The organism is Planococcus maritimus (assembly GCF_001687625.2).
Lineage (GTDB): Bacteria > Bacillota > Bacilli > Bacillales_A > Planococcaceae > Planococcus > Planococcus maritimus.
On sequence record NZ_CP016538.2, the window covers coordinates 553,791 to 784,476 of the forward strand.

Here is a 230,686-nt window from a genome sequence, read left to right on the forward strand (position 1 = left end):
AGAGAGGAAATATTTTTTCAAAGCCATATGTATCAACGTATTACTATGTGGAAAATTTGATCACCAACGAGAAAATGATACATGAAGTCGATTCCTTTTATCAACCTGTAGAATTCACGGTTACTAAAGATTTCCTTCAAAAACTTTCTGATTTTGAATGGTATGAAGAGCTTATCTCTCTTCACATGGATAACCAAGATGAAAAGTGGTCTAGTTTATTCGTGGCTCTTAAATGGCTTAAAAGAAGCTGGAACTCCGACAATATAGAAGACCAAATTATTTACACCATTATTTCTCTCGAATTCATACTGGGAACTGAGTCACTAAAAAGTAATATAGAAAAGGCAGATAGAAGAGAGGTGGCGAATCAAGGGGGAGAAGCCTTTAAAAAGCGGCATATAAATGTTAGCGATGAAGAATTAACAAAGTTAAAAGAAAAAATTATGAACTCTTTAGCAAGTGTGCCACTTCTAGCGAAATTAAGAAATATGATTTCAAGGCTAAAAATTCCTATAGATGATAAAGACTTTAAAAAAATCCATGCAATTAGAGAAGCGAGAAATAAGTTAGTTCATGGTAAGTCTATCGACGATGTTGAACAAATAGACATTTGGAAAGTAAATAATCTCATTGGGAAAATAATTTTTTACAAATTGAAGTACCATGATTAGAGGGATATTATGAACGTTGCAGAGGCTGCTTATGATTTAGGAAATGAATTGCGTCAACATAGTGATGGGAAAAAGTTCTTTGAATTATATACTTCTCTTAAAAAATATACTTCTTCTGGAGCTTGGAATTTATTTATATATTTCCAAAAAAGAAGTGGCTTAAATCACTATGGTTCTATTGTACAGTCGTATGAAACTATAAAGAAAATAGATTTAAAAGATCACGAACACTATAAGGCAAGAGTAGAAGAAATATTACTTAATAAACAGTTCGAAGAATTAAGTAAACAAGCAAAAAAACTTACCCAATCTTTAAGTGCTATTGTAAAAGATTTACTTTCTCCGGGTATGCCTAGGAAATTTAATGGAGAAGTTGCTAAACCGAAATTGAAGAGAGTAATTCAGAGCCTATACGTTGCCTTCCATAGAACCGGTTTAATAAAATATATTGAAAACGAATTTAAAAAAGTCGAATATAGACCGATGTTAAATAATTATGTTGCTGTGAGAGAAGTATTTCCTTTCTCTAAAAAAAATAGAGTACATATTGAAAGAATATCTAAGAGCGATGTAGAGAAAAGTTTTTTGTATACAGTAGAAGCATTTTCAAGTTTTCTAGAATTTATCAATCAACTTATTTACGAATCTCATTTAAATTTAATTTCCATTAATAGCAGAGATGAATTTTTGAATCTTCGCACTGCAAAGTTTAATAGAATGGAAGTTTATAAACTGAATGGAAAATCATCGGATTTTGAATTCAAAGAAGGTTCATTAATAAAATTAGAAGATAACGGCAAAATATATTTTGGGATTATGTATAAAAGGATTACATCTTTTTCTAAGAATTCTGTTATTGTTACTGGGTACCTTTATCCAAACTGTGACTTGAATATTTTCAAATATTAGTCTTCTCTACCTTCACAATCTAGTTTCATTTTAAAGTTGTACAGAATGATCAACTCCTTATTGTAAATGCAAGTATTAGGAGATAATCCTTATTGAGACCCTCAATAATTATGTGTAAATAAGCAAATACTTTTCTTATATGTATGTTCATTAAGCCTGCTTGAACATCTTGACCAGTTCTGCACGAGCTTGATCGAATCCGATATAGCAGCGGGTGGAGAAGTTCTGGTTATAGATTTCGAACTGAGAAATCAGTAAGCGGTCTAAGGAATCTTCGTTCGGGAATTGCTTCGTGCGCTTGCTATATTTCTTCACTTTTTTGTTGAATGACTCGATTAGGTTGGTTGAATAGATGCTTCGACAAATGGATTTGAGAAAGTCGTAAAAGGTGAAAATAAAGGGATTCGCTTCCAACGATTTCGTCACTTTAGGATAAGCGGTTTTCCATTTCTGTGCAAAGGCTTTCAGTCCCTCTTCGCCCAGTTTTCGGCGCTCTGCCTGGTACACCGATTTGAAGTCATAGCAAATCTCCTTCCGGTCCGTGTCACGGACTTTATGGGAAATGCCACGCGACAGATGGACGTAGCACGCCTGATACTTGGCTTCTGGAAAGACCGCGAAGATGCGTGATCGCTGATGCCTTTCAAGCCGTCGGAGATAAACAGCAGTACCTCTTCGATGCCCCGTTCTTTCAAGTCCTGGAGAACTTCTTCCCAAACGAATGCCGATTCCGTGGGTGCGACTGTATAGGCAAGCACTTCTTTCGAACCGTCCCCCGTGATGCCGACCGCAATATAGACGGCTTCTTTGAAGACGGTGTCGCGCTTGAGTAAAATATAGGTCGCATTCAAAAATAGACGCAGGCCTAACGTGCTTCCAGTAGGTGTGTTTTGAACGCCTTCAACTGTTCGCTCATCGCTTTTTTGGTCATATTGGAAACGGTTTGTGGTGTTTAGTAATGGCTGCACATCTTCTCGACCAGATCTGAGATTTCGAACACCGTCACGCCTTTTTGGAAGATGTGGATGACAAAGGACTCCAGCGTATCGTTCGAGCACTTGTATGGAGCAACCGTCTGTGGGTTGAATTCGCCATTTCGGTCCAGTGGGATCGACAAAGTTAAATCTCCGTACTCCGTATGGAGTGTCCCCGTGTAAATGCCATTCTGCGAATTCCCAAATTGAAACCGATGCGGTCGTATTTCTCTTAATTCAGAAAAGCGGTCAGTCCGGTTTGGAGAAGCGTATCGACCACCGCTTCCAGATTTGTGAGGAAAACTTCGGAGATGTCTTCTTTTTTACTAGAGCTTGAAATTTACTTTTTGCAATATAATAGTATTCTGAATGTGGAAGGAGGAAGGCCTGTGTTATTGAATTATACGAAATTGGTTTTTAAAAGTATTATTTTACAAATTAACCTCTTTATAGGTTTGGCAGGTGTTTTGGCTGTATATTTTTCAGATACAATATACATACCTTATTGGGTATTTCTGATTTTACCTTTTGTTGCGCTATATTATGTAGGTTATTCAATATATAAAAATTCTTCACCAAGCATAATGATTATTCCACCTGATGAAGATGATGTAGAAGTTAGATGTGAGTCGATTATGGGTTTCAAAATTATAATGAAATCAAGGATAACAAATTTTGGTGCAAGGGCAGGTTCGTTAGAAAACATTAAAGTACATTACTTAGGTTTTAATGGTATTAGAGATGAATTCTTACTTCGAAATTTAAAGCTTTCAGCTGACGACCCCGTTGTACTAAAAAAGAAGCCTAACGCTACAATGGCACTTAAACCAAGAGACTTTCAGTTTGACTATCCATTAATGGTTGCGGTTGATAAGAACGAGTATATATTTTTTTATACAGAATTTCGCATTGGCGATTATTTTGGATACGATGAAGAAAATAAAAAGGATGTATTAAAATGGTTAAAAACATTGGATTTTGAACTCGAATATAAATATAAAGATACACGTAAGACTTACGTGAAAAAAGAAAAAATAATAATTAATACAGACAACTTTTATGATTTACACGAAAAAGCTAAGGAGAGACAAAAAGGATTTGAGGAATTTTTAAAAAATGAGTAAGGTAAGGTAAATCAACAATAAATAGACCGATGGCTAATTGTAGAATAATTTTTTATTGTAATGAATGACATCAAACACTGCTTCACAGGAATTTTTAACTACTTTATATTTGTAATGTAATTAAAAATGTAGGAAGTAGTCTTTATACTTCTAGCTATATATACATAGGAATTCTTAATACATCAATCTTCCTCATTCCTCACTACTGAAGGAGTAGTGGCGGACCTGCCCGAACCAGCAGCTGGCGGTGGCATGCCTGATTAAGTCATCGCCCGTTTAGAAAAATCCCCTCTCACATCATGTGAGAGGGGATTTTTTGTATTTGAATCACAAGGGCAGGGAATTCTACTTTCTCGAAGTATACTGAAAAACGGGATCCATCAACTCAAACTCATAAGTCTCACTATTGACCTTCCCAACAACTTGTTCGCTATCATAAAGATCCAGCATAAACTGTGCCATCTCTTTTGCGGTGTGGAATTTCTGCACATTGTCGCTATAGCTGAAATCGTCAAGCTCCCGCGCCGTTTTTACGAATTCGGTTTCGGTCATGGATGGTGCGAGTATTTTCACTTTCAACCGAGCTCCGTTGTCCTGTAGTTCCTGGGCCAGGCCTTCTGTAAATGCGCTTACGTAAAATTTGGTCGCAGCGTATGTAACGGCATTTGACACGATTCTATAGCCCAAGTCAGATGATACGTTGATGAGCTGCGCGCCTTCTTGGTCCGCGTAGTCGCGTGCATAAAGAGTGGAAAGCGTGGTGAGTGCTTCGATATTTACGCGCAGCATCTTTTCCGTTTTAGTTACATCCTGTTCAGCAACAGTTGCACTGTTTCCGAAGCCGGCGTTGTTCACAAAGGTTTCGATATCGTATTCTTTCAGGCTTTCGTATAGTGCATGGACTTGGTCACTTTCAGATAGGTCTGCCTTCTTGATGACGACGTCGAGATCGGGGTTTATGTCTTGAATGTTCTCTTTAAGCTTATTGAGCTCGGTTTCTCTTCTTGCGACAAGGATCAGGTTTTTGCCACGTGCTGCGAAAGCCAGTGCAGCTTCATATCCGATTCCTGAGCTGGCGCCTGTAATTACTGTGTATTTCATCTAAATCCCTCCGTTAAAATAAATATAGTAAGTGTACAGAAACAAATAAACTCTCGTGAAATTGTGCTAGTTCTTGATTGAAAGATCAGCAATGAATTAACTACCAATTAACTCACTAAAAATTTCTTGGAGTATTTGGAATTATAAGTGTACTTAATTGAAGAGTATACACTATTTTCCTGCTAGTAAAGGAATAAGGAGATTCATTGAAAAACCCATTAGTTCATTAAAAAGTGGGTTTACGGGTATAAAGTGGATACGACAAGTTTTTCTAGAGCATGCAGCTGAACTCGGCGATCGAAGCACAGCACGTATAAAGGGAACATCGCAGAGGGTATGGCCATGACAAGCATCGCAGTTGTGCCAAGCGCACTTCAAGGCTTATACTCGGTGCATCAATAATCTTTGGATAAGCAAGAGGACGTCTGCACGATAATGGACGCAATAGATAGAAGAAAGGTGAAGAATGATGGATATTACAAAAGCTGAGACAGTTGAAGAACGCATGGACATATTGAACGAAACCGTTGCGCCATTTACAGAACGCGCGGCGCGCAACGACGCAGAGAGAACATTTCCGTTCGACAATTTCAAGGAATTGAAAGCGATCAATTACCCGGCGCTGACGATTCCAAAAGAATATGGCGGAGCGGGCATTTCCTTATCGGAGATGCTGCGCTATCAGGAAGCGATCAGCCGGGCGGACGGGTCGACCGGTTTGTCGATTGGCTGGCATATGGGCATCGTCAAAGATTTGGGCGAGACGAAGAAATGGGACGAGTCGGTGCTCGAAGATTTATTCGATGACATCAAAGCACGCGGCGCCTTGATCAATAATTGCGCGACTGAAAAGCAGACCGGCAGCCCAACAAGAGGCGGCAAACCGTCAACCATGGCTAGAAAAGTGGACGGTTCGTGGGTCATCGATGGCCGCAAATCGTTCACCTCCATGTCGCCGGTGTTGGATTATTTCAATGTCACGGCGGTAATCGAAGAGACCGGGGAAGTCGGCTATTTCCTCGTGCCAAGGTCAGCTGACGGTGTGGCAATTGACGAAACCTGGGATAGCGTGGCAATGACCGGTACCGGAAGCCATGACTTGGTGCTGACGAATGTTCGGGTGGAGGAAAAGGCTTTGGTCGAAATCAGTACGCCCGGCAAAAAGCAGCCGGCGGGATGGCTTTTGCATATTCCAGCGTGTTACCTCGGCATCGCCCAGGCCGCGCAGGATTACGCAATCCGCTTTGCGCAAGACTATTCGCCGAACAGCTTGAACGGGCCGATCATCGAGTTGCCGAATGTGAAACAAAAGATCGGTGAAATCGAATTGGAGTTGCAGCGGGCGCGGCATTTCCTGTATTCCGTCGCAAGACAATGGGACGATGCCGACAAAGAGCAGCGTTCCAAGATGGCAGCTGAACTCGGCGCCGTGAAAGTCGCAGTGACCAACTCAGCGGTCGACATCGTTGATCTAGCGATGCGTGTGGCCGGAGCACATAGCTTGTCTGAACAATCCCCGCTTCAGCGTTATTATCGAGACGTGCGGGCAGGACTTCACAACCCGCCGATGGAAGACATGCTCATCCCGTCGCTTGCGGATTTTGCGATCGCCAATCAGGCAGCGAAGCAGCCGGTGAAATAAAGGCGAGATAGCTGGGGCAGAAGGCTGTTTCAATAGTATGATTGTTGCAAGAATTTAAAGCGGAAAACCCTTATCTAACAAGGGTTTTCCGCTTTTTTTATTGCCAAATACCAGCTGATAAAAAAATAGAAGAAATTCAAGTTTAAAGAGTTGGCAAATGCTATTTCATCGGATACAATTGGACACTTGTTGAAAAAATCTTGCGGGTGTGGCGGTCCTTTCAAATCATCACGCCAGCTGTCTATTGAAAGTAGAATTCTAAATTACGATTTCTTATCTTTTTTGTACGGCCTGGATTTGCACAACAGAACGATAAAGGAGGAATCAGATTGAAGAAATATGCATCCAGGACGGATTGGCCGGTCATGTGGATTAGTGGCGGTCTATTGGTGGCGTTTGTTCTAGCATCATTTATTAATGTGGAGATGGTATCATCTCTTGTAAATACAGCATTTGCCTTTGCGGTGAAGTACTTTGGCGCATTGTGGCAAGTATTATTGCTGGGAACGTTTTTTATTGCTTTGTTTTTAGGGTTTTCGAAATACGGAAAGATTCGGCTTGGGGGCATCGATAAGCCCGAGGTCAGCTATTTTAAATGGGTTGCCATGATCATGACGACTTTGCTTGCCGGGGGCGGCGTGTTTTGGGCTGCGGCAGAACCGATGTATCACTTCTTGGATCGGTCCCCTAATTTTGCGGGAGTAGAGTCCGGTACAGTGGAAGCAGTCGTGCCGGCGTTTGCGCAGTCATACTTGCATTGGGGCTTTCTTGCTTGGTCCATTCTCGGGACGCTTGGAACGATCGTGCTGATGTACGCGCATTATCAAAAAGGCATGCCGTTAAAACCACGGTCTTTGCTGTATCCATTACTTGGCGAAAAGATCATGGGGAAAAGCGTGCTGGGGACTGCCATTGACGCATCAGCCGTTATCGCGGTCGCAGCCGGCACCATTGGCCCAATTGGCTTTCTTGGCTTGCAGGCGGCTTACGGGCTGGAATCATTGTTCGGCGTGCCGAATACTTTGTTCACCCAAGTGATGATCATCGTTGCGGTCGTGGTGATCGCGACGATCTCTGCGATCACGGGACTTCGAAAAGGCATCCAATTCTTGAGCAATGTCAATATTTCGTTGACGCTTCTATTGATGCTGGTTATTTTAGTGATTGGACCAGGCGGCTTTATCGCCGATACTTTCTTAGCAGCATCCGGTATTCATTTACAGGAATTTTTGGCGATGAGCACATTCCGCGGAGATTCCGCGTGGCTGGGTTCTTGGACGATCTTTTTCTGGGGCTGGTTCCTCGGATATGGCCCGATGATGGCGATTTTCATCTCCACCATTACAAGAGGTCGGACGATTCGCGAATTAATACTGGCTGTGTCAGTTACGGCGCCGATCGTGACGGCGTTCTGGTTTACGGTAGTCGGCGGGACAGGCATGTTTTATGAGCTCGGGGAACCGGGTGTCATTTCTTCTGCCTTGAACGCGGACGGCATGCCGGCTGCGATGATGGCGATCACGCAGCAATTGCCGTTTGATACCGTCATTGCACCACTATTCTTATTGGTCACGATTCTTTTCGTAGTGACAACAGCGGATTCGATGGCTTACACCATTTCGGTCGCGATTACCGGTAGCGGCCATCCACCGAAAGCGATGCGCGTCTTTTGGGCGGTCATTATGGGGACGGTCGCCATCGTGCTATTGATGATTAGCGAAGGCGGCATTCAAGCCATCCAATCCTTTATCGTCGTCACGGCGATTCCGGTTTCCTTGCTGTTGCTGACAACGTTCTGGGCAGCGCCAAAAGCGGCCAAGACGATGTATGCCGAGCAATTCGGCAGCGAAGCAAGACGCCAGGCGAGAGTGGCGAAGACAGACGGAAATTAAGTTATGCTCGGAACTGATAAAGCGATTGAAGAAAGAAAGGGTGTCTTCAAAACGCACCGGTTTCACGTATAGCTTGAAAGCAATCGATGAACAGCATGAGACGGGCTATGATCTGTAATGGATCATGGCCCGTTTTTTTATTGGGCGATAAGCTTAAGTAATGAGATAAGTGCAAATGATGTCGGCGCTTACATTAATTTTCCCTTATGTGACATCTGTCACTAGCCGTTGCGGTTATACTTCCTGTACCTTAGCATAAGCAGACTATTGCTTCCGATATGGAATTTGCATCTAGAGGAGAAAATTCGCATGAAAAAAATAGCATGGATTACGGATACAGCTGCACAACTGGATGAGGCATTCATTCAACGGCATCATGTTTATGTATTGCCCCTTAGTGTCGTGTTTGACGACGGCTCGTACCGCGAATCGATCGATCTGACACAAGGAGAATTTTACGATAAATTACGTGCGGCAAAAGTGTCGCCGAAAACTTCACAACCAGCAATCGGTGAAATGACGGCCTTGTACGAAAAATTGCAGTCAGAAGACTATGAGTTGGCCGTGGCGCTTCATTTGTCGAGCGGCCTATCCGGCACGTTCAATAGCGCGCAATCAGCTGCCGATATGACAGATTTTCCGGTCTACCCGATCGATTCGAAAATCGGCTCGTTTCCGATGGGCAAGATGATCGAAATTGGCAATGAATTATTCGCTTCCGGCAAAGAACCGGAAGAAGTGGTGGAAACCATTAATCAATTGACCGCCAAAACGCATTTGTCGTTCATTCCGTCGAGTTTGAACCAATTGCATAAAAGCGGCCGGGTGTCAGGGACACAAGCCTTTCTGAGCAATATCCTCAATATCAAAGTGGTCATTACCTTTGTGGACGGGGTAACGGTCATGAAAGAAAAAGTCCGTTCGAACAAGCGCGCTAAGGAAAGTGTTAATTCCGCATTGCGTGCGGATATGGAATCTGGGATGGTGCCGGAAGTGGCAGTCATCCATTGCAATAACGAAGCCGGCGCACAAGTGTGGAAAGACGAATTGATGAAAGAGTTCTCAGGCCTCAAAGTGGAAGTCATCCAGTTAAGTGTCTGTGTAGGTGTCCATGCCGGAGAAGGCACGACCGGGTTGAGTTGGGTCACTTATTAAAAGTATATGAAGGTCACCAGGAATCCTGGATTGGGTAGCGTAACAGGCGCCTAATCCAGGGTTTTTCTTCGTTTGCTGTGCTCCAGAAAAGGATGGAGGAGCTGAACGAGGCATTTTTTATGTGTTAAACTTTAATAAATAGTGTTGAATAGTTCTTTTAATAGCAGGTAATGGATTTATTTTCCAATATGACAAAAACGAGAATCTGATAATAATCGAGGTGCTGACATAATGGAGACCTTTCAGGAATTGGAAATGTATAAAAATTTTGATGAGCTGGCAGAAGATGTGATCGATTTGGCCAAAGAGATTTTGCCGGATCAATTGTTTTACTTGAGCTCCATCACGGAAGCCCAGCAAATTGTCTTGAAGCATTCATTGAATACTAGCAGCATTCCTGTGGTCGAGGGCATGATGATCGACCTGAATGACACATTGTGCAGCCGGATGGATTTCGAAAACAAGCAGCCACTGGTCTATGAGGATGTTCAAGACGCTCCAGAATTGAAGCATTTTGAAGATAAGTTGGAAGCGGCCCATGTAAGGTCGTACTTAGGCCTGCCGATTTCTTTTGTTAACGGCGACCGCTTCGGCACTTTATGTGCGGTGAATGACGAGAAAAGTCAATTCGATGCAAGAAGCATCACATTATTGCAGCGCATTGTGCGGATGTTCTCCTATTACCTTGACCTGGAACGCTTTGCTTATCGGGATTCGCTGACAGATCTGTACAATCGGCATTTCCTTACCCGTTTTTTTGATGGCAATTCGAAAGCAGGGGGATCGATTTTCTTCTTGGACCTGGATGGGTTTAAAAACGTCAACGATCTATACGGCCACGAGACAGGCGATCTCGTCTTGAAAGAAGTGGCAGCCAAGCTGCAGCAATTTATCGAAGGTCAGACAGATGTTTTAGCGGCACGGCTCGGCGGGGATGAATTTTTGGTCTATTTTGCCAAGCCTGCGAGTGTTACGGAATTAAGTGAATGGGCAACACGCCTGCTTGCCAGCTTGAGCCAGTGGGAAGCGGATTATTCGCTATCGGCGAGCATCGGCATTGCACAGTATCCAGCCGGTGGAAACCAGGACTTGAGAGAACTTCTTCGTCAAGCTGATCAAGCCCTGTATGAAGCGAAAAAATCGGGGAAGAATTGCTTTAGTTTCTATTAATCGATATGACATCAGCTAGTTGGAGGAGTGAGGATATTGACTGAACTGAACCGGCTGCAATCGGCCTTTAAGCAATCGACGTATCAGTTGGCGAATCACGGCACGCGTAACATTGGCGTATTGAAGAAAGCTTTTGAAGCGATTGCAGATGAAACGGAAAGTGACATCTATGGCACCGGGCAAGTCATCGAAAGTTTTCAGCAAAAGATGGCGGCTTTCCTTGGAAAAGAAGCGGCGGTCTTTTTTCCGAGCGGCACGATGGCCCAGCAGATTGCGCTGCGGATGTGGTGTGATGAAAAAGGGCTGAAAAAAGTCGCCTATCACCCGCTCAGCCATCTCGAAATCCATGAAGAAGACGGGTTGAAGGAATTGCATGGCATCGAAGCGGTATATTTGACGGACCCGGACCGGGTTGTCGAGTTACAGGATGTTACGGAGTTGGAGGAAGAGGTGGCGGCTGTACTGTTGGAATTGCCGCAGCGTGAAATCGGTGGGCAATTGCCGAACTTCGAGACGCTGGAGCAAATCTCCCGCTACTGCCGTAAGCACGACATCAAGCTGCATCTCGACGGCGCGCGGTTGCTAGAAGTTACTCCTTATTACGAAAAGTCCGCAGCGGAAATTTGTGCCTTGTTCGATAGCGTCTATATATCTTTATACAAAGGCATCGGTGGAATTGCAGGCGCTATCCTCGCTGGGGGCGAAGCGTTCACGCAGCAATCAAAAGTATGGAAAAGACGTCACGGCGGCGACTTGATCAGCCTTTACCCGTATATCGTATCGGCGGATTATTATTTCGACGAACGCTGCGAGAAGATGGGGCATTATTACGAATCGGCGAAGCGCGTGGCTGAATGGTTTAATTCTTGTACAGGCATTTCGACTTTGCCGAAAGTGCCGGTGTCGAATATGTTCCACGTTCAGTTCGCACACCCTAAAGAAGAAGTCGAAGCGATCCTCGTGGAGCTCGGGCAAGAAACAGGAATCGGCCTCACCAGTTATGTGAAAGAACTGAACAGCAAGGCCTGTTATTTTGAAGTGCATATGGGAGACCAGTACGAAGAAATACCGGAAGATTTCCTGAAAGAAACGTTCAAGCGATTAGATCAGAAGATGACACAAAGCTTCGGCGATTAACCGATTTTGCGTTCAGCCCTCACAGATACCAGTGAGGGCTTTTATCTGTCTTTCGGAAGGAGCGCCTCTCTTTCCACAGCGCGTGGAATCGTGTAAACTGTATAAGGTTACGAAAAGCTAAAGCCTATTGAAACAGTTGATATTGTTGGATTTCGATTATAGATGACAGTGAATTTTTGGATGAAGGAATGCTTCATCCCGCAAGGAAAGGATTGGAATTGAACTATGAAAGAAAATTTTTGGCGTGAATTGCCGAAGCCATTTTTTGTATTGGCGCCGATGGAAGACGTGACGAATGTGGTGTTTCGCCATGTGGTAGCAGAAGCGGCGAGCCCTGACGTGTATTTCACGGAATTTACGAATACGGAAAGCTATTGCCACCCGGAAGGCATCCACAGCGTGCGCGGGCGCTTGACGTTCACGGAAGATGAACAGCCGATCGTCGCCCATATCTGGGGCAATAAGCCCGAGCATTTCCGCGAGATGAGCATTGGCATGGCGGCGCAAGGCTTTAAAGGTGTCGACATTAATATGGGCTGTCCCGTACCGAACGTTGCCGCCAAAGGAAAAGGCAGCGGCTTGATCAATTATCCGGACAACGCAGCGGAAATTATCCAAGCGGCGAAAATGGGCGGCTTACCAGTCAGCGTCAAGACGCGCCTCGGCTATACGCATGTCGACGAATGGAAAGGCTGGTTGCGCCATGTCTTGGAGCAGGACATCGCCAATTTGTCGATTCATTTGCGGACGAAAAAAGAAATGAGCGCTGTGCCAGCGCATTGGGAATTGATCCCTGAGATCAAAGCGCTGCGTGATGAAGTGGCGCCGGATACCTTGATCACCATTAACGGGGACATCCCGGACCGCAAAACCGGCCAGGAATTAGCCGACAAATACGGCATCGACGGCGTCATGATCGGGCGCGGAATTTTCCACAACCCGTTTGCTTTCGAAGAGGAACCGAAAGAGCACAGCACACAGGAATTGTTCGACCTGTTGCGTCTTCACCTCGACCTTCACGATAAATACTCGACCGAAACTGAGCCGATTGCCTTTAAGCCATTGCGCCGTTTCTTCAAGATTTACGTGCGCGGCGTCCGTGGTGCCGGTGAACTCCGCAATGATTTGATGCATACGGAGACGACTGACGAAGTGCGGGCCTTGCTGGATGCTTTTCAGCTAGCCACTGCAGAGAGCGACAAACACAGTTCGGTCGGAATTTAACTTTCGCATACTAGTATGTAATTTGAACACAAATAGAGTGAGCCGCTGAAAATATATTTTCAGCGGCTTTTTATATTGCTTCTTATTTAAAATTTTTGGAAAGTGAAAGACGAAAAAGTGGGTTGACTTTCAGAGGGTAGTAAAGTAAGCTTTACGTAAAGTTAACTTTACTTTTGCGAGAGGAAGTAATAATGATATGCAGAACGTCATTAAAGAAAAGCGTACTGAGCACAACATCACCCAAGAGCAATTATCCATCTTGCTGAGTGTATCCAGGCAAACAGTCATATCTCTTGAGAAGGGAAAATATAAGCCCTCTCTTGTACTCGCCCATAAACTCGCTCAAGTTTTTGAATGCCATATTGAAGATTTATTTCAATTCGAAGGGGATGAAAACATTGAATGAAACAATGAATCATTTAATCGGTCTCGGTGGTTTGATTTTTGGGGTTTTGAGCGGCTTGGCTGCGTATTTCATTGCCAGACACAATATGAAGAAAAAGCGTCAATTGGATGAACGCTATCAAAACATCCACGTAAATGCACGATCATCTGCATGGATAGCGACGTCTGGCTTTATTGTTATTGCGTGGGCAACCATTATTATAGTGGAAGGAGCTTCTTTTGCCTTTTTCGTCATGACCTTTCTCTATATCGCCCATTGCATAGCATATGGAGTGACCAGTTTTCAACAAGCTAAACTGCATTAGAACCGGCTCTCGTTCAAACAGTTTGTCCTCTTTTTCGATCATCCATTGTAATCGATGGATTAATAGGCGGCGTTTTGACTCCAGGTGTGAAAGCGGGGTGGCGGCAGATTTTGGTTTAACTGGTTGTTTACGTTTCAATCAGCTTCTGTTCACCTGTAGACCTGGATAAAGAATGCAACAGTTCTTCTCCAGGCGTGCTATAATAGATGACTTAAGACAACCATGCGTTGTCCCAAGGCAATGGATGCCCAAAAGCCTCCAGCCAATCCTAAATTGAGGTGTAACCAAATGAATAAACGATGGACAATCGATAAAATCAGAACATTTGTCAACAACAATTCCGACAGCAAACTATTGTCGACGGAATACCACGGATTCTCCCAAAAGCTATTGTTCAAATGCGCATGCGGCAATAACTTTGAGAAGACCTTTACGAAATTCAACAAGAACAACCAGCGCAAATGCGACACATGCCAACCGCCAAAAGCATCACGCGGACAGGAGCAATGAGAAGAACGCCAATTCCTTTTTAGGGATTGGCGTTTTTTTTACTTTTAGAAATGCTTTCAGTGAAAAGTTGAAAAAGTACAGAAGATGTTAAAAGAGTGCTAGTGAAAGCGCTATCATTAAAGTTTTCAGAATTTATACTTAAAGAGTAATGACTTATATGGACAAAGGGAGAGGGGAAAAGATATGAAAAAGAATGGTAAAAGTTTGCTGTTACTGATGATTCTGGTGTTGTTCGCTTTAATGGCCGCTGCTTGCAATAGCGATGGAGAAGAAGGTTCAGGATCAGGATCTGGTTCAGGGGTGGATGTCGGAATCGTCTTGCCGACAAAAGATGAGCCGCGTTGGGTACAGGATGAGCAGCGCTTTAAAGATGCATTGGCCGATTCAGACTATTCGACTGAAATTCTCTTCAGCCAAGGATCTTCAGCTAAAGAAAAAGAGAACGTTGAAGCATTATTGAACAAAGGCATCAAAGTCTTGATCATCACACCGCATGACGGAGCGGCTGCAGCGGCTGCTGTCGAAGCAGCGAAAAAAGACGATGTGACCGTGATTGCTTATGACCGCTTGATCACTGATACGGATGCTGTTGATTACTACGTAACATTCGATTCATTGGCAGTAGGGGCAGCACAAGCCCAGTATTTGATCGATAACGCAGAAGGCTCTGATATTCCGTTGTACTTGTATGCAGGAGCGTCTTCAGATAACAACGCGTTCTTGTTCTTCCAAGGCGCATGGGAAGTGCTTCAGCCGAAAATCGCTGACGGCACATTCAAGATCGCCAACTCTAGCGAAGCGGAAGCTTTGTCTGACACGAAAGAATTGGACCGCGACCAGTTGAGCAAAATCATCGGCCAGGTCACTACGAACTGGGATCCGAACGAATCCAAGAACAAAGCACAGACGCATTTGACTTCAGTAGGTGAAGATTTGAAAGGCGATGTAGCGATTTTGGCGCCGAACGATGGCACTGCCCGTTCGATTGCAGATGTGTTCGGATCGGATTCCGCTGTGACGGATTACACGATCACAGGCCAGGATGCCGAAAAAGCATCAATCCAATACATCATCGATGAGAAACAATCGATGACGGTCTTCAAAGATGTTCGTACGCTTGTCCAGGATGCAATGGGCATGGCGGTCGAAGTACTGGATGGCAACGAGCCGGAAACAACAGGTTCTTACGATAACGGCGCAGGTGAAGTGAAAGCGAAACAGACAGACGTTATCGTGGTCGACAAGGAAAACGTGAAGTCCGAATTGATCGACACGGAATATTACGAAGCCAGCGAATTTACGGGCATCGAATAAACAATAGGACACAGGAATAGTGGTAGCGCCGCCTATCACTATTTCTCCATTCCTTCAGGTTTTTTTTGCAGGGGAGGCGAAGAGATGAGCGACTATATTTTAGAAATGAACGGCATTACGAAAGAGTTTACCGGCATCAAAGCGCTCGATGATGTCAATTTCAAAGTCGAACGCGGAGAAATCCACTGCCTGATCGGGGAAAACGGGGCAGGAAAGTCTACTCTCATGAAAGTGCTGAGCGGAGTATACCCTTATGGTACATACGACGGCGACATCGTCTTTGAAGGGGAAGTGCAGCGCTTCAATGAAATCAACGACAGCGTTAAAGCAGGAATTGCCATCATCTATCAGGAGCTGGCACTGTTTCCGGATCTGACGGTTTATGAGAATATTTTCGCCGGCAACGAAATCAGGAAAGGCCCATTTGTTGATTGGAATGAAACGATTGTCCAGTCGGCCAAGATGCTGGAAAAGGTCAAATTGAAAGTGGACCCGGAAACCTTGATTAAGGATCTCGGGGTAGGCAAGCAGCAATTGGTGGAAATCGCCAAGACTTTGAGCAAGGAAGTGAAGCTGTTGATTCTTGATGAGCCGACAGCTGCTTTGAACGAAAACGACAGCGAAAACTTATTGGAGCTGTTAAAGGAATTGAGGTCACAGGGAATTACGTGCATCATGATTTCCCATAAATTAAAAGAAGTCATTTCGATTGCCGATAAAGCGACCATCTTGCGGGATGGGAAAACAATCGTCACATTGGATGCGCATAAAGGCGAAATCTCAGAAAGCGTCATTATCAAGAACATGGTAGGACGCGAAATTGCCGATATCTATCCGAAACGCTTGGATCATGAATTCGGCGACACGGTGTTGGAGCTGAATAATTGGTCGGCCTATGATTCGCAATTGGGCCGCCACGTCGTCAAAAAGGCGAATATCCAATTAAAACAAGGTGAAATCATCGGAATCGCCGGATTGATGGGGTCGGGACGTACAGAACTGGCGCTTAGCATATTCGGCAATCCGAAAAAATACAAAGTGGAAGGCGATATGCAGGTCAACGGGCGGGACGTTCAATTCAAGCATACGAGCGATGCCATTAAGGCCGGAATCGCTTATGTGACTGAGGATCGGAAAGGCAACGGATTGTTCTTGATTAATGACATCAAGAACAATCTGACAGCAGCTCATTTGAAAGGAATTTCGCAAAGCGGCGTATTGAATTTGAATGAGGAAGTGAAAGTGGGATCGGAGTACAGAAAATCGCTGCACATCAAGACTAGCTCGCTTGAACTGGCAGTCGGCAAACTGAGCGGCGGCAATCAGCAAAAAGTATCGCTCGGCAAATGGCTGTTCACGGGCCCCAAAATTCTGATCCTCGATGAACCGACACGGGGAATCGATGTCGGAGCGAAGTTTGAGATCTATACGATCATGAACGAATTGATCAAACAAGGCATGAGCATCATTATGATTTCTTCCGAATTGAATGAAATCATCGGTATGAGCGACCGCATTTACGTGATGGCAGAAGGGTCGATCACCGGAGAATTGTCGAGAGAAAATACGACACAAGAAGCCATTATGGAATTGGCAACGCAATAGGGGGTAGAAATCCATGAGTTTTTTCAATGAAGCGCGCTTTCTGATCAAAACCAATATTCGCGATTACGGCATGTACATCGCTTTGTTCGTCATCATGCTGACCTTTTCCGTGATGACAGACGGCTTGTTCATGTCATCCCGAAACATCAGTAATTTGCTCGATTCAGCCGGCTATATCGCCGTGCTGGCAGTTGGCATGACGCTCATCATCGTTATCCGCCACATCGATTTATCGGTCGGCTTTGTCGCCGGGTTTCTCGGCGCTGTAGCGGCGATTTTCCTGACACAAATGGGCTTGTCCGTTTGGCTCGTTATTCCGATCGTTTTGGTGTTCGGCATCATCATCGGTTTGTTCAATGGCTTTTTAGTAGCGAAAATCGGCATCCCGTCTTTTGTCGCAACATTGGCAGGCATGTTGATTTTCCGCGGGGCATTGCTCAATGTCACGGAATCGACAGGTACCATTATCGTCAATGACGATTTGTTCAATTCACTCGGCAATGGTTTTATCCCATCACTCGTCGAAGTGAATGGTCTCCATTTGCTATCGGTACTTGTTGGAGTGATCGGCATTGCGCTCTATATTTATAGCGAACTGTCCACGCGCCGTAACAAAGTAACATATGGCTTTGAAGTGATTTCCTTGCCGATCTTTATCGTGAAACTGGTTTTTGTTTCTTTCATCATCGGCTATATCACATGGGTGCTTGCGGGATACAACGGCTTTTCGTGGACGGTCGTCATCATGCTGCTCGTCGTCGTCATCTATCATTTCCTGTCGACGAAAACCGTTCTTGGGCGCAATATTTATGCGGTTGGCAGTAACCCGGAAGCGGCCCATTTAAGCGGCATCAATGTCACGAAAATCACCATGATCGTCTTCGGTTCGATGGGCATGCTTGCCGCCTTGTCGGGCATCCTGTTCACAGCGCGGCTGCAATCGGCAACAACGACAGCCGGGACTTTGTTCGAGCTCGATGCCATCGCGGCCGCTTATGTCGGCGGGGTATCTTCAGCTGGCGGGGTCGGCAAAGTCACCGGCGCTATTATTGGGGCGATCGTTATGGCGTCCTTATCGAGCGGCATGAACTTGCTCGGCGTCGGCATTTCCTATCAGTATATGATTCGCGGGGGCGTCTTGGCCGCGGCTGTTATTTTCGACGTCATGACACGCAAGCAACGCGGGTAACTTCATCACAGACAAGCACCTTCACAGGAAGGTGCTTGTTTCCATATAGACCGTATTGCGAATTTTCCGACAGGTGGTAAGATGAGAACAGTTTAGTCGCGAAAAGGGGAGCGAACCGTGAGAAAAAAAGTCATCTTTGTGCTGTGCTCATTGTGTGCCGTACTCGGGTTTTTTACTATATTGTCTGTCCACAAAGTCCTGAATTCGGAATGGGAACTGCCATCCGCCGTCAGCAGCGAACAAGAGCGAAAGCGAATCGTTCTCATTACCCAAGAGTTGGACACGCCATTCTGGAAATTGGTCGGACAAGGCGCTGCCAGTCAAGCAGAGCGGGAAGATGTCGGTTTCGAAATTTGGGGAAGCTACGGGAAAAACCAGGAAGATTTCCTCAAGCAAGTGGAAATCGCACTTCATTCGAAAGTGGACGGGGTCATCGTGCAAGGCAATGATACCGATGAATTCCAGCAATTGGCACGTATCAAAGCTGCTTCGTACGGCATCCCCATCATCACGGTTGCCAATGATGTACCAGTCGAGAAAAGCTTGCGCAAAACCTACGTGGGCTCGGATCATTATGCTGCCGGTGAGTTGCTGATGGAACAATTGCTGGACGATATGGGCGACTCAGGAGAAATTATATTGCTGGGTGATGGCAATCTTGAATACAGCGAGCAACTCCGCTTGAACGGGATGGAAGACCAGCTCGAACAATATCCCGGGATCCAGTCCATCTATATCGAAAGTGGGTCTTCCGATGAGGAAGCAGCGGATGCTGCGCAGAACGCCCTGAACCAGCATCCGAATGTCGATGCATTCATTTTGCTCGATATCCGCCAAGCCCGGGTAATCATGCAGGAAATCAGCAGCCGCACCGAACTCGACCCGTTCTATCTGTATTCGTTCGATGATGGTTCGGATGCTTCTGCTCTGTTAACGGAAGGGAAACTCGATGCGATCATCGAACAATCGCCGGAAGAAATGGGAGAGAAAAGCGTCGAAATGATGATGAAATGGCTTCGCAATGAAGTCGTGCCCCTTGATTCCAAAGGATATGTGACCGATATCCGCATAGTGGAAGGAAAGGATGAATTGCCGTGAACACGATCCAAAAAAAGATTTGGATGCTCGCGGGAATCGTCATTGTTATGATGTTCGCGATTTGGCTGGCATTGACGTTCTATAACCAGAAAATGCAGGATCAATACAATGATATTTTGGAGCGCTATCTGCAGATGAATGAAGTGACTGCTTCGAGCCAGCAGACTGTGGCCAATTTGAACGACCATTTATCCAACCCGACAACCCGCTCAGCCACAACACTTGCAACTAGCCAGCAAAGGCTGCAGGATGCTCAGGCATCGCTTTTGGAGTTGCGCAATGCGGACAATGAGTTTTCCTTAACCAATTACAGCAATATGATTGAAAGCTTTACGGAAACCGTGGAACGTTCCGTCACTTTCAGCGAACAAGGGGAAAACGACATCGCAGCAAGCGAATTCACAGAAGCGAACCGCATGTCTGTCTATATCTCCGAGATGACTTTATCGATTTTCAATTCCGAACTCAGGACCTACGAACGTTTTTACCGCGACATTATCCGGCAATCACAGGAATTAAACACGATGGGCATTCTATTGTTATCACTCACAAGCGTTTTATTATTATTGTTCACTTATTTATTTTCCTTGAGCATCACCAAGCCGGTCCATCAATTGACAAAAGCGGCAAACGAACTGGCCAAGGGCCGCTTTGACCAGCCGATCCGCGTAAATTCCAATGATGAAATTTCCTTTTTGGCGAAAACCTTTGACCATATGCGCGTGAACATCAATAAATTGATTGTAGAAATCCAGCAAAAAGCACAAGTCGAAAGTGAATTGCAGGAAAGCCAATTGCTGCTGCAGCAAAGCCAGATGCGCCACCTGCAAAGCCAGATCAATCCTCATTTCCTGTTCAACACCTTGAATACCTTATCGAAAAAAGCTTATTTGGACGGCGCGGAAGACACCAGCGATCTATTGGTCAGCGTAGCCGGTTTGCTGCGCTATAACCTGAAGCGCCTCGACCATACAGTGACCCTCGAAGAAGAAGCGCATGTCCTGACGCAATATATGGATATCCAAAAAGCCCGTTTCAGCGACCGATTGACGTTTCATATGGAGTTGGATGCATCGGCCTTGGTTTATCAGATGCCAAGTCTAACGCTTCAGCCGCTCATCGAAAATGCCGTGATTCATGGCATCGAACCGAAAGAAGAAGACGGCGAAATCTGGTTCCGCATCAAAGATGAAGACCAGTATATACGTGTGGAAATCGAAGATAATGGCCGAGGGATGGATGAAAATAAAATCGAACAGCTATTAACAGGCGGCATCGCTCCCCAAGAAGGTCATGCAACGGGCATCGGCTTTGCCAATGTCGCGAAACGGCTACAGCTGTTCTACGGCAGCGATAATGTGGTGGAAATCGAAAGCACGCCACAGTATGGGACGAAAATCATTTTGAAATTGCCGAAAGTAATGGAGGTTGAAAGTTATGTTTAAGCTCCTGCTCGTGGACGACGAACCGATCGAACGTGAAGGGATGAAAGCAATCTTGGAGCGTTCGTTCGAGGATATAGAGATCAAACAAGCGAAAAATGGCAAACTGGCTGTGGAAATCGCAGCCGACTGGCAGCCGGATATTATCTTCATGGACATCATGATGCCGGTCATGACAGGCTTGGAGGCGATCGAACGGATTCGCGAGACCGACCCGGAAGTTGAAGTCGTCATGATGACGGCGTTCGATACCTTTGACTACGCCAAGCAAGCGATCAAATTGGGCGTGAAAGATTATTTGCTGAAACCGAGCAAAGCGGCGGAAATCGTGGCAATCGCCGAGAAATTGTTCAACCATTTGAAAAAGAAAGCGCAGCAACAAAGCTCCTTGCAAAAAGCGATGGCGATTGTAGAGATGGATATCGTCACACAATTATTATTCGATCAGGTCCAGGACATGCACATCGATTTGTTAGTAGAGATGAAAGGGGCCGAGCCCGCCACAGAGAAATTCGTCATGACGATTGCGGTCCCTAGAGGTGCGGAAGAAATGTGCCAGGACATCAAGCGAGAAATCAACGGAATGCCCCATATTTGGGCAGGACCATGCTACGACAGGCAATTGCCACTCATCATCTTTCGTGACCCTGCGCATTCGTTCCGCTCCCAAGCGATCACGCTCGCCGATAAAATCCTGTCGGCAAGCGGTAAACGGGACCGATGCTTCGTCGGAATCGGAACCGTGTGCGATTCATTTGGGCAGGTGCGGGATTCTTACCAGAAATCATTAGTCGCGATGAGCGATTTAGCGATTCCTTCGCGTTACCGTTTCTATGCAGCTGATTTAGAGCCGGCCCCTTCGCGTAACCCGGCACTTATCAAACAACAAGAAAAAAGAATGGCCGATTGCGTCCGGCTCGGCGATTGGGAAGCTGTCGAAGAAATCATCACCGGCTTGATCCGGCAATTGGAGCGGATGGGCGAACCTGTTCTCAGAACCCAGCAGCGTTCCCTTGAATGGGTTTGGCTCTCCAACCGGATCATGGCTGAGTTAGGAGTTGAGACAGACGCACCTTATTATGTAGTTCCGGTTACAGATTATCGTCAATTAATGATGGAAACTTCGGATTTGATCAATGTGTTAAAGCAAAATTACGATATGCATTTCAACCGGCTGGAATTTGATAAAATCCACCAAATTAAGCAATTCATTACCGAGCATTCCCATGAAGATATTTCATTGGAAGTGCTGGCAAGAAAAGTGGATTTAAGCCCTATCTATATCAGCAAATTATTCAAGGAAAAGCTGGGCATTAATTACATCGACTTTCTAACGGAATGCCGGATGGGGAAAGCCAAGAAACTATTGGCAGACCCGGAAATCAGCTTGAAGGCGATTGCCTTAGAAGTCGGGTACCATGAGCCCAATTACTTCAGCAAAGTATTTAAGAAAATGACTGAGCTGTCCCCGACGGAATATCGCTCGAACCTGCTGAATTCAAAACGCAGACAAGGGATCAGCACATGAAGCTGCTCATGCGGATATCATTGTTAATCAGCATCAGCGTTTTGGTGTCGGGTTGCCAGGAAGAGGCAAAGCTCCCTGAAAAAAGCGTGTTCAAAGAAGACGAAACGGTACAAGATGAAGAGCCATTGAAAATCGGCTTTGCGATGGATACCTTGAAAGAAGAGCGTTGGCTGAAAGACCGAGAGTTGTTCGAGCAAGCGATCGAATCGCGCGGACTGGAAGTGGAGATTGCCGCAGCGAACGGGGATGATGCGCTGCAGATTGCCCAAGCCGAAGAAATGATCCAGGAAGGCATTGATTTGTTGGTCATTGTGCCGCATAACGCGGAAGCGACCGCAGCGATTGTCCACAAAGCGCATGGAGCGGGCATCAAAGTGATCGCTTACGATCGTCTCGTGAAAAATGCGGAAATCGATTTATACGTCTCTTTCGACAATGAAAAAGTGGGAGAGCTGCAAGCTGAAGAAATGCTGGAACTGGTTCCGGAAGGCAATTATGTCTACATTGGCGGCGCTCCGACTGACAATAATGCGCATTTATTGAAAAAAGGCGTATTTGACGTGCTGCAACCGGCGATTGAACGCGGCGACATCCATATCATTTATGATGAGTGGACAGAGGATTGGGCGCCGGAACAAGCATTTGCCCATATGTTAGAGGCTCTGGAGATCAACGGCAATCAAATTGATGCCGTCATCGCGGCCAATGACGCGACGGCTGGCGGGGCGATCGAGGCACTTGCACAGAAAGGACTCGCCGGGGCTATCCCGGTCGCAGGGCAAGACGCAGAACTCGCCGCCGTGCAACGTATCGTCGATGGCACGCAAACGATGACCGTCTATAAACCGATTCAGCAATTATCAGAGCGTGTCGCAGCGCTTGCAGTCGATTTGGCGCAAGGGAATGCCATCGAGCCGACTGCCAGCATCAATAATGGGAAAAGCGAAGTGCCGTCTGTGCTGCTTGAACCAATAGCGGTCGATATCGGCAATCTGGAAAGCACCGTGTTCGCAGATCATTTTCATTCGGCAGAAGAAATCGACGGGATGGAATAGCTCATGTTAGAGTACAAAATGAAAAATGAAGAAAAATTTACAATATTCGGTTGACTTCTATATTTCCTAGTACTAAGATAGGGATTAATTAATTTCATAATCTTATCCAGAGAAGCCGAGGGACTGGCCCGATGACGCTTCAGCAACCCCTGATTTAATCAGGAAGGTGCTACTTCCAGCAAGGAGAGATTCCTTGGGAGATAAGAGAGCGGACCCGGCATTTCAAATAGCCCTCTTTTCTCATTTTCCGAGAAAAGAGGGCTATTTTTATGTTCCAGGAACTGCGGAAATCATAATTTCAAAAGGAGGAATTAGACGATGACGAAGAAACGGATTTATTTGAACGCATTTGAGATGGTGTGCGCAGGTGGGCACCAGTCGCCGGGATTGTGGCTTCACGAAGACGATCGTTCGCATACATACAAGGACAGCGAATACTGGATTGAGCTTGCGAAGCTATTGGAAAAAGGGAAGTTCGACGCGGTGTTCCTGGCTGATGTGCTCGGGACCTATGATGTTTACGGCGGCACGCGCGATGCGGCACTTCGCAATGCCGTGCAAACGCCGGTCAACGATCCGCTACTAGTCGTGCCGCTCATGTCATCGGTGACTGAGCATTTGAGTTTCGGGGTGACGGCCTCTGTCAGCCACGAACACCCTTATACGTTCGCGCGGCGCATGTCGACACTCGACCATCTGACCAAAGGGCGCATCGGCTGGAACGTCGTCACTTCCTATTTGAAAAGCGCCGCAGTCAATATCGGGCTCGATGACCAGATGAGCCATGATGAACGTTACGAATTCGCCGCCGAGTATTTGGACGTTTGCTATAAATTATGGGAAGGCAGCTGGGAAGACGGTGCGGTCGTGCGCGACAAACAGTCGAAAGTCTATACCGACCCGTCCAAAGTGCATGATATCGGCCACGAAGGCAATTACTTTAAAGTGCCGGGAGCGCATCTATCGGAACCGTCGCCCCAGCGCACGCCGGTCTTGTTCCAGGCAGGGGCTTCGCCGCGCGGACGGGAATTCGCCTCGAAGCACGCCGAATCGGTGTTTACGGCAGGGCCGACCATTCCCATTGTGAAAAAAGGCGTCGATGCGCTGCGTGAACGCATCCAAGCGAATGGGCGCGACCCGGAAGATGTGCTCGTCTATACGACCTTTACGGCCATTGTCGGGAAGACCGAAGAAGAAGCACAAGAAAAATACGAAACTTTGAAAAGCCATGTCAGCTACGAAGGGGCGCTCGCGCTCTTAAGCGGCTGGACCGGCATCGATTTTTCCGGATACGATCCAGAAGACACGCTCGAATACATCCAAAGCAACGCCATGCAGTCAGCGGTTGAAGTGTTCACGCGTGCGGATCCGGACAGAAAATGGACGATTGGGGAGCTCGCGACATTTGTCGGCATCGGGGGACGCGGGCCGGTCGCGGTCGGAACGCCTGAGCAAGTGGCGGATGAAGTCGAGCGCTGGAGAGATGAAACAGGCGTCGATGGCTTTAATTTAGCGTATACACTTGCCCCGGGAAGCTTCGAGGATTTTGTTGAACTGGTCGTGCCGGTTTTACAGGAACGCGGGCTCGTCCAAACGGAATATGCGGAAGGTACGTACCGCGAGAAAATCTATGGCAAAGGCCAAGCGCAGTTGAAGGACAATCATCCGGGCAAAAACTTCAAGCATTTGCACGAACTAGCCGGAAACTAAGGGAGGAATCGATATGCTGACAGCTTACTGGATCGCCGTCGCCGTCTTTTGGGCAGCAGGACTGACTTTATGGAATAAACTTTACCCAAAACCGAAAGGAGGCGAGCGCCATGGGAGATGAAACGTCGTGGCTATTGCCATTCATAATCGTTATGCTTGTCGGCTATTTTGCGTTAACCACATGGCTCGGCAAAAAAGGCAAAGCCCATAGCGGATCGATGAAAGGCTTTGCAATCGCCAAAGGCAAAGTCAATCCGGCAGTTGTCGGCATGAGTTTCGGCGCGTCTTACGCCAGTGCGAATTTGTTTCTGGGCGTTCCCGGATGGGCGTATACATACGGCTTGTCGACTTTGTGGTATACAATCGGCTGCTTCGGGGTGACATGGCTCGGCCTATTGCTGTTCACGAAAACCTTCTGGCGCTACGGACAGAAAAATGGCGGCAGTTTGACGATTCCCGAGTGGCTTGGCAATCGATACAATAGCCAAGTTTTGCGCGTGCTCGTCGCTTTATTGGTATTGTTCAATATCTACTACATCGTCGGGCAAAATGTCGGACTCGCGACGATGTTTGAAACGGTGATCGGTATTCCTTATTTATGGGGCATTGGGATTGGTGTCCTCATCACCGTCGTTTACGTCAGCCTCGGCGGAGCGTTTGCGCAGATCGTCAGCGATGGCATCCAAGGAGCGACGATGGCAGTCGTCTCGCTATTGTTATTCATCTCGCTGTTATGGACGATCGGCGGCGGGTGGAATGTCTTCGGGACCTTGCAATCAGAGCTGCGCGCGATCGACCCGGTACTCGTTGCGCCATTGTCGACAGGCGGGCCGTTCTATAGCGGCTTTGCCATCTTGAGCATACAATGGTTATTGTTTTCATTCGTGCTATTGCCGCATTTGATGAATAAAGTGCTGACGGTTGAAAAAGAAGAAGACTTGCGGACCTTCACCTTATCCGCCGGTGTTTCTTTGTTCACCTTATCCATTTTCTCAGTGTTCGCAGGGCTTGCCGCACGCGTCATCTTGCCGGGGCTTGCGTCAGCTGATAGCGCCATTCCGGCATATATCATGGAAGCATTTCCTGTCGTCATCGTCGCGCTCCTCGTCATGGGGGTGATTTCCGCGATCTTATCGACGACTGACAGCCTGTACCTCGGCATCACCAATAGCATCGGCAACGATTTGTTCAAAGTGCTGGCCGTGCCGGTGCTCTACAAAAACAAGAATTTGACGGAGCAGGAGCTCGACGCCAAAGTGCTAACAGCGTCAAAGATCTCGCTGGTTTTCATCGGCATCGCGTCGCTTTACATGTCGATCAGCCGTCCGGAATCGTTGGCCTTGCTGACGAGTTTCGGGACATCGGCCATCATCAGTGGCATCATCGCCCCGATCAGTCTCGGCTATTTTTGGAAGCACGCCAATAAATCGGGCGCCATCGCATCCGTCGTCAGCGGAGCCGGCTGCTATATGGTCCTGACCGGCACCGGCATGATCGCACACGTTTTCCAGGCCATGTTCTTCAGTTCGATTCTCGGCTTCACATCGATGATCATGGTGAGCCTGCTCGCTGAAAGCTTGAAGAAGCGCGAAAAAACTTCTCAGGAAACGGTTCGTGGATGGTAAGCACTAATAGAGTGGATAGACTATTTGCTAATAATATAGCGAATAGTCTATTTTTTGCATTTAAGCATATAAGTGGTTTTATATAAATTAATTTACAAATTTAGTATGAAAAAGGGATTATATATACTAGAATTAAATAGAACTAATTCACCGAGAGGAAGATAACAGCATGGAGAAAGTAATGAGTTTTATAAAGATGAGATGGAGATATATTTTGGTAGCGTTGATAGCATTATTAATTGGTGGAAGCGTTGGGCCTTCTCAATCAGAAGTAGATGCTTCTACAGAAAGTAATGAGAATTTGCAGACGCAAATACAAGAACTTGAATCGACCAATGAAACTTCAGAAAAGAAAATTGAAGAGTTAGAAACAAAAGTCAAAGAGGCCGAACCATTCTTCGCCTTAGAAGAAGCGGAGCGAAAAGAGAAGGAAGCGGAGTTAAAGAAAAAAGAAGAAGAAGTAAAAGCGAAGGAAGAAGCAGAAAAAGCAGCGGCGAAGGCTAAAGAAGAAGCTGAGGCAAAAGAAAAGGAAGAAGCCGAAGCAAAAGCAGCAGCTCAGGCAAAAGCTGAGGCGGAAGAGCAAGAAAGAATTGGTTATGAGACGGGAATTACCTACGATCAATTAGCAAGAACACCGGATGACTATGTGTTTGAGAAAGTGAAGTTCCGCGGCAAAGTTATTCAAGTGATGGAAGGCGACGGGGTTACACAACTCAGAATCGCTGTTAACGATAATTATGATACGGTAATATACGGTGAATTTGATGCTTCTATTGTAGATTCACGTGTTTTAGAAGATGATATGATTACGATAAGAGGTTTATCTACAGGCTTATTGACTTATGAGTCCACAATGGGTGGCTCTATCTCTATCCCTGGTATTTCAATAGAAAAAATCGATCAATAAAACCTAAAGAAGTTGGAAAAGTCCATAGTTCGCTATCAATTGGGAAAGAGAGAACTTTTTTCTATATCCAACAATTAATGACCTCTCTAAGTATTTGGAGAAGCGTTCGCTCGACTCCAGTGGTAAAGCGAGACGACCGAGACCCCGCAAGACGCGAAGCGGCTGAGGAGGCTTGGGCGCGAGCCCACGGAAAGCGAGCGATAAGCTTCGGAAAATACGGCTTCTTAACTTTCTCGACATTGAAAAAGCCCCGAAATCATTCGGGGCTTTTTTTTATCCCGCCAATCTTCGGGGAAAGTTCATAAATCCAAGCGCCTCTTTCTTGTTTCTTCCCTTCAAATGAAATAGGCTAAAAAGAGTGGATGCAATTATTCAGTTCATCTGACAAGAAAGAAGGAATCATACCTATGAAGAAGACATTGATTTTATTAAGTATCTTATTAGTTTTACCGATGACAGCACACGCTCATTCCGTGCTGGAATCGTCTACTCCAGCTGAAGGGTCTATCGTGGATGAGGCGCTGGAACAGGTAGTGCTCGATTTTAGTGCCGGCATTGAACAAGGCAGTGACATGACGATGACAATGGACGGGACCGCTGTCGACTTTAGTGAAGTGGCCGTAATGGACGATCAATTGATCGGTACACCGGCGCAAGAGTTGGAAGATGGTTCGTATGTCGTGGAATACGATGTGCTGAGTCAAGATGGCCATCCAATCCAAGGCTCCTTGGCTTTTGAGTTGCAGGCAGGCGAAGAAGAAGCGGCTACTGAAGAGCCGGCTGAAGAAGCGACGCAAGAAGAACAGGCTGAGGAAGCAACGGAAGCAACGGACGACCAGGAAGCCGAGGAAGCGGAAGCAGCGGAATCGGAGGAAACTGAAGCATCGGATATGGAGCAAGCGTCAAGCGGGGAACCTGAAGCTCCTTCAGAAGATGCGGGATCTAGCATGACCTTGATCATTGCAGGCATCGCCATTATCCTGTTGATCTCTGCCGTAGTGTTAATGCGTAGAAAACGATGAATTGGCTGATCGCGTCATCGGATTTTTTCCTTTACGTGGTACTGGCCTTTCTCGCAGGAGACGCTGTCTTGCGGTTTATTCCATCGGAAAAAAAGCCGCTTATTGAAGTTCCGAAAAAATGGCTGGTGCTGGCGCTTGCGTCGGTTCCGCTATTGCTTGCGCCTCCTGTCATCCAGCTCATTTTATTGCTTGGGGATAGCTTTGGCCTGATACAAGCCGTGATCGATGTCATCACGCAATTTCGCACCGGCCAAAGCTATGTATTCGGCGTCTTGATGGCGGTGGCGTGGCTGATTGTCGTGTGGCGAGACGGGTCGGCAGGCTTACGGACTTTTTGGCTAGTGCTCAGTGTGCTCAATGTAGCGTATGCAAGCCATGCGGCATCGATTGCGGATTGGCAAGGATTTACGGCGCACGCGCTTCATTTCCTGGCGCTTGTATTATGGGCCGGCGTCTTGATCCACATCGCCTGGTTTATGAAAGACGGGCGCGATTGGCGTGCGTTTCTTAAATGGTTCACGCCGTTTGCGGTGGCCATGATGGTCATTTTGATTGGCAGCGGAATTTGGCTCATGCTGTTTTTCGTGGCGCCGGAAGATTATGCGAGCTCGTGGATCTTGCCTTATGGACAGCTATTGCTGCTGAAACATTTGAGCATCGTTCCGCTCCTGTTCGCCGCGTTCATCAATGCCGCCTTATCGAGAAGCGATGCGCCGAACCGCTCCTGGCTCAAGGTGGAGAGCTGGCTCTTGCTATTGGTGTTATTAATCACTGCTTTCATGAGCAAGCTCGCCCCGCCGCATAATATCAACGAAACGTTCCGGCTAGAAGGCAGCGCGCCGTTTGTCGAATGGTTCGCTGGGCCGCAGTATTTGCCGGTGCAGGCAGTGTGGACGCCGAACATCGACGGCTTTTTGATGATGGCGATCGGCGTGATTTTCCTCGGCTTGCAATGGCTTGGGTATCGCAAGCAATTGCCCGAATGGCTGTCGTTCGTGTTCAGCCTTGGGTTTGTAGCGGCGATGTACAGCGGATTTATGTTCAGTTTCTTATTTTAATGACTGCCCTTGCCAGAAATGGCGGGGCTTTTTTTAAGGCACAAGAATATTTCGACTATCGGATATGTTGTTGAGACTTACGCGGGATTAAGGTACACTAGAAATGGCAAGGAATGGATTTTAATTATTCAAAAATTTACTCTTTAATAATAAATTTACAATAAAAGTGTTTTGTTTGAGGACTATTCCTTTCCTACAAAATATTAGAATGGCGAGGTACACATCATGGCAGATTTACGGGTGCCTGAAAAGCGCTTCCGGCCTGAGCTGGAAGGCGTCCGCGCAGTCGCGGCGCTTTTGGTGGCAGTTTATCACATTTGGATTGGGTCGGTTTCCGGCGGAGTCGATGTCTTTTTCATCGTCTCGGGATATTTGATTACAACGTCTCTATTGTCACGGATGGTGCGCGAAGGCCGCATCAATTATTTGGAAAATCTATTAGGCTTGGCGAAACGATTGTTTCCACTGGCTTTTACGGTACTTGCCGTCAGTGCGGCGCTGTCGATTTTCTTATTGCCGCTTAGCACATGGCGCCAGACAATCGCCGAATTGTTTTCGTCGATGTTTTACTTCCAAAACTGGCAGTTGGCCAATAACGCGGTCGATTATTTGGCACAAAACAACACGGCAAGCCCGTTCCAGCATTTCTGGGCCTTGTCGATTCAAGGACAGTTTTATGTCACGTGGCCAATCGTCATTACACTCGTTTATCTGTTAGCGACGAAAATCCTGAAGACGCCGGTGCGCAAAACTTTGCTCGCCGTGCTATCGGTGATTTTCCTTGCTTCACTCAGCTATTCGGTTTATATCACGGCGGTCAATCAGCCGTGGGCGTATTTCGATACCTTTGCACGGGCTTGGGAATTCTCGCTCGGCGGGATGCTTGCGCTCATGCTTCCATATTTGAAATTCCCAGATCGGGCCCATCTCATCATGGGTTGGGTTGGGCTTGCGATCATCGCCTTCACGGGCATGGTGTTGCCAGTCTCGACTGTCTTCCCGGGATTTGCGGCATTGTTGCCGACGGGCGGAGTGATCTTGGTCATTATCGCCAGTGAAAACGGCCAGGCGTTCGGCGTGCAGAAATTGCTCGGCTCGAAACCGTTCCAGTATTTCGGCAGCATTTCCTACGGTTTTTATTTATGGCATTGGCCGCTGTTGGTGTTCTATTATGCCTACTTCAACACAGATACGGTAACCACTCCGGCAGGTCTTACCATACTCGGAATTACGTTCATCTTGTCCGTCCTGACGATTCGACTCGTCGAAAAGCCAGTACGCGAAATGCCGATCAAGCATTCGAAAAAACGCTTATCGAAAGTGCTGGTCGCTTTGATGACACCGGCGATTTTAATCGGCCTCTCGTGGGGCGTTTTCGTCCAGGCGAGCAGCAGCAATGACGAGCCGGTAACCATCGAAGACAATCCAGGCGCGCGCGCCGTATTGGAAAATATCCAGCCGGCGGAAGATGCGGAACTGCAGCCAGACTTCTTGTCGGCGAAAGAAGATTTGCCGACCTTCTACAGCAATAAAGATTGCTTCCTGACAGGCAGCGTCAGCTCCACGCTGAAAGAATGTTCGTTCGGCGTCACGGAAAATCCTGAACATGTCGTCGCACTCGTGGGCGGTTCGCATTCGGGGCATTGGTTCCCGGCACTTGAAGCTGTCGCAGAAGAGCTGAACATGCGCATCGATGTTTACAACAAAGATGCGTGCCGATTCTCAAGCGGCGATTTTGATGGCCAGCTGGATGACGCGTGCATGACCTGGAACGATAATTTGCAAGAACGCTTGATGGCAGAGCCGCCTGATTTGATCTTTACCACAGCAACGGTAAATTCAGGAGATACGGTGCCAAAAGGTTACATCAATAAATGGAAAGAATTCGAAGGCGTGGCGGAGATCTTTGCCGTGCGCGACAATCCGCGTATGAAAACCGATCCGACGATCTGCCTTGATGGTTCGAGCGTAGAAGAATGTTCGGTTGAGCGCAGTAAAGGCCTTGCGGATGTCGTGCCATGGGAAAACACGGAAGGCATTCCGGACAACGTCACGTTTGCCGATATGTCCGAGTATTTCTGTACAGACGATACGTGCCCGCCAGTTGTGGGCAATGTATTGGTATATCGCGATAAGCACCATTTAACGACGCTGTATTCGCAAACGATGGGGCCGGCATTGAAAGAACATCTCGAACCGGCTCTTGAAAATTTAAACTGATGAATACCGAACGCCCCCGGAAGCTTAGCCTTCCGGGGGCGTTTTTCGATTGGCGCTTTGTGCAGGGGAAATGAAGGGCGTGTCGAAAGAGTTACGAAGGAATGCGCAGCAAAATCGGAAAGGGGTATGGGACATGAAACGCATATGGCCGATTTTAGCATTGACATCACTCGGAGCATACGGGGCTTATCGAAAGTACAAAGACATGACGCGGCTTATCAAGCCGACATGGCCGGAAGTCCGGCATGCCGGCGAAGTGGAAGAGGCGAGGACGGCGCATCTGCCAAAACCGATCGCCAAATGGCTGGAGACGATCGGCGCAGTCGGCCGTGAGCAGGTGATGGGCGTTTATGTAAAGCAAGTGGGCTGGATGAAGACCAAACCTGACCAGGAAGAATGGACCGAATCGACTGCTGAGCAATATAGCTTTGTCGAACCGCCATCGTTTTATTGGAAAGCGCGCATGAAAATCGATGGCCTATTCGTTACCGGATCCGATAGTTTCCGTGACGGCCGTGCAGGCATGCGCATCCGCTTTGCGGGGCTGGTGCCGATCAACCGGGCGATTCCGGACGGCAAGCGTGATGAATCGGCACTTCAGCGCTTTTTAATGGAGATGGTCTGGCTGCCAGGACTGGCTTTTAGCCCGTACGTGCGTTTTTTCAATAGCAGTGAACGATCCGTGGAAGCCGAGATGAGCTATAACGGGTCGACCGCCAATGTCACCTTCGAGTTTGATGAATCTGGGCGCATGAAACGAGCGCGGGCGATGCGCTATAAAGATATTGGTGAAGAGGCCAAGCGCTTGCCATGCATCGCCGAAGTGCACGAATGGCAAATAATCGACGGCATCGAAATGCCAAGACGCGTCGATATTACATGGATCATCGATGGCAAACCCTTCACTTGGTATAAATTTACCGTCGAGCAAGCCGCCTTCAACCCGCGGGTGCCGGATGCCTGGTAAGTAAGTGGGGGATTTAACAGAAAGTTTGTTGTTTTTTGATAAATTTTCTTGACCCAAATCACCTCAGGGGGTATCATGTGGAAATACTTAAAATTGAATAGTGAATTCTTATCTAGAGAAGTCGAGGGACTGGCCCGATGACGCTTCAGCAACCAGCCACTAAGGTCAGGTGCTAATTCCAGCAGGCACACGCCTGGCAGATGAAAAGGAACGAGTTCGATATCGTAAAGCCTTCTTTTTCATGGAAGGCTTTTTTTGTTTCATATCGATGCGTCCGCAGCTGCATGGCAAATCAACCGGAGGAGGACGAATCATGTTATTAGATGAATTGAACAAACGGATGCTGACGGCGGATGGAGCCATGGGGACATTGCTGTACTCGTACGGCATCGAATATTGCAACGAGGAACTGAATATCCAGCGCCCCGAAGTGATCGAGAAAATTCATCGTGATTACATCGCGGCGGGAGCGGACATTATCCAAACGAACACATACGGGGCAAATGCCCACAAACTGGCTCGCTACGGGCTAGAAGATCAGGTAGAGTCGATCAATAAAGCAGCGATGGCCATCGCCCGTAAAGCCGCAAAAGATAGCGGGCAGTTTGTGCTCGGCACGATCGGCGGCATTCGCGGCATTCGTAAAAGCGATGCGACATTGGACGAAATCGTCGCCATGGTTGACCAGCAAGCGCAGCACCTGTTATCCGGCGATCCGGACGGTTTATTGCTCGAGACGTATTATGATTTCGAGGAACTCGCAGCGACCGTTACTCATTTAAAAAAATTGACCGACGCGCCGCTCATTGCCCAGTTGTCAATGCATGAACCGGGCATTTTGCAAAATGGCATGAATTTGAACGAAGGCTTGAAACGTCTTGACGCACTCGGTGCAGAAATCGTCGGCGTCAACTGCCGTCTTGGCCCGCACCATACAATCCAGGCGTTCGAAGGCGTCGAACTGCCGGAAAAAGCGTTTTTATCGGCTTATCCGAACGCCTCACTCCTCGATATCGAAGACGGGCGCATTGTCTATGAATCAGAAGCCGATTATTTTGGCCGTGCAGCGCTGCTGTTGCGCGAAGAAGGCGTGCGCCTTATCGGTGGCTGTTGCGGCACGACGCCGAAACATATCGAAGCGGTCAAAAAACGCATCGGTCACTTGCAGCCGATCACTGAAAAGAAAGTCGAAGAGAAAAAGCCGATTGTCATTCGCGAAGCAGAAGCCTTGAAAGACAAGCCTTTGCACGAAAAAGCAAAAACCGAGCGGACGATCATCGTCGAGCTGGATACACCGCGCCATTTGGAAATCGATAAATTTCTCGAGGGGTCTAAAGCATTGGACGCGGAAGGCATCGATGCTATCACGATGGCCGATAATTCACTCGCGTCGCCGCGTATCAGCAATATGGCGATGGGCTCGATCCTCAAGCACCAGCAAGATGTCAGACCTCTTGCGCATATTACGTGCCGCGACCGCAATTTGATCGGCCTGCAATCGCATTTAATGGGGCTCGACGCACTAGGTATCCACGATATACTCGCCGTCACGGGCGACCCAACAAAAGTCGGCGATTTCCCGGGCGCGACGAGCGTTTATGATGTATCGAGCCTGGAATTGATCCAACTCATCAAAAAGCTCAACGAAGGCATTTCGTTTTCTGGCAAGCCGCTGCGGAAAAAGGCGAATTTCTCGGTTGCCGCGGCATTCAACCCGAATGTCCGTGTCGTCGAGCGTGCAGTCGCGAGACTTGAGAAGAAAATCGAAGCTGGCGCGGATTATTTCATTTCGCAGCCTGTTTATACGAAAGAGAAAATCATCGAAATCCATGAGGCGACAAAGCATCTCGAGACACCGATTTTCCTCGGGGTTATGCCGCTGACGAGCATACGCAGCGCCGATTTTCTACACAATGAAGTGCCGGGTATCAAATTGTCGGAAGAGGCACTGGATCGCATGAGGGCTTGCGGCGATGATAAAGAACAAGCGACGGCGGAAGGCATTCAGATTGCGAAAGAATTGATCGATACAGCAGCCCAATTGTTCCACGGCATTTATTTGATCACGCCATTTGTGCGTTATGACATGACGGTGGAATTGATCCGCTATATCCGACAACTAGATTTAGAGAAAGCGAGCGATCGTGCCTATGCCTAAACATTTAATTGAACAGCAACTGGAAAAACGCATTTTAGTTATAGACGGTGCGATGGGGACGATGATTCAAAATGCTGATTTGTCGGCAGAAGATTTCGGCGGAGAGGAATACGATGGCTGCAATGAATACTTGAACATCGTCCGCCCAGATGTCCTAGAAGGCGTACACGACGCGTATTTGGAAGCGGGCGCTGACATCATCTGTACGAACACATTCGGCGGCACGCCGGTCGTCTTGGATGAGTACGGGCTCGGCCATCGTGCAGCGGAAATCAATCAAAAAGCGGTCGAAATCGCGAAAAAAAGCCAAGCAAAATACTCGACGCCGGAATGGCCACGCTTCGTGGCGGGTGCGCTTGGACCGACAACGAAAACTTTATCGGTCACAGGGGGCATCACATTCGACGCATTAAAAGCCGATTTTCAGGTGCAGGCGAAAGCCTTGATTGAAGGCGGCGCGGACTTGCTGCTTCTCGAGACAAGCCAAGATATGCTTAACGTCAAAGCGGCGACGATTGCTATTCGAGATGCCTTTGAAGAAACCGGTGTGGAACTGCCGGTAATGATTTCAGGGACCATTGAACCGATGGGCACGACACTTGCCGGACAGACGATTGAAGCGTTTTATGTGTCGATCGAACATATCAAGCCGTTGTCGGTCGGATTGAATTGTGCAACGGGGCCGGAATTCATGACCGATCATTTGCGTTCGTTATCGGAACTGTCGACAGGTTTTGTCAGCTGTTACCCGAACGCCGGGCTGCCGGATGAGGAAGGGCATTACCACGAGACGCCGGAATCCTTGTCGAAAAAACTGCGCGGCTTTGCTGAGAAAGGCTGGCTCAATGTCGTCGGTGGCTGTTGTGGCACGACGCCTGCACATATTGCGGCGGTGCGTGAAGCGGTCGATGGGCTCGCGCCGCGCGAACGCAAAGACACGAGTCATGGACATGTCATTTCGGGAATTGAAGTGCTTGAATACGATGAATCGATGCGCCCATTATTCGTCGGCGAACGCACGAATGTGATCGGTTCGCGCAAATTCAAGCGACTCATTATTGAAGGGAAGTTCGAAGAAGCGGCGGAAATTGCGCGTGCCCAAGTAAAAAACGGCGCGCACGTTATCGATATTTGCCTGGCCAACCCGGACCGAGAAGAACTAGACGACATGACGGCATTCATGCAGGAAGTCGTCAAAAAAGTGAAAGTGCCGCTCGTCATCGATTCTACGGATGAAGAGGTCATCGAAGCGTCGCTTAAATTCTCCCAAGGCAAAGCGATCATCAACTCGATTAATTTAGAAGACGGGGAAGAACGTTTTGATGCGGTCATGCCGCTCGTGAAAAAATACGGCGCATCGGTCGTTGTCGGTACGATTGATGAAGTCGGCATGGCAGTGACGCGCGAGCGCAAGCTCGAAATTGCGGAACGCTCGTATCAATTGCTGACGGGAAAATGGGAAATCGCCCCGGAAGACATTATTTTCGATCCGCTCGTATTCCCAGTTGGAACAGGCGATGAGCAATACATTGGCTCGGCACTCGAAACAGTCGAAGGTATCCGTTTGATTAAGGAAAAACTGCCGCGCGCCTTAACAATTCTCGGCGTATCGAACGTATCATTCGGTTTGCCGCCGGTCGGCCGTGAAGTGCTAAATGCCGTTTATCTCTACCATTGCACGCAAGCGGGCTTGGATTACGCCATCGTTAATACCGAAAAGCTCGAGCGTTTTGCGTCGATTCCAAAAGAAGAAGTGAAGATGGCGGAAGAGTTATTGTTCGAGACGACCGATCAAAACTTGGCGGACTTCACGGATTTCTACCGCGACAAGAAAAAGGAGAAAACTGAGGACGATATTCCAGACACCGTGCCGGAGCGCCTCGCTTACTATATTTTAGAAGGCACAAAAGAAGGGCTCATCCCGGACCTCGACAAAGCACGGGAGCTGTACGAAGACCCGCTCGAGATTATCAACGGGCCGCTCATGGAAGGCATGGCTGAAGTCGGCAGGCTGTTCAACGACAATCAATTGATCGTTGCGGAAGTGCTGCAATCAGCGGGTGTCATGAAAGCAGCCGTGTCGTATCTCGAAGGCTTTATGGAAAAGAAAGCGGACGATAGCGGGAAAGGCAAAGTCATCCTTGCGACCGTCAAAGGCGATGTTCACGACATCGGCAAAAACTTGGTCGACATCATCTTGTCGAACAACGGCTTTAAAGTAATCGACATCGGCATCAAAGTGACACCCGCCGCACTCATCGAAGTGATTCGCAAAGAACAGCCGGATATCATTGGCTTGTCAGGATTGCTCGTAAAATCCGCTAAGCAGATGGTGCTGACGGCGCAGGATTTCCGTGAAGCTGATATTGATGTGCCGATTTTAGTCGGAGGTGCGGCTTTGTCCCGCCGCTTTACCGAAACGAAAATCGCCGCGGAATACAACGGACCGGTTATTTACGCAAAAGACGCCATGCAAGGGCTGGACCTCGCGAACCGACTGCAAAGCGGCGCTGGAAAAGCGGTACTGCTCGAAGAACTTGGCGCCCAACAGGAAAAACGCCAAGCGCAAGATGCGGCGCGTGCCGAAAAAGGCGCTGTCGCCATTTTGGAAAAGCCGGTCAAGACCGTGCGCGAAGATGCGCCTGTTTACGTGCCGAACGATTTGCGGCGCCATGTGCTGAAAGATTATTCGGTGGCGCATCTGTACCCGTACGTCAATATGCGCACATTGATCGGCCACCATCTCGGTTTGCGCGGCTATAGCGACAAACTCTTGCAGCAAGGCGACACGCGGGCTGTGGAACTGCATGAACTCGCGACGAAGTTTCTTCAGTCGGGAATATTGAAGCCAGCGGGGATGTATCAGTTTTTCCCGGCGCAATCAGACGGCGATGATGTCATTATCTACGACCCGAAAGACGCCAAAACGGAAATCGAACGTTTCACCTTCCCGCGCCAAACAAAAGCGCCGTTTTTATGTCTGGCTGATTATTTAAAATCAACCGCAAGCGGTGAGATGGATTATGTCGCATTCATGCAAGTAACGGCAGGGCACGGGGTACGTGCGGAAGCAACGCGTTTGAAAGAAGCGGGGAAATTCCTCGAGAGCCATGCGCTGCAAGCGACCGCTTTGGAACTGGCGGAAGGATTCGCCGAACGCCTGCACCAGGAAATTCGCGATCAATGGGGCTTTCCTGATTCCACCGATTTTTCAATGCGCGACCGGTTCGCAGCGAAATACCAAGGCCAGCGCTTTTCGTTCGGCTACCCGGCCTGTCCAAACCTGGAAGATCAGGCGAAATTGTTCGACCTCATCAAACCGGAAGACATTGGTGTCCACTTGACGGAAGAATTCATGATGGACCCGGAAGCATCGGTATCAGCCATCGTCTTCGCCCATCCAGATGCCCGTTATTTCAATGTAGAATAGTCGAAGCGGAGCAGGGAAGTTTAGTCCTTTTTAAAACTATTAAAGAAGCAATGACTGTCGAAACTCATTAAAAGAGTGGATATTGTTATTAGATAAATAACTCAAAGACGAAGCTAAGTGGTGTGGAGAAGTGTCTGCCCGTAAACCCTTCTGCTCAATAATGCTGCCCATTACTTCGCAAAGATAATGTCTCACGTAGTTCGACCTTATCTTTCCTGTGGATCAGCGAGACGACCGAGACCCCGCAAGAAGCGGAGCGGATGAGGAGGCTTGGGCGCGAGCCCACGGAAAGCTGGCAGTAAACTTCGGAAAACCATATTAACTTTAATTGTACGATATAGGCGAAAACGGACTGGCAGCCTCCAGTCCGTTTTTCTTTGTGTTCAAGTGGTATGATGAAGAATAGAGAGTTAAAGGAGGTGCGGACGGATGACCGTCTTGAATATATTAGATTACTCGCCGATTGATGAAGGCGAAACGGCAGCTTCCGCGCTCCGTTCAACGGCAGAACTTGCAAAACTCGCGGACCGCTCCGGCTTTAAACGCTACTGGGTTGCAGAACACCATCAAGTGTTTTCAGTCGCAGGCAGCTCGCCGGAAATGCTCATGATGCATTTAGCGACGCTCACTGAACGCATCCGCATTGGATCAGGCGGCGTCATGCTGCCGCATTACAGCGCCTATAAAGTGGCCGAGAACTTTCGCATGCTCGAAGCGCTGCACCCGAACCGGATCGACCTTGGCATCGGGCGCTCGCCGAGTTTCCGGCTCGTCAACCAAGCGCTCAATGAATCCAAAGGCAAGCGCGTTCCTTACGCCCAGCAATTGATCGATTTGGAGAAGTATTTCACCGATGAAGTCGACAACGAACACCGTTTCCAAAAGCTAACAGCGACGCCGATTACCGAAACAGCACCTGAACTATGGCTGCTCGGCACGGGCGAAGGCTCAGCGAAACTTGCGGCGGAACGGGGCATGTCTTATGCTTATGCCCATTTTGCGCGCCCGGAACAAGCAGGTATCGAGGCGATCAAACGCTACCGGAAAAGCTTCGTCCCGTCCCAGTTGCGTGAACAGCCGCATGTCGCTTTAGCTGTTTTCGCCATTGTCGGCGAGACGGAAGAGCGAGCGGAACAACTTGCCAAAGCATTTGACTTATGGCTCCTGTTTGTCGAATCGGATTTTCAGCCGCCGTATTACCCGTCGGTTGAAACCGCTGAGAAGCGGCGTCTCAGTTCAGCAGAACAAGAACGCGTCGAGCGCAACCGGAGCCGCATGCTCATCGGAACAGCCGAACAAGTTAAACAGCAGATCGAAGCGGTCGCCGATCAATTCGGAGCTGATGAAATCACCATCATCCCGAATATTGCGGGGCATCAAGCGCGCATGAACACCATCCGGCTATTAGCGGATGCATTTGAGTTGAATATGGGATAGGCTTTAAATAATATGGCCGTCCCAAAAGAAAGCCGCCAGGAATTCTCCTGGCGGCTTTTCTATCTTATTCTTGCGGCTTGGTCCACGTGGCTTTGCCGTCGTCTTCATCAAACTCGATAATGACATCTGTCACATTTTTTATATTTTCTTTTAGTTTTTCTTCGATATAATCCCGGATATCGTCCGCTTCTTCAATGGTCATCGCTGAATCGACTTCGACGCGAAGTTCGATGTGAAGGCTATCTCCTTCTTTAATGGCATGAAGATCCTGAATATCCTGAATATGTGGATGTTCCATGAGTTTCGTGCCAATGCGTGCCTGTAAATCAAGATCTGCTACACCGAGTACGCCGGCTGCATTATCCAGGAAAATCCGGCCCACAACGACTACAAGTGAGATCCCGATTAGGATAGAGGCATAGCCGGTAGCGCTATGGAACGGCGTATAAGTAGAGATGACAATCGCCACTAGCGCCAATAAAGCACCCCCAACCGCTACGTTATCTTCCAGGAACACCAGCTTAGTGGCCGGTTTTGCTTCTTTGGCGTGCTTATAGCTCATCGGAATAATCTTAAAGCCGCTGATCTGTTCTTTCGGCAAATGTTCCGTGATTTCTTTCATCGCTTTGTAAAGGACGAATGCTTCCAGAATGGCGGCTGTGCCGAGTACGCCAATATTTAGCCAGAACCAATCCTCGGAATGGGTGGCATTGGATATGTGATGAATCCCTTCTACAATCGTTTCATAGGCCAGTACCCCAACGACCAGAACAGCCCCCAGCAATACGAGGTTCACCAAACGTCCGAATCCACCAGGAAATCGTTCTGTCGGTTCTTTTTTGCTGAGCGCGGAACCGATGAATACGAAGAATTGGTTAGCGGCATCGCCGAAACTATGCATCATTTCAGCAAACATCGCGACGTTTCCCGTGATAAGATAGGCAGCCGTTTTAATGATGGCAACAACGGTATTGATAATAGCGGCCCATAAAGCGGATTGGGATCCAAATTTCAGCAATCCGATCAGTTCTCTCATAAAGATCCAGCTCCTTTCATGAAATTATTTTTACCCAATTGTATTCCCTGTATCGCTGTCTTGAAACGTAAAGACAAATGTGGATGTTAAGAGAACCGGTGCTAAACGATGTATTGGCGATAGACAATGGGCGTCAGGAATCGGCGGTGAAGTTGTGACACTACTGCATCATTCTGCTCAATTAGTTGACCTTTTATTCGTGCAGTGAAACGATAGAAACAATATAGTAGAGAGGAAGATCGAGCGATGAAAAAAACTTGGATATGGCCGGTCATGGCAGCTGGGCTACTCATTTCAGCTTGTGGTGCAGAAACGAGCCAAGAGGCATCTGAAGAGACACCAGAGTCAGCAGAATCCACTGAACAAACAGAAACAGCGCAAACGGCTGTGGACAGTGAAGCAATGGAGCTAGAAGTGCCGTTCGAGGGTACCATGGATCATGTGCATGGCATGGGCTATATCGAAGAAAACGGCGGCTTGTATTTCGCTTCACATGAAGGCTTAAAAGTATACCGCGGTGGTGAATGGACAGAAATCGAAGACCAATACCATGATTTTATGGGCTTTAACGCGACCTCGACCGGTTTTGTTTCGTCAGGACATCCTGACATGCAATCCGGCATGAAAAACCCGCTCGGCATCAAACGCAGTGACGACGGAGGCGAAACTTTCGAAGATCTTGGATTTGAAGGAGAAACAGATTTTCATGAAATGGCCGTTTCTTACAACAATAACAATTTGTTCGTTTTCAATCCGCAGCCGAATTCCAAACTCGCTGCCGGCTTCCATCGGAGCGACGATGCCGGAAAAACCTGGCAACAGACAGCGGCAGAAGGTTTGGACGGGAAAGTAGCCTATCTCGCGATGCATCCCGATGATTCGATGATGATCGCGGCGGCATCGAACCAGGGAATTTTTTGGTCGGAAGACGGCGGCGAGAGTTTTTCGCGCATCACAGAAGACGAACTCGGGACCGCCGCATTTTTCAGTGAAGCCGCGCTTTATTACGGCACATATAGTGAAGACGCGAAACTCGTGAAACGTGACCTGTCAGGGGATGAGCAGGAAATTTCCTTGCCGGACATGACTGAAGACGGCGTTGTTTACATCGCGCAGTATCCAAAAAAGCCGGAGCAGCTGGCGATTTATACAGCCAAAGGCCATGCTTGGATGACACAGGACGCTGGTGACAACTGGACACAAATGTTAAATGCGGGGCAAGTTCAGCAATAATGCCCAAACCGGAAGGCGTGCCTTCCGGTTTTTTACTGTCTACAGGGTGGATTTCAAATGGATTTCACAATTTCGGTGTATACTTTCATCAGCAATTGAAAAAAGGGTGAGGGATTATGAAGCGTTGGATCGCCGGGTTGTTGCTGGTGGCATTGCTTGCGGGCTGTACGGAGAAAGAATTATATGTATTTCCGGATGACGGGGGAGAGCTGATTGTCGTGGCACATTTAAAGCAGCCGCTGTTAACGATTATTGATGCAGATTCTGAAGACATTATCGGGGAATTGGAATTGCCGTTTATCGCATCAGACATGGCGATGGTCAGCGGCCGGCTCGTGTTGTCGTCAGTAGAAGAAGAGCAATTGTACGCATTCGATTTCGAGACGCAAACGCTTGAAGCCATAGGTGAAGTCGGCATGGGCATTTCGAAACTTTTGGAAGTGGACGGCGAGTTGTACGCGGCGCACGCGACAGAAGATCGCGTGTCGAGAATTTCAGTTGAGCCATTTGCGGTCGAAGCAATAGCCGAAACGGATGAACATCCTCAAAGCTTGGCGTACGGAGATGGCCAAATCTTCGTCGCGAATGTCTACGGCCACAGCGTGCAAGCATTGGATCCGAAAACATTGGACATCATGGAGAGCTACCACATCATTGACCGGCCGAACGGGATTGCCTATACGGGTGGCCAATTATTGGTTGGCGGCCACGGTCCGAACGGTGAATTGAACCGGGAAGTGGTCCGTTATTCGCTGGCAGATGAGAAAATAACGGAGCGCATCGAAGTGGGCTTGATGCCGATTGACGTGCTGTCAGGCGACGATGCCTTTTACGTTTTGAATCACGGTTCGCACGAAGTCGTCGCGCTCGATGAGGATCTTGAAGAACAAGGCAGGCTTTCTGTCGCGGACAATCCTTATTATGGCGGGCTCTCCGACAGCCGCTTATACATCAGCAGTCTTGACGGCGACACCATCACGGTCATCGATACGGATGAATTTGAAAAGCTATCCGAAATCCCTGTATCCTCCGGTCCGCACGCACTAGCCGTAAGGGAGGCGCAGCGATGAACATTCTCGTAATCGACGATGAACAGACGATGCGCGATTTGCTTACACGGACATTAAAGGATGCCGGTTATTCGGTCTTACAGGCGCCGACTGGCGAATCCGGCATCGAGAAAATCCAATCAGAGACTGTCAACTTTGTCATTTTGGATATCATGATGGCCGGGCAGGACGGCTTTACGGTATGCCGGCAGGTGAGAGAGTTTTCGGAGGTGCCGATTTTGATGCTGACGGCGATTGCCGGCAGCGAGGCCGATAAAATTCGGGGGCTCAGAGCAGGCGCCGATGATTATTTGATCAAGCCGTTCAGCCGTGGCGAATTGCTGGCGCGCATCGAAGCGATTTTGAGGCGCACAAAAGGGGCGTCTTTCAAACCGGAACCGGTTCTGAGCAATGGCCGCATCGAATTGAATGAAGCCATGCGCCAAGTGACGGCGGATGGCAAGGGGATCACGCTCACCCGCAAGGAATTTGATTTATTGGCCTTGTTTTTGGCGCATCCCGGGCAAGTATTCTCACGCGAGCAATTGATGGAAAAGTTATGGGGCGAGCAAGCCTTGAATGTGACGACACGTACCGTGGACACTCACATCAAGACTTTGCGCATTAAGCTCGGCGATGCCGGTTCTGCGATCGAGACGGTGTGGGGCCTCGGCTACAAGGTGGTGGCGGAATGACGGGAATCAATGCGAAACTATGGTGGCTGTTCGCCGGCATTAGTGCTGCGGGTCTTGCACTCTTGGCCTTTGCGGCGATTTCGGTGTACGAGGCAGTCTATGTCGATAGCGAACGCACACAGCTCGTGGAGATGGCGGAGGCATTGGCAAATACCTATCAAAACGATGGGCAATCGCTTGATACAATCCATTCGTTTTTGGATGAAGCGGGTCTTGATGCGGTGACCGTTGACGATCCGATGGTGCTCGGCTCGGCGTTGCCGCTGCAGGCGCCTGAAGAAGACGTCGTCATCACTTTCAGAGAGCGTGAGCGTTTGTCCCAAGGCGAGACGGTTATCATCGAACGCCAGAATGCCTATCTCGGTTCGGATTTGATCGGTGCTGCGGTGCCAGTGCTCACTGGCAGTGAATTAACAGCCGTCGCGCTCGTCTACCGGCCAGTGTCCGATTTATTGCAGGCGTTCCTCAATGTCCTGCCAGTGCTCCTAACAGCAGGGGTCTTGGCGCTCGCTGCGTTATTGCTGATCCGTCGGCAAATTCAAATCGACTACACTGCGCCTCTTGAAGCACTCGAAGCTTCTGCCGAACGCATGGCTGCGGGGCATTTTGAAGGGAACACAGGCGTCACGGCCGACAATGAAGTCGGGGAGCTGGCGCGTTCATTTGAGAAGATGGCCGCTTCAATCCAAGCGCAAGACGACGATAAACGCGAATTTCTGCAAAACGTCTCTCACGAATTGAGGACACCGCTCAGCTATATCAAAGGCTATAGCGAACTGCTCCAACAGCCTGCTGATGACCAAGCGGAAATCGCCGCGATTGTATACAGCGAATCGGAACGCATGGAGCGCCTCGTCAATCAATTGCTCGATTTAACGAGGCTTGAAGGCGGCACCGGGCAATTGAAGAGCGAATTGCTCGCTTTGGCTGAAATCGTCCGGGAAGCGGTTGGAAAAACCGAAGTGAAATGGCGAAAAAAACAGCTCCGCGTCCGCGCGGAATTGGATGAAGAATTATTGGTCAAAGGAGATGGCGACCGGCTCCTGCAAGTGCTCATCAACTTGCTCGATAATGCGATCGCCTATACCGATCCAGCAGGCGTGATTTTAGTTCGGCTGTCGGATGCCAACGGAGAAGCGTTGCTTGAAGTCATCGATTCAGGAATCGGCATTGCGCAAGAACATTTGCCGCATGTAGCCGAACGCTTTTATCGTGCCGATAAAGGACGTACCCGGACAGGCGGCGGGGCTGGCATTGGCCTGTCGATTGTCCGCGAAATTATCGAATTGCACGGCGGTACGCTAGCAATCGATTCTACCGTCGGCCAGGGCACGAACGTCAGCATCCGCCTGCCGAAACAGGATATATAACGCACAACACCCGCCTCCGAATTGGAAGGCGGGTGTTTTTTACGTTAGCAAAGCTTTTCCGGAAATCGAACGCGCACAATGAATGCCGCTCGCAGCGACACCAATCGTGCCGCCACCAGGAAAGATATGGTCGCCGGTCAAATACAGTCTCGGCAAGCCGCTATGATGCGAGATGGATTTGAATAAGGCGGCATCCAAAGTTTGCGCGAAGCCGCCGACATAGCCGTTCGGCCGTCCGGTGTAATGCTGCCAGGCAAAAGGCGCACCGCTTTCGAAATGGACGATCGCTGAGCGGAAGCCTGGGATATGTTGTTCGATCAACTCGAGCATGCGCTCTGAAAGCTCGGTGCGCATCGCTTCGTAATCTTCTTGCGACTGCCAATGATGAGGTCTGGAATGCGTCGAGATGGTTACGGTCTGGAAACCTTCAGGCGCGCGCAACCGGTCATCAGGGCGCGAAGCGGACATGAAGAAATGATGTCCTTCGTCCATAGCCGCTCCACTTGAGAGCTGGCGGAATTCCGGAAGCGGCTCGGTGAGTTTTCCCGCATCGATTGCCAAGTACAACGTCAAAGTCGTCCAGGTTTCGGTTTCGATGCCATCTTGCAGCGGGCGTTTTAACCGGTGGTGGTGATCGACTGGCAAGAGCTCAGTCAATAACTGAATCGGTGCATTGAAGACAACGGCATCTGCTTCATAGGTATTGCCCCGCTGGTCGCTGGCATGCCAGACGCCATTTTGGTGTTCAAGCGTCTGTACGGTGCGCGGCTTTTTTACCTGGCCGCCGTTTTCTTTAATGCTGTCGGCCATCACTTCTGCGAAACGGAACAAGCCGCCTGGAACGTAATACGCACCTTCGTGGTAAATATCGAGCGCTACCGCCGCCAGCAAATAGGAGACCTCTTCTGTCGTCGTCTGCATGCTGTCGATCAACAATCCATCGAGCACATGGCGAAACGCATCGAGTTCGTGGAGGCCGTGCTTTTTCAACACTTGCCCGAGCGTTAGTTGAAATTTCGGCAATAGACGCATATGAACAGGGCGCAAAGCTTTCGTAAGCGCCGCCCATTCTCGCGCATTCGCTGGTGGCAACGCAGGAAGCGGTCCCATCAAGGTTCGTGTGATGCGCGCTGTTTGGTACAGTTCTGCGTAAAACTTCAGAATCGCGGTTTGATGCTCAGGGAACTGCGCAGCGAGTTCCCGCACATGCCTTCTGCGGTCTTTATGAAAAACGAACGTTCCCGACGGATGAACCATTTCCATCACGCGTTCGAGCGGTTCGAGTTGCATCGGCTTCCCAAGATGGCGGAAGACACGTTCATGAATACCACCTGCCTCAAGCCCCATGCCGAGTGTCGCCCCGACTGGAAACAAATACGGCTTGCGCTGGTATTTTCCGGCGCAGCCACCGAGTTCTGCCGCAGCTTCGAGCACGGTTACGTCATAGCCTTCTTTGGCTAGTAAGGATCCGGCCGTCAATCCGCCGATACCGGCGCCGACGACCAATACACGTTTTGTCATCTTGTCTCCTCATTTCTTCCATGAAAAAGCGCCCGGGAATTCAACCGGACGCGTTTTTTTATGCTACTTGTCTGCACGCTTCTGCGCATTTCAGGCAAGCTTCCGCGCATTTTTGGCAATGATCATGGTCGTGTTTTTTGCACTCGTTGCCGCACGCTTCGCAAATCTCCGCGCACACTTTCGCAAGTTGCGAAACGAATGGCGAGTTGCGTTCGATAGCTTGTGCCAAGTATGCACACATGTCAGCGCATTCACGGTCGAGCCGGATGCACTCGGCCATCATTTTTACGTCGTCTTCCTTCAGGCAAGCATCAAAGCAATGATTGCACGCCACCATGCAGTCATGGAGCGTCTTCGATAGTTCTGCGTGTTTTGCATGTTCTACCATTGTGTAAAACCTCCCATAAGAAATATGTTCGTTCGCTTATTCCTTGGATTTCCCGACTGGCAGGAAACTAAACAATGGTTTGCAGCTACTAAGCGGATTTGTCTTGTTGCGGCTTTTGTTCGAGCTCCTTCATGCGTTTGCGGAAGGCGTCTTCCGTCAGTTCCCCGCGCGAAAAACGTTCTCTCAGCAATTGCGCCTCATGATGTAGAGCGGGCAATGTATGCGGTTTATGGCGAATGAAAAACAACAACAGACATAGGATGATCAGCACGGCCATCAAAGCGACGAGGACGATAAAGAGCCCAAACATGATCCTTCACTCCGTTCGCTCTAGTTTCTTCTAGTTTACTCTTTTAAACTGAAAATTGCGTCTTTTAAAGACCTCAAAATTTCTTTTTGTCAGATACAGAATGTGCTACGCTTATGGATAATTCAGGAAAAGGGGAGAATGCCATGTTTATTCATAAAATCGATGAGGAGTTATCATTAAAGCTGGTCGAGCTGACCGATGCAGAGCGGATTTTTGAACTGACCGATCGCTCCAGAAACGCATTGAGAGAATGGCTTCCGTGGCTCGATCATACGACCAGTGCCCAAGATACGAAAAACTTCATCCAGTCTGGCGCTGAGAACTTTGCGCTCGGCAACAGCTTGAATTGTGCGATCGTCTACCGCGGCGAAATAGCAGGAATCGCCGGTTTCAACGAAATCAATGAAGCGAAAAAAACGGCCTATATCGGCTATTGGCTCGACACCGAGTTCCAGGGCAAAGGCATCATGACAAGGGTGGCGGGAGCATTGACGGACTATGCGCTAACAGAGCGAGGCCTCAACAAAGTCGAAATCCGTGCAGCGGCCGGCAATCACAAAAGCCGCAATATCCCGGTGCGCCTCGGCTTTACAGAAGAAGGCACAATTCGGCATGGCGAATGGCTGTACGATCATTTCGTCGACAGTGTCGTCTACGGCATGCTGAATTCGGAATGGCGTGCTGAAAACGGCAACTAAAGTTCCCATATCTTTTTTTGCGCAATGTTTCCCACAGCCCTGCTCATTTAGTAAAATAAAGAGGAAACTAGAAATACAGGAGGAATACTATTATGAAGCATTTTCTACTCGGCCTTGCCGTCTCAGGCCTTGTCGCACTCATCGCTTTTTTGGCTGATGACTGGTCGCTATTGTTCCCAATTGCGGGTGCTGTCGCTGTCATCGCACTCGTTTGGGCGGTCGTTTCGTCCATCACAGCGGGTAAACAAGTGAAATCATCATTCAACACGAGCTCTGAACGCCGCCGGGCACAGCAGGCGCGCAACGCTAAAGTGAAAAACCTTGTGCTGTTCGCTCTGCCAAACTTGGTGTTGGCGCTTTACGGATTGTTCATACTTTCTTAGGAAAAGAGGGGTGTCATGCTTAGCTATTATAGTTCCTTGTCTGCGGAAGTGTACGACCTCGATAAGCCGATTGGCAAATCGTTTGGCGATGTCGAATTTTACAGGGAGCGGCTCGCCTCAACTGAAGGGCGCATTTTAGAGCCCGCTGCCGGAACCGGGCGATTGCTCGTACCGCTCTTAGAAGACGGCCTGCACATCGACGGCTTCGACAGTTCATCTGAAATGCTCGATATTTGCCGCAGCCATTGCAAAGAACGCGGTTTGCATCCGAAATTATTTGAAGCGGATATGGAAACCTTCCGTATCGATGTCGAATACGATGCGGTCATCTTGCCCGCGGGAACGTTTCAGTTGCTTGCTGGACGCGAACAAGCGATCAAAGCCTTGAAAAACTTTCGCAAGCATCTCTCGCCAGGTGGGCGTTTGCTGATTGATTTGTATGTTCCGCAAGGTTTCGAGATCGATCGGCCGAAAACGCGGAGCTGGCAGACGAAAGCCGGCGAAGTGATCACGCTCGAGAGCAAGACCGTCGAAGTGGATTGGATCAAGCAATATTCCGTATCGCATAACCGCTACGAGAAATGGCAGGACGGCAAACTCGTCCAGACCGAACTCGAGCGCTTCCCGATGCGCTGGTACGGTGTCGAGGAGTTCAAGTTGTTACTTGGCAGCCAAGGCTTCGAGGACATTATCGTGTCGTCCAATTACGAGTACGGGCAATATCCGAAAAACGCAAAGCATGCCGTCACCTTTGAAGCCATTGCACATATGTGAAGAGAAAAAGCTGTTTGGGAAAACCCCAAACAGCTTTTTTTGTCACTAGCTATGTTTTTTCGGCTCATCGGAAACTCCTGAATGGCAGGCGTTGGTTAGAATTGAAGCCATTTTGGGTAAAGTGGTAAGGGACTAGAAGACCATCGCCATAACAGGCACAATTACGGAAATGCCTAAATAGCTAAGGCATTCAAAGACGAAACGAAAGGGGATCGCGCATGATTACTATTTACAAATCCTCTGCTAGCGGGGCTTTACAAAAAATTGAGGCGTTTGAGAAAAAATGCTGGGTCAATATGGTGGCACCGTCAAAAGAAGAAATCCAAGATATAGCGGAGCGATGCACGATTCCGATTGAATTTTTGGAAGATCCACTAGACTTGGAAGAAAGTGCAAGGATCGAATACGACGAAGAGACGAATTGCACCTTGATCGTCAACGACCTCCCGATTGCGGATGAAAGCAATCCGCAACTCAACTCGTATATTACGATTCCAATCGGCATTATTTTAGGGGAAGACTTCATCGTCACCGTTTGCAGTCAAAAGACGAACACGATTGAAAACGTCATCAAAAAACAAGTGCACACGTCGATGAAAAACCGCTTCGCCCTCGAAGTGTTGTTGGCGATTTCCACACAATACATAATGAAGTTGAAGAATCTGAACAAGCAACGCCTCAAAATAGAAAGAAACTTGCAAGACTCGTTAACGAACAAACAACTCTACAACATCATGGAAATTGAAAAAAGTTTGGTTTACTTTCTCACCTCACTGAAAGCGAATGGGGATGTGATTACAAAATTATTCCGCAGCCATTCCATCAAATTATACGAAGAAGACGAAGACTTGTTAGAAGACGTGAAAATCGAAAACAATCAAGGAATTGAAACGACCGAGTTGTATACCCGAATCTTGGACAGCATTACGGGATCGTATTCTTCACTCATTTCGAATGAATTGAACAATACGATGAAAACCCTGACCCTTTTCACGGTTTTCCTGACTCTTCCGACTTTAATTTTCAGCTTTTTCGGCATGAATGTCGCTTTGCCGATTTCCGGCCAGGAGCCGGGTTCATGGATTACAACACTGGCCCTATCAGCCATTTTGATGATTGTGATCGCCGTCTCTCTATGGAAAAGAAGGATCTTTTAACAAATGCGCCCGGAGAACATCCGGGCGTTTTTTCGTGCGTTAAAATCGAAGTCATCACGAAAAAATAGAGGGTTAGTATTTGGGAGAGCGAATGTATAGGAGGAACCATCCATCAGGAATCTATGCATGCCGCTTGTCCTTTCTGCAGCCAATCCCACAGAAAATCATCGTCAAAAAAGGAGTGTAGAGCATGGAGAAAAAAGAAATGTTTCCGTTTCAATCGTCTCCGGTCCGCCCGATTTTTGAAAAGTTTTCAACTGCACGCGATGTGTCGCTCGTCTACGGCGACCCGATCGAGATGCAGGGCAAGACCATTATTCCCGTCGCAAGACTCAGGTATAGTGTCGGTGCAGGCGCAGGTGGTGGCTATGGACCGGTGTCGGGGGAGGAAGGACACAGCAATCCAGAGGAAGCAGCTGGCGGTCACGGGGAAGGGGCAGGAGGTTCCTTTTCAGTCAAACCGCTCGGCGTTTACGAAGTGACAGAAGACAAAACCGTTTACCGTCCACTCGTTCCAATTGAACTCATCGTGCTGCTTCCACTTATGATGACGGGGCTCGGGTTTTTGATGGCTGCGAGCCAAAATAAGGGAACAGGCGGCAAACACAAGAAACGCACGCATGCGAGAAAGCATTGCAACAATAAAGGCAAGAAAATGAAAAAAATGGGGTAGCCACTAAGAAAAAGCCCTTTAGGTGATAGACAAAAACCCCTGCGGAAATCAACTAGATTTCCACAGGGGTTTTAAAATGGAATAGAGGGCTCTAGTTCACTTTTTGCGCACCAGCAGAAAAGCCGTAATCCAAGAAGCGACTGGAATGACCAAGGCAATCCCGATGCCGGCACAAAGAATGGTCAGCATTTCGGCGGCGAAAATTTTCGAATTGACGATGTCGCCGAGTGAATAAGACAAATCTTTAAACCAAATCAACAATCCGAGATAGCTGCCGAAAAACGCGAAAAACAAAGTGTTGGTACTCGTGCCGAGCAAATCCCGGCCAATGGCAAACCCAGCCTGCACAAGCTCGCGGCGGCTCATGCCAGGATTATGGAGATACACTTCGCGCATGGGCGAAGTAATCGAGATGGAAATATCGGTGATTGCCCCGATTGTGCTAATGATGATGACAACTGCCGCGAGTTCGGCAAAACTAATGCCGATATAAAGCGAAAGCAAGCTCAGTTCATCGACTTCCTCTTCGCCAAACCCATTGATCATCGTCACATCACTCATGAACAAGATAAACAGCAAGAGCCCGACCATCGTGATGACGGTCGACAGGAAAGCTGCGAGTGTCGTCGTGTTGATGCCGTTGATAAAAAACAAATTGATGCAGCTGATGATGACGCAAGCGATAATCACCCATAAAATCGGGTCATTGGCGGGATCGTTCATCATATAAACCGTGCCGAGTAGGACCAGGAAATTAAGAAATAGGCTAAGAAACGAAATCGCGCCTTTTTTCCCGCCAATCATCACCATCGCCATGCACAGCATGACCGCTAAAATAACCAGTACATTCATTGGGCAGCCCTCTTTCTCTTAATGAAAAAAATGGACGTGAAGATGCCGATCGGAATGGTCAAGACGATGCCCAGTCCCCCCGCAAGCGCACGGGCAATTTCGAGCGACAAAGTGATCGAGAAAGAAAACGGCCACGTCGCCCCGTTCGACAAGTACAGCAGCAGCATCGGAATCGACCCGCTAATATAGACGAAAAACAAAATATTCGCCATCGTGCCCATGATGTCTTTGCCGATCTCGATACCGGATGTTTTCATCGCTTCGAGGGAGATGTCCGGATTTTTCTCATAAAGCGTAAAAATCGACGCCGACATCGTGATGCCGACATCCATCACCGCACCAAGCGAACCGATGAACAAGCCAGCCATGAAGACGACTTCATAAGGCCGCGAAAGAAATTGCATTTCCTCGTAATTCAAGCCATTGCCGCCGGATGTCCAAATGGCAAAAGCCGCAAGCAATAAGGCAGCAAAAACACCGAGCATCGTCGAAACAATCGCCGCGTAAGTTTTTTCATTCAAGCCATTGACGAGCAGGAGCGAAGTGACCGTGAACAAGAACACACTGACGCTCGCGATCAACAGCAAATTGGCGTTCTCTGTGCGGATGTAAATGTCCAGTGCATAGGACAAAATTACGGCGTTGAGCGCCAAACTGACGATCGAGTAAAAGCCTTGTTTTTTCCCGATGGCCAATAGCACCAAGATAAAAATCCAAGTAATGGCCAGAACGTATTGATCGCGTTTCACGTTATCAATCGTGCCTGACAATGCTGCTTCGTCTGCGGACGCACTGTCGATAAAGACGAACAAGTCCTGTCCAGTCTTATACTCGTGATCGTTACCGCCGGATAAAGAGAATTCATTGTCGAGCTCGAGCGTCCGTCCTTTGTATTCGCCGTTCTGGACCGTAGCTTCAAGATGCTGGGTATACAGCACATCGTCATTGCCGTAAATATCCGACAGTTCCTGCGTTTCTTCAACAGTTGCTTTGGTGATCTTCGCAATCGGCTGGTCGTAAAATCCATGGTTGTGCTGAATAAAATAGACCGAGGCCAAAAAGCTGAGCAGCAAAACGGCGTACAAAAATAAGGTCAGAGGAGAGGCGTTTGCAAGCCTTTTTTTCATATCGTATTCTCCAATCGGTTTCGGTTTACACACGTATTCGTCGATTGTAGCAGAATTTCTGGTTTTTTTGTGATGGCACATTTTTCGCACGATTTTATTGGATGGCGAATAATGACAAAAAGCCCGGCTGAGTACCGGACGCTAGTTGTTAATGGGAAGTCAACGAACGTTCTTTTTTGGTTCGAGCAACTGAATGGAAGGGGGATTTGTGGAGATGACCTCTACTTGGTGCTCCATGCAGGCAAACATGAAATGCCGATAGCTGACCTTACGTGCCTGTTCTTGCGATGCCAAATGGGTGTGTTGCTTCAAATAGCGGAGCAAAGGGGAATTTTCATATATGCGATAGGCAGTGTCTGCATAAAATTCAGCGTCTGGAACAATGCTGAAATCTTCAGCCACCGCCGAATAGTAAGCGTACGAGTGGAAATCGATCTGCCAGCGGTCCACCGTTCCGTCCAGGTTCAGCAATAGATCTGTCTCGTTCTCGCTGCCGCGGCAAACAATACGTAGCGCAAGTCCAGGGGCGGGGGCTTCAATGAAATTCTCGAAAGCCAAAAAATAATCATTTCGTAAAAGTAGTTCTGTGTCGTTCATGATCACGGTCCTCCTATTCGTTCTATCGTTTAGTTCTAGAAAAATCCAGAGAATGCCTTCTTCGATTCCAAATGGCACCGGGCGACCGGCTAAAAATGGAGACGCCGATTTTTCAATGGTCATGAAAAAACTGCCCAAGGATCAATCCCCTGGGCAGTTTTAAATGTTTTATTCAGCCGGCGTACCGGGTTTGATATCATACGATTTCTGGACGGTTTCGTTACGCTCGCCCAGTCCTTCGTTGGTCGTTTTGTTCCACATGTTTTCCATGCGTTCTTTCACTTGTGGAATCATTTTTTCCGGAATGACGTTGCGGTATTGATTCGTTTCGCCGAGAATCACTTTGATCGACGGTTCCGTGACTTCTTTCGGGTCGAATTGTTCGTACGGGAAAGCGGCTTTTTCGTAATCAAAGACTGTATCGTCTGCGTCGGATTGCCAGTTTTTCCACGTTTCAAATTCGCGGTCGTTGAATCCTGTGAGGTAAGGTCCTGGATTGATGGTCGCCACTTCCACATTGAATTCCTGCAGCTCTTTGCTTAAAGCATCCGCGAAAGCTTCAGTCGCGTGTTTTGTGCCGCAATAAGGCCCCATCAATGGATCTGCCATCAAGCCAGAAACAGAAGAGACGAAAACGATGCGGCCAGAGCGTTTTTCGACCATTTGACGCGCAAAACCTTTCGTCAATAAAGTCGGCCCAAAGAGATTGACCTCAAATTGGCGGCGCAAGTTTTCTTCAGGGATGTCGACAAGCGATCCGCCCTCAGACACTGCGGCGTTGTTGACCAGTACATCGATGTCCCAGCCCCACGCTTTTTCACGGTCTTTTGAATTGGTGACGTCCAATTTCTCGATTTGCATCGACACGCCGCGTTCTTTCGCTTCTTGTTCGAGTGCGGATACTTGGGAAATGATTTCAACGCCCGCGATGACAGATTTGCCTTGTTCCGCCAAGCTGAACGCGATGTTTTTGCCGAATCCGGTGCCAGCACCAGTAATAAGTATTTTTTCGTTTGCCATGGTGAATTCCTCCTTAGAATCTTGGGTTCTATTTATATACACTCTCCTTTCATACCCGACTACCCCGCTGAAGTAAACGGATGAACCAAAAAAATGGCACCGGGAGGGAATCCGGCGCCATTTTTGATTAGCTGCAAAATACTTTTATCGATCCATCGTTGCGTCATGCATCGCCATTAAGAACCCATTGGTCCTTTCTTGCCATGGCCGCGATCTTTGCCATGATGTTGGTTTCCGAAGAGCGAGCGGTCGACCCCAAGTTCAGCGAGTTCCACTTCGGCTTCATCGACAATGGCTTGTGCTTGTTCCGCTGTGGCTTCGTCTAAATCAGCGAACAAATCGCGCTCTCCTGATCGTTCAGGCAAGCTAACGCCTAGTGCTTCCAAAGCGGTTTGCGCTTCTTCACGAGTAAGCGTTTCGTCTTTCACTTGCTCAAGGATGTCTTTCGCTTCAGCTTGAGTGGCTTCGTCCAAGCCATCGAACTGCGCATGGCGTTGTTGTTTCTCAGGAGCTTCGATACCAAGCGCGCTCAATTGTTCCTGCGCTTCTTCCTTAGTCAAAGAGCCGTCTTTTAATTGGCTGAAAATAGCTTCAGCTTCCGTTTTAGTTGCTTCATCAAGTTCGTCGAGCGGGTTTTGTCGCTGCAATTTTTCAGGGAATTCGACGCCCAGTTCCTCAAGCTCGCTCTTGACGCGGTCCTGAATGGCTTGCACTTCAGCTTGAGTCGCTTCGTCGAGTTGGCTGAGCCCATGGCTGCGTGTTTCGGCTGCGTTTTCAGTCGTCGTTTCTGTAGACTCAGTAGTCGAGGAGTCGGATGCGTAGGCCATCGTGCCACCAACCGCTCCTAAAGTCAGAGCTCCGGATAGAGCATAGGCAAATAATTTTTTCTTCATGTTTTATTCCTCCTAAGATAGATTCATTGCTGCATGAGCCGCAAGATTGTTTATCGGCCAGTCGGCAATGTTGGTACAAGGCCAGTATGCAACGCGAAGCTTAAACGAACCTTAAAAGGAAAAAGACTTTTTAAGAAATTTCAAAAAGACGCACCGAAATAGGTACGTCTCATCACTTAGCTGAAATTCACGATACGGAATGCTTTTTCGTCTCGGTTGTCGGCAACAGGCGGGCAGAGGATAGACGCTGCCGCACGGAAATGCCGATCCAGGCAGCGAGCGCCGCTTTGATGACACCGACGAGGATGAATGGCGCAAATCCGCCAACAAAAGCACCAGTCCAGGAAAGTTCGGCGAACACTTTTAGCCAGACGGTTCCGAAGCTCAAGGCGACGAACATGCCAAGGATGTTCGCAATGACCGCGTTCAGGAGCGTAAAGCCCCTTTTCTCCAGGTAATAGCCGATAACAAAAGCCGTCGGAATAAAGCCGAATAAATAGCCGCCCGTCGGCCCGAACAAACTGCCCAAACCACCGGATAGTTGCGCGAATACCGGAATTCCAGCAGCGCCGATTGCGAGATAAACCAAAATCGATAAGGTGCCGTAACGTGCCCCTAAAATCGTGGCGGCGAGCCCAATTGCCAAAGTTTGCCCGGTGATCGGCACGAGCGGCAACGGAATGGTAACTTGAGCGAGAATGCCGATAATGGCTGCGAACAAAGCGGTGACAATCATCATTCTTAGTTTGCTATTAGACTGTGTCATGTGAAATAATTCCCTTCTTTTTGAGTTAACCAATATATAAAATAAGTTAACTCAATGGTATAGTATGGCAAGAGCAGCTGTCAATAAGCTTTTAAAGAGAGCCAGGCGCGACCATAAGTGCAAAAACGAGGACGAATACGGCAAAGTGTAATGATAAAATGAAAAGAGATACAATAAAGAGAAGAGAGGGGGCGGCGGCGATGGAAACAAAAACGAAGTTTACGTTCGATGAAATGTGGGAGAAGATCCTTGATTGCGACCGGAAATACGACGGCTTGTTTTATACTTGCGTGAAGACGACGAAGATCTATTGCCGGCCGTCCTGCCGCTCGCGCAAACCGAAAAAGCGTAACGTGGAATTTTGTGTTTCGACTGAAGAGGCAGAGCATCGCGGATTTCGGGCATGCAAAAGATGCCAACCGGCAGTCAATCACTCGCCTTATGTCGAATTTAACCAGCAAGTCATCAGCTTTTTAACAGACCATTACCAGCAAAAAATCGGCTTAGAAGAAGTAGCTGCGCACATCGGCATGAGCCCGTCGTATGTCGACCGGCTGTTCAAGCAGGAGACAGGTGACACGCCACGCTCTTATTTGGAGAAAATCCGCATCGACAAAGCGGCTCATTTACTGGCGAGCACCGATCAAACGAATTTGGAGATTTGCCTCGAGACCGGCTTTCACAGTACGTCTCATTTCTATAAAGTATTCCGGAAGCACAAACAGCAATCCCCGGGCGAGTACCGGAAAGAGAAAGGAGTGCCGCGGCATGGGTAGACGGCTGAGAGTGGCCACGCCGCCAGATTTTAATTTTGCGGAATGCCTGGCGATACTGGGGCGTTCCGATCAGGAGTTGCTTCATACGATTCTAGATGAGCGCATCAGCAAATTACTGGCTGTAGAAGACGAGTCCATTTTGTTTAACGTGAGCTATTCAGAAGGTGCACTGCATATCGACTTTCCGCATCACACGCCGTCGGAACAAGGAAAGCAGGCAGTCCGGCGTTATGTGGCTGACTGGTTTGATTTGGACACGGATTTGCAGCCGTTCTACGCAATGGCCGCAAGCGACCCGGTACTGCAGGAAGTCGTCCAGCAACATGCCGGGCTCAGGGTGATGGGCTTGCCCGATTTATTTGAAGCTTTGTCGTGGGCAGTCATTGGTCAGCAAATCAATTTGACGTTTGCCTATACTTTGAAACGGCGCTTGATTGAGAACTTCGGGTCGTCGCTCACGGTGGGTGACGTCGATTATTGGGCTTTTCCTTCCGCTGAAACCATTGCTTCGCTGCAAGTAGAGCAATTAAGAACGCTGCAATTTTCGGGAAGAAAAGCAGAATACCTGATCCAGATTGCGCAGAAACTGGCGTCGGGCCGCCTGGTAAAAGACGAGCTCATCGGCCAAACCGAGCAGCAAGTGGAAAAACAATTGGTGGCGATCAGAGGCGTCGGGCCATGGTCGGCACATTACGTCATGATGAAATGCCTGCGTTTCAATTCTGCGTTTCCAATCACAGACGTGGGCTTGCACAATGCCTTAAAGCAGCAACTAGGAATGGAGCGGAAACCGACCGTCGCCGAGATTGAGGACTTGGCGAAACCTTGGACAGGCTGGCAAGCATATGCGACATTTTATTTATGGAGGGTGTTATTATGACTGAATTGCATCAAGTGGATTATCCATCGCCAATTGGCGTCGTCGAAATCACCGGAACTGAACAAGGCATCGTGTCGCTTTATTTCAGCGAGCGGGAACAGCCGTTGCATATGGTGCAATCAGACACGCCGCAAGTGCTGCAAACCGCTTTGCAGGAACTGGACGAATATTTCAAAGGGCAGCGCACGGAGTTCACAGTTCCATGCATTTCGTCCGGCACCGAATTTCAGCAAAAAGTATGGGCGGCGTTACCGAGCATTGCTTATGGCAAAACCGCTTCTTACCGCGACATCGCAGTAGCAGTCGGCAACGAGAAATCCGTCCGTGCAGTAGGGAATGCCAACAGTAAAAACAAAATCAGCATCATCATCCCGTGCCACCGTATTATCGGATCGAACGGCAAATTGACAGGATACGCGGGCAGCTTGAGCCGCAAAGAATGGCTACTCAAGCACGAGCAAGCAGTACAGAGCAATCAAATGAAGGCATGAAAAAAAGGGAAGCAAATCCAATCGATTTGCTTCCCTTTCCTATGGGCTTGCGATTACTGTTCTAGTGTCTTGATGACGATAGCTGGATTGCCGCCGACAACCGTATTCGCCGGTACGTCTTTGACAACAACGGCACCGGATGCGATAACGGCATTGTCGCCGATCGTGACACCCGGATTGATGACGGCACGGCCGCCGATCCATACATTATCGCCGATGCGCACCGCTTTGCCGCATTCGACTCCGCTCAGCCGCTGCTCGATATCGAGCGGGTGAGTCGCTGTATAGATATGGACGCCAGGGCCCACCAGGCAATTGTCGCCAATGCGAATGTCGCAGACGTCGAGGAACACGCAATCGAAATTGGCGAAGAAATTGTGGCCGACATGGATATTATAGCCATAGTCGCAGCGGAAGTTCGGCTCGATATACAAATGATCCCCACTCGAGCCCAGCAATTGGCTCATGAACCGCTTGCGTTCCTGGCCGTCAGTCTCCATCGATTTATTGAACAAGCGCAAGAGCCGTTTCGCGTTGACGCGCTCGCGTACCAATACCGGATCATCCGCCCGGTAAAGCGCGCCGGCGAGCATTTTATCTTTTTCTGTATGCATCCAATCCCTCTTTCCCGATCAAATTAAAATCCGAACAAGCGCCTCGCGATAAAGGCAAAGGCGGCGACTGCCGTGATGAATGCCGCTACAAAAAACGCCACGGCGTAAGACACTAAATTGCCCGGCAGCACCGCTTCGCCGATTTCAAAGAAATAAAACTGGATCGCGACCGGTTCTGTGGCATGGCGCATGAGCCACACCTGGACGCCTTTGACGGCAAACAAGACGCTGATAGCCAAAAGCACCGAAAACGCTGTCCAGCGAATGCCTTTCCACACGACAACCGCCTCCTTATTCATATTAAGGATATTATAACAGAATAGAAAAACGAGCCGGCATGAAGTTTTCGAATTCTTTGAAATATTTACATGCATTTTACATAAAACCCTTTATAATACTAGGAAAGGAGTGGAACCAATGAAAACGATCAACCGAACGATTCAAAGCGACCAGGGCCAGCCGATTCAATATAGCTTGGTCTTTAATCAAGACCAGACCAAAAAACTAGCGATTTTCCTGCCGGGCATCGGCTATACAGCCAAAAGCCCGTTATTTCATTACACGGAGCGACTGCTTGCTGAACAGGAATACGACATCTTGCGCATCAATTACGATTACAATCATCCTTTTTATGACACCTACACGATGGCAGAAATCGAACAAGCCATCAAACACGACGTCAAACAAGTGATCGATCAAGTGCTAAAGGGCAGCATTTACGAAAAATTCTTCCTCGTGGCGAAGTCGCTTGGTACGATCGCACTCGCGAATGAGCTCGAGCGCCCAAGATTTTCAGGCGCGAAAACGGTCTGGCTGACGCCGCTGCTCAAACATACAGAGGTCTTCGAAGCGATGAAGCAATGCCCGAACCCGGCACTCAGCTTTATTGGGGATAAAGACCATTATTACGACCGGACGCGAATGGACGATCTGCAAGCCAATCAACAATTGGACGCGCACGTGCTAAAAGACGTGAACCACGGCATGGATTTTGTCGGCGATCCACTGAAGTCGATTGATACGTTGAAAGACATCATCACCGATATTCACGCCTTCTCGAAAAAGAGCATTCATCACGCTTAAGGCACCACCGCCCCTAGAGGCGGTTTTTTTATGCCGTTTTTCAAGTTGTCTAAAGGGGTATAGTTTCTGCAAAAGGAGGGTGCACGATGGCATTCGATTACGATTTGGACTATAAAAATTTAGATTTGCGGAAAAACCCCGAATTGTATCGCGTCGGCAAAGGCGAGCAAGGGGTGTTGATGGTGGAGCCGTATAAAGGTGAAATCCTGCCGCATTGGCGTTTCAAAACGCCGGACATCGCCCAGGAGTCGTGCGATAAGATTTCCGAGCTGTTCGAGGAATACCGTAAGAAGGACGATTTTGTCGGCATGGACATGGCCCGCAAATTCATCCAGATGGGCTACACCCGCGCACGACGCTATACGAATTACAAAGGCGGCCGCAAATACAACGAAGACGGTTCGATCAAAGACCGCGAGATTGATGAAGAGAAAGCGGAGTCGGCAGCGATTTTCAAGAAGCGCTGGGACGAGATTCGTGAAGATGAGGATTATTTGAAGCGAAAAAAAGAGCATCAGAAGAAATATGGTTGAAACTGCATCCAAGAGGTGCAGTTTTTTTGTGGAAAGAATGAGGTTGTTTGTGGAATGAGGGGGTTTGTTTGTGGAATGAAGTGGTTTTTGTGGAACCAAGCAGTTTGTTTGTGGAATAAAGCGAGTCTTTTGTAGAATTAAGCGATTTGTTTGTGGAATGAAGGGGTTTGTTTGTGGGACCAAGAGGTTTATTTGCGGAATGAAGATGATGTGATATTTTATCGCTTGCGTATTCGCTCCCACTGCTTTTTCGGTGGTGTGTAGATAAGGATAGTGGGAAAATCGCATTATGGCGCAATTTATGAGTAGATAGTGAGAATTTGGGGGTCGTCCGTCTTACTATTCGCTGCCTTGCTTTGGGTTGAGCTTCCGCAGTGAGCCAAGAAGAACACTTGTCTCACTGCTTCGCTTCACCCTTTGCGCTCGGCGGCTTTGTGATTTCATTGAGATGAATTTTGGACACTTGTTTGTGCTTTTATTGTTTCCATCGGCTGGAGGGGGAATCGCTTCCTGCTTTTTGGAAGGAGTGTATATGAGATAGTGAGGGTTTGTTTGTGGAGACGTTGTTGGATTTATCGACGCTTCAGTGAAGTAGTCGCCGCCCGGCTTTGGGTTGAGCTCCCACAGTAAGCCAAGAAGAGCGCTTGTCTCACTGCTTCGCTTCACCCTTGGCGCTGGGCGGCTTAGAGATTTCGTTGAATGTTGCTTGTATAAGTAAATCTGCTTCTGTAGTCAGTTGCCGGCTAGTGGGGGAATCGCTTCCCCATACTAGTATCTAGTTCGCCGATGCTTAAGTAGAAAAGCTTGTAGATGGTTCAGAACTAATTTCCTTCCACAAAAAAAGCCTCCCGACACCGCCGGGAGGCTTACTTCTATTTTATGCTTCTTGCGGGTTCATGGCTTCTTCTGTTTCCAAGCCGTGCTTTTTCTCGGTTTCTGCAACCATCAAGGCACAAGCTGCGTCACCTGAGATATTGATCGCTGTGCGGGACATATCGAGCAAGCGGTCGATCCCGAGCACGAGGCCGATGCCTTCGACCGGAAGACCGACACTCGACAAGACCATGGCGAGCATGATCAAGCCGACACCTGGAACTCCGGCTGTCCCGATACTGGCAAGAACCGCAGTCAAGACGACAGTCAATATCTGGCCAATCGTCAAGTCGACCATGAAGGCCTGGGCGATGAACATGGTCGCTGCCCCTTGCATGATCGCTGTGCCGTCCATGTTAATCGTCGCACCGAGCGGTTGGACAAAGGAACTGATCGACTTCGGAATTTTCAAGTCACGCTGTGCGACTTCCATCGACACCGGAAGCGTCCCGGTGCTGCTGGAAGTACTGAAGGCGACCGTCATGGCGGGCATGAAAGTTTTGAAAAACCACACCGGGCTTTTCTTCGCCATGAAGTAGACCGTACCGCCATACGTAAAGGCGGCGTGGATTAATAGCGCGCCGATGACGACGAGCATATACGAGCCCATCGCCTGGATAGCGGCAAGACCTTGCGAACCGATCGCCGTGGCAATCAAGCCGAATGTGCCGTACGGGGCAAAACGCATGACGATGCCGACCAAATACATCATGATCTCATTGCCCTGTTCGACGAGAGTTAAAATGCCTTTTGTCTTGTCGCCAAGAGCGGTGAGGGCGAGGCCGACAAAGACCGCGAAAACGATGATTTGAAGCATATTGCCTTCAGTCATTGCTTCAAGCGGATTTTTCGGGATGATGTTGAGCAAGGTATCAGCGATCGATGGGGCTTCGTCCGGGCTATACGTCGCAGCGCCGATATCGAAATCACCCGCAGCGCCTGGTTGGACGAGTGCGGATAAGCCGAGTCCGATCGTGATGGCGATGGTCGTCGTCACCAAGAAATATGAAATGGTCTTGATGCCGATGCGGCCGAGTTTCGCCGGATCGCCAAGCCCTGCGGTACCGAGGACGATGGATAAGAACACGAGTGGAACGACGAGCATGCTGATGAGCGCGAGGAAGATTTGCCCAATCGGCACGAATATGTAAGGATTGAGTATTGCGAAAACTTCCGGCGCAAAAAGATTTAACAGCAATCCGGTGAGTGCACCTAAGATCAAGGCACTGATGACTTTAAAGGTTAAGCCTTTCTTTTTCTTCAATAGATCCACCAACTTTCTTTATTTAAGGAAACGCATAAAAATAAGTGTAACCGAATTCAATAAAAATCAACAGTTTCAACAGTCTGCTTTGCTTGGCAAGCGATTTCCTAAAAACCTGCAACTATTCCCATGGGTCCGTCGTCTAACATGATAGAATTACGGCGAAAAGAGGTAAGAATATGGTGAAAAAAGCAGTCATCGCAGGCGGAACAGGGTTTATCGGATCGTATTTAAAAGAAAAATACGAACGTCTTGGCTATCGGGTTTATATCATTTCACGGCAATCGGGGCACATTCAATGGGACGACGCCCAGGGGATGGTGGATGCGCTTGACGGGGCGAAGCTGGTGATTAACCTTGCTGGGAAATCCGTCAATTGCCGTTACACGGAAGCGAATAAACGCGAGATTTTCAATTCGCGCACCGAGACGACCGAAACGCTGGGCCACATGATCGAAGCGTGCAAAAAGGCTCCCGAAGTATGGGTCAACGCCAGCACCGCGACGATTTACCGTCATGCAGAAGACCGCCCGATGACTGAAGGCGGCGGTGAATTTGGCCGCGGCTTTTCAGTCGAAGTCGCAAAAGCCTGGGAAGACCGCTTTTTTTCATTTCAACTCTCGAAAACGCGCCAAGTCGCCTTGCGCATCGCGATCGTGCTTGGTGACGGAGGCGTCATGGAACCTTATCGCAAACTGGTGAAATATGGGCTCGGCGGAAAACAAGGCAATGGCCGCCAAATGTTTAGCTGGATTCATATTGAAGACTTATACCGAATGGTTCGATTTGTGCAGCACCGCGATGAACTCGCCGGTGTTTTTAATGCCGCTGCCCCGAACCCGGTAACGAATAAAGAATGGATGAAAATCTTGCGGCAATCGATGAACCGCCGGACGGGACTTCCGGCATCGAAGTGGATGCTTGAAACAGGGGCAGCTGCGCTTCGGACCGAAACTGAGCTGATCCTGAAAAGCCGCTGGGTCGTGCCGGAGCGGCTGGTGCGAGAAGGATTTCGCTTCCGCTATCCGGCGCTTGGAAACGCGCTAGCTGATTTGAATGAGTAACAGACATGCAGGCATTCACAGGAATGTCTGTATTTTTGTGCGCACAGCTGGACCATCTAGGGTATGCTAGGAAAAGATTAAGAGAAAGAGAATGCGGGGGACAGTAATGAGACGACGTTGGGAACCGATGCACACAGCTAAAGTATTTGTCGAAACGAATTTCCGTCACTGCCGCGGGGCACTGCTGGCAGGAAGTGTAGTGCGCGGGCAAGAGACAGCGACGTCAGATTTGGATATTGTCGTATTTGATGAAACGCTCATGAGTTCATATCGGGAGTCCATCATGTTTTATGGCTGGCCGGTTGAAGTATTTGTTTATAATTTGCGTTCGTACAAGGAGTTTTTTGAAAAAGACCGGAAAGCGGCCAAGCCGAGCATGCCGCGCATGGTCAGCGAAGGCATCATCTTGAAAGATTCAGGGATCATGGAAAGCATCCAGCAAGAAGCGAAAGCGTTGCTTGAAGCAGGGCCAGAAGCGTGGAGTGCGGATACGATCCGCACGAAACGCTATTTCATCACCGACGTGCTGGACGACTTACGGGGCAGTGACGACCGCAAAGAACGATTGTTTTGTGTTAACACGCTGTCGGATTTGGTGAGCGAATTCATTTTGCGCACGGAGCAAAAATGGATCGGCTCATCCAAATGGGTCATCCGTTCACTTGAAGCGCATGACCACGAACTCGCCGTTCGTTTCGTTGAAGCGTTCGAGCATTTTTACCGCACCGACGAAACGGCCTACATTATCGCATTTGTCGAAAGCGTGCTGGAACCTTATGGTGGACGCCTTTTTGACGGCTTTTCGATTGGGAAAGCGGAAGCAAAGAGAGATACTGAGAAGTTTTGAAAATACTCTTGGATGCCAGATTTATAACTAAGAAAATCGAGTGTTTTACTGCTACACAGTAGTGAAAGAAGTATATGACATTATAAAATTTCAATATAATGAAATAAAATTCGCCATCCAGTGAGCAACAGGATGGCGAATTTTTATAGAAAATAAGTCAAAGCTATCTATATTAATCGGTAGCTTTAATAAAAAATACTGATATCCGTAATGTTATTTTTCCGTAGTTAATAGTAGATTTTCGGTTTTTCCATCCCATAAAATTTCTACTTCTATTTCCTCGTCTTCTTGAATAACAGCGCATCCTTCACACGAACCGTTAGCAATACTAGCAACGTTATCGGATAAAGTTACGCCTGTGCCTTCCGAACCTCCTGAAGTAGTCTCGAATTTATACTCGATTGTTTCAGGGGCTTGGCCGTCGCCGGTAAATTTAACTGTTCCATCTTTTACTTGATTTTTCCCATTAGAAACATTCACAACATAAAACACATCCCAGTTTTCACTGCTGCCCGAGAAGTCATATCTATCACCATCTACACATCCGCTTAAAACAAATAGAAGCAACAATAGTCCACATATCTTTTTCACTAATCTTCCCCCCCGCTTAGTAGTTGAATTTTGTTTAGTGGTATCAATTTACTTTGTTTCATTATTATACCTTAAAATTCAGAAAATATTTACTATTTTTCAAGAGAAAAAGTTCTCTACCGAAAATTACTCTTTTAATGACGGACCTATCAACAAAACCGCCCAGACAGATCTGGGCGGTTCTTTTAATACATATCCAATCGCTGCAATTCTTGTCCGTCCGCATCCAGCAATTGGAGCGGAAGGGGGCGGTCTTCTGGGGCGTTTTCGGTAAACCAGACCGCTTTTTTAGACAGGCCGGTTTCCTCGAGCAACTCAGCCGGGAAGCGTTCGCCCAGCAAAAGCTGGTCAGCGGGCATTTCGCCGATCTGTACATGGCGGCCGTCTGTAGGATCAAACAGCCCGTAGACGAACCCATCTTCATGGCTCGCATAATTATTGATCCGGTCCGGGTCGTCGAGAGTGGGGATCGTGCTTTCCGTTCGGGTCTCAAGACGCCAGCCGAACCAGGATTCTATCGCCGTTGCCGCGCCGAACTGGTCATCGTCGCGGATGAAAAAGAACAGCGCACGGCCGTTCAGTTCGTAGACAGGCGTCAAGACGAGGTCATTGTCGCCATCTCGCACCGCTTGTTCTGCCGTTTCGACCGTATTCGAACTCCAGACGAGCGCGATGATCAACGCTGCGGCGAGTACCAAGCCGATCAATACGAGCATGCGTTTTTTGATTAAATTTTGCAGGGCCATCCGCCATCTCCCCTTCCGTTTCTCGTTGCTTCCATTATACGGTATTTCATGGATTGGAGGGAAACGAAAAACCGCCCGTATGCGCACGGGCGGTTTCATCAGTCTTTTTCCGTCAAGAAGGTCATGACCGCAAACAATAAGAACGCAAGCAGCAATAGCGTGCCGCCTACGATAAAGAAGACCAAGACGAAGGTGTCGTTCATATTGAATGGGTTCAAATTGTAGAACCACATGCCGGCCGTCAAGCCGACTGCACCGATCATCGCGAGAAATCCGTGAATGGTGACGAGCTTTTTGTACTTGACCGTGTACAAGCGGTAGAACACGCCCCAGGCAAAGACCGATAGCCAGCCGACGAGCAGGATATGGGCGTGAATCGGGCGCAGTGCGTAATCCATCTGGCCGGCCATATGGGATCCGAGATAAGTCCCGAGAAAGCCAAAAATCGCCGAAAACTGGATCAAGCGCAGGCTCCATTTTTTCTCTAAGCTGTTGTTGCGCGGTGTAGCTGTGTTGTTCATGAAAATCCTCCTATAGCTTTTGGGAACGGCGGCAAATGCCTCGCTGGTCCCTGAGTTTCTATGACTGTATCATACCGCACGAAGATAAACGCTATATGAACGGGGCGTGACAGATCATCGACAATTTTTCAAGGTGCTTCGCTTTCTGTCAAGGGTTCGGTGATTTTCTGCTGGTCCTTATCAGCCTTCAAGCCTTTGGCAAGTCGGTAGATGATCCAGGCTGTCAATAGCGCACTCACGACCATAATAACGATATTCGCTAAGGCCTTCGACTCGATATCCGCCATGGTCGTTACCACGAACCAGTCGACAACGAAAAACTTGTCGATCGGCACGTACATCGAGAACGCGGCGAGGGCGTTATTGAGCATGTGGAACAGGATCGGCAACAGCAAATTACCGGTACGCAAATACAGAAGCGACGCGATGATGCCGAATAAAAATGCGCCGATGAAATCGAGATGCAGCACGCCGAACAATAAACTCGAAATCAGGATGCCACCCCACATCGAGGTTTTCGCCGTAAAACGAGTCAAGAACACGCCGCGAAAGACGAATTCTTCGACGATTGGCGCGAGTATGACGAGCGTCAGCAGCATAAAGTATTCATATCCGACACCGCCTGGCGTTTCAACCGGTGCCAGAAATAATTCCGCAAGCCACGGGAAGGCGGGGGAGATTATGGCGAGCTGCAGCCAAAACATGGCGAGTGAAAAGGCGATCGACACGAATACCATGCCGACAATGCCCGGAAGCCAAGGCTTGATGCCTTTCGTCGTCAACACTTCACTGAACGACCAATCGGGGTTTTTGCTCCAATAATAATGAAAGAAAAAATACGGGACAACAATATAAAAAGCAATCTGCACCGCGATTTCGGTCGTGACAAGATCCGCGCCAATGAGCATAAAGACGATCAAAGTCGCGATGACGCCGAGGATGGTGAAGAGAATCAAATAACGTGATTTCATTTCAGCGAACATAAATGGCCTCCTTTTCTTCCTTAATTATACGGAAGTTAAGGTGATTTGTTTCATAATCAATGAGATTCTTCGTTTTAAAAAGGCTGATTTTTCGTTTTCGCGCCTCGAATCCAGAAATTACCGTATTGAAGCAAGCGGTTTCAGGGTAAAATGGTAGAAAGAACTCAAGAGACGGAGGGATCGCTATGGGGAAGAGCAAGCTGTGGATGATCGGAATGGGCGCAGCGCTTACGCTTGCAGCATGTGCAGACGAAGAAGCGGAAACGCCGACACCGGAAGAGGCTGAGCCGGAGACGGTGGCATCGCCAGAACCGCGTGCGCAAAAGTTCATGGATTTGTGGCAAGCGGGCGAATACGATACGCTGTACGATGAATTTTTGACAGAGCGAACGAAGTCGGCATTTGGCGAAGAGATTTTCATCGATTGGCAAGAAGAGTTGGATGAGCAATTGTCGCTATCCGAACGTGACATCGATTGGCAACTCGGCGAAGAGCCGTGGCTGAAAAACGAGCCGGCGGATATTCCGCTGACGATTGCGATGGAAAGCGTCGTTGGCGAAATCGAATTTGCCAAAACCTTGAGCTTTGTTTATGAAGAGACAGAAGAAGGGGCAGAGGGCGAATGGTTCGCAGAATGGGACCCGTCGTTTATCCTGCCGAATCTTTCAAAGAACGATAATGTTTTCGTGCAAGTGAGCGAGACCGAGCGCGGTGAGATTGTCGACCGCAACGGCAAAGTCGTCGCCGGCAACACGGATGCCTATGAAATCGGCGTCGTGCCGGGCAATTTCGACCGCGATGATTACACGGAACGGCTCGCGGAACTGCTGGATATGTCTGCGGCAGACATCGACGCAGAACTCGACAAACCGTGGGTAGAGCCGCATCATTACGTGCCGCTTGGAACCGTTGGGCCTGACCGCGAAACCTTGAACCGGCTGTTTGCGATTCCCGGAACGAAGCGCACAAAAGTGACGATGCGCGATTATCCGTACGGTGAATCGCTGGCGCATTTGACGGGTTATATCGCGCCGATTACCGCTGAACAATTAGAAGAGCGGGGCGACCAAGGCTACGGCCAGGGCGATGTCATCGGACGCGAAGGATTGGAAGAAATTTTCGAGAACGAGCTGCGCGGAAAACGCGGCGGCAAGATCTTGATTGAAAAAACCGCCCAAAACGAAACGATTACCGCAATCGACAACTCAACAGCAGCGGGCAATACGGTGAAACTGACGATTGACGCCGATTTGCAGCGGAAAGTCTACCGGGAAATGGATGATGCGCCAGGCACTGCCGCGGCGGTCGATCCGTATACAGGCGAAACGCATGTACTTGTCAGTTCGCCGGCTTATGATCCGAATGATTTTATTCCTGGGATCAAGCAAAGTCGTTTCCAACAGCTCGTCGATGACCCAGGTCAGCCGTTCTTTAACCGGTCCGCGGCGACCTATCCACCGTCTTATGTCATGCAGCCAGTCACTGCAGCTGTGGCAATGAAACAAGGAACGCTCGATCCAGCAGAAGGCATCGATATCAACGGAGAAACGTGGCAGAAATACGCTTCGTGGAACGATTTTCGCATTACCCGGCCGAATCCTGGCGTCACCAATCCAATCGATTTGGAACAAGCGCTCATTCACTCCGACAGCATTTATTTTGCCATCCAAGCGACCAATATGCCGGACGATAGTTTCTTGAACGGCTTGAGTGAATTTGGCTTTGGTACGGCGCTTGATTACCCGGTGCCGCTCAGCGCTTCACAAATCTCGGAAAGCGGCGCGTTCGGCTCAGAAGGCCAGCTCGCGAGTTCCGCATCCGGCGGGAGCCAAGTGCGCTTGAATATCCTTCATACAGCCGCCATGTACGGTACCTTTTTAGCAGACGGCGAAATGAAAAAGCCAATTTTGACTAGCGAGACTGAAGAAGAAAGCCTAAAACAAGAGCTCTTCAGCGCAGAGCAAGCGGAATTAATTCGCACGGCGCTCGTCGAAGCAGGTGAAGAAGACGGCCACGAGCTTGTCGGGAAAACCGCCGTTCTCAAAACCGATAAAGGCGACATGGGCTGGTTTGCCGGCTACGACCCGAAAGTCGGCAATTTGTCGGTTGCGGTCATGATGGAAGACGAGGAAGACGCAGCGGCGATTGCCGAAGCCTTGTTCAGCGATGACTAAGCGAGGTGAGGTGGACATGAAAAGCTTTGCGACGCACGATGAACAGCTCGCGATTCTCAAAAGCCGTGGACTCATTATTGAAGATGAAGCGGCCGCAAGACGCGTGTTGTCGCGTGATAATTATTACGCGCTGATTGATGGTTACAAAGAGCCGTTCCTCGAGCGCGATGAAACGAAAAATCCGTACGGCGAGGAACTGTACGAAGCGGGCACGACGTTCGACCACATTCTCGCGCTGTATCAATTCGACCGCAAACTGCGCTTGTTGCTGCTCGGGGAATTGTTGAAATTCGAACGCAGCATCAAATCCAAGCTCGCGTACCGGTTTTCCGAACGCTTTCCGGCAGTCGACAGTTTTCTCGACAACGCGAATTACAGCCCGGATGAAGTTCATTTTCACGAGCGCGACCGCATCACGGCAACGCTCAATAACCTCATCGAAAGCCATAAAAAGCGCCACCGAGTGCGTTACCCAGAGCTTCGCGAATTCTACGAAAAGCATAAGAACTTGCCGCTGTGGGTGCTCGTCAATTATTTATCGCTCGGCCAGACCACCAATTTTTACACAGTCAGCGATCAAGACTTGCGCACGCGCATCGCCCAGGATTTCGCGGAAGAGGCAGGAGACAGTGGCATCACACTGAGTGCTGCGGAACTCGACGAAATCTTGTCGATCGCGTTTCCGTTTCGCAACAAAGCGGCGCACGAAGAAGTGCTGTACTCCTTCCGGCTCAGGTCGCCGCTGGAACTCGGGCAACTCGAAGCGCAACTAGATCAGGAAAAAGGCCGAATCACACAGGGCACAACAGCTTCGCTCGTAAAATTGCTGAAAGTGGTGTCGCCTCCGGATGAATATGAAGTGTTCACGAGGGAGCTATTGGAATTGATTCGGAGCTTGGAAGAAGCTTTGCCGGAAGGGCCGTATGTGAAAGTGATGAAAGAAGCTGGATTTCGGGGGTAGTTAAACCGAAAAGAGCTTACTAAAAAACGCCATTCCAGTGGGAGTGGCGTTTTTTAGTGAGCCTTCGTTTTCTGTACTAACACTTTGGCTATTTTTGCTTTGGATTTATCGTGGTAGGCAGTCTTGTTCATTTTTTCCATATTTAATTTGCCTATCACAAAGCGTACATCAGTATCTTCAGTGATTAATTTTTCGTAGCTTTCATTTTTAAGCATTACTTGAAACCATTCGAATTCTTTTAATGAGTAGACATTCTTGTCGATTTCTTCCTCGGTAACGTCTTTCAAGAAAGAAAAAACAATCAATCCAAGGGAGTTGAAAAGCTCAATGATAGTCCACAAAAGAATGCTCCTTTCTTGAACCAAAGGCTTCTTTTTCTTTTTAAATGAGGAAATTCACAAAATGACTAGCAGCTTAGTTCTTCCTGATCGACAGAACGATGAAAAACAAACCGATGATTCCTGATAGGACCGATAAAGTGGTGGGAAGCGTCCCGACTTCTCGTAAAGCCGTTCCATAAACGCCGTACCGAGTGTCCCACCCCTGACTCCCTTCTAATAACACGTGAGTATAGATCGAGGCTGCAATCAATGTCGCACCGTAGATGACAGCACTCGTCACTAAAAAGGCGAGACCGATGATGGCCGTTTTCATTTTTATTCCCCCTTAATCAATTTGCTTTCTCCAATGAAGACTTCAACAGGCTATATAAAGTAAAAATGGTAATTTTAGTTTATCACGATTGATGCTGTGTGGTGGATGAAAATTTACGTCGAGATAACAAATATAAAAAAGCCCCCATCGATTGATGAGGGCTTTCATAATTTATGAATTTTGAGGCTTGCTGTAATCGCGTTCCTTGCGTTCAATCTCAGGACGCGTAATCGAGAATACCGCACAGCCAAGCGCAATAAGGACAATTACGGCGCCGACCCAGGCAGTGCTCGTGACCGAGTCGGTTTGCGTCAAGGTGAGGCCGCCGACTGCGGAGCCGAGCGCGATGCCGACTTGCAGCGCGGAGTTATTGAAGCTCTGCTGGATGTCGGAAGTGGCCGGATCGGTTTCGATCAAATAGCTTTGCTGCGGCGGAGCGAGTGCCCAGCTGAGCGCGGCCCAAATGACCATCACCGGCAAGAAAATGACGAGCGAAAACGTCGTGAACGGAAGCACGAACAAAGAGACAGCGAACGCCGAAATGACAATCACGATGCTTTTTTTCGAGCCGATGGAATCGGACAAAGTGCCACCAACTGCACCGCCGCTCACTGCTGCGATGCCGAAGATCAAATAACAGGCGCTGACCCAGAACGGGCTGAGCTGCATCGTCGTCTCCAGAAACGGCGTGAAGTACGCATAGACCGTGTAGTGGCCTGCGAGCATGAACAGGGTTGCAAGGTGGGCAGTGCCGATTTTCGCACTCGCCACAGCTTTTAATTGCTGCTTCAGCGGAATCGCCGTGCCTCCAGGGATCGGCTGGATATACAACGCGATCAAGGCCATCGAGCCGAGTGACAAGGCAGCAATCGCCAGAAAGACGACGCGCCAGCCGAATGCATCGGCAATCAAGATGCCGAGTGGAACGCCGAGCACGAGCGAGGAGCTAATCCCCATAAAGATCAAGCCGATCGCTTTCGCGCGGTAAGGCGGCTCAACAATTTTCGCAGCAATCGTTAGTGATAAGACGACAATGAGCGCGGTACTCGCTGCGGTAATGACGCGCGCGATGACCATCCACGTGAAGTCCGGGCTGAAGAAGGTCATGAGATTCCCGAGGAAAAAGATAAACAGGGAAATCAAATACACTTTCTTGCGCTCAAAGCGGCTCGTCGCAATGAGCAACACCGGTCCGGCAATCGCGTAAATCAACGCGAACAAGGTGATCAATTGGCCGGCAGCGCCCAAGGACACATTGAACTCTTCGGCGATGGTCGGCAAAATGCCGCCGACAATCAGTTCCACAAGCCCAACCGCCACAGTGGCCAAGGCTAAAATATACACTTTCAAATTCATAACAAACGCTTCCTTTCGTTTATACAAGTTTTGCGAGAGAACATATTGCCTTACTAGTGGGTTTAACAGATATTCCGCAAAACAGCTGGCTTTCCGGGGGGCTCGCGCTGAACTAATTCGGGCTTAGCGCCCGAATGGATTTCAGCACTTCGCTAATCCCCCAGGAGTCTGCGCTGTTTTGCTCCATATCTCTTATTTGTAAACAGCGTGGTCCCAACATTTCTAGGCTCTATACGTCTAGGGTGTAGAAGTATCTTCAGAAAATAAAAAAATCCTGATTACAGAAAACGAATGATCGCTTTCTGTAATCAGGATTTTTCGGTTCCTGGTAGAGACCCTTAAGCCGTATTCTTAAGGTTATACAGATAGATTATGGGGTTACTTACTTTAGCTAGCTTACTATATGGAACGGATTAGTGCAAGAACATTTGCTGTAGATGTCAGACCTCTAGTGGAGAAATGAAACTTAATTCCAATTGAGCCGTAGAATATACTACCGCAAAATAATCGGTCCACACGAAAGGAATGAGTCGATGAAAACGATCGGTTATACGTTTCTCATGCTGGGCCTCGTATTCTCTATCCTCAGCTTCACGGGCGACCAGTCGCCGGCACTCGGCCTGATTTTTATATCAGTCGGTATCACCTATTTCTTTTTGGAGGACGAGGACGAGCAAGATGAGAAGGACGAAAGTAATTCTTAAGATTTTCCACTATTTCCAACCAACAGCTAGTCACTTTCAGCGAAAGCCTGTATCGTAGATGATAACAAATCTACCGGTACCGGCTTTTTTCATTTCAACAGGAATAGGGGAATACAGATGAACATACTCGTAGTCGAAGACGACCGGACGATCGCTTCCGGCCTGACATATTCGCTCGAACAAGAAGGCTTCACCACGGTGTTATGCCACACGGCAAAAGACGCCACCGCAGCGATCGAAGGGCAACTCTCGGCAATCGATTTATGCCTCTTCGATTTGTCCTTGCCCGATGGCAACGGCTATGACTTATGCGCGCTCGTCAAAAAGAAAAGCGACATCCCGGTCATTTTCCTGACGGCGTTCGACGATGAAGTGAACGTTGTCATGGGGCTCGATATGGGCGCGGACGATTACATCACCAAACCGTTCCGCGTGCGTGAACTCATGTCGCGCATCAATTCCGTATTGCGCCGCTACCAGCGCAATGCGCCGCCAAAGACCGTCGTTGAACTGGGCGACGTTCAGATCAACACATCAGATGGCAAAGTCCATAAAGCGGGCAATGAAGTTCTCCTCACTGCACTGGAATATCGCCTACTGCTCATTTTCGCGAATCACTTAGGCCAAGTGCTGACAAGAGCGCAATTGCTCGACCGCATCTGGGACGTCGGCGGCGATTTTGTCAACGACAATACGCTGACAGTCTACATCAAACGCTTGCGCGAAAAACTAGAAGACGACCCAGCTCGTCCCGAACTCATCAAAACAGTCCGCGGCATGGGCTATAAGGCGGGTGAGTAAAGATGCTGCGCAACCGTGAAATCCGTTTGCTGCTCGCCGCGCTCCTCACCATCAGTGCACTCGGCACGATTCTCTCAGCTATTTTTGTTTCCGCTATGTCTGCTTGGTTCGTGCTCGGCGTATCGCTATTGCTAAGTGCAACGGCGATCACTTTCACCTGGTGGCGCTACCGGGAAATCGAGCGCTTGTCTGGATTTCTCCAACAAATTAGCAGCGGCGATTTTCAGCTCGACGTACGCGATAACCGCGAAGGCGAGCTGAGCCTGCTCAAAACGCAAATTTACAAAGTAACGAAAATGCTGTCGGAACGCGGCGCACTTCTCACTGAAGACAAAGGCAAGCTGACCAACGCCATTTCGGATATTTCTCATCAATTAAAAACGCCGCTCACCTCGATGATGGTCATGGCGGACCTTTTGCGCGACAGCAATTTGAGTGATGCCAAACGCACCGAATTCATCCGCAACCTCCACATTCAGCTCGAGCGCATGGACTGGCTCGTATCGTCACTATTGAAACTATCGAAGATCGATGCCGGCACGATTCATTTCAAGAAAGACCGGATCCCGGTATCAAAGCTCATCGAAAAAGCGATCGAACCTTTGCTTATCCCGATGGACATCAATATGCAGGAACTCGAAATCGAAGGCGACCCGGAAGCCAAATTCAATGGTGACCTTAATTGGACGACCGAAGCAGTCATCAATATTTTGAAAAACTGCGTCGAGCATACCGGAGAAGGCGGAACACTCACCATCCGCTACAGCGAAAACGCGCTGTATACGGGTATCCAAATTGAAGACAGCGGCAGTGGCATTTCCAAAAAAGATTTGCCCTATATCTTCAAGCGCTTCTATAAAGGCGAAAACGCGGGCGACGACTCGGTCGGCATCGGCCTCGCCATGGCCTATAGCATCATCACCAGCCAAAGCGGCGACATCGAAGTCGCCAGCACACCGGGCGAAGGCACCCGCTTTCATATCAAATTCTACAAGCAGGTGATCTAGCGCCTGCTTTTTTCTTTGGAATGAAAAAACAGAAACTCCGCATCCGTGGAATTTCTGTTCAGTATTTTATAGTTAAAATCAGCGGTCATCCCGAGGTGCTATTAAACCACCAAACGACCAGCGCTATACTGACAACGCCCCAAGCCGTCACGCTCCATACCCATAAAACTAAGTGCTTGGTATCTTTAGAAGTTTCCTCGGTGTCTGGATTTTCTTTAACATGCGCGAGCTTCGCCTCCATGCGTTTTTTCATCGAAAGGAATACAAGCAATCCGATGAGGATGAATCCAATCATGAACCACAACAAGAAATCCACGTTATCTCCTCCTCTATATGAGAGAGTTGTTTCAATTCAAATCTGTGAAAACAAACTAAGTCGAATAAGAGTATTGATAATTAAATTGTAACATGAAATCAATAACTGGAAATTACCTTCCATTTTTAAAAGAGCTAGAATAGATCCTTACCTAATTTTCCTTAAGTGACTAGATTGTCACTTGAAAGTCACCGGGCAGTCATGAATCCTCTCTATACTAAAGTTATGTAAGACGATCTGGTGTTGGGGAAAGAACATCTTATCTGATTGAAGTGAATTTATTTTACACATAACTTAGTTGCACAGCGGATTCAAAGAGAGTAGTGGAGCGACATTGAATCGCTTCAGGCATATTTTTAATTGGAAGGTTCAAAGAGATGTGGAGCAAAACGGCGCAGACTCCTTGGGGATTAGCGAAGTGCTGAAATCCATTCGGGCGCTAGTCCGAATTAGTTCAGCGCAAGCCCCCAGGAAAGCAAGCCGTTTTGCGGAATATCGTTTGCAATGAAATCTCCAAAATATGTTTAATTCATTCATAAACAGTAACCAAACGGAGGGTACACTCATGACAATCATGGAAGTAAAAAACTTATCAAAAGTATACGGCAAGGACGAAATGGCGGTCACCGCACTCGCCGACGTGTCGTTCACGGTCAACAAAGGCGAATTCATCTGCATCATCGGGCCATCGGGTTCCGGCAAATCGACATTGCTGCATTTGCTCGGCGGCGTCGACCGCCCGACCAGCGGCAATGTGTCGATCGACGGCACGGATATCTACAAGCTCGACGAAACGCAGCTCGCCATTTTCCGCCGCCGCCAAATCGGCTTGATCTACCAGTTCTATAACTTGATCCCGATTTTGACGGTCGAAGAAAACATCACCTTGCCAATGCTGCTCGACGAACAGCGCGTCGACAAACATCAATTCCGCAAAATCTCCGAAGCACTCGGGCTCGACCAACGACTCAACCATTTGCCGAACCAATTATCCGGCGGCCAACAGCAGCGCGTCTCAATCGGCCGTGCGCTCGTCAGCAATCCAGCGATTATGCTGGCGGACGAGCCGACCGGAAACTTAGATAGTAAAAACAGCGAGGAAATCATGGAACTTCTCAAGATGTTCAACAAAACCTTCAAGCAGACCTTGATTGTCATCACGCACGATGAGCGCATCGCCTTGCAAGCCGACCGCGTCATTTCTATTGAAGACGGCAAAATCGCCAAAGACGAGGTCATCCGCTCATGAACATCGTCAATAAAGTCACCGTCCGCCACTTGAAGGAAAACAAACGGCGCTCACTCGTCACGATCATCGGCGTCATTATTTCCGTCGCTATGATCACTGCAGTTGCAACGCTTGGGGTGTCGTTTCTCGATTTATTGATTCGTGAGGATATCGAGCGCAATGGCGAATGGCATGTCGAGTATCAAGAGGCAAACACCCAACAGCTCCAAGCGATCGAGCAAGACGCCAATACCGAACAGCTCATCGTCACAAAGGACGGCTTCGCTGACCTTGAAAACCCGACAACCGACTCCAAGCACTACTTTTATTTTCGCCAGTTCGAAGCACAAGGAATGGAACATTTTCCGATTGCGCTCACAGAAGGGCGCTTGCCTGAAAACGCCAATGAAGTCGTCATCTCAGAAACTGTGAACAATAGCTCTGAAGAGTCCTATGAAATTGGCGACAGCTTGACTGCCGGTGTTGGCGAACGCATGCACAGCTTGGAAGACCGCAAGCTGTCAGAGTTTGACTCCTTGCAGTTCGGGGAAGGCGACACAATTAACGAAGAAATAGTCAACGCAACCGAGCAAACTTTCGACATCGTCGGCATCATCGAGCAACCGGGCTGGGAAGCATCCTGGCTGCCGGTAGTGAGCGTTATCGGATTGACCGATACAACGAATGCCGCAGCGGATGAGACATTCAACGGCTATGTCGTCGCTTCTAAAATCAATACCGACTTATTTGACGACGCTAAGGCATTTGCCAAAGAACAAGGCATTCCGTCAGTCGATTTCAATTCGGATCTTCTGCGCTATTATGGCGCGACACAAAACGATAATTTGCGGGCGACCTTGTTCTCGCTCGCCGGTATCATTATGGGGATTGTTGTCATTGGCTCGGTCGCACTCATTTACAACGCATTCGCCATCAGCGTCTCCGAACGCGCTCGTCATCTCGGCATGCTCGCAAGCGTCGGGGCGACGAAACGGCAGAAACGCAACTCGGTGTTTTTCGAAGGGGCTATCATCGGAGCCATCAGCATCCCACTCGGCATTCTCGCAGGGATCGCTGGTATTTGGCTGACCTTCCAGTTTATCAATGCCTTCTTGCAAGACGCGCTCAATGTCGAGCAACAGCTAGAAGTCGTTGTCACCCCGATGATGCTCGTTGTCGCGATCGGCGTCTCGGCACTAACGATTTTGATTTCGACTTATATGCCGGCGCAAAAAGCGTCGAAGATTTCTGCGATCGACGCCATCCGCCAAACGCAAGATATTAAACTGACCGGGAAAGCCGTCAAGACTTCGAAATGGGTGCGCAAGCTGTTCGGTTTGGAAGCAGAAATCGGCTTGAAAAATTTGAAGCGCAATCGCAAGCGCTATTTGGCGACCGTGTTCTCCCTGGTCATTTCGATTGTCTTGTTCCTGTCGGTAACGTATTTCACCAACAACTTGAAAACTTCGCTTGAAATGACCCAAAGCGATTTGCAATACGATATTCAATTGTATGGCGGGGAGTTGGATGAAGAGAGTTTCGCGCAATATGAAAACCTTCCTGAAGTAACCGAAGCAGGCTTTATTCGGCAAGCACAAGTTGAGATAATGGTCGCTCAAGACGGGCTGCCGGATGTCTTAAACGAGCAAGTCGAACGGGGAGAGATTTTACTAGAAGACGATAAACTGCGCTACTATGCTTCGGTCTATGCAATGGATCAGGAAAACTTTGAACAGTATGCAGAACAAGTCGGCGTGGATGCGTCGAGCTTCGGACAGGAAACACCACGCGCCATCGTCATCGACGAAGTGGTCTACCAGAACGGGATAACGGGTACCATCGATGAGACGAAGACCATCAAAGCAGAAGCAGGTGAGACTTTGGAGCTGCTCAGCAGTTCCATCAGCGAGACCGGTCAGGAAATCGAACCGGAAGTGCTCGCAAATGTCGAAATTGCTGCATTGACCGACCAAGTACCAACCGGTGTTTCAACTGCCTACCCGGGCGGTGTCGATCTGATTGTTCCGATGGATGCACTAGATGAACTCGGCTTTATTGCTGAAGAGACTTCACCAGTCATTTCGCTTACGACGAGCGACCCGATGAAAACAGAAGCGGAAATCCTGGAAGTGGACGAAGCGGGCGTCAGCATCATGAATGTCTTCCAGCAGCGCCAGCAGCAGGAACAATTGATTTTGCTTATGTCGGTATTCACTTACGGATTCATCACGCTCATCTCGCTGATTTCCGTTGCGAACATCTTCAACACCATCTCGACAAGCATTCAATTGCGCAAACGGGAATTCGCCATGCTGCGCTCTGTCGGCATGACACCGAAAGGCTTCAACAAGATGATCCGCTACGAAAGCTTGTTTTATGGCGTCAAAGCGCTTGTCTACGGTCTGCCGATCAGTTTTGCCGCGATGCTTGCGATGCACTTTGCACTGGGCCAGACCTTGAGTTACGGCTTTGCGGTGCCATGGGGCAGTGTCGCCTTTGTCATCGTCGTCATTTTCTTGATCGTCGGCGCGGCGATGCTGTACTCGATTGCTAAGATTAAAAACGACAACATCATTGAAAGCTTGAAACAGGAAAATGCATAACGAAAAAGCGCTCTGCCAGCTGGCGGAGCGCTTTTTTTTGTATGGAGACTTAAATTCTGCGAACAGCGTCTTTCTTACGAAAAATGCCCATCAATAAAATGATCAAACCGACGATAAACGTGCTTGGATATAGTATGGCGAGCATCGCCACTGCAGCCCAGCCGCTTTGTTCATAATGCGCATAACCCATACTGACGAGCCAAGAAAACAGCGGGCAAATGACGAACATCGTTGTGACGCCCCAAATGATGTATTTGCCTTTGCGCGAATAGCCCTTGCCAAGCTGATAAGCGAGAAGCAGCGAGACAAGCAAGATGCCACTGGCGGCAAGATATTCCATATCGAATAGCCTCCTTATGGTGGATGCCAATCTGAGATGAGGTTCTGTTTAGTTGAATTCATTTTAACACAAATTCCCAATTGTTGAAATTCTGCTTGAATATCATTCCGCTATCTTATTGGAAAGGTTTCCAAGTATTCCCTGAGGGTAACAGGAGAATAGAGCTGGGAGGAGAAAAAATGAACAATCGATTAAAACATGCTTTATGGGTGATCCCCACTTATGGCGTAATTGCCTTTATTATTGGTTACATTGTAGAAGGAGAACCTGTTTGGAATCTGGTCATCAGTTCCGCCCTTGGTGGATTTCTTATTTCTGTATTTGTTTTACCTCGTACGGAAAAGAAACGCCTAGAGAAAGACAAGAAGTCACAAACCAGCTTGGAGGATAACCGGAATGATTAACCTTGCAGTAAAGGCGATTTCATGGGCAGTGGTATACGGCGCTATCGCGTTTTTTGTCAGCTACATACTCGGTGGCGATCCGGGCTGGGTCTTCTTTATCGGTTCTTTGATAGCCGGATTCATCGTGTACAGTGTGCTGCGCCCAACCGTCCAGAACAAGCGCCACAAGAAACAACAGAGAATGGGTGAACGAATTTGAGCTGGCCTGAAATTAAAGAACATCTGACAGAGCCGATCTTTTCAAAGAAAAAAGACCCGATGCTCTTTTTCCCCTTAGTATTTCTCTTCACTTGGCTCGGGACAGTCGTTTACCAAAGAACCGGCATTTCTTATGCTGAATACATATTGTGGCTAATTCCGATCGCCCTCTTTTTTTCTTTCTTATACATTTTATTGATTATCTGGCTGAAAAAGAAACGAGCGAAAAACAAATAATGATCTATCCGAAAAGCGTCGATCGCTACTAGATCGGCGTTTTCATTATGGATTCTAATTGAACAGGCAGGCTGATTGAACTGGCTTATGTCCATGATAAAAATAATTTATCCCACACCCCAAAAAACTATTCTCCAAATGAGCAGTAAGTGCTATTATATGTAAGATATTCCAAATGGAAAGGGAGAAAATGATGAGCAGGACGAACATTCAATCAGATAGAGAGAGTATTTATTTTATTTTAAGTGTGATATTTAGTGTGTTGATTTATGTATTAGCGGCCGTATCGATTATCGGAATCGGTATCGCCTTGACGGTTTTTGCGTTTTTACTATTTGCCAATGCGGTCATGCTTGGGTCGATCCGCGGCAACGGCGTGCGGATCCACGAACGCCAATTCCCGGATGTCTACGAACGCGTGCAAACCTTGTCTGCGCAAATGGAACTCAGCAAAGTCCCAGACGTTTTCGTTATTCAATCCGAAGGCGCACTCAACGCGTTTGCCACACGTTTCTTCGGACGCGATATGGTCGTCTTGTACTCGGAAGTGTTTGAACTGGCGCGCGAACAAGGTCAGGCAGAACTGGACTTTATCATCGCCCACGAACTGACTCACATAAAACGCCGCCACGTCTGGAAAAACTTATTGATCTTGCCGGCCGGGTTCATCCCGTTCCTCAGCACAGCATACAGCCGCTCTTGTGAATATACATGTGACCGCCAAGCCGCTTTTGAAATCCAAGATGCCGCTGCCGCGAAACGCGCATTGACGCTGCTCGGCATCGGCAAGAAAGCATACTTGGAAGTAAACGAAGACGCCTACCGCGAACAAATCGCAACAGAATCCAATGCCATCGTCTGGTTGAGCGAAGTGCTCTCGACGCACCCACGTCTGCCAAAACGCATCCAGTCGATTGATCATTTCAACAAGGCTGACGTCATCTTCTATCAGCCAAAACACGGGCGCATCGCTCTTGGTGCTATCGCTGTTGCTGTAGTCATGAGCTTGGCGTATGCCGGCGTCGTTGGCATATTCACCACCACCGCAGCACTCGCTGTACCAACGTTTATGGCCATGGATGATGCGTTTTACGATGAAATGTATACCGTCGAAGGGGAGACGCCACTGATGGCCGCTGCCGCAGAGGGCGATTTAGCTGGAGTCGAGCAAGCACTCGCTGACGGCGAGGACGTTCACGCGAAAGACGCGGAAGGCTCTGACGCCTTGATGTACGCCATTTACTGGGGCGATCCGGACGTCATCCAAACATTGCTCGATGCAGGGGCTGATGTGAATACCTCCGATAACTACACGACACCTTTAGCCATTGCTGTCCTGTATGAAGACTATGAAAGCGCCAAACTGCTTATCGAAAACGGCGCAGACCCGACACTTGAAGGCCCCGACGGCTTGAGCGCTATTGATGAAATGGGCGCAGATTCCGAAGAAGAGTTCATGGAAAGGCTCGAACAAGGCTATTAATAAATCCCACAAAACAAGCGTCGATCGCTAACAGATCGACGCTTGTTTCATTGTTACGCTACCATCATCCCCATCAACATGATAGATGCCCCATTCGCAATTCCCCTCGTTTTCCCACTCCACCGCGTAACGCCCAAAACGATAGTCGATGGAAATCACTTCAGCTGTCCCGAAGGAATTGGTATGCAGCTGTTCAATGATCGCGACGGCTTCGGCTTCAGTAATTTCAGGTGCTTCTATACAGCCAACTAGCAACACACTTAAAAGCATGATGAACAAACTCAAACGTTTCATAAAGCCACCCCTTTGAAAGCTAGACGGGTATTCTTAAACAAAAGTTACTGGAATTTCAGCTGAATAGGTTATGTGCCTTTGATGAGCGGGTAATCACCTTGTAACACCCATTTATTTGGTAATTAAAACAGCCACGGCGAACCAAAAATAAAACAGACCCTCAAAACCCAACAAGAAAGGACTGGTAGAAATGAAAAAATTCGCAGCCATCCTCTTCGCAAGCGGCTTGGCATTGTCCGCATGCTCAAGCGACAGCGAACCGGAAACAGAACCACTCGAAGAAAACGACGGCGCCGATGATACGATGACTGAGACAGAAGATGGTGAAGGGGAAGAAGAGGAAGATTAATAGAGTCCAAATATGAATATACGACATTCAAAAAAGCTCGCAGCAAATGCGAGCTTTTTTGCGTTCATAGAAATAAATTATTCCTCATCGAACAACCCGTTATCAGCTATCTCATCTGAATCGATAGCCAAAATCCGTGCATAAGCTTTTTCCCCAACAACTTCTCTTAACGGCACCAATATTTCAGGAGCGGCATCTAGCTCCGAAACGCGATTGGTGATTTCAAGCTTCAAACAAAGTTTCCGATAATACTCGAGCTCCTTGTGCAACCTTTCATATTCTTTGAAATCTAACAGCACAGAATCAATCCGATCATGAACGGAAAGGTACTGTGGCTTTTCTTTAGCTGCCTTTCTCAAGTCGGAAAAATTCTTCACAGCCTTAGAGACAGGTGTGATTTGGTCGGAAGTAATAAAAGGTTTGTGTCCCAATTCTGAAAGCACTCGAATCAACTCCTTATCATCCCTTTGTTTAAATATGATCTCAAGCTAATAATCTGTCAATAATTGTAGCAATATTGCAAAAAGTATCCTCAAATTAGCCATATAATGTTAAACTGAGATTTAATAAGATACAGGATTTTACAACTAGATTAGATAAGGATCAGCCGCAAAGTTAGCTATAACAAAAATCCCTCCAAGTGCATCAACGGTGAAATAGAACACAGCTATTATCGACTGGGCCGAAGTGCATAAGCCCTTACTTGTTCTTTCCGACGTTGGCTATCTAATCCCTACCCAGAATAAATTGAAACACATTAATCGCAGCAAAGAGAGGCTACATAATCATGGGGATAACAAAACTGAAAACCTGGGACTTTAATAAATCCACATTGGAAAGTATCAAGAACGATACTTACTTTGACTATCCAGTGGTTTACTTTCTCAACAACAATACAACGGTCTATATCGGCGAAACGGTAGCTTTTAAAAATCGCATGAAGGCTCATTTGAATAATATCGAGCGAAAGAAATTAGAGAAAATGACCCTCATCATCCATGAACAATTTCACCGGTCGGCTACATACAATATTGAAACGAAACTCATCAATTATTTCTTAGGCGACGATCGCTACAAGCTGCAGAACAAGAGCCAGACGGCGCAAAGCGTCACGCATAACTACCATAACAAGGAATTCTACGATAAAGAAATTTTCAATGACATATGGAATGAACTATTGAATAGGAGAATGGTAAATAACCCTGCTCACGTCATTGAAAACAGAGACATCTTCAAGCTTTCTCCTTTTAAAGAGCTGACGATGACGCAGCTCGAGCTTAAGACCAAAATTATAGAAGTGTGCGAAGAGCATATTCACGACGAGGAAACCTTTGTATTCATGGTGAAGGGCGAAGCCGGAGTAGGAAAGAGCGTAGTCCTCAGTTCCGTATTCAATAGCATCCAGGAGCTGGCGGCCGACAAAAATTCCAATCTCCATCAGACGAAGAATTACTTGCTCGTCAATCATTCAGAAATGCTGAAAACGTATAAAAACATCGCTGCCAATGTAAAGTTCCTTAAAAAGAATAACTTTGATAAGCCGACAAGTTTCATTAACAAACAAAAGAAAGCGGCAGAAAAGGCGGACATTGTGTTGGTCGATGAAGCGCATTTATTGCTGAGCAGAGTGGATGCTTTCAATGGATTCAATGAAGACAATCAATTGGAAGAAATCATTAAGCACAGCAAAGTCGTCATCGTCGTCTACGACGAAAAACAAGTCTTAAAGCTGAAAAGCTATTGGGACGAGGAGCGACTGAAGAGTGTCGTGCCAGACCATCAAACGGAAGCGCCTTATATTCTAAAAGAACAATTCCGCATGAATGCTGGAGACGACGTGATCGACTGGATCGATAATTTTGTAGAGAAGCGAATTCTGAAGTTACCAAGAGATAAACAATATGATTTTCAAATATTCGATTCTGCCAAAGAAATGCACGATGCCATAGTGGAGAAAGATAATATTTATGGACTCTCAAGAGTGGTCTCGACATTCGATTATGAACATAAGAAGGATGGCGAGCAGTACTACATTAGAGAAGATAGTCTCGAAATTCCCTGGAATTCAACCTATGCCAAAAAAACATGGGCAGAAGAGCGAGATACAATTAAAGAAGCGGGCTCCATCTATACGATTCAAGGCTTCGATCTGAATTATGTAGGAGTTATATTGGGGCCATCAGTTACTTATGACGAGCAAAATGATTGCCTGAAGATTGTTACAGAGAAATATAGTGACACTGAGGCATTCAGAGGAAAAGAAGGTATTGCGAATGTTGAAAAGGCGAAAGAACAGATCATATTGAATTCAATTAATGTGTTGATGAAAAGGGGAATAAAAGGGCTTTATGTTTTTGCGAGTGATGAAAAGTTAAGGGAGCGTTTTTTAAATATTATGATGTGAGAAATTTATATCGAATATATATTAAGAAGGAATCAAATGGCGAAAATTTATGACGCTTTATATAAAACTGCTATCCATGAACCAATAGTTGTGTTAATGAGCCTCATACAAAAAAATGTTGTGAAAAATATAGATGAAACTTTTATTCTTCAATACCTGGTAGTTTCGAAATAGTAACGTTATATAATATGTGCATGAATAAAATAACATTTTGGAGCATCCCATGGAGCAATACAAGGTAATAATTATATTTAGTAAGTATGAAAAAATATGTGAATTAGTAGGAGGAATTTAATTGTCTAGAGATTTAGTTGAGGTAGAATATAATAATTATCCGAAGATAGATATAATAAAAGAGGGAGCCTCAGTTCAATCAATTGACACTTCTGTAGCAGCACTAAATCAACCTTTAGCAGATATGTTGAATTATATTGGTCTGCCTACTGAGAATGTTCTTGTTCCAATCGAAGAAAGAAGAAAGGTTATTTATTCTTTACAATCAACTTTAGAAATTTTACCGATAGATAATAGAGATAAAGCATTTTATCTTTCAAAGTTTACAGTAGCAGTGACTGTTGGTTTATTTGATGGAGCTCTGAACTTTCTATGGAATGAGACTGTAAAAGCTATTAGAGAAATGGTTTCTAAATTTGATTTACAACACTTTTTTATGATTGCCGGGACAATATCTAATAAATACAAAGGACTACATTCTCAAGAAGATTTTGAAGCGGTTTCTGAACACGATCTATTAGAAATATGTAGACGTATTGGATTATTAAATGATATTAATTTTAAGCGGTTGGAACATGTAAATTATCTTCGTAATCATGCTAGTTCTGCGCATCCTAATCAGAATGAAATTACAGGTATTGAGATGTTAGGGTTACTTGAAACTTGTTTGAAACATGCTATTACAGCCGAACCGGATCATTCAGTTATCCAAATAAAAGTTTTACTGGACAATATTAGAAAAAACGTTATTCCTACCGAAGATTTTGTGATTATTGCTAGCGATATGCAAAAACAACCTCAAGAAAGAATTGATGATTTTGTTTTGTCAATTCATGGACTTTTCTGTGATGAAAGACAAAGTCAACTAGTTAGGGACAATATTGAAGGTCTAGCTCCTATCATCTGGGATTTTTCTACAGAGGACACTAAATATCAAATCGGAGCAAAATTTGGCTTATATAGAAAAAATGCTGAAACTGTGAAAAAAGAGTTAACTCAATCCTTTTTAGAGACAGTAAAGGGGATGAAATATAAAGATGAAGATAGTTTGGTTGCAGAACTAATAGAAAAACTCCAAACACTAAGATCAGTTCATTATGATTGGAATAATTTTTATAATGAAAGTATTCATGCAAAGTCAATTTCTGAGTCCTTACCTCTTTCTGGTATACCTATTGCAACGAGAAAACTATTTGTTAAAACAATTGTAGTATGTCTCGTTGGTAATGGTCAGGGGTATAGAAAGGGGGTAGATGAGCGAGCACTTCCATATTATTTGAAATTTGTTGAAATGTTTTCGGTTAAAGAAATCGTAGAATTTTTAAAGGCTTTTGACGATAAAGAATTTGTCTCTGATTTTGATAAAGAAACACCCGATAAAAGGTTAAGAGAATTGATTAAACATTTTAAAACCAAAACTACAGAAACACATATTAATTCGGCTTTAGATTTTATGTATGATTTTCCTGCTAGAAGACTTGATAAAGTTTCTTCGGATAGTAGTTATAAAGAAATCTTAAAACATATTAAGTAACTATAGTTGTACCCTAAAGAAGTGAAATAAAAGATTCAAAAGTTCTGTGAATTAATTAAGTGGAAGTGGTTTAAGCGTTGTTGTATAAAAAATTTAAAAAGAAAAGAGGTTAACAATGAAAAAGTGCTTCATTGTAACACCAATAGGAAATGAGAATTCTGAAGTTAGAAGATCGGCAGAAGGTCTAATTGATGCTTTAATAGAGCCTATCCTAACAGAACTAAATTTTGAGATCTTTGTAGCACATAGAATGAATGATGCAGGGTCAATCACGCAGCAACTGTTAAAGCACATTTTAGAAGATGATTTGGTTATTGTTAATCTTACTGGTTTAAACCCGAACGTTATGTATGAGTTAGCTGTCAGACATGCTATCCGAAAGCCTATTGTACAGTTATGCGAATTTGGAACTGTATTACCTTTTGACATTACTGATCAAAGAACAATTTTTTACAAAAATGACATGATGGGAATTGTAGAAATTAAAGACAAACTGCGTAATATGATAAAAGATGCTAATAAAGATGAGATTACTGATAATCCTATATATAGAGCTATAGAGAGTAATATGATACTTAAACAGGTTGAGACTGAGGATGCTCAAACATATATTATTCATAAACTAGAGCAATTAGACAACAAAATAAACACTATAACTAACACAGGTTTTCCTCGAATCAACAGAAAGAATGAGAATAAGCAAGTAGTGATACAAGGAACAGAAGAATTTAATGAAGAGAATATTAATAGATTAATTAGTGATATAATTCACGAATTCACGCCAAATGGTGTTAAGCATTCTTATGAAAAAGTTACAAAGAAATTAAGTTTAGAAATTATGAATCCGGTAAACTTCAGAACAATAATATTAGAGCAAATCTGTCATAAATATAATGTGATACTTCAAACTATAATTTAGAAGTTCAGATTGAAGACATTTACTTTGACGAAGTTTAAATTGTTCCGTTGCTAGAAAAGGATCGTTATAAAAGCTTGCGCTTATTTAATTTTCTTGAATGTGAGTCATTATTAGGTAAATTGAAATAACAAATAATAAATAATAAATAAGCTAAATTCTTAATTCCGAGCCCTTGCAGTTCTAAGTCTAAAACGACCCAAAAATAAAATTTCTCCCAAATTCTGCGTAATGTAGTCGCCATTACAAACAAACAGAAGGGAAAGCGTTATATACCTATTATCGGACGATATGCCTTCGGAAGCTGCTTACTCTCTTATGATTGCAGCCATCAGTGAGACCAATGCATTAAATCTACGATGTCTTGGTGGCGAAAGCCATTCAGAAAGGCTATATTACGGAAAAACCACTGGCGCTATTGACACCTCACATTTCGAAACTGACGAAAAGCCAACGCAGCTGCGAAAAATAAAAAGTAGTGTCCCAAAAAACTAGGACGAAAATCAAAAGAAGAACAGGCTGTCCAACAAGAAGCCCAAAAGACGCTTTACGAAAAAGAGATTGACTATCAATTGGATGTCTCTACCGAGACATTGGTGAATGAGGTGCCAGTGGCACCTAAATGGTGTATCAAGAAAAACAGTAACGGGAAAAATGCATTTTGGTTCGGTTACATTAACCACTTGGCTGTGACAACTAAGGGCCGGTATATTGTTAACCGCCCTATGAGTTCAGAGAACCTGAATGAAAGAAAAGCAGTCTTCGACCCCTGAAACGAATCCAGCAAACGATGACGGGGCTTTTCAAGCAGACATTCTGAACAATCAACATCATCAACTTTTGGACATTACAAAATAGTATTAACAACTAATTTAAATTAAAACGCTTTAATGAAGAGAAATAAGGGAGGTTATTTTGTGTTTGTTTATTATGCGAAATTTAATATCAATTCAAATGTTGAAGAGTTAAAAAAGGACAAAAGCAAACTTGAAAATATCTTAGGAGAACTAGCTCATGAACTAGATACTAAACCGCAAGAGTACGTGTTCGAAAATGAAATTTCCTACTATGTAAATCAAGATGAATTTGATGAAAATGGGAATGAAATAAAGAAAAAGATTTTAGAAATAGATACGTATCGATTTATCAATACAAAACGACTGAAAGAAGATCATGGAGATATTATAATAGGAGACTTAATGCGTGAAAAACCTGATACAATAAAAATTTATAACAATAAGACTCAAAAGATAGAAACCTCTGGTATTAGTCGAAGAGTATTTAGTACCACTTTTATATTTGATTTGCGAAGTGAGATAATTGCTTTTACTGAAAGACAGGGTATGGGGAAAAATCAATTTATCAAAGCTTTTGAAGAACTCACAAAAACTATATTAGAAGATAAAGCTATTAAAATAATTTTAAAACAAAACTCTGAGAATTTTGAGGAGCGGGTTAGAGAATTGACTCGTGTAAATCAAATAAATGTTGAAATAATCAGTCCTAATTTTGTTGATAAAGAATTAGATGAGATTGAAAAAGAAGCTAAAGAAATTGGCGAAAAGATGGATGAACAAAATATTACTAAGATGGAGTACTACATTGAGACAAGCGAAGAAAATAATAAAGGGATTGATCTAGAAGGAGAATATGCTAAAGAAGTGTTGCACAAGTTTAGTGTAATGGGTTTTTTAGGGTATTCAAAAGCTGTTATAACTGGATTTATTGGTAAACATGCTAAAACAGTTAAATCGGAAAAGGATACTCCATTAGTAACTTCGATTAGTTATGAAGACCGAGAGAACACTGAATATTTTAAGGACCATGTTTTAAATGCTATAACGGGAGAGGCGATAAAGCAGACTGTGAAAAATCAAAAAAATTCAACTAAAGTGCAAAAAAAGAGTGATTCTTAATGAATAAAAAACATATTTTGAACTATGAAAAAACTTGGTACATATTTATTTTTTCTGTATTTATAACTTTTTTTTTGGTGCAAATTGTCGTTACCGAAGCAGAACCAAATGAATCAGTAGATATATTTAAATCTATTCTTTCATTCTTGATGCCAGGAATATTAGCGATGTTGTCTATATATGTGAGTGGAATGGCGATAATGATAGGAACACTGAGAATTGAATTTATTAAAAATTTTAGCGAAGCTAATAAAAAAAATCTTAGAAGCGTAATAAATACATTTAGCTATGCTTCTAAAACCGCTGCCGTTTTATTTTCAATGATGTTAGTAGGATATTTGTTGTTGTCCATTAATCTACCTTTAGGACTTCCCACATATATAATAATTGTATCACTTTACGGTTTTATATTAATATATACTTTACTATTTTTAATTCAATTCACAGTTTATTTAGTAGGGATGATAATAAGAGTATACGAAATTAGTTTAATTGATTAATACGCTTGTTGTGTTAACTACATTTTAGAAGTTAGCAGTCCTGGGAAATGAAGAAATTCGGAATGCTGACAATTAACTATAATTCTAAGCGAAAAAAAGTAAGAGTCACGTGAATGTAAGATTCGCCGAACAAGAAAACTGATATTTATTCATTGAATAAAAAGCGATACCTTTGATTCAGATTTTATCTAATCAAATAGTGGGAAGTGAATTTAGAAAGTGTCATATCGAATAAACTCAAAACTAATAGGTATGGCTATTGAAGAAGGTTGGAAAAAACGATTTCCTCGTAGATCCGTTTCTCCAGCCTCTTTTACTATTCTTTCTTCACTCCTCTCCAAAAGCCACAATCTGAAATCCTCCAAATACATTTTCAACGCACGAAGCCATTTCTCATTAGTCGCAAGCGCCGCGTGGCCATCCGATCGAATCAAGTCCAGTGCGTCTTGCATGAATCCTGAGTCTTTCATCCATTCCCTTAATTGCCAAACACTACATTCCTTAAATGCCAGTAACAGACTGGGAGCGGGAAAGTCCCTGAGCTCAGGAGTCGCTTTGCCGTAGAAGTGAATTTGCAATCGACGGAGCGCAGTGGGGCGAAGTTATCGTCGTTTCCGGTTTCAATCCGCTAAAGCACATGCAAGTGTAAACTCTGTCGGTTTGTCTTTGCTCAAGCGACTGTTGCGATAATTGATATGGATTTGAGACAACGCTTTAAACACATTTCTTAAAACGCAAAAACCCGATCCGGTGAGAAGTTTTCACACCGGATCGGGTTTTTCATTTAAACAATAATTTTTGATTTTTGGATGGTGAAATCGATGTCCGGGTAGTAGGCGTCTTTCACCAACAAATTCGGTCCGAGGCATTTGGCAGCTGGGCAGTGGCAGGCGATCGTTTTGGCTAATGGCCGCTCCAGCCAGCGGTCAAGCATGGCCGGCAGTGAATCCTGCTGGATGTTGCCCATCGGGGGTGTATCGCCGAAATCGGTGACGATGACTTCACCGGTAAAGATATTCACATTGAGCCGTGAGCGGCCGTCCGGATCATTGCGAACGGTGACGTTTTTGCTTGAGTGGATGCGGTTCAGGAGTTGGATGTCTTCGTCGTTTTGGCTGCACGGGTAAAACGGTAAGGTGCCAAAGAGCATCCAGACATTTTCATCGCGGGCATCCAGTAATTCGTGGATCGCTGTTCTCGTTTCATCGAGCGACAGCACTTCCAATTGGCTGGCGAAATCGCTTGGGTACATCGGATGTACTTCGTGGCGCGCGCATTTCATTTCTTCAATGATTTGCTTATGTATGCTCTTCAAATGAGGCAGGGTCCGCTTGTTCAGCATCGTTTCTGCCGAGACCATGACGCCTGCTTCTGCCAGTGCGCGACTGTTGTCGATCATGCGTTGGAACTGTTCAGCCCGGCGTTCTCTGGATGGCTTGCGTTCCATATTGGCAAATCCGCCATCGACAAAATCATCGATGGTGCCCCAGTTATGGGAAATGTGCAGGACATCCAAATAAGGAGCGATCTCCATATAGCGGTCCAGCGGCATTGTCAGGTTTGAATTCATCTGGGTGCGGACGCCGCGTGCGTGGGCGTATTTCAGGAGGGGCAAGACATAATTGGCGACCGATTTTTTCGAAAACATCGGCTCTCCGCCCGTCAAACTGATGGTCCGCAAATGAAGGATTTCATCGAGGCGCGAAAAGAGCTGCTCGATCGGCAGTGCGTCCGGATCTTTGTGCTCAAGCATATAGCCGACCGCACAATGTTCACAGCGCATATTGCATAAATAAGTCGTGGTGAATTCGATGCTGGATAATGTCAGTTTCCCGTGGTCTTCGATATCCATATACGCTTCCCACGGATCGTATTGAGGGGTGATTTGTTTACGCGATGTTGCCTGGTTTTCCATATGTATCGTACTCCTATTCATTTTTTCGACACTTAAGTATGCGCTTTTCAGGTGGCTCACGCAATAGCTTGTTTAAGGCGTCATGCAGTAAATGGACGAGTTTTATTTCTTTTTTTATCACTTTATTAACTAAAAATTCTATTTTTTTGAGCTTTTTACTAGTAATCAAACGTTTGTTCTGGTATATTAAAAGCATACCACTATGGAATGAGGTGCGTTTCGATGGTGCTGGCAATCAAAGAAGTGAACGGATTCGAAAAAGGGATGGATTATACACGGGATCTTGAATTTTTGTCCTGCTTTCAAAACGACGAACACCGGGTCGTTTCTTTACTAGATAGTGAAGGCAATGTTTTCTATTGGACGACGACGGAAGATTCGCCCGAGTATCGAAATTTCCGCTTGAAATCGACCTATACATTTAAAGTGAGTTATATATCGACCATATTGGGCGCTTCCAACCCGAAGGTCATTATCGCCGAATTAAAGGACCTCTCAGCTAGACAACATATGCACGGCAAGGCCAAACGTTTTAAATTACATGCCTGATTCACATACATCATCGCCCTGTGTCAAAACTGATTCGTGGGCTGCAATTGCATGCAAAATAAGCCGTATCCAGAAACCTTAAGGGTTAATGGATGCGGCTTTTGTTTGTGATTTGACTATGGTGGATAGCCGGTTTCATACGCTAAAATCCTGAAAGCCTCCAGATACATATTCAACACGCATAGCCATTGCTTGTCCGTCGCAAGTGTCACGAATTCATTTAACCCGCAAAAATTAGTTTACTGGAATAGTTTGAAGGGAAAAGTATTAATATCAAGGCATTTTTAGTGACGGTATGAAATTCTGAACCAATTGTTGGTGTTGATTTCAATAAACTGAATTTGGAATAGATTCGGTTTAAAATTTTAGAAATGGGGAGGAACATGATGATGAAAATTACGTGGTCAAGAATGATGTTCGGCACCATGCTGATGTCTTCATTAGTTTTAGCAGCATGCGGCGATGATGAAGCTTCAAACGAAGAATCAACGAATGATTCGGATGCGCCAACAGAAGAAAGTGCTGGTGAAGGTACTGAAGAAAGCACGAATGAAAGTGCAGAAACTGAACCGAAAGTGACGGAGTTTGAACCGGCGTTCCCGGAACAAACGAGAGCTCCCGCAGTAGAAACGGAAACGGAACTCGATACAGAAGTGGTAGTTGAAGGTCTTGGCGTGTCTTGGGGCATGGAAGAGTTTGAGACAAACCGCATACTCGTGACGCAGCGAGATGCAGCGGAACTGCTGATTGTAAACCTTGAAGACGGTTCGGTTTCAGATCCAATCGAAGGGACACCGGAAGTGAATAACGAAGATCAAGGTGGTTTGCTGGATGTCACAGTGGCCCCTGATTTTGAGGAATCGCGGATGGTCTTTCTGACGTTTTCTCAGGATATTGAAGGCGGTACGGTAACGTCTGTCGGTAAAGGGATGTTGTCAGAAGATGAAACTTCACTCGAAGATTTTGAAGTGATCTTCCAAGCGACTCCAGCTTATGAAGGCACCTTGCACTATGGCGGGCGCATTATCTTTGACGATGAGGACAACCTGTTCCTAACGACGGGTGAGCGTTCAGATGTCGAAAGTCGCGATCGTGCACAAGAATTGGATGCTTACTTAGGTAAAGTCATTCACATTACACAAGACGGAGAACCAGTCGAGTCGAATCCATTTGTTGAAGATGAAGACGCACTCGATGGCATTTACAGCTACGGTCACCGCAATATTCAAGGTATCGACTATAACCCGGCAACAGGCGACTTATGGATTGTCGAATTCGGCCCGCAAGCTGGGGACGAATTGAATATCATCGAACCGGGCAATAACTATGGATGGCCAGTCGTTTCTTATGGCCTCGAATACTCTGGTGAATTTGTTAATGACGGCGTTTCAGAACATGAGGAGCAAGGCTTTGTGGAACCAAGATATTACTGGGACCCAACCAGTGCGCCAAGCGGCATGTCCTTCTATGACAACGACGCCATCCCTGAATGGGAAAACAATATGTTCATCGGTGGCTTAGCGCCGAACTATATTGTCCGTGTCGTTGTTGAAGACGATATGATCGTCGGAGAAGAACGTCTATTGACTGATGAAGTCGAACGTTTCCGCGACATTCTTGTCACAGAAGATGGCGCGCTTATTGCAAGTACTGATGGCGGTTCGATCTACCAGATCACTGCAGCAGAGTAAGTTGTCGGCGACAAGACTTAGTATAGTGTCATTCGCGTAAGGCGATCAGTAAATAGTAAAGAAGCAGGCTATCACGGAAGTTCGTGATGGCCTGCTTTTTTATTCTCTGTACAAATGAGAATAGTAAGGATTCTGACAGTACGCGGGAGAGCGCAAAGTATTTTGTGTAAACGAATTTATAGAGCAAGGTTTTACTTATTACACATCATTTTTGACGGTCTAGCAACCGCTAAAAACCACAAATAATATTAATGTTTACAATTATTAGAAAATTAGTTAAAGTTAAATAGAGTTGAATGTTCCATATACTGGTTTATGGAGTGAGCCGAATTGAAAAAGAAAATTATTCTACTTATTTTAAGCATTGCCCTATTCCTAACTTTAGTTATAAGTGTTAGCGGTTATGTGTATCCTTTTTCACCCATCGGCTACACAAAATCCGTCACCGTTCAGCATGGTTTTACGGATAAATACGATAGCAAATTTGAAGAAATAGAAAGTATGCTCAATAATGCAAATTCGGATGATATTTTTCTGGATCAAATAGAGCTTACTCTAGAGACAGTAGATTTAGACTGGTTACGGTCAAATGAAATGCAAAAAGTGGATCTAAATCAATTGCAAAAAATGGAATTGGAAGCTCATGATCAATACCAAGGAAATTTAGAATTATCGAGAGGGTATGAAAATATTGACGCGAAATCTTTGCAATACTTAAACGCATTAATAGATTTTTTTAAGAAAGTGGAAGATCAATTACAAAAAATTATATACCCTGAATTAAGCTCACGATCTAACATCGAAGAGAAAGTGTCTCATTTACCGTCAAACTATTACATGATCCTTGTTAACTTGGAACGTTTAATTGAAGAATACCAAAAAAATTAAAGGGCTTGTCATAATTATACACAACGATCTACACCACAAAATGCCACATCTGCAGCCATACTGCGGATGTGGCATTTTGATTTGTTCAGCTATCTTATTTCGCTCCAAACGCCTTAATTTCAAAAGCGTCCAGATACATATTCAATACGCGCAGCCATTGCCCATCGGTCGCAAGCGCCACGTGGCCATCCGGCCGAATCAAGTACATGGCGTCTTGCTTGAATCCGGCGTCTTTCATACTAGCTTCCCAAGGAAACTCATGGAGCTCAAGCGACTGCAATCGCGCAAATTCGGTGAGCTCAGGCTTTGCTTTGCCGTAGATATGGATTTGCCAATCGACCGAGCGCAACGCTGCGAAGTTATCGCCGTTTGCGGTTTCCACCCACGGCAAGCGCATGCCGGCGAACACTTTGCCGGCTTTGCCTTTACTGAGGAGGCTGCTTCGGTAATTGATATGGATTTGCGATAAGACCTTGAACGCATTTTTGGAAGGGAACGCAAATTTGAATACGGCCGGCAAGACGTACGGCACGGCATATTCTCGGAGTAGAGTGCCGGGCAATTTTTGATTGACGATGGTCTGGAATGCTTTGTCGGTCGTTGAGATCAAGCGGCGTGCGAAAGCGATGCGCTCTTGTTCGTAGGTGCCGAGTATTTTAGCGTCGGCTTTTTCCAAAACGACCGCCGCGAGTTTCCAGCCGAGGTTGATGGCGTCCCCGATGCCGGTGTTCATGCCTTGTCCGCCGGTCGGGCTGTGCAAATGGCCGGCGTCGCCGAGGATGAAAATATGCCCTTTGGCGAAGCGCTCGCTGACGCGGTTATGGACGCGGTAAGTGGAAAACCAATTGACCTTGGCCGCGCTTACGCGGATTTTATTCTCGATATAGTCGTTGACTTCGCTGTAGGCGACATCGGTGCGTTCGTTGAATTCTTCGGGCACGATGCCGAGGATTCGTTTCGTGTAGGCATTGCGGACGTTCATATAAAGCATGAAGCCGTCATCGTCCATGTACATGTCCATCTTTTCCATATCATCGACCGGCTTTGCGGTTTCGATATCGGCGACAAAGAACAATTGCTTGTAGGTGCCGCCGGGAAAGTCCAGTTCGAGTCCTTTTCGGACCATGCTTCCGGCGCCGTCGCATCCGCATAGATAGGCGAATTCGGCGGTTTCTTCTGAATGGCCTTGTTGCTGCAAGACAGTTTTCACACCTTGTCCTGAATCTTCAAATGACAGCAGGGACGTGTTCCATTCGACTTCGACGCCGATTTTGCTTAATTCGTCGACGAGAATTTTTTCGTGCTCGTCTTGCGGCAAACTTAAGATAAACGGAAACGGGCTGAGTCCTTTGCCGAGCTCATGGAATTTCAATTGGGCTCTCACTTTTAAGCCGTCGCTGACATCGAGCGACAAAATCGGATGCCCGCAGTTGATGTTGCGTTCGGCAAGTCCGAGTTGGTCGTATTGTTCCAATATGCGCGCATGGACAGCGAGTGCGCGGGAGGCGGTGCCGGTTCCTGCATTTCGGTCGATGATGCGAAATGGCACGCCTTGACGCGCCAGGCTATAGGCCAGAGCCAAGCCAGTGGGGCCTGCTCCGACGATTAAGATTTGTGGGTTCATAAGATAGACCTCCTAATGAGTATCACGCCTGTCGTTCGGTTCCGTTTTAAGTGTCTTCTGAAATTAATTGTGAAAAAATTTCTGGAGTAGAACAAAGCACGTGATACCGAACGAAAAAACCTTGTATAGCTACTATATCCTTAATGAAGGGGTTTCAAGCATCAGCGAATAAATTGAGTGCCAGAAAAGCGTATGCGGGGTTTCCCGGGGGAAGCCGCATACGCTCGCTTTTGTGTCTGGCATATGGTGAATTCGATAAGAGTTACTTGCTGAAGTTGAACGTCACGCCGGTCAGTTTTTCGGAAACGTCCCATAGTTTCTGGCGGACAGCCGCTTCATTCACTGCCGGGTCCGGTTGCTCTAAAGCAGGATAGCCTTTGCGTCGGCCTTTGCCGTCCGGCCCGATGTATTCGCCGCCGGTTAGGTCAGCTTCCGTTGCGGCATAGACAGTCGGGAGTGCGCCCATCGTCGCCGGCTGCAAATAGCGGTGCAGGAGCCCTTTGAAGATGCGAGGCATTTCGCGGTTGCCGATCTTAAATAAATTGGTCGCAGAAATCCCGGGATGGCACGCGAGGCTGAGCGTCGATACGCCGTGCTGCTTGAGCCGCTCATCGAGTTCTGTCGCAAACATTAAATTCGCCAATTTGCTTTGGCCGTAAAACTTCATCGCTTTATAACCGTTCGAGCCGTCAAGGTTGTCAAAGTAAATGGCGGAATTTCGGTGCGCCAAGCTGCTCAATGTCACTACACGCGAATTCTCCGTCTGGAGCAGCAAAGGCAAGAGCCGTCCCGTCAACGCAAAATGCCCAAGATGATTGCTGCCGAACTGCAGCTCAAAACCGTCTTTCGTCTTTGTATAAGGTGGCGTCATGACGCCGGCATTGTTAATCAGCAAATCGAGTGAGTCGAAGCGGCTAGTGAAGGTCTCTGCAAAAGCGCGTACGCTCTCCAAATCAGACAAGTCGAGCTGCATTACCTCGATCGTGGCTTCAGGAGATTCTTCGCGGATTTCTTGTTCCGCTGCTTGTCCTTTATCGAGATTGCGGACCGCCAAAATGATCCGTGCGCCTAGACGGGCGAACGATTTGGCCGTTTCCAATCCGAGTCCGCTATTGGCCCCCGTGATGATGGCCGTTTTTCCTGTTATTGTATTGTATTCCACAAGCTCAGCTCCTAGTGTTAGTTTCTCTCTATCTGTACCCTTGTGTCCCTGTGCACGAAACAATTCTAAACGATTCTGACAATACACGACAATTTATGGAACATTCATTTTATCTTCTCCCGGAGCGACCGTTCTGGGAGGTGTTTTTCTGTTTATGCAACTTTATAAATTGTGTATAAATTGTGTGGTGCACAGGGACAAAACCGTGCCCTCTTTTTTCCTGTTTCCCGCAGACGAACCGGCTTAAATAAGGTAGCATTGGAAGTGCAGTGAACATTTTGGCAAAGGGGAGATATGAATTGAAAGCGATTACACGTTTTTCGAACAACTTAATGGAGCGTTATTTACCTGATCCGTTTTTATTCGTCATTATTTTGACGGTTGTGGTTTTCGGTTTGGGCTTAGGCTTAACGGATTCATCGCCTGCGCAGATGGTGGCGTTCTGGGGTGAGGGCTTTTGGGCGCTTTTGGCGTTCTCGATGCAGATGGTGCTCGTGCTCGTCACGGGCTTTGTACTGGCGAGCAGCCCGATTTTTAAGAAAGGACTCGGTAAACTTGCGAGTTTTGCAAAGTCGCCAGGCAGTGCGATTTTGTGGGTGACGATTGTGTCGCTGGCGGCAAGCTGGATCAACTGGGGCTTCGGTTTGGTCATCGGAGCTTTGTTTGCGAAAGAATTGGCGAAGCGCGTCGACAATGTCGATTACCGCTTGTTGATTGCGAGTGCCTATTCCGGGTTTTTGATCTGGCACGCCGGCTTTTCAGGGTCGATTCCGTTATCGATCGCGACAGAAGGGCATCCGTTTGCTGATCGAATTGGCATCATTCCCACATCGGAAACGATTTTCTCCAGCTATAATTTGATTATCATTGCGGCTTTGGTCATTATCGTACCGCTATTGAACCGCATGATGATGCCGAAAAAAGAAGACACAGTCACAGTTGATCCTGCCGTTTTGGTCGACCCGCCGGTTGAAGAAGTTCCGTCAAAAGGGAACATGACCCCAGCGGAGCGATTGGAGAACAGCTGGATCTTGTCGATGGTGATCGGCGCACTAGGTATTGCATTTATCATTTATTATTTCGTCAACAACGGATTTGCGTTAACGCTCGACTTGGTCAACTTTATGTTCTTGTTCCTCGGCATCCTATTCCACGGGACGCCGCGCAAGTATTTGAGCGCGGTGCAGGAAGCGGTCAAAGGGGCAGGCGCCATCATCGTTCAGTTCCCGTTTTATGCAGGCATCATGGGCATGATGACAGCATCAGGACTCGCGGCGGTCATTTCAGAAGCCTTCGTCAGTGTTTCGACGGCGGAGACCTTCCCGTTATTCGCGTTCTTAAGCGCCGGTCTCGTGAACTTTTTCGTTCCTTCTGGTGGCGGCCAATGGGCGGTGCAAGCACCGATTATGCTCGAAGCAGCGGAAATGCTTGGCAGTGAACCGGCGAAAGTCGCCATGGCAGTTGCATGGGGCGATGCCTGGACGAATATGATCCAGCCGTTCTGGGCCTTGCCAGCGCTGGCCATCGCCGGTCTCAAAGCGAAAGACATCATGGGCTTTTGCGTCATCGTGTTGGTTGTGAGCGGTGTCGTAATTGGATTGGGCTTATTGTTCTTATAATGAAGAACGAGCGATCTTGTACGAGGCATAGAACATGCTTTGTACAAGGTCGTTTTTAATTTAAGGAAATGAAACAAAGAGCCACCTGGTGAACGTGATAGAATAATAGGCAAGTAGCTAGATGAATTGAAAGGGATGAGACAGCCAAATGAACAAAATGGTCGAACAAAAAATGAACGAAATGACAGATGTCTTTAACAGCTTGCCGAATTGCCGAGTGGAGACAAATGAAGAGGGACGGACCTTGATCCTGAGCGACACCCCAGTTCCGTGGAGTGATACAGTTGAGAAGCGTGACGCACAGTCAGAATATAAAATCGGATCCATCACACCCCATAAAGCAGCGCTCGGCCTATATATTGATGTCCCGCACAATCTATTGGACATTGACCGGGTGGAAGACATCATCGATCCTGAAATCACGTTGACGTATTTTGAGCCGGGTACGCAGACTTCTACTGCGAAAAGCTGGTGGCGCTTCCGGTCGGACGACAAATTCGACAGCATCCATATGGTTCTGAGAAAAACCGAGCTGGAATTGTATGATTTCACGAGAGACGACTGGGTCGCATTGATGGAAGAGATTGCGGCTGTTCATAAATAACACGTAGCTTAGTCATCTGGCTGAGCTTTTAAACACATACTAGATTTCCACACTTGCCGAACTAACTTGGCGGGTGTGGTTTTTTTGTTGTCCCGTATTCTGTGATGGCTAGGAAGGAATGTTGTATAAGGAATAAAGTAGATTTGCCCCTAATTGCTTCAATAGTTTTGGCAATAGTTGGCATCTTTCGTGGTGTTAAAAAGAATAGAGAACTGCATGCGCATATAGTAGTACTCCTGGTGGTATAGAGTAGGAAGAAGATAATCTACTGAAAGTATCGGGGGATGAAAAATGAACGAATTCATAGAGTTCAGAAATCGAGTTTACGGCCATGAAAGCAATAACAGTTATCCGCTTCAATTTTTAGAGGAGTACATAAATAACGGCACGGCTATCAGTTCCGACGAATTAAGAGTGATCGAGCACATTCGAACGATCAAGCAACTCGAGCTGAACAAGAAGTTAGACGATAAGGACATTGATGGATTACTGGCTTTTTTAGGACAGCATCCGACCACGGATCGATTTATCATCGACGCGATTTTGACTCTATTCAACGACGAGGTTAAGCCAATTATAGAGAGAAAAATAAAAGACTTACTCGTCACCCGGCAAGTCGATAGTCAAAAGCTCTATCATATTGTGGATCTGTGCATTGAATGTGAGTTGGATCTGTTAAGTGATGACGATATCGGTTCGATGTTTCAGCAATACGAACAGGATTTAGAAATCGTTTCGATCTTGTTGGACTATGTAGAGCGTTTTAACAAACAGGGATCTACAGATGCCCTAACCAAATTATTGGCTCTTGATTACCCGGATAGCATCAAAATCCAAGGAATGAATGCCTTGATGAGTCTGTCTCCAATGGAAACGATTGATCCCGCCGTTGTGGACGAGCACATCAGAAACGACCGAAACCAAGTGTTTGTGGATAGCTATTTGGATTTTCTCCAGAGCGATGTCACGTTCGATAAGCAAGGCACGTCGATTTTGCAGTCGATGTTTTACGGGGATTTTGAAGATAGCGGCAAAGGAAACAACGGGGGCTTAGCGGTGTTATTGAAATCCTTGGGTGAAGAAGTATCGAAAGATGATCAAATAGCTCATGTGTTTACGATTACGATCACGCAAGCATCCACCAAACCGTTTATCAGTTTTCACGGCGATAAACACGTCTTTATCCGATTGCCGATCTATTTGGATCAGTCCAGATCAGACAAGTTTATTAAACGAGAGCTCTTTATCAAACGGCAAATCGCTCATTTTTTGAAACGGTCGAATATAGAACCCGATGTCTTTCATATCCGGTTTTTAGACAATGCGTCTAAAGCGGTGGCTCATCTAGCTAAAGAGTTAACGAGCCAATTGGTCTTTACGCTGACGCCAGACCCGCACCGGAACATGTTTGATGGAGCTGGGCGCATAAAAGCACTTGAATTTAACGATTTGATTGAAAAACTGAACAAGATCAAAATAGGCGACGAATTGATTCACACAAGCGATGGAATCGTCGGGATCGGGAATGCAGATGTACAAACAGAACTGGCAGTCTATTTCCCTCAATTTCAGGACGGGGCTGTAAATAGAAAAATAAAAATGATCGGTGAAGGCATACACACGGCCCAAGCCATTGATGTAGAAGACATCGCGGGCTCTCCTAACCCATTTGCGGCATGGAGTGAAACAAATAAAGCTTTCTTTGAAAAGCCTGTCATCTTGAACGTCGGAAGATTGGCTGTGTTAAAAGGGCAGATGGAACTGCTCAAAGCGTGGGCAAACTCCAAGCTCTCAGACACTCATAATCTTCTCATTATCGGAGGAGACTTAGAAAATCCGAGTCCAGAAGAAAAAATGGTGATCGATTTCTTCGAAGATTTCGTGCAAAAGCATCCCGAGTTCAAAGACCGGTTCATCCATAAAGGAGCTATGTCGAATGTGGATATCCGATCGCTTGAACGGACGATCATCAAGAAAGACTTTGACTATCCGCATATCTATCTATGCTCAAGTGTCAAAGAAGAGTTTGGCATCGCCATATTAGAAGCAATGTCGATCGGCTTCCTGACGCTCGGCCCGATCAAAGGCGGAGTGAAAAGTTATATGAAGAACGGCGAAAATGGATTTTTGATCGACACCAGCAATTGGGAAACGATCGCGAAAGAAACCGAAAGCCATTTGTATGATTCTTCAATTGATCCAGCAGCCATTCGAAAAATTCAAGCGGCAGGACAGCGAACAGTGGATGAACACTTTTCGATTCAAAACATTTCAAAAGAATTCGTGTCGTTTTATTTGTCCCTAGAAGGAGAAACTGCCAATGAAGTATAGAAAAATCTTTTTCATCAGTCCTCCTTTTTATTCGCATTTCAATCCTTTGCTCGTGTTGGCCAAGAGTTTTCAAGCACATGGCGCAGAAGTGACTTTTGGCTGCAGCATCGAATTTAAGGACAAGATCGTGGAAGAGAACTTGAATTTCTACGAGATCGACATCAGTGCCAATAAAAATACGGGGACAAGTGAAGACACCGTCCAACCGGACACAGAGCGCATGCGGCTCGAGGAATTTTTCGAGTCGACCAAAAAAGGGGCGGTGGAAACATTGATCACGCAGTCCCGCCATAGAAAAGCGGATATGCTGTATAACCCGCAAAAGCTCATTGACACTATTAAAGTCATCGATGATTCCCTGGATGTGGATCTTTACGTTGTCGACATCCTGTCTTACTCGGTGACGTTGAGTTTATATTTCTTGGGATTGCCGTTTGTGACGTTCTGCCCGCCCCATCCGAATACCATTCCAAGAGACGGGCGGTATTTCAACGTGCCGAAAAACTGGCCCGATGCGATCACGGTCAAAGAGAATGATTTGGCGAAGCTCAAGCAAGTGTCCACCCAAACACAACGGGAGTTTACGGAAGTATTCAATAGTATCATCACGAAAAATAAATCGATTCAACCCATCAGCAATGCGTTTAGTTTAGTGTCGGAAATTGCGGTCATCTACAATTATTTTGATTTCAACGATAACGAAAAACACGAAGAAAACCCGAAAGAGCTGTTTATCGGAAATTCATTCCAAGCGGTAGCTTTAGATGAAGAGTGGATGAAACGAATAGAGACCAAGGAAAAGAAAATCATGATCAGCTTGGGGACGTTTTTGTCGAACCGAAAAGACGTGCTGGAAAAACTCATTTTGTCGGCGAGAGAAAGCCATCCGGATGCACTGTTGATCGTTTCGGCAGGAAGCCATGCGGAGGCACTTCAAAAATACAGTTCGCCGAATACGATCATCGAAGGGTTTATCCCACAAGTTGCGCTGATGCAGTATGTGGACACCGTTGTGTTCCACGGGGGATGCAACACTTTAACGGAAGCGATGTACCATGGAAAAGAGATGGTCATCTTGCCGTTCTCCAGCGATCAGTTTAATATCGCCTACGACATCGAGAAGCAAAATTTAGGAAGAATATTGGACCCAAACAATTTCAGCCAACAACAATTGGCAACGGCATTGACTGAGCTAGAAGAGAGTTCCAAGAACAATCTGCGGTATTGGCAAAGCGTCTCCAGAGAACGAGGCGCGGATTATGCCGTGAAGAAAATATTGGAGATTGATTCTATATAGGCTGGCTAGTAAGGGGATATTCCGCAAAATCGCTGCGCTTTCCGCGGGCTCGCGCCCAAGCCTCCTCGGTCTCTGCGCTCCCTGCGGGGTCTCGGTCGTCTGGCTTTACCGCAGGAGTCGCAGCTATTTTGCTCCATATCTGCTAGTAAGTTAGTGTGTGAATCAAATCAAGGAGAGTCACGAACTATTAGACTTTTCGCAAACAATATCTCAAGGACTCGGAGCGCAATGCGGCGACTCCTGCGGAAGAATGGAGTGATGAGACCCCTCGGGAGCTTGCGACGAGGAGGCTCAGCGCTCCGTCAGCGGAAAGCGTCCGCATGAAGCGAAGAGTCCTGTTTAACCGAAGATAGTACGAATAGCCAAAGAAAATGGAAAAGAGGTGTTTTATGAAGGAAACAGTTGAAGCAGACACAAAGGTGAAGAATACGAGTAAATACGATGTGGATGGGGTCCCTCCATTAAAAGAAGCAATTCCTTTAGGACTGCAGCATATCTTCGCGATGTTTTTAGGGAATGTAGCGGTCCCGATTATCATTGCGGGTGCGGTCGGCATTACCGGAGCGGATTTAACGATCTTAATTCAAAGCGCCATGGTGATGGCTGGGATTGCGACGATCATCCAATGTTACCCAATATGGATGGTCGGGGCACGGCTGCCGGTCGTGATGGGGACGAGTTTCGGATTTCTGCCGACCAATCTCGTTATCGCCAGCTCCTACGGCATCGGCGGATTACTGGGCGCCAGCTTGATCGGCGGTTTGTTTGGCGGCGCTTTAGGGTTTTTTGTAAAGAAAGTTAGGCGATTCTTTCCGAAAATTGTCACCGGTACAGTCGTTCTGACGATCGGTTTGTCTTTGTTGCCGACAGGTATTGTCTCGATGGCTGGAGGCAGTGGGTCTGAAAGTTTTGGCTCAGCTAAAAACTGGCTAGTGGCGTTACTGGTATTGGCCATTGTGCTGTTTCTCAATCGATATGCAACGGGAATGGCGAAAACTTCCTCTATTTTAATTGGCATTATTATTGGATATTTGGTGGCATTGCCACTGGGGATGGTCGAATTTACGGCCATGAGAGAAGCGAGCTGGTTTTCCGTTCCGCAACCGTTTTATTTTCCAATAGAATTTTACTGGGGAGCGATCCTTCCGATGATGATCATGTTTATTGTGACATCTGTTGAGACCGTGGGGGATGTTACCGCGATGACGACCGGGGGAGCTGGCAGAGAACCGACCGAAAAGGAGCTTTCCGGTTCCGTCATCGCTAATGGTTTTACGTCTTCTCTCGGAGCGATTTTCAACTCGCTGCCCAACACGTCTTTTAGCCAAAATGTAGGGATGATCGCCTTTACCAAAGTCATGAGCCGCTATGTTGTCGCAGTTGGCGCCGGGTTCTTAATCTTGGCTGGGCTCATCCCTAAGGTTGGCGCATTGATCTCTACCATGCCGCCAGCTGTCATTGGCGGGGCCACGGTTATTATCTTTTCTCAAATCACCTTAACCGGTATCTCGATCTTGACGTCCGAGCCGTTAAATGAAAGAGCCAAGATCATCATTGGCTTGTCTTTAGTATTTGGAATCGGCTTAAGCCAAGTGCCCGATGCGATGAATGGGTTTCCGGAAGTTATCAAGTTATTATTCGGTGGGTCCGGCATCACTATCGCCTGTTTTGTGGCGATTGCCTTGAACTTGATCATTCCTGAGGAGTCCGTGAAAGAAGAAGCATAGATGAACCCGCTTCAATGTGTTGAGACCAGAATACGATAAATGAAGTGACTCGTGAAATCTATATGACATACAAAATCACACCCGTTCTATCAAACGAAAAATTGTATCGCTTTCTGGTGAGCGAAAAAAGCCGTATCCGACAAGTTCGCGCTTGTTGGATACGGCTTTCGCATGTTCGGTTAAAATAAAGGTCCCTTACCCGGTAGACATTCAACCAATTTTCCAGCGACTGCGAAATTCGCTATATGGGTGTTAAGTTTGCAACTCGGGCAAGGCTTTGTCTTTTTTCATAATCGAAAACCCGCTCCAGGCGAATAGTGCAGAGGCGATATAGAAAATGCTCGATATCGTGAAAAAGTCCACTAAATAACCGGTGGCGATGACCGCTATGGCTGCGGCAATTGATGTCCAAATGTGGTAATTGCCGATTTCTTTTCCGGCGGTTTCTTTTAAGACGTGCCTCGCCAATATGGTTTTTTCGGAATTTTTTTGGACTGCCCCGAGCACTCCCATAAAGATTTGAAGAAGATAGACATGCCATATTTCATTTGCTAAAGGAAAGACGAGCAATAGTAGCGCCATCCCCCAGGAGTAGATGCTGAGCAGCACACGGTCGCCCGCTCGGTCAGCGATTTTGCCGATGAGCGGGTAGCAAATGGCAGCGGTCAACGCAAACAGTCCATAAGCCCAGCCAAACTGGGAGTAGGAATTTCCAACGTTTCTGAGCATCAAGATGTAAAACGGGAAGATCATGCTTGAGGCCATGACGATGGTTCCTTGATAGACGATGAATCGTTTATAGTTCATTGCTTGTACTCCTCATAGAAAATATTCACAAACCGCTCGCTTGGATCGTATTCTTTTTTTAAGTCGAAAAACTCGCTCGTCCGTGGGTATGCTTCAGCCATTTGTTCTTTAGTGGGGTAGCCGAAATACGGCAAGTAATAGCTCCCGCCGTGGTCGAGCGTCACATCAATCATATTTCGGACGACCCTTCCAGTATCTTCTATGCTCTGTGCATCGGTTCCTTGATTGATTAGGAGAACCAGCGAGAACATATCGTCTTTCGCATAAGACAACACTGCTTTTTCATTTTTTTCAACATAGCGGATGGTGATATTCAATAAGTTGAACTGGTCTTCGTCAATTAAGGTTTCTCTCAAGTCGTCAATATACGCTTCAAAATTTTCCACAGGAACAAAATATTCCTGAAGGACTTCGGTGTTTTCGGGATGGCTGTATTCCATGAATTCGGAATCCGACCGCATGACGTTGTTTCGCGAAATCAATTTCCCATCAATCGAAGCGGAATAGGTTTTCTGGGTATTCCAGAACACTTTTTTCCCTTGCTCATTCAGCCGGGCAAGCCCGAGGAAAAATTTCGGAACAGCGATCAAGGTCTCCTGTTTTAATTTCTGGGGCTCCATGGGAAGGCTTTCCTGCTCCGTTTCCTGATAATTAATGACGTACATGTCTTCCAAAAACGAGTCAGGGGATAAGGAAATTCGCGCCAAATGCATCTTCGTCTTTTCATCTGCTCTGACGCTCTCGTTAAAATAATCATTGTATTCATCGTACTGAAGCTGTTCAGAATGGATTTCATACATTTCATCGTCCGTCAGTTTCAATGTCACGTCCAGAATGACGCCGAATAAACCATAGCCTCCTACAACCGCTTTGAACAGCTCGGGGTTCTGATCCGAACTGAGTGTCAGGATCTCGCCGTTTGCATCCAGCAGGCGAAGTGATTCGACGGTGTCGATCAAGCTGCCTTGCCGGATATCAAGGCCGTGTGCATTGACGCTTAAAGAGCCGCCGACAGTGAAAATGTTTTGGGACTGGCTGACTTTCAAAGCCAGCCCATATGGATTGATATAGTCTTGAATGTCACGCCAAGTTGCTCCGCTTTGGATCGTTATAGTTTTTTCGTGGGCATCGAATCTTAGAATTTTATTGTACGGTTTCATATCCAGCAAGATGCCGTCGGGATACACAGTATGTCCGCCTTGGCTGTGCTGCATGCCGGCAATCGCGATGGAATCTCCTTGTGAATTGGCATCAAGGACCACTTGCTGGATTTCGGCTGTGCTGTCGGTCGCTTTTATCGCTTTCATTTTCACTGGTAGCAAGCGGCTCTGGTCTTCTGCTATCGGTTCGGCAGATTGTTCAGTGACATAAAAAATCGATAGGAATAAGAAAGTGATGTAAACAAAGAGCATCAAATAGCGTTTCATAATGGGTTTTATGCACTTCCTTCTGGTCCGGTATACCGCTGCTTTTATTTTTACAATACCAAAGCTTTCTGGAAAATACTATGTTATTCGATATCTTATATATTCGGTAAACACCGCCTAAACGGCAGGTGAATAACTAATTGTTAAACTCGAGAAATGAAAGGTGCTTGATGAGTTTTTTTATCTTTTCGTAAATCGTTTTAGCTTCCTCGCGCGCAGGGAAGAGATTTAAAGTGACTGGTAAGCTTCTTTTATCCTTTATGATCGGTTCTTTAGTAAAATATGAACTACCAAAGAAATGAGGCAACGAGTATGGAATATATGTATCTCTTGATTGCGGCAATCGTAGTGATAGCAGGGGGCGCCTTTATTTACTTCAAAAAGAATAAAGACGCATCCATTCAAATAGAAGAAACGCCTAGTGAAAGCGTGGAAGAAGAGCTTGAAATTGAGGAGCCTGAGCCGGAAGACGACGATAGCCATTTGAACCCGGTCGTGACCGAAGTGGAGGATGCGGAACTCGTTAAGAGCGGCTACAAGCGAATCGAGATTCCGGCGAATATGATTCCTGTGATCGCTGAGACCTTAAAAGACGGAGCGGTGATTTTCCACCAAAGCCGGACCTTCCGCGTAGAGTTCAGCCCGGAAGTGGTCAAGGGCTTGAAGGATAAGAGCATGACGCTGATTGAGCGGGTCAACGGCAAGGGTTATGTGCCGGCAGTGAAAAAAGACGGCGTGAAAGGGATATACGAGCAGGCGGTGTTGGTGAAACGGGTGAATCCCGCGCTTGTTGCGCATGCGAGCATGAGCTTGTTGACGACCGTGGTCGGCCAGCAGCAACTCATGGAAATTCAAAGTTCTTTGAAGAGCATGGAGAAAAAACTCGAGACGCTCATCCAACACCGTGAACACGATTTCGCCGGGAAAATCGACGCGCGTTTTGGCTATTTCAAAGAAGTCATCGAACGCTTCCGGAGAAACGGAATCACGCTCGGCGGCGTGGAAGACGCGGAAATCGAAGGCTTTTACACAGCGACGCTACAAGATTTGAAAGTGCTGACAAAAGATTTGAAAGCCATCGTCGCAGACGTGGAAGGGTTAAAAGAGCACGAAACGCTGCGCAAATGGGGAGACGCCCCGGTGAAAAAGGAGTACGAACAACTTATCGGACGCTTTAACGCCAAGCAGGAATTATTGCTGTTGAATGTGCAGTTTATCCAGGAATGCTACGAGCCGTATCTGCGGACCATCCGGAATTACGAAGAAGCCGACGTGAAATCGCAGACTTTGGCAGAAATCGTGGCGGAGAATCATGCGTTGATTCAAGGCATTGAAGAAAAAGTGAAAAGCATTGAAGAAAATTATAAAGTGAAGATCAACTTCGGCCTCAAGGCGTTGAAGTACCGCAATTTGGAGAGTTTGAAAGAACTGGCACCTGTGAAGATTGACCAGCAGCAGAAAGAAGAACAGGAAATTCCGTCTGAAGTGTTGGTTGAAGTTACAGAGGATGATCAGGCTTATGCGTATGTGCCGCGGAGAAAGTGAAAGTGAATGTCCCTGTGCACCACACAATTCTGCGGACAAGAACATTGATGTATAGGGGTTTGTGTTGTGTAGCGTCCCTGTGTAAGACACAATTCATCGCAAAAAACACCCTCTATTGAGCGATTGGCATTTGTCGCCGCTCAATGGAGGGTGTTTTTTCGTGTCTATAAAATTCAGTACGACTCCAAATCCGGCACAATCCGTTTCTGCGTCGCTTGCTCGTAAGAATATGCCAGTTCAATCAATCGAGCTTCGCTGAATGCCTGTGCGCTGAACGTCACACCGACCGGATGGCCATCTGCTATGTAGCCGGCTGGCACGGTAATCGACGGGTAGCCGGCTTTTGCCGGCATCGCTGCGCCGCGGTTGTTTTGGAACAATAATGCGTCGAGCTGATGCTGCTTCACGACAAGATCGATGCCTTCTGAAGTAGAAGAACGAAAGTCGATTTCGCGGTGCTCCAAATACGTCGCGTCGTTCGGGTCGTCACTTAGCGATTGGGCTTTGTCCAAGACAGCTTGGCCGAATTTCATGCGGCGCTCGGGGTCTTGCTTGTTGAAGTCGATGACGTCTGCTAGTGATTTAACCGGCACGTCTTCAGGTGTAGTGGCGAGATAGTCGTTAACGCCGCGCTTGAATTCATACCATAACACGTCCGATTCAAAATCTTTTTGTGGAATCGTCAGTTCAACGATGGTAGCGCCGAGTGCTTTGATTTGCTCGATGGCTGCATCCATAATGGCACGTTCTTCCGGTGCTTCATTGTTTAAAAACGCGAGATCGACGCCGATGCGGGCGCCTTTCAAACCGTCTGCTTTGAGATGCGGCGTGTAGTCGGTGAGTGCTTGGCCTTCGCTCTTCAGTGTTGCCGGATCTTGTTCGTCGACGCCAGTCATCGCGCCGAGCAAGATGGCCGCATCCGTCACAGTGCGTGCCATTGGTCCAGCAGTATCCTGGCTTTCAGAAATCGGGATGATGCGCGAGCGGCTGATGAGCCCGACGGTTGGCTTGATGCCGACGATGGAATTAGCACTGGATGGGCTGAGGATCGAGCCTGAGGTTTCCGTGCCGACACCGACCACTGCGAAGTTCGACGCAATTGCAGCACCCGTCCCAGAACTTGAGCCGCCGACATCTTCTGCTTCAAAAACATCGATGCCGTACGGATTTTTCACTTGGCCGGCGAGCGAGCTATAGCCGCTCGGGCCGTCTTGCGACATGAAATACGCCCATTCGCTCAAATTTACTTTGCCGAGGATGATGGCGCCGGCATCGCGCAGTTGCTTTGCCACGAACGCATCTTCATTCGCGAAATTGTGTTCAAGCGCGATGGCACCGGCAGTCGTCGGCATCGGGTCTTTTGTTTCGATATTGTCTTTCAGCAATACAGGGATGCCGTAAAGCGGACCTTGCCCGTCTTGTCCTCGTTTTTCGTCCAGCTCGGCTGCGATTGCCAAGGCGTCTGGATTGATCGCCCGGACGGAATTGATTTTCGGGCCGTTTTGGTCGTAGGCTTCGATTCGGTCGAGGTAGGCTTGGACCAATTCGACAGAGGTCAGTTTTTGTTCGCGGAATGCTTGTTGGATATCTTCGATTGTTGCTTCGATCAGTTTGAAAGTGCTTGTTTCCATATGTAGGCTCCTCACTGGTTTGGTGTATCTTCTTTAATTGTACATGAATTCCTAATTTTGCATAAAGTTTTGCCTATGTGTCCCTGTGCGCGACACAATTCTAGAGTTGAGAAGCTTGGTGTAGCAGGGTTTTTAGGCTGTGGCGTCCCTGTGCGCGACACAATTCTAGAGTTGAGAAGCTTGGTGTAGCAGGGTTTTTAGGCTGTGGCGTCCCTGTGCGCCACACAATTCGGCGGATTTTTCGCGTATGTCCCTGTGCAAGACACAATTTCAGGGGTGTAAACCCTGTTGTATCAAGGTTCTCGTGTAGCGATGTCCCTGTGCGCCACACAATTAATTCTTTTTTAGTCGCGAAAGGAATATTTCATTAACTGGAATAAAGTCCTATTTTTAATAATTACTCCTTTTGGCTACTTCGGATTGCGAAATATTCTGTTATATTGGGATCTGGTAATAAAAATTACAAGGTGAAGGGATGTTGAGTAGATGAAAAAAGTTTTTGCAGGATGGCTCTCGGTAGTGCTGGTATTGTCAGCGTTTGTGCCGCCAATGGCCGCAAATGAAACGGGGGCAAGCTCCACTGAACAAGCGACTGCGCTTGAAGTGAGCCGTTCGGTCTTTTCATTGACCGAAGCGCGCACTGTTGAAGTGTCGGCTGATTTGGGCGAAGGGGTCGATTTGGAAGATGTCGAATTCCAGTTTGGCGGAAAGCCGTTGTCTGAATGGCAGCAATGGACCCAAGGCCAAAGCTACAATGGCGACCCGTTCATCACCGTCGTGGAAGAACCTTCTTTTGTAGAAGGCACGAACAAAATCACCGCAGTGCTGGAATTCGGTTTGCTGTACGGGACGGATGATTTGTCCAACCGCACGATCCGCACGCAATACCAGCAATTTATCGGCGATTATGAACTGGCGCTGGTTGATGCGGCAAGCGGTGACAAAGCGGCAGCGACCGTCGAATTGAATGTCTACGATGAGTTCAAGTTTTACGATGAATTAAAACCGGCGATCGATGATATTTTCGAAGCCGCTGAACAAGATGCGGACAACGATCGTTACCTGGAGTATCAGACCGTCGGCAAAACGGTGGAAGGGCGCGATATTCATTTCGTCATTTTGGCTCGAGATGAAGCAGCAGTCGATCAGTATTTGAATGAAACTTTACCGACTGCACTCGAAGATCCGGAAAGTTTAATTGAAAAACTTGAGAACGATACGATGGGCGATTACCAAGTGCCGATCTGGTTCAATAATATCCACCCGGATGAAGTGGAAGGCGTGGATGTGCAAGTTGAATTGTTGGAGAAATTCGCTTTGGAAGACGAAGTGAAATTCATGAATACAGACGGCGACACGGAATTTGAAGAGAATTTGAACGTCGACGAAGTGCTCGACGATGCGATTTTCCTTTATATGTTCACGAGCAACCCGGACGGCAGAGCGGCCAACACGCGCGCGAATGCCGAGGGTTTTGACTTGAACCGCGACAATGCGTACCAGACGCAAGTGGAAACGCAGCAAGTGAATGAAGTGCTCTCAAAATGGACACCGTTATCGTTTGTGGATTTCCACGGTTATGTGGACGGCTTCTTAATCGAACCGGCAACACCGCCGCATAACCCGAACTTTGAATACGATTTATTGATCGACAATATGATGGAACAAGCGAATGCCATGGGCAATGCCGGTATCGCGAATTCAGAGCTGACGTCTTATTTCATTGCCAAAGACGGCTATGGTTCTGGTTGGGATGATATGACGCCAGCTTATACGGCGATTTATGCGATGCTTCATGGTTCGCTCGGCCATACGATCGAAGTGCCGACGCTGAGCCAGGACGGCTATAATGCGTTAGTCGGCAGTGGCCTAGGTGCGGCGAATTATGTGCATGACAATAAAGACCAATTGTATAAAGAGCAATTGGAGATTTTCAAGCGCGGCGTGGACGGGGAAGATAACCGTGCCGTCGATGAATATTACGTCAATGCGGCAGGTGAAGTGATCGGCCGCGACCGCGGGGATAATGAAAACTTCTTCCCTGATTATTACGTGATTCCAACAGATGACAAGAATCAGAAGAATGCGTTGGAAGCGTATAATATGGCGGATTATTTGATTCGCAATGGCGTGGAAGTGGAGAAGACCGTGAAACCTGTCGAGGTGGACGGTGTGACCTATCCGAAAGGCACATTCATCGTGCCGATGGACCAGGCGAAACGCGGCTTGGCGAATGCCATGCTTTATGAAGGCGATGACGTATCTGATTGGGATGCGATGTATGACCCGATCGTCGTTAATTTCTCTGACTTGAGAGGTTTTGATCTGGAAGAAGTTCGTGTTGAAAATGCATTTGATGGAAAGACTCAGGAACTTGAAGAAGCGATTGTTCCGACAAGTACCGTAAAAGGCAACCCGCCGAAACAAATTTTGGAGAACTCCACGAACGATGCGATCCGTGTCGTTAACGCGTTGCTTGCTGATGGCAAGACGGTGGAAGTGCTGACAGAGAGTAAAGGAAAAGCGGAAGCCGGAGATTTCGTCGTCGCAACGAACGATCTTCGCGCGTATGCGGATGATTATTATTTTGAAACGCAAGTATTCGGCAACGGCAAAAATGCGGACACCGAATTATTGGAGCAGCCGAGTGTTGCAGCAACCGGTTCTGCGCAGTTGAACTTCTCGTTGCGTCAGCTTGGCTTTGAACTGACGGACGCTGCAGGAGCGGATGTCATCGTCAGCGATGGCGGTTCATTCGACGCAGCACAAGTGACCGGCAAAACTTTTGTCGGAATCGGTGCACCTGCGTTAAACGCAGTCAGTAAGAGTGGATTGCTTCCAGGCTTTGCGTATACGAGCACGGGAAGCAGACACGAAGGACTCGTGAAAGCAGACGTCGCGGAACATCCGTTGACGGCTGGGTACGAAGAACAAGAAAACCTTTATGTCACAACCGGTTCGTGGATCTCAGGCGTTCCTGAAGGCGCAGAAGTTCTTGCAAGCTTCCAGAACAGAGACGATTTCTATCTCGCCGGCTGGTGGCCTGGCTATGAACAAGCACAAGGCCAAACGATGGCGATTACGGCTGAGCAGGGAGAGACGACATTTAATTTGTTTGCCAACTCTCTCGCGTTCCGTGCCCATACCGAACACAGCTACCGCTTCATTGCGAATTCGATTTATGATGCAGTGAGTGTTGAAGCTGAGATTGTGGAGAAAGGGAAAGGGAAGAAGAAGTAGTAGTGCGTGTCCCTGTGCACCACACAATTCTCCGGGCAAGAACCTTGAGGTAGCAGCGTTTGTGTGACGCGACGTCCCTGTGCAAGAAACAATTCGGGATCCGCTCCATTCGACAATGGAGCGGATCTCTTTTTATTCCCCCAAAAAATTTCGGAAGCCGAATGATTTGAATTCGCATATATGTAAGAGTAATCTGAAAATAAACTTGAGAGGAGTGGAATCGAATGGCAAAAGCAATTCCAGAAATGACATTAAATGACGGCACGACCTTGCCGGTGACAGGGCTCGGTACATACGGACTGTGGGGCAATGCTGGGGCTAACGCCGTCAGCAGCGGTATCAATGCTGGATACCGCTTAATCGATACGGCGTATAATTACGAAAACGAAGGCGCGGTCGGAGAAGGCATTCGGCGCAGCGGTATTCCGCGCGACGAGCTATGGGTGACCTCCAAGCTGCCGGGGCGCTACCACACATACGAAAAAGCCTTGGTCGCGATTCAGGAATCCCTTTACCGCGCGCAACTGGATTATTTCGACTTGTATTTGATTCATTGGCCACTGCCCAATCAAGACACCTACGTGGAAGCGTGGCAAGCTTTGATTGACGCGCAGAAGTGGGGACTCGTCCGCTCGATCGGCGTCAGCAATTTCCTGCCTGAGCACTTAGAGCGCATCATCAAAGAAACGGGTGTAACACCGAGCGTGAACCAAGTGGAGTTGCATCCGTTTTTCAATCAGGCGCATCAGCGCAAAGCGCATACCGAGCACCACATCCAAACGCAGTCATGGAGCCCAATCGCGAGGGCGGAGGATATCTTGACGAATGATACCGTTCGCCAGATTGCGGCAGCCCATCACAAAACGGTCCCGCAAGTGGTGCTGCGCTGGCAATATCAAATCGGCTCGGTGTCGATTCCGCGTTCCACATCGCCCGAGCGCCAGCGCGAAAACCTGGCCATTTTCGATTTCGAATTAAGCGACAGCGAAATGGCGGCGATTTCGGAATTGTCCCGCCCAAATGGCCGGTTGTTTGATATGGATCCGGCTACTCATGAGGAGTTTTGATGTCCCTGTGCAAGATACAATTCGAGTGTCCAGTTAACTGTGTTGAAAGGGATCTGGTGAAAAAATGCCCCTGTGCGAGACACAATTAAAGACACATCCGCTGCAAAAGCTAGCGGATGTGTCTTTGTTTTTTATTCATCAGAACGAATTGTGTGGGAATTGTGTGCTGCACAGGGACGGGGTCTACTCGTCTGCGTAGAGACAGGCTGAGCATTCATTTTAATGAAGATAAACAACAAGCCAATCACCGCGAATGACAGGAAGGCGATCGGATAAGACATGCCATCGATCAAGGCGCCTGCCGCGATGGAGCCGAGCGATTGCCCGACGCCGAGCGAGAAGAACGACAAGCTGACGCCGACAGAAGGTGTATCCGGGAAATGGCGCGTGCCCCAGACGATGAATAAGCCGGTCATGAATATGAATGAGATGCCGAACAAGATGGCCGACAAGTAGATGGCGGCTGCGTGCGGAATGACCAATGTGATGAGAGAGGCGGTCGCGACCAACACGCCTAGGCGATAAGACCAGCCGAGCCCGATGCGTTGAATGATGGTCCCCGCGATGCCGCCGATGATGCCAGAGGCGCCCATGATGATCCAGAAGATGGTGCTTCCCGTTACAGAGAAATCGTGCACTTCGGTCAAGTAGCTGCGTGAAAAGGTCCAGTAGATGGAGGAACTGAAGCCGATGCCGATTGCAGCGATAATCATGAAACGCACTTGGCCGAGCATGCTGAGTGTAAACTGTTTGCCAGTAGATTCTTCCGGCTGTTCTTTGGCGCGTTCAATCGTCCGAGCGTTCCACCAGAAGGTCAAGAAAGCGAGTAGCGCGAACAGTACATAGCCCCAGCGCCACTGTTCGGCAAATGCCAATGCGACAGGCCCGCTCGCGACGACTCCGACGCTCGTGCCGGTGTTGATCCACGTATTGCCTTTGTCGCGCTCACGGCTCTCAAGCGATTGTGCGACGACTTGGCTGAATGCGGGTGACACCCAGCCGCTGCCGAGCCCCGCAACAAATGCGCTGATGGCGAGCGTGTAGAATCCTTGAGAGGCCGCCATTCCGAGCATGCCGATAACAGCGGTAGCCCCTGAATACAATACGACGTGACGGGCGCTCATTTTATGAATGAACATAGCCGCTGTCACCAAGGCCAGTGTGTAGGCAGCATACGCCACCGAACCGATCAATCCCGACTGGCTTTCAGATAAGTTTAAGGTGCTGCTGATTTCCGGCAAGAACAAGCCGAAGCTGTATCTGGCGAACGCATAGGTGACGCCGATCATGGCGATGCCAGGCAAAACGATTTTCCACATGATTATTCACTCCTTTTATTATATAGAACGGTCATTCTATTTTGATGGTAAAAATTTTTAGCTTTAGTTTTATAGATAGAACGGTCACTATACTTTCGCGGTAAAAAAAGTAAGCGATCCGCTTACTTATAAATGTTGCACCAGGGCCATCAAGCCATCTTCGACTTCATCCAATGGAGAAAATTCGGCTAAGGAAACGGCTCCTTCAAAGAGCAACGATAAGCGAATCGCTTCAGTAGGTGTCAGCCCGTTCGATAGGAACAATTGCTGAGTGTCTTCTTTATGGTTTGTCACGAGTTGGACAATCGGATGAGTGGGCTCGCTCATGAATTCTTCTTTGGCGCGCAAAAACATACAGCCATTAGAAGCGGTATCCTTTAGCCAATTCAAATGGCCAGTAGCGAAACGTTCAGCGATTGTGCCGCTTGTCTGTTGTTTGCCTTGTTCTAAATAATCCATATAGACTTGCGATCTGCGGGTCAAGATTTCCAAGATCAATTCGTCTTTTGATTTAAAGTGATTGTACAAAGTCATCAGCGCTACGTCCGCTTCTTGAACAATCGCCTTCAAGCCAATGGCGTGAAAGCCGTGCTGGTAAAACAGCTGTTCTGCCGCCGCCAATAAATCTTCTTTTTTCGTGCTCATGGTCTCCATCCTCCAATGGGTTTAGATATAACGGTCACTCTAAAATTAACAGCTATGGAGGATGGATGCAACCGAAAACTACGTATGTTTGAAAAGGAATGATAGGATGGCGCATTATAGGAGAGCAGCGGAAAAGGGGTAAAGACAATTAGGAGACTGTTTTGGCAGGAGTTTATGAGCAAACGGGGAACTACAATTAAAGACGGGAATCCGCTGACTTAATTGGTTTACTGTAGGATGATGTGCACCACGATCCAGATGTGAGAAACGTGCCGGCAGTGGATTCGGATGCAGTGAAAACAAAGGAGGACACGCAGATGAAAATAGCAGTGACAGCGGCGAGCGGCAAATTAGGGGAAGCAATCATCGAGGAACTCCTCGCCTTGCGCGCGAAAGACGAAGTGATTGGACTGGCGAGAACACCTGAAAAAGCGGCGCATTTAGGCGTGGAAGTGCGGCCGGGCGATTACAATCATCTCGAGGAACTGGAGCAATCGCTCGAAGGCGTCGATGTTTTATTATTGGTATCGGGTATGGATGCGCCGGACAAGCGCATTCCGCAGCACCGCAATGTCATTCAAGCGGCGCAAAAGTGTGGCGTGAAAAAAATCGTCTACACAAGTATCCAAGGGCCGGAAGAGCAGACGGCCTTTTCGCCGATCGTGAAAAGCAACCGGCAAACGGAGCAAGACGTGATGGCTAGCGGGCTCGAATGGGTGATCGGGCGCAACGGGATTTACATCGAGCCGGATGTGGAATACATCGACAGCTATATCCAAGAAGGCGGCATCCGAAATTGCGCCGGCGACAGCAAATGCGGCTACACGACACGAACGGAACTCGCCTATGCTTATGCGAAAATGCTGACAGAAGACGGGCATCATTCGAATATTTACAATTTGCACGGACACGCCATCAGCCAGGACGAACTGGCAGCTTATTTGAACACGGCATTTGACGCCCAGTTAACATACACGGCCATCAGTGCAGAACAATTCAAGCAAGAACGAATCGCGGAACTTGGCGAATTCATCGGCACGGTCGTCACAGGGATTTACCAAGGCATCAACGGCGGCGCCTTCGATAACGAGAGCCATTACCGAGAAGCAACAGGAAGAGAACATCAATCTTGGGAAGCCTATTTTAACAGCGTCCGGCCAGAAACCAACTGATTCTTTGCTCGTGAATAGATCCCCCCCCCCAACCAAGCAGCCTGCTCATAGAGAGGCGCTGCCTGGACAGGGGGCATTAAAAGGACAGCTTCATGGCAAGGCCGTCTTCATTTTGTTCGAGCTTTTCAAATCCGGCTTTTTCATACACGCGGATTGCGGCTTTATTGTTTAGTTAGTAAGCCCCCGCTGGAATTGTTATGCTGCAGTGTAAGGGGAATAGTTTTCCTTCCTTTTCAAACGGGAAAATCCAGAACAGCGAGAAGACTCGAAAGCGAGGAGGGTGTCGGGTGAAAAGAATCTTAGCCATCAGCGATATTCATGGAGAATTGGGCTTGTTTAATAAAGTACTCGACAAAGCGGGCTACGACCCGGCAAACGATCAGCTGGTTTTGCTTGGCGATTACGTGGACCGTGGGCCGGATTCAAAAGGCGTGTTGGAGCGGGTCGTCGAATTGAAAGAACAAGGCGCCATTGTGCTGCGCGGCAATCACGATCAAATGATGCTCGAAGCAGCGAAAGGCGAAACCGCCGGAGCGGGAATCTGGCTGCGCAACGGCGCACTTGCGACATTGCAGAGCTATGACGCTTCTATCGAAGGCATGACCCTGCCATCGAGGGAATTGTTTTGGAAACATGTTGAGTTTTTAAAAGAAACGGCGTTTTACTTTGAAACGGATGATTATCTCTTCGTCCATGCCGGTGTCCAGCCAGGAGTGCCGGTCGAAGAGACAGATCCTTACGTATTGATGTGGATTCGCGATGAATTTCATCGCGGCTATGCGGGGGAGAAAACGGTCGTCTTCGGCCATACGCCGAGCTATACAATGAGAGGGACAGCGGATTACGGTCCCTACTTCGGAGAAAACCGCATCATCGGGATTGATGGGGGCGCGGTGTACGGCGGGCAGTTGAACTGTTTGGAACTGCCAGGGGGACAGGTTTACTTTGTGAAGAAAGAATGAGAAGGTATATGTCCATCATAATCTGTGTCCTGCGCTTTCGGTAGCGTGGGCATTTTTTATTCCATCAACAAAATACTTCGGGCTTGTTCAGGAAGAATTGAGGTGACTAGTCATCGAAAGGCGATCTATTGTTTTTCCAAGCCCTCGAACATCCAACCGATAATAAACAGCAACAGCATAGTGCTGATAGTGAGTGCAAGGAGATTGGGTGTGGCTTTTTCATTAAGGTTCGTCACCGTCAGCCATTTCATAAACGAAGTACCTTCGAAGGCCAGGAAAACGGCGAGTATGTTGTGGGCACTATGCAGCAGAAAGAAATGAAACTTCTGGAATCATAGAACTTCTCTTGAATGGAATAGAGAATAGCGCTTAGGCGTTTGCTGCTTCGGAAGCGTGTTAAAATGGAATTACTACTTTTTGGAAAGGACATGCTATGAAGGTTTTGAAAATCAGTTTAGTCGGCTTGTTGGCGCTCGTATTAAGTTACGGGGCTTTCAAAGTGAGCATGGTCACCATCGCCAGTATCGATTTAGAATACGTGGCAAAGAGCCCTGCGGTTGCCGAAGCACCGTCGCTTCCGGAAGTGACGGCGGATGTCGATAAAATCATATCGCACCCGGTGCCGGGAACAAAGGAAACGGTTTTGCCAGTCGACACGGAACAAGATTACGTGATTTATGAAACAGAACTTTTCATCACGGTGAATGAAGGCGAGAGCTGGATTCCAGTGCCGGACGATCATGAATTGGGATACGCGCGCGTGAACGATTATCTCGATGATATTTCACGAAGTAATATGTACATATCGCCCGATAACATTGCCATTGTTTACGGAGGGCGCGGGCCGGAAAACATCAGCATCTTGAAAACCGATAGCCGGGGGCAAGGTTGGAGCGTCGGCAGCATTTCGCAAACCGCTACTCAAGACCTTGAACGTGGCTACAAAGAACTGTACATCGATTTCATAGACGATGGGCAAACCGGTCATTTGGCAGCGGTTCGGGACGGCGCGAACGGTGAAGCAGAAACACTGATTTTCCGGAGCGTGAATGCCGGTGTGACATGGGATCCGATTGCTTCGGGGGATGCACTTTACGGAGAAATTATGGCACATTTTAATTTGCGAGGGATCCGAAATGAATAGAAAGAAGGTACTCGGAATTATATTGCTTGCCGCGGGGTTGATACTGGCGATTTTTCAAGCCTTGCTTATCGGGATTGCCGAACCGAGAGGGTACGGGCTTATTCATGAATGGCAGTTTTATTTGATTAACTACGGAATCATCGGTTTCCTATTGAGCGGGGCGGCTTGGCTATGTTCGAACGTTTATGTGAAATGGGGATTCGCGCTGATCGCGATCGGTTTATTTACGGCGAATACGACGTTCTTCTATTACATGGGCGATGCGAATGTGCTGATCGCGGAATCGGAAAATGGCGAGCATGAAGTGATTTTGAAAGAATATCCGAAAATGAAGAAAGAGACGGCCCGGCTAAAGCGAAAAGGCCTCTTGTTCGGTCGGGAAGTCGATGTGCTAGAAGGCAGTTCGACATATAAAGTGCTGGAAGATGAGGGCTATAAACTCCAATGGACCGCCGAAGATATTGCGGCTTTGACGTACAAAACGAGCGATTATGGCACAATCGACCATCAAATTTATAATTTCAGAAGCAGCGATTACGTCAGCTATCAAAATGTCGCGGTCAGCCTGATCGGCAAATGGTTAGAGCCGGGAAATCCAGAGAACTACTTCATGTCGGACAATAATGAATTGGTGTATGCAAATGATGGTGAACTATATTATTACAACATCCGAAACACCGAACAATTTGGCATCTATACGCTTGTGGTGAGAGGGGATCCAAGCAAACCGACCTTCACAATCACCCTGGAGCCGGGGACAGAATTTGGCGAGGATGGGTTGATTAAAGAAGGCGGCAGCATCACGATTACACCGGTGGAATTAGGAGCGACGGAAAGTGTGGAATATTATAAGGAATGATAGAGGACAGATGATGATTTTGCCGCAAGTTCGAGTACAACTAAGGCATGTTTACAAATGGAATCTCCATTGATATATTGAGCGTGAAGAGAGCGTTTTCTAAATGAGCTTGGAAAAGGGGTCAGATAAATGGATGTGAAATTTCCAATCGGACAAATGCAAGTGCCAGACGAGGTGACGGCTGAAGAGGTCAATCATTGGCTCCGAGAAATCGATAGCTACACGACGCGGCTTCGTGAATTGGTGGATTCCTTGGGTGATGAAGACTTGAACAAAACATATAGAGATGGCAGTTGGACGATTCGTCAGCTTGTGCATCATGTGGCGGATTCGCAATTAGCGTTGTATGAGCGATTGAAGCTGGCGCTGACAGAATATCAGCCGACTGTGTCTGAATTTGACCAGGATAAATGGGCCTATCTGCCGGATAATCGCCTGCCGGTAGAAAGTTCGATCCGCATGCTAGAAGGATTGAACGAACGGATCGTGGCGCTTGGCAACTATGTGACGGGAGCGCAATTGGATCGTGTTTTCATTCATGAAACCGATGGTGAAATCCGCGTCGCTGAAACCCTCGCGAAACTGTCGTGGCACGAGGAGCATCATCTGGCGCATATTCGGATCGCACTGGAGTTGTAGTTGTCCCTGTGCGCCACACAATTCAACCGAAAAAGGCCCCACCGGAAACTCCTCAGTTTCCGGTGGGGCCTTTTTCATTTTTCCGCTTCCTGCGCGGCTTTGACGCTATTTGGGTCGAAAAACTTATCGACCAAGTCGTAGATCGTGAGAAGTTCGTAGAGAATCGTGAATTCCGGGGGGAACATGGCGGGCTGGACTTGGTCGCTTCGGACGGCCTGCTTGCTGTTTTCCCAGAACAAATTATGAATGCTGCGCAATTGCTTTTCGTGTTTTTCGCGGTCGAAGTGGATGGACTGTCCGAGGTCATTGGCCAGGGCTGTGACGGCTGCCATAATGATTTCCCGTTCTGCTTGTGTCCATTTGATTTCCTGGAACGGGACACGGAGCAGTGCATTCAGGTGATATTCAAAATTATCGAGAAACAGCAATTGCCGTTCGGCCATCTGCAGCTCGGCTTCCCGGTTGCGGACCCACGGATAGAGGCTTGCTTCGTCGCGCTGGTAATGAATCAAGGTTTCCGTCTTACGAATTTCACTCGTCAGTTGTTTGGCGATTTTCTTGTCTTCTTGCAGGTTCGCCTCTGGATGAAACAGGATGGTTTGGAAAGTGTGTTCGAGCATGCTGCCGGCACGCCCGCTAATGCTATGGATGCTTTTTAAAATATCAGTGCTGTAGTTCGGCGGGAAGACGAGCATGTTGACGGCAGTCGAAACGACGAGACCGATCGTCGTCGTTCCTAAACGGATAAAGAACGAAAACAGGAAATGGTCGTGAATGACTTCTACCATCGCAACAGACGTCAAAGTCGCGACCAATAGCCCGGCATGTAGCTTAAGACGGAAGCAGACCAAGATCGTAGCGACTGCGGCGAGCGTATAGGTAATCGGGGAGTTCCCAAACAAGGTGATAAATAGCACGGCAAAGGCTGAACCGATCGCGGAAGCTGGAAACCGGACCAAGCCTTTTTTGATTGAATCGCTGACGGTCGGCTCGATTGTGACGATAGCTGTGATGACTGCAAAAACCGGTGGCCAGTTAAACCAGACACAAATTGTTGCTGTTAAAAAGATGGCGAGACCGGTTTTGACTATTCGGCTGCCGTTGAATCGTAGGGATCGCATCATAAAATAAGCACGGACTCCTTTTCGTAGAATTCTGTAGTTTTAGTATAGCATTCGTGTGTGTCCCTGTGCGCCACACAATTTGAGAGAGGAAAACCTTGCAACAGCTGGGTTTCAGCGCCTTGCTGTCCCTGTGCATCACACAATTTTAGTTGATTCCCACGAAATCGGTAAAAAATCCCAAATCTACCCAGTTAAATGTTAGAATATACACATAATGAGTGTGAGGGGTTTTTAGATGACTAGAGAAAATGAAAAAGTGCTATCGATTCAGAATTTGACGATGAATTACGGTGGCAAGCAAGTATTGAATGGCATCAATCTCGAAGTGGCGAGTGGCGAAATTATCGGCTATATCGGGCCGAACGGAGCTGGCAAGAGTACGACGGTGAAAATCATGCTTGGCTTGATCGATGATTACCAAGGAAAAGTGGTGATTTTCGGACAGGATATCGCATCAGGCGACCCCTCTTACAAAAAGAAGATCGGTTATGTGCCGGAAAATGCGGAAGCCTATGATAATTTGACGGCGATGGAGTATTTGGTGTTTACTGGCGAGTTGTACGGCATGGACCGGGATGCAGCGCAGACAAAGGCGGAGCGGCTGCTGCAGCAATTCGACTTGCAAGACGTGGCACATTCCCGGCTTTCTTCGTTCTCAAAAGGCATGAAGCAAAAAGTGTTGATTACCGCGAGTTTGCTGCACGACCCGGACTTATTGTTTTGGGACGAGCCGCTCAGTGGGCTCGATGCCAATAGCATGATGGTGATCCAGGAGATTCTGTCGCAATTGGCGGCGCAAGGAAAAACGATTTTTTATTCGTCGCATATCATGGACTTGGTGGAGAAAATCAGCAACCGCATCGTGCTGCTGGTGAGAGGGGAAGTGGTGGCGGATTCGACGTTTGAAGAACTGAAAGAGATGAGTGAGGAAGGTTCGCTTTCCGGCATTTTCAATCAATTGACCGGCTTTACAGAACACCGCAACAAGGCCAAGGACTTCGTGTCGATTGTGCAAGGGGTCGAGGACTATGCGTGAGTTTCAATCGTTGAAGTTTCTCGCTTTTTTCAAAGGCATCTTTCTCCGGTTGGGCGTCGATTATGAAGTCATGGAAAAAATATTGCGCATCAAATTGACGATGGATGAGCGGCGCGTGCCGACGATTTTCGCCGAGAATGGCAAAAAGAAAAAAGAAGGCAATCAGTTCCTGAAATCGCTGTGGATCTACGGCTTATACAGTTTGATCTTAATCCCGTTTTTATTGCTCGGGGAAAATTATATATATCAAGTGAGCATCGTGTTCGGCATGATCCTGTTCATCTTGATGACGTCGATGATTTCCGATTTTTCCGTGGTGCTATTGGATGTCCGGGATAAGAACATTATCCAGACCAAGCCGGTCGATAAAAAGACCATCGCGGCGGCAAAAATTGTCCATATCATGATTTACATGACTTTTGTCGCTGGGGCTTTTACGGCGATCCCTTTCCTCGTCGGGCTGTTTCGGCACGGCATCGTCTTTTCAATCATTTTCTTTATTGAACTCGTCTTGACGATTTTATTGGTCGTCGTCTTGACTTCGCTGCTGTATTTATTCATCCTGCGTTTTTTCGATGGGGAAAAATTAAAAGATATCATCAATTACGTCCAGATCTTGCTGTCGGTCGGAGTGGTCGTGGGCTATCAAGTATTGATCCGGTCGTTTGAAGTTGTCGATTTGGATATGGCCTACACGTTCAGCTGGTGGCATTTCCTGATTCCGCCGCTTTGGTACGGAGCGCCGTTTGAAGTCTTGTTAAACGGCAATTCCTCGAACTATTTCATCGCCTTTACAGTGCTTGCAGTGCTGATTCCGCTGGTCGCGATCTATGCTTACGCCAAGCTGATGCCATCCTTTGAACGCAATCTTGAAAAGCTGTTGAGCGACACGAAAACACGCAAGAAATCCATTAATTGGCTGGATGAGGCGGGCGCTAAGTGGCTATGCCGCTCGAAGGAAGAACGCGTATTTTACCGTTTTGCTGCTTCGATGATGAAAAAAGAACGGGAATTCAAACTGAAAGTATTTCCCGTGCTCGGAATGGCGCTGTTTTTCCCATTTCTCTTTATTTTCACCTATTCAGTGGACGGCGGTTTAGAGGAGATTGCAGATGGCAATATGTTCATGTTTATCTATTTCTGCAATGTCATCATTCCGAGTGTTGTGTTCATGCTGAAGTTTTCAGCAGGCTATAAAGGCAGCTGGCTTTTCCGCGCGGCACCGATTGAGCGGATTTCAGCTATTCACAGCGGAACCTTGAAAGCCTTTTTTGTGAAATTGTATATTCCGATTTTCGTGTTTTTATCCTTGGTCTTTATCTGGATATTCTCAGCAAGAATTTTGCCGGACCTCGCCGCCGTTTTACTCGGCGGCTTGCTGCAAACCTTGATCACCTATAAAATCGCGAACGGCAGCGATTTGCCATTTTCCATGTCCTTCGAATTTGCCCAGGAATCAGGCGGCGCGAAGATGCTGCTGCTGACTTTGATCACAGGGGCCTTTATCGGTGCGCATTTCCTGGCGAACGCCTTTCATTACGGGATTTATGTGTACGCCGGGGTGTTAGTGGTGGCGATAGGAATCGGCTGGCGAATGGTGTTTGCGGAAACGGGCGCTGTCCCTGTGCAAGACACAATTTGAAGAGGAAAATACTTGGTACAGCTGCATTTCGGTGTAGGTCTGTCCCTGTGCATCACACAATTTGACGCATCCGCCGAAGCGGATGCGTCTTTTTGCTGTGCCCTGACAAATTGTGTGGGAATTGTGTGGTGCACAGGGACAAGGGGTGTGAACCAGCCCGAAAAAGGGAACGCTCTTATATAGAAGCGTAATCCTACGATCGGATTGGAAAAGGAGAATGTGACATGCCAGAAAAACGAGATGAAATCATATTAAAAGGACTGCGGGAAAATAACTTAAAGAATATCGATTTGAATATCCCGAAAGAAAAAATCAACGTCTTTACCGGCCTGTCGGGTTCTGGGAAGAGTTCGGTAGTTTTTGATACCTTGGCGACAGAAAGCAGACGGCAGATGACTTTGAATTATCCGCTGTATATCCGGCACCAGATGCCGAGGTACGAACGGCCGCATGCGGACTTGATGCAGCATTTGAGCCCGGTGGTTGTCGTGGAACAAAAGCCGGTGCGCGGCAATTCGCGTTCGACGGTGGGCACGTATATGGATATCGATCCGTTGATCCGGTTGTTGTTCTCGCGCGTCGGCAGCCCGTCGATTGGTTCGGCGACGGAGTTTTCGGTGGAGAGTTCGTTCGGCAATTGCCCAGAATGCAATGGCTTCGGGGAAGTAGTGAAGCCGGATATTCAAAAAATGATCGATGAAACGAAATCGCTGCGGAATTTGGCGGTGCAATTCAAGCCTTTAGCGCCACCTGGTTGGCAAGGCAGATGGATGGTGGACAGCGGTTTATTTGACCCGGACCTGCCCATCCAGGACTACTCGGAAGATCAATACAATCTGTTGCTGTACGGGCCACCGGAAGGCGAGCGAGTATTTGGCACGTATTATTACAAAGAAGGCACAACACAAATCGAATGGGATGGCATCATCCCGCGGTTTATCCGCCTGTACATCAATCGCGATCTGACGAAACTGAAGAGAACGTCCCAGGAAGATGTCTTGGCGATGTCGACGCATGGCGTGTGCCCGACGTGCGAAGGTTCTGGACTGAATCCGAGGGTGCTAGAATGTAAAATCAACGGCTTGAACATCGCCCATTATGACCGCTTGGAATTAACGGAGCTGCTCGGGGAACTGGAGAAAATTGATGACCCGATCGGCAAATCGATTGCCCAACAAGCCCATCCGAACGTCAAGCAGTTGGTGGATTTGGGGCTTGGTTATTTGAGCTTGTCGCGCAAGATGGGCACTTTGTCAGGCGGCGAAGCCCAGCGTGTGAAAATTGCACGCCATTTGGGAAGCAGCTTGAACAATATCACGTATATTTTCGACGAGCCAAGTGCCGGACTGCATCCTGAGGAGATCGACATGCTGACGCATATGCTGGAAAGTATACGCGACAATTACAACACAGTCGTCGTCATCGAACACAATCTGGCAGTTATAAAAACGGCAGATGAAATTATCGAAATGGGGCCAGGCGCAGGCCGAGGCGGCGGTGAAGTGGTGTATCAAGGCGGGCAGGAAGGCTTGCAAAAAGCTTCCGCCATCACCGATTTGGATCATAAAGTGACGGTGAATGAACAGCCGCGAAAAGCGGCAGAAGCATTTTCGATCAAACACGCTTCTGATAATAATTTAAAAGATGTCAGTGTGGAAATTCCGAAGAACGCCTTGGTGTCCGTATGCGGCGTTTCCGGGTCTGGAAAAAGTTCGTTGATGTTCAGCGCCTTTACGGAAAACTATCCCGATACGATCGCCGTCGGCCAAGGCAGCATCGGCACGTCCAGCCGTTCGACGCTTGCGACCTATATGGGCATCATGAGTGACATCCGTTCCATCATGGCCAAACAAACCGGGCAGCCGGCGGGATTGTTCAGCTTTAATTCATTGGGCGCTTGCCCAGTGTGTGAAGGGAAAGGCGTCACGACACCTAACGTCGCGTTTGCGGATCCTGTGACGGTCACGTGCGAAGCCTGCAGCGGCACGCGGTATTCCGATGAAGCTTTGTCTCATCATTACAAAGGAAAAAACATCGTGGAGATTTTGGAGCTGACGATCGACGAAACGAACGAGTATTTGGAAATGCCGAAAATCGTCAAAAAAGTAGATACCTTAAAAGATGTTGGCCTGGGCTACCTGACGCTCGGACAAACGACAGGCTCTTTGAGCGGTGGAGAAGTGCAGCGTTTGAAACTGGCAAGCCACTTGAAAAAAGAAGGGCAAATCTATTTGCTCGATGAACCTTCTCTCGGCTTGCATACGCGAGACAATGACCATCTGTTAGACGTCTTCCAAGGACTTGTCGACAAAGGCAATTCGGTTATCATCATCGAGCACAACCTGAACTTGATCGCGGCAAGCGACTGGGTCATCGAAATGGGCCCAAGTGGCGGCAAAAAAGGCGGCGAAGTGCTGTTTGAAGGCACACCAAAAGACATGCTCGAAGCGGATACGCTGACGGCGAAATGGCTGAGAGCGGGCGTGGAAGGATAGGGCGGCAGCAGCACTCTGTCCCTGTGCGCCACACAATTCGGCAGAACGAAACCTTTCTGTATCGGGGTTTTGGTGTGTGAATGTCCCTGTGCACCACACAATTTTCAGCAGCAGAAGAGTAAAATTTCGAGGAGGAAGCGACCATGGATCAAAGCACATTAAAGAAAACGCGGCTGTTTGCCATTTTAAATATCATTGCTTATTTTGCGACGCTCGGTTTCAATTATCTCGGCTCATCTGGATTCTTTAACGGCAATACGCAAAAGGATATTTCAGATAAATACATGACGCTTATTTCGCCAGCGCCGTTTACGTTTTCGATATGGGGCGTCATTTATACGCTGCTGCTGATTACGCTAGGGTATTTACTGATTAAACACAAAAACGAGAGGGTCAGCCGGCTGGTGCTGTTGATTTCGCCTTTATTCATCGCGAGTTCGTTGTTCAATATGGGGTGGATCGTTGTGTTCTCCTATGAATGGATTGGCTTGTCGACTTTATTGATTGCTGGATTGCTGTTTTCCTTGCTCTTCATTGTCGAGAGAATATACAAGCATCGCTTTGAAGTTCCGTCGACACTCGCCGGGCTTGCCTTTACCTTGTACGCTGCCTGGGTATTCATTGCGACGATCGTCAACATTTCGCTGTCTCTCGTGCAGTTGGGCTGGGACGGCTTTGGCATTTCCGATTCGATTTGGACACTTGTCATTTTAGGAGTAGCGATTGGCTTTGTGCTGTTTTACTTGGCGCGCTTCAAAAATGCGGCGTTCCCGATTCCAATCGCTTGGGCGTTCTTTGGTATTTATAGCGCCTACGCGAGCGGGATGCTCGATCCAGAGATGGCCGGGGTTATTCAAGGCGTTTTACTAGCAGGCATCGCTATTTTCCTCATAGCCGTCGTCTGGAGATTCTTAAAAAATGGCAAAGCTCTTTTCCCGAAACAATCTGTATGAGACAGAAAAAATTTATAGAATTGTAAGTTTGTTTGAATCTGAGATAATTCGGGAAGAATTAATAGCAGAATGAAATTTCAGAGGAGGAACTATCAATGGCAAAAGTACTAGCAGTATTATCAAGTGGACATAAAGATACAGAAAATAATTACGAAACCGGCTGGTGGGCAGAGGAATTGTTCGCGCCGATGGAGATCTTGCAAAATGCAGGACATCAAGTAGATTTAGCTTCACCAAAAGGCGGCAAGCCGACGCTTGACCAAGTCAGCCTCATGGAAGAGTATGACCCAGAAGGCAAATACAAAAAAATGTATGAATCCGGCTTAGCGGACAACACGACGGCTCTTTCAGACGTCGATGCTTCTGCATACGATGTCGTGTTCGTCGTGGGCGGCCACGGAGCAATGTACGACCTCGCGGAAAGCGAAACTTTGCATAAAATCATCAACGATGTCTATGACAACGGCAATATCGTTTCAGCGGTATGCCACGGACCGGCGCCGTTGGTTTTCACAAAACGCCCAGATGGCCAAAGCATTATTGCAGGACTTGACGTCACTGGTTATCCGGAAGCTGTCGAACCAGAAGGCCTTCCAGAAATCTTGCCATTCAGCCTCGAAGGCAAAATGAGCGAAGTGGCGAATTATACGGCAGACGAGAAAGTGGTATGGGGCAACGAGCAATTGTTGACTGGCCGCGATCCGTTTTCTGCTGAAGCTTTGGGCGACGAATTGGTAAAAGCATTAGCTAACAGAAGCCAACAGGAGAACTAAGTAATGGAGACGATTTCCGTTACAGCGATTCTCAAGCCGAAAGAACAATTGGCCGATCGCTTATTAGCTGAGTTGCAAAAAGTTCAGGAAGCGTCGAAGCAAGAAGCCGGATGCTTGGCGTATGTTCTTCATCAATCCATCGAAGATGACACTTTCGTTCTTCATGAAAAATGGCAGGACATGGACGCGCTCGAGAGCCATATTGCTTCCGACCATTACCAGGAATACCGCAACAATATCGCTGACTTGGTCTCCGCACGGGAAGTTTTTAAACTGACTGTGCTGTAAGCTGGCGAAATCACATTTGTATATGAGAGATAAAAGCAGGACTATGCGATAACTCATCGTAAAGTCCTGCTTTTTTTATGGGAAAATGATAAATGGCGAGCCGGTATTTGTAATATTTACACAAAAATTCAGAAAACATATTGACAGCGCTTTCTTTTAAGTATACCTTATAGATAACAAGTTCAGAGCTGTGTTGGAGACCCGGAGATTCGCACATTAATGAGTACTTCTATTAAGAAGAGCTTTCATTAATTGCGGCTTTTTTTATGGACATTTATCCAGCTGTGGCTTTAAAAGGAAAAGGAGTGTTAAGCGATGTCAGAGTTTTTAGCAGAAGTGATCGGGACCATGATTTTGATTATTTTCGGGGGCGGCGTAGTGGCCGGAGTGGTCTTGAAAGATTCTAAGGCAGAAGGCAGTGGTTGGATCGTCATCACGATTGCCTGGGGACTTGCCGTTACGATGGCTGTTTACGCAGTGGGCAGTTTTTCAGGAGCCCATATCAACCCGGCAGTAACATTAGGCTTGGCGTCTGTTGGTGAATTCCCATGGGCAAAAGTTCCACTGTATATCCTTGCACAAATGATTGGCGCGATTATCGGCGCAGGAATTGTTTTTTTGAACTACTTACCTCATTGGAAAATCACAAAAGATCAAGGCGCAAAATTAGCAGTGTTTTCTACAGGGCCAGCTGTCAGAAGCCCGTTTTCGAACTTAGTCAGTGAAATTATCGGTACGGCCGTTTTGGTCATGGGCTTATTGTTCATTGGCGCCAATGATTTTACAGATGGCTTGAATCCATTGATCGTCGGGGCATTGATCATTGCGATTGGTATGTCGCTCGGCGGAACGACTGGTTATGCGATCAATCCGGCGCGTGATCTTGGGCCGCGTATTGCGCACGCTTTGCTGCCGATTCCTGGAAAAGGCAGTTCGGACTGGAGTTATGCTTGGGTACCGGTTGTCGGGCCGATTTTTGGCGGTATTTATGGCGCAGTTTTCTACAAGGCACTTTTCACCAGTGACTATAGCTTGCTGTTCTGGGGCTTGAGCATCGTGATGGCCGGCATTTTGATTGGAGCTGCGAATGCTGAATTGAAAAAAGGCCATACTGTAGCGAATGACATTGAAGAAACGTTAGTGGACGACAAATAACCATAATCACAACACCATTCGAGGAGGAATCATTGATGAGTAAAGATTATATTATGTCGATTGACCAAGGAACAACGAGTTCACGTGCAGTATTGTTCAACCACAAAGGCGAAATCGTAGGCACGGGCCAGCAGGAGTTCGAGCAATTTTTCCCGAAACCGGGCTGGGTCGAGCACGATGCGAATGAAATCTGGACGTCCGTTTTGGCATGTATGGCAGGGGCGTTGAGAAAAGCAGATGTGGAAGCAAGCCAAGTGGCTGGCATCGGCATCACCAACCAACGCGAAACGGCTGTTGTGTGGGACCGCAATACCGGCAAACCAATCTACAAAGCGATTGTTTGGCAATCCAGACAAACAGCAGACATTTGCGCTGAGTTGAAAGAACAAGGGCATGAAGAATTGTTCCGCAAGAAAACCGGCCTGCTCGTTGATGCGTACTTCTCCGGTACGAAAGTGAAATGGATTTTGGACAATGTAGAAGGCGCACGCGAAAAAGCGGAAAACGGCGATTTGATGTTCGGCACGATCGATACATGGCTCGTCTATAAACTATCTGGCGGCGCTGCGCATATCACCGATTACAGCAACGCTTCCCGTACCTTGATGTACAATATTTACGATTTGGAATGGGATCAGGAATTGCTGGATATCCTGACGGTGCCAAAAAGCATGCTGCCAGAAGTGCGTCAATCGTCTGAAGTCTATGCCAATACCGTCAATTATCATTTCTTCGGCCACGAAGTGCCGATCGCCGGTATCGCCGGTGACCAACAAGCCGCGCTATTTGGACAAGCCTGCTTTGAAAAAGGCATGGCGAAAAATACTTACGGGACTGGCTGTTTCATGCTGATGAACACAGGGGAAGAAGGCGTCGTTTCCGATCACGGCTTATTGACGACTTTGGCATGGGGCATTGACGGCAAAGTAGAATACGCGCTAGAAGGCAGTATCTTTGTCGCAGGCTCTGCGATTCAATGGCTGCGCGACGGCTTGAAATTGCTGGACACATCACCTGAAAGCGAGCAGTACGCTACGTCTGTCGAATCAACAGACGGCGTCTACATGGTGCCAGCGTTTGTCGGCCTCGGCACACCTTATTGGGACACGGATGCACGCGGCGCCATTTTCGGCCTAACACGCGGTACGACAAAAGCGCATCTCATCCGCGCGACACTTGAATCGCTCGCCTACCAAACAAAAGATGTCGTCGACGTCATGATCGAAGACGCAGGAATTGAACTAAAAACCTTGCGCGTCGATGGCGGAGTTGTAGCGAACGATTTCCTGATGCAATTCCAAAGCGATATTCTCGACGTGCCAGTCGAGCGCCCGGTTGTCCAAGAAACGACAGCCCTCGGAGCCGCGTACTTAGCTGGTCTCGCTGTTGGCTTCTGGGAAAGCAAAGAAGAAATCGCGAAGCAATGGCAAATCGACCGTACGTTCACGAAAGATATGCCGGCTGAACAAAGTGAAAATCTATACGCCGGCTGGCAGAAAGCAGTAGAAGCTACACGGGTGTTTAAATAATGTCCCTGTGCACGACGCAATTCTGACTATTCACAACAATTTATATTAGATTCATCTTTATCCTGCCAACATATTGTTGGTAGGATTTTTTTGTGGGCAAATTGTGTGATGCACAGGGGCGAAGTTTTTCCGGGAGTGCCCGCAATCCTTTTCATGGCGCAATTCGCCGCAAGAGGAGGGGTGTTGAATTGTTTGGTGCACAGGGACAGATCTGAAAACCATTATTTCGGCAAACTATTCTTTTTATGAATACGTACTATTGATAATAAATATATAAGATAATACCTTGTTATAATGGAAATATCAAAATTTTTTATCATTTACAAATTTGAGTTATATCTATTTCAATATATCTTTATTCGTGTATAATGGGCATTGCTTCACTGCGGTGAAGGGCTAAAGATTAAGAAAGAAGTGAGAACAGATGTTAAGTATTTTGATTGGATTAATCTTATTGATTGCGCTTGCCTATTTGGGCTGGTCGATCATTTGGGTGGCCCCATTAGCGGCCGGCGTTGTAGCCTTGCTCAGCGGGCTCGATGTTTATAGCACTTATACAGAAACTTATATGAGCGGTTTGGTAAGTTTCGTTCAGAAATGGTTCCCGATATTCCTCTTAGGGGCCGTATTCGGGAAATTGATGGAAGAGACCGGAGCTGCGCGAGCGGTTGCGAAGAAAGTCACACAGCTGATCGGCGGAAAGCGCGCTATTCTAGGCGTCTTGATCGCAGCGGCATTATTGACTTACGGGGGCGTCAGCTTGTTTGTGGTCGTCTTTGCGGTCTACCCGATTGCGCTTGAATTGTTCCGTGAGGCCAATGTAACGCGCAGATTGCTGGTGCCAACTTTCGCACTCGGAGCATTCACGTTTACGATGACGTCAATGCCAGGTACTCCACAGATTCAAAACTTGATTCCGATGGATACCTATAACACCACACCAATGGCAGGACCGGTCATCGGTATCGTCACGACATTGATCATGGCGGTTGGCGGCTACGCTTGGTTGGCGTATCGCGAGAAGAAATTGTCAGCTAAAGGCGAGGGCTTTGAAATTCGCAAACAAGCTGGTTCATCGAAAGAGGAAGAGGTGGCGACGCCGAACTGGATGTTGTCGCTCGTTCCGCTTATCGTGGTCGTCGTATTCTTGAATATCGTCAACCTTCAGCCGATTTACGCGTTGATGTTAGGGATCGTCACGATCATGTTGATTAACGTGAAGCATTATAAGAAATTCGTCTTCTCGATTAATGAAGGTGCTAAAGGATCTGTCATGGCCATCCTAAATACCAGTGCGGCTGTCGGATTCGGTGCCGTCATTGCGATCGTTCCGGCATTCGACAACATCACTTCTTGGTTGCTCAATGTGTCGGATAACCCGTTGGTCGCCCAGTCATTGGCGATTCAAGTCATGGCGATGATCACGGGATCCGCTTCAGGTGGTATGGGCATTGCGCTCAGCACTTTGGGGGATACGTTCTACAACCTGTCTCAAACGACGGGCATCAACCCGGAAGTTTTCCACCGGATGGCTTCTGTGGCATCGGGCGCTTCGATCCTGCCGAATAACGGCGCATTGCTGACTTTGTTAGCCGTAACAGGATTGACGCATCGCGAAACTTATAAAGATGTGTTCGTGGTGGCATTGGTCATCCCGACTATCGCCGTCATCGTCGGCATCATCTTGGGCGGTATCGGTTTAGTTTAAAATTTTCCACACTAATAAACAATAATGGAGGAATTCAATATGGTAGAGCAAAAAGTAGTAGTAATCACAGGATCCGCGCGCGGCATCGGTTTTGAAATTGGCAAGCATTTCGCAGAAAGCGGAGCAAAAGTCGTTTTGTCGGATATCAACAATGAAGTGCTGCAGGAATCTGCACAATCTTTGAGAAACGAAGGCTTTGAAGCCATTGGCGTAAAAGCCGATGTCACAAGCGAAGAAGACCTTCAAAACTTGGTAGCGGAAACGAAAAACACTTACGGCCGCGTCGACATCGTTATCAACAACGCTGGTTTGCAACACGTTTCGCCAATCGAGGAATTTCCGACAGCGAAATACGAATTGATGATCAAGATCATGCTAACAGCCCCATTCATGTTGACGAAAGCAGTCTTCCCGATCATGAAAGAACAAGGCTTTGGCCGCATCATCAACATCTCGTCGATCAACGGATTGATCGGCTTCTCCGGTAAAGCGGCTTACAACAGCGCGAAGCACGGCGTCATCGGTTTGACGAAAGTAGCAGCGCTAGAAGGTGCTGAGCACGGCATCACAGTGAACGCTGTCGCACCAGGCTATGTCGACACGCCGCTCGTCCGCGGACAAATGGCCGACTTGGCTAAGACGCGCAATGTGCCACTCGAAAAAGTACTAGAAGAAGTACTCTTGCCGCTCGTCCCGCAAAAACGCTTGCTTGACGTCGCTGAAATCGCTGATTGCGCCTTGTACTTGGCAAGTGACAAAGCGAAAAGCATCACGGGCCAAACAATCGTCATCGATGGCGGTTACACGGCTCAATAAAAAACCTTCTACCAGAAGCCATTCTGGTAATGGCAGTTGAAACTCCCGCTCGGCTTAATGCCTGGCGGGAGTTTTTGTGTGGGCGAATTGTGTGGTGCACAGGGACAATAAACCGTTCGTCAAGCCAAAATCCCACGCTGTGTCTTGCTTCTGGGCGCATGGAATTGTGTGGCGCACAGGGACAGGTCGGGTGGTAGAATAAAAAGAGAGGAGAACTAGAAAGGGATGAGCCCATGCCACTGCAAATCGTGCGCAACGATATTTCCAAAATGACAACTGACGCAATCGTTAATGCCGCAAACTCCAGCCTGAAAATGGGCGGTGGTGTGTGCGGGTCGATTTTCCGTGCGGCAGGGCCGAAGCAATTGCAGGAAGCGTGCGACCAGATCGGCCATTGTGCGGTCGGGGAGGCTGTGCACACCGACGGCTTTGAACTTGATGTAAAGTACATCATCCATACGGTCGGCCCGGTGTGGGAAGGCGGAGGGCGCAACGAGGAAATGTTGCTGCGCAATTGCTACCGTCATTCGTTGGAAGTCGCCGTGGAGCTTGGCTGTGCGTCGATCGCGTTTCCGCTTATCTCGACCGGCATATTTGGCTATCCGAAAGAACCGGCACTGCGCGTGGCGACTGAAGAGATCGATGCATTTCTGGACGAGTACGATATGGACGTTCATCTGGTTGTGTTAGACAAGCAATCGTTTGGCATCAGCCAAAAGCTTTACGAATCGATTGAAAGCTTTATCAATGAACAGGAAGCGGCGGTCTTGGAAGAAGCTGCTGACCGCTACCGCAAGCAGCGATCAGTAGAAAGCCCGATGCATGAGCTGCGAGAGATGCTTGAGCCACAAGCAAGCCTAGAAGAGCTTTTGGAAAACTTGGATGAATCCTTTTCGCAGCGGTTGTTCAGGTTCATAGACGCGCGAGGCATGACCGATGCCGAGACTTACAAAAAGGCCAACCTCGACAAAAAGCTGTTTTCCAAAATCCGAAATTCACCAGGCTATACGCCGAAGAAAAAGACCATCCTGGCGTTTGCCATCGCGCTTGAACTGGACCTCGACGAAACCGAGGAACTGCTGGGGACAGCCGGTTACCGCTTGTCGAACAGCCATAAATTTGATCTGATTGTCCGCTATTTTATCGAGCGAGAACAATACAATATTTTTGAAATCAATGAAGCCTTGTTTGCATTTGATGAAGCGCTTCTTGGTTCGTAAAAGGTCGCTTTCAAAGCGACCTTTTTTCTATGGAAAAATCGTATCCTTGGGGTAACAAATAACCTGAAGGAGGAAACAAAGATGAAAAATGAAACGACGGAATTGGTGTTTATTCTAGATAAGAGCGGTTCGATGGCGGGGCTTGAGAAAGATACGATCGGTGGTTTCAATGCCTTGCTCGACAAGCAGCGAAAGCTTCCGGGCGAGGTCCGTGTAACAACGGTGCTGTTCAATCAGGAATACGAATTGCTTCATGATCGCATTTCACTTGAAGGCATTTCGCCGATGACCGATGGCGATTATGAAGTGGGCGGCATGACCGCTTTGCTCGATGCGATTGGCTCGACCATCCAAAAAATCAGCAACGCCCAAAAAGGCACGTTGAAAAAACATCAAGCCGATCGAGTGATGTTCGTCATTACGACGGACGGCTTGGAGAATTCCAGCTGCGAATATACGTATAAGAAAATCCATGAAATGATCGCTTCCAAAAAGACGATGGGCTGGGAATTTATCTTTCTCGGTGCGAATATCGACGCGGTCGCAACGGCTAAAAAATTTGGCGTCGACGAAGAGTTTGCGGTGGATTACCATGCGGATGCGGAAGGGACGGAGTTGAATTACCAAGTGTTGAGCGAAGCGGTCAGTTCGTTCCGGAGCGGGAAAAAAGTGGAACGGGAGTGGAAGAAGGAGATCGAGAGAGATTATAAATCTCGAGTACAGAAGGATAATAAATAATGAGCAAATCTAATTTATAAAACTGAAGGGAACTGGTATCATATTTGGTCATTATTTCTATTAATGGTATGGACAGGTATATTTAATTCTGATATTGTTGTGAAGTCGCTTTGACACAAAAGTAACAAAAAAGTAATAAAGGAGGAAGTAGCATGAAAAAAGTATTTAAGATTGGATGTCTCGGCATCATTGGCATAGTGGTATTGATAGCCATACTGGCTGCTTTGGCCGGTGGCGGGGAAGAATCCACTGACACCGAGGGCACTACAGAAACTACTCCAGCAACAGAAGAAACAGCAGCAGAAGAAACAGCAGAAGAAGAAAATTCTGCGGAAGAAGCTGAAACTGAAGAAGCTGCTGAAACGGAAGAGCCGGTTGAAGAAGAGCCAGCAGAGCCAGAAGTGTCGACTGAGTTTGAATCTGCGCTGAACCAAGCGCAAACCTACTCTGATAGCATGCATATGTCAAAAACCGGGGTGTTTGAACAATTGACTTCTGAATACGGCGGCCAATTCCCGGAAGATGCTGCACAATACGCAATCGATAATGTAGATGCTGATTGGAAGGCGAACGCTTTGGAATCGGCCAAGACTTATCAAGACAGCATGAGCATGTCCAAGGAAGCTATTCGCGATCAATTGAGCTCCGATTACGGCGGCCAATTTACACAAGAAGAAGCAGACTACGCAATCGAAAATCTGGAATAAGAAAAAAGATGAGCCCCGGCAAACTTGCCAGGGCTCATCTTTTTTCAGTTAACCGCCTCGTATTCCGAATCCATCTGCTTCGCAGTACGGTATTTCAGAATCTGCCCCACATACCATAAGGCAACTGCCAACGTGATAACCGAGCCGATCATGGCGGCGATGTGGTATTCCATGTTCAAGCCTTCTGGTGCGTAGAAGATGTACATGGAGACAACGCCTGTCATGAACATGGCCGGTACGCCGCTGATCCAGTGCATTTTGTAGTTCTTGAGCAAATACATCGTCGCGGTCCACAACATGAACGTGGCAACCACTTGGTTGGTCCAGCCGACGTATCTCCACAAGAACGTGTAGTCGATTGTCGCCATGTAGAAAGTTGGGATGGCGAGCGGGATGGTAATCAATAGGATGCGCAAAGTGCCGTCAGTCTTAGTGAACTTCGATAGCAGGTCAGCCAAGATCATGCGCGATGAGCGAAGCGCGGTATCACCCGTTGTGATCGGCAAGATGATGACGCCGAAGATGGCAAGGATGCCGCCAAGAGTGCCAAGAAGCGAGATCGAGATGTCGTTGACGACGCCAGATGGACCGCCCGCTGCGAGTGCCGCACCGAGCCCTTCAGTGCCGTTGAAGAAAGTCATGCCAGCCGCCGCCCAGACGAGGGCAATGACGCCTTCAATGACCATGGCACCGTAGAAAATTTTACGGCCGTCGGTTTCTTTTTTCATCGTCCGGGCAATGATCGGGCTTTGCGTGCTATGAAAGCCGGAAATCGCACCGCATGATACGGTAACCATCAATAGCGGCCAGATCGGCAATTCGCCAGGATGCAAATTGCTGAAGGTCAGGTTTGGCATCGGTTTTCCGGAGAAGATCAGTGCTACGGCTACCGCAAGCGCCATAAACAATAGGATGCCGCCAAGCAGCGGATAAATGCGGCCGATGATGCGGTTGATCGGCAAGATCGTCGCAAGGACGAAATAAGCGAAAATCAAGGCAAGTGCCGCGATAAAGGAAATCGGCGTGATTTGTGCGATCAATTGGGCGGGGCCAGCGGTGAAGGCCGCTGCGACCAAAAGCATCAACACAAGCGACAAACCGTTGATGAAAACTTTGGCATTCTTTCCGAGGTAACGCCCGACTAGTGTAGGGAACTGCGCTCCGCCGTGGCGCATCGACATCATGCCCGAGAAGTAATCGTGAACGCCGCCTGCAAAGATGCAGCCGACGACAATCCAGATGAAAGCGACCGGCCCGTACAAAGCACCAGCGACAGCTCCGTAGATTGGGCCGAGTCCTGCGATGTTCAACAGCTGGATCAAGTTGCCTTTCCACCAGCTCATCGGCACATAGTCGATATTGTCTGCTTGTGCGTAGGCCGGTGTTGGAGTAGTATCGTCGACGCCGAAGACCTTTTCGATAAACTTCGAATAAAACATGTATCCCAATATTAAGAGTGCAAGTGCTGCGAAAAATGTAATCATATGCGTCGTCCTCCTGATGTCTGTGATATATCGTATACACATAATAGCATCTTTTCTGGTGAATTAACTATAATATTTCGAAAAAACTAATATTTCTATTTATTTATAATAAAGAAATCGATAATTATTAAGAAGAAGGAAAGTGTAAGCGTCTCCATTAGGTTTTGAGCACTAAGGGGCGTGTGACAATCGCCAACAAAGCTTAGGAAATCTCGACATTCATTATCTTGAAATACGGATAAAATGAGAGCATGTGACATCAGGGCGCGATTGCCTTATGCTTGAAATGAAGTATATAAAGAGAAGAGGGAACGGATTATGAAATTTGGCATCATTGGCACAAATTGGATCACGGACCGGTTCATCAAAGCAGCGAAGCAACATCCGGATTTTCAACTCGGTGCAATTTATTCAAGAACAGAAGAGACGGGTCGCGCGTTCGCGGACAACTACCAAGTCGAGGCCGTTTATACGGATATGGAGGAAATGTTCCGAGACGGTGGGATTGATGCTGTCTATATCGCTTCGCCGAATGCGTTCCATGCCGAACAAAGTTTGCTCGCGATGCAACACGGCGTTCACGTCTTATGCGAAAAGCCAGCTGTTACGACGCTCGATGAGATGGACCAGATTATTGCAGCCTCAAAGGAAACCGGCATGACTTATATGGAAGCAATGAAGTCGACCGTGACGCCGACTTTCCTAAAGCTGAAAGAAGAGCTGCATAAGATCGGGCCGATTCGCCGCTATGTGTTCCATTACAATCAGTATTCATCCCGCTACGATAAATACAAAGAAGGCATCATCGAAAATGCCTTTAAGCCGGAGCTTGGCAATGGCGCGAAAACGGATCTCGGTGTTTATGGATTGGCGCCGCTCGTCCATTTGGCGGGGGAGCCGGATGCTGTATTGCGCAACCGCTACCTGTTGTCGACCGGTGCAGAAGGCCAAGGCAGTATGATTCTCGATTACGGGGAAAGTGAAGCGGTCGTCATGTATTCGAAGATTTCGGATTCGTATTTGCCGAGTGAAATTCAAGGCGAAAACGGCGTCATCGAAATCGACAAAATCAGCGACCCGAAACACGTGCTGATCAAATTCCGCGACGGCACGACGGAAGACATTTCCGTCCCGCACGAATTCGATACGATGTATTACGAACTCGATGAATTTATCCGCTGCGTCCGTGACGGGCAAGTGGAATCCACGATCAATACGCACGAAATTTCCCGGCAAGTGACACAGTTATTGCTTTAATGAACAATAGCCAAACGAAAAACCGCTTTTTCCACCCAGATATCTGGAGGGAGAAAGCGGTTTTTATTTGGTTAGCTATTTGGTTCGATCCTCACGTAAAGGTGTCGGAAATGAAATAGCTCAGCAGATTCTCCACTAATTCATTTCCACCTGAACTTCCACGCCAAAATGATCGGACACCAATGGCTTATTGTCGCCGTTGAAGATGACTTGGGACGATTTGACGGTGACGGGTTCGGTGGACAAGATCAAGTCGATGCGCAAGTCTTGCTTGTTGTCGCTCCAGCCGGCGATTTTGCCTTTGACGGTGATGCCAGCGTCTTTTTCTTCGGCCAAAGTATAGGTGTCGTGCAGGCCGTTTTCCAGTAAATACGCATAGCCTTGCTGGTCGAGTGAAGCGTCGTTATTGAAGTCGCCCAGCAAGAACGTGTGGCTCTCTTTCTTCATATGTTCCAATAGCTGATCGGCTTGGTATTGGAACGGTTCGATTGGATCGAGCCACCAGCCCATATGGCAGGAATAAAATGTTATCGGCTGACCCGCGTATTGGATCGTCGTGCCAACAATCTTGCGCGTTTTCGGAGAATGCTTGTCGGTGCTTTGGCTGACGAAGAAGCTATGCTCCTCGATCACCGGATGGCGCGTCAAGATGACGGAGCCTTCTTCATAACGGCCATACACGAGATGGGAAAAGTCCCATACTATCGAGTAGCCTGTGACGCCGAGTTGCTCCAACTCCTGAACCAGGACCTGTGCGTAATTATCCGGTTTGATGAGATGTGCAGGATGCTCATCGATGGACTGGTTGACTTCCTGCAGGGCGATAAGGTCGTATTGTTTTTCGGCAATGGCTTGTGCTAGGTAACGGATTTTCTCCATCTGGCGTTCTTCATGCCAAGCATGGCAATTCAAGGTCAGTAGTTTTATCGTGTTCATCCTCCTAAACTAATGATGAATAAAAGAAAACCCGGCCCGATGCGAAGTGACTCGCACGGATCCGGGTGTGTGACTAGCCGGGAAGAGGTGTTTAGACTTCTTCGTCGCCAGTGATTTCAATCAGGTCTTTCGTATTCGCGGCTACATGGCCGGACGTTTTGATGTTCACTTTTTGTCCTTCTTGAAGGCTGGTGAAGACGACCGGCGTGATGATGGACGGTGCATGTTTGCCGATATAATCAAGGTCCATTTCCATCAACAATTGGCCTTGTTCAACAAGGTCGCCTTGTTCGACGTGAGCCGTGAAGCCTTCGCCTTTCAAGTGGACAGTGTCGATACCGATATGGATCAATAATTCAGTCCCATCGTCTGCTTTCAAACCGATTGCGTGTTTCGTCGGGAACAAAGTGACGACTTCACCATTGACAGGCGAGTAGACTTTGCCTTCAGCTGGTTTAATCGCAAAGCCGTCGCCGACCATTCTGCCAGAGAAGACTTGATCCGGTACATCAGTGATCGGCAGGATGTCACCTGTGATCGGGATGCCAAAATCCACCGTGCCAAGGCGTACAGGTGCATCGCCTGCGTCTTTGGTTTGGTCCATGATCTTCGATACATCTTCTTTCGTGCGCGGCGTTTTGCCATTCATGATGTCTTGCATTTGCCCACGCAAGTTGTCGGATACAGGTCCAAAAATCGCTTGGATGTTATTGCCGACTTCCATGACGCCGGAAGCGCCAAGTTTTTTCAATTTCTTCTTATCGACTGCGCCTTTGTCTTCTACACTGACGCGCAGGCGAGTGATACAAGCATCCAAATGGGTGATGTTTTGCTGACCGCCCATTGCTTGAAGGATTTCGTATGGCAATTCGCCAACTTCTGCGTCGCTGTCTTCGTCTTCTTCTTCATCTTCACGTCCCGGTGTCATCAAATTGAATTTCGTGATGGCGAATCGGAAGCCGAAATAGTAAATGACGGCGAAGAACAGCCCGACAACGATGACCCAGAACCATTCTGTTCTACCTGGCATAACGCCGAATAGCAAGAAGTCGATCAAGCCACCGGAGAAAGTCATGCCGATTTTAACATCGAGTAAATGCATGATCATAAACGACAGTCCTGCAAATACTGCGTGAATTCCGAACAATACAGGTGCTACAAACAGGAATGCGAATTCAAGTGGTTCAGTGATCCCCGTCAAAAATGAAGTCAAAGCAGCTGATGCCATGATGCCGCCAACGACTTTTTTGCGTTCAGGGCGTGCTGTGTGATAAATCGCAAGTGCCGCTGCTGGAAGGCCAAACATCATGAATGGGAATTTCCCTGTCATGAACGTACCGGCTGTGAAATCAACGCCGTCACGCAATTGTTCAAAGAAAATGCGTTGGTCGCCGCGGACGATTTCACCTGCGGCATTTGTGTACGAGCCAAACTCGAACCAGAACGGCGAATAGAAAATGTGGTGCAGTCCGAATGGAATCAACGAACGTTCCACTACGCCGAAGACGAATGCTGCAAGTGTGCGGTTCGTTTCAAGCATGAAATAAGAAAGAGAGTTCAAGCCGCTTTGTGCAAAAGGCCAAAGCAGGTACATAACAATACCGAGAAATAATGCGGTAAACGCGGTAATGATTGGAACAAAGCGCTTGCCGGCAAAAAAGCCGAGAAATTGTGGCAAGTTGATATTGAAGAATTTATTGTACATCGCCGCGGCTAGTATCCCGACGATAATCCCGCCGAATACGCCGGTCTGCAAAGTCGGAATGCCGAGAACCATGGCATAGGCCGGGTCGGAAGTGGCCATTTCGGGGGTGATGCCACCGACCGCTTTCATTGTAACGTTCATAATCAAATAGCCGATGATCGCGGCGAGTCCCGCGACGCCGTCACCGCCAGCGAGGCCGATTGCAACACCGACTGCAAAGAGCAATGGCAAGTTGGCGAAAATTACGCCGCCGGCTTCTGCCATGACGAAGAGCAAGGATTGGACCCAGGGTGTGCCGAAAAATGGTACCGCTTCCACAAATGTGTCTTGTGAAAAACTTGTGCCGAATGCCAGCAAAATTCCGGCTGCGGGCAAGAGTGCGACTGGGAGCATGAGGGCTTTCCCGACTTTTTGCAGTGTACCGAATACATTAGACATAAAATTTCCTCCTTTTTTGGTCAAACTTGTTGCGGATTAAACAGGGTAAGCGTGTCTCGCGGAAGCTAAAGCATACAAAAAAGGCATGAGCGGAAAAGGCATCGGTAAAAAAGGGGAGAAATCCCCAATGTTAACCGTTGTACCTTTTCATACTCATGCCTGATCGAGTCAGTAACACGTATGAATTAGTTTGTATGAGTCAAGCGCTGCAGATGAATGGTTAGATAAAGCACTTCCGCTTCGTCGACAGGCTTTTTTAATTGGTTTTGCATTACTTTAATGAGCTTCCAAGCCAGATTATAGCACACTGGGTATTCAGCTTTCAAGAGGGCTTCGAGTTTATTTTCATCCCCCAACGATTCGCCCTGGTGAATGCGGTCGATTGCCCGGTGTAAATGCTGGATCAAGCGATGGTAATTGACATTGTCTTTGCTCAACTCGACTTTCAGCCCTTCTTCGATTAATTCTGTCAGGCGGGAAATGAGCGCATGGTCCTGATTGATGTCGCGCAAAGATTTATCGGTTACGGCGCTGTGGATGTGGAGTGCGATAAAACCAATCTCACCTTCTGGGAAGACGATGCCCATATGATTCTGGAACGCTTTCACCACGCCTTTGGCCACTTGGTATTCTTTCGGATACAAGGATTCGATTTCAAACAGGAACGAATTCGAAAACTGCATGTTCTGCTGGATGCGTTTAATGGCAAAAGACAGATGGTCCGTCAATGCGACGTGTATGTGTTCATTCAACTCCGTGCCCATCTGTTCGGCAATATATAATAACTGGTCGTTGATAAACGCAATCAGGTTTTCATCGATATGCGGCAGCAAGTTGACGTATTGTTCCTTTTCCGCCTCGTCTTTTAATAGGAAGGTCTTGTCAGCATGGTCGAACGAAATGACATCGCCTTTTTTTCGATTAAAGCCGAGCCCGTTGCCGATCAAGACAACTTCCTTATAGGCCTCGTGGCGGGCGATCACGACATTGTTGTTCAATACTTTTTCGATGGTCAATAGCTGTTCCATGATATCCTCCGTTCAATCATCATTTCGATGATACTCGTAATTCAAGTTATACAGGAAATGGACCTGGGAAGACAAGCTTTGTCCCTGTGCACGGCACAATTCAGCTGGGGAGGAGTTGTCGGAAATGGCGGAGGGAGAGGGTTTTCGGGGCTTGGGAAGTTGTGTGCGTCCCTGTGCGCCACACAATTTTGTGAAAGCGAATACATTTTTTTGATTAATCTTGAAATTGGTATAGACAACTATACATATTCACTTTATAGTGAGAAGCAAGAACACATAAAGGGGTGGAGTAAGAATGTTTGGTTTTCTACAGAAGATAGGTAAATCATTGATGTTTCCAATCGCGACACTTCCAGCTGCAGCGTTATTGTTGCGGTTTGGGCAGGATGATTTGCTGGGGATCCCGTTTCTATCAGCAGCGGGCGCCGGAATTATCGACAACTTGGCGCTTATTTTTGCTATCGGGATTGCCATGGGATTAGCTCACGATGGAAATGGCGGAGCGGCACTTGCCGGCGCCATCGCTTATTTAGTGTTAACTTCAGCCATCGGCACCATTAATGAATCCATTAACATGGGCGTTTTTGCCGGGATTCTATCGGGGATTGTCGGCGGATTGCTGTATAACAAATTTTATGACGTGAAGCTGCCAACTTGGCTCGCGTTCTTTGGGGGCAGGCGGTTTGTGCCGATTGTCACAGCGGCGACGATGACGATTCTTGCAGGCGCGCTCGGTTATTTATGGCCGCCGGTGCAAGACGGAATCGATGCAGCGGGGGCATGGATTTTAAATGCCGGGATGTTTGGGGTCGGTTCTTATGGCTTCTTAAACCGTCTATTGTTGCCGACTGGTTTGCATCACGTGATTAATACGGTCGTTTGGTTCGATTTCGGAACGTTCACCGATGCCAACGGCGAAGTAGTCCGCGGGGAAATCAACCGCTTCCTAAAAGGCGACCCGACAGCCGGGCCGTTCCTTTCCGGATTTTTCCCGGTGATGATGTTCGAGCTTCCGGCTGCTTGCCTCGCCATGTATATGGCTGCGAAAAAAGAGCGCAAGGCGGCAGTGGCCGGCATGTTTTTCAGTATCGGGTTCACTTCTTTCCTGACAGGGATTACAGAGCCGATTGAGTTTTCATTCATGTTCTTGTCACCGGTATTATATGTTATCCATGCTTTACTGACGGGCGTTTCGATGATGGTTGCCTATGCGCTGGATATCCATCACGGATTTGGCTTTTCAGCGGGCGCGATCGATTATGTGCTGAATTATGGATTGGCGCAGAATCCGCTCCTTCTGCTCGTCATGGGACTCGTGACCGGAATTGTTTACTTCGTGATCTTTTACTTTATGATCGTGAAATTCGATTTGAAAACTCCTGGCCGTGAAGATGAAGAGGAAGAGGGCGAGAGTGACTATTCTGGAGACGATCCAGTGGACGTAAGAGCGTACCACATGATTGAAGCACTTGGCGGAACCGGTAACCTGACGTCAGTGGGCTATTGCACAACACGTCTTCGCGTGACGGTAAAAGACGCCGAGCAAACGAACGAAAAAGACTTGAAACGCCACGGGGCAATGGGTGTCATGAAAGTGAACAAAACCAATGTACAAGTTGTCATCGGAACTGCCGTGGAATTTTTGGGCGATGCGATGAAGAAACGCTTGGCAGATGGCAACCCGGCTCCAGAAAATACAGAGCCAGTCACAGAAGATGCACTGAGTGAACCGGTAATGGAGAAAGAGATCCTGGCTGAAGATTTTCTGATGCCGATCGAAGGGGAAATCGTGCCATTATCAGAAGTGCCGGACGAAGCCTTTGCAAAAGAAATGATGGGGCCAGGATTTGGGATCAAGCCTTCTGGGAATATAGTTTATTCACCGGTGGACGGCAGGCTGGTCACCTTGTTCCCGACCAAGCATGCGCTTGGCATCGAGACCGATACAGGGGTAGAAATATTGATCCATGTCGGATTGGATACCGTCAAATTGAACGGCGAAGGATTTGAGTCGTTAGTCGAACAAGGGCAGTTGATTCAACGGGGAGACGCCTTGCTGAAACTGGACCTGGACTATTTGAAAGCCAATGCGCCTTCAGTCATCACGCCGGTTGTTTTCACGAATTTATCGGGCCAACAACTGGATATGTTGAAAAACGGCTATCAGCAGCAAGGAACGGCATCTATCTTGAAAATTAATTAAATCGAAACAACAGCCGGGGAGGTCGCATATGATTTTCCCGGCTTTTCCTAAGGAGGGATTCAAGTGAGTCCAACAGTATTGATTTCCAATATCACCATCGCCAGTGCAGGAGCTGAAAACCGGACAGCCGATCTTTTTGTACAAGACGGCAAAATTAAAGACATCGGGCAGAATCTTTCCCAGAAAGCCGATATCGAGATTGACGGAAGCGACAAAAATTGGGTAGTGCTCCCGGGATTCATCGATGTTCATATTCACGGTGCTTCAGGGTTCGACACGATGGACGCGACACCGGAAGCATTAAATGGCTTGGCGAGTTCGCTCCCGAAAGAAGGCACGACTAGTTTTCTGGCGACGACAATGACGCAATCGGATGAGGCGATTTCGAAAGCTTTGCAAAACGCCGGCGCTTTTCAGGCAAGTGAACAGCAAGCCGAGATGCTCGGTGTGCATGTAGAAGGCCCGTTCATTTCTCCGGAAATGGCCGGGGCGCAGCCATTAGAACATATTACGCCGCCTTCTCTTGCTTTATTCGAAAAATGGCAAGAGTTAAGTGGCAAGCGTATCAAGCAAGTGACCGTTGCTCCTGAAGCAGATGGGGGCATTGAGTTTATCAAGGCGTTGTCGACAAGCGGTGTCGTGGCGTCGATCGGACATTCGAACGCCACTTTGGAGCAAGTCCAAGAAGCGATAGAAGCAGGAGCGAGTCAAGTTACGCATTTGTATAATCAAATGAGCCCGTTTCATCACCGGAGCCCGGGCGTGGTCGGGGCTGCTTTTCTGGAGAGAGCTTTGTCCGTGGAGCTGATTGCGGATTTTGTCCACAGCCATCAGCAATCGGTACGCTTAGCCTACGAACAAATCGGCGCAAGCCGCTTACTGCTCATCACAGACGCCATGCGGGCAAAAGGCCTCGCACCCGGAACTTATGATTTGGGCGGACAGGACGTACAAGTGAGTGAGCGGGATGCGCGCTTGCCAAACGGTGCGCTCGCCGGCAGCATCTTGACGATGGAAGGGGCCGTGAAGAATGTCAAAGCGGTCACGAATTGCACATGGGCAGAGCTTGCGGCGATGACTTCCGGCAATGCCGCGAGACAGCTCGGCCTTAACCATAAAGGCGTGATTGCAGACGGGAAAGATGCCGACTTGGTGATTCTGGATGAAGAGGCGAATGTCGTAATGACGATTTGCAGAGGAAATATTTCATACGCAAAGGAAGAGTTGCAATGAATATCATTACAGTCGATAATTACAGTGAAATGAGCAAGACAGCCGCACAATTGGTCGAGCAGCAAATTTCTGAAAACCATGAGGCGGTATTGGGACTGGCTACAGGGTCCACACCGCTTGGCCTTTATGAACAGATGATCAAAGGGCATAAAGAGCGGGGGATTTCGTATCAAAATGTCCAGACGCTCAATTTGGATGAATACAGGGGCCTAAGCAAAACCCATCCGAACAGTTATTATACGTTTATGTGTGAAAAATTATTTAACCAGCTCGACATCCCGTTGGAAAATGTCCATCTTCCTGACGGCATCGCCCAACCGGTGGAAGCGGAATGCCGCCGCTATGAAGCCTTATTTGACAAGATCGGGCCGCCGCATTTGCAAATACTGGGCATGGGGACGAACGGGCATATCGGCTTTAATGAACCAGGAACTCCGGAATGTAGCTTGACCCATTGCGTGAAGCTCGAAGAATCGACGCGGGCGAACAATGCACGTTTTTTCACATCAGCTGAAGAAGTGCCAACGCACGCCATTACTTTAGGCATTGCCTCGATTTTAAAAAGCGGCAAAATCCTTTTGCTGGCTTCCGGCCAAAAAAAGGCGAAAGCGGTAAAGCGCCTGCTCGACCAAGAAATCAGTGAAGCGTTTCCGGCTTCGTTTTTATGGAAGCATCCGAATGTGACATTGATTGTCGACCGGGAAGCTTATCAATTGGTTCAACAAGAAAGGCGGTGAATCTGTTGTTAGACAAGCAATCACGTGTACCGATGTATATTCAAATTGAAGATGAACTAAAGCGCCGCATGGAGCAGGGCGAGTTTCCTGTAGGAGCCGCCATTCCGTCTGAGCGCGAATTGACGGAGCTTTTCAATGTCAGCCGCATGACCGTCCGCCAGTCCATTACCAATTTGGTAAACGACGGATTGCTGTACCGGGAAAAAGGAAGAGGCACATTTGTTGCTTCGCCAAAAGTGGAGCAGCCGCTGATTGGCATGACCAGCTTTACCGAGGACATGCAGTCACGCGGTATGGTACCAGGCAATAAACTGATCCGTTTCGAGACAATTACGCCGGGCCCGGACATTGCCAAAGAGCTTCAATTAGAGGACGGGGAAAAGGTATTTTATGTAGAACGAATTCGTTATGCAGACGATAAGCCGATGGCGCTTGAAAAAACCTATCTCCCAGTTAAGTTGTTCCCACAACTCAGTCAAGAAACCTTCACCGGATCTTTGTATTCGTTGATTGAGCAAGAGCAGCAATTAAAGATCAGCCACGCAAGCCAGCGCATGGAAGCGGCACTCGTGAAACCGGAAGAAGCAGAACTGCTTCAGATCCAAGTCCCATCTGCGATTTTGCTGATAGAAAGAGCCAGTTATCTGACGAACGGGCAGCCGTTTGAAGTTGTCCGCAGCATCTACCGGGCAGACCGCTATAAATTCATTTCAGAAATTCAACGTTGACCACTGGAAACCCCTTCGATTAAAGGGGCTAATGCTAGTAGCCATGGCGAATTACATGATTCATTCGAATACACAAGGGAGCTGGAATGAATGTTAACGGCATACTTTGAAAAAATACAAGAAAAGCTCCAAGTAATTGAAGCGAGTGAAAAAGACAATATGGTTGAAGCGGCGCAGAAAATAGCTGAAGCGATCGCGCACGGCCACATCGTCCACTTATTCGGCTGCGGACATTCGCATATCTTAACGGAAGAAGTGTTTTTCCGCGCAGGCGGCCTGGTGCCCATCCGTCCGATCTTGATCGAACCGCTGATGCTCCACGAAGGCGCCGTCACGTCCTCCCAATTAGAGCGGCAGCCTGATTACGCCGCGAGCTTTCTAGCGGAAGAGGATTTCCGTCCCGGAGACGTGCTGATCATCCTATCGACCTCAGGACGCAACCCGGTGCCGGTCGATGTAGCGATGTACGCCCGTGAAAAAGGTGTCTTTTCGATCGGGCTGACGTCCCTGGAATATTCCCGGAGCCAGCCTTCCCGCCACAGCAGCGGAAACCACTTATACAACGCTGTCGATCTGGTCATCGACAATCATTCTGTCGCCGGAGACGCCGTCCTTTCTTACGACAAAGTAAAAGTTCCGTTCGGCCCGACCTCGACGGTTGTGGGAGCGACGATTTTAAACGCCATCTTCGCTGAGGCGATTAAACAGATGGCCGACCAAGGGTTCGACCCGCCCGTGTTTTTGAGCGGCAACATTGACGGCGCCGATGACCACAATCAGCGACTTGTGGAAAAGTACCGCGAGCGGATTCCTTTGTTGTCATGATGTCCCTGTGCACCACACAATTCGCGCGAGGGAAAAGGCGGTGTTGCTGGGTTTATGCCCGGTTGCGTCCCTGTGCAAGACACAATTCGCGTTAAAGCAGGAACAAGTATTGCAAAGCTAGAAGTAAGAAATGGAAGAGAACCGAATTGCCGGATTGATTATCGAATGGACAAGGGCTTGCCCACTGCAAGAGAACCGTGCAATAAAGACATGGCATATTGTAGAAAAGGGGAGAAGGCATATGAAAGCGATGGTCTGCACGCGTTACGGAACCCCGGAAACTTTGGAACTGCAGGAACTTGAAAAACCGAGGCCAAAAGCCAAAGAAATCAGCATCAAAGTCCTGGCATCTACCGTCACGGCGGGGGATTGTGAGATGCGCAGCTTTACGTTTCCCCCTTATCTACGGTTGCCGATGCGTCTGCTATTCGGTGCTCGCAAGCCGCGAATGAAAGTCTTGGGACAGGAGTTCGCGGGCATGGTGGAAGCGGTCGGGGAGAGCCAAAAACATTTCAAAATAGGCGATCGTGTAGTCGGATCGACTGGGATGAAGCTCGGCGCGAATGCTGAGTATGTCTGTCTGCCAGAGCGCTATGCGATTGTCCGCATGCCAGACGAGCTTGATTATGAACAGGCCGCCACGATTCCCACAGGTGGAATGAACGCCTTATTCTTCCTCCGGAAAGCCAATATCCAAGAGGGGCAAAAAGTATTGATCATCGGAGCGGGCGGCAGCATCGGCACGATCGCCGTGCAGCTGGCGAAACACGAAGGCGCTGAAGTGACAGCGATCGACCGGCAGGAAAAGTTGGACATGCTTTTATCGGTCGGGACGGACAAGGTCATTGATTACGAGCGTGAAGATTTTACGGCGAATGGCGAAACTTACGATGTCATTTTTGACATCGTCGGGAAAAATACATTCGCGCAAGCTAAGGGTTCATTGAAACCGACGGGCATTTACTTGATCGGCAATCCGAGTCTTAGCGAAGTCCTGCAGAAATTTAAGGGAAAAAGAAAAGGCTCGGGCAGAGTCTATGTGGGGGTAGCGGATTACAAAACCGATGATTTGCGTTATTTGGTGGAGTTGTTTGCGGCTGGACAGATGAAGGCAGTCATCGATCGCACGTATCCACTCACCGAGCTAGCTCAAGCGCATCGTTATGTGGAGAGCGGGATGAAAAAAGGGAATGTGGTTATGGTGCATTGAATGTCCCTGTGCAAGACACAATTCATTGAGGGGTGAATGTTGTTGTGACAGCTTTTTTAGATGATGTGCACTGAAAATGTCCCTGTGTAAGACACAATTCAAGCTACTGCAATATAACGCTCGACTATGGAAATCTAACCGGTTTACAGCGAATCGTTGATCAGCTAAGGCCATAATTGGATAGGTACTTTAAACGTGGTTGAAACGCAAAAAGCATGAAGCCTTCCCCTATTCTCTAAGGGAAGGCTTCATGCTTTTTTTAGTCAAATTGTGTGATGCACAGGGACGTGCGTCAATGAAAAGAAATCAAGAATGCAGTCATACCAGTATTCTCAGTCATTTTCTACGAGTAGAATTGTGCCGTGCACAGGGACAGCCACACAATACGTCTCAGTCAATCGTTCTGTTATTGGTGCTTTCGCGGAGGTTTTGATAGATGCGCAAACCATCGGATGGATAGCCCGCCAATGCGCCGGCGAAACCAGGGTAGGTAACGGGGATCGCGCTCATCAGAAATAGACAGAAATTGACCGCGGCAAATGGATAGGCATAGTAAAAGCTGCCTGTACTGCTAATAGATGCACCATAAGCTATGATTCCAGCGACTAGCGAAAACACAGGGCCGCCCATATCAATGAAGAGTCGCTGTGCGGGGGATAAGGGAGGAATATCCTTATAGTTAGAAACCAGACAGAACCCTGAAAATCCCCAACCAAGGTAAAAATGAATCTTGCGGATGCTAAATGCTAATTTATTCTTCTTATGTGGCGTGCCCAGAAAAATATTCGCCTCGCCAGATGTTGTTGATAGGATGATTGGCAAAGCGTGCCCCAGTTCATGGAGCAGGATGGAAGTGGGCAATAAAATGAAAAAGATAACGAATAGCTCGATGATCAAATAGCATTCTCCTCCGGAACGTCTTAACTATAGTGATAGTCGATTCATTTGTCATAATAGTATAAATAAATGAAATAAAAGTCAATTTTCTCTTTTATTTCCAATCAAAAAAAGCAACACAGCTCCCGAATATACAGGAGTTGCGTTGCTTTTTGTCTTGAATTGTGTGGTGCACAGGGACAGAACCAACGTCGCCCATAACAGAAACGCCGTCAAATCAAGGTTCTGGAGAGGGCGCTAACGGTTGAATTGCGCGGTGCACAGGGACACAAAGTTCTATCCTTCCCCCACGACTACTTCAATATGGCGGAAACTCGCGACATCGAACAATCCGCGGTCGGTTAGTTTTAGGTGGGGGATGACCGGCAGCGATAGGAATGACAAGGTCAGGAATGCATTGAAATGGGTCGGTGCGCCAATCTGCAACAGGCTTTTATCAATTGCCTTAAGCTGGTCGTAGACGGCGGGGAACGGTTCGTCGGACATCAATCCGGCAATCGGCAGCGGCAGGCTTGCCAGGATTTGGCCGTTTTGGACGACAGCGAGCCCGCCTTGCAGCTCGTGAAGGGCATCAATGGCTAGGAGCATGTCTTCGTCATTCGTTCCGACGACAATTACATTATGAGAATCGTGTGCAACGGTGGTGGCGATGGCGCCATTTTGAAGGCCCAGCCCTTTGACGATGCCAAGGCCGATATTGCCGGTGGCCCGGTGGCGTTCGATGACGGCGATTTTTAAATGGCCGCTCGCAGCGTCTGAAACAAAATTTCCGTCAACGACAGGGACGTCTTCGATGATATGCTCAGTGATCAATTTGTTTGGGTTGATGCCAATGACATGTGCTTTCGTATGGGTACCCATCGGAATTTCCAAATCGCTTGTCGATAAGTCGGCCACGCGCACCGTATCGCGGACAGCTGAGGTATCGCTCGCTTCTTGGACGGGGTCGGTGTAGCGGCCATCTTTCGCCGCTAATTGGCCGCCTTTATAGACTTCAGCAATCGCAAAGTCTTCCAATTGATCGAGCAGCACGAAATCTGCATCGTAGCCGGGGGCGATAGCACCTTTTCGAGACAAGCCGAAACATTGAGCGGCGTTAAGAGTTGCCATCGAAATGGCTGTGATCGGGTTGATGCCGTAGCGAATCGCTGTCCGAACATTGTAATCGACGCTGCCTTCGTCGATTAAATCGTCGAGATGCTTGTCATCTGTACAAAACAAACAACGGTGAGCGTTTTGTTCGGTGACGCCTTCAAGAAGGGCGTTCAAGTCTTTTGCGACCGAGCCTTCGCGCAGCATGACGTAAAGCCCGCGCTCAAGGCGCATCGCCATTTCTTCTTTTGTTACACATTCGTGATCTGTCAAAATGCCGGCCGTGCCGTAGACATTAATGTCGTTAGCGGTGAGGCCGGCCGCATGACCGTCAATTTGGCTGCTTAACAAAAGTTTGTCGAGCATCGCCTCGTCGCCATTGAGCACAGCCGGAAAATCCATCACTTCCGCTAGGCCGAGCACTTGGTCGCGTCCGACAAAAGGCCGCAAATCCTCAGCGGAAAGTTGGGCTCCCGCATTCTCAAAAGGCGTCGCAGGGACGCAGGACGGCAACATCATTTTAATGTCTAGCAAGGCTGACTCTGCATCTTTCAGCATAAATTCAAGTCCTGCCACTCCACTGACATTGGCAATTTCGTGCGGATCGGTAATGACGGTTGTCACCCCGTGCGGCAAAACGATTTGTGAAAATTGCTGGGGCGTTACCATTGATGATTCGATATGGACGTGGGCGTCGATCAAGCCGGGTGCGAGGAATTGGCCTCTTGCATCGACTTCCTGAATGCCTTCGTAGTTGCCAATGCCGACGATCACACCGTCACAAACCGCGACATCTCCGGTCGTTAAAGTTTTCGTGAAGACGTTGACAATCGAGGCATGGCGGATGACGAGATCTGCTTTTTTCTCTTTATTGGCTACGGCGATCCTGTTTTTCAGTTGGGCTTTTGTCATGGGGCAGCACGCTCCTTTGTCAGATTGGGTGGGGCATGGATACATAGTTTTGCTCTATTCTACAGTGTAATGTCCCTGTGCACCACACAATTCGAACGGCGTAAACCGCAGCCATACTAGCAGGGCCCCAGAAAAAGTCCCTGTGCAGCACACAATTCAACTCTTGCCTATTATATAGACAAAACCTGGGAACTATCCCAATCTGCCTAAAAGGTGGTAACATATCAACAAGAAAAAGAATTCAGAGAATTGCCGCGGAAATAGATGAACGGGTGTGCCGATGACAGTGAACCGGGGAAAGGGTTTGATTGTGCCGCCGTTTTTGAAGAAGGGGGTAACATCGTGGGAGAAGTATGCAAAGTGTTGATTGTCGACGATGAGATGTTGATCAGGCAAGGAATCATCAATTATATTGCTTGGGAACAAGAGGGATTTCACATTGTCGGGGAAGCTTCCAATGGCAAAGAAGCGATGAAAATGATTGGAGAATTTACACCGCATATCGTCATTACGGATATTGTGATGCCGATTATGGACGGTATTGATTTGGTTAAGGAAGGAAAGCTTGAATTTCCGGATACTGAATTTATTGTACTAAGCAGTTTCGAAGACTTCGATTACGTCCGCTCAATGTTCCAGAACGGGGTGGCGGATTATATCCTGAAGCCGAAGCTGAATGGCCCTGAACTATTAAAAATCTTAAACCGGGTAGTTAGCGGAATTCCAGAATTGAAGCATTGTGTAATGGCCGCACAAACGGAGCCTACAACAGAAGAGTTAATAGAGAATGTGATTCAAGGTTATCGCGTGCCTTCCGAATACCCTGAACTAACTGAGGTTTTGCCGAACAGCCAATTCGTGTTAGTGGCAGTCCGTGGGGACGGTGTCGACCTGGTCCAAGTGAAAAGGGCCCTGGATCACTCCATTCTCGAAGATCTGCCAACTTTTGCTTTGAATTCGAGCGACGCGGAGGCACTGATATTATTTAATTTTGAACCGCTTCAATTGGAATCCATTAAACAAGCCGTCAAGCAGGCAGCTGAGTCGTCAGATGCCAAATGGATCATGTGCGAACCAGTTGCTGATCTCGCCGACTTGAAAAAAGCGCACGATGAAGGCTGTGCGAAGATGAAGAAATATGAGTTTTATTTGCCGGAACATCAGCTGTTCATCTTCAGTGAATGGCCGTTGGAAAACGAAAAGCAAGCTCATTTCGATTTGAACCATTTTATCGAGATGTTCAAGGACCGGCTATTCAATGCGGCGTTTATTTACCTGGAAAACCATGTCGACTATTTAGCAGGGCGCTACAATAATGACAGCTTTGAGTTTAAATCGTTTTTAGGCAATATTGTCTTCAACATCGTCGTCCTATTAGATGCCATGAAATACGATACCCAAGAGCTCGAGCAGAAAAAATACAATTATTTCTCGGCGATCAATGAAGCAGCCGATGTCAATGAAGTCCGTGGGTTGCTCGACACTTTTCTTAAAGAAGTAAAGGAAATCATTCATTTAGGGGACAAAGCGAATGAATTCAATAACCTCGATAAGATTCTTGAGTATATTGAACTTCATTACACCGAGCCGTTGCGCTTATCGGAAATCGCCAACCATTTCCATTTCAATGCATCATATCTATCCTCGTATTTCAGTACACATCATAAAGAAGGCTTCAGTGAATACTTGAACCGCGTGCGCATCAAAAAATCGATGGAGCTATTGGCAAACAGCACGGTGTCCATCTCCAATATTAGCGGCATGGTCGGCTATTCAGAGCACAGCTATTATTGCAAAGTGTTCAAGCGCATTACTGGCATGTCTCCAGGCACTTATCGAAAGGAGCTTCGAGCCGGCCATGAAACTGAAGAAAAAAACCTTTCGCATCTTAAGAAATAACAGCTTATTCATCAAAATGTTCTTGATCATGGTCATCAGCATCGTGGCCGTTTCTGTATTGATCACGTTCAGTTCGATCCGCATGTCATCCGATTTGTTTATGGACACTTTCAGTATTTCGAACACGAGAGCTTTGGAACAAATTGAGACGGAATTCGAAGACTATAGCTTCGCGATTGTAGCGGCGGCAAATGAAGTGCAAAACAACGGCACCATCAAACGGGTGCTGACGCAAACAAACGCCACGACCTTGGAAACGTACAGCTCTTACCACGACATCAGTGAACAGATTGAGCGCATTTACCGGACCGTTGAGTCGTACGATGCCAATATGATTGTGCTTGGCAATAATGAGCTTTTGTATAATGTGAATTATTCGAACTGGCCGGTATCGTGGGAAGCATTGCGCAATCACCCAATCTCTCAATATACGATCAATCGGCCGAACCGGCTATTGTACCAATACTTGCCCTCTACTTCGTTTACGGAAGAACCAATGATTGTTGCGACAAAAACATTGATGGAGAGATCGACTGGTGAAATTTACGGGGTCTTGTATTTTCCGATTCGTGAAGCACAGCTAAAGCAATTTTACGAAGGTTACACGAGCGAAGAAAACGAAGTCATGCTAGTCGATGCAGCAGGGAAAATTGTCTCCGGCAATCAAGAAGAAATGATTGGGCAGGATGCGCCGGAATTGATGGCTTTGGCAAAAGAAGTGGATGAGGAGGGGCTGGAGTACAAAGATGTCGAAGTGTTTGGCACAGATTACATGCTGATGGCGCAATACTTGCCAACTTATAATATGTATTTAGTCAACCTCGTTGACAAAGATGCGGTATTGGCCAATCTTATCAATACGAGGGAAATCATGCTCATCAGTCTCGGTATTGTGTTGTTGGCGGTCATTGTCGTATTCATCATTTCTCGGCGCATGACCAACTCGATCAGTCGCTTAGTCAAGCAAATTTCGACCATGGCAAAGCACGATTTCAACGTGCCGGTCGCTGAAACTGGCGGCTACGAAGCGAAGAAAATCGCGAATGCGTTTAACTCCATGTTGAATGAATTACAAGAATACGTCGATTTGGCGATACAGGCGCAGCAAAAACAGCGTAGTGCCGAATTGATGGCGCTGCAGCATCAGATCAACCCACATTTTATCTACAATACTTTGGCGTCAATTAAGTTTATGATCCAACAAGGTAAAAAAGAGCAAGCGACCGACATGATCCATGCCCTGATCGCGCTGTTGCAAAATGCCCTCAGCAATGTTGAGCAGACGATCACCGTTGAGCAGGAAATAGCGGATTTGAAAAACTATGTACTAATCAATCAGTCGCGTTATGGCGATGGCATCAAAGTTAATTTCTTTATTTCGCCGGACTGCCTGGATGGCCAATTGCCGAAACTGATTTTGCAGCCGTTTATCGAAAATGCATTTTTCCATGCATTCAATGAGAAAAAACAAGGCTTCGTGCAAATCTTGGTGTCCCAAAAAGGTGATCATTTATTGTGCGAAATCGTCGATAACGGCGATGGCATGGAAATTAAAGGTGACCATACGAAAGAAGATATCAAAGAAAAACGCCATCTGTTCAGCGGAATTGGCATCCGCAATGTCCACGAACGCATCCAGATGCTTTACGGTGAACAATACGGCGTAGACATCTCAAGCGTGAAAGGCGAAGGCACCAAAGTCAAAGTGGAATTGCCGCTTCAGAAAGTCATGGTGTAAGTTGAATGGATTTTTTAGATTTCTTTATAAGCGATATTCCACAAAACAGCTGAAAAGCTTTGCTCAACTCTCTCTGCGATCGAGCATCGCAAACGAATTGGCTCAGCTCCGCTTCACTAATTCGCTTCCTGGGGGCTTGCGCTGAACTAATTCGGGCTAAACGCCCGAATGGATTTCAGCACTTCGTCGAAACGGAGTTGGAAAGCCACCTCCGTTTCTGCTCCCCAAGGAGTCTGCGCTATTTTGCTACATATCTATTCAATAGTTCATCCGAAAGAGCGGAAGGTGGCGAAGAGCAAAGAGGTGCTCCTACATCGCTGCGCTGCTGCGTCGCAAACGAATCCTGCCAAGCACGATTCGCTTCCTGCGGAAATAGCACGAGCTGAAGACCCTGGACTGAGCGTAAGCGAGGGAAGCGGCTGAAGCCGTGTCCGCGGAAAGCGCCCACCTGAAGCGATTTTAAAATTCTATTTTTCTATCTCTGATTTATTTGTTCACCAAATGCCAACGAAATTCCAAGAACCTAATCATATTACAAGGAATCAGAGAGAAAATTGAAATATCTAAAAATTTTCGGATAGAATACCTAAAGATTGTGCTAACAATCTTTTTTTTTTGGCCGTTATACTGGCTACAAGGCGAAAAAGTTAAGCGCTTACAAAAAGGGGGATTTCATAATGAAGAAGTTTAATCTGATGTTTGTAGCGGCAGCCAGCATGGTCGCTTTGGCAGCTTGTTCTTCCGGAGATGAAGAGGCAAGTGGGGGAAGCGGTTCAGAGGGATCAACAGAAGTAGATGAAATTACAGCTTGGGCATGGGACCCAGCCTTCAATATTGCGGCTCTTGAAAACGCCAAAGAAGCATACAATGGCGACGGCGATTACGAAGTCAACGTCATTGAAAACGCACAAGATGATATTATTCAAAAACTCAACACGGGGCTTAGTTCAGGGACAACAAATGGCATGCCAAATATTGTCTTGATCGAAGATTACCGTGCGCAAAGTTTCTTGCAAGCATACCCGGATGCCTTCCATCCATTGACGGATGTTATTAATGCGGACGACTTTGCAGATTATAAAACGGCGACGACGAGCTATGACGGGGAGCAATACGGATTGCCGTTTGACTCAGGCGTAGCAGCACTATATGTACGAACGGATTATTTGGAAGAAGCCGGCTACTCGGTTGAAGACGTAACGGATATCACTTGGCAGGAATACATCGAAATCGGCAAAGATGTTAAAGAAGCAACAGGCAAAAATATGCTGACTTTGGATCCAAACGATTTGGCACAAGTGCGCATGATGATCCAGACGAATGGCTCTTGGTACGTGGAAGAAGATGGTTCGACACCGAACATTGCCGGAAACGAAACGCTTGAAGCTGGTTTTGAAACATATAAAGAAATGATGGATGCGGACATCGCAAAAATCGTCTCAGACTGGAGCCAATTTGTAGGCGCTTTCAACAGTGGCGATGTCGCTAGTGTGCCAACAGGCAACTGGATCACGCCAAGCGTTAAACAAGCCGCTGATCAATCCGGCAACTGGGCAGTCGTTCCAATGCCACGCCTGGATATGGATGGCGCAGTGAATGCCTCGAACCTAGGCGGCAGCTCGTGGTACGTACTGAACGTAGACGGCAAGGAGCAAGCAGCCGATTTCCTCTTGAATACATTCGGGTCTAATCCTGATTTGTATCAAACACTTGTAAAAGACATTGGCGCACTTGGAACGTATTCACCAGCAGCTGAAGGAGATGCATACGCAGTAGAAGATGAATTCTTCGGCGGGCAGCAGCTCATCACCGATCTTTCTGCATGGACAGACGAAATTCCAGCTGTTAATTACGGTCTTCACACCTATGCGATCGAAGACATCCTGGTCACTGGCATGCAAGATTATTTGAACGGCGCAGAACTGGATACGGTACTTGAAAATGTCCAAGGACAAGCTGAAGCACAACTCAAATAATTGATTGGAAATTCATGAAGCCTTGAGTTGACGCCGACGAACTGGTAGAAGTGCTTTATCACTTACCAGTTGGGCACAACTCAAGGTTTTTCTATAGGAGGGATGAGGAACATGAGCCAGCTAGGAACAAAAAAAGCCGAGGTGGATCTCCCGGTTCGGACTAAATACGAAGAAAGCAGGCGCCAGAAAACCGGTGTCTTTTTCAAGAAAAAAGTAGGTTGGCTGTTTATCATTGTCTCGATACTCGCCATCACCATCTTCAACTTTTACCCAATGGTTCAAGCGTTCCTGCTCTCTTTTCAGTCCGGGATGGGCGCGAACCTGGAATATGTCGGACTCGATAACTGGCGGCGATTGTTCGGCGACCCGACCTTTATCGCCGCGCTGACCAACACAACGATTTACTTGCTGATTCAAGTGCCGTTGATGATCGTCTTGGCGTTGTTCTTTTCCGTGTTATTGAATGACCCGAAATTGAAATTCAAAAGCTTTTTCAGAATTGCGATCTTCTTGCCTTGTGTGACGTCGCTCGTTGCCTATTCGGTCGTTTTTAAATACTTATTCGGCATCGATGGCATCATCAACCAATTCCTGCTCAATGTTGGTTTGATTCCGCAAACGATTAATTTCTTGGCCGATCCGCTTTGGGCGAAAGTGGTTATCATTTTGGCCATTACGTGGAGATGGACGGGGTATAACATGATTTTCTATTTGGCGGCATTGCAAAATGTCGACAAATCGATTTACGAAGCTGCCCGAATCGACGGAGCCAGCTCGTTCCAGCAGTTTTTCCAAATCACGGTCCCGATGCTCAAGCCAATCATTTTGTTCACCTCGATTACTTCAACGATTGGTACGTTGCAGATCTTTGATGAAATCGTCAATATCACGAACGGCGGCCCGGGGAACGCGACCATTTCAATTTCGCAGTATATTTACAATTTGTCTTTTGAATACACGCCTGACTTCGGTTACGCGTCAACCGTTTCCTACGTCATCGTAATTTTAGTAGTAATTCTTTCAATTATTCAATTCAGAGTGGCGGGTGAGAAAAAATGAACAGTTTCAAACGAATTTTCATCTATACATTTCTCAGTGTCGCAGCGATTGTTTCGATTTTTCCGTTCCTGTGGATGCTCGTCAGCATCACCAATAAATCGGTTGATGTCACCCAAGGGCGCTTGCTTCCCGGAACGCATTTGATTGAAAACTTTAAAACCCTTTTCGCAACAGTGGATATTGTGCCAGCTTTGATCAATTCATCCATCATCGCAATCATCACGACGTTCTTGACGCTGTTATTGGCGTCACTTGCCGGTTACGGCTTTGAAATTCACCGCAGCAAAGGAAAAGACATTGTCTTCACTATTTTGTTGTTATCGATGATGATTCCGTTTGCAGCGATCATGATTCCGCTGTACCGCATGTTTGGCAGCATCAGTGAAACGGCACCGCTCATCGGGATTGACTCACTTGGAGCGGTCATTTTGCCAACAGCGACGACGGCGTTCTTCATTTTCTTCTTCCGCCAGAACACGAAGATGTTTCCGAAAGATTTGGTGGAAGCGGGACGCATCGACGGCTTAAGTGAAATCGGCGTGTTTTTCCGCATCTATATGCCGACAATGAAAACGACATACGCAGCTGCAGCAATTATTGCCTTCATGAATAGCTGGAATAACTATCTCTGGCCATTGGTCATTTTGCAGTCACCGGAAAAACGGACGATTCCGCTGTTGATTTCGAATCTCGGCTCGAGCTATTCGCCGGATTACGGAGTCATCATGTCAGCGATCGTCATCGCCACATTGCCGACAGCGCTTGTGTTCTTCCTCATGCAGAAGCACTTTGTTGCGGGAATGATGGGCTCGGTTAAGGGTTGAATGAAATTCAGCTTTACGTGTTGTCAATAAGTTCCAGAAAATCGTATTCTCCGAAGCTTATCGCTCGCTTTCCGTGGGCTCGCGCCCAAGCCTCCTCAGCCGCTGTGCGCCTTGCGGGGTCTCGGTCGTCTCGCTGATCCACTGGAGTCGAGCGAACGCTTCTCCAAATACTCAGCTAGCACATTGATCTTTGAATGCTCAAATAGGAATTATATTTTTCATTCATAGAGGATTGTGGACTTTTTCAATACTCTAAAAAGTCAATGTCACTAGTTAATGACGTGTTTCCTTAAACGCCGCTTCGGCCGCTTGGGGCATGGCTCCCGCAAGAAGCCAGGAAAACCACCTGTCTTCTTGCTTCGCCTAGCCCGTGGACGCGTCGGCGCTAATGAATGCATAAAAAAAACTCTACTTTTCAACTACTGCTAATTCGAATATGGAGTAAAACAACGTAGACGCCCGCGGCATGCGAAGCTAGGTTGCGGAATATCGTCACTGCAAAACTATTAACTTAGCTGATACGGGAGGTAAATTGTGCCGATTTTATATAACGACGCCACACGTGAGTTTCATCTGCAAACAGACAAGACTAGCTATATTTTCAATATCTTGAAAAATGAACAGCTCGGCCAGTTGTATTACGGCAAAAAACTGCGCCACCGGGACTCGTTTGAGCGCTTATTCCATATCGAGGAAATGCCGAATACCGCTTGCGTTTACGAAGGAGATTTGGAGTTTTCGCTCGATATTCTCAAGCAGGAATACCCGGCGTATGGGACGACGGATTTCCGTGAGCCGGCATATCAGATTTTGCAACAAAGCGGCAGCCGCATCACGAACTTCGTCTATCAACATCACACCATCCATCAAGGGAAAAACAAGCTCGCCGGCTTGCCCGCGACGTATGTCGAGCATGACGAAGAAGCGACGACCTTGGAGATTTCGTTATACGACGAAGCGATCGATGTGGAAATCCAGCTGTCTTATAGCGTTTTTGAACAACTGAACGCCATCACACGCTCTGCCCGCTTTATCAATCACGGTCGAGAAGACATCGATTTGACGAGAGCGATGAGTGCCAGCATCGATTTGCCAGATTCGGATTTCGAAATGGTCCAGTTGTCCGGTGCATGGGTCAGAGAGCGTCATATCCACAACCGCAAATTGGTGCCAGGCCTTCAAAGCATCAGCAGCACAAGAGGCACGAGCAGTGCCCAGCAAAATCCGTTCCTTGCGCTGAAACGCCCGTCGACGACCGAACATCACGGCGACGTGTACGGCGTGAGTTTGGTCTACAGCGGCAATTTCCTGGCGCAAGTGGAAGTCGACCATTACGACGTGACCCGTTTGATGGTCGGCATTAACCCATTTGATTTCAATTGGCTATTGGAAAGCGGCGAAAGTTTCCAGACGCCGGAAGCGGTGATGGTGTATTCGGCGGATGGCTTGAACGAGATGAGCCAGACCTATCACAAGCTGTACCGTAGCCGTTTGGCGCGCGGAACGTGGCGCGACCGGGAACGCCCGGTGTTGATCAACAACTGGGAAGCGACGTATTTTGATTTCGACGAAACGAAAATCTTGGGGCTCGCGAAGTCTTCCAAGGAATTGGGCGTGGAGCTGTTCGTCTTAGATGACGGCTGGTTCGGCAAGCGCGATGCGGATACGACGTCTCTTGGCGATTGGTTTGAAGACAAGCGCAAATTGCCGAACGGTATCAGCCAATTGGCGAAAAACATTGTCGATTTGGGAATGAAATTCGGTTTGTGGTTCGAACCGGAAATGGTGTCGAAAGTAAGTGAATTGTACAAAGCGCATCCGGACTGGATCATCCATGTGCCGAATCGCAAAAGCTCGCACGGCCGCAATCAACTCGTATTGGATTTCTCGCGTCAGGAAGTGGTGGACTATATCCACGGCCTAGTAGCCGGGATACTGCGCGATGCGCCGATTTCTTATGTGAAATGGGACATGAACCGCTATATGACTGAAATCGGCTCATTGGAATTGCCGTCGAACCGCCAGCGGGAAGTCGTACATCGCTATATCCTCGGCGTCTATTCCTTGTACGAACGATTGACGTCGGAATTTCCTGATGTTTTGTTCGAATCTTGTGCAGGTGGCGGAAGCCGTTTCGACCCAGGCATGCTCTATTACGCGCCGCAAGGGTGGACGAGTGATGACACCGATGCCGTCGAACGTTTGAAGATCCAATACGGAACGTCAATGGTCTACCCAATCAGCTCGATTGGCGCGCACGTGTCAGCTGTGCCGAATCATCAAGTAGGACGCATCACGAGCTTGAAGACGCGGGCAGAAGTCGCGTATTTCGGCGCATTCGGCTACGAGCTTGATGTAACGAAAATGGACGATGAAGAAAAAGCCATCGTTACCGCGCAAATCGCTTTCTACAAAGAGAACCGTTCGCTCATTCAACAAGGGCAATTTTACCGGCTGGCCAGCCCGTTCGCAGATGACGGCAACGTGACCAGTTGGATGGTCGTGTCAGAAGACCAGAGCGAAGCGATATTCGGCTATTACCAAGTTCTGGCCAAACCGAACCCAGGATATGCACGCGCATTCTTCAAAGGGCTCCACCCCGAATTCGAATACGCCATCGACGGGATCGACGATACGTTTTACGGGGATGAATTGATGGGAGCAGGCGTGCAGCTCAATCGCTACCGCCATGAGAAACATCCGAGTGATTTCTCTTCTATTATTTATAAATTAACGCGAATTTAAGTAAGGTGTTTTAGTAATTAAGTGCTTGGCATTTCGTCGCGCAACTCCTTGACGTGTCATGAACGGATAATTTTAACGAAAAATGACTTTACTTAAATTGTTTTCATCTTAGGCATGGAGCAAAAAAGCGAAGACTCCCGCCGGAAAGCGTAGCTTTTTTGCGTAATGCCGGCCACACAATAATATTTTCACCATACATAGGAGGCGTCGATGTGCTGACTGCTAAAAATGGATCGTTTTATTTTGAAGGAGAGCCGTTCCAAATATTGTCAGGCGGCATGCATTATTTTCGCACCGTGCCGGAACAATGGGAAGATCGCTTGCAGAAATTAAAAGCGCTCGGGCTGAATACAGTTGAAACCTATATTCCGTGGAATTTCCATGAACCGAAAAAAGGTCACTTCGACTTTTCCGGAATGGCGGATATCGAAGGGTTTATCGAGCTGGCACATCGCTTGGGGCTGTATGTCATCTTGCGCCCGGCGCCGTATATTTGCGCAGAGTGGGAAATGGGCGGCTTGCCGTCTTGGCTAATGAAAGACAAAAACTTGGTTCTGCGAAGCAGCGATCCGGCTTTTCTTGGCCATGTGGAAGATTATTTTGCGGAGTTGCTGCCGAAATTCAAGAAGCACCTCTACCAAAACGGCGGACCGGTCATCGCCATGCAGATCGAAAACGAATACGGCGCATACGGCAACGATTTGGCATACCTTGATTTCTTTAAAGCACAATACGAACAGCATGGGCTCGATACCTTCTTGTTCACCTCAGATGGCCCGGACTTTATCACACAAGGCTCGATGCCGGATGTCACAACGACCTTGAACTTCGGGTCACGCGTGGATGAATCGTTCGATGCGCTTGAAGCTTTCAAATCGGATTCGCCGAAAATGGTGGCCGAGTTTTGGATCGGTTGGTTTGATTATTGGTCAGGAGAGCATACCGTACGGAGTGGGGAAGACGTCGCTTCCGTGTTCAAGGAAATCATGGAAAAGAATATTTCCGTTAATTTCTATATGTTCCATGGCGGCACGAACTTTGGCTTCATGAACGGCGCCAATCATTACGATATCTACTACCCGACGATCACCAGCTACGATTACGACAGCTTGCTGACAGAGGGCGGAGCGATCACCGAGAAATACAAGGCGGTCAAAAAAGTCTTGAGCGAGTATCGGGAAGTACCAGCCGATTTCGAGGAGAGCGTCTCTACGAAAGCGTATGGAACGGTCACGCTGACCGAAACGGCTAGCTTGTTCGATGTGTTGGAAACGATCAGCGACAAGGTCGAGCATATTGTGCCACTGTCAATGGAAGAAATCGGCCAGGCTTACGGCTACACGCTGTACCGCACGACCGTTAACCGGCGGGGCGAGTTGAAAGTCAGTTCCAAAGACATCCGCGATCGTGGCTATATTTACATCAACGGTTGCCATGTGGCAACGACTTATATCAACGACGATGAAAAAATGCTGACACTCGATTTCCCTGAAGCGGTGAACACGCTCGAGATTCTCGTGGAAAACATGGGGCGCGCTAATTACGGAGAGCATTTGACCGACCCGAAAGGCTTGGTTAACAATTTATGGCTCGGCGAACAGTATTTCTTCCATTGGGAGATGTTTAAAGTGGAACTCGAACACTTGCCAAAAAACTATGGCACAGAGCAGGACGTACGCTTCCCAAAATTCTTCCGTGGCTCGTTTGATGCCGAAGAAGGCTTGGATACGTATGTCGACACGCACGGATTCACAAAAGGCAATGTCTTCATCAACGGCTTTAACCTCGGCCGCTACTGGAATACCGCCGGTCCGCAGCAACGCCTATACTTGCCGGGCCCATTATTGAAAAAACAACACAACGAAATCGTCGTACTGGAACTGGAACATACAACGACGGATCAAATCCAATTGCTGGATCAGCCGAAGCTTGACTGAAAACTAATGCTAAGAAGATGTTGTCCGTTTTTCGCTAATTTAAAAGATATGGAGCGAAACAGCGTAGAAAACCGTACTGCTCAATAATGCTGCGCATTACATCGCAAAAGAAACTGCTCCCACAGTGCTGTGCACTGCGTCGCAAAGGATTGACCTTGCAAGCTTCGGTCAACACCTTTCCCGCGGGAAAGCGAAGTGCCGAAATCCACTTGGGCATCTAAGCCCAAGTTAGTTCGGCGCAAGCCCGCAGGAAATGAATAAGCGAAGGGAAGCTGAGTTTATTCATTTGCGATGCTCGAACATAGTGAGAGTTGAGCAAAGTGTTTTAAGAAGCTGTTTTGCGGAATATCGATGGTGAAAATTCTCGATTCAACATACATAGAAGGGATGGAATCAAATGATCAACGATAAATTGCCGAAGATTTGGCACGGCGGGGACTATAACCCGGAACAATGGGATTCACAAGAAATCTGGGACGAAGATGTGCGCATGTTCAAACTGGCGGGCATCGACGTCGCAACCTTGAACGTCTTTTCATGGGCGCTCAACCAGCCGAACGAAGACACGTACAATTTCGACTGGCTTGACGACAAAATCAACCGTTTGTACGAGAACGGCATTTACACATGCCTTGCGACCAGCACCGCCGCACATCCTGCGTGGATGGCGAAAAAATACCCGGACGTCTTGCGCGTCGATTTTTACGGCAGAAAACGCAAATTCGGCAGCCGCCACAACTCCTGTCCGAACAGCCCGACCTACCGTGAGTATTCTGAGAAAATCGCCGACAAACTGGCCGAGCGCTATAAAGACCATCCGGCAGTCTTAATTTGGCATGTGGCCAATGAATACGGCGGCTATTGCTATTGTGACAATTGCCAAGACGCTTTCCGCGTGTGGCTGAGCGATAAATACGGCACGCTTGAAAAGCTCAACAAAGCGTGGAACACCGGCTTCTGGGGCCACACATTCTATGAATGGGACGAAATCGTCGCGCCAAATATGCTCAGCGAAGAGCGCGAAGACAATGTCTCAGATTTCCAAGGAATCTCCCTTGATTACCGCCGCTTCCAGTCGGACAGCCTGCTCGATTGCTATAAGCTTGAGTACAACGCGATCCGCAAGCATACGCCGAATATCCCAATTACGACGAACTTGATGGGCACTTACCCGATGCTCGATTATTTCAAATGGGCGAAAGAAATGGACGTCGTGTCGTGGGATAATTACCCGGCGATCGATACGCCGTTCAGCTACACGGCGATGACGCACGATTTGATGCGCGGCTTGAAGAGCGGCCAGCCGTTCATGCTGATGGAGCAGACGCCGAGCCAGCAAAACTGGCAGCCGTACAACTCCTTGAAACGCCCGGGCGTCATGCGCTTGTGGAGCTATCAGGCAATCGGCCGCGGTGCAGATACCATCCTGTATTTCCAGCTGCGCCGTTCGGTCGGGGCTTGCGAGAAATACCATGGAGCGGTCATTGAACACGTCGGGCACGAACATACGCGTGTCTTCAACGAAGTGGCGCAAATCGGCAGTGAGTTCAATCAGTTGGGCGATACTTTGCTCGATGCGCGCGTCAATGCTAGAGTCGCGATCGTCTTTGACTGGGAAAACCGCTGGGCGATAGAGCTGTCGAGCGGGCCGTCCGTGTCACTCGACTATGTTAATGAAGTCCATAAATACTACGACGCCCTGTATAAATTGAATGTCCAAGTCGACATGGTCGGCGTTGAAGAAGACTTGAGCCAATACGATATCGTCATCGCACCCGTCTTGTATATGGTGAAAGAAGGCTACGCAGCGAAAGTTGAGCGCTTCGTCGAAAACGGCGGTACGTTCATCACAACTTTCTTTAGCGGCATTGTCAACGAAACAGATATCGTCACACTCGGCGGCTACCCAGGCGAGTTGCGCAACGTGCTTGGCATTTGGGCTGAGGAAATCGACGCGTTGCACCCGGACGAAACAAACGAAATCGTCGTGAGTGGATCTCGCGGAAACTTGAGCGGCAGCTATTCCTGCAATTTGCTGTTTGACTTGATCCACACAGAAGGCGCACAAGCAGTGGCAGAATACGGCTCTGATTTCTACAAAGGCATGCCCGTGCTCACCGTCAACGAATTCGGCAAAGGAAAAGCCTGGTACGTGGCGTCGAGCCCGGACGCGGAATTCCTCGTCGATTTCCTGCAAACCGTATGCGAAGAAGCGGGCATCGAGCCTTTGCTTTCCGTACCGGAAGGCGTCGAAACGACCGAACGCGTCAAAGACGGACAGACCTATTTGTTCGTGTTGAACCACAATAATAAGTCAGCATCGATCGACTTGAACAACAGCCAGTACAAAGAACTGCTGACTGCCCAGCAATTAAGCGGCACAGTCGAACTCGAAGCCAAAGGCGTCTTCATCTTAGCGAAAGTTTAAGATCATATAATAGGAACAAACAGAAAACCCATGCACAGCGCCCGGCTATTGGAAATCAATCCAACAGTGGGGGCGGGTGTATGGGTTTTTATTGGTGGGAATTTTTGTGGAGTCTTGAATAGAATAAATAAAGCTTTTTAAACTGCGTGAAGTAGATAGTTTACTCAATCTAAATCTGAGTAAGATATTCAAGTGGTAAACTTCGGAAAATACGGCTTCCTGAGTTTCTCTACATACAGAAAAACCCGGCCAGAACTCTGGCCGGGTTTCTTTTATTTAATACGCAATTCCGATTCGCTGTCGAAGAAATGAGCTTTATTCATATCGAAGGCCATGTCGATCGTTTGGCCAGATTCTACATTGAAGCGGGCATCGACGCGTGCAACGAAATCCTGTTCGTTGACGTTCGAGTACAGGATGATCTCCGAGCCCATCAATTCCGCTACTTCGACATACGCTTTCACTTTCGTATGCGGGGAATGGTCAAGGAACAAAGGCTCATCGTGGATATCTTCCGGGCGGATACCGAGGACGATTTCCTTGTCTTTATAGCCTTGTTCGCGTAGTGTCGCGAGCTTGCCTTCAGGGACGAGCACTTTGACATCGCCCATGACAAACGAATCGTCAACGATTTTCCCGCGCAGGAAGTTCATGGACGGCGAGCCGATAAATCCGCCGACGAACATATTGTCCGGCTTATCGTAGACTTCTTTCGGCGAGCCGACTTGTTGGATAAAGCCATCTTTCATGACGACGAGGCGCGTCGCCATCGTCATGGCTTCGGTTTGGTCATGCGTAACATAGATGGTCGTCGTCTGCAGGCGGCGATGCAGCTTTTGAATCTCGGTGCGCATCTGTACCCGTAGTTTGGCGTCCAAATTGGACAAAGGCTCATCCATCAAGAAAACTTCGGCGTCGCGAACGATGGCACGCCCAAGAGCGACACGCTGGCGCTGTCCGCCTGAGAGCGCTTTCGGTTTGCGATCTAGGTAATCATCGAGCCCTAGAATACTCGACGCATTTGAAACGCGTGTTTTGATTTCGTCTTTTTTCATTTTGCGCAACTTCAAGCTGAACGCCATATTGTCGTAAACGCTCATATGCGGATATAGTGCGTAGTTCTGGAACACCATCGCGATGTCGCGGTCTTTTGGTGACACATCATTGACGCGTTTATCGCCGATGAAAAGGTCGCCATCTGTGATTTCTTCTAAGCCGGCGATCATCCGCAAGGTAGTCGACTTGCCACAGCCTGAAGGGCCTACGAGTACGAGAAACTCTTTATCTCGAATCTCCAAATTGAAATCCTGAACGGAAACGACCCCTTTTTCGTATTCTTTTCGTATATTCGTCAAAGTTAAACCTGCCATCTAAATCCCTCCCAAGTATGTAAGTGCATTGGTTCCATCGTACTTAAACAGTTTTTGCGGGTTGCTCATTAATTGCGTGGATAAATCGTTCGAATGCTTGTTGTTCTTTTAACACACCGGCATCTTCCAAAATTCGGACGAATTTCTTGCCCAATTCTTCCCTCAGGAGCGTCTCGGCTTCCTGGTGATTTGCGAGCGTGCCGTGCTGCGCTTTTAACTGCTCTGCCCAGTCTTGATGGGTAGGTTCTACGCGGCTAGCCTGGCCTAGCAGAAATTCCTGGATTTCTGCCAGTTCCTGCTTCAAGCGCGGTGGCAAGACAGCAAGCCCCATCACTTCGATCAAGCCAATATTCTCTTTTTTGATATGGTGGACATCGGCATGGGGGTGGAAGATCCCGGCAGGATGTTCTTCAGTCGTCCGGTTGTTTCTCAACACGAGATCGATTTCGAATCGCCCGTCGCGTTTTCTGGCAATCGGTGTAATCGTATTATGCGGCGTATTTCCAGTAAAGGCAATCACATTTTTAGATTCATCCGAATACTGTTTCCACGTCTGCAAAATCTCATCGGCGGCATCCACCAGCTCGTCGATGTTTTCACTTTTCAAGCGAATGACCGACATCGGCCAGTCGACGATGGATGCCCCGATGTTCGGGAATGAATTCAAGCGGAACGTGAACGCATCTTGTGCACGGGTCATCGCGAACTCATAACGTCCCGCTTGATAATGGTCATGGCTCAGGATAGAGCCGCCGACAATCGGCAAATCAGCATTCGATCCGATGAAGTAATGAGGGAATAGCACCACAAACTTCAGCAATCGTTCAAAGCCGCCCCGGTCGATTTTCATGTCGCGATGTTCTTCTGAAAGCAGGATGCTGTGCTCATTGTAATAGACGTAAGGCGAGTATTGGAAATACCAATTTTCCTCCGTCAGCGGAATCTTGACGACGCGGTGGTTGGCGCGTGCTGGGTAGCCAATCCGCCCAGCGTAACCTTCGTTTTCCTTGCACAATAAACATTTCGGGTAACTTGCCGCCTGCTTGATTTCCCGCTCACGTTTGATCTGTTCGGGATCTTTTTCTGGTTTCGACAAATTGATCGTAATGTCCATCTCGCCATAAGGACTGTCGTGTTTATAGGAAATGTTTTTTCGAATCCGGTTCATCTGGATGTAATTGCTGTGTTGGCTAAGGCTGTAAAAATAATCGGTCGCAGCTATTGGCGATTCCGCGTATTTTTTGTCGAACGCAGCATTGATCGCAGAGGGCCGGGCGACAAAGCAGTTCATAATGTTCGCCGACAGCATTTCCTTATCGTCAAAAACATCTTCGATGACGCCGCGGTCGATTGCGAAACGGATGAGTTCTTCGACTAAATTCGGAATGGTATCTTTTTTGGCTTCAGTTTGTTCCGGAAATGAATCCATTCCAAGTAAATGCATCACTTGGTTGCGGGCATAATCAATATCGTCCGCTTCGATCAAGCCGGTGGCCAAAGCGTTTTGAACGAGGCCAGCAAGTGTTTGATGGATCATAGCTTAACCTCTTCGCTATAGCCTGCAGGGTGAGTAGAATGCCAATTCCATGCATCTTCAATGATTTTTGTGATGGAAGTATTCACCGGGTTCCAACCCAGAATACGCGTGGCTTTTTCTGTGCTGGCGACAAGAATGCTCGGGTCACCTGAGCGGCGTGGTCCAATTTTTACCGGAATGTCCTTGCCAGTGACAGAACGCGCGGTGGAAATCATTTCATTGACCGAGAAGCCTTGGCTGCTGCCGAGATTGAAGACATCGTTTTCTCCGCCGTTTCGCAAGTAATCGAGTGCCAACAAATGGGCGTTGACGAGGTCTTCGATATGGACATAGTCGCGGATACAGGTGCCGTCCGGCGTATCGTAATCATCGCCAAAGACGGTGATTTCCTCGCGCTGTCCGAGGGCTGCCTGCAGAATGATCGGAACAAGGTGGGATTCTGGGCGGTGGTCTTCTCCGATTTCACCTGTCGCCCTTGCACCCGCAACGTTGAAATAGCGCAAGGAAACAAAGTTCAAATCGTGTGCCAAGGAAGTCCACTTCATCATTTTTTCCATCGTTAGCTTGGTTTCGCCGTAAGTATTGGTTGGATGGGTTGGCATGGTTTCGGTGATCGGAACGGCTTCGGGCTCTCCGTAAGTCGCGGCTGTCGAAGAAAAGACAATGTTCTTAACGCCGTGTTTTGTCATGGCCTTTAGCAGAACTTGTGTGCCGTATACATTGTTGTCGAAATACTTTAAGGGATTTTCCATCGATTCGCCGACCAACGAATTGGCCGCAAAGTGTAGAACTTCGTCGATGGATTCGTTTTCAAATACGCTATCCAGGAAATTCGCGTCCCGAATATCGCCTTCGTAAAATGCAGCGTTTGGGTGGACCGCTTGCCGGTGGCCGTTCTCTAAATTATCGACAACCACGACGTCCATCCCTTGATCGATCAATTGATAAACTGCATGAGAGCCAATATAACCCGCTCCGCCTAATACCAATACGCTCATAATTGCCACTCCTTTACTAACTCTTTTGCCCCGTCAGAAATTTTTGTTTCGTAAAATGAAGGGGGATAGCCAAATTCTTCGCTATAGGCTGATGACAGTGTGTGTTTGAAACTGTCAATTTGCTCCTGCTGGACAATGGCAATTGCACATCCGCCAAATCCGGCCCCAGTCATTCGTGCACCAATAACACCAGGGTGATTCCAGGCTGTTTCTGCGATTTTATCGAGTTCTGGACCCGTCACTTCGTAATCGTCACGAAGAGAGACGTGGGAAGCATTCATCAACTTTCCGAATGCTTCGATATGGCCTTGCTCCAGTTCACTGAGTGCACGCACGGTCCGTTCATTTTCATAGACGGCGTGCTTGGCGCGTTTCCGGCTGATGTCGTTTGCAATCAATTGCTTATGCTGCTCGAATTGTTCACCCGTCAACTCGCCCAGGCTATCAATTGGCAATTCGGTTCGCAAATCCATCAACGCCTGTTCGCATTCGGCGCGGCGTTCGTTGTATTTGGAACCGGCGAGCGTCCGTTGTTTATTAGAGTTGATGATGACGATCTCATAGCCGTTCAATTCGACCGGTGCGTAACTAAACTCCAGTGTCTGGCAATCCAGCAGCATGGCATGGTCTTGTTTTCCTTTGCCGATAGCGAATTGGTCCATGATGCCGCTGTTGACGCCAATGTAATCGTTTTCAACTTTCTGCCCTAAAAGGATCATCTGCAAACGGTCAATAGTCAAATTGAATAGTTCTTCCAGCACAACGCCTGTTGCCATTTCAATGGAGGCGGAAGAAGACAGGCCAGCGCCATTCGGAATGTTGCCATAAAATAAGACGTCCATCCCAGCATCAATTGTAAAACCATTTGCGATGAACAACTGGATCATGCCTTTCGGGAAGTTCGCCCAGTCGTGATCGGCATGGTAGGACAAATCGCTGAGTGTGCATTCGATGATTCCGGCATCGGGAAAATTCATCGAATAAAAACGCAATGTATGATCTGTGCGTTTGCTGGCGATTGCGTAAGTGCCGAGTGAGATGGCTGCCGGAAACACATGACCGCCGTTGTAGTCGGTATGTTCACCGATCAGGTTAATGCGGCCGGGTGCGAAAAAAGACCGTGGTGTGTCAGCTGTTTGAAAGATGTCCTGATAAGCTTGCAACAAATCTGGCTGTGTCATCATGTTCCTCCAATTCTTTGTAAATTAATTTAATTAACATAAGTATATGGTATTTTGTTAAACTATTCAATAAAGAAACTGAAAACTTTAAAAATGGGGGAATCAGCATGCGCCAAGGCAGCTTTCAATGGATGAAATCGATGAACAAATCGCTCATTCTCAATAAAATCAGAACGCAAGGGCCAATCTCCAGAGCACAAATTGCGCGCGAGACCAATCTGACTCGTCCGACCGTAAGCAGCAATGTAAAAGAATTGATCGACCAGAACATCGTCGAAGAAAGTGATATTGGCCAGTCGCAAGGTGGGCGCAAGCCGACGATGCTCATCATCAATGACGGCGCCTTTTGCATTCTCGGGGTGGACGCCGGGCCGGATTCCGTAAAGTGTGTTGTAACGGATCTCTCCGGAAAAGTGTCCGACAGATCGGAAGCTCGATTGCCTTTGCCAGTCGATAATGAAAAATTCCTGGATGCCTTGAAAAGCTGTATTCAAGAATGCCTGGTAAAAACTGCAGGCAAAGACGTCATCGGGATCGGTGTTGCCATGCACGGCGTAGTGGATATTGAGACGGGCGTATTATTGTTCGCGCCAAATTTAGGGCTGACGGACATCCCTGTTAAAGAAGTGCTCGAGAACACGTTTGGGCTGGAAGTCAAAGTGGAAAACGATGCACGTGCTATGGCACTTGGGGAATTTTGGTTTGGCGAGCATGGAGAGTTGGAGAGTATGCTGGCGGTCAACATCGGTCGAGGTGTAGGTGCAGGACTGATCATTGGCGGAAAGCTGTATCATGGCTCCTCTGATATCGCAGGGGAAATCGGCCATATGACAATCGATTTGCATGGGCAAGTATGCGAATGCGGCAACCGTGGCTGCTTGCAGACTTTTACTGCCGGCCCGGCTATTTCACGGAAAATCTTTGAAAAAACAGCCGAATCGTTAACTGCTGAACAAGTCTTCGAACGGGCGTTGGACGGAGATCCATCATGTCACGAGGTTCTTACCGAAGCCGGAAGGGCCATGGGCGTCGGGCTGACCAATTTGATCCATATCGTCAATCCGGAAAAAATCATTCTCGGAGGCGGTGTTTCGAAAGCGCATCAATTTCTCCTGCCGGCCATCCGTGAAACGATTGCAACGGCGTCGCTGACACGCTCAGCAAGCCAGACGAAAGTGGAAACGACCAAGCTTGGCGACGATGCGACGCTCATTGGTGCGGTGACACTGTTGCTAGTGGACGTTTTTGAACTAACCTAAAGCAAAAGGGTTGTGCGAGGCGATTTGAAAATTGAAAGGGTGACGAACAACATGGCAATTACTGAAAAAGCATTTGGCCAGATCAATGGCCAAGATATCACGCGCTATACATTGATGAACGACAAGGGCTTTCAAGTTTCGTGTCTCGACTACGGCTGTATCATCACGGAAATCCTGGCGCCAGACCGAGACGGTTTGCTGGAGAATGTTGTACTCGGTTTCGACACATGGGAGGAGTACGGAAGCAATCCGCATTATTTCGGTGCCGTCGTCGGGCGTTTTGCCGGTCGTATCCAAGAAGGCGCTTTTACAATAGAAGGAACGGATTATCAGCTTGCCCGAAATTCCAATGGCCAGCATTTACACGGGGGTCCTGGTGGTTTTCACTCAGTCGTTTGGAAAGCGGAAGCAATCGAAACTGAAAACGAATCGATCATAGAGTTTACCCATTTCAGCCCGGACGGGGAAGAAGGGTTTCCGGGGAATTTAACCATGACGGTCCGCTACATAGTGAAGCACGATGAAAATCAATTGGCGATTTCCTATTTTGCCGAATCCGACAAAACGACTTTGCTGAATGTCACCAATCATTCCTATTTCAATTTGAGCGGCGATTTCAAGCGGACGATTGTGGATCATCAACTGACTATTCCAAGCAATCATTACGCGGAGCTAAATGAAGACATGCTGCCAACCGGTAAGCTTGTGCCAGCAGACGAAGATTCACTGTTTGATTTCCGCAAGGGCAGAGTCATGCGCGAAGGTTTAGTTTCTGAGCACCCGCAAATCGAACTCGTTGGCGGAGGCTACGACCACCCCTTCCGATTGGATATAGAAGTTCAGCCGGTGATCGAGCTCAAAGACGTGGAAAGCGGGCGCAGTTTGCAGGTTGAAACGACGGAACCGGCAGTTGTCTTGTACACTGCCAATCATATCGGCGGCCCGTATTCATTGAAAGGGGTCAATGCAGAGAATCATCTCGGGCTGTGTCTCGAAACGCAAGGCATGCCAGATTCTGTTCACCATCCGCATTTTCCATCTGCAATTTTAAAAGCGCAAGAGACTTTTGAATCCCGCACGGTCTATAGGTTTACGTAGTCGCGAGGTTTAGCTGTCCCTGTGCATCACACAATTCAAACGACACAAACCGCTCCAGCAGTATACATGCCCTAAAGAATGTCCCTGTGCACCACACAATTGCACCACATAACTGATTTTTTAGGTCTAGCTGAGATTGATGATTGTCTCCATAGCCTATTAAATATGATTGTCAAAAAATCCCGTAATTTTCAATAAAATGAGTCCTATTAGCATGTATATTTCGAAAGAATCATGATAAAATAACTACGATAAGCTTTAACGTCCTAAGGGTTATTCAAGGTTATATGATGTTTTCGGAAATCGACAGGCTAAAAGGGGGAGAATGTTAATGAATCGTGTTAAAAAATGATGATTTATACTTTGATGACCATCATGGCATTGACGGGTGCAAGCAGTGGCGTTCTAGCAAATGGGACCGCAGCGGTAGAGCATTCACAAGTTTACGAAGTCCAAACTCTGCAGGAAGCTAACTATTCGGAAAAAGTGATGAGAGCGGTTAGCGAAACCATGGGGATGGATGCAGATTCCTATGATGCAATATCGATTATTAACCAGTTGCCAAAAATCAAAGTGTGGGAATATTACCTGGCTTCGTTTGGCCAAAAGGTAAAAGGCAATGAAGTTCGGTGCGCAGTGAAGGACATTTTTGATATTGATTTAGACCTTGTATCAAAAAATGACTATGGCAGCAAACTGGTGATTTATCCGGCACCTGTCATGGAAACTTTGCGCGTATCTTTGAAGCAAGAGCCTACTTCAACCAAAAAAGACGAGCTCATCATGAGCATGTCAAAAAACGAAGTGATGGACCGCTATATCAAACAATCGAACTATGCTCTAACGGGAGCGCAATTGAGTTTATTGGTCAATCAAATCTTCGGCGTTAATTTAATGGGAATTTCAAGCTTGGAAGGCAAACAGCTTGCCATCAATTCCAAAGGACAATGGATCGTTAAGGGTGAACAAGATTTGGTTCTTTTGGAATCAAGTCTTGATGATGTGGATGTGTTCGTCTATGCAGGCCCTTATCTTGAGGAATTGACCGGCACAAAAGCCTTGCCTGAAGCATTGATTGTCAAGTTGACTGCAATCGGTTTTGTCTATCAAGAGGAAAATGATCGACTGTATTATCGAAATCCAACAGGTGAGTCTGTACCAGATGCATTTAAAGGACAAGTTATCGGCATTTTGCTAGGCTTTATTGCGGAAGTAGCATCTCGTTAATGACTTTTAACCTATGTAAGCCCTTTGCGATTGCCATACAGGCAAATGCAGAGGGCTTATTTTTTTCGCTCATTGCATACATGAATATGATATTTTTGGAATATTTGCAATTAATTTTACGTAGTTTATGGGTTAAAGTTGTTAAAAAATAAAAACACGAGGGATATAAAAGTGCTTTTGTTAGTGAATGGTGAAATAAAAGGTAAAAATAACTATTTTAGCTTGCGGTTTTTGAGGTAATATAGTAGTAATCTATGCCAGCTTAAATGAAATGGCACAAATACAGTGTGAAAAAAGCTCTTGTTTGTTTTAAGTGCTGGAGCAATGAGCCAGTTATTGGAGGTCGGTATGATGGAACAAAATCAAACGAGGTATTCGCGCTTAGCCCATATCACAAAATTGATCAACACCAACTTGGAGTTGCGTCCCTTGCTGGAGCAAGTGGTGACGGCCATTTCCGAGGAAGTGATGCGCTGCGATTCTGTCGGCATTTATTTGCCGCAAGAAGATGGCAAATTTCGGGGATATGTAGGGAAGCCGGAAGTCATCAATGGCATGACGCTCGATATGCATGTCGTGGATACAGATTATGATTTATTGGCAAAAGAGGTAATTGAAACGCAACAAACGATCTATATCCCAGATACCGCAACTGATGGGCGCCCGGATCCGCGGGCTGTCGCGGGATTTGGCATCAAGTCTTTGCTGGCGCTCCCGATTTCTTACGAGGGCGAATTGTTTGGGTTGGTGTTCTTGTTTGACTACGGGATTCCGATGGATTTATCCGCAGATGAAATCCAGACTGTGGAAGCGTATGTCAATATGGCTGGGGTAGCCATTCGAAATGTTAAAAACTTGCAGCGAAAAGAAAGTCTGTTATCTGAAAAGCAGATGCTGTTGGATTTGACGCGGGACTTATCGATGAGCTCAACCTTGCCCGAGGTATTGGACATTTGTCTCCACTATACAGGCCAAGTTTTGAACATCGACAATATTGGCGTCCACTTGCTCGATCCGGTCGCCGGTGCGAAGTTAAAACCCTCCTATTTAAGTGATAAAAGCAAATGGACGGAAGAAGATTGGCTGAAAAAGCATGAGGAGATGGAGTTTGACCCTTCGGTAGATCCTGCTTTTGCAGCGGTCATGAAGACCAAGAAGCCTCTATATATTCTGGATGTGGAAAAAGACAGCCGGGTAAACCAAGACGTTTGCGAAATGTTTGGCATTAAACGAATGCTGTTCCTGCCTTTTGTCACGATGGGGGAAATGCTCGGGGCGATGGTGCTCGTGAATTTCGATACATCAGATCCAGTCTTCAACGAATCCCATATTCATCTGGCCCAATCAATTGCGGAAGCGACCTCTTCGCTCCTGTCCAATTTATTGTTTATGGAGAAACAGGAAATGATCATTCACGAGAGGACTTCAGAAATCCGTGTGAAAAACGACGAATTGCAAAAGGCGATCAGTCAGTTGGAGAATTTGGGACGTCAAAATGAACTTGTCTTGAGTTCCGTAGAAGACGGGATTTTTGGCCTTGATCTGGAGGGGAAAATCACTTTTTGCAATCGTGCGGCAGAAGCAGCATTAGGTTATGCAAAAGGTGAACTAATCGGACAATGCTATAGCGTCATATTAAATAAAGAGAATGTGTTGTCGACGGCATCGTTGTCATTGAAACAGGATCTGAAGTTCCGAAAAAAGAACGGCGTCGATTTTTCGGTAGAGTATGTGGTATCTGCTGTAAAAGAAGACGGCAAGATGATCGGGGAAGTCGTTACCTTCCGCGACATTACGAAAAGAAAGCAATTGGAGAAGGAAATTACCCATCTCGCCTATTACGATCATTTAACGGATTTGCCGAACCGGGTGTTATTGGATTATTTTTTGAACCAGGAAATCGAAAAAGCGAAATTGACTGGACAGCAGTTAGCGGTGCTGTACCTGGATTTGGATCGGTTTAAAATCATCAACGATAGCCTCGGCCATAGCTATGGGGATATTTTATTGAAGAAAGTCGCTGACCGCATCAGCCAATATATGCCGGATCATGCGTTTGTCTCGAGACAAGGCGGGGATGAATTCACTGTCGTGCTGCCAGGATTCGACAGCCTGGCAGAGTTGATGGATTTGGTAGATTGCTTAGTGGATTCATTTACAGATCCCTTCGTTTTGAAAGGAAATGAAGTTCATATTAAAGCGAGCATCGGCATCAGCGCGTTCCCTGAAGACGGAGAAACGGCAGAAGTACTGATCAAAAATGCGGATGCTGCGATGTATAAATCCAAAGAAAAATCAGGTACGTTTTATCATTTCTTTAGAAGCGACATGAACACGCGCAACCTGGAAAGCATCTTTTTGGAAAATGCCTTGTATAAAGCCTTGGAAAACAACGAGTTGCTCTTGCATTTCCAGCCGCAAATCGACTGCCGCACCGAGCGCATGATTGGCGCCGAGGCATTGATCCGTTGGAATCATCCAACGAAAGGCATGATTTCCCCGGTGGAGTTCATCCCGACCGCAGAAGCTACAGGATTAATCGTTCCTATCGGCAAATGGGTGTTGGAATGTGCGTGTGCTCAATTAAAAAAATGGCATGACGAAGGCCGAACAGAGCTTTCGGTGTCGGTCAATTTGTCCGGCCGACAATTTGAAGAAGATGATTTGGTTTCCATGATTGAATTGGTACTGAAGCAAACAGGGATAAATCCAGAATCTCTGCACATCGAATTGACCGAGAACCAGATTTTCCGGAATACCCATATGACGCTCGATAAAATGAGGGAACTCAAGATGCTGGGCATTAAAATCGCCTTGGATGATTTCGGCACGGGGTATTCATCACTCGGGTATTTGAAAAACTTTCCAATCGACACCTTGAAAATAGACAGATCCTTTATGGTCGATATTTTAACCGACAAAAACAATGCGGCCATTACGAGCACAATCATCACGCTCGCGCAAAACTTGGGCTTGGATGTTATTGCAGAAGGAGTGGAGACAAAAGCGCAATTGGCGTTTTTGTCAGCTAAAGACTGCTTTTACATTCAAGGGTATTATTACAGCAAACCTTTAGGGGTTGAAGAGTTGGCTGCATATATCGACCGTGCTGCGCCTATTTCAAGCAGCGATTCCAGGCATTTGTAAACCATCTCGAATAGACCATGTCTCCATTCAGCGCTCCGCCAGTCCAAACTGGCGGAGCTTTTTTGTGCAACGAAATCCGGAGCTTCAAAATTGACGGGCCGCTGCAATCGGAGTAGCTTTAAGTCAATACAATAGATAGTTCCATTTGGAACGATTAAAAAAGGCGGGGCACGATATGAAAGAGGAAAACGAAATAACGACTTATATGCAATTGATGCTGTCTTTTGCCGAAGTGCAAAAAAACATGCTGCGGATCATCCAACAGTCGGCGGCAGAAAAAGAACTGTCCATTCCTCAATACTCGATTGTGATGACGCTCTTCCGCTGCAGCAACATAACGCAAAAATCGATAGGGGACCAGACTTTCCTGCCGAAAAGCACATTGAGCCAGGCAGTGGACGGCTTGGCCAAGGAAGGCTATGTCATTCGGAAGTCGATGGAAAAAGACCGCCGCGAGATGTGCCTCGAACTAAGCAATTCAGGACTTGCGCTAGCTGAGAAGCTTCATCTGCAAGAAAACGGCTTGCATCAATTGTTCAAGACAGCGAGCAGCCAGTTTACCGAGTATCAAATCAAGGAACTGATTGCAGCGCATAGAAACATTTCAGCCAGTTTGACTAAGACGAAACGACAGGGGGCAACGACATGCTCAAAATCCTAAAAAACCTGAGTCCGTATAAATGGGTGGTTGTCGGTGTCATTGCTTTGGTGTTTGGCCAGTCGATGGCAGAACTGTTTTTGCCGACTTTGATGGCTGACATCATCGACAATGGGGTAGTGCAAGGAAATATTCCTTATATTTGGAGAATCGGCGGCTGGATGCTATTGGTTTCTGCAGTCGGTGCCGCAGCAGCCATTTTCGCCAGTTATTATTCGGCTAAAGCAGCGATGGGACTCGGGCGGGATTTGCGCCAGAAAGTCTTTAAGCATGTCGGACAGTTCTCGCTTCAAGAGTTTGATGAAGTGGGGACTGCCTCGCTCATTACCCGGACGACAAATGACATTACACAAGTCCAGCAAGTCGTCATCATGATGCTGCGCATGGTCATCAGTGCGCCTATCATGTTGGTGGGGGGCTTAATCCTGGCGATTTCAAAAGATGCGCAGCTATCCTTAGTCATCATCGGCGCGATGCCAGTCTTAGCGGTATCGATTTTGTTAATCCTGAAATATGGCATGCCGCTGTTCCAGCAGGTGCAGAAACAGCTGGACGGCTTGAACTTGGTGGTGCGTGAAAACTTGACAGGCATACGGGTCATCCGCGCGTTCAACCGCGAAACAGAAGAAAAGGCCCGCATGCAAAAAGCCAACCGGGAGCTTGCGGATGTCTCCATCAAAGTCAATAAAGTCATGGCGTTTTTGATGCCGGTCATGATGCTGGTCATGAACATGACTGTTGTTGCCGTCATTTGGTTTGGCGGCATTCGCATTAATAACGGAGCTATGCAAATCGGGGATTTAATGGCGTTTATTCAATACGTCATGATGATTATGTTTGCACTTGTCATGGCATCCTTTATGTTCGTCATGATTCCGCGAGCTGCAGTGTCAGCGAAACGCATCAATGAGGTCCTGGAGATGCAGCCAGCATTCCAAGATGACGGCATGAAAAAAGCTGACCGGGAACGCGGCACCTTAGAGTTCGACGATGTGTCGTTTTATTACCCAGGGGCATCGGAGCCGGCATTATCGAACATCAGCTTTACCGCAAAGCCTGGTGAAATTACTGCCTTGATCGGCGGGACTGGTTCCGGCAAGTCGACGCTGGTCAATTTGGTGCCACGTTTTTATGAAGCTACGAGTGGTACAATCCGCGTGAACGGAGTCGATATCCGGCAAGCGCCACAGCAGGAAATCCGCTCAAAAATTGGCTTCGTGCCGCAAAAGTCCATTCTATTCACGGGAACGATTGCTGATAACATCCGATTTGGCAAGCAAGATGCGAGTCAAGTTGAATTGGATCAAGCGGCGAGCACCGCGCAAGCTGAAGAATTTATCCACAGAATGGACGGCGGTTACGAAGCGGAAATCGAACAAGGGGGTTCGAATTTGTCAGGCGGACAGAAACAGCGTTTGTCGATTGCCCGCGCCTTGATTCGCAAACCCGATTTATACATTTTCGACGACAGCTTTTCAGCGCTTGATTATAAAACCGACGCCAAGCTGCGCAAAGCGTTGAAAGACGAGACGAAAAACGCCACGGTGCTATTGGTGGCACAGCGCGTCAGCACGGTTGTCGACGCGGACCGCATCCTGGTTTTAGAAAACGGGCAAGTGGTCGGCATGGGGACCCATGATGAACTTTTAGAATCAAACGAAGTCTACCGTGAAATTGCCCTATCCCAATTGTCAGAGGAGGAGATCGCATGAGCCAGATGGGACCTCCACGCCCCGGAGCCAGTATGCCAGCGGAAAAAGCGAAAGATTTTAAAGGCACATTCCGCCGTCTTGTCTCTTATTTAAAGCCGCGCCGTAAAAAACTCGCGGCCGTCTTTTTCGTCGCAATTCTCAGTACCGTCTTCGCCATCGTCGGGCCGAAAATTATGGGGATGGCCATCACTGAATTATTCGAAGGTGCCTATGGCCAATTGCAAGGCGTGCCGGGTGGCGGCATCGACTTCGGCGTGATCGGCCAAATCCTTAGCGTGCTCGCAGGTCTTTATGTATTCAGCAGCCTGTTCAGTTACCTCCAGCAATACATGATGTCGACAGTGGCACAAGATACCGTCTATGATTTGCGCCAAGACGTCAATAAAAAGCTCGAAAAATTGCCGCTCGAGTATTTTGACGGCCGGCCGAATGGTGAAACCTTGAGCCGCATGACCAATGACATCGATACGATCGGCAGCACCTTGCAGCAAAGCCTGACGCAGTTTATCACTTCGATCGTGACGCTTGTCGGGATTCTGATTATGATGCTGACGATCAGCCCGTTATTGACCTTGATCGCAGTCGTGTCTTTGCCCTTATCGTTGTTTGTCATTGGGCCGATTTTGAAACGATCGCAGAAATACTTCAGCAGCCAGCAAAAAAATCTTGGCCGACTCAATGGCCATGTCGAGGAAATGTACACCGGCCACCAAGTCGTCAAAGCGTTCGGCCATGAAGCCAAATCGAACGAGCAATTCGATGCGGTCAACGCCGAACTCTATGACGCCGGGCGCAAAGCACAATTCATCTCCGGTATCATCATGCCGATGATGAGCTTGATTGGAAATTTGAGCTATGTGTTAATCAGCATCGTCGGCGGTGTGCTGGTCATCCAGCGCGCTATTTCGATCGGGGATATCCAGGCATTCATCACCTATTCCAAACAATTCACTCAGCCGATTACCCAAACGGCGAATATCGCCAATATTATCCAGTCTACGGTAGCCGCAGCGGAACGCGTGTTTGAATTATTGGATGAGACAGAAGAAAGAGAAGAAGTGTCAACATCTGTACTTGCGCGCGCGAAAGGTGCAGTGGCGTTTGAAGAAGTCGATTTCGGCTATGGCGAAAATTTGCTGATTGAAAACATGAACATCGATGTTCAACCAGGTCAAACCGTGGCGATTGTCGGTCCGACGGGTGCCGGCAAGACGACATTGATCAATTTATTAATGCGTTTCTACGAATTAAAAGGCGGCCGCATCACCATCGATAGCCTGGACTCGCGGGAGATGTCGCGCCGTGAGTTGCGCCATAATTTCGGCATGGTATTGCAAGATACATGGCTTTTTAACGGTACAATTCGCGACAATATCAGCTATGGCAAGACCGGGGCTTCTGAAGAGGAAATCCAGGCAGCGGCTAAAGCGGCGCACGCCGATCATTTTATCCGAACTTTGCCGGACGGCTACGATACGGTGCTGAATCAGGAAGTATCGAATATTTCACAAGGGCAAAAGCAATTATTGACCATTGCCCGCGCAATTCTCGCGGATCCACCGATCATGATTTTGGACGAAGCAACATCCAGTGTCGATACCCGGACAGAGATTTTGATCCAGCAGGCGATGAACCGTTTGATGGCTGGGCGCACGAGTTTTGTCATCGCGCACCGGTTGTCGACGATCAAGCATGCTGACTTGATCCTCGTGATGGATCAAGGGAAAGTTATTGAACAAGGTACGCATCAACAGCTGCTCGATGAAGACGGGTTTTATGCGGATTTGTACCGCAGCCAGTTTTCCGCAAAAGTGGCCATCTAATACTGAAAAAAGCCCCTGTGCATGATGCGCAGGGGCTTTTGTGGATTAATGCGGCTTCTGGCTTTCGATGGTCAAAAACAACCCGCCATAATAAGAATCGACTTTGAGAATCTCGAGCGGCGACCGGTTCACCAAATCGAGTGTATCGCGGTCTAGGTGGCAGCCGTCGCAGATCTTTTTCCAGACAGGCGTCAAGGATTGCTGGGTTTTGCCCATGAGCGGCTGGTCCATTTTGACATGCTCGAACATCAGGATCTTGGCACCGGGTTTACTGACGCGATAGATTTCCTCGAGTGCTTTTACCGGGTCTGGTATCGTGCAGAATACCAAAGTCGCAACGACCGTATCAAAGCAATTATCAGCAAAGGGCAGTTTTTCGGCGACGGCCTCGTAAGTGTGGATTGGCGTCTTTGATTTTCGGATGCGCTTGTAGGCTTGTTTGCTCATGTCGGGATTCGGCTCAATGGCGTCGACTCGGTCGGCCCCTTGATAATAGCGGAAGTTCGCGCCGGTACCGAAGCCGATCTCGAGCACATGGCCTTGTGCTTGCTGGACGAGATTTTTGCGTATCTTCTCAAAGCGGGTTTTTTCCAAGGGTTTCATGGCGGTGTCGTATATATGGGGCAAAAATCCAGCCATTGTGATCATCTCCTCTTTTACTGGATGGCGTCTTTCTATACCATTCCCTTTTCCCCTTCGATCTCCTGTTTATTCTCGGAATGAACAATTATACAAAAACTATACAATAAGCGTTTTTAAGCTTATTATGAAGGGAATAACAAGGACAATGGCGGGAGAGCGAAGAAAGCTCTATAGAACCATTTTCGTGTGGATCAGGATACATATCTAAGAAAAAAGGGGCGGTACATATATGGGGAAGGCGAAAAAATCCGTGATCGTGATCGGTGGCGGCCTGGGTGGCTTGTCGGCAGCAATTTCATTGCAGCAACAAGGCTATGAGGTAGCATTGTATGAAAAGAACGACCATATCGGCGGAAAAGTGAACCGTCTGGAACGTGATGGGTTTGGCTTTGACCTCGGCCCGTCCATTTTGACGATGCCGCATATTTTTGACCGTTTATTCAAAGGCAGTGGCAAGAACATGGCAGATTACGTGCCAATGCAGCGCTTAGAACGCGAATGGCGCTCGTTTTTCCCAGACAGCACGGTTATCGATTTGTACCACGACCTTCATTTGATGGAGCGGGCAAATCCGGCTTTGTCGAAAAAGGATATGAAAGAATATTACGCATTGCTCAAGTACGCGAAGAAAATTTATGAGACGACTGAGCGCAGCTATTTGAAGGAAGGTTTCGAGTCGCCGAAAGAAGCTGTCGCACAAAACGGCATCCTCGCAACTTTGACCGGCTTCGATTTGACCTCAACGATGTACAGCGCGATCTCCAAACGCATCAGCAATCCTCATTTGCGCGATATGCTGTCGTACTACGTGAAATACGTCGGGTCTTCGCCTTATAGCGCACCCGCTGTTCTCAATATGATGATTTACATGCAGCATGCGCAAGGCTGCTGGTACGTACCAGGCGGCATGCACAACTTGGCAGGTGGAATGGAAAAGCTCGCCCGTGAAATCGGCGTCGACATTCATACCGGCATGGGCGTCATCCGTGCTTTAACAAGTGCTGAAGGCCGAATTACAGGAGTCGAACTTGAAGACGGCTCTTTCCAAAAAGCGGATTATTACGTATCGAATATGGAAGTTATCCCGTTCTACCGGAAAATGGTCAAGGCAGAGCATGAGTTTGTCGAGGGGCTCGAGAAGAAATACGAACCTGCAAGTTCTGGACTCGTCTTGCATCTTGGCGTCAAGAAGACCTATCCGCAGTTGAATCATCATAATTTCTTTTTCTCGGACAATTTGAAAGAGCAAATGGACAAAGTGTTCGAGCGCCACGAGCTGCCGGACGACCCGACGATCTACCTCGTCAACGTCAATAAAACCGACCCGACGCAAGCACCGGAAGGACATGAGAATATCAAAATCCTGCCGCATATTCCGTATATCCAAGATAATCCGTTCACCCCGGAACAGTACAAGGAATTCGAAGACCGCGTCATCGATAAGCTTGAACGTATGGGGCTTGAGGGTTTGCGTGAAAACATCGTGGTGCGCGATGTCTGGACGCCGCATGATATTGAGCGAATCTATGGCTCGGACCGCGGCGCGATTTATGGCACAGTTTCCGATAAGAATCAAAACGGCGGATTCAAACACAAAAAGCAAAGCGAACTCTACGACAATCTGTATTTTGTTGGCGGTACCGTCAATCCAGGCGGCGGCATGCCGATGGTGACATTGAGCGGCCAGCAAGTAAGCGACAAGATTGTTAAACGTGATAAAGAGGAAGAACGCTTATAAGCGACATTATAATCCTATCGAATGAACCCGGCACAGTGCCGGGTTTTTTTGTCGTCCTATCGCGATCCACTAAGCGGTTATGAAGGAGAGAATTCCTCTTACAGGCTAACTGTCTCTCGCTTGCTCACGAAAATACAGGTGATATTGAATCAACAATCGTGTATAATTGATAGCCGGTCCGAAAAAACCGACGGAATAGTCTGGGAAGTCTGCAGCTTCCTTTTGTGAATGTGCTTATTGCCCAAAAGGCTATTGCGAAAAAAAGCGATGGAGCGGGTGTTTACATTAATGGAATGACAGGCGAAGAATCTCGGCACGAAAATCGGCCGCTATTTGTTTTAGGTATGACTTTGTTTGTTCACTAAGACAAGGAATGGCTTGGATTGGGTTTATGCGAGCCTGCCCAGTTAAAGTAGACCCGCCGCTAAAACAATGAGACGGGAGTTATTTGTTAGATGAAAAAGGTTTCAGGCGTATTTTTTAGTTCTCTTGCGATTATGATCGTGCTTGTGCTATTCGGCATGACCATGCCTTCAGTATTAGAGCAAGTGACCGGCAACATGCAAGCGTTCATCACCACGAAGTTTGGGTGGTATTATTTATTGGTTGTGACATTTTTTGTGGGTGTATGCTTCTATTTCCTTTTCAGCCCAGTGGGCCGCATTAAACTGGGGAAACAGGACGAGAAGCCTGAATTTTCTCGCCCAACTTGGGTAGCCATGATTTTTAGTGCCGGTATCGGCATTGGTTTGATTTTCTACGGAACAGCTGAACCCATCAGCCATTTCGCGATTAGTTCACCAACCGGGGTCACAGGGACCGATCAAGCAGTGAAAGACGCCATGCTCTATACGTTTTTCCACTGGGGCATTCATGCTTGGGCCATCTATGGCATTGTCGGCTTGAGTGTCGCTTACTTTACCTTCCGCAAAGGTGAAGTGGGCTTGATCAGTAAAACCTTGCGGCCGCTCCTTGGCGATCGGGTCGACGGTTGGCTGGGGAAAGTAATCGATGTTGTGGCCGTCGTTTCGACGATTATTGGGGTAGCAACAACTCTTGGATTCGGAACAGCCCAGATTAACGGGGGCTTATCTTATCTATTCGATATTCCAAACAGCTTCGGTATGCAAGTGTTGATTGTCTTTATTTTGACGGTTTTGTTTTTGCTGTCAGCGTCAACGGGATTACGGAAAGGCATCAAGATTTTAAGTAATTTCAATATGGGCTTAACGGCCGTGCTATTTATTTGTGTGCTGGTCTTCGGGCCAACCATGTTTATTATGAACTTATTTACCGATACGCTCGGCAGCTATGCTCAGAATTTCATCAAGATGAGCTTCCGTCTGGCGCCAATGAATGAAGCTGGCCGCGAATGGATCAATGGCTGGACGATCTTTTACTGGTCATGGTGGATCGCCTGGTCGCCATTCGTCGGTATTTTCATCGCCCGTGTGTCCAAGGGCCGAACCATTCGTGAATTTATCGTTTACGTCCTACTGGTTCCTTCGGTGATAGGGTTTATCTGGTTCTCGACGTTCGGCAGTGCCGCGATTACAGCAGAGAACTCAGGGGCTATGGCCATTTCGGAATTGCCGATTGAGGCTTCATTGTTTGGATTGCTCGAGCAATACCCGCTGACATTCGCCTTATCGATGTTGACTATCGCCATTATCATCACTTTCTTTGTAACGTCCGCTGATTCGGGGACTTATGTACTTGGCATGATGACATCGAACGGTTCACTCATTCCAAGTGTTCGGGTCAAAATGATTTGGGGTGTCTTCCTATCGGTGACCGCGCTGGTCCTTCTGTATTCTGGAGGCTTGCAAGCGTTACAGAACACCATGATCATCGTAGCTTTCCCGTTTTCGGCAGTCATTGCATTAATGACGCTAAGCTTGATCAAAGCCGTCAATGCCGAAGCGAGAGAGCTTGGCATTGGCCAGGTAAAATTGAAAGAGAAGAAGACCGAAACGAAACAAGCGCTATAAGCCCTAACCGGTTTTAGGCGTAACCGATATTGATGGGCAGGCAGGACTTGGCTTGGCTCATCCCCTATTGCACGCTAAAAAGCGGCGGCCGTGACCTGTTGGAGGTCATGGCCGCCGCTTTTTTAAGGCTGCAATTTTTCAAGATTGAGGGGGAGTTCTTTGACGCCGCGGACGATCATGCCCGGACGCCATTCAAGTTGATCTTCCGGAACGACAAGTGTCATTTCGGGGAAGCGTTTCAATAAGCCCGCAATCGCCGTAAGACCTTCAAGTCGTGCGAGCGGGGCGCCCAGACAAAAATGGATGCCTTTGCCAAACGCCAAATGAGCACTTTTTTCGCGGTGAATATCGAACAGTTCGGGATGGTCGAATTGTTCAGGATCGTGATTCGCAGCGTTCAAGGCCACAATCACCAAATCGCCGCGATGGATGGTTTTCCCGCCGTATTCGACTTCTTCTGCGGCCCATCTCGACGTACTGAATTCGACCGGGCCGTTCAAGCGCAGCGACTCTTCAATGGCAGGTCCGATCAGCTCGGGCTGAACGCATAATTCATGCTGCTGTTCGGGATGCTTCAAAAGCGTAAGCACGGTGTTGCCGATCAAGTTGACGGTCGTTTCATGCCCCGCAATGATGAGCAGGGAGACCAAACCGTATAATTCTTTTTCCGTCAGCCGGTCTCCCGCTTCTTCTGCTTCAATCAAGCGGCTAATCAGGTCGTCGCCCGGTTCTTTCCGAACTTGGGCGAACCAATCGCCGAGGTAGTGAATAAATTCATTCATATGCTCATAGACACTGACGCCCGCTTCGCCGCTCGTTCCTTCGATAAGCGAGTTCGACCAAATGCGGAATTTATCGCGGTCTTGTGATGGCACGCCTAAGATCTCGCAAATGACAATGATCGGAAGCGGAAAGGCGAATTCATCGATTAAATTCACAGTCGATTGGCCTTCGAATCCATCGAGCAGTTCGTCTGTGATTTCCTGGATGCGTGGCTTCATGCCTTCAATCATTTTCGGCGTAAACGCTTTTTGCGCGAGTCCCCGAAGCCGCTTATGGTCCGGTGGGTCAGAAAACAGCATATTCTGCGCGAATACACTCATCTCGTCCATGCTGCCGCCAAAGAGCTTCGAAAAATCTTTGATAAAGCGCGGGTCTTTCAGTACGGCTTCTGCATCCGCGTAGCGCGTCACGAGCCATCCGAGTTGCCCGTCCGGAAAACGTACCTGGTGCACGGGATCTTCTTCACGCAGCCGTTCGTAGGCAGGGTAAGGGTTTTTGGTGAACTCGGGGCTGAATAATTTCTGTTCGTCTTGATCATGCAAGTTCATTGAAAAGCCTCCTTTGTAGTCTATACCCCTGGACGAACAGCTTTTACTCGCCGATTCTCTAATCTTTTCACTCCACGGCAATCCTGCCGTTATGGGACAGGAGCCGAATCAGTACATCGCCACCGCCGAACACCGTGGCTTCGTTGTCACGTCCGTAAATATCGATGCTGCCATTATCGACATGCGCTTCGATGAGGGCGTTTGCCGGTTCGGTCTCTGTATGGATTTCAATACGCCCGTTGTCTGTCTCGAAATCAATAGGGAAGTCGAGCGTTTCTGCAGTCAACTCGATGCGCCCGTTATTTGTGCGGGCAGTCAGTTCTCCAGCTACTTCACTGAAGACAAGGCGGCCATTGGATGAACGGGCGTTTATATCGGCTTGTGTCGCTGTGATTTCGATACGGCCATTGTCGGTTTCAGCCTCAATTGTCTCGCTGTCTACAGAATCCAAGACAATGCGCCCGTTGTTTGTACTGAGCCACAGTTCGTCTGTCTGGATGCCGTTTACAGCGATGCGCCCATTGTCGCTATTAGCCGTTAATGAGGAAAGGCCGCTAGCCGGTACGAAAACTTCCACCACGAAAGAGCGGTTAAAGTCGAAATGGAAAAACGGGGAACGATCTTCCATTTCGATTGTTAATAGGCCGCCTGTAATTTCTGCGTTCATCTTGTAATTATCATTATTACCAGAAAGTACGAGGTAGGTGGTATCGTCCTCGCTTGGCCTAATGTCCAGACGCGCATTTTCCAATTGAATTTCGACTGCATCGATGGTCTCATCGTAATTTTGTTCTTCTAGCACCTCCAGGCTTTCAGGCCCAGAATTGTAGACAAGGTATAGCACGATGCCGATCCCTAATAAAACCAAACTGGCGATGATCAGCAATATCCTTAAAAAAACTTTCATAATGAACGTCTCCTTTCAATTGAATATCCATGAGGGAGGGCAGTTTTATGTATGGAACGTCAGTTGTATTTATTTTACTATAAATATCAGAAAAGTCAGTTAATTTGATATAAAACGTGCTATATTATACATATAAGAACATGGAAAAAGAATAGCTGTTACTGGCTGAAACGGTAAGTAGATGGCAAGGGAGGATGCCGATATGTGGAATGTGAGCAATACGATTTTCATCGATCGCCGGGTCAGAGAAGTTTACACCTTCGGCACGAATCCAAAACTCTGGTATCAATGGTATGCGGGATTGTCCGAGGCGGAAGACTTGATTGGCATCGGCAAAAAAGGCACCAGTATGAATTTGAAATATTATTTTTTCGGGAGAAGCCTGGCTTTGCACGTATTGGTCGTGGAAAACGCTCCAAGCGGAGAGGGCTATATCTGGCGCTGCATTTTCAGCGGCGCTTTTGATGGCACTCAAACGTGGCGCTACATTCCAAAAGACGGTGGCACAGAAGTCCAGTTTGAAATGGATTACGAGTTGCCCGGCAGCATATTCGGGAAATTGGCGAATACGATTTACATCAAGAAACTGATGTACAACTCCGTTGAGCAGACTTTGCGGAATTTGAAGGATATTAGCGAGAGTGATTGAGTGGCGTGCGCAGAAGAGAAACGACGGCAATCGGTGGGGGAAAGAGATAGCGAAGTGGCAAAAAGATGTGTTATGGCTCAGGCTGGGACTATTATGCAGCGTGCTTGGCAAATAAAAAGGCGTGGAGAGACGAATTCGTTTCTCCGCGCCTTTTCTATTTGGGGTGAAGTCCCATCGCGCGGTGCAATTCCGAGCGGATGCGAGAAATGTGTTCACTCATCAATTGGCTGGCTCGCTCATGATTGCCACTTTCGATCGCCAAATAAATCTCTTCGTGTTCATGATAAGTTTCCTGATGCCGTTCAGCCTCGGTAAAACGATGACGCCGGGTAGCCCGGATATTTTCTTCCAAACGTTTTGCGAGAGTTTCCATCAAGTCGATTAATAATTGATTTTGGGTAGCGTTCGCGACGTGTAAGTGGAAATCCACATCAGCTTGGACGCCGAGTTCGGGATCATTCGCCGCCAAGGCCATTTGCCCGAGCACTTCGCGGATCGCCAGCAAATTCTCAGGCGTTGCCCGCTGTGCTGCGAGAGAAGCGGCTTCGACTTCGAACGCCCGCCGGAGCTCGAGCATATCATCGATGTATTGAATTTCCGCCGCATCGATGCGGCTGCCGAGTTCATTGCCGAGTATATCGCGCTTGGTCTCGGCGAGAAAGCTGCCGCCGCCTTGCCGAATTTCGAGAAAGCCTTTGCTTTCCAATCCCTTTAATGCCTCACGGACAGAATTGCGGCTGACGCCGAACAAGCTCGCCAAATCGCGCTCAGAAGGAAGCCGGCCGCCTGGGGGGATGTTGTTCTCCAAGCACAGTGTTTGAATCTGTTCGATGATTAATTCGTAGGTGCGTTTTTTCGGATTTACTAACACGGAACTCTCTCCCTGCTGACTGGTTTAATAGGTTCTCCTTCTATCATACCGAAAGAAATCCCAAATGTCTGAAAATGCACATTGAACTTTTCAGATTATTATGTATAATTGGTTTAATTGGTAGGACCAATTTGGGTGATCTACAAATTATTCTTACTTTAGACGTGAATATTAACAAAGGAGCGGAACGCAATGGCAATTCTTCATCAGGAGAAAATCCTGCACAAGTTGGCAGAATTTCTAACAAGCGAACAAATCAGTGTCAACGAGACGATTAAAGAGCTGCACGGCAGGGATGAGTCGTATCATGCCATGCAATTGCCGGACGTCGTCGTGTTTCCAGAAACGGCGGAACAAGTATCAAGTATCATGAAGCTGTCCCAGCAACACGAAATTTCCATCATACCATTCGGACTTGGCTCAAGCCTCGAAGGCCATGTCATTCCGGAGCAAGGCGGCATCACCATCGACTTCTCCTTGATGAACAAAGTGTTGCACGTCGATGCGGAAGATTTTCTCGTCACGGTCCAGCCCGGTGTCACGAGGACGCAATTAAATAAAGAATTGAAAAAATACGGATTGTTTTTCACGGTCGACCCAGGTGCGGATGCGACACTAGGCGGCATGGCAGCAACCAATGCGAGCGGTACAACTTCCGTTAAATACGGCGTTATGCGCGACCAAGTACGCGACTTGGAAGTGGTCATGGCGGACGGGACCATCCTCCATACCGGCAATAAAGCGGCGAAATCATCTTCCGGTCTTCATTTGAACGGCTTGTTTGTCGGCTCTGAAGGAACGCTTGGCTGCTTTACGGAACTGACCTTGAAAGTATATGGAATTCCTGAATTCATTACGGCAGCACGTGCTTCCTTCCCGACGGTAACAGATGCGGTCGAAGCGGTCGTCTCGATTTTGCAGGCAGGCATCCCGATCGCCCGCGTGGAACTGGTCGATGAGCAGTCTATGAGGCAAGTGAATGACTACAATGAGACCGCTTACTTGGAAAAACCGACTTTGTTCTTGGAGTTCCATGGCAATGAAGCGGGGCTCAAGCAAGATGTAGAATTTATGGAAGAAATCGTTCAAGGGCATGCGTGCGAGGACATCGCTTTTGAGACCGATACCGCGGCGCGCAATCAATTATGGGAAGCACGCCATACTTTGGCCTATGCCTATATCCACAGCTATCCCGGCAAAAAGATGATGGTCACGGATGTTTGCCTGCCGATTTCAGAACTCGCAGGCGCAGTGGACCATGCGCGGGAAAATCTGCAGGCGCTAGGGCTTCCGGGTGGCATTGTCGGCCATGTCGGCGATGGCAATTTCCATGCGCTCATTATGATGAATATGGAAGACGGTGATGAAGTAGCGCGTGCGCAGGAGTTTAACGGGCGTATCGTCGAGTATGCGCTCGAGCGCGGCGGCACGTGCACAGGCGAGCACGGCGTCGGGCTCGGCAAACAAAAGTATCAGCAACAAGAGCACGGAGCAGCGCTTGGGGTCATGGAAAAAATCAAACAAGCACTTGATCCTCATAATCTATTGAATCCCGGCAAGAACATAAAGATAGAGACAAAGGAGACGATAAAATGAACGTATTGCAATCATTGAGTGCCATCGCTGGAAAGTATTTTGCGGTGTGGGTTATCCTGGCTGCCTTGCTGGCGTTTTTCCTGCCTGAAGTGTTTATCGGATTCAGCGCCTATATTACGATTCTGCTAGGCGTCGTCATGTTCGGGATGGGCTTGACGCTTAAGCCAGTAGATTTTAAAATCATCGCCAAAAGCCCACTGCCGGTATTCGTCGGGGTAGCGGCGCAGTTTCTTGTCATGCCCCTGGCGGCGTTTGCCATCGCGTATGTGTTGAATTTGCCTCCTGAACTTGCGGCAGGCCTCGTGCTTCTCGGCTGTGTGCCGGGCGGGACGGCATCAAACGTCATGGTGTATTTAGCAAAAGGCAATTTGGCCTTGTCGGTCGCGATGACGTCCTTGTCGACTTTGATGGCGCCGATCATGACACCGCTATTATTGCTGTTGCTCGCAGGACAATGGCTGCCGGTCAATCCTGTATCGATGTTCACTTCTATTATCCAAGTGATCATCTTGCCGATTGCGCTCGGGATTTTTGTCCAGCGCTTATTTCCGAAAGTGGTCGCGAAAAGCATCTCGGTCGTGCCGCTCATTTCGGTGGCTGCAATCCTCATCATTGTCTCGGCCGTTACTGCCGCCAATGCGCAAAATGTTATCAGCTCGGGGGTTGTCGTCTTCCTGGCCGTGTTCTTGCATAACGGTTTCGGCTTGATGCTCGGCTATCTGGTCGCGATGCTCATGGGCCTCAGCGAAACAGACCGCCGTGCGATTTCACTCGAAGTGGGCATGCAGAACTCAGGGCTTGGCGTTGCTTTAGCCACCGCCCACTTCAGTCCGCTCGCCGCGCTGCCAAGTGTATGGGCCGCTATCTGGCACAATATTTCCGGGCCGATTCTGGCGACAATCTGGTCGAAAAAACCAGCTACATCACCTATTAAAGAAAACCCGGAACTCGCCTCAAGGATCAAGCCAGCAGTCGATTCCGACTAGATAACGCATACGCAAAATCGCCACAGACCTGGCTCCGCTTGTTCGTCGTAAGGGACAAGCAGTGCCAGTTCATCTGTGGCGATTTTTGGTTTTAATCGATGATGATTGCTTTGCCTTGTTCGCGAAGTGATGTTAGCGAATCGAGCATATGCTGGATTTGTTCATCGCTATGGCGTTCCCAGGAAGCGAGTTCTGCCACAATCTTCAAAGGCTCTTTGGAACGATAGGAACGTGTCGGGTTTCCAGGAAAACGCTTGTCGGTCAAATTCGGATCGTTTTCGAATTCGCCTATCGGCTCGACGACGTAGATCCGCTCCGGCAAATCCGAGACAGCGAGTTCTGCGCCCCATTTCGCAGCTTCAAGCGTCGCGGTGAAATAGATGTAATTGGATTTCTTATCCTGGAAGTTGGAAAGCTTTTGAGATTTGAGCAAATCTCCAACTGCGAGTTGTGCTTTCGTTCCGTGGAAGAAGGGGCCAGGGTCTAATGCAGCAGAGTGGTTGTCCATAGTGTTTTTCCTCCTCAGCATTTTTCTTGAGTATAAGCTATATTGACAAGCATATCCGAAAAAAATTCAATTAATGAATTAAATCAAACATAGTGAGCAGAATCATTTGAACATTTAAAATAATTATTGTACATTTGTACTTACAGTTGTACATTTGTTCAAAGGAGGCGAGATTCAAATGACAGATGAGTTAAAGATGCTGTACCAAGTCGCTCGAATGTATTACGAAGATAATTTAACTCAAGGGCAAATTGCCTCGGAACTAGAGATTAACCGGGTGACGGTCAGTCGCATGTTGAAGAAAATCCGTGACAAAGGAATTGTCCAAATTCACATCAATTATGATGTCTATCAGAATTCAGGATTGGCTCAACAGCTGAGAGAAGCCTATCAACTTCAAGATGTGGTGATTGTGCCCGATTGGCCAGGCCAATCTGAAGTGAATCAACTGAAAGAGCTGGGCCAAGCTGGTGCCAAGTATTTGGCTGAACGCGTGAAGCCGGAAGATATAGTCGGGTTTTCATGGGGGACCGCTCTTGCGGCTACGGTGGAGGCATTGGATTCGAGCACTTCAATGGAAAATGTGATGTGCGTGCCGTTGATCGGCGGGCCTGATGGGGAAATGGAAAGCCGCTATCATGCAAATAGCATCGTGTATGATGCAGCAAGAAAATGGAAAGGTTTCTCCAAGCTGATTGATGTTCCGGCTATCGTCGAGACCGCTGACATTAGGAAATCGTTAACTGCCAGTGCGCATTTTAAGGAAATCGAAGAACTATGGGAAAAACTAAGCATTGCTGTAGTTGGGATCGGATCGCCGCTTATCAGCGATGGAATCAACTGGCGTGCCTTTTACGGTCCAGCTTTTGAAGGAAAAGGCACTAAGCCTGAAGTCGCGGGAGACATTTGCTCTAATTTCTACACGTTTTCAGGAGAAGTGTTACATACGGAATTGTCCAAACGAACAATTTCAGTCAGTATGCAACACCTGCAGCAGGCGGAATGTACAATTGGCATCGCCCATTCTTTGCGAAAAAAAGAGGCGATTCGAGTCGCACTTGAAGCCGGTTTTTTAGACGTATTGGTGACGACCGAACAGACAGCTAAGGAATTGATGAAGGTTCAAGAAACCGAAAGGAGAGACAATAAATGAAATCACTCAATTGGGGATTAATTGGTCCAGGAAGCATTGCTGAAGAATTCGCCGGTGCATTACAAGAAGTAGATGGCAGCATATTTGGTGTTTGGGGGAGGAATTTGGAGAAAGCCAATGCTTTTGCGGCTCGTTCAAATGTGCAAAATGTTTACGAAAAACTGGATGATATGCTTCAAGACGAACGGGTAGATGTAGTGTACATTTCAACACCTCATCCGCTGCATTACCAATTTATCAAATCGGCCTTAGAACATGGGAAACATGTGTTATGTGAAAAAACTATCACGATGAATGCGCGGCAATTAGAGGAACTCATTGGGTTGGCGATTGCAAAAGGCGTCGTGTTAGCCGAGGCCATGACCGTCTTCTATATGCCGATTTATCAAAAATTGGAGGAAGTCATTCAACAGGGAACAATCGGTTCAGTGAAAACCATCAACGTGACATTCGGCAGCTGTAAAGAAAATGATCCGCAAAATCGGTTTTTCAATCCAGATCTTGGAGGCGGCGGATTATTGGATATTGGCACGTATGCGTTGTCTTTCGCCCGGTTTTTCTTATCTTCTCAACCAGAAGAATTACATACGACAGTCAAGAAGCACGAAACGGGTGTAGATGAACAGTCCGGCATCATATTGAAAACCGAACAGCAGGAACTGGCAGTCATCAGTTTGGCGATGCGCGCGAAAATGCCGAAGCGCGGGATCGTTGCTGGAGATCTCGGCTTTATTACAGTGGACAACTTTCCCCGGGCAGACCGTGCCACCATTACGTATACAGCTACTGGGGAAGTAGAAACCATTGAGGCAGGCGATAGCTCAAAAGCCCTTCATTATGAAGTCGAAAGAATGACAGAACTAATCGCTCAGCCACAAACTAACTGGGCCATGGCGCTTTCTGTAGATGTGATGCATCTAATGGATAAAACACGCGAAAATTGGAATCTAAGTTACGAGCTCGAATAACAGCTCTTGTACGCGTAATTAAAAATTTTAACAGAAGGGATGACAGAATATGACAAGAGGAATTGACCATATCGGAATGACTGTACCATCAATCGAGGAAGCCACACGTTTTTTCAAGGAGGCTTTTGAAGCACAGGTTAGTTATGACGTGCAACGGCCAGAACACCAGCCGATGGAAGGCGAAGAAGTGGAACAACAACTCGATCTGCCTTCCGGTAGAAAAATCGTTCACATGCGGTTGTTGCGCCTTGGCAATGGCCCATCTATCGAACTATTCGAACTGGCAGCGAGCCCGAATCAGCCAGCTACTGGAATCGCAGACATGGGCTTGCATCATTTTGCCCTATATGTAGATGATATCGAAGAAGCGTCCGAGCGCATTCAGCAAGCTGGAGGAAGCTTGCTATCGGAACCGCATCCGCTTGCAGGAGTGGAAGATGGGGAAGGGAACCGCGGAGTTTACGGGAAAACGCCTTGGGGAAGTTTGGTGGAGTTGATTGTTTACCCAAGTGGTATCGATTATCCCGAAGACAGTGAAGCGAAAAGATGGACGCCAGATCCATCTAACTGACATCCGTAAATGCATGTGAATGTTTGCCAGCGTTTGCCAAAGACCAAGTCGCCTCCGTTTATCCCGTTGTCCAGCGGGTAGACAAATAAAACAATACGTATTAGAAGAGGTGTTCACTGATGAAAAATGACGTGACGATCAAACATAAACTCGGTCTTGGGACAGCGCCGCTTGGCAATATGTTCCGTGAAGTACCGGAAGACGAAGCGATGGCGACGATCGAATCGGCCTGGAACGAAGGCATTCGCTATTTCGACACGGCGCCGTTTTACGGGGCGGGACTTGCAGAACTGCGGCTCGGCGATATCTTGTCTTCTTATGAGCGCGACGACTATTTAATCAGCACGAAAGTCGGGCGCATCGTACTGGACGAGGAAGAAGACAAAGAAGGGCTATTTGAATTCGGCCGCAAGAATAAAATTCAGACGGATTACACGGAATCGGGCACATTGCGCTCGATTGAAGACAGCTTGAAGCGGTTGAAAACGGACCGCTTGGACATGGTCTACGTGCACGATATCTCGCCGGACTTTCTTGGTGATGAATGGGTCACGAAATTCGACGAAGCACGGACAGGCGCATTCAAAGTGCTCGACCGCTTAAGAGACGAAGGCGTCATTAAAGCATGGGGGCTCGGCGTCAATACGACGACACCAATCGAAGTCGCACTCGAGTTGGAACACGCACACCCTGATTTGAGCCTATCTGCGACGCAGTATACGCTTTTGCAGCACGAGCGAGCGTTGGAGCGCATGATGCCGCTTGCTGAGAAAACAGAGGGCGGCCTTGTCATTGGCTCGGCATTCAACTCTGGCGCCTTACTTGGCGGCGATCATTTCGATTACGCAGAAATTACGCCAGAAATCAAACAGCGGGTAGCGCGTTTCCATGAAGTCGCCCAAAACCACGGCGTGCAATTAAAAGATGCTGCGCTGCAATTTTCAACGGCGCATCCAGCGGTCAAAGCAGTCGTCACCGGTTCAACGCGCCCAGACCGCATCAAAGAAGACTTGGCGGCTCTAAAAGCCGACATCCCGTCTGCCTTCTGGGACGAACTTGTCGACAAAGGACTGGTTTCTCCGAAAGCCGTCTTGCCGAAAAAATGAAAGTGAAGTAGAGAGTGATTGAAGGTTCCGGCCTACAAGCCGGAACCTTTTTTGTGCATAAATGGATTTTGCGAATTGACCATTTGGTATAATAGGGATTAATGACAAGAACTGGAGGCTAAAAATGAGAAGCTTGGCTAAATTAGTAACGGTGCCATTTATATTGATCCTTCTTTCCTTATTGGCAGCTTGCGCCAAGGATGACGGCCCGGAAACGCTAACGATCGAACATCGCGGGGGATACGAAGGCGTACTCGTTTCTAGCACCTATTCTTCTGGCCAAACGGCTGGCTATGAAGAAACTTTCATCGAAGGACCGGAAAAAGCGGATGAATTGATCGATCGCTTGAACGGAACAGAGCTGATCCAAGCAAGTGAAGCGGAATTGCAGGAGAGTGAAGAGCTGCTTGAGCAGCCTGGCAGTTACCGGATGATGCTCTACAATATGCCGGCAGCAGATCGCATGGGCGACCCGACGTATTTGATTCATTTCTATAAAGACGGGACGATTCAAGTGCACCAGGAAGGCGTTACGTATTTCCTCTACGACGCGCCGGAAAATTTATTAGAACAATTAAAACAACAATGGAATATCAGCTTCTAAACACAAACGGCCCCGCGGCGATTCAGTATTTCCTAATCGCTGCGGGGCCGTTATTATTCTGGTGTTATGAACTTTGCGGTGCGTGGTAGATTTCTTCGTAAGGCTGAACGACGACAAAGCCATTGCCGGAGAATTTCATCTGTACGGATTCCCCGCTGCCCCTGCCGAAAAAGCTTTTCAGTTGCACGTCGGTGATGAAATCAGGTTCTAAGCTTCCTGACCATGCGACAGTCGCGTTCGGGTCAGTAAATACTGGCGTATCTGGCGTAACGAGCAAAGTGAGCGGTTCGTAATGGGACGTGAAGGCGACGAGGCCTTGGCCTTCGAGACGCACATTGAAAAGTCCGCCCGCCATCATGCCGGCGACGCGGCGCATCAATTTGATGTCCCAGTCGAGTCCGTCCTGAAACGCCAGCAGATCGTTGCCGTTGATGAAAATGCTTTCGCCTTCAAGGTCTAAGATGGTGATTTTCTTGCCGCTGTCCGCCACGTAAAGTTTGCCTTGGCCATTTGCTTTCATCAATTGGGCGCCTTCTCCACTGAGCGCTTTTTTGACGAATTTCCCAAGACCGTGCTCGAGCATGCCTTCGCGTTCGAATTTGATATTGCCTTCATAGGAAATCATCGAACCCGCTTTGGCCCATACTTGGCCGTTCAAGTTCACTTCGAGCAGGCGGTCCGTTTCGAGTTCGAAAAAGTCGCGCGCGCTCTCTTCTTGCTTGGTTTGTTGGACAAATTGCTTAATGGAATACTTCGACATGAACGATTCCTCCTTTAACTAGATACTATAGTATACGGAAAGCCGACGGAATCGTTTCATTTCAAGCGGCAAGTTTTTAACGGCGTGAAAGCAGGCGGTCGAAAAGCAAGTAGGATTCGTCTAGGATATTCATTGATTTTCAAAAAAAGAAAGAGTAAACTGACGGAGAATGAATGTTCATTCCGCAACCAGAAGGGAGAGATTTTTCAGATGCCGACACTTACTACTAAACGAGACGATGTGCTTGGCAGCGCATTGACTTTGTTTGCCGAACGCGGATTCGATGCGACGACGATTCCGATGATCGCGACCGATGCAAAAGTCGGGGCCGGAACGATTTACCGCTATTTCGACAATAAGGAAATGCTTGTGAACACTTTGTTTCAACATTATGTAACGCTGTTCCGGGAGGCGCTGGAAAAAGACTATCCCGTGGAAGCGGACATTCGTGAGCAATTTCATCATTTATTTCAAGGGATGATCCGTTTTACGAACGAGCACGATCATGCTTTGTATTTCATTAAAACTCATACATCCGCTTATTTTCTGGACGCAAACAGCCGCGAGCAGTTTAGCGACTTGCTGATGATCTTCGAGACGTTTTTCGAAGAAGGAAAGAAGCATAACGACATCCGCCAGCTGCCATCCAAGGCTTTGATTGCACTTATTTTTGGTAGTTTTCTTCAGCTCTACCAATTGGTCCGGGCAGGCGAACTTGAAGCGACCGAAGAATTATTGACAGGCGTTGAAGAAAGCTGCTGGGACGCTGTGCGTCATCATTCGTGATGATGCCAGTTTTTTTCTTATTTCAAAGGAATGAATATTCATTCCGCTTTTAATTTTACAGAAGAGGTGCTAATCCATGATCGAAATGAAAAATCTTCCACAACCGAAAACTTACGGCCCGCTAGGCAATTTGCCGTTGATCGATAAAGAAAAGCCGGTACAGTCGTTTATGAAACAAGCCCGTGAACTCGGGCCCATCTACCAATTCCATTTTCCGGGACGCGCTAGCACATTCGTGTCGAGTGCGGAACTGGCAGCTGAAATTTGCGATGAGACACGCTTTGATAAAAAGATCGGGCCGGCTCTCCAAAAAGTCCGCGCATTCGGCGGAGACGGTTTGTTCACGAGCGGAACCGAAGAACCGAACTGGAAGAAAGCCCATAATATTTTGTTGCCGAGTTTCAGCCAGCAAGCGATGAAAGGCTATCACGAGAAAATGATCGACCTCGCGTCGCAATTGGTGCAAAAGTGGGCGCGGCTCAACCCAAACGAGGAAATCGATGTGCCGGATGACATGACGCGTTTGACGCTCGATACGATCGGCTTGTGCGGATTCAATTACCGCTTCAACAGCTTTTACCGGGAGGATTCCCATCCGTTTATCGAGAAGATGGTGCGGGCTTTGGATGAATCGATGAGCCAAACACAGCGTCTTGGCATCCAGGACAAATTGATGGTGCGCTCGAAGCAGCAATTCAAGGAAGATATCGATTATATGTTCAATCTGGTCGACCAATTGATTGCAGAACGTAAACAAGCGGGGGACCAAGGGGAAGACGACTTACTGGGACATATGCTGAAAGGCAAAGATCCAGAAACCGGCGAGTCCTTGGATGATGAAAACATTCGCTTCCAGATCATTACGTTCTTGATTGCGGGGCACGAAACGACGAGCGGCTTGTTGTCATTCGCGATCCAGTATCTATTGAAGCATCCGGACAAATTGCAAAAAGCGTATGCAGAAGTGGATGAAGTGCTTGGCGATGCAACGCCTTCGTTCAAACAAGTGAAGCAATTGAAATACGTGCGCATGATCTTGAACGAAGCTCTGCGTTTGTGGCCGACTGCACCTGCATTTTCCGTCTATGCGAAAGAAGATACGACGCTTGCCGGCAAGTACGAAGTGGAAAAAGGCGAAGCGTTCACTTTACTCATCCCTGAACTCCACCGCGACACGAGCGTTTGGGGGCAAGATGCTGAGGAGTTCCGTCCGGAGCGTTTTGAAGACATGACCAAAATCCCACATCATGCGTTCAAGCCGTTCGGCAATGGCCAGCGCGCCTGCATCGGCCAGCAATTTGCGCTGCATGAAGCAGTGCTTGTGCTCGGCATGGTACTGCAGCATTTCGAATTGATCGACCACACCGATTACCAATTAGACGTCAAAGAAACTTTGACCTTTAAGCCTGAGGGATTGACGATGAAAGTGAAGCCGAGACGAAAAGTGCAGATGTTCCAAGCACCTGTCGCGGAAGAACCCGAACCAGCGCAAGAACAGCAGCAAGCAATCGATTCACACGGCACACCGCTCCTAGTGCTATACGGATCCAATCTCGGAACTGCACAAGGCGTCGCGCGAGAACTGGCGGAAACAGCGCGCTTTAAAGGCTTTGACTCAAAAGCTGCTGCCTTGGATGACTATGCTGGGGACTTGCCGGCTGAAGGGGCAGTCGTGATCGTATCAGCCTCATATAACGGCAACCCGCCGGACAACGCAGTGCGCTTTATGGAATGGCTCGAAACGGACAGCGAGTTGCAAGGCGTTAACTATAGTGTCTTCGGCTGTGGCGACCGCAACTGGGCGACGACTTATCAGCGAGTGCCGGGCATCATCGATGAACAATTATCAGCAAATGGTGCTACACGGCTTATCGAACGCGGCGAGGGCGACGCCAGCGAAGACTTTGACGGCGAACTCGAAAAATGGCAGCAAGCTTTGTGGCCGGCATTAGCTGAGAGATTCGGGCTCGATTTAGAAACAACTGCACAAGCGAGCAATCAATTGTCGATGGAGTTCATCAGCGGCGTCAGCCATACGCCGGTTGCTCGTGCATACGAGGCTTTCACGGCAGTCGTCTCCAGCAATGAAGAGCTGTTGAACACACAAGAGCGCAGCACCCGCCACATCGAGGTTCAATTACCTGAAGGGGCCGTGTACCAAGAAGGCGACCATCTCGGCGTATTGCCGGAGAATTCGCATGAGCTGGTGGAACGTGTCTTGAATCGTTTTGGTTTGAAAGGCGAAAACTATGTTGTCCTTGAGGGCAGTTCAGGGCGGTCCGATCATTTGCCGACGGGTCAGCCGGTGCAGCTCGCCCAATTGCTCACAAGCTACGTGGAATTACAGGAACCGGCGACGCGCGCACAACTTCGCGAACTCGCCAAAAGCAATCCGTGCCCGCCACACAAGCAAGAACTCGAAGGATTGGTGGAAGATGAGACATATAAACGCGAAGTGCTCGCGAAGCGTTTGACGATGCTTGAACTGCTCGAGCGCTTTATGTCATGCGAGATGGAATTCGAAAACTTCTTGTCGTTATTGCCGGCACTGAAAGCCCGCTATTACTCGATTTCGAGCTCGCCGCGTGCATCAGAACAAGCAAGCATCACGGTTAGCGTTGTTAAAGGCGCTGCGTGGAGCGGTACTGGTGAATACGAAGGTGTCGCGTCCAATTACTTGGCGAAGCGCGAGACGGGTGATCAACTCGCCTGCTTTATCCGTACGCCACAAACGGCCTTCCAATTGCCGGAAGACCCGGAGACCCCGCTGGTCATGGTCGGTCCAGGAACAGGCATTGCACCTTTCCGCGGCTTTATCCAAGCGCGTCACGCTTTGAAAGAACAAGGTGCGACTCTTGGTGCAGCGCAGCTTTATTTCGGCTGCCGCCACGCACAAGAAGATTTTCTATATGAAGAAGAATTGAAGCAAGCCGAGCAGCTTGGCTTGATCGAATTGCACAGCGCCTTCTCGAGACAGCAGCAAGAAAAGATTTACGTACAGCATTTAATGGAACAAAACGCACAGGAAATTCTTCAGCTCTTGGCACAGGGCGGCCATTTGTACATCTGCGGCGATGGCGGCAAGATGGCGCCAGCTGTAGAAGAGACTTTGGTCCGCAGCTATCAGCAATTGCATAGCGCAACGCACGATCAAGCCTTGGCGTGGCTCGGAGAACTAGAACAATCCGGCCGCTTCGCAAAAGATGTATGGTCGGCTTCGTAACAATAGAGATAGAGGCGATATCCATGCCACATTCGAAATCCTGAGATTTCGAATGTGGCATTTTTCTATTTAAGGGTAAAGAATAGTAACAAGTAATTGAAGGGAGGGGTCATCATGAATATCGGCATTATCGGAACTGGCAATATTGCCAGCTATTTGCTTGAACAAGTGAACGAAAACCGCATGGCGGAGGGGCGTATTACTGCTGTTTTTGGACGCAACGTGGAAGCCGGCACGCGTTTGAAAAAACGTTTTGGCATCGACTTCCATACGGATTTTCAGGAGTTCCTGTCGGCATCGGTCGATACGGTGGTAGAAGCTGTGACGATGGAGGCAGCGAGCCTATTTGTAAAACAAGTGGCTGAACAGCAAAAAGACCTCATCGTCAGCAGCATTGGCGTGTTTAAAGACTTGGCGCTGCTGGAGCAATTGACAAGCCTGGCTGAAGCGAACGGTACAACTATCTACTTGCCGTCCGGCGCAATCGGCGGCTTGGACGTCTTGCAGTCAGCAAATGCGCTCGGCGGGTTGGAATCCGTCCAGCTCACGACGAGAAAATCCCCGCAGTCACTTGGAATGGAAATAGGCCAAGAGCAAGTATTGTTCGACGGCACAGCATTTGACGCGGTAGGAAAATTCCCGAAAAACATCAATATTGCCCTAGTGCTTTCGATTGCAGGCATCGGGGTGCATAAGACGACCGTGCGCATCATCGTCGACCCCGCTATTGAGCGCAATACGCATACGGTGGAAGCACAAGGGGATTTTGGCAAGATGCAGCTGAAAGTCGAAAATGAGCCGATGGCAGCGAACCCGAAAACGAGCTTGCTCGCGGCGATGAGCATTTTGTCGGTGCTGCAGCATAAAGGCCGGGCGTTGAGGATCGGGAGTTGAAGCCTGGGAAAAATAAGGCTATTCATGAACAACTAAAAGCAAGCCGGTATTTGAATGATGATCAAATATCGGCTTGTTTTTTTAATTCTGAAGAAAAAAGGAAGTGCAGTGCTTTTTGAGGAAATAGAGGGGCATCAAACGGTTTTTGGCTATTTTCTTGCTGCTTTTATCCTTAGTAAATTGCGATAAATACCTGAAAAATCATTTTATTGGAAAAATACATGTTATGCTTATAGCAGGTGAAAGGCTGTCTTTGGAGCAGTTTGCGGTTTTTGGCGTTCTGCGTGGCGGGTGAAATGAAGCCGGTTACAGCAAAACGGCATGTATTGAAGGCGCAAAATGCATGGGCAGCCCTGTTCATTTTTTCCTATTCACAGAAGGGAGGTGTTTCGATGGAAAAGTGGGCCCGTTTTCTTGAAGTAAACTCTTCTCGTATTTTGGAATTGACGATTGACCACGCCATCCTCGTTTCATTGGCTATTTTCGTTGCACTATTGATTGGCATTCCACTTGGTATTTACTTAACTACGAACCAATACCTTGCAGACACAGTTCTTCAAATCGCCTCTATTACATTAACCATCCCGAGTATCGCACTCTTCGGGGTAATGATTCCGATCTTCTCCCTGATCAACCAGGGAATCGGCTTTGTGCCGGCTTTTGTGGCGCTCGTGCTGTATTCACAATTGCCGATTATCCGCAATACGTATACCGGCATTAAAAACGTCAATCCTGAAATGCGTGATGCAGCAATCGGCATGGGCATGAAAACCCGCCAACGATTATTGCGCGTTGAAATTCCAAATGCCTTGCCGGTTATCATGGCAGGCGTCCGCACGGCGGTGGTCATGAATATCGGCATCGCTGTCATCGCCGCTTATATCGGCGCAGGCGGCCTAGGCGTACTTATTACACAAGGCATCAGCCGGAACGATAATTACTTGATTATCAGTGGATCTATCGCAGTCGCGATACTGGCGATCATTGCAGATGCCATTCTACTACTGATTCAAAAGCGTTTTACGAAAAAAGTAATCGCGGAGTAACTGCAGAGAGGTGAGTCTATGATTTCATTTAATCACGTAACAAAAAGCTTTGGCGAAAAAATAACCGCGATCGATGACGTCGACTTCACGGTGGAAGAAGGCAAAATCGTCGTGCTGCTCGGTCCTTCAGGGTGCGGGAAAACGACATTGCTTCGGATGGTCAACCAGCTTGAGTCCATCACAAAAGGCGAGATCGTCATCAACGGCGAAAACTCGAAAGACTTGGATCCGATCGAATTGAGACGCAAAATCGGCTACGTCATTCAAAGCAACGGCTTATTCCCGAACATGACCATTGAAGAAAACGTCATGCTTGTCCCGGACCTATTGGGCTGGAACAAGAAGAAAAAGCGTGAACGCTTTGAGTACCTGATGAAGCTGATTGGTTTGGAGCCTAAAGATTATGGCAAACGCTACCCGCATGAATTATCAGGCGGCCAGCAGCAACGAATTGGTGTGGTTCGGGCACTTGCGGCAGATCCACCGGTCATGCTGATGGATGAACCGTTCGGTGCGCTTGACCCGATCATCCGCGATAAGATTCAGGAAGAATTCCTTCAGATTCAACGTGAAGTCAAGAAGACCATTTTGTTTGTCAGCCATGATATTGATGAGGCAATCAAAATGGCAGACAAGATTGTCCTGTTGCGCGACGGCAAAGTCATGCAATTCGATACGCCATCGGAAATGCTGGCGCATCCCAAGAACGAATTTGTTTCACAGTTTTTCGGAAAGGACCGAGCGATAAAAGGTCTAAGCTTGCACACAGTTCAAAATTTACGTGAAGTCATCGGGCTGGGGCCAGTCGATGAAGCTATTCAAGATACAAAAACAATCCATGTCCACCAAGATCTGCGCAATACCTTGTCGATGCTATTGAACCAAGAAGCGGATCAAGTCATCGTCAAAGATGAGCAGGATGAAAATATCGGGACAATTACCATTGATATGGTCCAAAAATATTTGCATTACGAAATTAAAGGGAAGATGTCCGCCTCCCAGGAAGGGTGATCCTGTGAAACGTAAAAAATTAATAGGCAGTATTGTTAGGTATGCGCTTTATGCAGCGGTCGCCGCGTTTTTCATCTGGGCGATTTCCAATAGTTATTTTGATTATATTTTCAGCCAATCGGATACCTTTTTAGTGTTATTGAGACAGCACGTCGTATTGGTACTGGTTTCTTCACTGCTAGCCATTTTAATCGCTGTGCCGGCTGGCATTCTCATCACCCGGCCGAAATTCAAAAAAGCGGAGTGGGTGTTCTCCAACATCGCAAACTTGGGACAAACCATTCCAAGTCTCGCCGTACTTGCCTTAATGATCAGTATTTTAGGGATCGGCTTTCAGACGGCGGTGTTTGCGCTGTTTATTTATTCGATCTTGCCGATTTTCAGAAACACCGTCGCAGGAATCGATTCGATCGATAAGAACATGATCGATGCAGCGAAAGGAATGGGCATGAAACCCCACCAAATTCTCTTTCGTATCGAGCTTCCCAACTCCGCTTACTCAATTCTAGCCGGCATTCGCACGGCTGTCGTCTTGAATATCGGGACAGCGGCTCTTGCCTATGTGGTCGGAGCGGGTGGCCTAGGCGTATGGATTTTCACCGGCATCAATTTGTTTGACAACGGCTTCCTTATTTCAGGAGCGATCCCGGTGACGCTATTGGCGATTCTTGCTGATTATATCCTGCGCAAAGTGGAATATATCGTCGTGCCGAAAGGGTCAAGGCGTGTTGAGAAAGCTTAGCGAATAGGAGGTATCGGAATTTGTGATTAACTCACTCAAACTTATCCCCTTGCTGGTCATTGCGCTGATCCTGTCCGCTTGTTCGGGCGTGACAGGAAAAGAAGTGACCGTCGGGGGCAAAAACTTCACCGAACAGTATTTATTGTCCGAGATGACGGCGTTCTTATTGGTGGAAGAAGGATTTAAAGTCAATCAAATGAACAATCTCGGAAGCAGTGTCGTCCGTTCCGCACTCATCAATGGACAAGTGGACATGATGTGGGAATACACGGGAACCGCCCTCATCACGTATATGGGAGAAGAATCCATTTCGGACCCGGAAGCGGCTTTTGATCGGGTCAAAGAACTCGACAGTGAAAACAACATCCACTGGATGAACATGTCGGAAGTCAACAACACCTATGCGCTTGCGATGACCAGCGAACGGTCGGAAGAACTCGGCATTACCTCAATCAGTGATTTGGCTGATTACATTAATGACAATCCAGGCGAGCTTACAATGGCGGCCGATGCAGAATTTGCCAATCGTTCGGACGGCCTTCCGGGAGTAGAAGAAACGTATGGATTTAGTTTCGGCTCCGGGCAAGTTAAGCAAATGGACTTGGGCTTAACGCAGCGTTCGCTCGATAACGAGCAAGTAGACGTTTCGGTGGCTTTCGAAACGGATGCCACCATCAGAAGTTACGACCTCGTCGTGCTAGAAGATGATGAACGCTTTTTCCCGCCTTACCGGATAGCGGTAACGATTAACGAGGAAGTGTTCGAAGAGTATCCGGAAATCGAAGAAATCACAGCCCGCTTAGCCGATAGACTCGACAGCAATATTATGCGCGAGCTGAACTACCTGGTAGATATCGAAGGCCAGAGTGTATCGGTTGTTGCCTATGACTGGCTAGTGGAAAGTGGTTTGCTGGAAGAGGAATAAGCGTTATCACTGAAAGTCCGAAAAACCGCCATTCTTACGAGAATGGCGGTTTTTTAAGCTTTCGAGAAACTCTAACAACCGTATTTTCCGAAGCTTATCGCTCGCTTTCCGTGGGGCGGGAATCGAGCCTCCTCATTCGCTACGCTTCTTGCGGGGTCTCTCAAACCCGCTAATCCCACAGGAGTCGAGCGAACGCTTCTTCAAATACTTAGATAGATCTTTGATTGTTGAATGTAGAAAGAGATGTTTTCTCTCGTATTTAATAACGAATCATAGACTTCTTCAACGAGCTGAAAAATCGCCATTCTTACGAGATTGGCGGTTTTTTTATGTGCGAGACCAATTCCAGTAAACTTTGCCGAATAAGAAATTTTAAAGGGGAATTTCAATAAATGAAGAAATGGTAGGTAGCTGAAAAGTTAAGGAGGCGTCATCCATGAAAGATGTAAAAGAAGGCTTCATTCCCGTCACTGGGGGCAAGGTCTGGTACCGGATCACGGGCACCGGCCCCGGCATCCCGCTTTTACTTTTGCACGGCGGGCCGGGAATGAAAAGCAACGACAGCGACCCACTTCGACAGCTGGGCGCAGAACGGCCGATCATCCAATACGACCAGCTGGGCTGCGGCAAATCGGAGCGGCCGGAAGATCGGTCTCTTTGGACAGTGGACCGCTACGTCGAAGAGCTCGGCCAAGTGATCCAAGCACTCGAGTTAGAAGAAGTCCATTTGCTTGGGCATTCCTGGGGGACGATGCTCGCTGCTTCGTATCTATTTACAAAGCCTGGCGGCGTGCGCAGTGTCTTGTTTTCCGGACCCGCGCTCGAAGCGCAGCGCTGGGAGCGGGACCAGCGTGCTTATTTGAAACAATTCCCGGCACATGTGCAACAGACGATTGAGGAACATGAAAACCAAGGAACGACTGATTCAGAAGATTACCAGGAAGCGATGATGGCATATTACAAAACGCATATGTGCCGCGTCGATCCTTGGCCAAACGAGCTGTCGGAGGATCTCGAGCAGCTGAACCCTCAGGTTTATAATCATATGTGGGGAGCATCAGAATTCACGGTTACCGGCACCTTGAAGCAGTTCGATGCGACCGGGCGCCTGCCTGAAATCGACATTCCGTCTTTATTTACGTGCGGGCGCTACGACGAAGCGACGCCTGAAGCAACAGAACATTATGCAAGTCTCGTGCCGGATGCCGAATTCCACGTGTTCGAAAATAGCTCGCATATGCCGTCTATCGAAGAACCTGAAGCGTATGTCGAGACTGTCCGCGAATGGGTCAACCGGCAGGAAATGAAGCCAGGAGCTTAATTGAACACGCAAATGCTATGACGGAGAGGAACCTCGAGTAGGGGCAGTTCGTTATTTTAATGGAACGAAGCTCTACAGACCAGAGGAGAGATGGGCATGAACGATGAGCGATGGCAATTGGCGGCTCAAGCTTTAGCGGCGGTAAATGTGACAGCACATCCCAATAACGAACCGGTAACGATAACGGGGACGGCAGATGGATTTCGCTGCATCGGTGTCGGTACGGACGCAGCGGTGTTTCAAGCTGAGAAATTTCCAGAGTACGCGTTCAAAGTATACGCAGAAGGCAAAAGCGACAAGCTCGAAGCGGAAGCGGCGGTTTACAGACAAATTGGGGACTCCGCTTATTTCTCGACTTGCTACGGCAGAGACGAGCGCTTGCTTGTGTTGAGATTCGAACAAGGCCCAACTTTATTCGACTGCCTGTTGCAAGGCATTTTTGTGCCGGAGCAAGCAATTGACGACGTGGAAAAAGCGCGCGACTATATCCGCGAAATCGGACTCAACCCCCGGGACATTCATTTAAAGAACATCATCTTGCAAAATGGCCGTGCAAAGCTGCTCGATGTCTCCGAATACATCCAGCCTGGCAACGATTTCCGTTGGGAGCATTTAAAAAAAGCTTATGTGGAATATTACCCGATCATCGATGGTAAACCGGTGCCGTTCTGGCTGCTCGACACGATCCGCAAATGGTACCATCAGTGGAATCGGTACTCCGCGACTTTCGATGAATTCATGCGCATCGTTTCTAAGCAATTAAATTACCGGAAATAAGGCTAGGGAACAATGAGCTTTCCACCCAGGAGAGCTTGTTGTTCTTTTTGATGAGGTAAATTAATGATGATATTACTTCTATCAAATTCAAAATTTTATATTTTTTTAAAGAAAATTATTATTTGTATATAATGAGGGGAGAAATGCACTAGAGCAATAGACATAGGAGGCTTCACAATGATTAAACGAAATAAAGCTTTGGCTTTAATGCTAACTGCCAGCTTAGTTGCCGTGCTTACGGCCTGCGGTGGGGAAGATGAAACTGCCACGGATACAGAAAAGGCTGCACCGAAAAGCGAATTGGATAGCTTACAGGAACTGCGGATTACGACAGGTTCTGGAATTCCGACCATGGACTCTGTGCTGGCAGATGATGCAGTATCGTTCACCATGTTGAACAACGCGGGCGAAGGCTTGTATCGCCTCGATCAGCAGAATAAGGCGATTCCAGCGATGGCATCCGGCGAACCTGAAATTAGCGAAGATGGCTTGACCTATACGTTTACATTACGCGATGCGAATTGGTCGGACGGCTCGCCTGTAACGGCACATGATTTTGTCTTTGCGTGGCAGCGCGCGGCCGACCCGGAAACAGGCTCTACTTATGGACCGTATATGATGGCTGGAACCATCAAAAATGCCGAGGCAATTGCAGCGGGTGAACTGGACAAATCGGAACTCGGCATAACAGCGGAAGATGACCAAACACTGGTCGTATCGCTTGAACGCCCGATTCCTTACTTCTTGTCGTTGATGGCATTCGGCACATTTTATCCACAGAACGAAGCATATGTGACGGAACATGGAGACGACTATGCCATGGACTCATCCAAACTGATATCGAACGGGCCGTTCATATTGGCAAACTGGGACGCTACGGCGATGTCATGGGAATTGGAGAAAAACCCTGAATACTGGGATGCGGAAAATGTGAAGATGGAAACTGTTGAATTTAATATCGTTCCGGATCCAGGGACTGGCGTTAATTTGTATGAGACAGGAGATGCGGACCGTGCCGGATTAGCTGGCGAATTTGCGATGCAATACGCAGAGGATGAAGAAGTCGTGCGCGTCTTGAAACCGTCTGTTTATTATTTGCAATTTAATCAACAGCGCGAAGGCGAATCGACACCGCTTGCCAACGCGAAATTGCGCAAAGCCTTGGCATTGTCTTTCAACAAACAGGACTTGGCCGATATCGTTCTTGCTAATGGATCGATCCCGGCAGACTTCTTGGTCCCAACAGAATTCACGTTTGATGCGGACAACGAAGATTTCCGCCAAGTGAACGGAGATATGATGGAATTCAATGCTGAAGAAGCGAAAGCTTTATGGGCTGAAGGCTTGGAAGAAGAAGGGCTGACGGAAGTGAGCCTGGAATACTTAAGCGGCGATACGGAACTTTCGAAAAAAATCGATGCCTATATGCAAGACCAGATGGAAGGCAATCTGGAGGGCTTGACGCTGGAGATGAGCCAAGTGCCATTCAACGTCCTGCTCGATAAAAACGAAGCGCAGGATTACGATATCCAAAGCACAGGTTGGGGCCCGGATTTCCAAGACCCGATTACATTTCTTGATTTGTTCGCGACGGATTCAACTCAAAACACGATGGCGTATTCCAATGAACAAGTGGACGAATTGCTTGAACAGGCGAACGGCGAACTTGCCTTGAAGCCGGAAGAGCGCTGGCAAGCGTTAGCGGAAGTCGAGAAAATTCTCGTGGAAGAAGATGCCGCCATCGCCAATATGTATCAGTTCGGAAGCATGGCGCTTCAAAAACCGTATGTGCACGATGTCATCACACATCCGTTCACTGGCGATTTCAGCTATAAATGGGCGTATATCTCAGGAAGAGAATAAGAAAAGGAGGATGGCAGTCGCCATCCTCCTTTTTTCAAGTTGTCGAGAAAGCGAAAAGCCGTATTTTCCGAAGCTTATCGCTCGCTTTCCGTGGGGCGGGAATCGAGCCTCCTCGTTCGCTTCGCTCGCTGCGGGGTCTCTCAAACCCGCTAGTCCCACTGGAGTCGAGCGAACGCTTCTCCAAATACTTAGAGAGGTCATTGCTGTTGAAAATAGAAAAGGCCGCTCTTTTTTCATAGTTGAGAGCGAACCATAGACTTCTTTAAAACACATAAAAAGGAGGATGGCAGTCGCCATCCTCCTTTTTAGGTGTTTATTTACCCTAAAACGCGCCGGAGCCGCCACCACCGCCGCCGACACCGCCACCTGTTCCGGCGATACCGCCGCCGCTTGCATCGGCAGTGGCACTCGTTGTCGTACTTGCCGTAACGAACACGGCGGTCATGAGGACTGGATTCACTGCAAAGCCAGAGACATCATTTGCCGGCTCCGCAGCTGTGAAGGCGTGCGCTTTGCGCTCAGCCGTTTTCTGGTCGCTGCCAAGTAAGTATGCATAAGCACGCTGCTTTTCATCCGTCGTCAAGCGCTCCCATTGCTCTGTCGGCAACTGCGCCATCGCCGTTTTCAGGCTGCGCCATTCAGAGCGCAGTCGGTGTCCTTCGCGCGTGATTGGTGAATAGCCGATCGCAAAGCCAAGCGCGAGCATTGCGAGTGCAATGGACAAAGCCATCCATGGCAATAGCCCGTATATGCCTGACATGATGGCTAGGCCGATGAAGACGGCACTCATAACACCGACTGCCCAGCGAAGACCGACGTGCTTTTCGTAAAAATCGTGGGCCATCACTTCGGCTCTCACTTCTTTATTCCATTCAGCGGTCGCTGCGTTGTAATGGTCGTGATTAAGTTCATTTTTCGTATAGATCTCGACCTGTTCCAGTGTGAACTCCTTGCCGTCTCCTATCGTATCGAACAATAGCTCGATCAGCACCGCTTCGTGCGGGTGATCGGTGCTGCGGTCAGCCAGTGCAAAATGGTCTTCCGAGAGTTGACGAATCTTGCCTTTTCGCATCAAATCCAAAATCGCTGCCGACATGCCGTTCGCCGCTACATAATTCGGGTTCGTGAAATGAAGTAAGGCAGGGACGCTCATCGAATCTTCCGGTACGAAAAATTCACCAGCTCCGCTTCGAGCTTCCCGTTTGCGCCTTGATGCCTTAATCCAAGAGAAGAACACCAAGCCGATAAGTAAAGCGCCAAGTGTCGCGATGGCAGGGATGCCTAAAGATTTTGCAAGTTGTTGATTACGGGCGAACGCCGCTGCTTCGTTTTCCAGTTCCTCGCGGTCATCCGCTAATTCGTCCCGCACCGTGTCGTCCTGCGCCGTGACACCAGGAAACAATTCAGCCTCAAAAATGGCACGGATATCGGCCGTTTTTCCAGCAGGCACATCACCTAAATCAAAAACAACAGCGCCATCATCTGTAATGCTTGCTGTATCAAACGCTTCCCCGTATCCAAGCGCTTCGGTTTCCGATGCGGAAGCGGGCGGGATAACTGTGATCGTCATATCGCCATAGTCGCTTTCATTGCTGTCATCGAAAAACGGCCAGTAGAATTCGGCGCCATCAGAAAATTTCTCGACAGCCCCGACAATCCGGTAGTTCAACTCGACTTGGATCGTATCGCCCTCGTTGCCGGAGCGGTAGATTTTGTATAGGCCGTTTTCGGCTTCGACTTCTAAGTCCCGCCGGTTGTCGCTCGCGGTAAATTCCTCAATCGATGTTCCTTCTTTTGGGATCAAGCTTCTCGTAATGCCATTAAACTCATCTTCGAATTCGTACGTAAATTGTTCCGTCACATCTGCGGTGCCGTCTTCATTCAATTGGGCCTCGATCTGCACTTCTGTAATATCGAAATCGATGGCAAATGCCTGGACGGGGACGAGCAGCAGGAAGATAAACAGAATAAAAGCCAAGCCTTTTTTGTTCTTCACGATTCATCACCTCTTGTATAGGAATACGGATGAGTGGGGGGAAGGTTTCAGAAATAGCCAGAGTGCCGATTGTAATTTGAAAAATAATCCAATAGATTTATTTTTTATATTAGTTAGAATAATGTGTTTTCTTATTGACAACGCTTTCATTTATGAATATGCTAATTATAGGTTAATATTTCGTGCGGAGAAATGGAGACACATTAATGAGCTTTGGGCATTCCCCGAAGCTCATTAATGTGTCTCTTTTTTCGTTGCATATATCCACATCAAAGAGGAGGAATATCATAACAGCAACCAGTTTTTCGAGATCTTAATGAATAGGCATGAACAGAAAAAGGGGGAAGAACATGAAGAACAATAGAAAACCAGTTGTGTTGTTGATTATTTCGTTGCTATTGGTGTTAATCGGTAGTATAGTTGCCGCCCAGTTAAATAGTTCGAACGGTGAAGTGGACGTGTCGAGAATTTATTTCGATACGGAAAGAGGCGAATTGTCCGGATTGCTATACAAGCCTGACGGAGCCGATAGTGAAGCAAGACCGACACTGGTTACCACTCATGGCTATTTGAATTCTGCGGAAATGCAAGACGCACAAGCAATTGAAATGTCTAAGCGAGGATATGTAGTGCTGGCGCTTGACCAATACGATCATGGTCATTCGACTGGCACAATGGAAAAGCCGATTCCGTTCTTTTCGTTTTGGCCCTATGCTATTTATGACGCAGTTCAATACATGTATGAACAAGATTACGTACTGAAGGATGCAGAACAAAATGGGGTTATTGCGGTTTCTGGCCATTCAATGGGTGGATTTTCGTCCACTCATGCAGTAATGCTGGACGAAGCAGATTACCAGGGGTCGGGAGTGCGCAAGATTCACAGCTCTTTGACGATGGGGTCGGATTATCAGTGGGTCAAAGCGCTTGGCTACACGGATGAAGAAATCAATGCTTCCTATGGACCTCGCCCATCGGGGAAAATTGCCGGAGTTTATGACGAATTTTTCTTTGATGCAGAGGCGTCGGCAGCCGGACAGTCAGTAGTGAAAAAAGATTATGTCAGCACGCCTGAAGGTCTAGGTTTCCTAGGCGGCTTAGAATCTGCGCAGGCGGGTGAATTTTACGAAGTTGATGGAGCCGAGCGCATCATTTATCAGCCGAACGAGACTCATCCGTGGAATCACTTCTCCGAGCAATCGACAGCTCATGCCGTTGATTTCTATGATGCTGCTTTTGCAGAATATGGGGATGTAGTGACAGTCGGCGAAAATGGACAAACATGGATGTGGAAAGAATGGTTTTCTTTCATCGCGCTTATTGGTTTCTTCTTGTTGTTCATCCCGGTTATCAATCTATTGACTAAGTTGCCCTTCTTTAACTGGGTTTATACAAAATCTCCAGTTGCTTTAGCAGCTCCTAAAACACCAGGCGCTAAATTGGCGGGTTATATTTTATTAGTAGTAGGTGCACTGTATCCAGCTCTATTTTTTACAGCTCTTCATAGCGGAGATGCAACAGGCATGACTCTTCTTCGTCAGATCAGCATGATTACGATTGGATTAGCGGCATTGATTCTGATCTTCAGTTTTGTAAGAAATGCCAGCCATTCTGCGAAAATGGGATCTGGGCTTATTCTGGTGCTTGGCATCGTTCAGTATATTTATTTGCGCGAACAAGAACGCTTTTTTGCGACGACCGAATGGTTCGGAGCGGCGACGGTCAATCCGATTGTCTTTTGGGCAATCAACGTAGCCATTGTGACATTGATGATTTTGATTGGTTATCACTTCGTAGCGAAAAAAGCAGAAGGCGCAAGTTTCGCAAGCTACGGCTTGAAAGCAAACGCCAAGACAATTATTGCCGCTTTAGCTACAGCCATCGTGGCAGTAGTGATTGGATATGGACTATTATACTTGGTGGACGCATTCTTCAAAGTCGACTTCCGTCTGTGGACTTTGGCAGTGAAAACCTTTGAAGATCAGCACGTCTTCGCATTGTTGCGCTATGCGCCGTTGTTCTTCATCTATTATTTCATTGTTGGATTGTCTGTAAACGTCAATACGGCCAGTAGTGCATATGATGGATGGAAAGGCTATGGAATCTCCATTCTTCACTTTATCGGCGGATTGGTCTTGTATCTCGCTTACCATTACGGATTGTTGTTCCTGACAGGGACTGGTGGCTATCCTGCCGAATCCCTCTCATCAATCATTGTTATTGGGCTTGTTCCAGTCTTGCTGTTGGCAGCTATTTACAACCGTTATTTCTTCAGGAAAACCGGGAATGTCTATGTTGGGGCATTTTTGAATACTATCTTGATGACGCTTATTACTTTGGCGAACACGGTTCTTTATACAGGGCTTTAAGTTTCAAAAAGAGGATGATTCACCTCGGAAGATAGAGTTCAACTCTGTCTTCTGGGGTGTGTTTTTAGGAATCGTTCGAACTTTAAAAAGCTATCCATGAATCCCTTAAGGATTCGTGGATAGCTTTTCCTTTTTAGAGGGCGGCCTTATCTCGCCGTCATCTTTTTTATATCTTGCAAGCTCAACCCAGTAGCCATTGGCGATGAAGCCGAAAGCGGAATCGCGTATTTCACATCGGCCTGGGTGCCGAGTGGGTGGGGCTTTAGTTGAAAATGGTCGATGGCTGTGCCGATCGTTTGGGCTGCCGATTTTAAATGGGGGTCCATTAAAGGAATATAATCGATGTCAATCAAGGACTCGGATACATCAATGAGTCGCACCGCTTGTTCATCCAGGACCGCCGCTAGTTGGAGAAATGTCCATTGTTCCCTGGCGGCGATGGAATTGTAATGGTTATGCCCATTCACGTACAATCCAGCACGCTGCTTGGGTTTCAGCAATTCCCACATCGGGATATCCGGCGCAATGCAGCGTTTTTCTTTTTCGGAGTTTTTGGTCGTTCCATGGACCGGATGATGGCCGAAGACGATAAGCGGCAGGTCACCGGATTCTTGGACTACTGTTTCAAGCCATTGTTGTTGGACAAGGTCCAAAGTTCCGCCCCAGTCTTCGTAATTTTGTTCTTGGGCTGTATCCAAAAAAGCTAAGACGGCATGGTCTGTTGAAATCGTATGAAAACGCTCTTGCTGTGTGATGTGGAGGACATCGTTTCGGTTCATGGCATAGACATCATGGTTGCCGAGTATGTGGACAAACGGTTTTTGATGGTGTCGGATAATGGCGTAGATATCTTCCAGTTCATCAGCTGAACCAAAATTCGTCAAATCACCAATCGATACATACAGATCCGCGGGAATCGAGAAAAACTGTTCCATGAAAGACTCGAAAAACGACTGCCGATCTTCCCGGATAAACGTATAGCTCTCTTTTACCGAAGGAAAGTGCAAATCTCCAATCACTGCAATTTTCATCGTGTTCAACAACTCCTTCTGCATTTAATGACACCAGTATCTCAAACGGCTGCTAAGCTACGGTAAACACAATGTAAAGAATTGTGAAAGTTTGTGCCCAATCCCGATATGTAATGGCAAGCAATAAAAAAAAAGCTGCACCCAGCAGCCAATCAGGCATGTAGGTACAACTTCTTGGATTCTTACAGGATCGCTTCCGCAATCAGCTTATCCAGCTTACGGATGTCGACTTTCTTATTCAAGTTCAATTTGAATGTGCCTGCTTTAGTCCAAAGCTGAATCTCCGCATTGGCATCGAAAGTGCCAGCGTTTTCGCTTGAGTACATGTGGATCGATGAAAACGGGATGGTGTAGATTTCAACTTTCTTTCCAGTCAAGCCTTGCTTATCGGAAATGATAAGGCGTTTGTTCGTTACGACAGCGGTGTCGCGCACGGTTTTATAGGCGGCTTTTGCTTGTTCGCCATCCACCAGCAAGTCCTTGACCGAATCCGGTACATCAATTTCCTGGATGAAGGTCCAGCCCATCATTGCATTCAATTCTGCCATTTAGATTCCCCCTAATCGTTTATGGTACCAGTATGGCATAGCTCGAGAAGAGGGGCTATGAAAATGATATAAGCGCTTTTTGTACTCGATATCTTGATACTATTTTCAAAATATAGTGGTTAGCTGCTAGCTGGTAAGAGCACAATCACAAACTTAACTACAAAAGACGATAAAATGTCTCTAGCTTACACGGGGGCTTATTATCTACGCAAAAGAAAAATATGGAAATTTTTAAGTTTATGCGGGACTTTTGATGTCTTTATGAGAATTATGACAAAAATAACGAAATTTATATTGAATTTTTTATTAATTCAGACTACTATTTGTGATAGCAAGAAAATAAAGGAAATGGAAGGAGAAACATATGAAAAAAGGAATTACTGGAATCTTCATGGGATCGCTATTAGTGATGAGTGCCTCATTGAACGTAGCGGCCGATGAGCACGACGATAAGAACTGTGATGATTTTTCAAGCCACGAAGAAGTAATGGAGTTTTGGTACACAAACGGGTATAGCGCAGAAAACGATCCGCATGATCTCGACCGTGACAATGATGGGCTTGCTTGTGAAGTCAGCCAATCAGAATATGATGATTATGTAGCGAGCCAAGAAGCTGCCGGATCTGATGACGAAGCTGTCGAAGAGGAAGAAGGCGCAGCATTGCCAGATACAGCTTCTAACGGTCCTTTGATGATGCTGTTCGGCGCTGGAGTTGCTGGAGCGGGTTCATTGCTTTTATTCCGCAGAAAGAAACAAACAGCATAACGCCTTGTGGCTGTCTTGTAAGAAACCATATAAAAGCTGAGAGTGGATATCCGCTCTAACATGTTGATTTGCAGAGAGACTGCCCGAAGAAGTCGTGTTCGTCCACTTCTGAGGCAGCCTCTTTATTGTGAGGTGATGGGTAATGAGGCGTTGGCTTGGTGTGATCTTGCTTATGGTTGGAATGGGCATTGTGATCGTGAATTTTTTGCAATGGAATACTGGCCATACCGCTGCGCAAGATTTTACTGAAAAAGAAGTAGAAGAAGTGACAGAAGTGGCTCAGACCCTGGAAAAGGATATGATGTACACGCCACCTTCCATTGAAGAGCCGTCTCCCGTGTTTACTAATGAAATTCAACAGGCAGCTGGAACGGAGATTGCTGCACTGCTCATCCCTAAAATTGGACAGAAATATTCCATCTATTGGGGGACAGACCCTTCGACTTTGACTCAAGGTGTCGGGATGTTTGTCAGCAATTTGACGACGGTGCCAGGCGGTTATGGGCATACGGTTTTAAGCGGACATCGGGATACCGTATTCACCCGATTGGATGAACTCGAGAAAGGAGATTTGCTCCACGTCCAATACGACGGCAAGTTGTTCAGTTACGAAGTCACGGACACTTGGATCACAGACGCAGATGATCGCACAGTCATTGTAAAAAAAGAAGAGTCGATGCTGACATTGACGACTTGCTATCCTTTTGACTTCATCGGGTTCGCCCCGGACCGGTATATTGTCCAAGCGAAATTGGTCGCTGAACAAGAAGTCGAGGAATAGAACGGCTTTTTAGGTTCGTGAGGCTTCTTTAATGTCCCTATAGCTAGTATTCAAAAGGCCCAATAATTCGTTAGGGCCTTTTTTGGCGTGTCCGAAATAACGGGTTTTGAAGGGTTTTTCCAGGCAGTAGGCGAATACGCATGGAAGGAATGATATGTGTAGACAGTGGAAAGGATGGGGGATAATGAAGATTTTGATTCTTGGAGGCACTCGCTTTTTAGGACGCTTTTTAACGCAGGCTGCTCTCGATCAAGGGCATGAAGTTACTTTATTCAATAGAGGAAAAGAAAATCCAGCGCTCTTCCCAGAAGTTGAGAAACTGGTCGGTGACCGGGACGGGGAGCTGACGGCGCTTGAGGGGCGGACGTGGGATGCGGTGATCGATACGTGTGGTTACGTGCCACAAGTCGTGCAACAATCGGCAGCACTTCTCGCGGGAAATGCTGGACATTATACGTTCATCTCCAGCGCTTCGGTTTATGATGATTTGCAAGATCCAGGAATTGATGAAGAACATGCTGTGCGCAAGCTGCCGCAAGACGTGGCCGATCCGCCTGGCAATGAATATTACGGGGAATTGAAATTCCTGTGTGAGCGGGAAGTGGAAAAACAGTTTCCAGACCGTTCGCTGATCATCCGGCCGGGATTGATCGTCGGGCCCTATGATTTCACAGGACGTTTCAGCTATTGGGCCAATCGGGTGGCACAGGGCGGCGAAGTGCTGGCGCCTGGGCGCAAAGATAGGCAGATTCAATTTATCGATGTCCGGGATTTGGCGGAATGGATTTTGCGAATGGTGGAGCAGCAAGTAAGCGGCGTCTTCAATGCGACGGGGCCTAGCCATTCATTGACCATGGAGGCATTTCTGGAAACTTGCCGAAATGCCTTGTCGAGCCGTGCGAAATTCGTGTGGATGGACGATGAGTTTTTGATGGCAAACGATGTAGGATATTGGATGGAATTGCCGCTATGGATACCGGACAGTGAGAACGTAGATGGTTTCATGGCGATGTCGATTGACAAAGCGCTGGCTCAAGGACTGAGTTTTAGGCCGCTTGCAGAGACGATTCAAGATACACACGAGTGGCAGCAAAAAGAAGGCGTAGTCGGCACAGCCGGATTGGATAGCGCAAAAGAACAGCGCTTATTGGCAAGCTGGAAAGAACGTTAGAAAGGAGGACAGCGATGAAATTGTATAAAGAATTGGCTGATTGGTGGCCTTTGATGTCTCCTCATACAGAATATGAAGAGGAAGCGGGACTTTACTTGGAGCTCATGCAACAATATCATCCGCGCATTCAAAAAGCGGTGGAGTTTGGGTCTGGCGGCGGCAGTAACGCTTATTACCTTAAACGCCATTTTCCGATCACCTTGACGGATGTGTCTGGGGAGATGCTGGCCATCAGCCAGAAATTAAATCCGGATTGCCCACATATCGAAGGGGACATGCGATATCTCGATTTAGGCGAGCGGTTCGATCTTGTGTTCATCCATGACGCCATCATGCATTTTACGACTGCACAGGATTTATTGGAAGTGATGCAAAATGCCAAAAGGCAGTTAAATCCCGGCGGCCTCCTGATGATCGTAGCGGATGAGTTTACAGAAACATTCAAGCCGCAAACCCATCACGGTGGCATTGATCAAGGCAAGCGGGGCCTGCGGTATTTGGAATGGAACTATGATGCGGATACAAATGATCATGTAACCGAAACTGAATATGTCTATATCATGCGAGATAGAGACGGCCGAGTCTTTACGGAATCGGACCACGCGGAATTTGGGCTGTTCTCGATGGCGGAATGGGAAGAGTTATTGGAGCAAGCGGGCTTTCACACTCATTTTGAACGCCTTGTGTACAGCGGCCTCGAAGGAAGCTATTTTGCGATCATGGCGACGCAGCGGGAACAGTGACCAATCTTTTATAGGCTTGGTGACAATCGATGCAGAAAGAAAACCCATGGAAAGGGCTCCATGAGTTTAGCTGATGTTACTTTATTTATTGGTTGCGACCGGGCAGGATGGATCGCTTGTCCATTCATTCATCGACCCATCGTACACGGCGACATTCGGCTGCCCGAGTTTATTGAGCAATAAGGCGGTCCAAGTAGCGGCGATGCCGCCTCCGCAATACGTGATGACTTTTTTATCGGGGGCGAGTGCGCCGCTTTGTTCGAAAGCTGCGCGCAATTGTTCGTCCGTGGCTAATGCTTTCGTGTCCTCGCTTGCATGGCTTCCGAAAAAGACATTCTCGCTGCTTGGGATGTGGCCGCTGTGAAAATCGTCGGGCGACAAACTGTTGATGAGGATGGTCTGCTCATCCTCGATGGCTTGGCGGACGTCCTCTTTTGTGGCGAGCATGCCTGTACGCCGCTGTCCTGTGAATTCGGCTTTGGGATGAGACGGTTGCTCGGTGGATAAGTCACGGTCTTCTTTTTGCCATTTCTGCAATCCGCCTTCTAGAATGGCGACTTGGCCGAATCCTTCGTAACGCAATTGCCAAGCAAGTCGTGATGCCCATTGAGAAGCGGCAAGTTCTTCGCCAACAAGTGCGTTTTGATCGTAGATGACGGTGCGTATACCGTCGCCAATACCGAAGTCAGTCATTTTTTCAATAAATGCATTGCGTGGCGGGACGGTAAACGGCAGAGCTGCTTCGCTATCGGTCAATTCCCCGAGCAAATCTGCATACACCGCTCCCGGGATATGGCCTTGGGTATAGGATGCTTTGCCGGATTCGACAGTTGGAGCACCGCCGGCTTCCGGGAATGTCATAAACACCGTAGCATCCACAATCCGTAAATCAGCATCGTTTAAGTGTTTGGCTAGCCAGTCAGTTGTCACGATTAATGGAATGTCATTCATCTAAGTAGTCCTCCTTCATAGGGGTGTCTTTACTGTAGTCTTTTGTTGAGAATCCCGTCAAAAATTAGGATTTTCGAAAACAGCAAGCAATTGAACGAATGAGTTTTCTATCTGTTAATTTTCAAAGGGGAAGATGTGCATGATCTATGCAGCGTTGCTTCGCGGCATTAATGTCGGCGGGCATAATAAAGTCAACATGAAGGAACTAAAAGAGGCGTTCGAACAGCTGGGCATGTCGTCAGTCAAAACCTACATCAATTCAGGCAATATCGTCTTTCAAGACAGCCGTGAGAAAGCACAAGTGACAGTTCTTTTAGAACAAGCGATTCTGGAACGGTTTGGGCTAAGCATTAAGGTGCTGGTGTATTCATTGGAAGAGTATAGCTGCATTGCAAAGGCGGTCCCACCAGAATGGGCCAATGATAAACAGTTGAAAAGCGATGTGCTATTTTTATGGCAGCAGGTCGACCAACAGCATGTACTCGAGCAATTGCCGTTAAAACCGGATATTGACCGAGCGATGTATGTGCCAGGCGCCGTTCTTTGGTCGGTTGACCGGGAGCATGTGTCCAAGAGCGGGATGGCGAAAATCGTTGGCACCGCGTTGTATAAACAAGTCACGATCCGCAATGTGAATACTGTTCGAAAGATTTACGAGCTGATGAGAGAACTAGAGGGACAGGTAACGAAATAGCCCTATAATTGATTGATAATTATGATAATATTGGATTATTGAAAAATATGGAAGTGGAGGCGAGAAGATGGAGTTAGCAGGTAAAGTGGCAGTGGTGACTGGTGGCGCTTCAGGAATTGGGCTAGCGGCGGCACAAGCGTATTTGGCAAAAGGAGCAAAAGTGGTGATTGCCGATTTTAACGAAGAAGGCGGCAAGCAGGCGGTCGACAGCTTGAAAAACGAAGGCGATGTCTTATTTGTCAAAGTCAATGTGGCAAGCGAAGACTCGGTAAAAGCGATGATCGATTTCACGATCGATCAGTTCGGCACCATTGACTTGCTCGTCAATAATGCCGGCATCGGTGCGCTGACAGAAACGCATGAGCTGAGCTATGAAGACTACCATAAAGTCATCGCGGTCAATCAAGACAGCATTTTCTTCGGGGCGAAGCACGCCATTCGCCATATGATGGACAATGGAGGCGGAGCGATCATCAATACCTCTTCGATTCTTGGAAGCGTCGGGGAAGGGGCGGCATTTGCTTATAATGCTTCAAAAGGCGCCGTCAACCTTATGACGAAATCCCTGGCGCTTCAATACGCGCCGCACGGCATCCGCGTCAATGCCGTCGCGCCGGGCTATGTCGAATCCGGCATGGTCAGCCGGGAAGCGCTTGGTGATGAATTTTATGGGCAGCTGGTCAGCAAACATCCGATTGGCCGCATCGGCAAGGCGGATGAAATCGCTCATGCCATCATCTTCCTCAGTGAAAATGACTTTACTACTGGCACGACGATCTTAGTCGACGGCGGCTATACTGCGCAATAAGTAGAGAGAAAACATGAGCATTCAAAAACATCTGTGCATTGGATTGTCTACCCAATGCACAGATGTTTTTTTGATGGCTTCTATCTTATAGAAAAAATTCATACAAGGTGATGGGAAGAAGACGTGAGGCAAAAGAAGGGTTTCGCGTAAAATACATAAGTTCAGAAAACATTCAGTACCTGCAAATGATATGATTAGAAGATACGATCGACAGCGAAAACGCGAAGAAACCAGCCAGACTACACGTCTTTTCAGTTTGGCGGAACAGGTGATGACACAATGGCAACACAAACCAAAACATACGAGACGACTATACGTTTAACTAAAACCGCATCGGAAAAGATGAGAGGGTTCGGCATCAGCGAACGCTCATTTTTTATGGCGGACCATCCGTTTCAAGTATTTCTCGAGCGCTATCCGTCGACTGCGGATGGCTCTCTTTCCGTTGCGCTTTTGTTCAATGCAGAACAAACAGCTAGGCTGACGGACCAGGCGGGCGGGCAAGCGGCCGTGCTTCATTGCGTATTCGCGAACCATCAATTATTGGTGACCAATGTGACTTTACGAAAAGCCTATCAGGCACTCGGCACCAATTGGCAGCGCGAAGAAACGATTCAGTTCAAGAATTCGCGCGACCCGGTGCCGGTAGCGTTCATGAACTTGATTAACCGGATGACCCCGGCGAAAGAGCGTTCGGATTATGTGAAAAAGCGCATCTCGAGCTGGGAAGGCTATTTGAAGATTCAAGAACAGGGCATGGACATTCCGGACATTAAGACCGGCTATTCGAATTTGGCGTTCAGCCACGATTTCAGCCGCATCACCTTGACCGGCTGCCGGATGGACGATAAAGAATGGAAAAACTTGCGCAATCTAAGCGTCCGGCTCACTGGCATCAATGGCGATGTCGGAACCGTCCTGAAGACGAAAAATCGTGCAATCGAAATTGAAGTGAATGCCTATATCATCAAGCAGCTGCGCGATAAAGCGCATACGCTCCATAAAAGGGAAGCCGTGTTCAGCAATTTCGCGGCACTCAGCCAAGTCCGGAGATTGCGCCAAGGCTTCACCAATCTCGAAAAGGGGCTTGCGGTCAATCCGCAGCTCGACCGCTTATTGTTCGAAGAGCGGCCGAACGTAGCGCCATTAAAAGAATTGCCGAAGCTCACGTTCCATAACCGTTTGAATGAATTCCAGCAGCAAGCGGTGACAGGGGCGATGTCTGCGGAAGACTTGTACGTCATCCAAGGGCCACCAGGGACCGGCAAGACGACGGTCATTTCGGAAATCTGCCTGCAAAACGCCAAGAAGGGCTTGCGTACGCTCGTCGCTTCGCAGTCGAATTTGGCAGTCGACAATGCACTCGGGCGTTTGCTTGCCCATAAAGACATCCGGATTTTGCGTGTCGGGCGCACCGAAAGCATCGAAGAAGATGGCCAGAAATTCATCGAAGAAAATGTCGGGCAGTATTGGAAAGACCATACCTTAAAAGAAATCACGGCGCAGTATGAGGCGCGTCAAGCCCGCGAAAAAGAAGTCGCCCAAAAACTTGAAGAAACGGAACAGGCCTACACGGAGCTGCAGCCGGTATTTGAAAAATGGCAGCAAGCCGTGGAAGATAAAAAAGCAGCCAAGGCAAAACAGCAAGACTTGCAAGTTTCAATAGAGGCTTGGCAAAACAAAGAACGGGCGCGTGAGCTCGAACAGCGGCAAGCGGTAAACCACAAGCAAAGCATCGAAGGAAAAATAGATAAGCTAGAAGCGGCCATTGACAAAGCGCAGGATTTGCTCGATAGCGGGCAAGGGACCGAATGGTTCGAACAACAGCGACAGCAAACTCAAATAAGCATTGAACAACTCGAGCGCGCACGCGAAGCTAAGAAGCTGAGCGAACAGCTGGCCATCCTGCGCCGCGACATGGAATTAATTGAAGAAAAACGTGACGAAGTAATGGCCAGAGCACAGGAAAAACAAGCGGTGCTCGAGACCGTTGAGGACATGAAAAAGGTCGATAGCTTGCTTGAAGTGATGGAGCAACAAAAGATCGAAGAAATGCCGGCGATTGCTTTTTCACTCAGCAAACTCGACATGATTCGTGACAAAGTGGCAGAGCGCAAAAAGCTTGAAGCATACAACGTGAGCGTCACTTCAGCGATTGGCTATGTTGAGAACTTACTGAAGGCTGCAGGAATCGACGTTGCGCAAGTGAAAGAACGCGCCTTGTCTCAAGCGGAATCGTTCACTTCTGCCAATATCGACGAGTTTCTGGAAAAACTGCGCGCGATGCTGAAAAGTTCCCAGCAGATCGAATCGGCTGTTCTTGCCAAAGCTTTGAGCGGCTTATACAAACGCCAGAATGACCTATGGCGGAGAGGCGCGATGCTAAAAGCCGCCGATGTGTATATTGAAGAGTCCAAGCGTGCATTCGCCCAATTAAAGAAAGCACTGTGCGGAGAACTCGACAAACAAAGGCAAAGCTATCTCGCATTGGATGAACGAGGCCTCGAGCAGTTCGAGCGGAAGCGGGAAGAATTTTCACGCATTGAACGGCGAGCGGGCACTTTGTCCGTTTCTATCGACGTGCCAGAAGACGTCGAACAAGCGATTGCCGATCGCCAAAACCAGTTGGCGCAGCTTGAAAACGACCAAGCTGAATTTCGACAAGCGGCTGCGAAATTGGAGCAACTGCAAGCCGACTTGCTCGCTGAACGAACGGCAGTTGAAAAAACCGAACAGCGAATCAACGACGTCGCAGCGCAACTTGACGAAGCGACACAGCGTCTAAAAGACAAGCAACAGGAACTGCAACAGTTGGAAAGCATCCTTTCAACAGATCCGGAAGCGGCCTACGAAGAAACCGCGAAACAACTTGCGAGTTTGTCATTCGATGTGGAATCACTCAAGCAAGAGCAGAAAAACTTCCCGCTTTTGCAATCGGTGCAAAAGCAGTGGATTGGCCTCTTGGAATCGGCAAGCGACCACGATTTGGATGAAATCCGCAAGCTCTACATCAAGCACGCCAATGTAATCGGCACGACCTGTGTAGCATCTGCGCGCAAGGATTTTCAGGACAATTATCCGGTATTTGATGTTGTCATCGTTGACGAAGTATCGAAAGCGACGCCACCGGAACTATTGTTGCCGATGCTCAAAGGCAAAAAAGTGATTTTGGTCGGGGACCACCACCAATTGCCGCCTTTGCTTGGCAACGATACTTTAGAAGAAACTTTGGAAGAAATGATCAAAGAAAATAGCGGCTTTGAAGAAAAGCGTGAACTCGAGAAACTCCTCGAAGAATCGCTATTTGAGCGCTTGTATAAAAACTTGCCGGACACCAATAAAACGATGCTCGCGATCCAGTACCGCATGCACAAAGACATCATGGAAACCATTTCGCCGTTCTATAAAGACGAGAATGTCCAATTGCAATGTGGCTTGGCGGATTCTAACAAAGACCGCGACCATTACCTTGAATCGACAACAGTAAAACGCCATAACCACCTCATGTGGCTCGATTTGCCGAACGAACCAGCGTATTTTGAAGAACGCATGAGCGGCGGGAAAAGCCTGTACAATCCTTCCGAACTTGCCGAGATCAGCCGCTTGTTAGTCGAACTCAATGAATCGGTCGCTGAAGCCAAAGCGGCTGGCCGGATTCCCGCGGATGAGTTGAAAACGGTTGGCGTCATTTCGTTTTACGGCGAACAAGTGAAACGGCTGCAGCGCATGATCGATCAGGAATTACGCTTGCCGCATTTATTGCTTCGCACCGGCACAGTTGACCGTTTCCAAGGCAGCGAAATGGAGATCATTCTCTTAAGCATGGTCCGCAATAACCAAAATGACCGCGGCGATATCGGTTTCGCCAAAGATTACCGTAGATTGAACGTCGCCTTGTCACGTGCTAAGCAATTGCTCGTGATGGTTGGCAGTTCCGAAATGTTTACGAAACGGGCGAAAAAACAACAGACGAAACAGATGTATCAGCACGTATTGGATGTCGCCGAACAAAAACACGGCGTGAAAGTTCTGCAGAAGGGGTGAGCACATGGTGAAGCTAGTGGAAAAGTTGCGTATGGAATTGGCATCGAACGGAAATGTAGAC

General features: G+C 47.7%; 198 protein-coding genes, 1 pseudogene and 3 riboswitches (2 of these 202 only partly in view). Of the genes and pseudogenes, 142 read left to right on the forward strand and 57 right to left on the reverse strand.

All coding sequences use genetic code 11. The annotated features are described in order from the left end of the window. Positions 1-671 carry the final stretch of a HEPN domain-containing protein gene (locus BBI11_RS02935; RefSeq protein WP_068460461.1) on the forward strand. Its footprint begins 1,120 nt before the window's first position, so 671 of the gene's 1,791 nt are visible here — the last part of the coding sequence; its start codon lies off the left edge, out of view; the stop codon is at positions 669-671. 9 nt (positions 672-680) lie between these two features. Then, positions 681-1,580 (forward strand): hypothetical protein, encoded by a 900-nt coding sequence (locus BBI11_RS02940; protein WP_068460463.1) that lies wholly within the window; start codon positions 681-683, stop codon positions 1,578-1,580. A 150-nt stretch (positions 1,581-1,730) separates the two neighbouring features. On the opposite strand, the pseudogene BBI11_RS02945 reads toward BBI11_RS02940, so the two are convergent. Both BBI11_RS02945 and BBI11_RS16745 read right to left on the reverse strand, forming a co-directional pair. Further along, positions 1,731-2,548: pseudogene (locus BBI11_RS02945) on the reverse strand (IS256 family transposase). Continuing rightward, positions 2,533-2,697 (reverse strand): transposase, encoded by a 165-nt coding sequence (locus BBI11_RS16745; RefSeq protein ID WP_418312510.1) that lies wholly within the window; start codon positions 2,695-2,697, stop codon positions 2,533-2,535. Before BBI11_RS16745 ends, BBI11_RS02945 begins: the two are co-directional and overlap by 16 nt. Positions 2,698-2,943: 246 nt before the next feature. Here BBI11_RS16745 and BBI11_RS02950 point away from each other — a divergent pair, with 246 nt between their 5' ends. Continuing rightward, positions 2,944-3,678 (forward strand): hypothetical protein, encoded by a 735-nt coding sequence (locus BBI11_RS02950; protein WP_068460465.1) that lies wholly within the window; start codon positions 2,944-2,946, stop codon positions 3,676-3,678. Between the two features lie 345 nt (positions 3,679-4,023). Here BBI11_RS02950 and BBI11_RS02955 read toward each other — a convergent pair whose 3' ends face one another. Next, complete coding sequence (locus BBI11_RS02955) at positions 4,024-4,779, reverse strand: SDR family NAD(P)-dependent oxidoreductase (protein WP_068460467.1); 756 nt, start codon at positions 4,777-4,779, stop codon at positions 4,024-4,026. 469 nt (positions 4,780-5,248) lie between these two features. Here BBI11_RS02955 and BBI11_RS02960 point away from each other — a divergent pair, with 469 nt between their 5' ends. From BBI11_RS02960 to BBI11_RS03085, 26 genes are all read left to right on the forward strand, one after another. Then, entirely contained in the window at positions 5,249-6,421 is a 1,173-nt protein-coding gene (locus BBI11_RS02960; protein WP_068460469.1) for an acyl-CoA dehydrogenase family protein, read from the forward strand. 329 nt (positions 6,422-6,750) lie between these two features. Next, on the forward strand, positions 6,751-8,313 hold the full coding sequence (locus BBI11_RS02965; RefSeq protein WP_068460471.1) for a BCCT family transporter: 1,563 nt from the start codon (positions 6,751-6,753) through the stop codon (positions 8,311-8,313). Between the two features lie 309 nt (positions 8,314-8,622). After that, complete coding sequence (locus BBI11_RS02970; protein WP_068460473.1) at positions 8,623-9,468, forward strand: DegV family protein; 846 nt, start codon at positions 8,623-8,625, stop codon at positions 9,466-9,468. A gap of 231 nt (positions 9,469-9,699) precedes the next feature. Further along, a complete protein-coding gene (locus BBI11_RS02975) occupies positions 9,700-10,638 on the forward strand; it encodes a sensor domain-containing diguanylate cyclase (RefSeq protein WP_068460475.1) in 939 nt (312 codons plus the stop codon). A gap of 36 nt (positions 10,639-10,674) precedes the next feature. Continuing rightward, on the forward strand, positions 10,675-11,775 hold the full coding sequence (locus BBI11_RS02980; protein ID WP_068460477.1) for a threonine aldolase family protein: 1,101 nt from the start codon (positions 10,675-10,677) through the stop codon (positions 11,773-11,775). A gap of 225 nt (positions 11,776-12,000) precedes the next feature. After that, positions 12,001-12,999: a tRNA dihydrouridine synthase gene (locus BBI11_RS02985; RefSeq protein WP_068460480.1), complete on the forward strand. Its 999-nt coding sequence runs from the start codon at positions 12,001-12,003 to the stop codon at positions 12,997-12,999. Positions 13,000-13,195: 196 nt separating this feature from the next. Continuing rightward, positions 13,196-13,405 (forward strand): helix-turn-helix transcriptional regulator, encoded by a 210-nt coding sequence (locus BBI11_RS02990; protein WP_068460482.1) that lies wholly within the window; start codon positions 13,196-13,198, stop codon positions 13,403-13,405. Continuing rightward, positions 13,398-13,709 carry a hypothetical protein gene (locus tag BBI11_RS02995; protein WP_068460483.1) on the forward strand — a complete coding sequence of 104 codons (312 nt, stop codon included), beginning with the start codon at positions 13,398-13,400 and terminating at the stop codon, positions 13,707-13,709. Before BBI11_RS02990 ends, BBI11_RS02995 begins: the two co-directional genes overlap by 8 nt. Before the next feature lie 288 nt (positions 13,710-13,997). Beyond that, the gene (locus BBI11_RS16215) at positions 13,998-14,219 is read left to right on the forward strand and encodes a hypothetical protein (protein WP_083388988.1); all 222 of its coding nucleotides are present in this window, start codon (positions 13,998-14,000) and stop codon (positions 14,217-14,219) included. A gap of 183 nt (positions 14,220-14,402) precedes the next feature. Continuing rightward, complete coding sequence (locus BBI11_RS03005) at positions 14,403-15,533, forward strand: sugar ABC transporter substrate-binding protein (protein WP_068460487.1); 1,131 nt, start codon at positions 14,403-14,405, stop codon at positions 15,531-15,533. 84 nt (positions 15,534-15,617) lie between these two features. Next, the gene (locus tag BBI11_RS03010) at positions 15,618-17,138 is read left to right on the forward strand and encodes an ATP-binding cassette domain-containing protein (protein WP_068460489.1); all 1,521 of its coding nucleotides are present in this window, start codon (positions 15,618-15,620) and stop codon (positions 17,136-17,138) included. Between the two features lie 13 nt (positions 17,139-17,151). Next, positions 17,152-18,327: a sugar ABC transporter permease gene (locus BBI11_RS03015; RefSeq protein ID WP_068460491.1), complete on the forward strand. Its 1,176-nt coding sequence runs from the start codon at positions 17,152-17,154 to the stop codon at positions 18,325-18,327. Between the two features lie 117 nt (positions 18,328-18,444). Continuing rightward, positions 18,445-19,425 carry a sugar ABC transporter substrate-binding protein gene (locus tag BBI11_RS03020; protein ID WP_068460494.1) on the forward strand — a complete coding sequence of 327 codons (981 nt, stop codon included), beginning with the start codon at positions 18,445-18,447 and terminating at the stop codon, positions 19,423-19,425. Beyond that, positions 19,422-20,870 carry a sensor histidine kinase gene (locus BBI11_RS03025; protein ID WP_068460496.1) on the forward strand — a complete coding sequence of 483 codons (1,449 nt, stop codon included), beginning with the start codon at positions 19,422-19,424 and terminating at the stop codon, positions 20,868-20,870. Before BBI11_RS03020 ends, BBI11_RS03025 begins: the two co-directional genes overlap by 4 nt. Next, complete coding sequence (locus BBI11_RS03030; RefSeq protein ID WP_068460498.1) at positions 20,863-22,395, forward strand: response regulator transcription factor; 1,533 nt, start codon at positions 20,863-20,865, stop codon at positions 22,393-22,395. Before BBI11_RS03025 ends, BBI11_RS03030 begins: the two co-directional genes overlap by 8 nt. After that, positions 22,392-23,450 carry a sugar ABC transporter substrate-binding protein gene (locus tag BBI11_RS03035; protein WP_068460500.1) on the forward strand — a complete coding sequence of 353 codons (1,059 nt, stop codon included), beginning with the start codon at positions 22,392-22,394 and terminating at the stop codon, positions 23,448-23,450. Before BBI11_RS03030 ends, BBI11_RS03035 begins: the two co-directional genes overlap by 4 nt. Positions 23,451-23,549: 99 nt before the next feature. After that, positions 23,550-23,657: riboswitch (SAM riboswitch) on the forward strand. 111 nt (positions 23,658-23,768) lie between these two features. Then, on the forward strand, positions 23,769-25,160 hold the full coding sequence (locus BBI11_RS03040; RefSeq protein ID WP_068460501.1) for an LLM class flavin-dependent oxidoreductase: 1,392 nt from the start codon (positions 23,769-23,771) through the stop codon (positions 25,158-25,160). Between the two features lie 110 nt (positions 25,161-25,270). Continuing rightward, positions 25,271-26,785 (forward strand): sodium:solute symporter family transporter, encoded by a 1,515-nt coding sequence (locus BBI11_RS03045; protein WP_068460504.1) that lies wholly within the window; start codon positions 25,271-25,273, stop codon positions 26,783-26,785. Positions 26,786-26,954: 169 nt separating this feature from the next. Next, complete coding sequence (locus BBI11_RS03050; RefSeq protein ID WP_083388989.1) at positions 26,955-27,692, forward strand: toxin regulator; 738 nt, start codon at positions 26,955-26,957, stop codon at positions 27,690-27,692. Between the two features lie 407 nt (positions 27,693-28,099). After that, positions 28,100-28,714, forward strand: coding sequence for a copper resistance CopC family protein (locus tag BBI11_RS03055; RefSeq protein ID WP_068460506.1), 615 nt, complete (start codon positions 28,100-28,102; stop codon positions 28,712-28,714). Continuing rightward, positions 28,711-29,772 (forward strand): copper resistance D family protein, encoded by a 1,062-nt coding sequence (locus BBI11_RS03060; RefSeq protein WP_068460509.1) that lies wholly within the window; start codon positions 28,711-28,713, stop codon positions 29,770-29,772. Before BBI11_RS03055 ends, BBI11_RS03060 begins: the two co-directional genes overlap by 4 nt. A gap of 225 nt (positions 29,773-29,997) precedes the next feature. Continuing rightward, a complete protein-coding gene (locus tag BBI11_RS03065; protein ID WP_068460511.1) occupies positions 29,998-31,992 on the forward strand; it encodes an acyltransferase family protein in 1,995 nt (664 codons plus the stop codon). 133 nt (positions 31,993-32,125) lie between these two features. Further along, positions 32,126-32,959, forward strand: a complete 834-nt coding sequence (locus tag BBI11_RS03070; protein WP_068460512.1) for a DUF6920 family protein — start codon at positions 32,126-32,128, stop codon at positions 32,957-32,959. A gap of 105 nt (positions 32,960-33,064) precedes the next feature. Further along, a riboswitch (SAM riboswitch) is annotated at positions 33,065-33,166 on the forward strand. Positions 33,167-33,269: 103 nt separating this feature from the next. After that, positions 33,270-35,117 carry a bifunctional homocysteine S-methyltransferase/methylenetetrahydrofolate reductase gene (locus BBI11_RS03075; protein ID WP_068465564.1) on the forward strand — a complete coding sequence of 616 codons (1,848 nt, stop codon included), beginning with the start codon at positions 33,270-33,272 and terminating at the stop codon, positions 35,115-35,117. Then, the gene (gene metH / locus BBI11_RS03080) at positions 35,110-38,547 is read left to right on the forward strand and encodes a methionine synthase (protein WP_068460514.1); all 3,438 of its coding nucleotides are present in this window, start codon (positions 35,110-35,112) and stop codon (positions 38,545-38,547) included. The genes BBI11_RS03075 and metH overlap by 8 nt, the downstream gene beginning before the upstream one ends. A 429-nt stretch (positions 38,548-38,976) precedes the next feature. After that, positions 38,977-39,984, forward strand: coding sequence for an LLM class flavin-dependent oxidoreductase (locus BBI11_RS03085; RefSeq protein ID WP_068460516.1), 1,008 nt, complete (start codon positions 38,977-38,979; stop codon positions 39,982-39,984). 64 nt (positions 39,985-40,048) lie between these two features. Here the strand turns inward: BBI11_RS03085 and BBI11_RS03090 are convergent, their stop codons facing one another. After that, positions 40,049-41,020 (reverse strand): cation diffusion facilitator family transporter, encoded by a 972-nt coding sequence (locus BBI11_RS03090; RefSeq protein WP_068460518.1) that lies wholly within the window; start codon positions 41,018-41,020, stop codon positions 40,049-40,051. 246 nt (positions 41,021-41,266) lie between these two features. Here BBI11_RS03090 and BBI11_RS03095 point away from each other — a divergent pair, with 246 nt between their 5' ends. From BBI11_RS03095 to BBI11_RS03110, 4 genes are all read left to right on the forward strand, one after another. After that, complete coding sequence (locus BBI11_RS03095) at positions 41,267-42,253, forward strand: F510_1955 family glycosylhydrolase (protein ID WP_068460521.1); 987 nt, start codon at positions 41,267-41,269, stop codon at positions 42,251-42,253. Between the two features lie 116 nt (positions 42,254-42,369). Then, positions 42,370-43,323 carry a YncE family protein gene (locus BBI11_RS03100; RefSeq protein ID WP_068460523.1) on the forward strand — a complete coding sequence of 318 codons (954 nt, stop codon included), beginning with the start codon at positions 42,370-42,372 and terminating at the stop codon, positions 43,321-43,323. Continuing rightward, positions 43,320-43,997, forward strand: a complete 678-nt coding sequence (locus BBI11_RS03105; protein ID WP_068460525.1) for a response regulator transcription factor — start codon at positions 43,320-43,322, stop codon at positions 43,995-43,997. Before BBI11_RS03100 ends, BBI11_RS03105 begins: the two co-directional genes overlap by 4 nt. Continuing rightward, positions 43,994-45,367 carry a sensor histidine kinase gene (locus tag BBI11_RS03110; protein ID WP_068460527.1) on the forward strand — a complete coding sequence of 458 codons (1,374 nt, stop codon included), beginning with the start codon at positions 43,994-43,996 and terminating at the stop codon, positions 45,365-45,367. Before BBI11_RS03105 ends, BBI11_RS03110 begins: the two co-directional genes overlap by 4 nt. Before the next feature lie 39 nt (positions 45,368-45,406). On the opposite strand, the gene BBI11_RS03115 is transcribed toward BBI11_RS03110, so the two are convergent. From BBI11_RS03115 to BBI11_RS03125, 3 genes are all read right to left on the reverse strand, one after another. After that, complete coding sequence (locus BBI11_RS03115) at positions 45,407-46,888, reverse strand: phytoene desaturase family protein (RefSeq protein ID WP_068460529.1); 1,482 nt, start codon at positions 46,886-46,888, stop codon at positions 45,407-45,409. Positions 46,889-46,946: 58 nt separating this feature from the next. Continuing rightward, positions 46,947-47,276 (reverse strand): four-helix bundle copper-binding protein, encoded by a 330-nt coding sequence (locus tag BBI11_RS16220; protein WP_083388992.1) that lies wholly within the window; start codon positions 47,274-47,276, stop codon positions 46,947-46,949. An 88-nt stretch (positions 47,277-47,364) separates the two neighbouring features. Continuing rightward, positions 47,365-47,586: an SHOCT domain-containing protein gene (locus tag BBI11_RS03125; protein ID WP_068460533.1), complete on the reverse strand. Its 222-nt coding sequence runs from the start codon at positions 47,584-47,586 to the stop codon at positions 47,365-47,367. Between the two features lie 143 nt (positions 47,587-47,729). On the opposite strand from BBI11_RS03125, the gene BBI11_RS03130 reads away from it, so the two are divergent. The 5 genes from BBI11_RS03130 (at position 47,730) to BBI11_RS03150 (ending at position 51,271) form a co-directional block, all read left to right on the forward strand. Then, a complete protein-coding gene (locus BBI11_RS03130; RefSeq protein WP_068460534.1) occupies positions 47,730-48,284 on the forward strand; it encodes a GNAT family N-acetyltransferase in 555 nt (184 codons plus the stop codon). 92 nt (positions 48,285-48,376) lie between these two features. Beyond that, complete coding sequence (locus BBI11_RS03135) at positions 48,377-48,667, forward strand: DUF5316 family protein (RefSeq protein ID WP_068460536.1); 291 nt, start codon at positions 48,377-48,379, stop codon at positions 48,665-48,667. Positions 48,668-48,682: 15 nt separating this feature from the next. Next, on the forward strand, positions 48,683-49,441 hold the full coding sequence (locus tag BBI11_RS03140; protein ID WP_068460538.1) for a class I SAM-dependent methyltransferase: 759 nt from the start codon (positions 48,683-48,685) through the stop codon (positions 49,439-49,441). Positions 49,442-49,659: 218 nt separating this feature from the next. Beyond that, positions 49,660-50,598, forward strand: a complete 939-nt coding sequence (locus BBI11_RS03145) for a magnesium transporter CorA family protein (protein ID WP_068460541.1) — start codon at positions 49,660-49,662, stop codon at positions 50,596-50,598. Between the two features lie 190 nt (positions 50,599-50,788). Further along, complete coding sequence (locus tag BBI11_RS03150; protein ID WP_068460542.1) at positions 50,789-51,271, forward strand: spore germination protein GerW family protein; 483 nt, start codon at positions 50,789-50,791, stop codon at positions 51,269-51,271. Positions 51,272-51,367: 96 nt separating this feature from the next. Here BBI11_RS03150 and BBI11_RS03155 read toward each other — a convergent pair whose 3' ends face one another. The 6 genes from BBI11_RS03155 to BBI11_RS03180 all read right to left on the reverse strand — a co-directional run bounded on the left by BBI11_RS03155 (position 51,368) and on the right by BBI11_RS03180 (position 56,526). Beyond that, the gene (locus tag BBI11_RS03155) at positions 51,368-52,123 is read right to left on the reverse strand and encodes a YibE/F family protein (RefSeq protein ID WP_068460543.1); all 756 of its coding nucleotides are present in this window, start codon (positions 52,121-52,123) and stop codon (positions 51,368-51,370) included. Then, positions 52,120-53,250: a YibE/F family protein gene (locus tag BBI11_RS03160; protein WP_068460545.1), complete on the reverse strand. Its 1,131-nt coding sequence runs from the start codon at positions 53,248-53,250 to the stop codon at positions 52,120-52,122. Before BBI11_RS03160 ends, BBI11_RS03155 begins: the two co-directional genes overlap by 4 nt. A 159-nt stretch (positions 53,251-53,409) precedes the next feature. Then, positions 53,410-53,847 (reverse strand): hypothetical protein, encoded by a 438-nt coding sequence (locus tag BBI11_RS03165; RefSeq protein ID WP_156889026.1) that lies wholly within the window; start codon positions 53,845-53,847, stop codon positions 53,410-53,412. Positions 53,848-54,015: 168 nt separating this feature from the next. Further along, entirely contained in the window at positions 54,016-54,867 is an 852-nt protein-coding gene (locus BBI11_RS03170; RefSeq protein WP_068460548.1) for an SDR family oxidoreductase, read from the reverse strand. Positions 54,868-55,043: 176 nt separating this feature from the next. Further along, positions 55,044-55,760, reverse strand: coding sequence for a hypothetical protein (locus BBI11_RS03175; protein ID WP_068460550.1), 717 nt, complete (start codon positions 55,758-55,760; stop codon positions 55,044-55,046). 187 nt (positions 55,761-55,947) lie between these two features. Beyond that, positions 55,948-56,526, reverse strand: a complete 579-nt coding sequence (locus BBI11_RS03180) for a biotin transporter BioY (protein ID WP_068460553.1) — start codon at positions 56,524-56,526, stop codon at positions 55,948-55,950. 200 nt (positions 56,527-56,726) lie between these two features. Here BBI11_RS03180 and BBI11_RS03185 point away from each other — a divergent pair, with 200 nt between their 5' ends. Genes BBI11_RS03185 through BBI11_RS03195 form a run of 3 tightly spaced genes read left to right on the forward strand, consistent with a single transcriptional unit; the run spans position 56,727 to position 58,673 of the window. Then, positions 56,727-57,302: a bifunctional transcriptional activator/DNA repair enzyme AdaA gene (locus BBI11_RS03185; protein WP_068460556.1), complete on the forward strand. Its 576-nt coding sequence runs from the start codon at positions 56,727-56,729 to the stop codon at positions 57,300-57,302. Continuing rightward, positions 57,295-58,182 (forward strand): DNA-3-methyladenine glycosylase family protein, encoded by an 888-nt coding sequence (locus BBI11_RS03190; RefSeq protein WP_068460558.1) that lies wholly within the window; start codon positions 57,295-57,297, stop codon positions 58,180-58,182. The genes BBI11_RS03185 and BBI11_RS03190 overlap by 8 nt, the downstream gene beginning before the upstream one ends. Beyond that, a complete protein-coding gene (locus BBI11_RS03195) occupies positions 58,179-58,673 on the forward strand; it encodes a methylated-DNA--[protein]-cysteine S-methyltransferase (RefSeq protein WP_068460560.1) in 495 nt (164 codons plus the stop codon). Before BBI11_RS03190 ends, BBI11_RS03195 begins: the two co-directional genes overlap by 4 nt. 53 nt (positions 58,674-58,726) lie before the next feature. Here BBI11_RS03195 and BBI11_RS03200 read toward each other — a convergent pair whose 3' ends face one another. Both BBI11_RS03200 and BBI11_RS03205 read right to left on the reverse strand, forming a co-directional pair. Then, positions 58,727-59,287, reverse strand: a complete 561-nt coding sequence (locus BBI11_RS03200) for a maltose acetyltransferase domain-containing protein (protein WP_068460563.1) — start codon at positions 59,285-59,287, stop codon at positions 58,727-58,729. A 23-nt stretch (positions 59,288-59,310) separates the two neighbouring features. Continuing rightward, positions 59,311-59,565 carry a hypothetical protein gene (locus tag BBI11_RS03205; RefSeq protein WP_068460565.1) on the reverse strand — a complete coding sequence of 85 codons (255 nt, stop codon included), beginning with the start codon at positions 59,563-59,565 and terminating at the stop codon, positions 59,311-59,313. Positions 59,566-59,704: 139 nt separating this feature from the next. Here BBI11_RS03205 and BBI11_RS03210 point away from each other — a divergent pair, with 139 nt between their 5' ends. Together BBI11_RS03210 and BBI11_RS03215 are read left to right on the forward strand one after the other, a co-directional pair. After that, positions 59,705-60,370: an alpha/beta family hydrolase gene (locus BBI11_RS03210; protein WP_068460566.1), complete on the forward strand. Its 666-nt coding sequence runs from the start codon at positions 59,705-59,707 to the stop codon at positions 60,368-60,370. Positions 60,371-60,456: 86 nt separating this feature from the next. Then, complete coding sequence (locus tag BBI11_RS03215) at positions 60,457-60,903, forward strand: DUF4385 domain-containing protein (RefSeq protein ID WP_068460568.1); 447 nt, start codon at positions 60,457-60,459, stop codon at positions 60,901-60,903. A gap of 877 nt (positions 60,904-61,780) precedes the next feature. Here BBI11_RS03215 and BBI11_RS03220 read toward each other — a convergent pair. Then, positions 61,781-63,040, reverse strand: a complete 1,260-nt coding sequence (locus tag BBI11_RS03220) for a dicarboxylate/amino acid:cation symporter (RefSeq protein WP_156889027.1) — start codon at positions 63,038-63,040, stop codon at positions 61,781-61,783. Positions 63,041-63,219: 179 nt separating this feature from the next. Between BBI11_RS03220 and BBI11_RS03225 the strand changes: the two genes are divergently transcribed. Together BBI11_RS03225 and BBI11_RS03230 are read left to right on the forward strand one after the other, a co-directional pair. Then, positions 63,220-64,104: a TIGR01777 family oxidoreductase gene (locus tag BBI11_RS03225; protein ID WP_068460572.1), complete on the forward strand. Its 885-nt coding sequence runs from the start codon at positions 63,220-63,222 to the stop codon at positions 64,102-64,104. Positions 64,105-64,210: 106 nt separating this feature from the next. Then, the gene (locus BBI11_RS03230; protein ID WP_068460574.1) at positions 64,211-64,951 is read left to right on the forward strand and encodes a nucleotidyltransferase domain-containing protein; all 741 of its coding nucleotides are present in this window, start codon (positions 64,211-64,213) and stop codon (positions 64,949-64,951) included. 213 nt (positions 64,952-65,164) lie between these two features. Here the strand turns inward: BBI11_RS03230 and BBI11_RS03235 are convergent, their stop codons facing one another. From BBI11_RS03235 to BBI11_RS03250, 4 genes are all read right to left on the reverse strand, one after another. Then, on the reverse strand, positions 65,165-65,542 hold the full coding sequence (locus tag BBI11_RS03235; RefSeq protein ID WP_068460576.1) for a hypothetical protein: 378 nt from the start codon (positions 65,540-65,542) through the stop codon (positions 65,165-65,167). 185 nt (positions 65,543-65,727) lie between these two features. Then, complete coding sequence (locus BBI11_RS03240; RefSeq protein ID WP_068460578.1) at positions 65,728-66,288, reverse strand: hypothetical protein; 561 nt, start codon at positions 66,286-66,288, stop codon at positions 65,728-65,730. 98 nt (positions 66,289-66,386) lie between these two features. After that, on the reverse strand, positions 66,387-66,809 hold the full coding sequence (locus BBI11_RS03245; protein ID WP_068460579.1) for a hypothetical protein: 423 nt from the start codon (positions 66,807-66,809) through the stop codon (positions 66,387-66,389). Between the two features lie 128 nt (positions 66,810-66,937). Then, a complete protein-coding gene (locus BBI11_RS03250) occupies positions 66,938-67,792 on the reverse strand; it encodes a CPBP family intramembrane glutamic endopeptidase (RefSeq protein WP_068460582.1) in 855 nt (284 codons plus the stop codon). Between the two features lie 185 nt (positions 67,793-67,977). On the opposite strand from BBI11_RS03250, the gene BBI11_RS03255 reads away from it, so the two are divergent. Together BBI11_RS03255 and BBI11_RS03260 are read left to right on the forward strand one after the other, a co-directional pair. After that, positions 67,978-69,966: a penicillin-binding transpeptidase domain-containing protein gene (locus tag BBI11_RS03255; protein WP_068460584.1), complete on the forward strand. Its 1,989-nt coding sequence runs from the start codon at positions 67,978-67,980 to the stop codon at positions 69,964-69,966. A 16-nt stretch (positions 69,967-69,982) separates the two neighbouring features. Then, positions 69,983-70,927, forward strand: coding sequence for an Abi family protein (locus tag BBI11_RS03260; protein WP_068460586.1), 945 nt, complete (start codon positions 69,983-69,985; stop codon positions 70,925-70,927). Between the two features lie 53 nt (positions 70,928-70,980). Here the strand turns inward: BBI11_RS03260 and BBI11_RS03265 are convergent, their stop codons facing one another. The 3 genes from BBI11_RS03265 to BBI11_RS03275 form a co-directional block, all read right to left on the reverse strand. Further along, a complete protein-coding gene (locus BBI11_RS03265; RefSeq protein ID WP_068460588.1) occupies positions 70,981-71,268 on the reverse strand; it encodes a hypothetical protein in 288 nt (95 codons plus the stop codon). A 73-nt stretch (positions 71,269-71,341) separates the two neighbouring features. Further along, a complete protein-coding gene (locus BBI11_RS03270; protein ID WP_068460590.1) occupies positions 71,342-71,581 on the reverse strand; it encodes a phosphatase in 240 nt (79 codons plus the stop codon). Between the two features lie 171 nt (positions 71,582-71,752). Beyond that, positions 71,753-72,937 (reverse strand): MFS transporter, encoded by a 1,185-nt coding sequence (locus BBI11_RS03275; RefSeq protein ID WP_068460592.1) that lies wholly within the window; start codon positions 72,935-72,937, stop codon positions 71,753-71,755. A gap of 285 nt (positions 72,938-73,222) precedes the next feature. Beyond that, positions 73,223-73,322: riboswitch (purine riboswitch) on the reverse strand. Positions 73,323-73,470: 148 nt separating this feature from the next. Here BBI11_RS03275 and BBI11_RS16295 point away from each other — a divergent pair. The 3 genes from BBI11_RS16295 (at position 73,471) to BBI11_RS03285 (ending at position 75,449) form a co-directional block, all read left to right on the forward strand. Continuing rightward, a complete protein-coding gene (locus BBI11_RS16295; protein WP_156889028.1) occupies positions 73,471-73,641 on the forward strand; it encodes a hypothetical protein in 171 nt (56 codons plus the stop codon). Positions 73,642-73,758: 117 nt separating this feature from the next. After that, positions 73,759-74,442 carry a response regulator transcription factor gene (locus tag BBI11_RS03280; protein WP_068460594.1) on the forward strand — a complete coding sequence of 228 codons (684 nt, stop codon included), beginning with the start codon at positions 73,759-73,761 and terminating at the stop codon, positions 74,440-74,442. Positions 74,443-74,444: 2 nt separating this feature from the next. Next, positions 74,445-75,449 (forward strand): sensor histidine kinase, encoded by a 1,005-nt coding sequence (locus BBI11_RS03285; RefSeq protein ID WP_068460596.1) that lies wholly within the window; start codon positions 74,445-74,447, stop codon positions 75,447-75,449. 85 nt (positions 75,450-75,534) lie between these two features. Here BBI11_RS03285 and BBI11_RS03290 read toward each other — a convergent pair whose 3' ends face one another. Further along, complete coding sequence (locus tag BBI11_RS03290) at positions 75,535-75,765, reverse strand: hypothetical protein (RefSeq protein WP_068460597.1); 231 nt, start codon at positions 75,763-75,765, stop codon at positions 75,535-75,537. A gap of 565 nt (positions 75,766-76,330) precedes the next feature. Between BBI11_RS03290 and BBI11_RS03295 the strand changes: the two genes are divergently transcribed. After that, the gene (locus BBI11_RS03295) at positions 76,331-77,014 is read left to right on the forward strand and encodes an ABC transporter ATP-binding protein (protein ID WP_068460599.1); all 684 of its coding nucleotides are present in this window, start codon (positions 76,331-76,333) and stop codon (positions 77,012-77,014) included. Continuing rightward, positions 77,011-79,596 (forward strand): ABC transporter permease, encoded by a 2,586-nt coding sequence (locus BBI11_RS03300; RefSeq protein WP_068460601.1) that lies wholly within the window; start codon positions 77,011-77,013, stop codon positions 79,594-79,596. The genes BBI11_RS03295 and BBI11_RS03300 overlap by 4 nt, the downstream gene beginning before the upstream one ends. Before the next feature lie 49 nt (positions 79,597-79,645). Here the strand turns inward: BBI11_RS03300 and BBI11_RS03305 are convergent, their stop codons facing one another. Beyond that, the gene (locus tag BBI11_RS03305) at positions 79,646-79,936 is read right to left on the reverse strand and encodes a hypothetical protein (protein WP_068460602.1); all 291 of its coding nucleotides are present in this window, start codon (positions 79,934-79,936) and stop codon (positions 79,646-79,648) included. A 179-nt stretch (positions 79,937-80,115) separates the two neighbouring features. Here BBI11_RS03305 and BBI11_RS03310 point away from each other — a divergent pair, with 179 nt between their 5' ends. The 3 genes from BBI11_RS03310 to BBI11_RS03325 all read left to right on the forward strand — a co-directional run bounded on the left by BBI11_RS03310 (position 80,116) and on the right by BBI11_RS03325 (position 82,258). After that, positions 80,116-80,340 carry a hypothetical protein gene (locus tag BBI11_RS03310; RefSeq protein ID WP_068460604.1) on the forward strand — a complete coding sequence of 75 codons (225 nt, stop codon included), beginning with the start codon at positions 80,116-80,118 and terminating at the stop codon, positions 80,338-80,340. Beyond that, on the forward strand, positions 80,333-80,539 hold the full coding sequence (locus BBI11_RS03315; protein ID WP_068460606.1) for a DUF2061 domain-containing protein: 207 nt from the start codon (positions 80,333-80,335) through the stop codon (positions 80,537-80,539). The genes BBI11_RS03310 and BBI11_RS03315 overlap by 8 nt, the downstream gene beginning before the upstream one ends. Positions 80,540-80,968: 429 nt before the next feature. Next, a complete protein-coding gene (locus tag BBI11_RS03325; protein ID WP_068460609.1) occupies positions 80,969-82,258 on the forward strand; it encodes a M48 family metallopeptidase in 1,290 nt (429 codons plus the stop codon). Positions 82,259-82,285: 27 nt separating this feature from the next. Here BBI11_RS03325 and BBI11_RS03330 read toward each other — a convergent pair whose 3' ends face one another. Continuing rightward, positions 82,286-82,552 carry a hypothetical protein gene (locus tag BBI11_RS03330; RefSeq protein ID WP_068460611.1) on the reverse strand — a complete coding sequence of 89 codons (267 nt, stop codon included), beginning with the start codon at positions 82,550-82,552 and terminating at the stop codon, positions 82,286-82,288. Between the two features lie 190 nt (positions 82,553-82,742). Between BBI11_RS03330 and BBI11_RS16300 the strand changes: the two genes are divergently transcribed. Further along, complete coding sequence (locus BBI11_RS16300; RefSeq protein ID WP_156889029.1) at positions 82,743-82,901, forward strand: hypothetical protein; 159 nt, start codon at positions 82,743-82,745, stop codon at positions 82,899-82,901. A gap of 77 nt (positions 82,902-82,978) precedes the next feature. On the opposite strand, the gene BBI11_RS03335 is transcribed toward BBI11_RS16300, so the two are convergent. Continuing rightward, positions 82,979-83,344, reverse strand: coding sequence for a hypothetical protein (locus tag BBI11_RS03335; RefSeq protein WP_068460614.1), 366 nt, complete (start codon positions 83,342-83,344; stop codon positions 82,979-82,981). A 344-nt stretch (positions 83,345-83,688) separates the two neighbouring features. Here BBI11_RS03335 and BBI11_RS03340 point away from each other — a divergent pair, with 344 nt between their 5' ends. The 5 genes from BBI11_RS03340 (at position 83,689) to BBI11_RS03360 (ending at position 90,405) form a co-directional block, all read left to right on the forward strand. Further along, the gene (locus BBI11_RS03340) at positions 83,689-85,305 is read left to right on the forward strand and encodes a DUF2075 domain-containing protein (RefSeq protein ID WP_068460616.1); all 1,617 of its coding nucleotides are present in this window, start codon (positions 83,689-83,691) and stop codon (positions 85,303-85,305) included. Positions 85,306-85,600: 295 nt separating this feature from the next. Continuing rightward, entirely contained in the window at positions 85,601-87,073 is a 1,473-nt protein-coding gene (locus BBI11_RS03345) for a hypothetical protein (protein ID WP_208597168.1), read from the forward strand. Positions 87,074-87,188: 115 nt separating this feature from the next. Continuing rightward, entirely contained in the window at positions 87,189-87,992 is an 804-nt protein-coding gene (locus tag BBI11_RS03350; RefSeq protein WP_068460618.1) for a hypothetical protein, read from the forward strand. 914 nt (positions 87,993-88,906) lie between these two features. Next, positions 88,907-89,905, forward strand: coding sequence for a hypothetical protein (locus BBI11_RS03355; RefSeq protein WP_068460620.1), 999 nt, complete (start codon positions 88,907-88,909; stop codon positions 89,903-89,905). Then, complete coding sequence (locus BBI11_RS03360; protein ID WP_068460621.1) at positions 89,905-90,405, forward strand: hypothetical protein; 501 nt, start codon at positions 89,905-89,907, stop codon at positions 90,403-90,405. Before BBI11_RS03355 ends, BBI11_RS03360 begins: the two co-directional genes overlap by 1 nt. A gap of 212 nt (positions 90,406-90,617) precedes the next feature. Here BBI11_RS03360 and BBI11_RS16435 read toward each other — a convergent pair whose 3' ends face one another. Beyond that, positions 90,618-90,875, reverse strand: coding sequence for a hypothetical protein (locus BBI11_RS16435; protein WP_068460623.1), 258 nt, complete (start codon positions 90,873-90,875; stop codon positions 90,618-90,620). A 314-nt stretch (positions 90,876-91,189) separates the two neighbouring features. Then, positions 91,190-92,320: a radical SAM/CxCxxxxC motif protein YfkAB gene (gene yfkAB / locus BBI11_RS03370; protein ID WP_068460626.1), complete on the reverse strand. Its 1,131-nt coding sequence runs from the start codon at positions 92,318-92,320 to the stop codon at positions 91,190-91,192. Between the two features lie 222 nt (positions 92,321-92,542). Here yfkAB and BBI11_RS03375 point away from each other — a divergent pair, with 222 nt between their 5' ends. The 3 genes from BBI11_RS03375 to BBI11_RS03385 all read left to right on the forward strand — a co-directional run bounded on the left by BBI11_RS03375 (position 92,543) and on the right by BBI11_RS03385 (position 95,448). Further along, positions 92,543-92,869, forward strand: a complete 327-nt coding sequence (locus BBI11_RS03375; RefSeq protein ID WP_068460628.1) for a hypothetical protein — start codon at positions 92,543-92,545, stop codon at positions 92,867-92,869. 383 nt (positions 92,870-93,252) lie between these two features. Continuing rightward, positions 93,253-94,560 (forward strand): PQQ-dependent sugar dehydrogenase, encoded by a 1,308-nt coding sequence (locus tag BBI11_RS03380; RefSeq protein WP_237150313.1) that lies wholly within the window; start codon positions 93,253-93,255, stop codon positions 94,558-94,560. Between the two features lie 330 nt (positions 94,561-94,890). Then, positions 94,891-95,448 carry a hypothetical protein gene (locus BBI11_RS03385; RefSeq protein WP_068460632.1) on the forward strand — a complete coding sequence of 186 codons (558 nt, stop codon included), beginning with the start codon at positions 94,891-94,893 and terminating at the stop codon, positions 95,446-95,448. A gap of 94 nt (positions 95,449-95,542) precedes the next feature. Here the strand turns inward: BBI11_RS03385 and BBI11_RS03390 are convergent, their stop codons facing one another. Beyond that, on the reverse strand, positions 95,543-97,072 hold the full coding sequence (locus BBI11_RS03390; RefSeq protein WP_068460634.1) for an FAD-dependent monooxygenase: 1,530 nt from the start codon (positions 97,070-97,072) through the stop codon (positions 95,543-95,545). Between the two features lie 262 nt (positions 97,073-97,334). Then, complete coding sequence (locus BBI11_RS03395; RefSeq protein ID WP_083388993.1) at positions 97,335-98,234, reverse strand: oxidoreductase; 900 nt, start codon at positions 98,232-98,234, stop codon at positions 97,335-97,337. Between the two features lie 299 nt (positions 98,235-98,533). Here BBI11_RS03395 and BBI11_RS03400 point away from each other — a divergent pair, with 299 nt between their 5' ends. The 5 genes from BBI11_RS03400 (at position 98,534) to BBI11_RS03420 (ending at position 105,812) form a co-directional block, all read left to right on the forward strand. Beyond that, on the forward strand, positions 98,534-99,853 hold the full coding sequence (locus BBI11_RS03400) for a short-chain fatty acid transporter (protein ID WP_068460636.1): 1,320 nt from the start codon (positions 98,534-98,536) through the stop codon (positions 99,851-99,853). Between the two features lie 148 nt (positions 99,854-100,001). Beyond that, positions 100,002-100,457, forward strand: coding sequence for a hypothetical protein (locus BBI11_RS03405; RefSeq protein WP_068460638.1), 456 nt, complete (start codon positions 100,002-100,004; stop codon positions 100,455-100,457). 291 nt (positions 100,458-100,748) lie between these two features. After that, a complete protein-coding gene (locus tag BBI11_RS03410; RefSeq protein ID WP_068460640.1) occupies positions 100,749-102,788 on the forward strand; it encodes a glycosyltransferase family 4 protein in 2,040 nt (679 codons plus the stop codon). Further along, positions 102,778-104,085: a glycosyltransferase gene (locus tag BBI11_RS03415; RefSeq protein ID WP_068460643.1), complete on the forward strand. Its 1,308-nt coding sequence runs from the start codon at positions 102,778-102,780 to the stop codon at positions 104,083-104,085. Before BBI11_RS03410 ends, BBI11_RS03415 begins: the two co-directional genes overlap by 11 nt. Positions 104,086-104,474: 389 nt before the next feature. Beyond that, entirely contained in the window at positions 104,475-105,812 is a 1,338-nt protein-coding gene (locus BBI11_RS03420; RefSeq protein WP_083388995.1) for a uracil-xanthine permease family protein, read from the forward strand. Positions 105,813-106,064: 252 nt separating this feature from the next. On the opposite strand, the gene BBI11_RS03425 is transcribed toward BBI11_RS03420, so the two are convergent. Together BBI11_RS03425 and BBI11_RS03430 are read right to left on the reverse strand one after the other, a co-directional pair. Further along, positions 106,065-106,619 carry an MFS transporter gene (locus BBI11_RS03425; protein WP_068460644.1) on the reverse strand — a complete coding sequence of 185 codons (555 nt, stop codon included), beginning with the start codon at positions 106,617-106,619 and terminating at the stop codon, positions 106,065-106,067. Continuing rightward, the gene (locus tag BBI11_RS03430) at positions 106,616-108,046 is read right to left on the reverse strand and encodes an FAD-binding oxidoreductase (RefSeq protein ID WP_083388997.1); all 1,431 of its coding nucleotides are present in this window, start codon (positions 108,044-108,046) and stop codon (positions 106,616-106,618) included. Before BBI11_RS03430 ends, BBI11_RS03425 begins: the two co-directional genes overlap by 4 nt. 312 nt (positions 108,047-108,358) lie before the next feature. Here BBI11_RS03430 and BBI11_RS03435 point away from each other — a divergent pair, with 312 nt between their 5' ends. Continuing rightward, positions 108,359-109,591 (forward strand): DUF1572 domain-containing protein, encoded by a 1,233-nt coding sequence (locus BBI11_RS03435; protein WP_068460646.1) that lies wholly within the window; start codon positions 108,359-108,361, stop codon positions 109,589-109,591. Between the two features lie 173 nt (positions 109,592-109,764). Here BBI11_RS03435 and BBI11_RS03440 read toward each other — a convergent pair whose 3' ends face one another. Continuing rightward, entirely contained in the window at positions 109,765-111,222 is a 1,458-nt protein-coding gene (locus tag BBI11_RS03440) for an amidase family protein (protein ID WP_068460648.1), read from the reverse strand. Positions 111,223-111,708: 486 nt separating this feature from the next. Here BBI11_RS03440 and BBI11_RS03445 point away from each other — a divergent pair, with 486 nt between their 5' ends. Next, positions 111,709-114,462 (forward strand): M14 family metallopeptidase, encoded by a 2,754-nt coding sequence (locus BBI11_RS03445; RefSeq protein ID WP_068460650.1) that lies wholly within the window; start codon positions 111,709-111,711, stop codon positions 114,460-114,462. Between the two features lie 224 nt (positions 114,463-114,686). After that, complete coding sequence (locus BBI11_RS03450) at positions 114,687-115,529, forward strand: aldo/keto reductase (RefSeq protein ID WP_068460653.1); 843 nt, start codon at positions 114,687-114,689, stop codon at positions 115,527-115,529. A 131-nt stretch (positions 115,530-115,660) separates the two neighbouring features. Here the strand turns inward: BBI11_RS03450 and BBI11_RS03455 are convergent, their stop codons facing one another. Beyond that, positions 115,661-116,848, reverse strand: coding sequence for an MFS transporter (locus BBI11_RS03455; protein ID WP_068460654.1), 1,188 nt, complete (start codon positions 116,846-116,848; stop codon positions 115,661-115,663). Positions 116,849-116,974: 126 nt separating this feature from the next. Next, positions 116,975-117,493, reverse strand: a complete 519-nt coding sequence (locus BBI11_RS03460; protein WP_068460656.1) for a TetR/AcrR family transcriptional regulator — start codon at positions 117,491-117,493, stop codon at positions 116,975-116,977. A 317-nt stretch (positions 117,494-117,810) separates the two neighbouring features. Here BBI11_RS03460 and BBI11_RS03465 point away from each other — a divergent pair, with 317 nt between their 5' ends. From BBI11_RS03465 to BBI11_RS03490, 5 genes are all read left to right on the forward strand, one after another. Next, positions 117,811-118,665 (forward strand): SDR family oxidoreductase, encoded by an 855-nt coding sequence (locus BBI11_RS03465; protein WP_068460659.1) that lies wholly within the window; start codon positions 117,811-117,813, stop codon positions 118,663-118,665. A 287-nt stretch (positions 118,666-118,952) separates the two neighbouring features. Then, on the forward strand, positions 118,953-119,627 hold the full coding sequence (locus tag BBI11_RS03470) for a metallophosphoesterase family protein (RefSeq protein ID WP_068460660.1): 675 nt from the start codon (positions 118,953-118,955) through the stop codon (positions 119,625-119,627). Positions 119,628-120,060: 433 nt separating this feature from the next. Then, positions 120,061-120,771, forward strand: a complete 711-nt coding sequence (locus BBI11_RS03480) for a beta propeller repeat protein (protein ID WP_068460664.1) — start codon at positions 120,061-120,063, stop codon at positions 120,769-120,771. Continuing rightward, positions 120,764-121,630: a hypothetical protein gene (locus BBI11_RS03485; RefSeq protein WP_068460666.1), complete on the forward strand. Its 867-nt coding sequence runs from the start codon at positions 120,764-120,766 to the stop codon at positions 121,628-121,630. Before BBI11_RS03480 ends, BBI11_RS03485 begins: the two co-directional genes overlap by 8 nt. Before the next feature lie 129 nt (positions 121,631-121,759). Next, positions 121,760-122,269, forward strand: coding sequence for a YfiT family bacillithiol transferase (locus BBI11_RS03490; RefSeq protein WP_068460668.1), 510 nt, complete (start codon positions 121,760-121,762; stop codon positions 122,267-122,269). 74 nt (positions 122,270-122,343) lie between these two features. Here the strand turns inward: BBI11_RS03490 and BBI11_RS03495 are convergent, their stop codons facing one another. After that, on the reverse strand, positions 122,344-123,390 hold the full coding sequence (locus tag BBI11_RS03495; RefSeq protein ID WP_068465574.1) for an aromatic acid exporter family protein: 1,047 nt from the start codon (positions 123,388-123,390) through the stop codon (positions 122,344-122,346). A 238-nt stretch (positions 123,391-123,628) separates the two neighbouring features. Here BBI11_RS03495 and BBI11_RS03500 point away from each other — a divergent pair, with 238 nt between their 5' ends. From BBI11_RS03500 to BBI11_RS03560, 13 genes are all read left to right on the forward strand, one after another. Further along, positions 123,629-124,429 (forward strand): ABC transporter ATP-binding protein, encoded by an 801-nt coding sequence (locus BBI11_RS03500; RefSeq protein WP_068460670.1) that lies wholly within the window; start codon positions 123,629-123,631, stop codon positions 124,427-124,429. Beyond that, positions 124,422-126,071 carry a hypothetical protein gene (locus BBI11_RS03505; RefSeq protein WP_068460672.1) on the forward strand — a complete coding sequence of 550 codons (1,650 nt, stop codon included), beginning with the start codon at positions 124,422-124,424 and terminating at the stop codon, positions 126,069-126,071. The genes BBI11_RS03500 and BBI11_RS03505 overlap by 8 nt, the downstream gene beginning before the upstream one ends. Before the next feature lie 224 nt (positions 126,072-126,295). Next, positions 126,296-128,566 carry an ATP-binding cassette domain-containing protein gene (locus BBI11_RS03510; RefSeq protein ID WP_068460674.1) on the forward strand — a complete coding sequence of 757 codons (2,271 nt, stop codon included), beginning with the start codon at positions 126,296-126,298 and terminating at the stop codon, positions 128,564-128,566. 143 nt (positions 128,567-128,709) lie between these two features. Beyond that, positions 128,710-129,519 (forward strand): TspO/MBR family protein, encoded by an 810-nt coding sequence (locus tag BBI11_RS03515; RefSeq protein WP_068460675.1) that lies wholly within the window; start codon positions 128,710-128,712, stop codon positions 129,517-129,519. A 95-nt stretch (positions 129,520-129,614) separates the two neighbouring features. Then, the gene (locus BBI11_RS03520; RefSeq protein ID WP_068460678.1) at positions 129,615-130,292 is read left to right on the forward strand and encodes a type 1 glutamine amidotransferase domain-containing protein; all 678 of its coding nucleotides are present in this window, start codon (positions 129,615-129,617) and stop codon (positions 130,290-130,292) included. Positions 130,293-130,295: 3 nt separating this feature from the next. Further along, complete coding sequence (locus BBI11_RS03525) at positions 130,296-130,580, forward strand: putative quinol monooxygenase (RefSeq protein WP_068460680.1); 285 nt, start codon at positions 130,296-130,298, stop codon at positions 130,578-130,580. 315 nt (positions 130,581-130,895) lie between these two features. Then, positions 130,896-131,735, forward strand: a complete 840-nt coding sequence (locus BBI11_RS03530; protein ID WP_068460682.1) for an MIP/aquaporin family protein — start codon at positions 130,896-130,898, stop codon at positions 131,733-131,735. A 35-nt stretch (positions 131,736-131,770) separates the two neighbouring features. Then, complete coding sequence (gene glpK, locus BBI11_RS03535; protein ID WP_068460684.1) at positions 131,771-133,264, forward strand: glycerol kinase GlpK; 1,494 nt, start codon at positions 131,771-131,773, stop codon at positions 133,262-133,264. A 424-nt stretch (positions 133,265-133,688) separates the two neighbouring features. Next, on the forward strand, positions 133,689-134,972 hold the full coding sequence (locus BBI11_RS03540) for a GntP family permease (protein ID WP_068460686.1): 1,284 nt from the start codon (positions 133,689-133,691) through the stop codon (positions 134,970-134,972). 39 nt (positions 134,973-135,011) lie between these two features. Beyond that, complete coding sequence (locus BBI11_RS03545) at positions 135,012-135,788, forward strand: 3-hydroxybutyrate dehydrogenase (protein WP_068460688.1); 777 nt, start codon at positions 135,012-135,014, stop codon at positions 135,786-135,788. 233 nt (positions 135,789-136,021) lie between these two features. Beyond that, positions 136,022-137,008 (forward strand): macro domain-containing protein, encoded by a 987-nt coding sequence (locus BBI11_RS03550; RefSeq protein ID WP_068460690.1) that lies wholly within the window; start codon positions 136,022-136,024, stop codon positions 137,006-137,008. Between the two features lie 81 nt (positions 137,009-137,089). Then, positions 137,090-137,746, forward strand: coding sequence for a vWA domain-containing protein (locus tag BBI11_RS03555; protein WP_068460692.1), 657 nt, complete (start codon positions 137,090-137,092; stop codon positions 137,744-137,746). A 152-nt stretch (positions 137,747-137,898) separates the two neighbouring features. Then, positions 137,899-138,453, forward strand: a complete 555-nt coding sequence (locus tag BBI11_RS03560) for an Ltp family lipoprotein (RefSeq protein WP_068460694.1) — start codon at positions 137,899-137,901, stop codon at positions 138,451-138,453. 44 nt (positions 138,454-138,497) lie between these two features. Here the strand turns inward: BBI11_RS03560 and BBI11_RS03565 are convergent, their stop codons facing one another. Then, complete coding sequence (locus BBI11_RS03565; protein WP_068460695.1) at positions 138,498-139,937, reverse strand: carbon starvation CstA family protein; 1,440 nt, start codon at positions 139,935-139,937, stop codon at positions 138,498-138,500. 318 nt (positions 139,938-140,255) lie between these two features. Between BBI11_RS03565 and BBI11_RS03570 the strand changes: the two genes are divergently transcribed. After that, on the forward strand, positions 140,256-141,194 hold the full coding sequence (locus BBI11_RS03570) for a Gfo/Idh/MocA family protein (protein ID WP_068460697.1): 939 nt from the start codon (positions 140,256-140,258) through the stop codon (positions 141,192-141,194). A gap of 135 nt (positions 141,195-141,329) precedes the next feature. Here the strand turns inward: BBI11_RS03570 and BBI11_RS03575 are convergent, their stop codons facing one another. The 3 genes from BBI11_RS03575 to glcT all read right to left on the reverse strand — a co-directional run bounded on the left by BBI11_RS03575 (position 141,330) and on the right by glcT (position 145,301). Continuing rightward, the gene (locus BBI11_RS03575; protein WP_068465575.1) at positions 141,330-142,121 is read right to left on the reverse strand and encodes an endonuclease/exonuclease/phosphatase family protein; all 792 of its coding nucleotides are present in this window, start codon (positions 142,119-142,121) and stop codon (positions 141,330-141,332) included. Between the two features lie 100 nt (positions 142,122-142,221). Beyond that, positions 142,222-144,273, reverse strand: a complete 2,052-nt coding sequence (gene ptsG / locus BBI11_RS03580; RefSeq protein ID WP_068460699.1) for a glucose-specific PTS transporter subunit IIBC — start codon at positions 144,271-144,273, stop codon at positions 142,222-142,224. A 185-nt stretch (positions 144,274-144,458) separates the two neighbouring features. Further along, positions 144,459-145,301 (reverse strand): glucose PTS transporter transcription antiterminator GlcT, encoded by an 843-nt coding sequence (gene glcT, locus BBI11_RS03585; protein WP_068460701.1) that lies wholly within the window; start codon positions 145,299-145,301, stop codon positions 144,459-144,461. A gap of 295 nt (positions 145,302-145,596) precedes the next feature. Between glcT and nagE the strand changes: the two genes are divergently transcribed. The 6 genes from nagE to BBI11_RS03615 all read left to right on the forward strand — a co-directional run bounded on the left by nagE (position 145,597) and on the right by BBI11_RS03615 (position 152,237). Next, entirely contained in the window at positions 145,597-147,504 is a 1,908-nt protein-coding gene (gene nagE / locus BBI11_RS03590; RefSeq protein ID WP_068460702.1) for an N-acetylglucosamine-specific PTS transporter subunit IIBC, read from the forward strand. 63 nt (positions 147,505-147,567) lie between these two features. Then, positions 147,568-148,737 carry an N-acetylglucosamine-6-phosphate deacetylase gene (gene nagA, locus BBI11_RS03595; protein ID WP_068460704.1) on the forward strand — a complete coding sequence of 390 codons (1,170 nt, stop codon included), beginning with the start codon at positions 147,568-147,570 and terminating at the stop codon, positions 148,735-148,737. Next, a complete protein-coding gene (gene nagB, locus BBI11_RS03600; protein ID WP_068460706.1) occupies positions 148,734-149,474 on the forward strand; it encodes a glucosamine-6-phosphate deaminase in 741 nt (246 codons plus the stop codon). Before nagA ends, nagB begins: the two co-directional genes overlap by 4 nt. A 5-nt stretch (positions 149,475-149,479) precedes the next feature. After that, a complete protein-coding gene (locus BBI11_RS03605) occupies positions 149,480-150,202 on the forward strand; it encodes a GntR family transcriptional regulator (RefSeq protein ID WP_068460708.1) in 723 nt (240 codons plus the stop codon). Between the two features lie 90 nt (positions 150,203-150,292). Then, the gene (locus BBI11_RS03610; RefSeq protein WP_068460710.1) at positions 150,293-151,027 is read left to right on the forward strand and encodes an SIS domain-containing protein; all 735 of its coding nucleotides are present in this window, start codon (positions 150,293-150,295) and stop codon (positions 151,025-151,027) included. A 241-nt stretch (positions 151,028-151,268) separates the two neighbouring features. Then, positions 151,269-152,237, forward strand: a complete 969-nt coding sequence (locus BBI11_RS03615) for an NAD(P)-dependent alcohol dehydrogenase (protein ID WP_068460712.1) — start codon at positions 151,269-151,271, stop codon at positions 152,235-152,237. Between the two features lie 390 nt (positions 152,238-152,627). On the opposite strand, the gene BBI11_RS03620 is transcribed toward BBI11_RS03615, so the two are convergent. Beyond that, on the reverse strand, positions 152,628-153,134 hold the full coding sequence (locus tag BBI11_RS03620; protein WP_068460714.1) for a site-2 protease family protein: 507 nt from the start codon (positions 153,132-153,134) through the stop codon (positions 152,628-152,630). A 276-nt stretch (positions 153,135-153,410) separates the two neighbouring features. Beyond that, a complete protein-coding gene (ade, locus tag BBI11_RS03625; RefSeq protein WP_068460716.1) occupies positions 153,411-155,138 on the reverse strand; it encodes an adenine deaminase in 1,728 nt (575 codons plus the stop codon). A gap of 342 nt (positions 155,139-155,480) precedes the next feature. Between ade and BBI11_RS03630 the strand changes: the two genes are divergently transcribed. The 8 genes from BBI11_RS03630 to BBI11_RS03670 all read left to right on the forward strand — a co-directional run bounded on the left by BBI11_RS03630 (position 155,481) and on the right by BBI11_RS03670 (position 169,744). Beyond that, positions 155,481-157,037: a response regulator transcription factor gene (locus tag BBI11_RS03630; protein ID WP_068460717.1), complete on the forward strand. Its 1,557-nt coding sequence runs from the start codon at positions 155,481-155,483 to the stop codon at positions 157,035-157,037. Then, positions 156,997-158,775: a sensor histidine kinase gene (locus BBI11_RS03635; protein WP_068460719.1), complete on the forward strand. Its 1,779-nt coding sequence runs from the start codon at positions 156,997-156,999 to the stop codon at positions 158,773-158,775. The genes BBI11_RS03630 and BBI11_RS03635 overlap by 41 nt, the downstream gene beginning before the upstream one ends. A 677-nt stretch (positions 158,776-159,452) precedes the next feature. Further along, positions 159,453-160,751 (forward strand): ABC transporter substrate-binding protein, encoded by a 1,299-nt coding sequence (locus BBI11_RS03645; protein WP_068460723.1) that lies wholly within the window; start codon positions 159,453-159,455, stop codon positions 160,749-160,751. Between the two features lie 111 nt (positions 160,752-160,862). Beyond that, positions 160,863-161,810, forward strand: coding sequence for a carbohydrate ABC transporter permease (locus BBI11_RS03650; protein WP_068460726.1), 948 nt, complete (start codon positions 160,863-160,865; stop codon positions 161,808-161,810). Further along, complete coding sequence (locus BBI11_RS03655; RefSeq protein WP_068460728.1) at positions 161,807-162,634, forward strand: carbohydrate ABC transporter permease; 828 nt, start codon at positions 161,807-161,809, stop codon at positions 162,632-162,634. The genes BBI11_RS03650 and BBI11_RS03655 overlap by 4 nt, the downstream gene beginning before the upstream one ends. A gap of 534 nt (positions 162,635-163,168) precedes the next feature. Next, entirely contained in the window at positions 163,169-165,379 is a 2,211-nt protein-coding gene (locus BBI11_RS03660; RefSeq protein WP_068460731.1) for an alpha-galactosidase, read from the forward strand. 212 nt (positions 165,380-165,591) lie between these two features. Next, positions 165,592-167,316 carry a glycoside hydrolase family 35 protein gene (locus BBI11_RS03665; RefSeq protein ID WP_068460733.1) on the forward strand — a complete coding sequence of 575 codons (1,725 nt, stop codon included), beginning with the start codon at positions 165,592-165,594 and terminating at the stop codon, positions 167,314-167,316. Positions 167,317-167,713: 397 nt separating this feature from the next. Further along, positions 167,714-169,744 carry a beta-galactosidase gene (locus BBI11_RS03670; RefSeq protein WP_068460735.1) on the forward strand — a complete coding sequence of 677 codons (2,031 nt, stop codon included), beginning with the start codon at positions 167,714-167,716 and terminating at the stop codon, positions 169,742-169,744. 272 nt (positions 169,745-170,016) lie between these two features. Here the strand turns inward: BBI11_RS03670 and BBI11_RS03675 are convergent, their stop codons facing one another. From BBI11_RS03675 to BBI11_RS03690, 4 genes are read right to left on the reverse strand one after another with little or no spacing between them, the layout of a single operon-like run. Next, on the reverse strand, positions 170,017-171,114 hold the full coding sequence (locus BBI11_RS03675; protein ID WP_068460737.1) for an ABC transporter ATP-binding protein: 1,098 nt from the start codon (positions 171,112-171,114) through the stop codon (positions 170,017-170,019). Between the two features lie 43 nt (positions 171,115-171,157). Beyond that, the gene (galT, locus tag BBI11_RS03680; protein ID WP_068460739.1) at positions 171,158-172,651 is read right to left on the reverse strand and encodes a UDP-glucose--hexose-1-phosphate uridylyltransferase; all 1,494 of its coding nucleotides are present in this window, start codon (positions 172,649-172,651) and stop codon (positions 171,158-171,160) included. Further along, positions 172,648-173,649, reverse strand: a complete 1,002-nt coding sequence (gene galE, locus BBI11_RS03685; RefSeq protein ID WP_068460741.1) for a UDP-glucose 4-epimerase GalE — start codon at positions 173,647-173,649, stop codon at positions 172,648-172,650. The genes galT and galE overlap by 4 nt, the downstream gene beginning before the upstream one ends. Continuing rightward, entirely contained in the window at positions 173,646-174,833 is a 1,188-nt protein-coding gene (locus BBI11_RS03690; protein WP_068460743.1) for a galactokinase, read from the reverse strand. The genes galE and BBI11_RS03690 overlap by 4 nt, the downstream gene beginning before the upstream one ends. Before the next feature lie 104 nt (positions 174,834-174,937). On the opposite strand from BBI11_RS03690, the gene BBI11_RS03695 reads away from it, so the two are divergent. From BBI11_RS03695 to BBI11_RS03725, 7 genes are all read left to right on the forward strand, one after another. Next, positions 174,938-176,089, forward strand: a complete 1,152-nt coding sequence (locus tag BBI11_RS03695; protein ID WP_068460745.1) for an ROK family transcriptional regulator — start codon at positions 174,938-174,940, stop codon at positions 176,087-176,089. A 51-nt stretch (positions 176,090-176,140) separates the two neighbouring features. After that, positions 176,141-177,187 (forward strand): aldose epimerase family protein, encoded by a 1,047-nt coding sequence (locus BBI11_RS03700; protein WP_068460747.1) that lies wholly within the window; start codon positions 176,141-176,143, stop codon positions 177,185-177,187. Positions 177,188-177,535: 348 nt separating this feature from the next. Further along, the gene (locus BBI11_RS03705) at positions 177,536-178,414 is read left to right on the forward strand and encodes a hypothetical protein (protein WP_237150314.1); all 879 of its coding nucleotides are present in this window, start codon (positions 177,536-177,538) and stop codon (positions 178,412-178,414) included. A gap of 351 nt (positions 178,415-178,765) precedes the next feature. After that, a complete protein-coding gene (locus tag BBI11_RS03710) occupies positions 178,766-181,561 on the forward strand; it encodes a bifunctional diguanylate cyclase/phosphodiesterase (protein ID WP_068460749.1) in 2,796 nt (931 codons plus the stop codon). Positions 181,562-181,736: 175 nt separating this feature from the next. Next, entirely contained in the window at positions 181,737-182,222 is a 486-nt protein-coding gene (locus BBI11_RS03715) for a MarR family winged helix-turn-helix transcriptional regulator (protein WP_068460751.1), read from the forward strand. Further along, positions 182,207-183,931, forward strand: coding sequence for an ABC transporter ATP-binding protein (locus BBI11_RS03720; protein ID WP_068460753.1), 1,725 nt, complete (start codon positions 182,207-182,209; stop codon positions 183,929-183,931). The genes BBI11_RS03715 and BBI11_RS03720 overlap by 16 nt, the downstream gene beginning before the upstream one ends. Then, positions 183,928-185,754 (forward strand): ABC transporter ATP-binding protein, encoded by a 1,827-nt coding sequence (locus BBI11_RS03725; protein ID WP_068460755.1) that lies wholly within the window; start codon positions 183,928-183,930, stop codon positions 185,752-185,754. The genes BBI11_RS03720 and BBI11_RS03725 overlap by 4 nt, the downstream gene beginning before the upstream one ends. Positions 185,755-185,799: 45 nt before the next feature. Here BBI11_RS03725 and BBI11_RS03730 read toward each other — a convergent pair whose 3' ends face one another. After that, the gene (locus tag BBI11_RS03730; RefSeq protein ID WP_068460757.1) at positions 185,800-186,393 is read right to left on the reverse strand and encodes a class I SAM-dependent methyltransferase; all 594 of its coding nucleotides are present in this window, start codon (positions 186,391-186,393) and stop codon (positions 185,800-185,802) included. A 232-nt stretch (positions 186,394-186,625) separates the two neighbouring features. Between BBI11_RS03730 and BBI11_RS03735 the strand changes: the two genes are divergently transcribed. Next, the gene (locus tag BBI11_RS03735; protein ID WP_068460759.1) at positions 186,626-188,134 is read left to right on the forward strand and encodes a phytoene desaturase family protein; all 1,509 of its coding nucleotides are present in this window, start codon (positions 186,626-186,628) and stop codon (positions 188,132-188,134) included. Positions 188,135-188,589: 455 nt separating this feature from the next. Beyond that, entirely contained in the window at positions 188,590-190,125 is a 1,536-nt protein-coding gene (locus BBI11_RS03740; protein ID WP_068460762.1) for a BCCT family transporter, read from the forward strand. A gap of 122 nt (positions 190,126-190,247) precedes the next feature. Here BBI11_RS03740 and BBI11_RS03745 read toward each other — a convergent pair whose 3' ends face one another. Next, a complete protein-coding gene (locus tag BBI11_RS03745; protein ID WP_068460764.1) occupies positions 190,248-191,456 on the reverse strand; it encodes a cytochrome P450 family protein in 1,209 nt (402 codons plus the stop codon). A 67-nt stretch (positions 191,457-191,523) separates the two neighbouring features. Continuing rightward, a complete protein-coding gene (locus BBI11_RS03750; protein ID WP_068460765.1) occupies positions 191,524-192,363 on the reverse strand; it encodes a DUF4097 family beta strand repeat-containing protein in 840 nt (279 codons plus the stop codon). Between the two features lie 202 nt (positions 192,364-192,565). Between BBI11_RS03750 and BBI11_RS03755 the strand changes: the two genes are divergently transcribed. Continuing rightward, positions 192,566-193,012 carry an SRPBCC family protein gene (locus BBI11_RS03755; protein WP_068460768.1) on the forward strand — a complete coding sequence of 149 codons (447 nt, stop codon included), beginning with the start codon at positions 192,566-192,568 and terminating at the stop codon, positions 193,010-193,012. Positions 193,013-193,166: 154 nt separating this feature from the next. Here the strand turns inward: BBI11_RS03755 and BBI11_RS03760 are convergent, their stop codons facing one another. Next, positions 193,167-193,883: a FadR/GntR family transcriptional regulator gene (locus BBI11_RS03760; protein WP_068460770.1), complete on the reverse strand. Its 717-nt coding sequence runs from the start codon at positions 193,881-193,883 to the stop codon at positions 193,167-193,169. A gap of 192 nt (positions 193,884-194,075) precedes the next feature. Between BBI11_RS03760 and BBI11_RS03765 the strand changes: the two genes are divergently transcribed. After that, complete coding sequence (locus tag BBI11_RS03765; RefSeq protein ID WP_068460772.1) at positions 194,076-195,479, forward strand: FAD-binding oxidoreductase; 1,404 nt, start codon at positions 194,076-194,078, stop codon at positions 195,477-195,479. Further along, positions 195,476-196,465 carry a bile acid:sodium symporter family protein gene (locus BBI11_RS03770; RefSeq protein ID WP_068460774.1) on the forward strand — a complete coding sequence of 330 codons (990 nt, stop codon included), beginning with the start codon at positions 195,476-195,478 and terminating at the stop codon, positions 196,463-196,465. The genes BBI11_RS03765 and BBI11_RS03770 overlap by 4 nt, the downstream gene beginning before the upstream one ends. A gap of 91 nt (positions 196,466-196,556) precedes the next feature. On the opposite strand, the gene arr is transcribed toward BBI11_RS03770, so the two are convergent. Continuing rightward, entirely contained in the window at positions 196,557-196,973 is a 417-nt protein-coding gene (gene arr, locus BBI11_RS03775; RefSeq protein WP_083388998.1) for an NAD(+)--rifampin ADP-ribosyltransferase, read from the reverse strand. Positions 196,974-197,151: 178 nt separating this feature from the next. Here arr and BBI11_RS03780 point away from each other — a divergent pair, with 178 nt between their 5' ends. From BBI11_RS03780 to BBI11_RS03800, 5 genes are all read left to right on the forward strand, one after another. Continuing rightward, complete coding sequence (locus BBI11_RS03780; RefSeq protein WP_237150315.1) at positions 197,152-198,126, forward strand: sugar-binding transcriptional regulator; 975 nt, start codon at positions 197,152-197,154, stop codon at positions 198,124-198,126. Continuing rightward, positions 198,123-199,094 (forward strand): Gfo/Idh/MocA family protein, encoded by a 972-nt coding sequence (locus BBI11_RS03785; RefSeq protein ID WP_068460778.1) that lies wholly within the window; start codon positions 198,123-198,125, stop codon positions 199,092-199,094. Before BBI11_RS03780 ends, BBI11_RS03785 begins: the two co-directional genes overlap by 4 nt. A 49-nt stretch (positions 199,095-199,143) precedes the next feature. Beyond that, entirely contained in the window at positions 199,144-199,665 is a 522-nt protein-coding gene (locus BBI11_RS03790) for a VOC family protein (RefSeq protein ID WP_068460780.1), read from the forward strand. A gap of 119 nt (positions 199,666-199,784) precedes the next feature. Further along, positions 199,785-200,771: an aldo/keto reductase gene (locus tag BBI11_RS03795; RefSeq protein ID WP_068460782.1), complete on the forward strand. Its 987-nt coding sequence runs from the start codon at positions 199,785-199,787 to the stop codon at positions 200,769-200,771. Positions 200,772-200,904: 133 nt separating this feature from the next. After that, positions 200,905-201,375 carry a hypothetical protein gene (locus BBI11_RS03800; RefSeq protein ID WP_208597170.1) on the forward strand — a complete coding sequence of 157 codons (471 nt, stop codon included), beginning with the start codon at positions 200,905-200,907 and terminating at the stop codon, positions 201,373-201,375. A gap of 64 nt (positions 201,376-201,439) precedes the next feature. On the opposite strand, the gene BBI11_RS03805 is transcribed toward BBI11_RS03800, so the two are convergent. After that, a complete protein-coding gene (locus tag BBI11_RS03805) occupies positions 201,440-202,135 on the reverse strand; it encodes an AIM24 family protein (RefSeq protein WP_068460786.1) in 696 nt (231 codons plus the stop codon). 210 nt (positions 202,136-202,345) lie between these two features. Between BBI11_RS03805 and BBI11_RS03810 the strand changes: the two genes are divergently transcribed. The 11 genes from BBI11_RS03810 to BBI11_RS03855 all read left to right on the forward strand — a co-directional run bounded on the left by BBI11_RS03810 (position 202,346) and on the right by BBI11_RS03855 (position 214,723). Beyond that, positions 202,346-202,921 carry a TetR/AcrR family transcriptional regulator gene (locus BBI11_RS03810; RefSeq protein ID WP_068460788.1) on the forward strand — a complete coding sequence of 192 codons (576 nt, stop codon included), beginning with the start codon at positions 202,346-202,348 and terminating at the stop codon, positions 202,919-202,921. A gap of 76 nt (positions 202,922-202,997) precedes the next feature. After that, the gene (locus BBI11_RS03815) at positions 202,998-206,144 is read left to right on the forward strand and encodes a bifunctional cytochrome P450/NADPH--P450 reductase (protein WP_068460792.1); all 3,147 of its coding nucleotides are present in this window, start codon (positions 202,998-203,000) and stop codon (positions 206,142-206,144) included. A gap of 114 nt (positions 206,145-206,258) precedes the next feature. After that, positions 206,259-207,038: an aspartate dehydrogenase gene (nadX, locus tag BBI11_RS03820; protein WP_068460793.1), complete on the forward strand. Its 780-nt coding sequence runs from the start codon at positions 206,259-206,261 to the stop codon at positions 207,036-207,038. 54 nt (positions 207,039-207,092) lie between these two features. After that, positions 207,093-207,227 carry a hypothetical protein gene (locus BBI11_RS16660; RefSeq protein ID WP_257785560.1) on the forward strand — a complete coding sequence of 45 codons (135 nt, stop codon included), beginning with the start codon at positions 207,093-207,095 and terminating at the stop codon, positions 207,225-207,227. A 203-nt stretch (positions 207,228-207,430) separates the two neighbouring features. After that, positions 207,431-208,084, forward strand: coding sequence for an ABC transporter permease (locus tag BBI11_RS03825; RefSeq protein ID WP_068460795.1), 654 nt, complete (start codon positions 207,431-207,433; stop codon positions 208,082-208,084). 18 nt (positions 208,085-208,102) lie between these two features. Beyond that, positions 208,103-209,095 carry an ABC transporter ATP-binding protein gene (locus BBI11_RS03830; protein WP_068460797.1) on the forward strand — a complete coding sequence of 331 codons (993 nt, stop codon included), beginning with the start codon at positions 208,103-208,105 and terminating at the stop codon, positions 209,093-209,095. Between the two features lie 4 nt (positions 209,096-209,099). After that, a complete protein-coding gene (locus BBI11_RS03835; protein ID WP_068460799.1) occupies positions 209,100-209,837 on the forward strand; it encodes an ABC transporter permease in 738 nt (245 codons plus the stop codon). 22 nt (positions 209,838-209,859) lie between these two features. Then, positions 209,860-210,762 carry an ABC transporter substrate-binding protein gene (locus BBI11_RS03840; protein ID WP_068460801.1) on the forward strand — a complete coding sequence of 301 codons (903 nt, stop codon included), beginning with the start codon at positions 209,860-209,862 and terminating at the stop codon, positions 210,760-210,762. Between the two features lie 436 nt (positions 210,763-211,198). Further along, positions 211,199-212,083, forward strand: a complete 885-nt coding sequence (locus BBI11_RS03845) for a proline iminopeptidase-family hydrolase (protein WP_068460803.1) — start codon at positions 211,199-211,201, stop codon at positions 212,081-212,083. Positions 212,084-212,179: 96 nt separating this feature from the next. After that, positions 212,180-212,860 carry a protein kinase family protein gene (locus tag BBI11_RS03850; protein ID WP_068460804.1) on the forward strand — a complete coding sequence of 227 codons (681 nt, stop codon included), beginning with the start codon at positions 212,180-212,182 and terminating at the stop codon, positions 212,858-212,860. A 177-nt stretch (positions 212,861-213,037) separates the two neighbouring features. Beyond that, positions 213,038-214,723: a peptide ABC transporter substrate-binding protein gene (locus tag BBI11_RS03855; protein ID WP_156889031.1), complete on the forward strand. Its 1,686-nt coding sequence runs from the start codon at positions 213,038-213,040 to the stop codon at positions 214,721-214,723. 322 nt (positions 214,724-215,045) lie between these two features. Here BBI11_RS03855 and BBI11_RS03865 read toward each other — a convergent pair whose 3' ends face one another. Continuing rightward, the gene (locus BBI11_RS03865; protein WP_167358141.1) at positions 215,046-216,719 is read right to left on the reverse strand and encodes a DUF2207 domain-containing protein; all 1,674 of its coding nucleotides are present in this window, start codon (positions 216,717-216,719) and stop codon (positions 215,046-215,048) included. A 350-nt stretch (positions 216,720-217,069) separates the two neighbouring features. On the opposite strand from BBI11_RS03865, the gene BBI11_RS03870 reads away from it, so the two are divergent. Further along, the gene (locus BBI11_RS03870; protein WP_068460810.1) at positions 217,070-219,088 is read left to right on the forward strand and encodes an alpha/beta fold hydrolase; all 2,019 of its coding nucleotides are present in this window, start codon (positions 217,070-217,072) and stop codon (positions 219,086-219,088) included. Positions 219,089-219,234: 146 nt separating this feature from the next. On the opposite strand, the gene BBI11_RS03875 is transcribed toward BBI11_RS03870, so the two are convergent. Continuing rightward, the gene (locus BBI11_RS03875) at positions 219,235-220,143 is read right to left on the reverse strand and encodes a metallophosphoesterase family protein (RefSeq protein WP_083389000.1); all 909 of its coding nucleotides are present in this window, start codon (positions 220,141-220,143) and stop codon (positions 219,235-219,237) included. A gap of 158 nt (positions 220,144-220,301) precedes the next feature. Beyond that, positions 220,302-220,667: a PH domain-containing protein gene (locus BBI11_RS03880; RefSeq protein WP_068460814.1), complete on the reverse strand. Its 366-nt coding sequence runs from the start codon at positions 220,665-220,667 to the stop codon at positions 220,302-220,304. Positions 220,668-221,031: 364 nt separating this feature from the next. Here BBI11_RS03880 and BBI11_RS03885 point away from each other — a divergent pair, with 364 nt between their 5' ends. The 4 genes from BBI11_RS03885 to BBI11_RS03900 all read left to right on the forward strand — a co-directional run bounded on the left by BBI11_RS03885 (position 221,032) and on the right by BBI11_RS03900 (position 224,128). After that, on the forward strand, positions 221,032-221,433 hold the full coding sequence (locus tag BBI11_RS03885) for an excalibur calcium-binding domain-containing protein (protein WP_068460816.1): 402 nt from the start codon (positions 221,032-221,034) through the stop codon (positions 221,431-221,433). Positions 221,434-221,575: 142 nt separating this feature from the next. Beyond that, on the forward strand, positions 221,576-222,214 hold the full coding sequence (locus tag BBI11_RS03890) for a class D sortase (protein WP_068460819.1): 639 nt from the start codon (positions 221,576-221,578) through the stop codon (positions 222,212-222,214). A gap of 184 nt (positions 222,215-222,398) precedes the next feature. Next, positions 222,399-223,385 carry an SDR family oxidoreductase gene (locus BBI11_RS03895; protein WP_068460821.1) on the forward strand — a complete coding sequence of 329 codons (987 nt, stop codon included), beginning with the start codon at positions 222,399-222,401 and terminating at the stop codon, positions 223,383-223,385. Positions 223,386-223,399: 14 nt separating this feature from the next. After that, positions 223,400-224,128, forward strand: coding sequence for a class I SAM-dependent methyltransferase (locus tag BBI11_RS03900; RefSeq protein WP_068460823.1), 729 nt, complete (start codon positions 223,400-223,402; stop codon positions 224,126-224,128). 81 nt (positions 224,129-224,209) lie between these two features. Here BBI11_RS03900 and BBI11_RS03905 read toward each other — a convergent pair whose 3' ends face one another. Next, on the reverse strand, positions 224,210-225,079 hold the full coding sequence (locus BBI11_RS03905) for a sulfurtransferase (protein WP_068460825.1): 870 nt from the start codon (positions 225,077-225,079) through the stop codon (positions 224,210-224,212). A 139-nt stretch (positions 225,080-225,218) separates the two neighbouring features. On the opposite strand from BBI11_RS03905, the gene BBI11_RS03910 reads away from it, so the two are divergent. The 4 genes from BBI11_RS03910 to BBI11_RS03925 form a co-directional block, all read left to right on the forward strand. Beyond that, complete coding sequence (locus BBI11_RS03910; RefSeq protein ID WP_068460828.1) at positions 225,219-225,773, forward strand: DUF1697 domain-containing protein; 555 nt, start codon at positions 225,219-225,221, stop codon at positions 225,771-225,773. Positions 225,774-225,840: 67 nt separating this feature from the next. Continuing rightward, positions 225,841-226,581 (forward strand): SDR family NAD(P)-dependent oxidoreductase, encoded by a 741-nt coding sequence (locus tag BBI11_RS03915; RefSeq protein ID WP_068460829.1) that lies wholly within the window; start codon positions 225,841-225,843, stop codon positions 226,579-226,581. A gap of 279 nt (positions 226,582-226,860) precedes the next feature. After that, the gene (locus BBI11_RS03920) at positions 226,861-230,625 is read left to right on the forward strand and encodes an AAA domain-containing protein (RefSeq protein ID WP_068460832.1); all 3,765 of its coding nucleotides are present in this window, start codon (positions 226,861-226,863) and stop codon (positions 230,623-230,625) included. Between the two features lie 4 nt (positions 230,626-230,629). Next, positions 230,630-230,686 carry the 5' portion of a hypothetical protein gene (locus BBI11_RS03925; protein WP_068460834.1) on the forward strand. The gene runs 705 nt beyond the window's last position, so 57 of the gene's 762 nt are visible here — the first part of the coding sequence; its start codon is at positions 230,630-230,632; its stop codon lies beyond the right edge, outside the window.

Bases quoted from the DNA above. Each gene is read 5' to 3' on its own strand.
- BBI11_RS02940 (WP_068460463.1), top strand. From the start codon at position 681: ATGAACGTTGCAGAGGCTGCTTATGATTTAGGAAATGAATTGCGTCAA.
- BBI11_RS02955 (WP_068460467.1), bottom strand. From the start codon at position 4,779: ATGAAATACACAGTAATTACAGGCGCCAGCTCAGGAATCGGATATGAA.
- BBI11_RS02960 (WP_068460469.1), top strand. From the start codon at position 5,249: ATGGATATTACAAAAGCTGAGACAGTTGAAGAACGCATGGACATATTG.
- BBI11_RS02970 (WP_068460473.1), top strand. From the start codon at position 8,623: ATGAAAAAAATAGCATGGATTACGGATACAGCTGCACAACTGGATGAG.
- BBI11_RS02975 (WP_068460475.1), top strand. From the start codon at position 9,700: ATGGAGACCTTTCAGGAATTGGAAATGTATAAAAATTTTGATGAGCTG.
- BBI11_RS02985 (WP_068460480.1), top strand. From the start codon at position 12,001: ATGAAAGAAAATTTTTGGCGTGAATTGCCGAAGCCATTTTTTGTATTG.
- BBI11_RS02990 (WP_068460482.1), top strand. From the start codon at position 13,196: ATGCAGAACGTCATTAAAGAAAAGCGTACTGAGCACAACATCACCCAA.
- BBI11_RS16215 (WP_083388988.1), top strand. From the start codon at position 13,998: ATGAATAAACGATGGACAATCGATAAAATCAGAACATTTGTCAACAAC.
- BBI11_RS03005 (WP_068460487.1), top strand. From the start codon at position 14,403: ATGAAAAAGAATGGTAAAAGTTTGCTGTTACTGATGATTCTGGTGTTG.
- BBI11_RS03010 (WP_068460489.1), top strand. From the start codon at position 15,618: ATGAGCGACTATATTTTAGAAATGAACGGCATTACGAAAGAGTTTACC.
- BBI11_RS03015 (WP_068460491.1), top strand. From the start codon at position 17,152: ATGAGTTTTTTCAATGAAGCGCGCTTTCTGATCAAAACCAATATTCGC.
- BBI11_RS03030 (WP_068460498.1), top strand. From the start codon at position 20,863: ATGTTTAAGCTCCTGCTCGTGGACGACGAACCGATCGAACGTGAAGGG.
- BBI11_RS03035 (WP_068460500.1), top strand. From the start codon at position 22,392: ATGAAGCTGCTCATGCGGATATCATTGTTAATCAGCATCAGCGTTTTG.
- BBI11_RS03040 (WP_068460501.1), top strand. From the start codon at position 23,769: ATGACGAAGAAACGGATTTATTTGAACGCATTTGAGATGGTGTGCGCA.
- BBI11_RS03045 (WP_068460504.1), top strand. From the start codon at position 25,271: ATGGGAGATGAAACGTCGTGGCTATTGCCATTCATAATCGTTATGCTT.
- BBI11_RS03050 (WP_083388989.1), top strand. From the start codon at position 26,955: ATGGAGAAAGTAATGAGTTTTATAAAGATGAGATGGAGATATATTTTG.
- BBI11_RS03055 (WP_068460506.1), top strand. From the start codon at position 28,100: ATGAAGAAGACATTGATTTTATTAAGTATCTTATTAGTTTTACCGATG.
- BBI11_RS03060 (WP_068460509.1), top strand. From the start codon at position 28,711: ATGAATTGGCTGATCGCGTCATCGGATTTTTTCCTTTACGTGGTACTG.
- BBI11_RS03065 (WP_068460511.1), top strand. From the start codon at position 29,998: ATGGCAGATTTACGGGTGCCTGAAAAGCGCTTCCGGCCTGAGCTGGAA.
- BBI11_RS03070 (WP_068460512.1), top strand. From the start codon at position 32,126: ATGAAACGCATATGGCCGATTTTAGCATTGACATCACTCGGAGCATAC.
- metH (WP_068460514.1), top strand. From the start codon at position 35,110: ATGCCTAAACATTTAATTGAACAGCAACTGGAAAAACGCATTTTAGTT.
- BBI11_RS03085 (WP_068460516.1), top strand. From the start codon at position 38,977: ATGACCGTCTTGAATATATTAGATTACTCGCCGATTGATGAAGGCGAA.
- BBI11_RS03090 (WP_068460518.1), bottom strand. From the start codon at position 41,020: ATGAGAGAACTGATCGGATTGCTGAAATTTGGATCCCAATCCGCTTTA.
- BBI11_RS03095 (WP_068460521.1), top strand. From the start codon at position 41,267: ATGAAAAAAACTTGGATATGGCCGGTCATGGCAGCTGGGCTACTCATT.
- BBI11_RS03100 (WP_068460523.1), top strand. From the start codon at position 42,370: ATGAAGCGTTGGATCGCCGGGTTGTTGCTGGTGGCATTGCTTGCGGGC.
- BBI11_RS03105 (WP_068460525.1), top strand. From the start codon at position 43,320: ATGAACATTCTCGTAATCGACGATGAACAGACGATGCGCGATTTGCTT.
- BBI11_RS03110 (WP_068460527.1), top strand. From the start codon at position 43,994: ATGACGGGAATCAATGCGAAACTATGGTGGCTGTTCGCCGGCATTAGT.
- BBI11_RS03115 (WP_068460529.1), bottom strand. From the start codon at position 46,888: ATGACAAAACGTGTATTGGTCGTCGGCGCCGGTATCGGCGGATTGACG.
- BBI11_RS16220 (WP_083388992.1), bottom strand. From the start codon at position 47,276: ATGGTAGAACATGCAAAACACGCAGAACTATCGAAGACGCTCCATGAC.
- BBI11_RS03125 (WP_068460533.1), bottom strand. From the start codon at position 47,586: ATGTTTGGGCTCTTTATCGTCCTCGTCGCTTTGATGGCCGTGCTGATC.
- BBI11_RS03130 (WP_068460534.1), top strand. From the start codon at position 47,730: ATGTTTATTCATAAAATCGATGAGGAGTTATCATTAAAGCTGGTCGAG.
- BBI11_RS03135 (WP_068460536.1), top strand. From the start codon at position 48,377: ATGAAGCATTTTCTACTCGGCCTTGCCGTCTCAGGCCTTGTCGCACTC.
- BBI11_RS03140 (WP_068460538.1), top strand. From the start codon at position 48,683: ATGCTTAGCTATTATAGTTCCTTGTCTGCGGAAGTGTACGACCTCGAT.
- BBI11_RS03145 (WP_068460541.1), top strand. From the start codon at position 49,660: ATGATTACTATTTACAAATCCTCTGCTAGCGGGGCTTTACAAAAAATT.
- BBI11_RS03150 (WP_068460542.1), top strand. From the start codon at position 50,789: ATGGAGAAAAAAGAAATGTTTCCGTTTCAATCGTCTCCGGTCCGCCCG.
- BBI11_RS03155 (WP_068460543.1), bottom strand. From the start codon at position 52,123: ATGAATGTACTGGTTATTTTAGCGGTCATGCTGTGCATGGCGATGGTG.
- BBI11_RS03160 (WP_068460545.1), bottom strand. From the start codon at position 53,250: ATGAAAAAAAGGCTTGCAAACGCCTCTCCTCTGACCTTATTTTTGTAC.
- BBI11_RS03165 (WP_156889026.1), bottom strand. From the start codon at position 53,847: ATGAACGACACAGAACTACTTTTACGAAATGATTATTTTTTGGCTTTC.
- BBI11_RS03170 (WP_068460548.1), bottom strand. From the start codon at position 54,867: ATGGCAAACGAAAAAATACTTATTACTGGTGCTGGCACCGGATTCGGC.
- BBI11_RS03175 (WP_068460550.1), bottom strand. From the start codon at position 55,760: ATGAAGAAAAAATTATTTGCCTATGCTCTATCCGGAGCTCTGACTTTA.
- BBI11_RS03180 (WP_068460553.1), bottom strand. From the start codon at position 56,526: ATGACACAGTCTAATAGCAAACTAAGAATGATGATTGTCACCGCTTTG.
- BBI11_RS03185 (WP_068460556.1), top strand. From the start codon at position 56,727: ATGGAAACAAAAACGAAGTTTACGTTCGATGAAATGTGGGAGAAGATC.
- BBI11_RS03190 (WP_068460558.1), top strand. From the start codon at position 57,295: ATGGGTAGACGGCTGAGAGTGGCCACGCCGCCAGATTTTAATTTTGCG.
- BBI11_RS03195 (WP_068460560.1), top strand. From the start codon at position 58,179: ATGACTGAATTGCATCAAGTGGATTATCCATCGCCAATTGGCGTCGTC.
- BBI11_RS03200 (WP_068460563.1), bottom strand. From the start codon at position 59,287: ATGCATACAGAAAAAGATAAAATGCTCGCCGGCGCGCTTTACCGGGCG.
- BBI11_RS03210 (WP_068460566.1), top strand. From the start codon at position 59,705: ATGAAAACGATCAACCGAACGATTCAAAGCGACCAGGGCCAGCCGATT.
- BBI11_RS03215 (WP_068460568.1), top strand. From the start codon at position 60,457: ATGGCATTCGATTACGATTTGGACTATAAAAATTTAGATTTGCGGAAA.
- BBI11_RS03225 (WP_068460572.1), top strand. From the start codon at position 63,220: ATGGTGAAAAAAGCAGTCATCGCAGGCGGAACAGGGTTTATCGGATCG.
- BBI11_RS03230 (WP_068460574.1), top strand. From the start codon at position 64,211: ATGAGACGACGTTGGGAACCGATGCACACAGCTAAAGTATTTGTCGAA.
- BBI11_RS03240 (WP_068460578.1), bottom strand. From the start codon at position 66,288: ATGGCCCTGCAAAATTTAATCAAAAAACGCATGCTCGTATTGATCGGC.
- BBI11_RS03245 (WP_068460579.1), bottom strand. From the start codon at position 66,809: ATGAACAACACAGCTACACCGCGCAACAACAGCTTAGAGAAAAAATGG.
- BBI11_RS03250 (WP_068460582.1), bottom strand. From the start codon at position 67,792: ATGTTCGCTGAAATGAAATCACGTTATTTGATTCTCTTCACCATCCTC.
- BBI11_RS03255 (WP_068460584.1), top strand. From the start codon at position 67,978: ATGGGGAAGAGCAAGCTGTGGATGATCGGAATGGGCGCAGCGCTTACG.
- BBI11_RS03260 (WP_068460586.1), top strand. From the start codon at position 69,983: ATGAAAAGCTTTGCGACGCACGATGAACAGCTCGCGATTCTCAAAAGC.
- BBI11_RS03270 (WP_068460590.1), bottom strand. From the start codon at position 71,581: ATGAAAACGGCCATCATCGGTCTCGCCTTTTTAGTGACGAGTGCTGTC.
- BBI11_RS03275 (WP_068460592.1), bottom strand. From the start codon at position 72,937: ATGAATTTGAAAGTGTATATTTTAGCCTTGGCCACTGTGGCGGTTGGG.
- BBI11_RS16295 (WP_156889028.1), top strand. From the start codon at position 73,471: ATGAAAACGATCGGTTATACGTTTCTCATGCTGGGCCTCGTATTCTCT.
- BBI11_RS03280 (WP_068460594.1), top strand. From the start codon at position 73,759: ATGAACATACTCGTAGTCGAAGACGACCGGACGATCGCTTCCGGCCTG.
- BBI11_RS03285 (WP_068460596.1), top strand. From the start codon at position 74,445: ATGCTGCGCAACCGTGAAATCCGTTTGCTGCTCGCCGCGCTCCTCACC.
- BBI11_RS03295 (WP_068460599.1), top strand. From the start codon at position 76,331: ATGACAATCATGGAAGTAAAAAACTTATCAAAAGTATACGGCAAGGAC.
- BBI11_RS03300 (WP_068460601.1), top strand. From the start codon at position 77,011: ATGAACATCGTCAATAAAGTCACCGTCCGCCACTTGAAGGAAAACAAA.
- BBI11_RS03305 (WP_068460602.1), bottom strand. From the start codon at position 79,936: ATGGAATATCTTGCCGCCAGTGGCATCTTGCTTGTCTCGCTGCTTCTC.
- BBI11_RS03310 (WP_068460604.1), top strand. From the start codon at position 80,116: ATGAACAATCGATTAAAACATGCTTTATGGGTGATCCCCACTTATGGC.
- BBI11_RS03315 (WP_068460606.1), top strand. From the start codon at position 80,333: ATGATTAACCTTGCAGTAAAGGCGATTTCATGGGCAGTGGTATACGGC.
- BBI11_RS03325 (WP_068460609.1), top strand. From the start codon at position 80,969: ATGAGCAGGACGAACATTCAATCAGATAGAGAGAGTATTTATTTTATT.
- BBI11_RS03330 (WP_068460611.1), bottom strand. From the start codon at position 82,552: ATGAAACGTTTGAGTTTGTTCATCATGCTTTTAAGTGTGTTGCTAGTT.
- BBI11_RS16300 (WP_156889029.1), top strand. From the start codon at position 82,743: ATGAAAAAATTCGCAGCCATCCTCTTCGCAAGCGGCTTGGCATTGTCC.
- BBI11_RS03340 (WP_068460616.1), top strand. From the start codon at position 83,689: ATGGGGATAACAAAACTGAAAACCTGGGACTTTAATAAATCCACATTG.
- BBI11_RS03350 (WP_068460618.1), top strand. From the start codon at position 87,189: ATGAAAAAGTGCTTCATTGTAACACCAATAGGAAATGAGAATTCTGAA.
- BBI11_RS03360 (WP_068460621.1), top strand. From the start codon at position 89,905: ATGAATAAAAAACATATTTTGAACTATGAAAAAACTTGGTACATATTT.
- BBI11_RS16435 (WP_068460623.1), bottom strand. From the start codon at position 90,875: ATGAAAGACTCAGGATTCATGCAAGACGCACTGGACTTGATTCGATCG.
- yfkAB (WP_068460626.1), bottom strand. From the start codon at position 92,320: ATGGAAAACCAGGCAACATCGCGTAAACAAATCACCCCTCAATACGAT.
- BBI11_RS03375 (WP_068460628.1), top strand. From the start codon at position 92,543: ATGGTGCTGGCAATCAAAGAAGTGAACGGATTCGAAAAAGGGATGGAT.
- BBI11_RS03380 (WP_237150313.1), top strand. From the start codon at position 93,253: ATGATGATGAAAATTACGTGGTCAAGAATGATGTTCGGCACCATGCTG.
- BBI11_RS03390 (WP_068460634.1), bottom strand. From the start codon at position 97,072: ATGAACCCACAAATCTTAATCGTCGGAGCAGGCCCCACTGGCTTGGCT.
- BBI11_RS03405 (WP_068460638.1), top strand. From the start codon at position 100,002: ATGAACAAAATGGTCGAACAAAAAATGAACGAAATGACAGATGTCTTT.
- BBI11_RS03410 (WP_068460640.1), top strand. From the start codon at position 100,749: ATGAACGAATTCATAGAGTTCAGAAATCGAGTTTACGGCCATGAAAGC.
- BBI11_RS03415 (WP_068460643.1), top strand. From the start codon at position 102,778: ATGAAGTATAGAAAAATCTTTTTCATCAGTCCTCCTTTTTATTCGCAT.
- BBI11_RS03420 (WP_083388995.1), top strand. From the start codon at position 104,475: ATGAAGGAAACAGTTGAAGCAGACACAAAGGTGAAGAATACGAGTAAA.
- BBI11_RS03425 (WP_068460644.1), bottom strand. From the start codon at position 106,619: ATGAACTATAAACGATTCATCGTCTATCAAGGAACCATCGTCATGGCC.
- BBI11_RS03430 (WP_083388997.1), bottom strand. From the start codon at position 108,046: ATGAAACGCTATTTGATGCTCTTTGTTTACATCACTTTCTTATTCCTA.
- BBI11_RS03435 (WP_068460646.1), top strand. From the start codon at position 108,359: ATGGAATATATGTATCTCTTGATTGCGGCAATCGTAGTGATAGCAGGG.
- BBI11_RS03440 (WP_068460648.1), bottom strand. From the start codon at position 111,222: ATGGAAACAAGCACTTTCAAACTGATCGAAGCAACAATCGAAGATATC.
- BBI11_RS03445 (WP_068460650.1), top strand. From the start codon at position 111,709: ATGAAAAAAGTTTTTGCAGGATGGCTCTCGGTAGTGCTGGTATTGTCA.
- BBI11_RS03450 (WP_068460653.1), top strand. From the start codon at position 114,687: ATGGCAAAAGCAATTCCAGAAATGACATTAAATGACGGCACGACCTTG.
- BBI11_RS03455 (WP_068460654.1), bottom strand. From the start codon at position 116,848: ATGTGGAAAATCGTTTTGCCTGGCATCGCCATGATCGGCGTCACCTAT.
- BBI11_RS03460 (WP_068460656.1), bottom strand. From the start codon at position 117,493: ATGAGCACGAAAAAAGAAGATTTATTGGCGGCGGCAGAACAGCTGTTT.
- BBI11_RS03465 (WP_068460659.1), top strand. From the start codon at position 117,811: ATGAAAATAGCAGTGACAGCGGCGAGCGGCAAATTAGGGGAAGCAATC.
- BBI11_RS03480 (WP_068460664.1), top strand. From the start codon at position 120,061: ATGAAGGTTTTGAAAATCAGTTTAGTCGGCTTGTTGGCGCTCGTATTA.
- BBI11_RS03485 (WP_068460666.1), top strand. From the start codon at position 120,764: ATGAATAGAAAGAAGGTACTCGGAATTATATTGCTTGCCGCGGGGTTG.
- BBI11_RS03490 (WP_068460668.1), top strand. From the start codon at position 121,760: ATGGATGTGAAATTTCCAATCGGACAAATGCAAGTGCCAGACGAGGTG.
- BBI11_RS03495 (WP_068465574.1), bottom strand. From the start codon at position 123,390: ATGCGATCCCTACGATTCAACGGCAGCCGAATAGTCAAAACCGGTCTC.
- BBI11_RS03500 (WP_068460670.1), top strand. From the start codon at position 123,629: ATGACTAGAGAAAATGAAAAAGTGCTATCGATTCAGAATTTGACGATG.
- BBI11_RS03505 (WP_068460672.1), top strand. From the start codon at position 124,422: ATGCGTGAGTTTCAATCGTTGAAGTTTCTCGCTTTTTTCAAAGGCATC.
- BBI11_RS03510 (WP_068460674.1), top strand. From the start codon at position 126,296: ATGCCAGAAAAACGAGATGAAATCATATTAAAAGGACTGCGGGAAAAT.
- BBI11_RS03515 (WP_068460675.1), top strand. From the start codon at position 128,710: ATGGATCAAAGCACATTAAAGAAAACGCGGCTGTTTGCCATTTTAAAT.
- BBI11_RS03520 (WP_068460678.1), top strand. From the start codon at position 129,615: ATGGCAAAAGTACTAGCAGTATTATCAAGTGGACATAAAGATACAGAA.
- BBI11_RS03525 (WP_068460680.1), top strand. From the start codon at position 130,296: ATGGAGACGATTTCCGTTACAGCGATTCTCAAGCCGAAAGAACAATTG.
- BBI11_RS03530 (WP_068460682.1), top strand. From the start codon at position 130,896: ATGTCAGAGTTTTTAGCAGAAGTGATCGGGACCATGATTTTGATTATT.
- glpK (WP_068460684.1), top strand. From the start codon at position 131,771: ATGAGTAAAGATTATATTATGTCGATTGACCAAGGAACAACGAGTTCA.
- BBI11_RS03540 (WP_068460686.1), top strand. From the start codon at position 133,689: ATGTTAAGTATTTTGATTGGATTAATCTTATTGATTGCGCTTGCCTAT.
- BBI11_RS03545 (WP_068460688.1), top strand. From the start codon at position 135,012: ATGGTAGAGCAAAAAGTAGTAGTAATCACAGGATCCGCGCGCGGCATC.
- BBI11_RS03550 (WP_068460690.1), top strand. From the start codon at position 136,022: ATGCCACTGCAAATCGTGCGCAACGATATTTCCAAAATGACAACTGAC.
- BBI11_RS03555 (WP_068460692.1), top strand. From the start codon at position 137,090: ATGAAAAATGAAACGACGGAATTGGTGTTTATTCTAGATAAGAGCGGT.
- BBI11_RS03560 (WP_068460694.1), top strand. From the start codon at position 137,899: ATGAAAAAAGTATTTAAGATTGGATGTCTCGGCATCATTGGCATAGTG.
- BBI11_RS03565 (WP_068460695.1), bottom strand. From the start codon at position 139,937: ATGATTACATTTTTCGCAGCACTTGCACTCTTAATATTGGGATACATG.
- BBI11_RS03570 (WP_068460697.1), top strand. From the start codon at position 140,256: ATGAAATTTGGCATCATTGGCACAAATTGGATCACGGACCGGTTCATC.
- ptsG (WP_068460699.1), bottom strand. From the start codon at position 144,273: ATGTCTAATGTATTCGGTACACTGCAAAAAGTCGGGAAAGCCCTCATG.
- glcT (WP_068460701.1), bottom strand. From the start codon at position 145,301: ATGGAACAGCTATTGACCATCGAAAAAGTATTGAACAACAATGTCGTG.
- nagE (WP_068460702.1), top strand. From the start codon at position 145,597: ATGTTTGGTTTTCTACAGAAGATAGGTAAATCATTGATGTTTCCAATC.
- nagB (WP_068460706.1), top strand. From the start codon at position 148,734: ATGAATATCATTACAGTCGATAATTACAGTGAAATGAGCAAGACAGCC.
- BBI11_RS03610 (WP_068460710.1), top strand. From the start codon at position 150,293: ATGTTAACGGCATACTTTGAAAAAATACAAGAAAAGCTCCAAGTAATT.
- BBI11_RS03615 (WP_068460712.1), top strand. From the start codon at position 151,269: ATGAAAGCGATGGTCTGCACGCGTTACGGAACCCCGGAAACTTTGGAA.
- ade (WP_068460716.1), bottom strand. From the start codon at position 155,138: ATGACAAAAGCCCAACTGAAAAACAGGATCGCCGTAGCCAATAAAGAG.
- BBI11_RS03635 (WP_068460719.1), top strand. From the start codon at position 156,997: ATGAAACTGAAGAAAAAAACCTTTCGCATCTTAAGAAATAACAGCTTA.
- BBI11_RS03645 (WP_068460723.1), top strand. From the start codon at position 159,453: ATGAAGAAGTTTAATCTGATGTTTGTAGCGGCAGCCAGCATGGTCGCT.
- BBI11_RS03650 (WP_068460726.1), top strand. From the start codon at position 160,863: ATGAGCCAGCTAGGAACAAAAAAAGCCGAGGTGGATCTCCCGGTTCGG.
- BBI11_RS03655 (WP_068460728.1), top strand. From the start codon at position 161,807: ATGAACAGTTTCAAACGAATTTTCATCTATACATTTCTCAGTGTCGCA.
- BBI11_RS03670 (WP_068460735.1), top strand. From the start codon at position 167,714: ATGATCAACGATAAATTGCCGAAGATTTGGCACGGCGGGGACTATAAC.
- BBI11_RS03675 (WP_068460737.1), bottom strand. From the start codon at position 171,114: ATGGCAGGTTTAACTTTGACGAATATACGAAAAGAATACGAAAAAGGG.
- galT (WP_068460739.1), bottom strand. From the start codon at position 172,651: ATGATCCATCAAACACTTGCTGGCCTCGTTCAAAACGCTTTGGCCACC.
- galE (WP_068460741.1), bottom strand. From the start codon at position 173,649: ATGAGCGTATTGGTATTAGGCGGAGCGGGTTATATTGGCTCTCATGCA.
- BBI11_RS03690 (WP_068460743.1), bottom strand. From the start codon at position 174,833: ATGATGACACAGCCAGATTTGTTGCAAGCTTATCAGGACATCTTTCAA.
- BBI11_RS03695 (WP_068460745.1), top strand. From the start codon at position 174,938: ATGCGCCAAGGCAGCTTTCAATGGATGAAATCGATGAACAAATCGCTC.
- BBI11_RS03700 (WP_068460747.1), top strand. From the start codon at position 176,141: ATGGCAATTACTGAAAAAGCATTTGGCCAGATCAATGGCCAAGATATC.
- BBI11_RS03705 (WP_237150314.1), top strand. From the start codon at position 177,536: ATGATGATTTATACTTTGATGACCATCATGGCATTGACGGGTGCAAGC.
- BBI11_RS03710 (WP_068460749.1), top strand. From the start codon at position 178,766: ATGGAACAAAATCAAACGAGGTATTCGCGCTTAGCCCATATCACAAAA.
- BBI11_RS03715 (WP_068460751.1), top strand. From the start codon at position 181,737: ATGAAAGAGGAAAACGAAATAACGACTTATATGCAATTGATGCTGTCT.
- BBI11_RS03720 (WP_068460753.1), top strand. From the start codon at position 182,207: ATGCTCAAAATCCTAAAAAACCTGAGTCCGTATAAATGGGTGGTTGTC.
- BBI11_RS03725 (WP_068460755.1), top strand. From the start codon at position 183,928: ATGAGCCAGATGGGACCTCCACGCCCCGGAGCCAGTATGCCAGCGGAA.
- BBI11_RS03730 (WP_068460757.1), bottom strand. From the start codon at position 186,393: ATGGCTGGATTTTTGCCCCATATATACGACACCGCCATGAAACCCTTG.
- BBI11_RS03735 (WP_068460759.1), top strand. From the start codon at position 186,626: ATGGGGAAGGCGAAAAAATCCGTGATCGTGATCGGTGGCGGCCTGGGT.
- BBI11_RS03740 (WP_068460762.1), top strand. From the start codon at position 188,590: ATGAAAAAGGTTTCAGGCGTATTTTTTAGTTCTCTTGCGATTATGATC.
- BBI11_RS03745 (WP_068460764.1), bottom strand. From the start codon at position 191,456: ATGAACTTGCATGATCAAGACGAACAGAAATTATTCAGCCCCGAGTTC.
- BBI11_RS03750 (WP_068460765.1), bottom strand. From the start codon at position 192,363: ATGAAAGTTTTTTTAAGGATATTGCTGATCATCGCCAGTTTGGTTTTA.
- BBI11_RS03755 (WP_068460768.1), top strand. From the start codon at position 192,566: ATGTGGAATGTGAGCAATACGATTTTCATCGATCGCCGGGTCAGAGAA.
- BBI11_RS03765 (WP_068460772.1), top strand. From the start codon at position 194,076: ATGGCAATTCTTCATCAGGAGAAAATCCTGCACAAGTTGGCAGAATTT.
- BBI11_RS03770 (WP_068460774.1), top strand. From the start codon at position 195,476: ATGAACGTATTGCAATCATTGAGTGCCATCGCTGGAAAGTATTTTGCG.
- arr (WP_083388998.1), bottom strand. From the start codon at position 196,973: ATGGACAACCACTCTGCTGCATTAGACCCTGGCCCCTTCTTCCACGGA.
- BBI11_RS03780 (WP_237150315.1), top strand. From the start codon at position 197,152: ATGACAGATGAGTTAAAGATGCTGTACCAAGTCGCTCGAATGTATTAC.
- BBI11_RS03785 (WP_068460778.1), top strand. From the start codon at position 198,123: ATGAAATCACTCAATTGGGGATTAATTGGTCCAGGAAGCATTGCTGAA.
- BBI11_RS03790 (WP_068460780.1), top strand. From the start codon at position 199,144: ATGACAAGAGGAATTGACCATATCGGAATGACTGTACCATCAATCGAG.
- BBI11_RS03795 (WP_068460782.1), top strand. From the start codon at position 199,785: ATGAAAAATGACGTGACGATCAAACATAAACTCGGTCTTGGGACAGCG.
- BBI11_RS03805 (WP_068460786.1), bottom strand. From the start codon at position 202,135: ATGTCGAAGTATTCCATTAAGCAATTTGTCCAACAAACCAAGCAAGAA.
- BBI11_RS03810 (WP_068460788.1), top strand. From the start codon at position 202,346: ATGCCGACACTTACTACTAAACGAGACGATGTGCTTGGCAGCGCATTG.
- BBI11_RS03815 (WP_068460792.1), top strand. From the start codon at position 202,998: ATGATCGAAATGAAAAATCTTCCACAACCGAAAACTTACGGCCCGCTA.
- nadX (WP_068460793.1), top strand. From the start codon at position 206,259: ATGAATATCGGCATTATCGGAACTGGCAATATTGCCAGCTATTTGCTT.
- BBI11_RS16660 (WP_257785560.1), top strand. From the start codon at position 207,093: ATGATGATCAAATATCGGCTTGTTTTTTTAATTCTGAAGAAAAAAGGA.
- BBI11_RS03825 (WP_068460795.1), top strand. From the start codon at position 207,431: ATGGAAAAGTGGGCCCGTTTTCTTGAAGTAAACTCTTCTCGTATTTTG.
- BBI11_RS03830 (WP_068460797.1), top strand. From the start codon at position 208,103: ATGATTTCATTTAATCACGTAACAAAAAGCTTTGGCGAAAAAATAACC.
- BBI11_RS03845 (WP_068460803.1), top strand. From the start codon at position 211,199: ATGAAAGATGTAAAAGAAGGCTTCATTCCCGTCACTGGGGGCAAGGTC.
- BBI11_RS03850 (WP_068460804.1), top strand. From the start codon at position 212,180: ATGAACGATGAGCGATGGCAATTGGCGGCTCAAGCTTTAGCGGCGGTA.
- BBI11_RS03855 (WP_156889031.1), top strand. From the start codon at position 213,038: ATGATTAAACGAAATAAAGCTTTGGCTTTAATGCTAACTGCCAGCTTA.
- BBI11_RS03870 (WP_068460810.1), top strand. From the start codon at position 217,070: ATGAAGAACAATAGAAAACCAGTTGTGTTGTTGATTATTTCGTTGCTA.
- BBI11_RS03875 (WP_083389000.1), bottom strand. From the start codon at position 220,143: ATGCAGAAGGAGTTGTTGAACACGATGAAAATTGCAGTGATTGGAGAT.
- BBI11_RS03880 (WP_068460814.1), bottom strand. From the start codon at position 220,667: ATGGCAGAATTGAATGCAATGATGGGCTGGACCTTCATCCAGGAAATT.
- BBI11_RS03885 (WP_068460816.1), top strand. From the start codon at position 221,032: ATGAAAAAAGGAATTACTGGAATCTTCATGGGATCGCTATTAGTGATG.
- BBI11_RS03890 (WP_068460819.1), top strand. From the start codon at position 221,576: ATGAGGCGTTGGCTTGGTGTGATCTTGCTTATGGTTGGAATGGGCATT.
- BBI11_RS03895 (WP_068460821.1), top strand. From the start codon at position 222,399: ATGAAGATTTTGATTCTTGGAGGCACTCGCTTTTTAGGACGCTTTTTA.
- BBI11_RS03900 (WP_068460823.1), top strand. From the start codon at position 223,400: ATGAAATTGTATAAAGAATTGGCTGATTGGTGGCCTTTGATGTCTCCT.
- BBI11_RS03905 (WP_068460825.1), bottom strand. From the start codon at position 225,079: ATGAATGACATTCCATTAATCGTGACAACTGACTGGCTAGCCAAACAC.
- BBI11_RS03910 (WP_068460828.1), top strand. From the start codon at position 225,219: ATGATCTATGCAGCGTTGCTTCGCGGCATTAATGTCGGCGGGCATAAT.
- BBI11_RS03915 (WP_068460829.1), top strand. From the start codon at position 225,841: ATGGAGTTAGCAGGTAAAGTGGCAGTGGTGACTGGTGGCGCTTCAGGA.
- BBI11_RS03920 (WP_068460832.1), top strand. From the start codon at position 226,861: ATGGCAACACAAACCAAAACATACGAGACGACTATACGTTTAACTAAA.